This window comes from Glaciimonas sp. GNP009 (assembly GCF_054343755.1).
In genome coordinates this window covers 3,918,568-4,149,253 of the sequence record NZ_JBTGUV010000004.1, presented here as the reverse complement: position 1 = coordinate 4,149,253, position 230,686 = coordinate 3,918,568, and the positions used below count along the sequence as shown (strand labels likewise).

Below are 230,686 nucleotides of genomic sequence, written 5' to 3'. Positions count from 1 at the left end.
CCACTCCCGCGGTTAATTTCATGCCCGCGTTGATGCGCCAGACCGATACGCCCGTGGATGCGTCGATGCGACTGATGACACCATCCGCCGATGCCGCGTAAACGCTCGTACCTGAAACCGCTGGCGAAAATGTATAAGTGCCCGCACCACCCACCGAAGCTGTCCAAACGGTCCGCACCGTAACAGCAGGTTTAAACGTCACTAGCGCAGCTGGTGGATTACTGGGTGCTTTGCCAGCGAACAATGAGCATCCTGACAACACAAGCACCGCACCAGCACATGCAAATTTTACGGCTGTACGGACTTTTTGCAATTTCTGCATTTGCTTCCTTTTTTGCGAAAATTTTCTGAGCGAATCTTTTGATTTTTATAAAACTTTTTGTCTATAAATATTTAACAGATCAGGCAGCAGCCTTAGTTGGCGCCCCACCAATCGCGTCCAGCTTTATTTGAATCAGCTGTCGTCCTGGGTTACCTTGGACGGCCTTGTCGATGGCTAATTGGTAAGCGACGCGCGCCTCATCAAGTTTATTTTGAGCAACCAAAATATCACCTTTACGATCTGCCAGCGCACTGGCAAATTCCGGCGATACATCTCCGGTCAATACTTTTAGCCCTTCGTCATACGCATTTTGATCAAGCAGGATACCGGCCAAACGAATTTTAGCAATTGTCTTGTACTCTTCTTGCCGACCATGATCAATAACCCACTGTAATTGCGCCTTGGCACCATTCAGATCGTTCGCGTCAAAGGCAGCTTTCGCAGCAGTCATCCCTGCCATCTCTGCGTAGGCTGTACTACTGAATTTTTGTTGCATATCCGCTGCTGCGCGCTGTACTTTAGCATTATCTTTGGCACCAACCGCTTTTTGCATCTCCTCATACAATTGCGATGCTTGCGAAGCCTGACTATTTTGATAGTACTTCCAGCCACCCCATCCGGCATAACCGGCGAGCGCAATGATCACCACCCAGGTAACGAGGTTTCCATACTTTTTCCACCAGTCGTTTATGGTCGCTAACTGTTCTTGCTCTTCAAGATTAAATGCCATGATAATTTACTTTAATGGTGATAGTGAACGTGCTGGTGGTCATGATCGTGCCCGTGATGATCGTTTCCGACTATCTGATCTACCAAATAGTCAGTGACGCCGTCAAAAGGCACGATGGCCTGATTACTGCCATCCTCTTTAGCGCCAATTTCGGCGCGAAGTACTTTGACTGCAGCGGTATTATTCGCGATTTCATCGTCACCGATAATAACGGCATAGGCGGCACCGCTGGCATCAGCCCGCTTCATCTGCGCCTTAAAGCTTCCTCCTGAGTTTGCCGAAGCGCAATGTAGCACAACATCCAATCCGGCACTACGCAAACGCTCAGCTAACACAAACGATTGTAATTGCGCGGCATCCCCTTGATGCACCAGATAAACGTCACACTCATTACGTGTTACCGGCTCACCACTAGCCCGCATCAACTCTAATAACCGCTCAACACCCATCGCAAAACCGCATGCCGGTGTCGATTTTCCGCCGAACATTTCGACCAGCGGATCATAGCGTCCACCACCACAAACCGTACCTTGGGAGCCGAGTTGATCTGTCACCCATTCAAAAACTGTACGATTGTAATAGTCCATACCGCGCACCAAACGAGGATTGATAGTGAACGGAATGTTATTGTGATTGAGTATTTTTTGTACGCCATCGAAATGGGCACGCGAAGCTTCACCCAGATAATCGAGCAATTGCGGCGCGCCGTTGACCATATCTTGCATAGCCGGATTTTTGGTATCCAGAATACGCAAAGGATTGGAATGCAAGCGACGTTGCGCATCAGCATCCAGCACCTCGCTGTGCCTCTCAAAATAAGCGATCAAGTCGACGCGATGCCGATTTCGCTCTTCGGCGTCACCGATTGAGTTTAATTCAAGTTTAATGTTGTCGAGCCCCAGGTCATCCCAAAGACGCTGACAAAGCATGATAAGTTCTGCGTCGATATCCGGTCCAGTGAAGCCAATTGCCTCGGCACCGACCTGATGGAATTGACGATAGCGCCCACGCTGTGGACGTTCGTGGCGAAACATAGGGCCGCTATACCACAACCGCTTAGGGCCATCGTAAGTCAAATTATGCTCAATCGCAGCGCGAACGACGCTCGCGGTACTCTCTGGGCGCAAGGTTAGATTGTCACCATTCATCGAATCAGTAAATGAGTACATTTCTTTTTCGACGATATCGGTAACCGCGCCAAGACCGCGAGAAAACAAAGCGGTAGGTTCGACGATAGGGGTACGAATCTGCTGAAAGCCGTAGCTTTTCAGGACCGACTCCACTGTATTTTCAAACAGCTCCCACAAAGCCGCATCAGCAGGCAGGATGTCATTCATCCCTTTTACGCCAACAATTTTTTCAACTTTTTTAGATTCGGACATTCTTTTTAATGCTCACTTAAGTATTCATAAATTTGATGAGGCTTGATACTAAACAGCGCTGCACAACTTGGAACTTGGCTACTCCACAGCTTGAGTGGCGTAGCGTTTTTTAACATAATCGAGCACTATGCCCTGGAATTCCTCAGCAATTCGTTCCCCGCGCAACGTCATCTTTTTTTCGCCATCAATAAAAACTGGTGCGGCAGGAGATTCTCCAGTGCCGGGCAAACTAATCCCGATATTCGCATGTTTGGATTCACCGGGACCATTTACGATGCAGCCCATGACTGCGACGTTCATGCCTTCAACCCCGGGATAAGCCTTTTTCCACACTGGCATCTGATCGCGCAGGTAAGTCTGAATTTTATCTGCCAAATCCTGAAATACAGTCGAAGTAGTCCGCCCACATCCTGGGCAAGCAATCACCATTGGGGCAAATTTACGCAAGCCCATTGTTTGCAATATTTCTTGCGCCACAACAACTTCTTTCGTACGGTCACCACCCGGCTCAGGGGTGAGTGAAATCCTGATCGTGTCGCCGATTCCTTCCTGCAACAGTACAGACAATGCGGCTGTGGAGGCAACTATCCCTTTACTTCCCATACCAGCCTCGGTCAGTCCTAAGTGCAGAGGATAATCACAGCGATGCGCCAATTCGCGATACACCGCAATCAAATCTTGCACTCCAGAAACTTTACACGATAAGATAATACGATTTGCCGCCAGACCCAGCTCTTCTGCACGAATGGCATTTTCGATAGCAGACTTCACTAATGCTTCGTACATGACTGCCTGAGCACCCCACGGTTCATCCCGTTGCGCATTTTCATCCATGATGCGCGCTAATAGAGCTTGATCAAGGCTGCCCCAATTTACACCAATCCGGACAGGCTTATCGTATTTACAAGCTATCTCGATCATTTGGCCAAACTGGGTGTCACGCTTGGCACCTTTACCAACATTGCCCGGATTAATCCGATATTTAGACAACGCTTGCGCGCACTCGGGATAATCATTGAGCAAGGTGTGGCCGTTGTAATGGAAGTCCCCTACCAACGGGACATCAATTCCCATTTTATCAAGTTGCTCACGAATAGCTGGCACGGCTGCCGCCGCTTCCGGCCTGTCGACGGTAATACGAACCAATTCAGATCCTGCGCGCGCCAGATCTTTGATCTGAATCGCTGTTCCAATGGCGTCCGCAGTATCTGTATTTGTCATAGACTGCACTGCAACGGGCGCACCGCCGCCGATCAATATTTGACGCTTACCATAACTGACAATGGCTGTGCGACTGATGCGACGAATACCGGGACCAGAGGCTATTGGAGAATTCAAATCCGACATGGATGGTTCGCTTTCAGAATTATTTCAGATTCAGTCGGGCAATATTGTTTTTAGTGCCAGCTTTCAGATCGACTGCTTCACCACGCAAAGTCACATCAACGCCCGCTAAATTACCAATCACAACGGACACAGGCTGATCAATATCAAATGTTTCGGTACTACCGCCTTTTCCTACGCGAGAGAAAAGAATCTTTTTATCGGCACGCCTTATTTCAACCCAGGAATCCTGCTTGAACGTTAATTTTAAAATATTAGCTCCCGCTAGGGCAGCTGGAATTGCAGCGGTTGCCTCTTGTGGCTTGACCGCTGCAATAACGGCATCGAGAGGCGCTAAAACACTTTCAGTAGCAATCACCGTATGACTATTTGATGCTGGTGCGGCGGGCGTGTTTACTTGGCTCGACGGCACCCCATCCTCTACATGATTCGCAGCCGATACCGGAGCTGTTGCTCCGAACGGTCGACGCAATGCAGAAAAACCACCAAACTCCGCCACTAAAATACCGATCAAAACTAAAGCAATAGCGCCGAAAATCCAATTGTAAGGAATTCGATTACGCCCCCCCAACAGTAGCCGCGACTCAGAAAAAATCGTCGCGCTGGTAGGTTGCTTGCCCAAAATTTGGGTTTTTACCGGCATGACAGGCACGGTGCTCGGTAAAATCGTCGCTGGATCCAGTCCTAACATCTTTGCGTAGGACCGAATATATCCACGTGTCATCACAATAGTCGGCAAGGCAGCGTAGTCGTCAGCTTCGATCGCCTGAATTTGGCGCGGTGCCAGCTTCAGCTGGTTGGCGACATCATCGATAGACCAACCATTTTGCTGACGTTTATACGCCAGTTGCATCCCTACAGAGGCTACCTGATCACTACCCTGAATTATTTCCTCGCCGGTGATATTAGTAATAGTTTGGTCCGGCTCACTCATCAAAAACTCCGCGCTGATAGGATCCATATTCTGCAGATCCTGGATAGACTCGACGCAACTGCGTCACCAAATTTGTTTCCGCTACGCGATCACCCAACTTACGTTCAACCTTAATGGCGCTCCATAAGACATCCGCACTCAGTACGTCTATTTTTGTGACCAACGTCATATAAAAACGCGCCCGCTCAGTGTCATGGCGATCTGCGGCAATCAAAGCCAGGTTAACGTTAGTCAGAGGGTTGCCGGCGTCAAACTGAAATGCTTGCAAAAAATACCGTTCTGCGCTGATGCCATCCCTCAACTTTAGGCTACAGACACCAGCGTTAGTGAGCGCCTTAGCGGGAGAAAGATAAGAACGACTCTTCAATGCATTTTGAAAATAAGCGATTGACTCTTTTTCTCGTCCATTTTTACAAAGAAACCAACCATAGTTATTGGCGATATCAGGATTGTTAGGTGCTAACTTAAGCGCCCTGAGCAAATTATCGTCGGCCAAGCCGACTTCGCCCATGTCCATATAGATCAATCCGCGCATGCCATAAGCATCTGCGTTCTCAGGATCTGCGGCGATCGCCTGTTTCACTTCATCCAGCGCTACTTCCAACTGACCCTGACCATAGTAACCAACCGCCAATTCCAGGCGGATACGGGCACGCCGCTGCGCTTCAGTCAGATCAGAATTGGTTGGAAGTTCGCGGCGCGCGCCCGGTTCGGTTTTATTCGCAAAGTTGCCACCAGATGGCGATGTACAGCCCGCCAACAACGTCAACATCGCAACGGTAGCCATGATGAGAATACTCATGCACCTTGATTTCACTCAGAGACCTCAACAATGCGACCGAAATTTTTACCAAATTTTTGCTGATACTCGGCCATTTTTTGCATGCGCTCCTGGACTTTGGTGCGGTCCTGCACTTCTCCGGCTAGCTGCCCGCATGCGGCATCGATATCATCGCCTCGCGTCTTGCGTATCGTTGTGACGATTCCGGCATCCATGAGGATCTGTGCAAATGCTTTTATCCGCGGATTATTAGACCGTTTAAGACCAGACTCTGGAAACGGATTGAACGGTATGAGATTGAATTTGCAGGACACTGCCTCGCTACCACTGCGTCCCTGGACCAGAGCGATTAACTCGCGGGCGTTAGCATCACTGTCGTTAACGCCGTCTAACATACAATATTCAAATGTTACAAAATCGCGCGGTGCAAACTCCAGATAGCGTCGGCAAGATGCCATCAGTTCGCTAAGTGGATACTTTTTATTTAGTGGCACTAATCCGTCCCGCAAAGCATCGTTGGAAGCGTGTAATGAGACGGCCAACGCCACAGCACAATCCTGCGACAACTTGTCAATCATCGGTACCACGCCGCTGGTTGACAACGTAACGCGGCGGCGAGAAAGGCCGTAGGCGTTATCGTCCAACATCAGTTTCAAGGCAGTAACGGTCGGTTCATAGTTTAGTAATGGCTCGCCCATGCCCATCATTACCACGTTGGTAATCTGGCGCTCACCTTTTGGACCAGGGTCAATATTTTTTGATTTGCGGAGCTCAAATTCAGCCATCCATAACTGACCGATGATTTCACCCACGGTCAAATTACGGCTAAAACCTTGCTTGCCAGTTGAACAAAAACGACAGTTTACGGCACATCCAGCCTGAGTCGAAATGCACAGCGTGCCCCGATTTTCTTCGGGAATGAATACCGCTTCTACAGCATTACCCTGTCCGACATCCAGCAACCATTTGCGGGTGCCATCTGTGGAAATATGATCACTAATTACGGCCGGTGCGGCGATCATCGCGCGCGTGGCCAGTTTGTCGCGTAAGGACTTGGCCAGATCGGTCATTGCGTCGAAATCACTTGCTCCGAACTGGTGTATCCAGCGTAGCAATTGCTTAGCGCGAAACGGCTTCTCACCCAATTCGCCGCAATAGTCGACAAGTTGCGCAGGGTCCAGATCCAGCAGGTTGGTGAGAGCTGTCATGACAGATTCCATCTAATTGTTGATCCGTGTGCAAATGCAAAAAATGAATGCAAATGTCAGGCGGATCAACGTACTACAACTTACTAACTTATCAATTATCTGTGCTTCATTGCACGTACTGACTTGATACTTATTAACACCTTACTAATTCGTGCTTTGCGAATTAACGTGAGTACACGTTCAAAGCAGGAAAGAAATAAGCGATTTCAACAGCAGCTGTTTCAGCGGCATCGGAGCCATGAACTGCATTTGCATCGATCGAATCTGCGAAATCAGCACGAATCGTGCCTTTATCGGCCTTCTTTGGATCTGTCGCGCCCATCAGGTCACGGTGCGTCAGGATAGCGTTTTCGCCTTCCAGTGCTTGCACAATAACAGGACCAGAGATCATGAAATCAACCAGATCCTTGAAGAATGGACGAGCAGCGTGCACAGCGTAAAAACCTTCTGCTTCGGCGCGGGACAAATGCATCATGCGCGCAGCGATGATTTTCAGGCCAGCTGTTTCAAAACGGCTGTAAATTTGACCGATGACGTTTTTAGCGACTGCGTCTGGTTTGATAATCGATAGGGTGCGTTCAATTGCCATTTAAAAAAACTCCAATAATATAGAAAGGTCAAACTGGTGTAAGTTATTCAATTACATCTTCAAATGCATTGATACTAGACGGTGCTAGTCAGAACTATGCGAAATTGGCTGAAATTGTGTTAGGTAAAACCATGCATTAATGCCATGTTTTAGAAGGATTGTTTTATAATCCAATCAACCTTAGATTTTACCACGAAACACCTGCAAGAGAACCATATCACCGCGACCTAACACCCCAATAGAACCTCTGACGCTGAAAACTGTCTGAATTAACGAACGACCTATAAGGCTTGATGGCCGTGGCAAAGATAGTCTTACCACAACGTGCTATGCTACTTCCAGCTTATGTTCACGCTGTTAAAAAAGGGATAATCATGAATTCAAATCAGCAACATCGTTACGCACCAACGGGCACCACCGCAGGTCTAAGCGGCGTTCGCAATCGCGTGCTACGTAATACCTATTGGCTACTCGCGCTGTCGATGATTCCAACAATTGGCGGTGCCTGGGTTGGCGTACAACTCAATTTCAATCTATTCTCCGGCAATCCGATGATCGGATTTGTTGCGTTTATGGCAATTGCTTTCGGATTCTTCTACGCTATTGAAAAAACCAAAGATACCGGCTGGGGTGTAGTCGTCCTGTTAGCCTTTACGTTCTTCATGGGTCTGATGCTGACGAGACTGATTGAACATACGCTCAGGTTTTCGAATGGTGGAACACTGATTATGATGGCGTTCGGCGGTACCGGGATCGTATTCGCAGTCATGGCAACAATTGCTACAGTGTCCAAGCGCGACTTCTCTGGCCTGGGGAAATGGTTGTTTGCTGGTTTGATCGTTATAATAGTGGCAAGTGTGGCGAATATCTTTTTACAAATCCCAGCACTTTATTTGGCAGTATCAGTCATTGCTATTGCGATTTTTTCGGCCTACATCTTATACGACGTGCAACAAATTATTAACGGTGGCGAGACTAATTATGTTCGCGCAACATTAAGCATCTATCTTGATGTTTATAATATTTTTGTTAATCTCTTATCGTTGCTAGGGATTTTTGGTGGCAATCGGAACTAATATTACATTTAATCATTTAGCTGTAGACGCGAAATACCTATTCAAAAGCCAACCGTTTGAGGTTGGCTTTTTAACGTTTATACATTTGTAAAGGACTTAACAATTTGCAATTAACGCTATGCGGTCGCTTCAACCAAATCAAATACGGCAATCGATTCGACATGGGCCGTATGCGGAAACATATTAACGACACCCGCCTGAGACAATCGATATCCGCCATGAATTAACGTCCCAGCATCACGCGCCAATGTTGATGGACTACAAGACACGTACACAATGCGTTTCGGCATAAGGTGACGATTTGAGTCTGCCAATCCGACTATGGCTGCACATACTGCCGCCGCACCGTCCCTTGGCGGATCAATTAACATTCTGTCGAATTTACCGAGTGCAATAAAATCTCCAGTGGTGGCCTCGAAGAGATTCCGGCAATAAAAAGTGGTTTTGTCGCCTAATTGATTGACGACCGCATTCTCTCTCGAGCGCACAACTAACGCCTCGCTACCCTCGATGCCAACCACTTCTCGTACCAGCGTTGCGAGTGGCAACGTAAAGTTACCTAAACCGCAAAACAAATCAGCAACCCGCTCTTCCGGCAATAAGCCCAACAAACGTATTGCTTTTGCTACCAATACACGATTGATCTGATGATTGACTTGCGTGAAGTCAGTCGGCTTAAACGGCATGCGGATATTAAATTCAGGCAACGTGTAATACAGATCGCTCTGCGCAGGATAAAACGGCGCTGCTGTCTCTGGCGCCCCGGTTTGGAGCCACCACTGGACCTGATACTCATCGGCGAACGCCTTCAGCTTAACTTCATCCTCCGCGCTCAACGCCGCCATAATGCGCAATACCATCACAGTGACTTCGCCTTGCGCATTTTCGCCCACCGCTAATTCAATCTGCGGCAAGTGTTCGATGATGGTCAGTGAGCCGATCAATCCACGCAACGGCACTAACATCGCAGACACCTTTGCGGGCAAAATTTCGCAACTGGTCATGTTGGTGACGTAGGGCGACTTTCTCTCGTGAAATCCAACTAGAACGCCGCCTTTTTTAGGCACGTTCCGCACAGAAATCCGAGCGCGATAGCGATATTCCCATGTTGGCCCATAAATTGGCCGCAGCATGAGATCCGCTTTCACTTTGCTGATATGCCAAAGGTTATCTTCTAGTACACGTTGTTTTATGGCAACCTGGGCGTTCGGCTCTAAATGTTGCATTGCGCATCCGCCACACACACCGTAAAACTGGCAACGTGGCTTTATGCGCGAGACAGATTCCCGATGCAATGCTGTCATCGTGGCGAATTCCCACTTCTTTTTTTTACGAAATGAGTGAAAGCTGACATTTTCTCCTGGAAGGGCTCCTTCAACAAAGATCACTTTGCCTTGAGTGCCGTCTTCATTGTGCAGGTGGCCGATTCCCCGGGCATCCATGTCGAGAGATTTGATATCAATAGTGATGTCTTGATGCATAAGAATAGAAGTACATTGCTTATGTCGTCGCATTAAACCCGCTCCGTATTTCTCTATGCGGCAGAAGCATCATTCACATGGGCGAAGCATCCACATTCGGCGGCAAAGGAAATTTGCGCCAGAATCTGCTGCTCACCATCTGAAGTTGCTGCACAGGAAAAGGAAGCGATTTTGAAGGAACAGCATAAAACGAGATTGGGAAAGGACCGAATTATAACGACTATCCGACGTAAGTCATCTGTCCAATTAGCTTTCAGGATCTTCCAAGGCTAAAGAAAGGCGTCTTTATCCACCCCTTTTGCTCCTAACAAGCGCTTCAGCTTTATTAATGCTTCCTGCTGAATTTGCCGGACTCGTTCACGCGTGACGCCGATTTCAACCGCTAGCTCTTCTAAGGTTGAAGGATCATCATTATCCAGACCGAAACGACGCATGATCACATTGCGCTGCTTGTCAGTGAGTCTTTCTAGCCAAACCCGTACCAGAATAGATGTCTCTTTTTGTTCAGCACAGGCATCAGGATGTTCTTCAGTGGCACTCGGCAACAAATCCAGAAGACTGGCCAATGGATCTTGATCTAACGGTGCGTCTAGCGATGTTGCATGCTCTGAAAGCGCTAATACTGCTTGCACTTCATCCACAGGACGACCTACTAAATGGGCAATGTCTTCTGCATTCGCATCTTTGCCATCATGATGTTGTGCTTCAAGGTGATATTTGGCCCGCAAGATTTGATTTAATTCACGCACCATGTGAACCGGCAAGCGGACAGTGCGCGCCTGATTCATAATTGCCCGTTCAATGCTTTGCCGTATCCACCAGGTCGCATAGGTCGAAAATCGGAAGCCCCGTTCCGGCTCAAACTTGTCTATGGCACGCATGAGACCGAGATTACCTTCCTCGATCAGATCAAGCAAGGTAACTCCGCGATTGATGTAGTGTTTAGCGATTGAAACAACCAAACGTAGGTTGTGCTCAATCATCTTTTGGCGAGCAGGAAAATCCCCTTGCTTGGCCAGTGTCGCGAAATGTACTTCTTCAGGAATGGTGAGGAGTGGTCGGGTACCAATTTGATTAAGATAATGCTGCGTGGTATCGGTGGACAACTCCGCCGCTAATACTTTTTTCAGCTCATCAACACCATCAACCACGACCACGACACTATCACCGGCATCAAGATCATCAATACCGGCTTCGATATCTTCCGCCTCGCCATCATCGCTCTCCTCGAGCGCTTCTTTTTCAGCGGTGGTGTCGAGATCACTGATAATGTCATCTGGCACTTCTCCAGATGACACTTTATTTTGATCACTTTGTCGAGCAGGAAGGCGCTTGTTCATTTAGCCGTTCACTTGGTTAATTACACAGTTGACAACCTCTTTGAATCCGATACCCAATAACAACAATGCACCATCAAACTTACTTGCTAACCTTTATTTGCCTCTATTCTATCGTGCTGCTTATAGATTAGCGACCAGGTAAAAATTTTGAGGGATCAACTGGCTTGCCTTGCTGGCGAATTTCAAAATGCAGCTTGGTCGAATCACTATCCGAATTTCCCATTTCTGCGATCTTTTGCCCCTTGCTGACAACTTGTCCCTCTTTTACAAGAATAACCTTGTTATGCGCGTACGCGGATAATAAATTATTGGTGTGCTTAACGATCACCAGATTGCCATAACCACGAATACCGCTACCAGCATACATAACCTTACCTGCCGCGGCCGCTAACACAGGCTGCCCCGTTTTTCCGGCAATATCAATACCCTTTTTACCTTGATCGAATCCCCCCAACACCTTGCCTTCTGTTGGCCACATCCAGTCTACGCGGCCATCCTCTGTCGCAGAGGCGATTGGTGGTGAGATCGCTTTCTCGTTATTTTTCGTTGGATCCGTTTTTACTTCTGCGCGGGAGTCTGGCTTCACATCAGGCCGACTATCAGATGCCGATGGTGGAGATGGCGCATCCGGTTTTTGCAATTCCGCCAGCGCGCTGTCCGAATATGGACGCTTGTCGCCGCGTGGACTTGTTTTATTACCGCCATTCATCGTGCCATTTGCACTGGAAGAAGCGGAAGGCGCTGTGCCGAGCGGGCGGACATCGACCCCGGATTCGCTCGAAACGTTACCGACTTGTGCGCCACCGGCCAGACTGCTGCCAGCCTCAGGAGGTTGAACCCGCAGCACTTGATCAACCTTGATGTCGTTGGCGTTATTGAGATTATTCCAGCTGACAATATCGCGATAACTTTGCCCGAACTCAAGTGCAATCCGATACAGCGTATCGCCCTTTTTCACTGTGTAATATCCTGGGCCGCTAACCCTGGGTGCCTGAGGCGTATTAGGAGCCGCACTTACGTTCGGGCCACCGACTCTGCGATCTACTACGGGCGCGGGTGTTCGCGTCGTGCTACATGCAGCAATTGAGCCGACGATTATTCCCAGCAATACAAGGCGTGTTTTCTTCATTCTCATTACATTTTTATTTGCGACGTATCGCGGTTAAGATCGATGCGGTTATTTGTAGTAACAGACAACCGATTAAACACAACATTGAACGCCATAGTATTTCATGGATTCAATATCCGATCATTTTTCGTTTAAAAGTTTTAAAAATTTGTTACCAGCAAGTCTTTATAGACCGATGTTGGCCAACCATCGCTGCCGGGCCGCTATATTCTGCATCTTCTGGCTTTTTCGTTATATTGCCGAAGACTGCTCAGCTCATGCGATCCCGGAACGCAACGGCACGAAATGGCAATCTTCGAGCGTAGTGCTGGTCCAGTCAAATTTAGTGATACGCTGAATCAACTGAAGAACTTGATGACGCGAACCCACTGGCGCCACCAGTCGACCGCCTATCGCCATCTGATCCAGCAATGCTTGCGGCACTTCAAGCCCAGCGGCAGCTAAGATAATTCCATCAAAAGGCGCCACTTGCGGCAGGCCAAGCATACCATCTCCGTAATGCAGTCGGATATTTGCTACACGCAACGGTCGCAAATTACTTCTCGCTAACTCATGTAAAGGCTTGATTCGTTCAATCGAATAGACCTCTTTTGCCACCAAAGACAACACCGCGGCCTGATAGCCGCAACCGGTTCCGATTTCCAATACGCGATTGAGCACGCCACCTTGCTGATTGTCGCGCATAACCTCAATCATTCGGGCAACAATATACGGCTGTGAAATAGTTTGATGGTGGCCGATGGGTAGCGATGCATCAATATAAGCCTGACTAGCCAGCCCGGGCTCCATGAACATGTGCCGCGGTACCGCCTCCATTGCCGCCAGCACGCTGACGTCTCTCACACCCAGCTTCGCAATCCGCGCGACCATGGCTTTACGAACTCCCTCCGACACCAACGTCGTAGACCGTTTATCTGTTGAATGCTGGTTAGTTTGATTGGTTTGGCTGGCTAGATTGTGCTGGTTACCGGGAGTCGAACCGGTCTTCTTGCCCGCATTACCCGCCGATGCTGAAGGATTAAAATAGGGTTGTTTATCAGAGGCAGAATTAAATGCCGCTTTTGGCGGAGCCGATTTAAGATTATCGTAAGCGGCATTTCTAGTCGCAGTTTGGGGAGTTGCAACGACACGATTGGAACCCACGCCGGAAGACCGCGATTTAGTGTCGACCACCGATGACAACGTCAAGGGGAAACGCTTTGGCGCTTCCGTCATGACAAATCCTTGGTAAGTGCGGCTAGTTGCATCGCATGGGTTAAATCAATCTGTAATGGCGTAATCGAGACATGCCCTTTTGCGATCGCATGAAAATCGGTCCCTTCGCTGGCATCTTTTGCTGCACCTGCAGGACCAATCCAGTAAATTTCTCGCCCGTGAGGATCTTGCGTCTTGATGACCGATTCAGAAACATGCCGTTTACCCAGACGTGTAGCCAGCGCGGGCTTCAATTGATGGTATGGAAGATTCGGAATATTGACGTTTAAGAGATAAGGCTGCGGCATAGTCGCAAATCGACGCTCGACAATCTCACGCGCGACCTTAGCTGCGGCGTCTAATTCTTCCCAACCCTTACTTACCTGCGAAAACGCAATCGAGGGAATGCCGAACAAAAATCCTTCGGTAGCAGCCGCGACGGTACCCGAATACAAGGTGTCATCTCCCATATTCTGACCTTGATTGATCCCCGAAACAATCAAATCGGGGCGAAAATTAAGCATCCCGGTCAGTGCAATGTGCACGCAATCCGACGGTGTTCCATTGATGAAATAAAAACCATTTTCGGCGCGATGAACCGACAACGGACGATCTAGTGTCAAAGAATTAGAAGAGCCGGATCGATTGCTGTCTGGCGCGACCACCACAATTTCCGCTATCGGTGTCAGCGCATTTGCCAATGCAATGATGCCCGGGGCCAGATAACCATCGTCGTTGCTGATGAGAATTTTCATACAAGAATTTTACCTGAAGCCGCCCTTAGGTTAATGGAAGATTTGCTTGTTTTTATGTGAAGTTGTCAATAAGCCCAAAAAAATATGATTTTGGTTCCATTTAATGTTTTTTAACAAAGCAGCACTCTTATGTTGCTCCGCAACAAATATCTCACGGGAAATCAAAAAAAAGAGTATTGTTAGCGCTAACAGGCTGTGTTTTGTGCTTTCTAGGCAACCATAGAGTCAATACACATTGAATGCGCACGGAGCTTTTTCGATATGCTTTTGCGGTATTCAATGATCTCATTTAGGAGTTACTATGAAATCCAACACAAACCGCTTAACCCAAGCAAGTACTACAGAAAATCCCTATACCGTATGGGGCGACCTGACAACCCAAACGCGTGAAATGATGACAGCGTCCGCGCAAGTCATCACACATCGCAGTGTTCGTATGGCAATGGCTGGCCCTGTACCAAATCAACGCGATCAGGAAGAGTTTAGCTTAATGGGACAAGAAAAAATGGATGCACTTTCTGAGTCGGCCCATGCCATGACAATAAGGATGCTGGGCTTGCATCAGCAAGTGGCGAAACTCGCAATTCAGGAGTTATTGAACGGCACTAAAGAACTGATTGCCTTTGCGACCGGCACTTTCTTCAAGCCCATTCCAATCGAAAAAAACAAGCTCATTGACCGGCATATGAAACAGTCCAGCAATTTACTGTCGCAGTTAAACGCCTCAATTGCAGAGGTTGCTCAGACCGGATTGTACCCATTGCACTCAAGAGCGACAGCTAATGCAATACGGTTGGCAAAGCTTGAAACGGTTGAGTAAAAGCTTGATTAAAGCTTACATCAGTTTCGGGCAATCCATCAGCCTGCAGCGCCCATGCGAATGGAGAGTCACCAGTTAATTCAAGCAAAAGCGGCTTTGACACCGCATATCTGCTGCACAAGCAGATAGCGAGCTTGGAGTGTAGAGGAGAGTATAAAGTCCAATCCGACCCGGATGTCAATTTTATGCCATCACTCACCAAGGCATCCTCGCTCCACGGACGGTCGGCGTTTGACCTCATTTTGTACAACGCCTCCCGCTCGCTCCAAAGAGCATAAAAAGCTGCTTTTTTTTCCGCGTCCTTGTGCTGGGATAGCCATTGGTTCTCGGCGCAGGTAAATGCAATGTCTCCTAAAGATGTAACATCACGACTGGCATCCAGCGCCTCAATATCAAGGCCAAGCGGCGTATCAACGCTCACCGCGCAAGCAACCCAGCCACGGCTATGAGATAAGCTTAAAAAAGGCAGATCGATAATTTCCTTAGACAATCTGTCTGGAAGCACCGGTAACGGTGCGTTATCTTTACGGTCAACAACGCCTATATCAGTGAATGCTAAATTAGCTAGTCGCGCAACGGCAAACCGTAAAAGAATCCGCCCTATTAAAAACTCGCGCTGCCGCATTGGTCTGATAAAACGGCGATAACGTTGTTGTTCAGCTTCGGTCAGACAGGCGAGCCACGGCGCAAGTATGTGGTCCGGCCAATGACGCCCGTCGACCAACCAAACTGAGGCGGCACGCATAAATAGTCTTATCCAAATCTTTTAAAAATCAATGACGTATTAATTCCACCAAACGCAAAATTATTCGACATAAAATAATCGCACTGAATGGCCCGCCCCTCATTCGTGATGTAATCCAGATCAGCGCAGCGCGGATCTAATTCCGTCAAATTGATTGTCGGGGCAAACCAGCCTTCCCGCATCATTTCAATACCGGTCCATGCCTCTAAAGCACCGCATGCACCGAGCGTATGGCCGGTATAACTTTTCAACGAACTTATGGGAACCTGATTGCCGAATACCTGCGCCGTGGCGTGAGACTCAGCAATGTCACCTTGCTCTGTACCCGTGCCATGTGCGCTGATATAACCAATTGCAGACGACGATAGAGCCGCATCCTGCAGTGCTAACTCCATCGCAATGCGCATCGTATCGGTATTGGGATGCGTTACATGGCAACCATCACTGTTGGTTCCAAATCCGACTATCTCGGCGTGAATTGTTGCGCCGCGCGCACGTGCATGCTCCAATTCCTCCAGAATGAATGTTGCGGCACCTTCACCGATCACCAAGCCATCGCGTTTCGTGTCAAATGGTCTCGGCGTCGATTCAGGCATGTCGTTGCGTATGCTGGTCGCAAACAAGGTATCAAAGACTGCCGCTTCGGTCGCGCACAACTCTTCGGCACCGCCAGCAATCATGATGTTTTGCCGACCACTACAAATCGCTTCATAGGCATAACCAATGCCTTGACTACCTGAAGTGCATGCACTGGATGTTGTTATCACGCGGCCGGTCACGCCAAAAAACACACCAATATTCACTGGCGCCGTATGGGCCATCATCTTGATATAAGTCGTCGCGTTGATCCCTCTTGTCGAGCGCTCTTCCATCATCTTGCCGAAATCACCTATCGCTTTGGGCGTGCCCGCGGACGAACCATAAGCGATCCCACAACACCCATTTTTGAGTAGTGGATCATCGATGAGACCTGCATCAATCAACGCCACTTCAGTCGCTCGGGTTGCCATCAATGCGACCCGTCCCATGCTGCGCATCGTTCGCCGCGTGTAGCGATCAGACAGCGTAAAGTCTGTCGCCGGTGCGCCCAATTGGGTGTTCAATCCATCATAATCGGCCCACTCTTCCATCCGCACGATCGCGTTACGATAACTGCCCAGACGCGCACGGATACTTGTCCAATCATTTCCTATCGGGCTGATTCCTGCCATTCCGGTGACCACTACGCGACGCCGCGTCATGCCATTCCTCCATTGACAGAAATCACCTGACGCGTGATGTAAGCGGCATCAGTTCCCATCAGGAAACACACGGTAGCTGCAACTTCTTCCGGTTTACCTACACGCCGGGCTGGAATCATTTTAAGTGCCTCCTCAAGCGGAACATCTGCGATCATGTCGGTTTCAATTAAACCCGGTGCGACACAATTAACCGTAATGTGGCGCTTCGCTAGCTCGATTGCCAGCGCCTTGGTAGCACCAATGATGCCGGCCTTCGCAGCGCTATAGTTGACTTGTCCGCGATTGCCGATCAATCCCGATACTGATGCCAATGTCACAATGCGACCTGGCGCACGACGATGCACCATCGGCATCAATAGCGGATTGAGAACATTATAGAATCCATCCAGATTGGTCTTTAACACCAGATCCCAATCTTCACCCGACATCGCGGGAAAAGCATTGTCTCGGGCCACACCGGCATTACACACCACACCGTAATAACAACCATGCTCTGCGATATCTGCCAACAAAATATCAGACGTACGCTGCCGGTCACCGATATCACACTGCAACACACGTGCCTGACGACCCATCGCACGTATTAAAGCGGCTACCGCTTCCGCCGCATCGCGCTGACGATGACAATGTAATACGATGTCATAGCCCTCTCGTGCCAATCGCAATGCAATGGCCTTACCGATTCCACGGCTTGACCCGGTTACCAGTACCGACTTGCTTAAGTTGTCGGCTTTACCATTGTCGGCTTTACCATTTTCATTATTTACTATTGCCAACGTCATTCCACCATTCCTTCAAGAAAACCAGTCACATCATGCGGTTGAAACACGGTAATAGTGGCACGCACTAAAGGCCGCATATTGTTATCCGCTTCGCCAGCAAGATCAAACAGCGTCCCTGCAACCTCACCGCGCTTCATTTCGTCTACGCTATCGGTGGCGTCATAGATTGCGCACTCAAATGATCCGAGTCCATTATCGGCCTGCATAAGTCGTTTTACCAAAATATGCAATACTGCGCCCAATGGAAAAAAGCCACAACTTGCCTCATAACGTCGCGTGCCAAGCAAAAATCCTACTTTTACCGGATTGCCATCGATGCGTGCCTTATAACCAGCAAAAGCTGCAATAGCTTGCGCCATATATTCCACGCCAACCCAACTTCCAACACCATCGGTTCCCATAAATAGACTATCTGCTCGAATCACTACCTCAGCGCATAAACGCTCTTCGTCAGCGAAAACAAACCGATCAAGCAAAACCATCACACCCGAATGTGGCAACAAACTCTGAATATTCGGTGGTGCAAAACGACCAGATGCCACACCATCCGTTGATGAAATTAAAAGTGATGCAAGCTGCTTTTGTGCAGGTTGCATTTTCACTGCATTGATTACCTCATTGATTACTCCATCAACCGCTTGATTCATTACTACACCGCTAGGCTCTATAGAAACCTGACTGATATCATCACTGTCAATTTTGCAGGAAACCTCGCCCATTATTCGCGTCCCATCACCAGCGCTGCGTTAGCGCCACCAAATGCAAATGAGTTACTTAGCGCCCAGCGCAATGGATGCCCAAGCCGATATCCTTCAGGTAGTAGATTCAATTCCGCCAACTTGTTATCCGTGACACCATCCCACAAATGCGGTGGTAAATAACCGCCAGAATTGTCATCTTGCATTGCCAGCCAACACAAACCGGCTTCAACTGCACCCGCTGCACCTAAGGTATGACCGGTATAAGCTTTAGTCGAACTTGCGGCGACTCGGTCGCCAAAAATAGTATTCACGACCCTACTTTCCATAGCATCGTTTTGCTGGGTAGCCGTACCGTGCAAATTGATGTAATCGATCTGCGTCGCGTCGACGTTGGCCCTTCTGAGCGCTTGGGTAATGGCAATTCGGGCACCGTTACCATCTGGATCTGGCGCAGAAATATGATAACCATCAGAAGACTCGCCCCACCCGCGCAATGCTACCGTCGCAGGTTTTGCACTCATCAAAAACAATGCTGCACCCTCGCCAATATTAATACCGTCGCGATTGGCGCTAAATGGATTGCACCGCACTTTACTGACCGACGCCAGAGCACCGAATCCAGCTACAGTGAATGCGCATAACGAATCAACTCCGCCGGTAAGTACTACATCAGACAAACCCATCTGGATTAGTCGTGCGGCGCTCGCCAACGCTTTGGCGCTGGAAGCGCAAGCGCTGGAATGCACATAAGCCGGACCAGTTACTCCTAACGCATCGGCTAACATCGCTGCGGCTGATCCCATCTCTTGTTGTCTATAAGTAAAGTTTGGCGGAAATTTTCGATCCGCAGGGTCCACGCTTGCAGTTTTCCCATACGCCGCGTGAAATGCCGCTTCGGTTTCGGCAATGCCAGAGGTACTGGTGCCAAGTACAATCGCTATCCGGTCGGGTCCGTACTGTTCGATGACGGCATCCACTGCTGGTCGTATCTGTTTTAACGCAGCCAACAGCAGTTGATTATTCCGGCTACGATGGGCTAGCGGGTAGTTACCACGATCCATCGTAGGCAAAACACTTTCCACGCAACCGATCGGCAACGCACCAACGGATGAATAGCGATCCGTCATCACAATGCCGGTTTGGCCGGCAAACAGGCGCTGACGGATTCCGGCATGGGTATCGCCAAGCGCGCAAATAAGACCCAGTTCGTTTAAATAAAACATATTCAAATGACCAAATTAAGGTGCCGCAATGTTTATCGGCGTACTTGAACTATCGCCGCCAACTGACTCAATTGTCAGGCGATAGTGATAACGGATGTTCGTTAATTCCACCTTGCCGCTCCATGGCGACGCATTACTATAAACAATGACAGTGACCGGGACGCCATCACGCAACAAGGTCCGGCGCAAACCCTGTTGTTCAATTTTCCAGCCTTCAGGCAACGCCTTCCGAATGGCTTCTACCGGCCATAAGGTCAGTTGCGTATCCTCCAACACGTCATCCGCCCGAACTTGAGACGGCAGCATCCGATGACGCCAGGACTCTAACGTTTTTCCATCATAATGCAAAGTCAATACGCGTTGCCCCAACGCCAACCCGACCATATTTAATTCTTTAGGATCAATTTCAAGCGCAGCATCCAGTTGATCAGTGCGACCATTACGTTCAACCGTCAAATGCTGTTGCAAGCTGATGCTGGCACCCAATGACGCTGGCGACAGTTTTAAACCTAATCGCTCTGGCGGTGCCGCAGGCTCGGTACTGGCGCAACCCGCCATCAGCACGGCCACCACGATTAAGGCCGCATAACGTTTGCCTATCGCAGTCAAGCGCATATTTCCTCCAGCGCCTTCAAACGACGCTTACTTTCGCGTACATAGGGATTACTCTCGTCCCACGCGTAACCAGCCAAAATTGACGAAATCATGCGACGAATTTCGGGTTGCTGATTTTCATGAAAAATAACGTTTTGAAATCCACCGCCGTACCACGACTCAACAAACGTCCGAAACGTATTGACGCCTTTTTTGAGTGGAGTCGCATACTCACTCTCCCAATCGACTTCAGCGCCGGATAACTGGCGACCTAATACTTCGGCAGCCAAACTGGCAGATTTTAAGGCAATAGTGACACCCGAAGAAAATACCGGATCAAGGAACTCACCAGCATTGCCAAGCAACGCATAACCTTTTCCCCATAACGATTTAACATTGGCAGAATAACCGACGATAGAACGCGCTGGCGTATCCCAGCAAGCGTTTTCCAGCAGTTTCCGCGATGCCGGATCTTCATTCACCAGCGCTTGAAGACGTTCAGTGTCCGACCCTTGATATTTAGCCAAAAACGCTGTTTCGGCCACCACGCCGATCGAACAGCGACCGCCAGCGAACGGAATCAGCCAATACCAGACGTCGCAATGCTCAGGATGCACCGTGACACGAATTTTATTCCGATCAAATTCTGGTGAAGCGATGCCATCTTCAATATGCGTAAAAATCGCACCACGAACAGGAAAATTAGATGGCGTTTCCAGTTCCAGCAAGCGCGGCAAAATACGGCCAAATCCACTTGCATCCAAAATAAACTCTGCTTCAACCTTATATTCTATGCCACTCGGATCTTGCACCTTAACACGCGGCTTGCCGCCATTGAGGTCGACAGCGGTGACTGTATGCTGAAAACATATTTCAGCGCCTTGGCGCTCTGCTTCTTTGGCCAACAACTGATCGAAATTGGCACGTTGCACCTGATAAGTGGTGCCCCAACCGTTAGCATGTTTATCACGAAAATCGAAAGCAGTGTATTTTTTGCCGCGCACAAAAGCTGCGCCATTTTTATATTGAAATCCAGCTTCAACTACCGCTTGCAGCATGCCGGCCTGCTCCAGATAAGCCATACTTTGCGGCAATAAACTTTCACCAATACTAAAACGCGGAAACTGCTCACGCTCAAGGACCAGGACCTGGCGACCTTGCTGTCGCAATAACGCAGCTGCGACCGATCCTGCCGGACCCGCACCGATTACGACAACATCACACTTCTTAACGTTAATATCCATTTTTTCTACCTTTACAACCGTGAGTTTTTACTTTGGCTAAAACAAGGTGCTATCAGCCACACAATCGCGATGCCAACCAACATCGTGAATCCAAACGCATGCAACGGCGGCGTACTTGATAACGCTAATAGCCCGAATGACAATAAGGCGCTTACAGCCGACAAACAAACCGCCAGCCAGGCAAACCGTCCTGCGGGATCTTGATGGTCAGTTTTCTCCTGCAAAAAAATACCGTAATCAACACCCAATCCGAGGATCAGCATCAGCGCCAGCATATGAAACATTTGCAAGGGTTGACCAATAATCCCTAGTAAAGCAAGCACCCCAATACTGGCAATAGCTGGAGGCAACACCACACGCCATCCTGCAAAACGATAACGCCCGAACAGCAGCAAGAAAATGGCAACATAAGCGCCCAGTAATACACTTCCCATATATTGCCGGTAATCACCCAATACAGTAGAAATTTCGCTCACTTTATCGACCCATTGGACACCATCCAAGTGCGATGCTGTCTTTTGTAACAGGGGTAAATTCGCATAATTATTCAGACCACGCAACGCCACAATGCTGGCAAAAGTCACACCATGCACACCCTCAACCCGACCAAGCCAAAGATGTCGTGACGGTTCACTCGCCGGGGTTTTTAAAAATGCATCAGGCGTCAAAGTGCTGGGGTTGGTACCAACCTGAGTTGCCGCACCCAACGCCCGCTCACGCATCTGCTTAATCCAGCTTTGGTCCTCGCCAAGTTGCGCCGCCAGGGCTTTCAACGGTCCGTCTTTACCTAGTAGAGCGCGCTCCACTAATACGCGGTTCGCGATTTGCGCTTGCATTGATGGCGTCCAGCTGGACATCGCCTGATAACCGCTGATTACGTGCTGCGCGATCAATGGATCGAGCCGTAACCGCAGCGCTTCTTCACGTTGCAACACCTGTTCCGCGCTATCACCGCGGATCAGATAAAATTGCACAGGAGTCGGTGCTTCGAGTATTTTTGATAATTTGATCTGATCGTCTAACAACACTTTGGGCGGGGCCTGCAACGAGCGGATGTCATCGTTGACGCGCAGTCGGGTTAATCCAGTCACCACGAAAACACCAAATAATATCGCTACCAGCAAGGTGGCAAAATTACGTTGTAAGCGCGGCCAGTGACGACGACTCGCTCCACACCAGTCGGCAAAACGTGTCCCCTTTAAAGTCGACGGCTGGACCAAATTAGGAAACCAGCAAACGACCGTCAGCCACGCAAATATCAAACCCAGCACCGAAAATACCGCCATCTGCCTTAGCCCTGGAAAAGGCGTCAGCGCCAACCCGATGTAGCCAATCACAGCAGCGGTCAACGTCAATAACAATCCCGGCAATAGACGCCGTAACAATTGGTGCGACGGTAGGGACTTATCACTTCCTGCACGACTACATAAAAAATAGATGCCATAATCCTGTGCAACACCGATCAGACTAGCGCCAAACACAAGGGTCAGCAAATGCACGCGTCCAAAAATAAGCCAGCAAATTGAAAAGGCTCCAAGGCAGCCGATAGCGATCGACAGAACAATCAAGCCGACAGGCCGAAATGCACCGAATGTCAACCACATCAGCAGTACGATCCCAAGAAGCGAACCTACACCAATGGTCGACATCTCGGCGCTAGCCTGAGCGCTGGCAGCACCAGCGTGCAATATCACACCGGCGCTAATCAACTCAACTTTGGGAACGGTTAATTTGGCTGCCTTGGCAGCGACGTTCAGCAATGGCAATACTGCTTGCTGGTTTGCCATTGAAAACGCCGGTTGACGCAAAGTCAGCAATAGCATCACATATTGGCGGCCATTGGCCTCCACGAACAAATAGCCATCACGGGGCCTGACCGGCGTCTCTTGCGCGCGCGCCTGCACCCAGCCCGTAAACAAGCCAAACGGATCATCCTGCCACGCACCCAATTTAGGACCAGAAAAAGGACTATATAACTGTCTCAAGGCGGACTCAACCCAGAACGCCGGTGGCTTCTCCTGCAGCAGCTTTTGCTGCTCGGCGGTCAACAAACTGAGTCGATTTTGCTGCGATGGCCCTAACCAGTCGGTCTGCGCTTGCTCCGACATCGGTGCTGTGGCCTCGAACAATGCGGGATGTTTGATCAGTACCGCAGAGTAAGCATCGGCAGCTGCACGCGCTTGCGCCCAATCGTCGGCCCCAACCAGCACAATAACCCGTTGCTGGGCCGAATCCACCATATGTGTGAACGCTTGTTGTAAAACCGGATCACGCTGCTCCACGGGCAATAACGCAAGAATATCAGTATCGGGTACGACCTTTTGTACCAACCATAGATAGGCGTTATGACTCAATATCAGCCCAACCACCAGCAGCCAGATCCACACCAATCGTTTCGGCCACTTGCTAACACTATTACTGGTTCCGGTATCGATTTCAGTATTGGCCTTATCAGCGGCCTCGTTAGTCAAGTGCGGCCCCTTCTTCGCTGGTCATCGCATTTACGCCGCTCTGCACGCCGGAGAAAGTAATCTCGGTGCGGTCACCACTGGCTTCGTTGATCGTCACGCTTTTGACGGTAGTACCGCCGGTCAGTGTCAGCGTACCGATCGCTTTGGCTAGCGCCGGTTGACGTGCCTTTAGAGCGACTTTCCAGATGCTGCCCTGAATGCTGCCATCCATGTCAAACAAAGATTCCAATTGACTCAAATCGCCAGCTACTAAAGAGAACATCACGCTATTGATCATTCGGACTACCGGTTCCTGCTTGGCATCCAGTCGCATAGCCACGCGATCACCCTGCATTTGCACGATCTCATCGCGCTTGAGACGCAATGTATTCGGAAATGGCTGCAATGTTCGCCATAGAACACCTTTGCCGCTCACAACACAAAAACGACCATTCGACAGTAATGGTTTTTTGATTCCCATCAGTTGCTTGGCTTGGTCGAAGCGACCACACAAGACCGGCGGCTTTGCCAACATTTCCTGTATTTTTGCGATAGGTGCAGCCGCTTGCGCAGATGCAGCCAGAACGATGAAAAAACCACTAATCAAAACTGGCGTGACTATCGACGAAAATAAACCGGATGAAAATAAACGTTTCATGGTGTAGCAATTCCCAATTTTTGAAACAACACAGCAGGCGAAGCAAAACACATTTCACGCGTCGCGATATCAACCGCGACTTGCGTGGTCGTACCCTTGGTCAAGCGCTGGCCGGTGGTAAGATCGGTGATTAAATAATCCATCTTCAGGCGATTTTCCCATTCGACAATACTTGCGCGAACGCTGATATCTTGACCAAACGTTGCGGGGTGAACATACCGCAGATGTAAATCAATCACCGGCCATGCATAACCCGAATCCTGCATTTCCGAGTAGTTGTACGCAATCGCATCGAGCAGCGCGCATCGTGCTTGCTCCATATACTTTACATAATTGCCGTGCCAGACAATGTCCATCGGGTCAAGATCGTAAAATTGTACTTTCAAGGCAATCTCGGCAGTCCAGCGACTTTCCTTTTTATACATATAAATCCCATGCTTTCGAATTGATACGCGCCAGCAACAAACGCAAATCAGGCTCTAACATACGGTCTTCCTTGATCGCCGCAATATCATCCGCCAGCACATCCAGCATTACTTGCAAGTTCTTTTGGGGTTTTGCTGTCTCGTCCACCCGGCAGCGCAGCCAAACACCTTGGCGGACGCTAATTAACAATGCCGCCGTTACTTGTTCGGTCAATTGCAGCACCCGCAAACAATCCCGCGCAGCAATCGTACCCATGCTGACTTTGTCCTGATTATGACATTCGGTAGAACGTGAAAATACGGAGGCTGGCATGGTCAGTTTCAGCGCTTCAGCGGTCCAGGCCGATGCACTGATTTGTAGCGCTTTTAAGCCATGATTAATACTAGCCCGCGGTCCTTCTGCGCCTGATAGATTGGATGGCAAGCCGTGGTTATAACGACTATCGACCAGTAACGCCATCTGCCGATCTAATAAGTCGGCCACGTTGGCAACCGCATTTTTCATGCTATCCATAGCGAAGGCAATATGACCACCATAAAAATGACCGCCATGAAGCACGCGTTCATTTTCACCGTCAATGATGGGATTATCGTTAGCACTATTGAGTTCATTCTCAATCGATTGCCGCATCCAGGTAAGCGCATCGGCCAGGACACCGATCACGTGTGGGGCGCAGCGAATCGAATAACGATCCTGTAAACGCTGTTCGTTGCGAGGCGCATCTGGAGCCGGCAAATCCTGGCGTAACCATGCGGCAACTTGTTGTTGCCCTGCGTGCGGTTTGACAGCAAATAACGCCTCGTCGAAGTGATGTGCATTGCCGTCCAGCGCAAAGCTCGACATCGCGGTAATGCGGGTGGCAATGCGCACCAGATACTCGGCGCGGTCATATGCAAGGCAGGCCAGCGCCGTCATCACAGCAGTACCGTTCATGATCGCCAGACCTTCTTTGGGTCGCAAACGTAATGGTGTCATGCCGACCGCAGCCAATGCCTCGGCAGCAGATACTTTGACGCCTTTACGCCAGACTTCGCGCTCACCACACAGCACGGCGGCGAGATAGGATAACGGCGTCAAATCACCGCTAGCCCCGACGGATCCCTCTGCGGGAATCAACGGCAACAAATCTTCTTTCAACAGCCGAGTAATCTGTTCGAGTAGGCCGACACTGACACCAGAATACCCTTTACACAACGACGCCAGGCGGACCGCCAGAATAGCCCGCGTCTGCTCGGGCGTAAAATGTTCCCCGAGACCACAGCCATGATAGGTATATAAATGATGCGGTAATTCCAGCACTAATTCAGCCGGCACATTGACCATACAGGAATCCCCATAACCGGTCGTCACGCCGTAAATAGTTCCGTCCTCTCGCAACAAACGATCCAGAAAATCGGCTCCGCGCATGATCGTGGCCCGAAATACGGGATCCGTAGATAGGGTCACTTTTGCTGAGCCGGACGCGATCTCGACAATATCTTCAATCGTCAGACGCTCTCGATCAAAACAAATATTTCGCGGCAAAATGTCAGGCATCTCTGATGCTGTGTTTAGATCAGTGTTGTGCGTTGTCATAGGTTGATAAATACCAAAAATCATAAAAGTTAAACCACTGCAAAGGCGCTTTCAAACAATAGTGTTCCAGTCGCTTCGCATACGCGGCGGCCAGTTCATTCAATATTTGATTGCGATGTTTACGTGGCAAATGAATGGCATCCCGAAACAATTCAAAATGACATTGGGAACGGCTACCAATAGTCAACGTAAACAGCAAATAAACCGGACATTGCAATACGCTAGCCAAGACATAAGGACCAATAGGGAATGGGGCTGAGTTCCCAAGAAAGTTGGCATGGGCGACGCGTGGCTGCGGCGATACTGGAATGCGATCGCCAGCAATCGCCACAAACTCGCCTTGGGCCACCTTTTCTGCCAACAACATTGCCATGACGGGGGTCAGTTCAGTCACTTGCATCAGATTCAACTGACTATCCGGATCAAGCTTTGCCAGCAATCGGTTAAAAGCTTTCGCATGCTTGGTGTGGACCAAAACAGTAATACGCAAACCGCTGCGCTGCCGCGATAACACGCGACATAACTCTAAATTGCCAAGATGGGCGCAAATCAACAAGCCACCGCGCTTTGCCTCCAAATTATCCCGAATCAGCTCCTTCCCGGTGCTGGTGACGTCTTGGGTTTTAAACAATCCGCCCCATAGCAGCATTTTGTCCAGAATGCTTTCTGCAAACGCGCCAAAGTGCTGAAATACCCCGGATAAACCTGACTGAAGTTGCGCGTTATCATCAACCGAACCACATGCGCGCACCCGCCGCAAATAATCTTTTGAGGCATGGCGCGCTATCGGTTTGGTCGCCAGATAAAAACCGAGAATGGGGTATAACACCAATCGAAACGGCAAACGACCAGCGATACGATATAGCCAAAACATCAGACGCATGCCAACCACAAAACTGGATTCGTTAATCTGGGCCCAATGACGGTGCGCGCGCGTCATTGACCGCTCCGTCGGCGCGAAAACTTTCTCACCAGCAAAGTCGGCACACGCCATAACATGCCAAGAAACAACGTCGCGTGCATCCGAGAAATCAATAAATTATCTCTCACCAGACGAAAGTGAGAAACACCGTCACTCGGATAACCGACCTTGGTCGGAAAATTGACAATCTGCATGCCATCCCAATATAAACGCACAATGACGTCAGTATCGAAATCCATGTGTTGACCAAGTATTCTTTTATGTGACAAGGCTACAAATGGCGCGAGTGGATAGATCCGAAAACCACACATCGAATCTTTGATATCAAGCGATAACGTATTGATCCAAACCCATACGTGGGTCAGATAACGTCCGTAAAACCGCACCTTGGGCACACTATCGTCATACTGCGGCACACCGGCAATCAATGCATCTGGCCGTGCAGCAGATTGCGCTAAAAAGAGTGGAATATCATCCGTACAATGCTGTCCGTCTGCATCTATTTGTAGCCCATGCGTAAAGCCAGCTTGTGCCGCATGACGAACACCACTCACGACGGCTCCGCCCTTACCCCGATTTACGGCATGACGCAGCAGAATGATGTGGTCCGGATGCGCAGCAGCGAGCGTATCTAATACTGCAGCGCACTCCGCCGAACTGCCATCGTCGACCAATATACATGGCAGTTGGCACGACAGAATTGCCGCCACCACGTGACCGATTGCATGTGCGTGGTTATAAACTGGAATAATGGCACAAGGATTAAAGTCCACCGTAAAAATTTGCCGCGTGACGATATCTGACGCATCCATATTGGCAGTCGTTTTGATGTCTATATTTTGATCGGGGTTCTGATCGGGATTTTTTTGGTGACTCAAAGTCTGATGATTATTGTCATCCACCGAATCTCTACCATGTTGAGGCTGGTCCACTTTAGAAGTATTTCCAAACAGAATACGTCCGCTTGCGTGCTGACCAGCATCAGAGCTGAAACTAAACGTCAGAGAGGATTTTTGACTATCATGCTGAAGCCTCAGTTGCAGAACCTCTTCGGGCATGACTACGCGCTGGAATTTAAGGGCATGCATGCTCAAAAAACGCGGCGCTAAAGGTAAATATTCTCGTCCATACGCAATCGCCCAATCAACCTGAACCACACCTGGCAAAATAGGTGATCCGTCAAAATGACCATTAAAATAGAGAAGATCACGCGGAACAGTAAGTTCAAGCACGACGCGTGATTGCGCCAGATCCATTTCCAGCACGCGTACGTTTGGTTTTGTCACGGGACTCACCAACAACGCGTTCGATGATGGCGCATTCACGGTCTCGGCCGCAGCGGCCAATAACGCAGCACGCGTCGTCTTGCCCTGCGCGTTCAATGGGAGCGCGTCGAGATAGCGCCAGCTACGCGGCAGCGCGATCGACTCAATCGCATGGGCGATACTATCCCGTAGTCGTCGATTCAATAGTAATTTTCCCTGCTCGGCATAGAAAAGACGACCGGCATCCGACAGCACAACGAATGCGGCGATCTGCTGACGGCGCTGAAGCGGCCCTTCATCAAGCAATAAAACCCGTACGTCCGTCACCAGGCAAGATATCTTCAATTGTGACTCGATCATGTCTAGCGAAATACGCTTTTCTTCTACTTTCACAATACGATCAATTCGGCCTCTTAACAAAAACCGCATTTCATCAATTGCTTGTACCCGATCCGTCAAACTGAACCAATTCGCATCAGGCAGATGCGGCGAGCAAATTTCGAGGACTGATTCATCCGAACTGATACGCCACGTAATCTCAGGCATGACAGTCCAACTTTCATCCACTTGTGCAAGAGGATTGTCAATGAAATCGAAAGAACGTTGACGCCATCCTACACCGCCTGTTTCCGAACTTCCGTAGACCTCGATCGGCACATGCCCGAGAAACTGCGAGGCTATTTGTGCAGCATCTTGCGACAATGGTCCGCCAGAAGAAAAGACTGCACGCAATGAATGCAATAGCTCTGGTTGCATTGACGCCGGAATCCGTTTCAGATGCGCGGGACTGGAAATGAGTATTGCAGGCCGATCACCAGTGACGCGCAAGACTGGCAATAGCTCTTCTAAAAATGCAATTTGCCGTGCATGAATAGTGCGGCCAGTTGTCAGCGGCCACAACACTTTGAATAAAAGCCCATAAATATGTTGATGCGACACCGTAGCAATAACATGCGCATCGCCGATAGCGTCTCCAAATAAAGCTTCTAGCGTCGTGATTTCAGTTGATAGCTGGGATAATTTCTTAATAACCGCTTGCGGTTCGCCGGTACTACCCGACGTATAAATCACCAATCCCGAGAAATCAGGCGATAGCGTCTTGAAGCCATAATAGGAAGCGTCATCAATACGGTGCGGGAAAATCGATGACTCTGCAAGATTGACCGCTTCCAAGCCTGACCTTACTGGTAAATGCATTGACAACCGTATTGGGAGATAATCGTCTGGAAACTCGCCCACAAAACCATCCACAAGCGTCGCCAAGGCGGCACATGTTGCTGGCAATACATCACCTGCAAGATAAATGATTTTGTCCGCCTGCCAGGCACCTAATAATGCGCAGGAAAATTCGGCGCAATCTGTCAAATATAATGCAAAAGAAGCGCCCGAATCACGTGATAACGCGTTACGCCATGCATCAACCCGCGCCAAAAAGTAAGCACGATCGAGGCTCTCGCCATCGCGCCATGCGAATGGACGCGCCCTGTCCGTAGAGCTAATACCTACTTTTGGTGGCGCGCTTAATGGCGATAATAACGACAACAGATCGTTTGAACTAGACATTCTGTGGCCCAGATGACTGAAGTCTATGCCGACGTTTTAGCGCTATTCTGACCATATATTCACCCACAAACAAAAGCCCCATTGCAACGTAAGCAACTATGCCGTTATAAACGCTCCACACTGCTGGCGATGCCCAAAATGCCGTGATCAATGCTAACGAACCATTCACCACAAAAAAGCCACACCAGACCTGTGTGACACGGCGAGTATAAGCAATCGCAAAATCCGGTAACTGTGGGTCAGTTAGTCGCGCCATCCGCTCTATGATTGAAGGCGGTACGAAAAGACTATATCCAAAGACGCATAACATGCCTGCATTAACCAATACCGGATACAGTTTTAACGGTAACAACGCATTATTCCAAATCGCAACAGCAGCTAATAGCAATGCCGCGACCAAACACCAACGACTAACCTTACTTAATTTAACCATTGGCAGCCGGGTTGCAGCTGCGATGATTAATAGCAATGCAAGCGCGCGAGGCGAAACCCGTCCATGTCCGAACCAGATAACAAACGGATACAACAGCGTAATTACCACAGTCAGGATGGTCAACACCGTCCGCATCCAGGGTTGCATGAAACCTGAGAATAAGCGCGTCAATGAGCGTGGCAAAAGGCATGACACCAGGCGAGACAAGTAACTAGAAGAGAGGCCGGAAAAGAAGCGTTTTATTTTGTATCCTCTGCCAACAAAGCAACCACGGCATCAACGACATCCTGCACCGTGCGGACCGATTTAAATACATCCGGCTGCAATCGCTTTCCCGTAAATTGCTTCAGTTTGACCACCAGATCAACAGCATCAATACTATCAATATCCAGATCCGTGTATAAGTTGGCCTGCGGCGTGATGCTGGCTTTATCGATTTCAAACATATCGTGCAACACATCTACTACCCAAGCACCAATGTCTTCTTTCGTCATTGTCGCAGCTGCAGTTCCTGCCGTTGCCACTTTTATCGATGCCGTCATGTCACACCTTCATTTTTTTCTGTTGCTGGCAATCATCGCGGCTAATGCGCGTACCGAAGCAAAATGGTTACGCGTTTCCGCCGAATCTGCTGATAATGAAATACCGTAACGCTTCTGGATGGCAACCCCAAGTTCGAGTGCATCGATCGAGTCTAGTCCAAGTCCTTCACCAAACAATGGCGCATTCGTATCAATGTCTGCGGTTGTAATATCTTCAAGTTGCAATACATCGATAATGACTTGCTTTACCTCGTTTTCAAGCTGCTCCATCACATTGACTTTCTTTTATAAAATAATTCTGTAAATAAGCAGTTAAATGCCTTGCAGCCAACGTTTCACTTCCCGCCGTCTCAACAAAGGGTTGGACGTCGATATCTTCTTTTACCGCAATACTGAAATGTGCCATGGCTGATGGTACTTGCCACCATTTTTCTCCTTTTCCGAGAGTCGGTGGCGAACAACGAATGACGACCGGTGTCACGTTCGACAAACTGCGTACAGCAATATTTGCAGCACCACGTTTGAAGGCAATAGAACCGTCTGTCCGCGTTCCCTCTGGAAAAATAATCAAATTGCTCCCGCTCCGCAAAGAGGCGATACCGTCAGACAATAAACCCGTACCGGTATCATTTCGTATATAACCGGCGGCACGCGCTGATCCTCTGATAAAGTTGTTCTCCCAGAGTTGGCTTTTGAGCACGCAATCGGCATCCTTTACAAAGGCCATCAGGAACACGGTATCCATCAAAGTTGGATGATTTGCCAAGATCAGCAAACCTTGCCGTTGTAGTCGCTCCAGCCCACTAATTTCATAACGCAAAACGCCTAATATGCGCAACAACCTTATAAAAGTCCGAAACATCACGCGTATAATCTTGCGCGCTACCGATGCGCTTGATTCCGGCTTCTTGACGAAACTATTCATCAAGGGAAAAAAGATCAATCCCATCAACAATCCAACTACACCAAACACCAGAAAACTTAAGCCGGTTGCAGCAACGCGCCAAAAATGGTTCACGCGTTTGACAATTCTATTCACTGGTCACCATCGCGATTCGCCGTTGCTCCTGGTCGACACTGTATCGCCAAGACCAGCGGCGGTTGTCAACCAACCGAATCAACTCGTGATCTTGTCGTAATTGAAATGCCAATATATCCAGACCAGCTGGCTGAGGAACCTTCGCCATCACCAACTTAGTGATGTCGGTATTTTCCGCATTACGCCCACTATGCGTACTAAGACTATGACTAGCCGCAGATTCCCAAGTAAGAAATATCGTATCAGCGCCACGCTGCACGGTCGGTTGAATTAACCAAGCCCAGGCAAAGGGCTGATCTTCGCAATCCTTGAATTCACCGAACTCATCCGGTAACAGACCATCGTAGACCACCAACAATACTTCCGGCGCACCGTCAGCTAGCAATCCGCAAGCCTCAATCACCGCATGCTCGACGCCGCTATTACCTGCAGATAGAGCGCTATGACTTGCCTGATCGTGTCGCGCAATCGACAGCAAACCAGCGGTCGCGTTGTGCACCGACAAACTAAAGGAAGTCGGAGATAGCGGCACCTCTCGCACCAGATCTTGCAACAGTTCTACCGAACGTGCGCACTCGCCGTGCCGCGAACAAAACACTGTAGCAACGTCGGATCGCCCTTGTAGGCAGAGATATGCTACTTCAAGCGCCATCCTGCCGACAGATCCGGCGCGTCGACGCAGCATCGCTGGCATGGATAAAACCGGAGGCTCGGTGTCACCCTGAATCAGGGGGCAACGTTGCGCCCATTCGCGCCACTCAGCGTCGGTTTCTAGACCCGGTGCCCATGCTGCATGCGCTGCGATTGAAAATTGAACCCCATTGATTGCGCGGTCGCGACTCATTTTCATCATATTCCAACGCCGTTCCAGACCCAATATTATAAACAGCAACCTATTCGAACGGAGTTAAATCGACGATTACTTAAGTAATCGTCTTTAACTTCTGCACCTGAATAGAGCCTGAATATGTCATTTCAATCGATTAGCCTCTTCGCTTTGGATAACCTTCGGCAGTGATACGTTCCCAAACGGCTGTTTTCTCTTCATCATTCATAAAAACCCAGTGTGCGACTTCGTTAACAGTGCGCCCACACCCACGACATACGTCATCAAAAGTGGTGGAACAAACTGCAACACAAGGCGTATCGGGACGTTCCGGGCGAGACTCTGACATGCGAACCTTACTAGTAGATATTAAACTTATAATTAATATAGTGTCATGGTGTATCAGTTGTATGCTTTGTTTCCGTGACCTGACCCCGCATATTTTGCAAGAAAATATAATGGCGAAAAATCAATATTGAAAACTACTTCACTGAGGACACAATTCTATAACAGTCCGCGTCCGCGGTATCTCACAGAAAGCTCGGTTAAGTCACATGTCGGTCAAAAGCTGAATTAAATCAACATTCAGGCGTTCGGTACTTGACACGTAAACGAAAAAGGTCAGCATCTTTCGCAGGCATTCTGCGTTAATAATGCTGACCTTGCTCATACTAAACTGGCATGTGCGCCAACGATTAAGCGCCCGTGACTGATTTACAGATTAACTAAGAGCCTACTTTTTCCCTGATTTTGCATCACTTTTTTCATTAGCCATATTGCCTCCATCGATCACCGTTTGCTGTGCTTCCAGCGCACGAATACGATTCCGCAGAACCATTAACTCGTTACGCGCCGTTTGTTGCTTATTATTTAACGCCAGAGCTTGTTGACGCGCTTGATCTTGCTGCGCAGAAACTGTTTTCTCTTGCTGACGTTGAACAGCTAAATCATTTTGAAGTGCCAACAACCGGTTTTCCTGCCCTGAAATTAATTGCTCCGTATATTGCTTATCAGCCTCAAGCTTAATTCGACGAATATCTACCTCTGCCAGTTTTTCCGTTTGCCCCACAAAACTCTTATAGGTCTGCTCTGCCTGGACTTCGGAGGTCGTTTTAACTACTCTCCAAAAGTTTTTTTGTTGAAATAAAGCCACATAATAAGTGCGGTTATCAGACTTAAATAAAAGACTGGAGCCGTAATTGCCATTATAAGTAGTACGCAACTCACTAATACCCTGGCCCTGCATTAGTTGCTGCAATTCGCCGATAGTGCTGTTCGCAGTATCAATCGTTGGTGCCGCCGCCGTTGAGCCAGCTGCTGACGTCATAGTATTAGGCGACGTCGTTGCGCCCTGAGGGCGAGACGCCGACTGCGCCATTACATTGGTGGACAGTGCGGCAATAACCGCCACAATGCTCAGCCCACTTGCCGCACCGCCAACACATCGACCCATTACTTCACACACATTTAGGTTCATCCCTGTTTCCCTGTCATTGTTTATTGTTAATTGTTTCTTTTCAGCAATGATGATTGCCGCGTGAATTTTATTGCTTTTAAGCTTTACTTTTTAATTTATGTCCACTTTTGTACAATGATTTTTTAGCGGTATTCATTGCATTTTTTAGTAGCGCATCCATTATTCAATTTCACCAATTGCCTCAGTATCCGCAATCTGGAATTTACGCATCTTTTCCCACAATACTTTGCGGCTGATACCGATAGCGTGCGCAGTATCCTGACGTCGCCACCCATTTGCATCCAGGGCTGCCAGAATACGATTCCGTTCCGCCAACTCGCCCTTTTTACGTACCATCAACAGATCAGTGCCCTCATTGGTCCGCGCCAACGATCCCAGCATCGCAAATACGCGGTCGATGCGTATCCTGTCCCAACTTCCTAACTGACGATAAATGATCCCTATCCGTTCCGCGACATTTCGCAACTCGCGCACATTTCCGGCGAAGCTTGAGGTTGCGACCATTTCAAGTAACCAATCCGGGGACGGCGGAATTTCGTCATAAGTCTGAGCCAGCAGTGCGCTAAATATGGCGATTTTATCGACACTTCCACGCTCTTCCAGATTCGGCACGCGCAACTCGATAACAGCCAGCCTGTAATATAAATCGGCGCGAAACATATCCTGCTGAACCTGTTCCCGCAAATTGCGGTTGGTCGCTGCCACAAGCCTAAAATCCAACTTGATTTCGGTTTGGGAACCTAGTCTCGTAACCGTACTTTGCTCCAATACGCGTAATAGTTTAACCTGTTGATACAACGGTAAATCGCCAATTTCATCAAGGAAAAGCGTGCCGCCATCGGCCTGCTCAAAATACCCTTTGTGCGCCAATAAAGCGCCAGTAAACGCACCTTTTGCATGGCCAAAAAATAGCGATTCAAATAAACCATCGGGAATCGCTCCGCAATTGACTGCAACAAACGGGCCTTGCCGATACCGGCCATGACGCTGATGCAGTAACTGCGCAATGCGCTCCTTACCAACGCCGGTCTCGCCCATGATCAGGACACTCGACTCACAATCGGCAAATGCCTCAGCTTCAGCGACCAGCGCTTGCATACAGTCGGATTGCGCTATCAATGGCTGCAACTTACGATCCGGCTCGTTGCTGGCGTGCATTTCTGCTGCCAGTCGGAACACCAGCATGCGCAACTCAGCACAAGTAAAATCACGCATCAAAATGTGCGAATACTCGGTCGGATAAACACGTGGGTTAGCTGTCCGCACCACATCTGCAACCCAAATCACCGGCATGCAATGCGCTTTTTGCCAAGCCTCAGCAGAAAACTCTCCACGGTCAATTACCGTCACCGACATCACAGCAATCGATGGGCGCAACGACACCAGATCGCGCGAGATGGTCAAACCATCTGAGCGAATCACCTGGACATCAAAGCTACTAAGACAATGCGCGATTCGATCGGCAATATCCGACGTACCTTCCCACACATAGATGTCCAGGCTTTCTGGTAATAGTTTGTTTTCTATTTTCATTTACGCTCATCCATCCTTACTCTTTACTGCCAATTTTTGATGCATTATTTTGCACTCTCAACAAATCTTTGATGTCACCGAGCCGCTCATAAATATTAAATGCCAATATCCATAACTCACTCATCACACGCCACAACAACAGCGACAACAAGGTCCCGCCCAGCGCAAGTGACACCCGCCCGACACCGCCACTCGACCCGCCGCTATTGAAGCAACTCAACAAACCCCCGATGACGATCACCGCTATGCCTGCGCGATAAATAAACTTGATTAAATACGGCGCAATCAAATGTTCAAAACCAAACAGCAGAGATAGCTTTGAATACCCTTTTTTTGTTGTCACTGCATTCCCATTTTTTAATATAACGTTCTTAATAAACCAGCAGCAAATTGCCACACGTGACAGAGGACAACTTCAGTGTATTTTGTCCAACACCCAACCCGAGCAGCGAAAAAGTAGTGTCAAGCAAACCACCAACAGCAGACAAAATAGGATTTAACAGTCCTCCTAAACCACTCAGCACCACCGTCAAAAGCCCACTCAACAAACCCAAAGGATCAAGAATGTCGAGACCCACCTGAAATGTTCCCGGTTGAATGACGTTTCCCAATATGCTGCTCAAAGAAGAACCAACGATGACGCTACTTGGAAAAGGTGCATTTAAGGTCACAGTAGTCGGCTGCTGGTTTGCCACCTGCGCGTTGATACCCAGATTAATCAGTCCTGGAATAACGTCCACCCGATTTGCCTGATTTGATATTGAAGGACATGAATTTGGTGCGCTCGCATCAGTCTGTCCATTTGCCATACATACTTGCGCCACCCCCGGCTGCACCGAAAAAGTGGCGCTTTGAGGAGCCTTGCACTGCACGCTTGTAAGGGTCGCTTTGCCATAAGCAAGGTCAACATAGAGTGGAAGATTGACCGCCGATTTTCCTGGAATGATCGTCAAAGCCTGCACGTTTATAGCGAGTCGCATTTGGGCCGAAGTAGCGAATGTCGCAGGCGGACCGACACCACCAATAGCTATTTGCGGTGGTTGAATCAACTCTAACTTAATTCCCACTTTTCCTAGTGCGCCCAGGTCGACATTCGTACCAAGATTAATAAAATGTTGGCTATTAGCGACTTGCAAAGTCCCTACGTTTAACAAATCCAACACGTTAATTTGCGTATTCAGTGCTGAAACGCCATCCGCCGCACTGATGTTTAAAATCTTACCGATTGTCAACAGCGATCCGCCCAAAGTACCGGTCGTTAGCGCAGCGAGATCACTCACCGTTATGCTGGCCGCTTGCGCTGGAGAAAGCGCTTGGACCGATGCATTAACTAACTGCGCCAAAGATACCTGGGCGTTTAACACGTCGTTCAAATTTCCGACATTCAAGTTTAGATTTTTCAACACTTGTAACAAGGAGACTTGCGTATTGACTAGTCCGTTATACGTTACGGCACTCAGGCAAACATTGCTCCCGAGCAGTCCATTGATAAGCGGTGCCAACAGCGCGCTACTTCCGCTACATAACGACAGCAAACCGGTACCTAAAGAAAACGCAGCGACCGGATTCGATTGCGTCGCAACCGCTTGTGCGACCACAGACTGCGTGCCCAGACCAAAAAATCCTTTGACCTTAGAAGAAACAAGCACTTCGATCGCATTTGGATTAATACCGGATTTAGGCGTGCCGAAATTTTTCGATAAGGGCGCTTCATACGTCTGCACAGTTGTTAAGGCCGGTGTGGTCTGGGGATCCCAACGACCACAAGTTAATACAATAGCGTTGGACGAAGTATTTGGGGCGAGTAGGGAAAAATTATTAGACTGCGCATTCGCATTGGCTGCCAGACTCGCGGCATTGCAGCTAAGACCCGAATCAGAAAGTGCCTGAACACCGGCGAGTGCCGCCAAATCTGCGACCTTTTGTAAATCGCGCTTCTGGAAAAACAGATAACCGATATCTAATGCGGACAATAAAATGACAAAAATAGACAAGAAAATGGCGGCCATTATCACGATCCCGCCTTGCTGCCTGCGCACGCCACCAACCGCCCGCGCTGGCGACCAGCGGTATGGAACGTGAACAAAAGTCGGATCAAAAAATATAACCATGGAATAGTGACGTCGGATCGTTAAAATATCTGGATGCTATAAAAATTAGTTTGTCGTACTTTTGGCGACTTTTGCCTCAAAAAATTCAGGTAACGGATGCGTGAAACTATTCATGTAACGCTCCCAACTGGCCTCAGCGGTCACGCCCAGCATCGGAAGCTGCGAACCAGCAACACGTCCATCCACCTGCGCCTGCAATAGCGAACGTGTGACATCGCCGACTCTTGTTCTGGAGGGTTCTGGCTCCGGGCCTGAGGCTAATTCAGGCTGCGTGGATACTGGTGCTGCCGCCAAGGATGCATCAGCCGCGACTTGCGGATTCGGTGCAGGCGAATTGATGGTCGCTCCAGTTGTTTCCACGGCACTTGTTTGTGCCGGTACGATTGGCGCAGTCTTTCCGCCAGACTGCACCATCCGACCGGTTACCGGCGCATTGGTCTGCGCATGCAAGACAGGCAAAAAGACCATGGCAAGTAAAAGGAATAACACCCCATTCCGTGTCAGGCTGGGATTGTTGCTAGAAAGTTGGGAGATTCTCATTTTTTGCCTTTTGTTGGTATAGCCGACAAGTAAAGTGTCAATATTAGTGATGGTTCCACGCGGTTAAGCGTTAAGACGCCCATCCGGCAAAGGGTTAACTACCGCTATTAAAACGATCCAGCATCGTCTGAAATCGGTTCGTCGGCCCCATCGGCACCACCGCTACAGGACGAACCGCTGGCGCGGGACGCTGGGGAATACTTGCGGCTACCGGTGGCCGCGTATTTTTAATCTGCTCAGCCAATTTAGTGATTTTAGTGCGACTGTCGGGCGACAATTTAGCGCGTTCCATCACTGAACGGGCCTTGCTACTATCACCAGATACGAGCAAAAGCAACGCTAGGTTAGCGATGATCTTCCGATTATCCGGAGCCAATTCAGCAGCTTGCGCCAGCGGCACGCGCGCATTACTGGTATCGCCGCTACGCAGATAGGCATAGCCGAGATCGCTCAACATAATGGGATTAATTGGCTCAAGTTTTGACGCTGCCATAAACAACGGCACAGCGGCCGCATAATTGCCGTTTTGAGCGGCCAATAACCCCAAACCATGCCAGGCTGCAGCCGCTTCAGGGGTTTTTAACAATTCGCGATAGGTCACTTCAGCAACCTCGCCTTGCCTCGTCTCTCTTAATGCGTCAGCGCGCAGGCGCTCCACATCAGCCGCTTTTCCATATTGCTGTTCGTAAGCATCGATGTGCGCCAGCGACGCAAAGTACAAACCCTCGGTCTGCATCTGTCGGATCAGGCCAATGTACATCCCTTTGTTATCTGGTTTGGCTGGTTTATTTTCTGCTTCCTGGCGCAATTGTGCGGCTTCGTTCTGTTGTGCATAAAGACGGGCCGCAGAATCAGTAGCACAACCTGAAACACTCATGACCAATACAAATAAAGGACATATAAAAAATGCCAATAGACCTTGCCGATCAACACTAGATAACGAATCAGATTGGATTTTCATAAATTTCCCGACATTTTTGTCAAAGCACGGATTACTGCCAGAAAACCGACTCCGCCGGTAATCACTAGCAATCCAGGCAGCAGCGTCAGTACCATCACCCCGGTCATCTTGATCGTGACTTTGCCGACGCGCTCTTTCATATCCAATTTACGTTGCTCCCGAATACGCTCACTAAACAGCTTGAGCGGTTCCTGAACTGCACCGCCATGATGCTCAACCTGAACAATCAGACGACCAACCGATTGCAAATCCGCATTATCAAATACGGTTGAAAAGCGCCGCATGGATTGTTCCCGCGTGCGACCGGCTCGATACTGACTCGCAGCAATCGCAATTTCATCGCCCAGAATATTGAGCACATTGCTGAACTCGGTTTCGATGACATGCAGGCTCTGATCAACCGACAAGCCAACACCTTGCAGTAATCGGAGCAGATCGATTAACAGTGGCAACTCTTCTGCCGCCTTACGACGGCGCTCTTGCGCGACCCGTTGCATGACCCACTTTGGTAACATGTAACCGATTGCCAGACCAAAAAAAACAATCAGCAACAAACGCCACCAGCTTCCGTTCTCCAATAAACCATAACCGATTAGGGGCAAAAGAATTGCCAACACAACCCGCGCCGCAAAAAATAGTGCCTGACCTTGCTTGTCGTTGACACCGCATTGATCTAAAAGATGCCGATCTTCCTCTGCAACCAATTGCCGGCCAAACGGCGTATCAACCCATTCGGCGGAAAGCGCCACGATTCGATCTCGCCACGGAAGAGATTCCCGTTCGACCGACAATCCGCTCGCAGCGCGGTTTTGTGCAGCGATCTTCTGATCAATCGTGCTCAGATTTTGCTTAAGCCGCCACACACGCCCAAACATTGCTCCGCCAATGAGGAACAGCGCAACTGCGATCAGTAAGACCGCCAGAAAAATCAATGTATGTTGTGTAGTGCTCAACGTTATCCCCTTATTTCCTTGCAGCGTTCACATGGATTTGGCTAATCGATACAGCCAAAATCCACCTGTTATTTGCAGCAATACCGCACCAATTAACATTTTCTTTCCGACCGGGTCATGCCACATTCCGACAAACATATCGTTATTAAATATCACCAGAAAAATACCAATACCGACAGGCATGATGCCCATAATCCATGCCGATAACCGGATCTCGGTTGACAATGCAGACAACTCATTCTGTGCATGCTCCAGATCGCGCATAAACGCTGCCATCCGGTCAAGCACCTGATCCGATCTGCCGCCAAAACGACCAGCGACACCAATCACCGTCGCCACCAGTTCCAATTCCTTAAAGCGAAAAATCTGGGCTTCCTTGCGCAAGGCGTACTCAAGATCGACGCCTGCCTGGACTTGCCAATTCGCACGGTCCAACACCACTCGAATGGGGCCATCAGCGCTCACAATCGCCGTTTGAAATGCGGAGCCAATACTATTTCCGATGGTCACCAGACGCACTAACGTATCCAGAAATCCCGGCAATTGCCGGATCATCGTGCGCTGTAACTTGGCTGTCCTGCGCCAAAAATTAAATCGTACCAAAAGCACATACAGCATCAGCGTTCCCACGAAGGAAAAAAATCCACCAAGCACCATCGCGAGTATGGCCAACGCCAATCCGGGTATGGTTATCTGAATGAACAGTTTTCTCGAAGAACTCTGTATTCCTGCGCGTAACAAAAAATGCCGCAATACTTCTGTTTGCAAATGCCGTTGCGCGACTTCCGGCGTGATCGCCACCGCTGCCGCAATTTGCTGTCTTCCCTGGATTTGCTGATTCACAAACGCGGCGCTGAGGTCTTGGCGCGAACGTCCCTCCGCTTGTTGCCACAACCAGATAGCAGCGCCTGCCAATAACAGCGCGACGGTGATCAGCCAGAGCGTCAGATGCATATTTAGCGCCTTACCGGCAAGCCACTACCGGGACTAGTGAGATTGGAAGTGCTTTTGCCGGTTTGCTGCCCCAACTGCCGCTGACGTTGTAACTTTGGAGAGTGTGGAAAAATACCCAGCGAGACCCAACGATCCGCCTCATCGCCATCCGGTGCAATAAAGCTCTCGTGACGATAAAGTTCTTGTAGCGTAATCATGTTATCGCCCACTCCAGTGACCTCAGTGACCGAAACTATCCGACGACGACCATTCGACAGGCGACCAATTTGCACTATGAAATCGAGCGCACCAGCAATCTGGCGCCGCAAACTTGTTTCACTACCCTGGAAGCCAGCAAAACCTGCCAACATCTCAATCCGGTATAAACACTCACGCGGAGAATTGGCATGGATAGTACCCATTGACCCATCGTGCCCGGTATTCATTGCCTGTAGCATTTCCAGCACTTCAGCGCCGCGTACTTCGCCGACAATAATCCGATCAGGCCGCATACGCAGACTGTTACGAATCAAATCACGAATACTCACTAGACCGCTGCCCTCAAAGCCACCAAGACGCGACTCCAGGCGCACGACGTGGGGATGGTTCAGACATAATTCAGCTGTATCTTCCACCGTCACGACCCGTTCGTTTTCGGGAATAAAAAATGCCAGCGCATTTAGCAAAGAGGTCTTCCCCGAACTGGTGCCGCCCGAGACCAAAATATTGCAGCGCGCCTTCACCGCATTTTCGAGCAGTGTGTAGATCTCCTCGTTCATCGTGCCTAGGCCGAGTAAATCGGTGGGCTTCAACGGTTCTTTACGAAATTTCCGTATCGATACCATCGGACCGTCCACCGACAACGGTTCAATCACCACGTTCAGGCGTCCACCATCCGGCAAGCGTGCATCAACCATTGGATTAGACTCATCCAGGCGACGCCCTAACGGGGCCAAGATGCGTCGGACGATCCGTAACAAATGCGCATTATCGGTAAAGCGCAAAGTCTCACGCTGCAAAATGCCGTTACGCGAGACGAAAACATCGTTATATCCATTGATCAGAATATCCTCGACCGAGACATCGGCCAACAGATCCTCAAGCGGTCCAAGCCCGGCCAGTTCCTTGGTCAACGCGTCCGATATCTGACGGACTTCGCTTTCGTTTAACGGTATACGCTGCAAGCGCACAAAACCATCAACATCCAGATTGACGAATTGTTGAATCGCGCTACGGGACCAACGTCCAAACTCTGCCCCTAACTCCTCTATTCGGGTCAGCAGGTGATCGTAGGCGGCAGTCTTTATGTCCTGAAATTCTTGTGTGCTGGAAAAAGCCTGGTCGTCGTCCGCGAATTCTATCTGGTTACTCACGTCTTTCTCTCCCATCTATTATTTACGGCTATTACATTAGTATTTATCATCAGGTTCTTTCATCCAACAGGTCTTTAAAGACTGTTTAGCACGCCTATTTTCGCTGCAGCATTTTGGGTATCCAGCGCCCCAAGCCTTGTCTTGGCCGCTGTGGAGCGTCGGCAAGAGGATCGATCAATTCATCAACCAAGCCTTCGATTGCCTTTACGTAATTATCTTGCGGCGCTACTTCGTGTAAGAGCTTTCCGCGATTCGCACTGGATAGCAGTTTCCGCGTTCGCTCTGGCAATACCGCCAATAATGGAAGTCCGAAACGCTCGGCAATCTGCATTGCGCCCATACCGAAACGTTCGTCATATCGGCTGACCACTAGTTGTCTTTTATTGTCGCCTGGCAAAGGCTCTCCCAAAATGGTCAACGTGTCTGCAAGAGAAACCAGGGCGCCAACACTTTGATCTGTCACCAGCCATACATGATCGGAAGCACCGGTAAGATTGGTAATGAACTCCTGATTCGAGAACCCACCCAGATCGGTAATAAGTACATCAAAATAGGTACGCAGCCGATCAAGCAATTCCAACGCGTCGTGATGCGACACGGTACGCATTTCGCTTAGATTAAAAGGTAATGAAATCACCGTAACACCACCTGGGCTACGTGCTAAAGCAGTATGGACAAGCGTCTCATCTAGACGACGAAGATTGCGTACCGCTTCCGCGAAGTCAAAATTGCCGTGCGTGCTTAAATATAATTTGCCATCACCGGCTGGCAATCCCAAATCAAGAAGCGCAACCCGGCTGGCCACCGCACCGGTCTTGCTACCGCTGCGAGATTGGACTCTACGCTGAAAAATATCTGCAAGATGCACCGCCAACGTGCTGGAACCGACTCCCGGGCGCGCCCCAAGCAAGGTCACCAGTTGCCCCCGTTTGATCGGCACCGGTATCAGTGCCGCTGACGTAGATAAAACACGCTGGACCACCTCGCGCGCCTCATCCGATGGTGCAGTAATATCAATGAAGTCACTAAGGCCCGCCCGCCAGGCAGCAATTGCCCCTTCAGGAAAAGCCATCGTCCCTATCGCCACTAATGGTAAATTTGGCGCAGCTAATTTTAATGCGTGCGCCAACTCGACGGCTCGGGCAATCGCACCGACACTATTCTCTGATCGTAAAAAAGCAGGATCTTCCGGCGCGCCATGTCCAGAAAAATCAAGTAGTACGAGTAGGGGATTGAGTTCTATTACTCGTGGCAAAAGCACGGCCAGATCGGAGCGCTCTTGCCATAACGCTCCCCACTTTCCGAGTGTATTGCCAAGCCATTCTGCTTGCTCATTATTTTCCGAGCACAGCACAAAGCGACTTAATTCGGTCACGCTATTGGCGGCTGGGTTACGAGCGTTCATTGTGGAGTCCAAAAATCCCCTCCTTACTTCGAAAATCCGGGCACTTCGTCTGCGCCAGCGCTCCCTAACAGATAGCTACCCCAAGCAGTGCCGGGAGTATTAAGGCGCTCCTGTTCGCCACCAGGTAACGGCAAAGGTACATTCTTTGCGATCGCCTTGACCAAATGAGGAGTGACGATAATTACAAGTTCTTTCTCGTCCTGGCTATAACTTAAATTCCGGAAAAAACTTCCGATAATCGGCAAATCACCGAGAAGAGGAATTTTGTTAACGCTCGATTTAGTCGTGCGAGAAACCAGACCGCCGATAATAAAACTCTCTCCATCACCGAGCTCAACCGTGGTGTCAGCACGACGCGTTGTAATCGCCGGAATCGAAACACCCGACAACACGATGGCGTTGCTATAGTCAATTTCACTGGCTTCCGGTGCGACTTTCAACGCAATGCGGTCTTTTGAAATAATGGTTGGCGACACCGTCAAACCGATCCCGAATGGCTTATAAACAATCGTGGTGGTTCCCAATCCTCCGGCCTGCGGAATTGGCAACTCTCCACCAGCCAAAAAGCTGGCACTTTGCCCCGACAAGGCCGTCAGTGAAGGCTCAGCGAGAACCCGTGCGAGACCATTCCCTTCGATCAATCGCAATTTATTGCTCAAGGTATAGCTACCATGAGAAACAGAGCTAAGTAAACTGAACGCCGATGAGGTCGCCGACAATCCACCATTGGAAGCCAGATCACTACCCAATTGAAAATTGAAATTTCCGCGCGTCACGCCAAGAGAAAAATCGAAACCGATTTCTTTTAATACTTTCTTGCTAAACTCGACAATTTTGACGTCAATCTGCACCACGCCGCCGCTATCAATGGTCGACAGATCGACAACCTTCCCTTTGCCAACCGCATCGGTGGCTGCTGCAACGCTACTGGAATGCGTCCGCATTGATGATGCTTGTCCGCTGATGACGGCAGTGTTACCGCGTACTTTTACATCAGCGCCGCCATTCCCTGCAAGTGCTGCCTGCAGATCGCCTAATACTTTGACGCGCCAAATAGTGGGCGCTAGACCTTTTGACCAGACCGTGACGGTCGTGCTTCCAGGTTTTTTACCGGCCAGAATGACGCTGCCGCTCTTCCCGCCGGAACCGCGCACCATCAACACATCAGCAACTTCTGCATCGGCAACAGAAATACGTTCAAGGGTGCCATTCACGTTCAAACTCTGCTGCTCGCGCACGCCGAGTGAAATGTCTCTAGTCGCCGCCGCTGAAAGCAGCGGGAGCACAATTGCGGTTAGCACTAAAGGTAAAATTAGTGTGAGTATTTTCATAACTTGTATCTACTTTATTATTGATCTGGATACTAACAATCACACAGGCCATCTGATTAAAAAGCGACTGACTCGCGATGGACGCCACGAATTACCTCAACGGTATTTCCTGTATTTTCAGAGCGGCGAGATCGGGGCGCTGGATTCGATGCGGCCGGTGATGGTGCAGCCGATCTACGCGCTAACGTTGACTTTGTGTCGGCCGCTAAGCCGGTAAGGGCGATCCCGGCAAACGCCTGATTATCAGGCGTGCTAAGCGCTTCGATCTGGTCGTGCGTCAACCCATTTTTACCGCTGATGACAACCGGTAGGGGTGCGAACAACGCCTGATCCGGTATTTTTTCATCGGTTGGATTACGTAAAGCGAGCATGAGTTTTCCGCTTTGAATAGCCAGCGATAACCGATTGACATCTGCCAGCGGCGTCGCTAACACCGCTGTACGGGCGGGTTGTTGCGCAGCCTGTGCCGACTGCGAAGCCGTCGATTGTTGACTCGATTGCTGGGTTGATTCACCATTCGCGCCTCCGTCTGCTGTACTAGCTGTACTACCTGTACTACCTAAGCTGCCTATGACGGCCGCGCCATATGACAGGACACGCAAGCGAGACAGCAACAAACGCGACTGGCTATTTTCTAGTTCCTGTCCTTGTTTGAACGTCATAAATACATCTACGTAATCACCTGGCTGAATCCGATTGCCCGCACCAACAACCTCGTCCACAGGGATCGCAACTGCACGCTCGCCCTCAGCCAACTTCAAAGCCAACCCGCTTGCAAGAAGAGATTCTGTTATCAGATTACCGGTCCCGATGGCCGTCATCGGCACTTTGCCCAATACTGCACTCACCTGCGTGTAAGCACCCGCAGGATTGAGCGGCAATGTTACCAGCCGCACTTCATCGATAGTGATGGCTTTGCCAGCCTCCAGATTGCGCACGGCCACGACCACCGGATAGGCAGTTGCATTGCTCGCGACCGCGCCCGACACCACCGGTGCGAGCGCGGGACGACTTCCCAGCCACCAGGCAACGGATGCGAGTATGAGCGCGCCAATTACTAGTATCGCCGCAATAATTTTTGTCAGATTCATAGGAAGTGCTCGGTATAGATAAAAATGGCCGGAATATCTGGGAAGCTAAATGAGAAGGCACAATAACCAGCTTAGCTGGCTCAATCAATCTGAACCGTAGCCGAGCTCCCTAAGGTAGCAGGCACGGCGACGTTCATCAGCGACCCCAATAAAAGTGGTACCAATGGCTTAGCACTATACGGATAAGTCACCGTAACCTTGATCGGGTAAGCGGACCCGGCTGACACACACGGAGCGACAGGCGGCGCTGAGCAGGTAGGCGCTATAGAAGCGACACAAGCAATATTGGCGGTACCAAGCCAACTCACGGACTGGGTCGCAACTGCGCAAGCGGTTGTCCCCCGCGCAGCAGGCGATACTGCGTAACGCAATGCAGCGCGCGCGCCTTCTTCAGCAGCGAGTGTGAGCGATTGTTGGGCAACGAAAATGAGGCAATAAGTAATAATGCCGTATAGGAGTACAAAAAATACTGGAAAAACCAATGCAAATTCAATCGCGGCGGTACCCCGTTGCATTTTTAGAGTAACGATACTCTTGCCGCCCGATCTGGCAAGCGCATATCCGGGATCTCCGGCATAGTCACTCTTCATACCCACTCCTAATATCAGTACATCACACAGTCCAACCCCAACGATTCTTCCGCAGTAAAGACTAATCAACTAATCTGATCACTACTCAAAGACCTTTGGGGTACACGCACATCCACACGGCGCCAACTGCAAGATAGGCTGCATAAGGAATTCCAACGCGATTACCGCGCGCTTGCAATATTCGCTGATAAAAAGACCATCGCTCAAGTCGCATCGCAACGGTCTGTAAATCGGGTAACGATCCCGCTTTTGATGCGGTATAGACCAAAGCATGAAGTCCGGCCAGCAGCGAACCTATTAAAAAAACCGGCAGCAATGCCACCGGTCCGAGCAACAATCCAATGACGGCAAAAAACTTAACATCTCCAGCCGCCATCGCGCGTAGCGCATACAACGGCAGGAAGAACGCTAGTCCTATTACAAAACCGACTAAGCCATACATTGGACTAGTACCAAGCAATCCATGTCCGGTTACAACAAATAAGCCCAACTGCAGGGCCATCGCCAACATCAACAACTTATTTGGTACGCGACGCACTAACGTGTCATAAAAAAACAGCGTGCCGCACCATACTACAAACACCATTAGTAACCATATATTGCTACTCGGCATTATTAACTTTAGTCAATGATGGTTTTTAAGGATGCCGCACTGAGTAATTATTAGCGCGGCATCTTCTTTAGGTAATACTAACTAAACCAAGTTTTGTTCCGATAGCATTAAAAATGCCTTTTAAATCAGTTCCGATTGCTGTTGCACCGGCAATAATTGCAATTGCAACCAAGCCTGCAATCAGTCCATACTCTATTGCTGTAACGCCGTCTTCATCACGAAGAAATCTTATTAGTTTGGTTTTCAATTGTCGCTCCTAAAAACACTGCATAAAGACCATTTATTTCCCATATACCGCGATTTTTTAACGAAAACATTGCACTAAAAAGCGTTACAAGTAGTAGTTGGAATACCTCTAGAATAACTCAAATAATTGTTTCTTAAAGAAAAATTTCACGAAAGTAACACAAATAACAACATAGGTTTTTTATACCACTTTATATAGGTAAATTAGATATTTTTTCATATTTTTTTTACAATTTTAGTAAAAATACCTATTGAAAACTGTAATTTATTTAATACAAGAAACTATTACTATAGTTTCCACACAGAATTATTGGGTTGCAAAGTAATAGAAAGCCTTTATCAGAAGCGACCTCGTATCTGACTAATTATTATAGTTACCGTAAAGAATTAATAGATTCCAAACAGAACTGATAGTTGCCACGTGACATTAATAGTTCCTTTAAAAAATTACTCCAACTGATAGGAATACATTGCATTAACTCGCGGCGATCTTGAATTGGAGTCAAAGGGTTTATCGGCGATTGGTTTTGCCAGCGATAAATCAAAAGAATAAAGACGGCCACCGGAAAAACGCGTACCAAGCGCAATTGATCCCAATGTATCGTGCGTCAACGGTCCGGTATTTGAATACACCCGAGAGTGATCGATAAGAATATAAGGCTGAACGGATTTCAGATAGGTTGTATCAACGATAAACAGACGATTAATTTCGGCCGATACACCCCACCCTTTATCGCCAGCAAGTTCGCCAACAGGATAAGCAAGCCCAAATAGTTTGCCACCGAAACCAATTTGCTCCGAGGTCGGGAGGATATTATTGCTGTACTGCCCACTGCCGGCAAAGACCACACCGAAGCCGCCGGGCAACTGGTTTGATTGCGATGCCTGAACGGTTATCCGAGTAAAGCTCAAATCGACGTTACTGTTCTGACGCGATGCGCCGAGTCCATCAATCCCTTTATACAGACCAAGGCCAATTTGACGTATCTGCGCGAACTTATCAGTGCTTGGTGAAGCGGTCGTCCAAGAGCCCTCTGCGCTCAGTACCCGCACCTGGGAGCTTAACTGGACTGACATTGGCGTCGTCGGTACGGAACGGGTAAAGATTTGGCTATTTTCAGCGGCGTAAAGGCCTCCCGTGACCGTCAGATTATGCGTATTGTCGAGAAAGACCGGATAACTTACCGCCGCGCCGACATGAACTGTTTTAGTTTGATAGCGCGGTTGAAACTGGAGACTTTCCAATCCTTGGCTTTCAGGTTCAGAACGATAGTCAGACCAACTTACTTTCGCCAGCACGCCATCAGTGCCGATCGGCTGAACATAATTAATAGCATAAAATTTTTCATGCAATGAACCACTCGGCTGCAACGTACTAACCGTTATCTGCTCACCTAATGGGGTCAAACTATTAGCGGTCGCAGTTAATAAACCACGGATGCCGGGTTGACGATAATCGGCACCGATACCAACCGTCACAGGCTTTCGCTTGACCGTCAGGATCATGTCTGTGCCGCCATCGGTAGTGGTCGGTGGAGGAACGTTGGCAACGACCTGAACGCCCGGTTGTAAACTAAGAATACCCGCCACTCGCTCAAAGGTCTCCTGACGCAAAGGCCGACCTTCCTTTAACTGTTCCGCAATCGCTTTTAGGCGACTTTCTCCATTACCTGGATTTCCTTCAACCTTCACGTTCTTCACGTAACCTTCGACGACGGTGACGACCACGACATTATTTTCAAAACTCTGTGCCGGAATGAAAGCAAACGACAACGGATAGCCACGCTCCCGGTACATCTGCGTCACTTTATTAGCGGCCGCCAACAATTCAGCAACGGTTGTATCGCGATTCGCAAAAGGTGCAAATTCGGCGGCTACCTGCTCAAACGGCAATGCCTTAACGCCCGATATCTGAAAACGCGATGGCGCCAAATGACTATTTAATAATTTCACCAATGCTGGATCGACTGCCTGCGGCTGGACGTTAATGGTCATAGGGGCACTAGGCGCGGCCTCAGGGGTAGGCAATGTATCGAGAGGATTACCCTGCAACGGACTTCTACTATCTGCACTGGCCGATGGCATATAAAAAGCGACCAGGAGGCTGACGCCGCCCACTACCAAAGTAATGTGAGTTGATTTCATGCGACTTACGCCTTAATGGTCATTCTGCGTCTATTTTCCTGAAAGCAATGATGAGGAATTTTTCCAATCTTACTTGATCAGTTAATGATTTAAAAATGACGTTACAAACACGGTTAATTAGTGTTGTTCCCCAAAAAACCTCGGTACTATCCAAGGTTTTTCCCGTCTATAAAAATTATTACTTACCTGTCGCGCCGTGTAATAACGGATTAAGCAGCCCGGTTACCGGTGCCAGAGAACCCGTACCACCAGTACCGGTCGCACCGCCCAATGTGCTGGTCAAACCGCCCACAATCCCGGTTACCGGTGTCAAAGGACCGGCGCCAGTTGTCCCGGTTGCACCAGTCAATGTGCCAGTGAGAACGGTAACCAAGCCTGTTAATGGTGCTAAAGAACCGGAACCAGCCGTGCCAGTCGCACCACCTAACGTGCTCGTTAAAGTACCAACCACACCGGTCAATGGTGCCAAAGGACCAGCACCAGCAGCACCAGTTAAGCCACCCAACGTACCAGTTGAACCATTAAGCAAACCAGTTACCGGCGCTAATGGGCCAACGCCAACACCGGCTGTTGCGCCCCCCGTCAACCCTAATGCATTGTTAAGTGGCTGCAGCAAACCATTAGTTTGGTTGCCGAGCAAAGGTTGTGTGCTGTTGGTCAGGCTATTCGCACCCACCGCCACCACGGTATTACCTACTGTTGTAATGAGACCGCCCAGATCACTGGCGACAGGTACATTAGAGTTGGTCAGCTGTGTTCCCGCTGACGCGACGTTGCTGCCAATAACAATAAGCGCGGCATTCGCAGGCTGGTTAATACCGGTTGTGTTACCTACAGCCTGTGTGAGCGTGTTGACCGTACTGGTTAATGGCAAGATCGCGGTACTCGTCGTCAAGGTAATCTGCTCAACCGGACCGGTTGTCAGCACAGTAGTCAACGGTGTGTTCGCTTGGCTAATAACACCGCCAACTGCAGTCACCAAGCCACCGACCGGCGTGGTGACCGGGGCTAATAAGGCCAGCTGTCCGCTGCCTAAACCTGTCACAACCTGGCCCGTGCTTTGAACTGTATCTCCGACCTTGCCGACTACGCCACCGAGACTACCAACCGTGGTTCCGACTGGATCGGGGGCCGTCCCGATTTGGCCCAAACCATTCGTTATCCCAGCACCCAGTGTTGTGAGAACTCCACTCCCGTTGCTGACGACACCGGTCAGACCAGTTTGTGCCGCTGCTGGCAATGGCAATTGACTTGCCAATGTTGTGCCAGCACCGTGTACAGCAGTGCCAGTACTTGAGATGATAGAACCAGTATTCGAAATAACATTCGACGTTGGCACACCGCCGGTGCCAGTACCTCCACCAGTACCGCCGCCAGTGCCTCCACCTGTACCGCCGCCAGTACCTCCCCCAGTACCGCCGCCAGTGCCTCCACCTGTACCGCCGCCCGAACCCGCACCTGCGCCACCGGAACCACTACCTACCGTGCCATTTCCAGCACATCCACTTAATAATCCGGCTAATAAGAGTGATATCGCGATTAAACTTGTTTTTGAGGCATTCATAATAAATCCTTTCCTATTTTGGCCAAGTTGCTGAACCTTACGTAGCATCATTAGCAATGAATGTGCCCACGAGAAATATTTATTGAAGCCTCATTTAAAAATGTTAGTCGCACTTAAAAAATGAAATATAGCCATTTATAATCAGATACTTACACGATTTTTTTTAGTAAAAAAATGTTTGTTAAATCATGTTAAATCGCGCGATGGCACGTTACATGTAACGTAACGCACGGGAACATCCAGCAACAACTGGTCGCCCAACCTCAAGATAACAACAGTCTTTTTACATCGAATTAAGTAACTAACAAGTCGCCATCTCAGCTTGAACGCGGATATAGCGGACTTGGAACAAATTGATATGGGGCCGCGTGCCTTGTAGCAGATAACCGCACACCGGGCAGCGGCGCGCCTGCTACATCAGACACAGCGCACTCAAACGAGAAGTGCTTGGTAATCGTGCCACCAAGGTGTGATCGTACTTTTGATGCAAATTGGTGCGATAAGTATGCAACGTAGTCGACAAATCAAGCCCTTGCCGATTACGTGGAATTTCAAATCGCGGTCATCGGCAACGCATCGTTTCACAACGATTTTTGATCGCGTTAAATATCAATTTGTACCAAAAGTACGATTATCCCAAAAGAAAATGAACGTACGCTCGCCATAAAAACAGCGACATAGTTCAGTGTGCGTGCAATCAAAAGAATGACGAATCCAGGTGTGCCGGTGTTTATCAAGGCCTGGCAACATGTGAAAAATGGCGAGCGCTCGCCAAATTTTGATTTACTACAGTACGCCCTTCAGCATGCTGCGAACTCCAACTATCTAAACCAAAAGATGGCAATAAGTAGTGCTGCGACAACTGGGATCGCCCAAGGCACGAAGCGACGATACCCCCCGATGCTGGCGATCGGTGCTTCAGAGGTGCCCTCGGCCTCGGAGTCTGGCAATCCAACCGTTGCCACAAAAGTAGCAAAGAAATCATCCGCCGTTTTTTTTGCGGCAATATCTACTAAGCGCGAACCAATTTGCGCCAGCTTTCCGCCCACCTTGGCATTCGCAATGTATGAAAGTTCAGTGCCACCTTGCACCGAACGCAAAACGACGTCTGCACCACCTTTTGCGAACCCAGCCATACCCCCCTGCCCTTCAAACGTCAATGAATATGAATTTGGCGGATTCGAATCCGTAATGTGCATTTTTCCATTGAAGCGTGCGGTAACCGGGCCGACTTTAGCTAACAGAACGACGCGAAACTCCGTTGGGGACAGAGATTCGATATCTTCGCAGCCCGGAATGCAGGATTTCAGCGCATCAGGGTCATTGAGGGCATCCCACACGCGTTGTTGCGGCGCGGGGATTAACTTCATACTAGATAATTCCATAATGATCCAGTCTTACTGAGATACTAAAAGTTAAAAAAACAAAAACGCTGCCGCGCATGAACGAATTGGTTGGCGCGGCCACCCGGGGTTAGGTTACGCAATTTGACTGAAGTCGCGGTCATACGGGCTTGGCTGCCGTTCGCAGAATCCGGCGAATGCGGTTGGGCGTGAGAGGGACTTCCATGCACTCCACGCCAAACGGCTGCAACGCATCCTCGACCGCCTGCACAATCGCTGGAGGTGCCGCCATCCTGCCGCCTTCGCCACCGCCCTTGATGCCGTATTCGGTATAGGGGGACGGCGTCTCCAAGTGACCGATCCTGATATCAGCTGGAATTTCCATACTGGTCGGCATGTGATAGTCCGCGAACGAAGCCGTCAACAACTGACCATCCTCATCGTAATGGAAGTGTTCGTAGAGCGCAGTACCAATCCCCTGCACCGTTGCACCGCGTATCTGCCCATCCACAGTCATGGGATTGACTAACGTCCCGTGATCATGGACGGCGACATAATCCAGAATCTGCACTTTTCCCGTCTGCGCATCGACCTCCACTGCAACGGCATGCACTACATGCCCCATTATCGGATAGAAGATGCCCATATGGCTTCGGTCTGCGGCGGGCATGATAGTCAGCGGATGGTCGTACACGGCAGTAGTTTCCAAACCGCTTGTGAACCCGGGATCGTCGGGGAAGCTCAAGCGGAAGTAGTGTGATTGCATGGCAATCTCAGCAATAGATTTTTCCTGATTGGGAACACCCTTCAGCCCAACCTTGCCGTTGCGCAATTCAAGGTCGCTTTCATTGCACTCCATCATATGCGCCGCCAGACGAAACAGCTTCGTACGCAACGTCTTGACCGCGCTGACAATAGCACCTGCCAGCATCACGGTGTAGCGACTCCCCCCTGGACCAACGGAATTGAATCCCGTATCTTGATCGGAATAACTGATTGCCACGTCCGTAGGCTCAACGGTAAGCGCCTCCGATACAATCTGCGCGGCCATCGTTTCTGGGCTATTTCCCCAGAACGGTGAATTCAGTTTGATGAACACCTTACCCGCCGGGTCAATCTTCATCAACACGGATTCCGGCGAACTCGTCAAATGAAAGCCCGGTACATCGGTTCGATCGAGAAACCAGAATTCGGTCGCACTGTACACACTGCGCTCCTGACATGTCACAAGACCGATACCGATGTGGCGTCCCTGTTTGCGTGCTTCCGCCTGTTTGGCGCGCCACCCCTCATAATCGAACATGCCCAGCGCCTTCTTCAATACCTCCTGGTAATTGCCGCTGTCGTACACGTTGCCGGTGGGCATCACATACGGAAATTCGTCCGCTCGGATCAAATTCTGCCGACGCAGCTCTACAGGGTCCATACTGAGTTCGCGCGCCGCCGCATCAACTAGCCGCTCAAGAACGAAATTGGAAACCTCGGCGCCAAAACCGCGATAAGGTCCTTGCTCACATTTGTTGGTCAATACTGCAATGATGTTCGCTTCAATGCTGTTGATTCGGTAGGGTCCGGTAACTTGGGACATGGTGTTGCCATGCGTTCCGGTGCTAAATGTCAGATACGCGCCATAATCGTCGATCACCTTATAGCGCAGAGACAGCATGGTGCCGTCCTTCTTCAGTGCCAGTTCCGCCTCATAAACCCGATCCGATCCATGCGCATCGGCATTGGTCATATTGTCCAGGCGGTCTTCAATGAACTTGACAGGCCGTCCCACAATTCGGGCAAGTGAAGCAGTCAAAATTATAGATTTATGCAACAATTGTTTCGAGCCAAAGCTGCCACCGGCTAGCGTGGGCACAATATTCAAATGGGTAGTAGGAACCCCTAGCGAACCGGCACACAACCACCCCACGTAGTTGAACATGTTGGTGTTGCTGTAGACAGTAAATTTCCCTGTGCCTTGATTGAATTCCGCCACCGCGCCCACCGTCTCTATCGGCTGCGGGCCAGACCGGTTCCAGCGAATCCTCCTTTTGATCACCACCTCTGCACGCGCAAAATCATTGTCCACCGGACCAAACGTGAAAGTCTTATCCAAAGCGACGTTGGTATCACCGAGATACGGATGTAGAACAGCGTCCCCACGCGCATTGCACGCATCTTCCAAATCGCTGACAACGGGCAACTCGTCATATTCGACCTCAATGAGATCAAGCGCGTCCTCGGCGATGTAGCGGTTTTCGGCCACCACGGCGACTACGGTCTCTCCGACATGACGCACCTTATCAATCGCAATCACATGCTGCACCACCGCCGGCGCAGAGAAGGTTACCCCGGGCCCGGTTTTTTCGGCCAGCTCCTTGCCTGTTACGACTGCGAGTACTCCCGGCAACGCGCGCGCGCGGGTAACATCAATCGATTTGATACGGGCGTGGGCAATCGGACTTCGCAGCAATGCCGCATGGACCATCCCGGGCAACATGATATCGTCGATATACTTGCCATTTCCCGTCAACAGCCGGGGGTCTTCGATCCGCTTCATGGATTTGCCAATCCAACGCATGTCGGGACGGGGTTCCTCGCTTCGACGAGGTGCGGGAATTTTCACCGCAGGTACATAGCGTTCGGTCATGGTCAAACCTTTCCACTCGTGCGCATCGTTTCAGATGCAGACATAATTGCGTCAATGATCGTTTGATATCCGGTACACCGACACAAATTTCCCGAGATCGCTTCCGCCACTTCCTCCCGCGTGGGATTTGGATGGGCATCAAGAAACTCAGCCGCCGTCATTAGCATCCCCGGCGTGCAAAAACCGCATTGCAGACCATGTTTTTCCCAAAATGCTTGCTGTAGCGGATGTAAATTGTCGACCGTTCCCAAACTCTCGACAGTGTGAATCTCCGCCCCTTGCACTTGAATGGCGAAGGTTAGACATGACCTCACGCTTTTACCATCCATCAAAATCGTACAAGCTCCACAAACGCCGTGCTCGCATCCAACATGCGTACCCGTCAAATGAAGTTCGCTGCGAAGAAAGTCAGATAGATGCATTCGCGGTGCAATGCGGCGTTCATACATTTTTCCGTTGACCTTCAGGTTTACCACTACATCCGTCTGCGCTGTCATCATTGTCTCCTTGTCGCTTTTAAATATTGCTTGCGCTTGCTTGCGCACGCGCTACCGCTTGCGCGAGTGCGCGCGGCGTCAGTGTGCGCATCAGATCGCGCCGGTACTCCCGATCGCCGTGCACATCTTCATTCACGTCAATACTATGAACTGCCTCGTTAGCAGCTTCCGCAAACAGGCTCTCCGACGGGACCTGGCCAATCAGGCACTGTTCGATGGACTGGAGACGCATAGCCCGATCGGACACCCCACCATAAACGATGACGGCCGTCTTGATCTTCCCGCCCTGCATGCTTAGCAGCGTGGCCACTAAGGTCATGGCAAAGTCCCCCTTGCGAGTCGATACCTCCTGAAACGAATAACCCATGCTCGAATCAGTCACGGGGATACGAACTTCAACCAACAACTCGTCGGGCTGCACTGCCGTGGCATATAGCCCTTGCAGGAAGTCCGATACGGCGACTTCGCGCTCCCCGCCAGCACTGCGCAGAACCATCGTTGCGCCCAATGCCAACATCACTGCCGGCATTTCCGCAGCGGGATCTGCATGACAAAGACTGCCGCACAGAGTGCCACGGTTGCGTACCGTGCCATGCGCCACGTATTGATATGCATCGCTGACCAGCGGACATGCCTCGCGCAGCACTGATGACGCCAGAAGAACCGCATGGCGAGCAAGCGCACCGATGCGCATGGTCTGCCCGTCACGCTGGTGGAACTCCAACTCCTTGAGTCCATTGATATCCACCAAAATCGCCGGTTGGGCCATCCGAAAATTCATCATGGGTACGAGGCTCTGACCACCCGCAATCACTTTAGCTTCATCGGGGTGTCGTGCTAAAAATGCGAGTGCCTCCTCCATCGTCTTAGGACGAAAGTACTCAAACGGTGCTGGTTTCATTGTTTCCTCCAGTGGATATTATTGGGGCCGGATTGACTGAACAAGGCCTAAGATATTCTCGCAAGATGTCGCGACCTGAGCGTAATCAAGCAGCCTTGGAACCGGCGATCTCAGCGGTCTGTTGTTCGGGTAATGCAGATATACTCCACAAAACCTGCTCGTGCCGCGTCGTGTGCGTCAAATCCTTGCGGACCTTGACTCTGCCCTGGCAGCTTTTAAGCGGCTGGCAGAAGGCGGCTATATAATTATGAACCGGCTCAACAGCACGCCAACGTAGCGGCCGCATAACCCTTGTCGGTATTTTCATTTTCGTCTCCTCAGTGCCTAAATGGCCTGCGTATTGTTTTATTTGTTTTATTTTCGTGATTGCCAAAAACTTAAGTAAGCGTCTCTTTCACTGCACAAATTACACAATTGTGTATTACACGATTGAGTAATTCTAGTTTGTGCTTTTGAGGGAGTCAAGCCTTTTTACCTTTAATGCGCGCATGTGTTGGCACTGAAGAGATTTTGACCAAGCTGCCAGATATCATTAATCCACCCACTGGAGCGCCAAGTTACGTAACTGCTTGTCGAGTTCCTTGAGATGCGCATACCAAGGTTGCAACAACTCTCGAAAGCTGCTCGGCAAACCGGTTGTTTCCAGCAGTTCGGGCAGTCGGCTTGCCATATTCGCCACACCTTTTGGCATGACCAAGCCAAACTCAGACAACAAACTACGAATTTGGGCTGGACTGTGCGTTCTGCGCTTTCACGAAGCCCTCGCGCGCACGGTGCAAAGACAAAACTGCTTGTTGCTCCTGTAATTAGGCAAGGTGGTAGCGTGATAAAAAAACTCCAGCAATATGGATCGGCTCAGCTTCTTGCGCAAGACCGTTTTGCCATGACTATCCACACCATGGATCTCGAAAACGTTCTTTGCCAAATCTACGCCGATAGTAACCATCTTCGTTTTGGACGCTCTTACATTATTGAGCGGATAGCAACGATTTCCTCTGTGGCGCCTAAATGCCGTATTTGAAAGAGGACGTGCATTCCATTATTTTTAACGCGCGGCGTTCATGGCCGTTTCAAATGGGCTATTCGGTACATTATTTACCTGGCATTCATACATGCCAGTCAAGTCACCTTGCTGCCGTCCTTGCACTTGACAAGTACAACGAATCGCTAACGCTGGGACGATAAGAAAGAATCGGGCAACGCTGCGTAAATACGCCGATTGGCACCTGTGTCGGCCTCGGCAACATCTTCAATTTATTTTTCAGCGTAGTGAAATTGATCGACAGGGATGTACTAAAGGAGCCATCCAAGCGGACTACCCAAATGATCGTGCATTATTCGCTCAATTTGAATAGCCTTGATGCAGCTTTTTAAATAATGATAGTGGCAGCCAGATATGCTCGACCAACAAGATTTCGTTCTCTCATTTTTAACATCCGAACACTCTGCTTGCCATGATTATAGGCAATTACCCACCACATTTTTAACAGCCCCTTTCTGAAAACAGGGGAAACAATCAATCACGCAACTTCATATCGCACACAGAATTTACACCTAGATACTTGGCTGAATTTTCGACGTCATTTCTGATGCCCCCCATGAATCTGCATGCGTGAATTGAAGGTAAAAAAAAAGCTTGACTCCTGAAAAATCACAAACTATTATTACTCAATTGTGTAATACACAATTGAGTAATTTTATTAATGTAAAGGGATTTTTTTATATGTCAATTAATCACGACGTCATCTTATTCATAAGAAATTAGATGGCAAACCGCTAGAAATTTTATTGCCGCGGTCCTAAAAAATCTGTCGAGTTCGACGTCATTTTAGGCTCAAATAAAAATAAAAACATGGTCTAAGTTAGAGGCGCTTTTGCTGGACCTCTACTATCCCATTGCATAAGAAAGTTACCTATGACTATGGCGTCCTACGACCCCGAAAACGAGTTTCAAAGAGCGACGCTGCGTAAGGTAATGTGGCGTGTTATTCCGCTGCTCACCCTTATGTATACCGCCGCGTATCTAGACCGAATCAACATCGGTACGGCAGCACTCACCATGAATAAGGATTTGGGTATAAGTCAAGCTGTCTTCGGCTTGGCGGCAAGCCTATTTTTGTTGGGCTATTTTTTCCTTGAAATACCAAGTAATCTCGCATTCGTCAAATACGGGGCGCGTGTGTGGCTCACCCGAATAATGATTACCTGGGGGATTATTTCCTCCCTTACTGCATTTGTGCAGACACCAAATCAGCTCATTGCGGTAAGGATTGCGCTTGGCATCGCTGAGGCCGGATTTTTTCCTGGTCTCATTCTCTATCTGGCTTTGTGGTTTCCGAAGGAAGTTCGGGCACGTATGTTTTTCTTCACAACGTTGCCGCTTGCAGTGATACTTGGTGCCCCAGCTTCGACTGCAATCATTCAATACACTGACGGTTGGTTTGGCATGGCCGGATGGCGCATCATGTTTCTAGTTGAGGGAGCGCTACCTATCCTTCTTGGCTTTTTTTCTGCACGCTATCTCACCTCACTTCCGGCTGATGCCACATGGTTGAATCCCGAACAAAAGGCTTGGCTGGCATCGATTGCCGAGGTATCTGGGGGCGTGAAGCATTCAGTGGGTGAGAGCCTTCGAATACTATTCAAAAATCACAGCCTTCTGCTCTACGCGCTAGCCTATGGCTTCCTTCAAATGGGGTTCTATGCACAACTCATTTTTACCCCTCAAATAATCTCGTCGTTCAGTCGAACGGTCGGTGTGACCCTTTCGGCTCCGCAGATAGGATTGCTGACCTCAGTGCCGAGCATATTTGCAGCGCTTGTATGTTATTTCTGGGTACGACATTCGGATAAAACGAATGAGCGCGTTTGGCACGCAGCTACTGGCGCCTTATTGGGTGCGGTTGGCATAGCAATTTGCCTGACTTCGAGCGGTGTTTTTGGCCTTATGGGTGGTTTGACCTTGCTTCAATCTGGTCTGCTTTGCGGTCTTATACCGCTTTGGCAATTACCAACTCGCGGACTGTCTTCAAGTGCTGCGGCGATTGTTATCGCGTCAGTCAATTCTGTCGGTATCCTCGGCTCATTCACAAGTCCAATCATTATCGGATGGTTGAAGCAACGAACCGGCTCGTATGACGCTGGCCTGACTTTCATTGCTGTGATGCTTATTCTCGCAGCCGCACTAATCATTTTTGCTGGCGCGGTAATTGAGCGAAAAACGCATGCTCGGCAACGCGTTACAGCCAGGTAAATATTCTCTCCCTCCCATAAAGGACTTACAAAATGATTCACTTTGACCATGTATGTTTGGCGGCACAAAACGTTTATGAAGCGACCTTTCGACTCAGTCGGGAGACCGGACTGGGCAATTATGATGGCGGATTTTTTCCACTATATGGACTTGGTCATAAAGTAGTCCCACTCTCAGATGACATATACATCGAGATTGAGAGCATCGTCGATCATACGATCCTAAAGAAGGAGAATTCGACCGCCCAATTCTTTGAGCAACAAACCATGGATGGAGATTGCTTTATCGGATGGTGCCTGCGAGCAGACACCATGGAGGAAATGGAAATGTTTGCTGCCCACCACAATACCATCGTGGATGCAAACCTGACCGGAAAAGAGGCCGGCCGACAAATGATGAACGGTAGCCGGGGCTTTTCACTGCAAACCCCCAGTGCAATGACCGCATGGCCAATGGGGAAACCCAACCTTTACTTCAAACCGGGCTCACCTCCTCCTCCTCACGTAGCCAGTTTGCCTGTGGAGCCTGGGACAGGAAGCGCAAAGGGCCAAGGGCTGCTCTGGATTGAAATTGGCGAAACGGAGTCCGCCTTCGCGGAATGGCTGGGCGACGTTGTTCGACCATCACAGTTTCCTTTTGAAATTCGTTACAACGGAAAGTCTGCTGGCCTATATGCACTTGGCGTCAAAACTACAGAGGGAATAAAAGAAATCCGAAGGGCGCCAGTAAAGCTTTAATGCCGACGTTGGGCCACTAAAAGAATATACATAAATAAGAGGAGATCGCCGTAGCGTATCCATCAAGGACGACATACGGCGAATTAAATAATGATAACAAGGGGACATCAAATGAAAAAATTATTAATTGCACTGGCGATACTTGGGACAATCGAAGGCGTAGCACAAGCGCAAAGTGCGGTCACCATCTACGGGATTCTTGATACTGGTATCGCTTACGAAAACAGAGCCGCGACTCCTGCTGGCTCTGCATCAAAAACAGGCAGCAAATTACAATTAAGTGCGGGCAGCGTGACAGGCCCGCGTCTTGGCTTTAAAGGCTCTGAGGATCTGGGTGGCGGACTGATAGCTATATTCCAACTGGAAACCGGATTCGGCGTCGACACTGGCGCATTGAGCGGACAAGACCGTACTGGTACCAACTTGTTCCGTCGTCAATCGTTGATCGGCTTGAGTGGAGATTTCGGCACCATTAAATTAGGCCGCCAAACTGATGTTCTGTTTGACACATGCCGCTGGAATGCGTGTGGTAGTTTCGGTGCCCTGGTTGGAAGTGTTGGCCACTATATGGACCGTACCGAAGGTACTCGCACCAATAACTCGACCCGTTATGACTCAGTGAACCTGGCTGGTTTCACTGCCAGCGCCATTTATGGTTTCGGCGAAACGGCAGGTAGTAACTCTTCCGGCCAGTCGCTCGGCCTCGGCGGTCAATATGTTAACGGTCCACTCGCCTTATACACTGCTTACTACCAATCGAAACTCGGTGGCACAACCGCAGCAAACGTCGCAACAGGAACCCCTAGCGACACTAGCCTTGAAGGAACCAGCGGATTCGCTCCTGCATTCAAAGGTACCCCTGGCCAAATAGCACTGAAGACATACAGTCTCGGCGCTAGTTACGAAGTTGGTCCATCAGCGCGCCTCTACGGCCATTTCTCGAGCTCCGGGCAACCTCTGGCAAGCGCTTCGGCTAACAATGTCATTAGCGGTCTGAGCAACAGAAAGGCTAACCTCTACGAACTCGGCGTGAATTACTTTCTGACTCCTACTTTGCGACTACAGGCAAGCGTTATACATACCCGACTTAATTTTGTAGGCGTCTCCAGTATCGGTACCTTGACCGAGTTCAATCTGGGTGCCGACTATTTCCTATCGAAACGGACCGACGTGTATGCCTTTGTGCAAAACCTACGTGCTTCAAACACTAATAATCCCGGTATTTTTGATGGAACCGGTTCTGCCGGTAATCAAACTGCAATCACTACTGGTGTCCGTCACACGTTCTAATATTGGCTAAACAGGCCCGTCGCTGTATGGGTGAGCATATGGTGAGACAGCGTGCGGGCGCTCAAAAATATCTTCATGATAAAAATCTTCTCAAGCAACTAACCCTGCGTTATTAAGTTCTAAGAATTGAAAATACCTATTTTAGCTAAAAGGATAAATGGACTTGACGGTTCTGCCTTGACTGCTTAAATTGCTCACTTGTGTAACGCATGGGCCAACGAAATGAAAAAAGACGATATCAATCAAGCTCCAGTGTTGAAATTCATCAAGCAAGATCGAAAAAAAGACATCTTGCTGAGTGCGGAGAAGTTATTCGCGATGCGAAGCTACGATGGCGTGTCTATCCGTGATATTGCGGATGACGCGGGAGTTCCTTCCAGATTGGTCGGCTACTATTTTGATAAAAAAGACAATTTGTTCGAAGCCATTTTCGAGCATCGGAAACCCAATATCGACGAACGCCTGAATCTTTTAAAGGAAGCAAACGCGCATATCGATGCGCCGGATGCGCTCGAAAAAACCGTGCATGCGTGGTGCGCCCCAGTAGTGCAAATGCGAGCCCACCCAGACGGTGAAAATTTTTTGATTTTGGTGGCTAGGACAATGTGGGAACAATCAGAAATTGCAGTGCGTGTCATCCAACGCTATTACGATCCTCTTGCGAGAGACTTTATCGACGCACTGCAAGTACTGTTCCCGGAACGGGACGAGTCATCGCTTTACTGGGCCTATGAATGGTCTTTGGGTGCGCTCTTAATGCACATTGCAGACAAGCGCGTCGAGAGAATGTCGAAAGGCGTCTGCAGGGCGGGTGGGGTTGATAAAGGGCCTGACTTGGTTGCCTTTATTTGCGGTGGTATACGCGCTATGCCAGCGCAACTCAAAAAGAAATCTGCCAAATCGGGCGTTGCCTCCCGCGTGGCCATCAACAGGCGTCAAGTCAGTAAGTAGAAAACTTCGTGACAGAAAAATAAACAACGCTGAAACAATCAACGCTTCGATTGTTTCAGGATGTGTCTGCCAATAAGACCACCCAAACCGAAGCCATCGGTCTGGTGCGGCGGCAGGAGAAATACCCGCCTTCGTATGGAGCCGATCTTGATCGCCAAATCCGAATAACAGGGCGTCCGCCCGCGGTGAGCTTGGATATCGCGTATCAAGCGGTCATGGCGGCGTTTTGCGTTGTATTTGTTCGGCACGGTTTGAGATGACTTGTCAGCATCCGGAGACGCTACCTGACTGGCTTGGCATCCATGCGACCTCCAGGCAACGCTCATACCGCTTAGGCCAGCAGACCAAACAATCTCGTACCGCCACCTACCCTTAGTCGCTTTACCGCGTCGCAAAGGCGGCGCACGAATTCCCCATGGATGGAACGGTGCACTAGCAGACGCGATGCCGCCGTGCAGACTTCGCCCAGGTTGAAAAATGCGCCCTCCGGCAACGGCGAGCGCCTTGTCGATGTCAGTATCGCCGAACGCGAGGAACGGGTACTTCCTGATCGGCGGATGCGCTGCCAGTGCCTTCCAGTTGTCGGTCCGTTGTCTGGAACGACATGCAGCACTTGCTGCAGCAATTTGACGATGCGCATCATGGTCAGTGGCGCCTGATCGCCGGGTTTCAATACCACCGTGTTGCCGACCGCCAGTATGAATTGGCGGCCAGTTGAAAGCAATGATGCCGGCGACCACGCCATAGGGTGCGAGCATCGACGCGCTGAACACCGAGCCCCGGTCGATAAATTCGTAGGATCGTGGTCGGCGTCAACGCGTTGCTTATTTGCCTGCAATCAGCTTTGCCGCCTTAGGAGTTCCTTTCAGCATGGCTTGCTGACGCATTACATCAATCCAGTACTGGAATTGCGCTTCGTTCAAACCGGGGTCCAGTGGCGGAATCTGCGTCACGGCGAGTACTTCAGGAGGAAGCTTGATGTATTTCCCGATCGCCGTGCGCGCGATCTGCGGATCTTTCTCCGCAAGCGCAACGCCTTCCTCGATCGCCTCGCGGAAGGCGCGCACGACGGCGGGATTCTTTTCGGTCCAACCGCGCGTCGACGCGTACAGGATGGCGGGCATCTTTTCCGGTTGTTCCTGTACAAAATATGACAGCAACTTACCCGTTCCCGCCTTGATGATCCGGTTCATCAATGGGTCTGCCGTTACTACTGCATCTACTGCGCCGACCCGCAGCACGTCATTCATTTGTGGGAAGGCGACTTCGATAAAAGTGACCTTGCGATAATCCACGCCCTTGTCAATCAGCCACTTCCTAAACAGCACGTGCAGAAAGCCCCCGAGTCCGGGCACGCCAACCTTGCGACCGACAAGGTCCTGCGCTGACTTGATGGGTAGATCTGCCTTGTACACCAAGCCATAGTTGGTTGCCGTTTTCGAAGTGACGCTGCCGCCTGCGACAGCAACGAGATCGAGCCCGCTGTCGACCGCCTGCAATAGGACCGAGATCGTCGGGCCTCCGATCTGCATGGAGTTCGATTGCAGCGCCCCCACGATATTCGAGCCATTTGCATGCAGCTGGAAATCAACATCCAGCCCATGCTTCTTGAACAGCCCCGCCTCCTTAGCGACAAAGGCGCCGGTGAAGTCGGATACGCCAGTGTAGCCGAGGATTATCTTAGTTTGCGCCATCGCAGTACAAGCAAATAGCCAGAGTAGCAGGGTAACGAATGCGCGTGAAATTTTCATTTTTGTCTCCTTGATTTGATAAAATAATTGCTCGTTTCGGCCATCGGTGCCACATTCATTGCTAGACCATAGCCACCGCCCTCGTCCACCCGGACGATACACCGCGGAACTTCACCAGGAAGCAGCTTCTTAGTTCGTTTTCCAGGCAAGTACCCGGCTTTCACCGGTGCGCAGCAGCAAGTTACTTAAGAAGCCGATCATGCCGAGCAGCGCGATCCCGGCGAATAGTTCGGCCGACTGGAAGGTGCGTGCCGCCAGCAGAATCGCAAGGCCGAGGCCTTGCTGGGACGTCAGCATTTCACCGACGACCGCGACGATCAGCGCCACCGTCAGCGATAGCCGGAGTCCCGCAAAGATATCAGGCAAGGCATTCGGCAAGCCGATCTTGATGATGAATGCGATCCGGCTCATGTGAAGCACACGGGCGACCTCGCCCAGCCTCGGCTCGACCGATGCAAAACCATTCACGGTCGCGAGCAGCACCGGCCATATTGCGCCGAAGCCAATGACCGACAGCACCATACTCTCGGTAAGACCGAATAGCGAGATTGCAACCGGGATGATGGCGGAGGCAGGCAAGGGACGGATGAACTCCAGCGTCGGTTGGAGCAGCCTGCGCGTCGTCGGCGACACGCCGATAATGGCGCCGAGTAGAATTCCGGCAAGCGAGGCAAGTAGCCAGCCGTAAACCATCCGCTCGACAGTTGCCAAGGTCTGCCGCCCGGTCTCGCCATGGAGCACGCCATCCCACAGCACGTCCAACGTTGCCTTCGGTGTGGGAAGGAAGACAGGGGATATTAGTTGGATCGTCGACGCCAGCCACCACAGCCCAATTACCATGGCGAGGACGCCAATCCCGGCGAACCGGATCCACATTGGATTGCGCTTCATTGCCCACCTCCCTGCATACCGCTGTAGGCCCCGAACAAGCGATGTTGGAGCTCGTGCAGCACCACGTTGATTGTCCAGCCGAGAATGCCTACCCAGGCAAGCAACGCGAGCATCAGGTCGGGGCGCAGGTTCTGTTGTGCGATGATGAGTCCATAACCGAGCCCGTAGGGATTCACGGTGATTTCCACGGTTACCGCGACGACAAGGGATATCCCAACAACCTGTCGCAGGGCGACGAACATGCGGGGCAGCATCGCCGGCAGCACGATCTTGACTACGCGTGCGGCTGCACCCAGGTTCATGACCCGTGCTACTTCAAGCAGTCGGGGTTCGACCTGCGCTGCCGCAGATTGGGTCAGGATCAACATCGGCCAGAACGTCGCGAACGCGACGATCGACGCCTCGAGGAGGATGCCCATGCCAAATACCAACAGCGCCAGCGGAATGAGGGCAACCGAGGGTATTGGCCGCAGCAACTCGATGGTCGGTGCGCCGATGTCCATGGCAGTCCGTGAGAGGCCGAGCGGAATGCCAAGCAGAACGCCCAGCGATCCGCCTATGGCTAGACCGACACCGGCACCGCTCAGTGTCTGCACTGTCATGTCGACTAGCGTTCCGTCGATCAATGCGTGCCAAGCGGCCGCGGCAACCTGCGTCGGCGGTGCAAGCGTATCGCTGCCGTGATCCATTATTCGAAAAAGCGCTTCCGCCGCAGCCAGAGCCGTGACCGGAAGTAAAAGAGCACGCCAGTTCATCAGAATTGCTCCAAGAAACCCTGTCCTTCAGGACGGGGAGTGAAAGAAGTCGGGCACTCAGCGTTCGCAGCCGCCCAGGTGAAAAAATGTGTTGAACTATATTGTTGGTTCACGATTAAGCTCCTTAAGTGCATCAGTAAGCGATTACGCGCTGGGGAATGAGCAATCCGCGGCGTTTTTTTCCAATCTGCGGTCGCTGTTGGCGAGGTCGAAAGATATCCCGCAGATCGAATAAGGAACCAGCCTATGCTTCGGCCGGTTTCAGTCTGCGCCATCAGACGCCAGCAGTGGAAATCCTCTTCGGTTTACGAGCAGGAGGATGTCAACAGTGCGTCTCTTGGACGAAGTCGTAGAGATACCGCCGCAGGCGCAAGAACTCGGGGTGCTCACGCGTTGAGAGCTGATCCCTCGCGCGCGGTATATTGACCTCGATAATCTCCGCAACACGGCCAGGATTCGCCTTAAGGGCAATCACGCGGTCACCGAGGTAGATTGCTTCCTCGATATCGTGTGTAATGAACAGCACGGTTGTGCCTGCCTCTTCTGCCAAGCGTGCGACCTCGTCTTGGAGCGACTGTCTTGTCATCGCATCGAGCGCGCCGAACGGCTCGTCCATGAGCAGGACCGCTGGCTCTTGGGCCAGACAACGAGCGATCTGCAAGCGCTGCTGCATACCGCCGGACATCTGGTTTGGATACTTGTCGGCATGGCTTGCCAGCCCGACCTTCTGCAGCAATTGTGCGATGCGCCCTTGACGTTGCGCTGGCGGGATGCCGCGTGAATCCAGCGCCAGACTGATATTGCCGGCGGCAGTGCGCCAGGGCAGCAGCGCCTTGCCATAGTCTTGGAACACGATTGCGATTTCCGGCGACGGCCCCTCGATAAGTCGGTCACCGTAGCTGATGCTGCCTGCGGATGGACGGAATAGTCCGCTAAGTAGCCGCAGCAAGGTGGTTTTCCCGCATCCAGAGGGCCCGACCACACAGACGAATTCGCCCGCCTTCAGCTCAAACGACATACCGTCAATGATGCGGTGTCCACCGAGAACCAGCGCCACTTGGTCAAAGCGAATCGCGTGCTTTGCCGCCTTGGCGCGAACGTTGGCATGCCGCGTTTCCGCTGGCATGGAGTCGATGTGGAGGTTCGCGACGTTGTTCATGGCGCCTCCTGTACGAAGCGTCCGTTTGGGCACCCCGCTTCAATAGCCGGACGTTGTAATTGGAATTTCATATACTGTCTCCTATGTTGGTGCCAGTCTCAGCTGGCTACCTTGTTGATATCTTGTGTGGTGCTGGCTGGCGGCGCGGCTAGCAAGCCACGTTCGCGCTTCCCTTGAGCTGCAACATCTCGCGGCCGCCGCAGATAAAGGCAAACAGCTCCTCGGACGTGTCGGCTCCACCGGCAATGCACTTGCCTTCGGAAAGGCGCTCTAATCGCTTGTCAGCGATATGCATCAGTATTGTGCCCAGCGTTCAAAAATAGCCTCGAAAAGATGTTCCTTTTTCCCGAAGTAGTAACCCGTCAGGCGCAACGGTACGCCGGCGACGTCTGCAATGTTGCGATTCAACACCGCGTAGTAGCCGAACTGGGCGAAAAGCTTCTCCGCGCTCAGCACGATGTTCTTCTTTCGGTCTTGCTTGATCGGTTTCAGGATTGGAGTCGGCATGGCGAAATTTGAATACGCCACGATTAGCCATAATTACACAGATGTATAAGTTACACGACTGAGTAATTTAATGTCAAGTATTTTTTGAAATTCTGAGTTGGGCAAGGGGAAATACGGTTTTGTCGCCTTAGCCAACCCAAGTCGGATTTCTAGCAAGCGGGGATGGAACCCAGCTGCCATTCGCAATATCACGGATGTATACGCCATCGTAACTTCGCTTCGCGAACAACTTCTCCGTGCTTAGCCATATAGTCGTTTTTCGATCCTGGTTGATAAATTTCAACACCAGAGCTTGGTTGATAACGACTTTTTTCGTTGCCGCAACCTCAATACTGGACAACTGTGTAAGTACGCGATACAAATTTAGTCGTCAGGTCCATTTTTTCTTTTCTCTAAAATGACTACTTTCAATTCTCAGAATGCTTGTCCCGCTTTGACCCCGAAAGACAAAAAACTTGACCGACTCCAAACTCACGACTATTATACAGTTGTGTAACATTCGTGACTATATCGGGCTTCATCATGTTTTTGGCAATCTCACAAATAGAGAAATACACCTAACATTTAACCCGACTACGTCATAAATTAAAAAAGGAAAGCAGCTAATGTTTAATTTTTTTATGTTCTGCTTCGCAGAAGACTGCTGGTCTGTGCCGGCTTATCTGGAGCTGTTGCCTAGGGGCCTGATTGGCGACGAGTTCTAACCAGATTATTCACAGCTTATTTGCCTGCGGCTCCATAATTTCTGTGGTTTTCACATAGAGTGTGGCTGCATTCGGCGCATTGACACCTCCCAAACCACAGTCGTTCTGCCTGGCGATCAATTAATGGTTGAAATGCGACGCCGTTGCGACCGACCCAGTCAGCGAAGGTGGAACTGGCAATCGGCACGCCTTAGCGGTGACTGATCGCGCCATGAGGTACAGCGGAAGTGGTCGACAAATTTTTGCACCATCACCCAAGTAAGCAAGCCTGGAGCCGCGAAGCCAACGTCGATGATGACCGCAGGAATTGCTGCTGCGGTGATCGTCTCGCAGGCGGGCATATTGTAAGCGAAGATGGCGGTTCAGAAAAAAACGCGCTGGTTCAACATCAAGTTGCTCCGTGACGTCTTCGCCGATCTTGATAAATGCTTCACCACAGGCGGGGCAGCTGTCTTCCCTATCGCTGCATAAATCAAGAACTCAACCTCCCATTTCGTCTGTCCTCATCCCACGGTTTTACGTACTCTCAGTCAGAACCATCTTGAATCTCAATCAACCCTAGCTTTAAGGCCTTAAAAATTGCATAAATTGTAGGTAGTATATATTTTAAGCTCTTTATTGTTTCTTTTTATGAAATAATATGTTGTGTTTTTTGACCTTTATCTTGATTAGCATAGGAATTAAACTGTGCTTACGAAGTCGGATTTATAAACGACTAAGACTTCTCAAGGCCGAACCAGATGCCACCATCATGCAGGAGCGCTGAGTCCGGAGTCGATAACCGCACTTATTGGAGAGTAAAAATGAACCCCAAACACTTAATCGCTGTCCTTGCCATGTTAACTGCGAGCGCTTCCACATTTGCCGGATCGGTGCCAAAGATTGATCTTCTGGGTGATTCAGTACCAGTATCAACAGCCTTCCGAACAATCGTCATTACTCCAGACACCAAGTATGTGAACGTCACGGGTGGCCAAACGGTCAGGTTCATTGCTGGCGATAAATCTTTTGCATGGAATTTTGATGGCGCAATAGCGGTTTCCTCATTCGTCTTAAACCGGGCGGCGCCGGCGAGCATGCTTGACCACAAAGTAATCGCCTATGTCGCACCCAATCCTCTATACCTCCCATAATCATGGAAGGTGGACTAAGAGGGTGGACTAACTCTGGGGTGATGTCCTGATGTAGAGTGCAGGTAAAGCCGGAAAAAACCATGCCAGGGGTTCGTTTGATATGCGTCCTTATTCTTGTTTGTAAAACGAAGCGGAATCGGTTTTTCTCGAAACCAGCTCGCCGTTCAAGACCACCGCACAGACCTGCACCGGTAAGCGGGCACCTTTATCGGTCCTTCGCATTTGGCGCTTCTTTGGACAACCCAAGCGAATCACTTCGTTGACCGCGGACGCTGCAATACTGCTACTGATGGGCATGCCGCGCCGATAACGCCAGCCATAATTGGCTAGACATTTTTTGTTGACAGCCAAATAGAACTACGTGCCGGGTAGGTTTCCTACCATAAAGGCTGATGGGCCGGATCAGATAGCGTGGGCCCACCATGTCAGGCAGGTTTTTGAGTCCTTAGACTACCGCGTAAGGTCTGCCGTGCCACGTGCTTTATTTGGCATTGGCGATTTCATCTCTGCGATCATAGAATCGTTGAATTGCTGATACCGCGTCTCAGTAAGAAACTGAGGGTAAAAATAACGCAAACATGCGCCTTATTCAACCAACTCAGCATTAGCATGTACCAACCTGTCACGCGCACTAAGAACGTGCTCGTTGGCTAATTTTTCCGCAAGACCGCTATTTTTCTCTGCGATCGCCGCAATGAGCTCAAGGTGTTCTGCGTGCACGGTCTCGGCACGAGGGTTCGATAAGCTAGCCAAGCCGCCCACCATCACAAGCTGTATTTGGTTTCGCAGGCTTTGAAGGACTCTCTGTAGCTCTATGGATTGCGAAGCTTCGGCAATCGCCGCATGAAATTCAATCCCCATGCGAGCCGCATCCTTCTTGCTTGGCTCAACACCGACAAGACGATCATTCAATATCGCGGCTGCGTCACGTAATGATGCGACGAGTTTTGGAGTGGAACGTTGCGCTGCCCAACTAGCTGCAATACCTTCCAATGCCGCACGTATCGTATAGATCTGATAAATTTCCTCAGCTGTCGGACGCCGCACCACAGTTGAACGGTTTGGGCTACTGAAAACGAGATTTTCGCGCTCTAACTGAATGAGGGCTTCGCGTACAGGAGAACGGCTGACACTGAGTTCCTTGGCTATCGCTGGTTCTTGAAGCAGTGCTCCTGCTTTTAATGAGCCGTCCAAAATCGCATTGCGCAAGGCTTCGGTAACCCCGTCAGCAAGAGAGGATCGAGATGAGAGGTGAAGAGCCATAGTTAATTCTTAAATGTGTACATTGTCGACATTGTACCGTACACCGAGATCATGACCGTGAATTCGTTCAAGGAAACTGTCATTCAGTTCGCCGAGAGAAGATAAACCCATGAGTGCCATATTTCGAGATACTTCATCTTTAAGAATGTGTACTGCCCTCATCACGCCCTCCTCGCCCGCCACGGAGGCGGCGTAGGCGAACGACCGCCCCAACAGGACGAACCTGGCACCAAGCGCAAGCGCCTTAAGAACGTCACTTCCTCGTCTAAGTCCGCTGTCGAAAATAATAGGAGTTTCTGGGCACGCCGATACTATTCTCGGCAGTACTCGCAATGGGGAAATAGCACCATCCAACTGCCTTCCGCCGTGGTTAGATACAACAATAGCATCGGCTCCCAGGCCTACCGCAGTTTTTGCGTCACGAACATCCAACAGTCCTTTGACCACCAGTTGACCTCGCCAAAGTCGGCGTATCGCCTCAAGGTGGCGCCAATTAATGTGTGCTCGTTCGCCCAGATCTCGCTCCAGTGTAGATGAGAAAATTGGCACACCTCTACCTACATGATTGTTTTCAAAATGGGGCATACCGTGGCTCGCCAGCGTTCTCAAGAAAGTCCCAAAGGTCCAGCGCGGGTGCATCAGGCCTTGCCAGGCCAGCTTCAGGCTTGGTCGTACTGGCGTGGAAAAGCCTGCCCTCACATTATTCTCCCTGTTTGCGCCCACCGGGCAATCTGCGGTGATTACAAGCACGCGATAACCTGCGGCGCTGGCGCGCTCAACGAGTTGAATGACACCTTCGTCGTCGCCAGGAAGATACGCTTGAAACCAGGCATCTTCATTCTCGCGCGCGACCTCTTCGAGCGCAATAAGAGAGGAGCCACTCAATATCATTGGGATGTTTGCTCGACGAGCAGCGCGTGCAAGCACAATGTCGCCGCGGTAAGCCCACAGTGCCGCGATTCCCATAGGTGCTATGCCGAAAGGCGCATCGTACTTGCGACCAAGTAAAGATACGCTAGTATCGCGGCGTCGGACGTCGACCATATAGCGCGGAATGAACCCGTATTCGGAAAAGACAGCCGCATTGTCGCGCAACGATTGGTTAGTCTCTGCTCCACCGGCAATGTACTCGAAGAATGGCTGGGGGAGATGTCGTTTTGCGGCCTTTTCGAAGTCGGCGAGACAAAGGAATTGACGCTCCAATAATTTCTGTTTTCGCATGCGTGAAGTCTCCCCCGTAAAAGGCGCATTCACAACCTGACTCCAAATCGAAAACCGAGGATAGACAGTTTGGAAAACTCCAGATCGGAATATTCAATAGAGCCCTTTGCACATGTTGACTCTGCCGTTTCAAGTTCAGGCTGACCCGGCCACATGACTTTAGCCACCCCTGTTGCGGGTGGGCTCTGTTCTATTTTCTTCTTCAACTTCTCAGAGCGAGAAAAATATTCCTCCTGCGCCGAGAATCGCTTCAGGTCAACAGCGACCGCAAACCAGTTCAGTTCATGCGGCGTGCCCAACGCGGCTTCACCGAATAGCTCGGCGAGAAATGCCATTCCATATCCCTTGTGCGCACCGGACGACAGGAGTGCCCCGCCCTCATAGAACGACTCTGGATCATTGGAAGGATTTCCCTCTTTGTCGATCAGCCAGCCATCTGGTACTGGCTTACGATTGGTCCGGTGGACAAGGAGCTTTCCTTGGGCCGTCGCGGAAGTGGCGAAATCGATAGTGCTGACTTGATTCTCTGACAGCGGAGCGCTGATCGAATAGGGATTCGTATCGAACTCTGCCTTGGCTCCGCCAAAAGGCGCAACCTCGCGGAGTCGCTGATTTGCGCCGCCTCCAAAGATCTGTGCCCACATGAAGTCCTTCGCCAGGGCCTCGGTAAATGCGCCGATCCGGCCGGTGTGCGCACAGTTGATCACCGAACCACCCGCAATACCATAAAGCCTTGCATTCTCGGCGAGGACGGGAACAAGATCGTTAAGTGCCAGGATTCCCCACGTTCTTCGCGCGTCTACTTGAACAAGCCCCGTGCTCAGTATCTTAATGACCGGTGTTGCGCGGTTATCTATATAGCCAGTTTCAATCTGATCGACATAACGCAACAACCTCAACAAGCCGTGTGATCGGACTCCCTTGGTATCAGACTCAACCAAATGGCTGGCCACGATATGAGCATGTAAATCGCTGGTTCCAAGCGCTACCAGGACCGACTTGCAATAGCTCAATGCCGTATCAATTTGAATCTTCATTTGTGTGTGAAATATAGAGGATATTTAAAAGACGTCTCATTGTCAGATCGCTGTCTGAAAGCTGCCCATCGGCTACGGTGTATTGATCGGAGCGACAGAAATCTTATTTACAGATAAATGCAAGTTGCGCAGCACCGTTCGAACAGCGCAGCATGCAAATCCTGCACGCTTCATTCAATTTCAACAATTAGGTCGATTTCTACGCAGGCGCCGAAAGGTAGTTGCGCAACGCCAAGCGCCGCTCGCGCATGCGCACCGGCCTCGCCAAAAACCGCAACAAGCAGCTCGCTTGCGCCGTTGGTCACCAAGTGATGATCGGTGAAAATGCCGGTCGAATTGACGAGTGAGGTCAGTTTGACAATTCGCTTAACGCGGTCCAGATCGCCTGTCGCGACATGCAACGTGCCCAAGAGATCGATAATTGCCGCCCTCGCCGCCAACTTACCTTCCTCAATCGATATCGCAGCTCCGAGTTGACCTATCCAGGCCTGACCATTCTTCTTAGCGATCTGCCCGCTCAGGAAGATCAGATTACCCGTTTGCACGAAAGGGACGTACGCTGCGACCGGCATCGCCACCGGCGGCAACGTGATGTCAAGTTGCTGAAGTTTTTTATAGATACGCATTAGTTTTCCAAGTTGAATGTACAAGGCGCCAGTACATACGCCGTTAATGGGTGATGATTTTGGAAAGGAAGTCTTTGGTACGCTCGTTTTTTGGGTTTTCGAAGAATTCGCGCGGTGCAGCCTGTTCGACTATCTGGCCTTGATCCATGAAAATGACACGATCAGCGACAGCCTTTGCGAACGACATTTCATGGGTGACGCAAAGCATGGTGATCTTCATTTCAGCCAACTCAACCATGACATCCAGGACCTCCTGAATCATCTCTGGGTCGAGCGCTGAGGTTGGTTCATCAAAGAGCATTATCTTCGGCGAGAGGCAGAGCGCGCGCGCGATCGCCACGCGCTGCTGCTGTCCGCCTGAAAGCTGGAGCGGATACTTCCCGGCTTGCTCGGCGATGCGGACTCTCTTTAGTTGCTGCATTGCGCGCTCCTCCGCCTCGCGCCTGGACACCTTGCCAACCCATATCGGCGCCAGGGTCAGATTCTCAAGAACAGTCAGATGGGGAAACAAATTGAACTGCTGAAACACCATGCCGACATCCCTGCGGACCCTCTCTATGGAGCGCACATCATCCGTCAGCTCAGTGCCGTCGACAACGAGACTTCCCTGCTGGTGCTCTTCGAGCCGGTTGATACATCGAATCATCGTCGACTTGCCCGATCCCGATGGTCCACACACGACGATACGCTCACCACGGCGAACAGTCAGATTTATGTTGTGCAACACTTCAAAGTCGCCGTACCACTTATGGACGCCGTTAAATTCGATGATCGGTTGGTCAATTTTCATGCTGTCGAGGAATTGAGTGGGTTGAGAGGTCATTGGCGGCGCGTACCACGGTTCAAATGGTGCTCGATCCAACGGCTGTAGCGCGACATGGAAAAGCAGAATACAAAGTAAATTGCCGCAACGAATAGCTGCCCTTCAATATAGAAGCGCCGCCACTCTGCATCGGCAAGGGAGAGTTGGAGAGATCCTGTCAGTTCGAAGAGTCCGACAATCGTCACCAGAGAGGTGTCCTTGAAAGTCCCGATCAGCGTATTCATCATCGAAGGAACGACAAGACGCAGTGCCTGCGGCAGGACGATTTTGCTATTTGTCTGCCAGGTCGAAAGGCCAATTGCGCAAGCCGCCTCAACTTGTCCTTTCGGAATAGCCTGCAACCCCGCCCGCACTGCTTCGGCGAGATAGGCTCCGGTAAAAAGCGTCAATCCGACCAGCACCCGCACAAGCACATCGATGCTCATCCCTTGCGGCAATAACAAAGGAAACATGAACGACGCCATGAACAACACCGAAATGAGCGGTACGCCTCGAACAATCTCCACAAACAAGACGCAAAGTGCCTTGATTATCGGCATTCTGGATCGACGCCCCAACGCGATCATCACAGCCAAAGGAAACGAGAGTCCAAGGCTCACCATGGACAACAACATAGTCAGTGGAAGTCCGCCCCATCGCTCAGTTTCAACCGGTTCGAGCCCAAACAACCCGCCGCGCAACATAAAAAATGCTGACAGAAGCGTCACCGACCAGATCACTAGCAATTTGGCGTGCCACATCCTTCTCCAGCAACTCAACACGAGCAGAAGCACAAGGGCAATCGTTACGATAAGCGGGCGCCACTGCTCCGGAAAGGGATAACGCCCAAAGAGCACGATCCGGTATTTGGCAGCTATAACGCCCCAGCATGCGCCATGTTCCGCAGCTGCCCGACACGCAGCGCTATCGGGCGCAAATACGGCGTTTCGAATAGCCCAGTTGAACGCAGACGGAAGAACCGACAACACCAAAACTGCAATGACACAAGTAACCACGGTGCTGAACAAGCCGCCAAACAGATTCTTTCTGCACCACAGCCAAGCCTTGCCCAGGGAGGAAGTCCTGGCTTTCGCACTAGTTGCTGCAAACGAGCTTTTCATAATACCCTCCACTTCAGCGCTCCTTGATGAGTGACCGTTTGTTATAGATATTCATGCCGACCGCCGTCACCAGCGAAAGCGTCAGATAACACCCCATGACAAGCGAAATGCATTCGAAGGCACGTCCCGTCTGATTCAGTGTCGTGTTTGCCACTGAGACCAAGTCGGGATAACCAATCGCGATAGCAAGGGACGAGTTTTTGGTCAGATTCATGTACTGGCTTGTCAGCGGAGGAACAATCACGCGCATTGCCTGTGGTAACTGCACAAAACGCAATTCGTATATCCGGCCCAACCCCAGCGCTGCCGCAGCCTCGTGCTGACCAAAGGGCACGGATTGAATGCCGCCGCGTACGATTTCTGCGATGAACGCGGAGTTATAGATCGTCAAGCCGATCAGAATCGTCAGAAACTCTGGCGTCACCGCAGCACCACCTTCGATAATCCCATCTGTTAGCCTGGGAACATCCATCACATGTGGCGCCCCACCCAACATCCATCCGGCACCAACACAGATAATCACAATCAAAATCAGCGGAACTAATACCGGCAACCGACGGCCATTCGCCTCTCGCTTCCGTCTGGCATAAATGCGCCATGCACAGCAGCCGACCGCAGCAGCCAAGGCTCCAACAAATACTCCCCAATAGCCAGCATCCCATTTCGGCAAGGGGAATTGCAGGCCATTTTTGCTCAGGAAAAGACCATCAATGGGGTGCAGTGCTGCATCAATCGACGGCATCAGCTCAGTCAGCAGGAAGTAGAGCGTAAACAGCTGAAGAAGCAACGGCACGTTTCGTACAACTTCCACATAGGCACCACAAAGCCCTCGCAGTAGTACGTTGCGCGAGAGACGGCCGATGCCGATCAGCGTGCCGGCGATAGTCGACAGAACACAGCCAAGCACTGCAACGCGAATAGTGTTCAACAGCCCTGCCATCAGAGCGCGCAGGTAAGAGTCGCTCGAATCGAAGACGAGTAAGGTTTCACTAATAGAAAAACCGGCCGGCTGCGACAAGAAGTCAAATCCGCTTTGAACACCACGCGCACGCATGTTTGTGAACGTGTTGTGTAACAGGTATGTCGCCATGGCGATCACCGCTGCCAGCGCGATCACCTGGTAGATTACGCTGCGGGTACTTTTGCTACGCCACCCGCCTCGCCAACGCTGATTTCCAGTATGTTTCATGGCCGTGATCACCGTTCGGTTAGCGAACTGGCGGCACGTAGAACAAGCCACCCTTATTCCACAGATTGTTCATTCCCCGGGTCAGCTTCAAAGGCGACTTGGCACCGACGTTTCGCTCGAACATTTCGCCGTAGTTTCCCTCGGCCTTGATTGCGCGGTAAGCCCAGTCCTTGTCTAGCCCGAGCAGACGCCCCATGTCTTCGCCGCTGCCAAGGATCCGCTGCACCGCTGGATCCTTGCTGCTCGCCTTGAGCTCATCGACGTTGGCTTGGGTGATGCCATACTCCTCTGCTTCAATCAAAGCAAAGACAACCCATTTCACGATGGCAAAGAACTCATCATCTCCCCGCCGCACCGAGGGCGAAAAGGGTTCCTTGGAGATACGCTCGGGCAGGATGACATGGTCTTCCGGATCCGACGCCTGTGCACTGCGCACCGAGGCCAGGTTTGAAGCGTCTGACGTATACGCTTGGCAGCGACCACTGAAGTAAGCTTTATCGGTCGCCTCTTGCGATTCGTAGACGACAGCCTTCAGGTTAAGGCCTTTGGCTTTCGAGAAGTCAGTGAGATTTTTCTCCGTGGTCGTCCCGGATCGAACGCATACCGTGGCACCCTTGAGTTGATTCACGCTAGTGATGTTGGCCCCTGTAGTCTTCTTGGTCACTGGATCTGTCTTCTGCTTTTTCACCATGAATGCCTGACCGTCATAGAACGTTGCTCCCGTGAAGTTCAAACCCAAGGAAACGTCGCGCGTAAGCGTCCAGGTGGTGTTGCGCGACAGAATGTCGATTTCACCCGACTGGAGCGCCGCAAAACGCTGCACAGAATTGAGCGGCACCCACTTGACCTTGTTCGCGTCGGAGAGCACCGCTGCCGCCACCGCCTTGCAAACATCGACGTCGATTCCCGTCCAATTGCCTTGGCTGTCAACAGCCGCGAATCCCTGCAAACCGGGATTAACACCGCAGGCGAGCTTACCTTTGGATTTGATTGCTTCCAGCGTCTTGCCGGCATAAGCCGGCTCTGTATAGATGGACAAAATGGCGAGTATTGCGGCAACCGACAGCGAACAGATCGAGATTTTCATTTTAATGTCCTGAAATGGTTAGTAAAAGAACGAAGTTTTCCTAGAATACAAGGCTTTGCAAGGTTTCGATGGCGGCCTTGGCGCGCTTGAGACTTTCGGCGCTTCCGTGTTGCAGCGGAGTTCGAGCGGCGCCAATGACTTGACCAACGTAGGCCATTGCGTCCTTGAGAGGGCCTGGATGATTAGCGGTATAGAGAGCTTCAACCAATGCCAACAGAGCATAGTGGGCTTTTTTCGCATTGGCGATATCGCCGCGTTTGGTAGCCTCGAAAAGCTTCTTATGAAAAGCCGGCACGAGGTTTGCCGTCATAAAAATACCACCAGGGCTACCTAACAAAAAGGTCGGAAAGCCAAGGTCATCATCACCAGACATGACCGCGATTCGCTCTCCCACTGCCTTGATTTTTGCGGAAACAACCGCGAGATCGCGCTCACATTCCTTCAGCGCCACTATGGATGGAAGTTTGGTCAGCCGCTCAAGAATCGGGATATCCAGGGTCAGTCCCGTGCGTCCCGTGTTGTTGTACGCCACAATCGGCAGCGACGTGCCGTCGGCAATTGCGGCAAAGTGTTCGACAATGCCATCCGCGCTTGGCTTGATGTAGTAAGGAGGCAAGACCAGAACCGCATCGGCACCAGCGTCTGCGGCATGCTTGGCCGTGTCCAGTACCTCGCGGGTAGCCGGAGCTAACGCGCCGACGATGATCGGGATCCGTCCCCGCACTTGATCAACAGAAACTTCTACAACCTTTTTACGTTCGGACGGCGTGAGGCTCACGTATTCGCCGCTTCCGCCAACAACAAGTAGGCCACCGGCGCCCTCATCCACTTGGAAATCGATGAGTTTTCGAAAGGCTTTTTCGTCAAATTCGTCGTTTGCGGTGAAGGGCGTGACGATCGCTGTGTAGATTCCATTTGCAGTAAATTTCATATCTTTCCTTATTTAGTGTTTGTCGTTCAATGAAAGGGGAGACCAATCGCTCTGAAGCTCTCGGAAAAGGCATTCGGCGATCCAGTAATTTCCATAGGGCATGACATCTTCTTGCGGAAATCTGCCCAGGCGCGGGTGGCCTGGTTCGATGTGGCGCATACGCCCCCAGGTTCCGTGCAAAAGAACACCACCGTCGGTAAGAAAATTCGCGATCAAGGTCTTCAGCGTTTCGCGCGCTGTGGTGAGATAACGCTCCGCTTTATCCGGAATCCAGCGGGCGAGCCGAAACAAAACAGCGGTGGCGATTGCCGCGGCACAAGAGTCATACGGCATCTTTTCGCGCTCGGGATCGAAGTAATCGTATCGAGGCACCCAATCCGAAGGCGCATTTTGAACATACCAGTCCGCAGCACGTTCTGCAGCATCCAGATATTTCTGATTGCCGCTCGCTTCGTATCCGTGCGCGTATCCAAGCATTGCCCAGGCCTGACCACGTGCCCAAACACTGTCGTCGCGCCAGCCTTGAAGGCTGAACAAATGTGTGACCGATCGCGTTTCAGGATCCAGGGCGGCAGCGTGACAGCTTGAGCCGTCCTCTCGGACAAGGCCAACAGACAAGACCGTATCAAGATGCCGGTACGGTAACGTTGCCCGCTCAGGTTCCCATTGAGAAGCCCAAAGCATCGAAGGCAAATTCAGGCCGGTATCAATCACGATCCGATCGGCACTTGCTATTTGCAGGAATGCATTGGCTTTTTTGTCAAAAATATTGGCAAAATTATCACCGCCAGCCAAAGCCCATTTCTTTAGCTGTTTATCGCCCGTCATTTGGTAGCCAAGCGTCAGGGCGTAATACATGTCGATGCCTGTCGACGAAAAAGTCGTTGGGTTTTTCGCAAGTACAGGGCCGATCTGCCGACTGATATGCATTGCAGCATCGGCATAACGCTGGTCTTGCGCGAGTCGGGATAGCAACCACAAGCGCCCTGCGAGGAAACCCGCCCACTGAAAGTTCGCCCAGCTATCCCAGACGTACTCGGAATCCCAGCTGTAGCTGCCGGTCATCGCATTAAGCCGCGGAACTCCGCCCCACTTTTCCAGCCCCTCCACTACAGCATCCGCGCTACGGCATAAGTGGCGCACCGCAGTCTCTAGCGTGCCCGCATAGTCATCATTCATCTCTACCTCTCAAAGTTCTAGTTCTCTGTCTTACCCGTTGGACTCTCCGCCGGCCGCACCACGAATTGCGGAGGCTTCTCCTCTTAATGCATACTGTCGACAGAATACAATGTACACTACGCATATTCGACTTGCAAGTTTTTTTCTGTGCAGGTGCAGAACGGCCTAGCTCTGAGCGCAAGAAATCGCAGAAATTGGTTGAAAATCAGCGCCGAAAGCCCGAGAAACGGGCTTTATCGCTAAGCAGCATGTGCACGTCTTTCTCTTTATTTGGGGTGGCGACTCATCTTGATCTGTGACGACACAGCAAAAAGAGTCAACGCCACAATAAAAGACCGGTCCACGCGTTCGTAGAAATACGATCGCCCATATTTAGGCTCGCTCCAGATAGTTGTTCGCTCTGGGTAATTTAAAAGACATCCAATCGAGACACACATCGTGAAAATCGTCATTGCGCCAGACTCATTTAAAGAAAGCCTTAGTGCGGCGGAAGCTGCAGATGCCATTCGGGCCGGCTTCTACGAAATTTTTCCAAATGCGGAATATGTCCTCCTACCTATCGCAGATGGCGGCGAAGGCACTGTTCAGACGCTTTTAAGAGGGCTGGGAGGGGAATATAAGAACGCTTGTGTCAGCGACCCGCTTGGCCGCCCCATCGATGCAAAATTCGGTATTACGCCAGAAGGTGTCGCACTGATAGAGGTAGCAGCGGCCAGTGGACTTGAACGCCTCGCGCCATCAGAACGCAATCCACTAATTGCCAGCAGTCGTGGCACGGGCGAGCTCATCATCGCGGCCCTCGACATCGGTCTGCGTCGGTTCGTCATTGGTTTGGGCGGTAGTGCAACAAACGATGCGGCTATCGGAATCTTGAAGGCTTTTGGAGCCCGTATGCTGGATTCGAACAGTCAGGACGTGACGCTAAAAGACCTCCATAGATTAGAAAAAATTGATCTCACCGGTTTGGACCGCCGCCTGCACGAATGTCAGTTCGAGCTTGCCTGCGACGTGGACAACCCGCTTTGCGGGCCAAATGGCGCTTCTGCCATATTTGGACCGCAAAAGGGTGCGACACCGGAAATGGTAGCGATACTGGATCAGGGACTGGCACATTTCGCCAGTATTTTGCAGCGGGATTTCAACTTGCAAAAGGATTTGATTGATTTGCCGGGCGGCGGTGCGGCCGGCGGTATCGGCGCGACACTCGCTGCGGTTCTTGGCGCTCGTCTACGTCCAGGTACCGACATCATCGCAGAAGCAATAAAACTGGCAGAACTGATAGATGGAGCAGCACTGGTTATCACCGGCGAAGGTCGGATAGACAGCCAGACCTTGCGAGGCAAGGCGCCTGCGGGGGTGGCGCGAATCGCCCGCATGAAGGATATCCCGGTCATTGCGCTGGGCGGGTCAGTCGGCGCCGACGCCGACGCCCTCTATCACGCAGGCGTTAACGCGGTTTTTGGTGCCGTTCGGACTCCCTGTTCGCTCGATGAAGCGTTGCGGGACGCCTACCTAAACCTGCGCAGCAGCGCAAGAAACATTGCTGCGGCAATTCGTATCGGCCAATCATTTCATTAAGAGGTACGACGATTTTTTACGATGCGGCGAATTGACACAAATCTGGCGAAACAAATTGTTGCGGAAGCAACGAGGATCCCGCTGTTCAATATCAATGTGATGGCGACGAACTTCATCCTGAGGCCACATATTGCGGTGGGCCAGTCCGTTGTACCAAGTCGACGCAAACTATGTCGGACCAACTTGCACCAACAGGGGCGCTCATCTCATTCAGACCTGCTCTAGCGAAGCCCTACCACCTTGCTTCAGCGTTCTGATCAGCAGAACCCCTGTTGTGCCTTCGCCGAACTCTCGGCAACCCCGTTGATAAACCATCACGCCCAGCGCAATCAAGGAGTAAAGCTCATCCTCAGTGATTTTTTCTGACTCAGCACCCTGACCAACGCTGCGATACCTATGAAAATCGAGACAATTGATTTCAATGATTAACAGGCGATATATCGTCCAGGCTATAGTGCGGTAGTTTTAAAGCGATGGCTAAACCAAACCCTATACAATTTTCCAGACAAAAAAAACCCCGCTCACCTTACGGGAGCGGGGTAAATCCAAACCCTTAGGAGGTGTTGGAGGAGACAAATGAACTATATCGCACCGCACCATAGCTGTCTTCTTTATTATTGATATAAGACATATAAAAAATCAATATAACATCGATCAAAACCAGTCCCAGCCTTACTCAAGACACTTCGAGCCACCAACACCATACTAATCAAAAGTTAAATGCAGTCCTACAGAAAATACGCTATTCACCAACCATCCTCGCCCAAACTGACCATCAAAATTCGCAAACCAACTTAATCTACGATTAATTGCTGTCGAAATACCAACACCGCTCCATGCTGTATTACGCGATAAGCCAATCCCCTGAACAGTAAAATTGCTGCCCGGCGCACCAGAAAACGCCGCCGAAAAATCTAAATTTCCGCTAGAAAATGCATGCTGCCACGCAGCATAAGCTTGCACCGTAGATTTGCCAGCAAACCAATCCACATTTGCCTCTCCACGCACCCCAAGTGCTGCCGCAGTTTGCTGATAATGTTGACTGTTAGCATTAAAGCCAAAACTGCCCCCGCTTTCAGCAAAACCGCCGCGCTTTAGCCGATCATAAGACGCACCGACAAATGGCGTGATGACCGCATCAGGCGATAAGGCATACGCATAGCCTGACTCCACATACGCCGAAAACATATTGTCCTTATGTTCTCCCGTCAGGCTCTCGATTTCAGTCCCGACGCTGGCGGTGCGATTAACCGTACTCGTTATCGTCGCCATCCCCACCCGACCTGATACATAAGCGCCGCCATTGAAGACATTGCCACTATCACTTTTTGTCTCTTTTGCCGCGAGCGTATTTAGATCGCTCAGTGCAACCCTACCGTAGAGCGAAATGCCCGTGTTCTGACTTTTAGAATTGCCCGCAGACCGATCAAAACTTGCCTGACTTTCTGAATACGATATTGCCGCGCCAACGATCGCCTTTTCATTCAATTGCCTGTCGACGCCAAACTCTCCACCCGCCATCGACGTACTTGCACCGGGGTAACCTGACTCGGTCAGTTTGCCGGAAGCACCGATCACGTTGCCCCACACACCGGCTTTAACTTGCTTGTTCTGATTACCCAATTGCGACAAGCGATTCGACAGTGCGCGATTGACTGCTTGCGATTGTTGAAAGGTCAAACCTTGTGCCGATGCGTAAATTTGTCCCGATAAACTATCCAATGCCAAGCCTAACGCGGCCACAGTTGGGACTCGCTCCAATGCTGCTGCGCTAGCGATCATCCCCGCATTGGAACCGCCCGTTTGACCGCTTGCCACCATAGCGTCAACTGCGGTCATGGCATGCTCGACATTGGCAGCGCTATTAGTCGTAGTCGGGTTGGCGGCAAGTGACTGCGCCGCTAGTGTCGTTGCGACACGTCCGATAGTCAGATCAACCTCCTTCGGTGCATAAGTGACATGCGCGCTCAGCAATGGCGGAAAAGCGGTTCCGACGCTTTGAAAACCAACATCACTAAAAGTATTTATCACCGCTGTACCCGCAGTGATCACCTTTTGCGGCACCCCGCTCGCCTGCGCAGTCACGTACGCATTAGCATCGGCGTTTCCGGCCGGAACCATCGCAACCAGATGCGACCCGCCCAACGTCGCAGTGCCGCCAACCGCCAGCGTTGCATTTATATCATTAGCCAACACCGCGCCGGTCGAAGCCGTGTAATTACCGCCAATAGTCAGACCGCTACCGGTATTGCTGAGACGACCGTTATTGACCACGCTGTTAGCGACAACCCCACCGCTCCCGCTCAAATTACCGCCCGCGTCGATTTGCACTGGCGAGGTAATCGACCCCGTGACATTCAACGTGCCAGCCACGATCTCGTTTTTGCCGGAATAAGTACTCGCACCCGATAAAGTCAGCGTGCCAGTACCAGCCTTAACCAGTCCCGCATCGCCCGATATCGCATTGCTAAAAGTTGATGCAACCGTATCGAAAGTAACGTTGACGTTTGGACCAAGGGCCAAACTCTGTATAAACAGTCCAGGCCCATTAACGGCTTTGCTAGCGTTGAGTAATCCCCATCCATAGGTTGCCGTATCGTTCATACTGGTTGCAGTCGACAAGATCGTCTGGCGCAGTAAATCGGCGTTCATCCAAGGGTAGACTTGCTGCACCATCGCAATCGCACCGGTCACCGCCGGTGTCGCAAATGACGTTCCGTATACACGTCCACCGGCGCTTGGTGAGACAAAATCACCCGCTGCGGCCAGACACCAGTTGGCCGCGACACCACATCTATTGGCATAACTGGAAATCACACCCGGAACCGTATCTGCGCTAGAAAAGGCTTGCGTACCGCCGACAGCATTCAACGCTGTCACCGCGATCCAGCCCTTCTGCAGATCGGGATAAAGCGCGGGCAAGCCTGCTGTCATCGTCGGCTGCGATGAACCGCCGTTACCCGTGGCCCAGACAAACAAACTGCCTTTCGCCACGAAGGGTTGATAAAGACTGTAATAAGTAGCGCTACCGGATGGCGTCGAAATGGAGCCGACGCCACTGGATTGATTAAAAATCCGCACGCCGTTGTTGTATAGAAAATTATAGATATCTGAATTCAATGCCAACTGATCAGCACCGATACCGGACGCAACTCCCTGAATATGTACGCCTGGCGCGACACCGGTATTCGTGCCGCCTAATGCTTCAGCCACTTCCGTACCATGAGGATCGCCGTTGCCGCTCGCACCAAAAAAACCGCCGCTGCTCGTCCCACTTGCAGCGGTATATACCGTCTTCGTGATGCGGTTGATCAGCTCAGGATCAGCGACGTTGAAATCGGTATCCACTACACCCACCGTCACGCCCGCGCCGGTAATGGCAAGTGCACGCGCCGCCCCGACCTTGCTCGGATCACTGGGGTTGTACACGACTGTATTAGACGAGATTGGGGGACTTGATGCAGTTGGAATAGGTGCGCTAGTACCGGGACTTTGACTACCACCACCGCCACCACCGCAACCATACAACAAGACTGAAACCGCAAGCGCTATTGCCGCTGGCGGGAAAGAAACTAACCGCTTGTGACGCATTGAAAACCTCGCCTAGAGCGTGAGCAGAAATGCTCACAAAAGTGCATATCGTCGATATGGCCTTAAAATCGTGTCGAGGTTTTCACGGGAGCTGATACGCGTTACATAGGTGGAATTTTTAGCGAATTCTCCGTTGCGACGACAATTATAATTAAAGGCTCTTAGTCGCCACATTCATCATCACAAGATTTCAAATTAAAGATAGACACGAATTCCCATCAATACAATATGATAAAAATAAGGTGTTCACGTAGCGTGAATATTCTGATTTTTTTTGAGCAATAAAAGGGGTTTAAAGAGAATCGAAAAAATTTTATATGGAATTATTATTTTAGTCGAGTAGCAGTAAAATCGACGTTTATGATCAAGGAAAGTATTTCTGCAAAATAATATTATAAATAGAAGCAAGCTCTATAAAATCCACAAAGCTTGGAAGTAACGTGCACCACACTGCGAAATCGTATAAAAATTTTTACCGTGAAATTTTTATAATCCACTGAATCACCCCCAAGGCGAGTCGTGCAAATGATGAATTGATGGTTGAGTTCGGGACTGCATAACCGACAGAATTTTTTTTCAATATTTATTTTCGATTTTCTGCATAAATTTTGAATTAAATTATTCAGAGCGCTCACAGATTCTTAATGAACGTGCAGTGGTTTTGCTAGCCGTTGTCTCGGATGTTGTCCACCCTGTTTTACTACGGGCTTATCTGGTTATTGTAGATTTTATCTGAACCAAATTACAAATTAATGGTCGAAGTCAACTTGGATCAGTTATCGCGTCTGGCACGATCCCAATCTTAAACAGCGTCGTTGCGCGGGAATCAACTAAGGCTCTGATTAAAGATGCTGACTAAAGATGCTGACCAAATAATGACGGGCCGATTCTGACGGCGTTTTAAACTGCCGCTACTAACATCTGCGCACCAGCGATGCATTTTTTAAACAAAAAAATGACGCCAACAAATTTAAAATAACACCTCGGCACGCGTCTAAAATAAACTGCTTATAAAAACAATGCGCTCTCAAACTCAATTTCCTCACAGTCGCCTGATAATTTACGGATCATGACCAAGCAAAGTACTATTCAACATCCAAAAATAAAATATTTATAGCGCGCCATTTGTTTCGACAGATAGAGCACTCTCTTCGACAGTCGCCCGCGGCCATTGACGATCGCATTTGGTCGCAGCCAATGTAAGCTCCATCCGTGCCGTCACTACTTTCCAAATACGAGCAATGAACACGCATTTGTGCAATGCTCCACTCTTCAGCGTTACCCAATGCTATTAAAAAAATAATGAAAAAAATATCCTCACTCAATCGCTCAACGCTGATGTTCCCGCTGGCATTGGTGTTATTTGAATTTTCTGTCTACATCGCCAACGACATGATCCAGCCTGGCATGCTGACGGTCACCAGAGAGTTTGGTGCAAGCGAGGCATGGATGGCGTCTGCGATGACCGCCTTCTTATTAGGTGGCGCGTTATTCCAGTGGCTGTTTGGTCCGTTGTCTGATCGCATAGGACGACGTCCCGTGATGTTGGGAGGGACAGTATTTTTTATCCTTGCTTGCCTGGCAACCTTATTCTCCAATAGCATTGAGAGTTTTATCATTTTGCGCGTGGTCCAGGGGATTGGTTTATGCTTCATCTCCTCGGTCGGTTACGCCGTCGTGCAGGAAGCTTTTGAAGAAAAATCAGCCGTCAAAGTCACTGCCATGATGGCCAACGTCGCACTAATCGCGCCACTTATCGGTCCGGTCGCGGGGGCCTTCATGATCGAAATGTGGCCGTGGCGCATGGTGTTTGTTTTCATCGCAGCGGTGTCATCGGTCGCGTTGATTGGCCTCGCCCTGCACATGCCAGAGACTGTTCAACCGCGCAAGGAAAAGCTACCGCTCATACACATTTGGCACGATTATCAGCAAGTATTCCGCAATCGTTATTTCTTGATGGGCGCCCTTTCTATTCCCTTGCTCGCCGTACCGTTGATCGGCTGGATCGCTATGTCGCCGCTGATTTTGGTCGCAGACGGACACTTAAGCGTGATTGAGTATGGCTTATGGCAAATACCTGTTTTCGGCAGCCTGATTGCTGGCAATCTTGTGCTTGCCACGCAAGCAGATCGCTGGCGCCTCGGCACGTCGGTCAAGTATGCAATGTATCCCATTGCATGCGGCATCGTCGTGATGCTAGTCGGCTCTGCGATATTCAAAACGCCCTACTTTCTAGTACTCGGGATCAGCCTGATCTCTTTTGGCGAAGGATTATCAGTCGCGGTGATGGTCCGATTTACGCTAACAGAAAGCGATATCTCCAAAGGCACGGTCGCCGCGGCCATGGGTATCGTCAGCATGCTGATGTATGGTGTGGGGATCGAACTTTATAAGATGCTGTACTTGTACGCTGGCATGATGGGTTTTGCTTTTTTATCAACGTTGGTCGCATTGCTCTATTGGCGCTTGTCGCGCGATGTTGTGCAACGGGCGATGGCGGCGCGGGTGACTGGTCACGGTACCAAGCAAGGATCAGCGCGCTAAAAAAACCACTAAATCTTGATAAAAAATAGCACAAAATAGTGTGGGAGGCGCACAATAAAGTTGGCCAGGTGGCATGGTAAACTTTATTGTTTCGCTGCCGGAACTGTTCCACTCTAGTTAACTTTTTACGTTATATTTGAATTTAGGAAAAATTACTATAAAGTAAATTCAGCATTTGAATAACGTTATGTGAACGCCGCTTTACCGCCCCAGCGCCGCTGTCATATCGCTGTCACCAACTCGCTATACTCTTTTCAATCACACAGTTTTTCAGGATCAGTGCCGTACTTATCACCCATTTCCTCACTAACTTTCTACTGAAAGAATCATCATGAGCGCAAAAAAAATTCTGTTTATTGCCGGCGACTACGTCGAAGATTACGAACTGATGGTGCCTTTTCAAGCTTTACAGATGGTCGGTCATGTCGTCGATGTGGTCTGTCCTGAAAAATCTGCCGGTAGCAGTATTCGAACCGCCATTCACGATTTTGAGGGGGATCAAACCTATAGCGAAAAACCCGGCCATCGCTTTACCCTGAATGCGTCTTTCTCTGATGTCAATGTCGCCGATTACGATGCATTGTTGATTCCCGGCGGTCGCGCACCGGAATATCTGCGCCTGAACAAACGCGTGATCGAAATCGTTCAGCAGTTCAACGCGGCTAACAAACCTATTGCAGCGGTTTGTCACGGGCCGCAGTTGCTGGCTGCCGCTGGTATCTTGAAAGGCAAAACCTGCTCGGCCTATCCAGCCTGTGCGCCAGAAGTAGAACTGGCTGGTGGAATATATGCGGAGATTGATATCACGGCAGCGCATACCGATGGCAATCTGGTGACTGCACCGGCTTGGCCGGCACATCCGGCTTGGTTGGCGCAGTTTTTGAAGGTGTTGGGGACGCGGATTGAGTTGTAATTTATTCGTTGTTTGTTGCTGATATTTGGTTCAGGCAGAAAATGGCCGCTTCCTACAATGGGAGGCGGCCATTTTGTTTGTTGGTTGTGTGGTCGTGGATTGTCTATATTGTGGTTGCATCAAAATTTCGCAAAAGATGGTGCAATGTCTTATACTCTGTTGGTCCCTGAGAAAAAGGGGAACTGGTTTGACGACCTGACATACCTACAGCGCACAGACGGCGCAATGCCGTTTTTTTTCGTGCGTCTACCTTTGTTGCGCCTTCATTGGGTGGCAATGGTGGGGAACCTTCGGGTTGCCGGTTGCTGTAGGTATCGGTTCGTCAACCTTGCCATTTGCTGCCCACCCTGTTTGACGACAGGGCGCGGTTTTACTGCCACCTACGGAAGTCACAACATGCCTATCTTTGCCTGCTCAGAAACCATCACACGCCTTATTACTCACACCGACACGGGTGGGCAATCATGAGTAAGCCGATCCCGCCATCATCATCAGATTCGGAAGCATTTCATCAGCCTTTTTCTTGGCTGCCTCACGAGTATCAGAATGATCGGGCCGCGCAATTTTATGCGCTGACGGTGGACGTCTGCCGCGGTGTTCAGACTTGTATTGATTTGGTCCATTTGAGCAATGCGGATCGCGGTACGAGTGATGCGCCTACGTTGACTGTTCTTGCTACGGAGCGCTTGCTGCGATTGGCGTTGACGTCTTCTCAGATGCTGGCTGAGAATGCTGAGAGGCGGATTGATCGACTGGCGCTTAAAACATCCCTAGACGTCGATTAAATTCGTTAGTTTTATCGGATCACGCTTGGGTAAAAGTGGCCGCTTTCTTTTGCCGAAAGTGGCCATTTTTTCTTTACTGGATGTTATTGCCATGGATGGATGGTTGATAACTTAAACGGTTGGCGCTCCGTGGGTGCTTGTCGGGGGTAGCCCGACAGCTAGTGTCTTTCTTTTGCTTCGCCAAAAGAAAGGCACCAAAGAAAAGGCGACCGCAGAGACGCAGCCCTTCGGGTTCCCAAGTTTTTCGGGTGTCAGTCGGGTTGAAAGACCAACTCGCTACGCTCAAACATGTCTTCCAACAATTCCCGACTAACACCCGAAAAACTTGGCAGCGTCAATGTCGGGGTAGGTCAAGTGCCACTTCAAAATCAACTGCAACGTCAAAGGTGGCTGCGCCTGCAAGGTCAAAAGCAACGTCAAAGGTGGCTGCGCCTGCAAGGTCAAAAGCAACGTCAAAGGTGGCTGCGCCTGCAAGGTCAAAAGCAACGTCAAAGGTGGCTGCGCCTGCAAGGTCAAAAGCAACGTCAAAGGTGGCTGCGCCTGCAAGGTCAAAAGCAACGTCAACTGTGGCTGCGCCTGCAAGGTCAAAAGCAACGTCAAAGGTGGCTGCGCCTGCAAGGTCAAAAGCAACGTCAACTGTGGCTGCGCCTGCAAGGTCAAAGGCAACGTCAACTGTGGCTGCGCCTGCAAGGTCAAAGGCAACGTCAACTGTGGCTGCGCCTGCAAGGTCAAAGGCAACGTCAACTGTGGCTGCGCCTGCAAGGTCAAAGGCAACGTCAACTGTGGCTGCGCCTGCAAGGTCAAAGGCAACGTCAACTGTGGCTGCGCCTGCAAGGTCAAAGGCAACGTCAACTGTGGCTGCGCCTGCAAGGTCAAAGGCAACGTCAACTGTGGCTGCGCCTGCAAGGTCAAAGGCAACGTCAACTGTGGCTGCGCCTGCAAGGTCAAAGGCAACGTCAACTGTGGCTGCGCCTGCAAGGTCAAAGGCAACGTCAACTGTGGCTGCGCCTGCAACAGCAACAGCATTCATTGATGATGTGCTTCAGTTTGCCCTAATCTTTTTATTAGCTTTTTTTGTTATCACGACGGAATGTCAGTGCCTTTTCTAAAACGAAAAAAAATACCGATAAATCGGTATTTTTCTTACGCACTTCCTCTCCATTTGTACGGAGAGGGTGCGGGATACTTACACGACCATCGACAATGCCAACGTAAACAACAAGCCAAGTACCGAGATAAGAGTTTCGCAGACGGTCCAGGTTTTGAAAGTTTCTGTGACTGTCATGTTGAAGTATTCTTTCACTAACCAGAATCCGCCATCGTTGACGTGCGACAAAATCAGCGAACCGGCGCCGGTTGCTAATACCATCAGTTCTGGTCGCGTACCGGCAACGCTGGAGACGATAGGAGCGACGATGCCGCAGGCGGTGATCATGGCGACGGTGGCAGAGCCGGTGGCGACACGAATAAGTGCGGCGACAAACCAACCTAAAACCAAAGGCGATAAATGCGCGCTGGTGGCGATGCCGACGATAGCATTTGAGATGCCGCTGTCTTTTAGGATTTGACCGAAACCAGCGCCTGCACCGACGATGAGGGTGATGCCAGCGATGGGTGCCAGACTCTCGGTTGTGAATTTAAGAATCGCTTCACGATCAAAACCGCGTGCTTTACCGAAGGTGTAGAAGCTGACCAGGGCGGCTATCAACAATGCGATGACGGAGTTGCCAATCAGGCGTAAAAAGTCGTTGAGGAAAGTCTTTGGCGTAAAGAAAACGTCTGCCCAACTACCTAACAGCATCAATACAACTGGCAACAGAATCGTCGCTAATGTAATGCCCAGACCTGGCAAATCGCGGTTACTGTCTTTTTCTACAAATTGCGCCAAGAGTGGATTGTCTGGATTCGGAAATACAAATTTCGAAATCAATTTTGCGAACAACGGGCCAGCGATAATCGCAGTAGGAATACCAACGATGAGCGCGTACACAATTGTGCGGCCGATGTCAGCGTTGTAAGCCGTTACCGCATACAGTGCAGCCGGATGCGGAGGAATCAAACCGTGGACGACCGACAAACCGGCCACCATCGGGATACCAACCAAAATCATATTAGTACCGGTGCGCTTGGCAACGTTGAAGGCAATCGGAATGAGCAACACAAAACCAACTTCAAAAAACACCGGCAAGCCGACGATCAATGCGACCACCATCATGGCCCAATGGACGTTCTTTTGTCCAAAGGCACCGATCAGTGTGTTGGCAATCCGTTCTGCCGCACCTGATTCTGCCATCATCTTGCCGAACATGGTGCCAAGACCGACGACCAGTGCGATATGACCGAGTGCGCCACCGACGCCTGTTTCATATGATTTAACAATGGTGCCCATTGGCATGCCTACCGCAGCGCCTAAAATGACGGATACCACGATCAATACGATGAACGGATTCATCTTGAATTTTGCAATTAATACTACCAGCGTAATCACTGCGATCAGTGCGTACGCTAGCAGCATGTTTCCCTGAACCATCTCCATTACTATCTCCTAAGGTGAGCACTTCAGATAACCGGCCTGCCACTTCAGCAAATGCACTTGGTAAGTGATACCACTATTTCCCATTTGGTGGCGCTGTTTTTGGGCGGCGCTCCGTGTTAAATAATGGCGACTATTTGCAATGGGCAAGGTCAGTTTCAGGTTGGTTTTTTAAACGATGCTCTTTATATCACGTCAGTTGGTTATTTTTGATGCTTTTTCTACCCGTTGACAAGCCCCGCCAGCAAATCCACTACGCTTGTCTTTTTAGACTTAATGCTAGCGTTTGAAGGCGATGCAATCTACTTCCACTTTACAATCGACCACCATCGCCGACTGGACACAGGCGCGCGCCGGTGGATTGGCACCGAAGTAGTCCTTAAACACACGATTGAATGATGGGAAGTCGCGTGTGTCGTCAAGCCAGACGCCGCAACGAATGACGTGTTCGGGACCATAACCGGCTTCGGTCAGAATCGCGAGGACATTCTTAATCGCCTGATGCGATTGGGCGACAATGCCGCCATCAATTACCTCACCATTGACCATCGGGACCTGACCGGATACATACAGCCAGCCATCCGCCTCAACCGCGCGCGCAAATGGCAGATGCTGACCACCTGTTCCAGTACCGCCTTCTACGCCGTATCGTTTGATTGTCATTTTCTTTCCTTTAAAAATTGATATGTACTACTGTGGTGTTGCTTGCTTAATTGTTTGTTTGCATGGCTTGTTGAAAATGCGGTAACGACCTACGTACCCGACCGTGCCAAAAATCGCCCGGCACGTTGACCGGTGGCGGCCTTTTCTGTGCCGCCACGATACGATAGAACACCATTCACCCAAACCGCCTCGATGCCTTCGGCAGCTTGCATTGGGTCAGTAAAAGTCGCTGCGTCGCGTACCGTTTCAGGATCGAACAACACGAGGTCGGCCCAGTACCCTTCTCGCACCAATCCACGCTCAGTTAATCCAAAGCGTTGCGCTGACAAGCCAGTCATCTTGTTGATGGCGACAGTTAAGGGGAAAAGTTTTTTTTCACGGCTGTAATAGCCAAGCACCCGTGGAAAAGCGCCCCATAAACGTGGATGCGGCAATGGATCATTTGGTAATCCATCCGATCCAACCACCGTTGCAGGGTGGCTGAGAATACGGTCAACATCATCATCATGCATGCCGTAATACACGGCACCGGCTGGCTGCAAACGCCGCGCTGCTTCCAGCAAATCAACATCCCACTCCGCCGCTATCGCTGCTAATAACTTGCCGCCCATGGCGGGATGTGGCACGGACCAAGTGACTTGAATATCAATGGTATCGGTGACTTGCTTCAGATCCAGCGTGGATGAACTTGCGGTATAAGGATAGCAATCACAGCCGACCGGCTGATAACGTTGCGCCCGTTCAAGTGCCGCAAGCACTTCTCCGCTGCGCCCCCAGTTATCAACACCGGCGCATTTCAAATGCGAAATCACGACCGGAACGCGTGCATGTTTACCGATTTCAAAAGCTTCGTTCATTGCTTCCAGAATCTCGGCAAACTCACTCCGTAAATGGGTCGCATAGATTCCACCGGCAGCGGCCAGTGGTGCGGCCAGCGCCATCACTTCGGAAGTTGGCGCACTGATCGCGTTGCCGTAAGCAAGGCCGGTACTCAGACCCAACGCGCCATGTGCCAATGCTTCGCGCAATTGCGTGCACATGGCGTTAATTTCCTGGTCCGTAGCTGCCCGATCAAGACGATCCATTTGATTGTTGCGCAATGCTGTGTGTCCGATCAGGGCCGCGACATTGACGGATGGTTGCGCTTGATTGACTGCTGCGACATAACTGGCGAATGTGGGATAACTAAAAGCGTCTGACTCGCCCAGCAAATTCATCGGATCAGGCGGTGCGCCTTTGAGGCTGACCGGAGCGGCGCTGATGCCGCAATTACCAACGATGACGGTGGTCACGCCTTGCGATAGTTTAGGAAACATCTCTGGCTGGCGAATGACATTGGTATCGTCATGCGTGTGCACATCGATAAAGCCAGGACTCAATACCTTGCCGCTTCCGTCAATAACTTGCGGCGCTTGCCAAACGTCCAGCAAACCGACTGCTGCGATTTGCAGGATGCGCCCATCCATGAGGGCAACATCAGCACTAAAGGGAACTGCGCCGCTGCCGTCGATCAACGATACGTTGCGGATTAATGTATCACAGCTTGTATTACTGCTATTTTTGGCGCTATTGGCCTCTTGCTTATTTGTTTCGCCATTCATTTCAGTCTCCTAACGGTTCACGGTTGCCGCTTCCAAGGTGTGTATCGAGCGTGAACTTCAGCCGTCGCAGTAATTCCTGACTATGATCTTTTTGCAATAAAGCCAGTTCAGCCATCAGTACATCTAGTACCATCATCATCGCGTAGCGTGACGACGAAGGCTTAAAAATGAAATCGGTTTCAAGCGATTTGAGGGGCAGTAATACGTCGGCGATCTTCGCCAGTTGCGAACCTAATGCGGTGATCGCAACCAGACGCACGCCGTACTCTTTTGCCACCCGACAACTGGCAAGCAACTCGGGCACATTTCCTGTAGTTGAAAACACTAATACCACGTCATTTTTGTCCAACGTAGCGGCCACCATGCGTTGCAACAAGGCATCGTGATAGGTGGCTGCGGGCCTCCCCAAACGTACCAACCGATAACGCGCCTCGTCAGATAACATGGTGGAACCACCACCCATACCGAACGCGTAAATCATGCGAGCATCCAGTAACAAGCGCGCGGCATGCTGCAATGCATCTTGATTCAGCAGAGTTCGATTGACTTCCAGTACTTTGCCAATATCAGCGTAAATAATGTCTGCGATCTGTGGCACGCGCCCTTCTGGCGCTGGCAATTCAGCGCGTAAAAATCGCTCGCCAATCGCGGTGGCTTGTCCCAACTTCATTTTCATGTCGCGTACGTCGCGGCATCCGATTGCTCTCGCGAAACGTGTCACACTGGCTTGACTGACCCCGGCAAGTGTTGCCAACGTGCCGATACTTGCTGCCGCGGCGAACGGCAAATCGGCCAAAATCGTTTGGGCAACCTTTTGCTCGGCCAGCCGCAGATGTCCGCTGCGCTCGGAAATACGAGACACGATATCGAATGTTTCTGTAACCGTATTTGCTATGGCACGCGCCATAGCAGGCGACCAATTGGGTGGCATGCGCTCTCTTTTCCTATCTGAAATATGACCTATTCTAAAATCTGCCGCGCATCAATTTTAAACAACTTTACCACGCGACGAATATCTTTTGTGTTACTTTATATCAGAAGCAGAATATTTTCTATTTACGAATGAAAAATGAATAGAAAATGTCAATTTTTTGTTGCAATATTTTACCTATCTCCGATATAAATGAAGGAAATATCAATGAATGATACAAACTATCACGACAGCATTGTCAATCCGATTTTGCTGCCTCTGAACAAAGGTTTGGGAGATTTTGAACAACCGCTTGTAACCGCTGCTGTCAAGGATTTGCGCTGGAACTTACTGCGCGAGGAAGTCAGCTTGCCGTCCGCCGTGCTGTACGAAGAACGCCTGCAACACAATCTCGCATGGATGCAACAATTTGTCACCGAATACGGCGTTAAGTTAGCCCCACACGGCAAAACCACGATGGCACCAGCATTGTTTGCACGTCAAATAGCTGGCGGCGCATGGGGTATTACATTAGCGACTGCGCACCAAACCCGAGTGGCCTATGAACATGGCGTGCGCCGCGTGATCATGGCAAATCAACTGGTCGGCAAACAGAATATGGTGATCGTCTCCCATTTGCTGACTGATCCATCATTCGAATTTTGTTGTTTAGTGGATTCGGCTGCGGGCGTTGATTTGCTCGGCAGTTTCTTCAAAGCACGCAACCAGACGTTACACGTGCTGCTAGAACTAGGTTCTGATGACGGTCGCACTGGCGTCCGTGATGCCGAGCAACAAACTGCCGTACTCGAAGCTATCGCCCACTGGAAAGGTCACATCGTTCTGGCTGGCGTAGAGCTTTATGAGGGCGTATTGAAAGAAGAAGCAGATATTCGACAGTTTTTGCAACGTGCCGTTACTTGCCTCGGCGATATTGCCAAATCCGGTCAATTGGGCGAGCGCGCTGCGCTGCGCCCAGTGATTCTGACAGGCGCTGGTTCTGCCTGGTACGACGTTGTGGCGGAGGAATTTTCTAAAGCTGACATCGGCTTGCCATTGGATGTCATCCTTCGGCCCGGCTGCTATCTGACGCATGACGTCGGCGTTTATCGTGCATCGCAAGAACAGATTCAAACCCGCAATCCGGTTGCCCGACAAATGCGTACGAATCTGTTACCGGCATTGCAATTATGGGCTTACGTACAATCTCTCCCAGAACCGGGCAAAGCGATTATCGCGCTTGGCAAACGGGATGCAGCCTTCGATGCCGGATTGCCGCAACCAGCAAAGCACTATCGTCCCGGAACCAGTAAACCTGGCGCAACACCCTCACACTGGAAACTGACGGGAATGATGGATCAGCATGCTTACATGGAAATCGCCGCTGGCGACGATATCAAAGTCGGTGACATGGTCGCTTTCGATATTTCTCATCCGTGTCTGACTTTCGATAAATGGCGACAAATAGCGGTGGTTAACGCTGAGTTCGATGTCATTGATGTTGTTCATACGTTCTTCTGATGCACTCGTCGGCAACGATTGTTGCCAACAAATAATCCCTTCGTCGCCACACATTATGTGAATGTAGCGGCGATACCGCCTTTGAGAATTGCAGCCGCTCGGAATACTTCCTCGAAGACGCACTTTGGGGCGTACTATTTAGACAATATTTACAGGGTTGCGCGCATTGATACTAAAAACTATCATAGTTTTTTGAAATAATACGCAACCCATTGGCACTGAATCGATTGGTATTTTCTGGGGATTGAGGCACTAAAAAATCGTGGAAAATTTATCTGCAAATGTTACGTTCACTTGTGCAAAGTAGCGTGCCAAGCTTATCCTAACGGACATGAGTATCACCCGCCAAGACCTGGAACAAGACCGCTTGCGTAGAGCGCTAATCAACACACCTATTGCTGCTTCGTTTCTATCGGAAGAGGCGCTAGAAGCTTCCTGGCGCGGGATGCTGGCGTCGTTACCGACAACGCATGGTGATATCTGGCTGTTCGGTTATGGCTCGCTGATCTGGAATCCGATGGTGCTATTTACGCAGCGGCGGCGCGCTACTTTGCACGGCTATCACCGAGGATTTTATTTATATTCAAATATCAATCGTGGCACGCTCGATAAACCGGGATTGGTATTGGGACTGGACCGAGGCGGATGCTGTCATGGTGTCGCTTTTCGCATACCGGCCGCCGATATCGAAACCGAGTTGCGCATGTTGTGGCGGCGTGAAATGTTGACCGGCGCGTATCTGCCACGTTGGCTATCCATTCGATTGCCAGAAACGGCGGACCATCAGCCGCATCAGGTCAAAGCGCTGGCGTTTGTCATGAACCGTCATCATGCTGGCTATGCCGGACGCCTGTCTGACACGATCGTCGTCTCGCATTTACGGGATGCGAGCGGTTTATACGGGCCAGCAAGAGAGTATTTGCAACATACGCTTGAGGGATTGCTTAAGGATGGACTTCAAGATCCTTATCTGGCGCGCTTGTGGGCGCAATTGCAGAGTGAGAATAAATAAGTTTTATGTCAGGGCAGAGAAGGTCTGAGAAGGCTGCTCGTTGGCGGTAAAGCCTGTTCAGCAGAGAATGCGAACAACGTACAGATACCACGATGACAGCAGTGCTTTAAAAGGGGAAGTGTGCAACTGGTGCACTGATGTTGCACACTCTACTCACGCCAAACGCAGCTGCCGTAAAAACAGCTGCGCTTTATATCAACTCACAACTGCGGATTCAATTTTTCCGCACGTGAATGCAGCTTGTTCAACGCCGTCAAATAGGCTTTTGCACAAGCGACCACGATATCCAGATCAGCGCCAACACCGTTCACTATTCGCCCGGCTTTAGAAAGGCGCATGGTAACTTCACCCTGCGATTGCGTGCCGGTGGTAATCGCGTTAACCGAGAACAACAGCAGTTCAGCAGCACTCGCCACTTTGGTTTCAATAGCATTCACAATGGCATCAACAGGCCCGTTCCCCTGCCCTTCGCAAGTCACCTCTTGACCGTCAATGGAGAAGGTCACTTTGGCGCTTGGCTTTTCGCCAGTTTCTGAATGTTGGGATAAGGAAACGTACCGATAATACTCATTTTCATGCGATTGTTGTTCGCTGGATACCAATGCAATAATATCTTCATCAAAAATATCCGCCTTTTGATCAGCCAATTCTTTAAAACGCGCAAAAGCAGCATTTACTTCAGTTTCAGAATCGAGATCAATGCCCATATCTTGAAGACGCTGCTTAAACGCATTGCGCCCGGACAATTTGCCAAGCACAATTTTGTTGGCACTCCAGCCGACATCTTCAGCGCGCATGATTTCGTAGGTGTCGCGTGCCTTCAGTACGCCATCCTGATGGATACCGGAAGCATGTGCAAACGCGTTGGCGCCCACCACGGCTTTGTTAGGCTGTACGATGAAACCGGTAATCTGCGAGACCAACCGTGACGCAGCAAGAATTTGCGTGGTATCGATGCCGATGTCGAGATTAAAGTAATCGCGGCGTGTCTTGACCGCCATCACGATTTCTTCCAATGCGGTATTGCCGGCGCGTTCGCCGAGGCCGTTGATCGTACACTCAACCTGACGCGCCCCACCGATCATCACGCCAGCGAGCGAGTTGGCAACCGCCATACCCAAATCGTTATGGCAATGAACCGACCAGACAACCTTGTCCGAATTGGGAATCCGTTCACGCAAGGTTTTCAGCATGTGTCCGTACAGTTCGGGCACGCCATAACCGACCGTGTCGGCAAAGTTGATGGTGGTCGCACCTTCTTTGATCACGGCTTCCAATATGCGACATAGAAAATCCATGTCAGAACGGCTACCGTCTTCGGGACTGAACTCCACATCATCGGTGAAATTGCGTGCATAGCGCACCGCCATCTTAGCCTGTTCAAAGACCTGATCGGGCGTCATGCGCAGCTTCTTCTCCATATGCAATGGTGAAGTCGCCAGAAATGTGTGTATGCGCTTGCGCTCAGCTGGCTTTAAAGCCTCAGCGGCACGGGCGATGTCTTTATCATTGGCACGGGACAGCGAGCACACGGTCGAATCTTTGACGATACCAGCAATCGCTTTGATCGCTTCAAAATCACCAGGCGAGGCCGCGGCAAAACCAGCCTCAATCACGTCGACTTTCATCCGCTCCAGCTGTTTGGCAATACGAATTTTTTCATCCTTGGTCATTGATGCACCAGGAGATTGCTCACCATCACGTAACGTGGTGTCGAATATGATCAATTTTTCGGGTGAGTTGGCTGCCATGCTGTGCTCCTGAATGTTTACTTATTATAAGACTTACGCAAAACCGCCCCAACTGCATTGGGCTTTCATAGCCACTTACGAGGCCCGACATTCACATACTGTCTTCGTCGGCCGGGTTAGCAAGCCCGTTGATGGGACGGTTTTGCGTAAATCCTATAATAATCAATTGTAAGGTTTAATAAATGACTATATCCCAGCGCACGCAACAACATGCACCATTACCGTTTTCTAAAAAAGAACCATCTTTTCAAACTAAAAAAGATTAACTATTGGAATTTGGTAGGAAATCACCCATCGCCGGCGCTGGATGCGAAGCCGCAGGACAACGATAGGTAATCAAAGTCCGCATTTTAGTAAAACGCGCCGCAGCCAACTGACCGCCACCGCAGCGCCATCTCCACTTCTATTTGCTACATAGAATCAAAATCCGTCATAAAGACATGGGTTGACTTATTTTTACGCGCTAATAAAGCCATGCGGCTGTTGAGCAACGTAACTATTGCAGCACCTGGTATAAATTTACTTACCTGTCCTCTCGCTCATGATCATGATCGGGCTCGTGTTCGGTTTGCAGTATGCTGACTGGCTTACCTTTGAATAAGCGCCAAAAATAGACGCCCAGACCGGATAGTCCATACAGCACGAACAGGCCAAACAAAACCTTCGACGGTGCACTTGAAATAACCACTAATATCAGTACGACGACAAAGGCAGCAATGAACGGTACCGGCTTACGCAGATTAATGTCTTTAAAGCTATAAAAAGGCACGTTCGTGACCATGGTCAGGCCAGCGTATAAAGTAATCCCCCACGCCACCCAGTTTAAGTCAGCACCGACAAAACCAAGATCATCCATAATCCAGACAAATCCCGCGACAAGTGCTGCCGCCGCTGGGCTTGGCAAGCCTTGAAAATAACGTTTATCGACGACGGTGATATTGGTATTGAAGCGGGCAAGACGCAAGGCCGCACCAGCGCAATACACAAACGCTGCAAGCCAACCCAATTTACCCATTCCACGCAATGACCATTCATACACGACGAGTGCAGGTGCAGCACCGAACGAAACCATGTCCGACAAGCTGTCATACTGCGCGCCAAATTCGCTCTGGGTATTAGTCATGCGAGCCACGCGACCATCCAGACTGTCGAGTACCATCGCTGCGAAAATCGCAATCGATGCATAATCAAATTTCAAATTCATCGCCATAACAATTGCATAGAAGCCACAAAACAGCGCAGCGGTCGTAAATGCATTGGGCAATAAATAAACACCACGACGTCTCAGACTTGGCCGCGCCGGGCTGTCATCTTCGTCATCATCCTGATAAGACGGTCGCAAAGAATTTTTTGCGCGTAATGCCTTTGGGAACTGTGCAACGTTACTCTTCGCTTTTCGGCGTGGGAAAGTAGCCATGTGAATTCCGTTTCAATCTATAAATCAAATTTGTGGTGATGATGATGCAATAAAGCTATCACAACCGGTCATACGGCCTTGCTAAAGGTCGGGATAAACAATGCACGGTTGAAGCGCGGTTGACTTGCGCGACTCGCTTGGATTACTCCAAACGCCTCAGGCATTGGCATCAGGCATTGTTTAGCCGCGACTAGTCTTACAGATTTCTTTGGCGAAACTTAAAATTCAGCCAAAATGGTTTCTGTTGCTGAGACTTTATCGCCTACGGCAACTTTCGGTGTCGCAGTCAATGGTAAGTAGACGTCAACCCGTGAACCAAAACGAATAAATCCATACCGTTGTCCGCGCGCAAGAACATCACCAACTTTGACATAACAAAGAATACGGCGTGCAATTAATCCTGCAACCTGAACGCAAGTGACTGTCTGACCGTTTTTTGCAGTGATTACCAATGCGTTACGCTCGTTTTCAATCGATGCCTTATCCAAATCCGCGTTGACGAACTTGCCCGGAAAATACTGCATCGTTTCGATCTTGCCATCAACGGGCGCACGATTTGAGTGGACGTTAAAAACATTCATAAAAACGCTGATTTTTAATGCTTCACGATTAGCGTAAGGATCATGGGCTTTTTCGACAACCACAATACGACCGTCAGCAGGAGAAATTACCGCGCCAGGGATTTGTGGGATCACGCGTGGTGGGTCACGAAAAAATTGCAATACGAATAAGGCAATAATCCAAAAAGGAATGGACCAACCGATCGAGAAAAAGCTGATCAGCAACGCCACGGCAAAAGCAATGGCGAGAAACGGCCAACCTTCGCGGGCGATAATAGGATGTGGGTAATTATTCAACTGCGCTCCGGATTGTCTTAAAGAAATGATAGAAATTTGATAGCGAGGCTATTCTAGTCGAGCGAGGGGCAAATGTAACCCTTTGCATTGCAATCAGTAACTAATTCCATAATAGCTTGAAAACAATCGGACACCGCCATTAGCGCGCGACTTTTGGCACGCGAACGACGAAACGGCAAAAATACAGGCGACCCGATCTCGGTCTGACGACAATCCAACTGAGGAAGTGGCGACCCGAATTGTCACTTGAAGCGCACTTTGCCAACCACGCGCATGGTCAATGTCGTTTCACCTGGCTCGAAGCTTGGCTCTTCCACTGGCGCACTATCCATTGATACCGAGCGCATCATCATTGCGCCTTTAGGCATGGCGGTTTCTGGCGCATAGTTTCCAGAGCCTTCAAAATCAATCGTGTCCAGTACCGCATCCGACTCACTGCGCCCCATAGCACGTGCAATAGAACCGATTCGCTCATTCAAATTCAGATAGGTAGCGGCGATCCGCTGATCGTCCATCTTTTTGCTGGTGGCGTCACTGAGACTGAAATGTAGACCATTCAGTCCGAGCACGCTTTGCACTGAAGCGACGGTCTTTGGCAAAGTATTCAAGTTGGTTGTGGTGGCATCCAGATATTGACCGACACGCCAACCAGTGGGTTGCCGTGGTTTATTGGTATTGGTTCGAGGCTGCGTCTCTTCAGGGTAAACCGGATAGGTGTAATAACCGCGCGTCTGCAGGATAGCCTGAGGGTCTTGCCGTTTAAGGATCTCGGCTCCCTGTTTCATCTTCTGGTTCACGCGCGAGGCCGCTGCGGCTTTGTCTTTATCCTGCTCTTCAATAGTGAAGGTCACGCGCACCTCGTCATTGACGTGCTTGACTTCACCGTAAGCAGGTACGACGACTAAAGCCCCGGTCGTCTGCACTTTAGTTTGTGCATATACGTTCAGACTAGCGACTGCCAACACGGATAAAACCACTAGATTACGGTATGGCGACATAGTATTTTCCCAAAAATAGAGGTTTGTACTAGAGATGTGAATCTCAATAGGATTCACAGCTCATGAAGTTGTAACAACAAGATGATAGATTGCCACTTTGATGACGGCATTCCGGTTTAGTTCTCATTGCCAACTAAATTCACATAGATTTATTCTATGGGATGAAGCAGATGATTTAACCAAATGTTTACTTCCGCGGCGGGGAAGTGGCGATGGCATCATATTGATAAGGTGGTAATGCTTCGCCACAATGTTTACAGAATAACGAGTCGGCTTCATGACCTTCAGTTAAACAATTTACACAAGTGCGCGTGGTCGGTGTCCCTCGCATCATGCTCATGGCCAGCTCTACCCCAACAATGCCTGTCGGCAAAGCAATGATGCCGTAACCGAGCAACATGGCCATGGAGGTAATCAACTGTCCGAATGGTGTTTTAGGATGGATATCGCCATACCCGGTGGTAGTCAGCGTCACGATGGCCCAATACATGCCGACAGGTATACTGGTAAAGCCATTCTCCGGTCCCTCAATGACATACATGATCGTTCCAAGAATGACGCTCATGATGATCACGGCACCGAGAAACACAAATATCTTGTGCCGACTATTACGCAGTGCCTGTAACAAAACCTGCGATTCATCGTAATAACGCGGTAATTTTAAGACTCGAAACACGCGTAACATCCGCAGCAACCGCACATCAATGAGGAAGTGAAACTCGGGCAACAATATAGCCAGGTATGTGGGTAATATCGACAACAGGTCAATCACCCCAAACAAGCTTGTCGCATAGCGCAACGGCCGCTTCACGCAAAGCAAACGAACGACATATTCAATCGTGAAGAGGATGGTAAATAGCCATTCCAATCCGTTCAATATCAAAAAATCGCGAGCCCGAATTGTGCCGATGCTATCGACGATAACCGTGGCAACACTCAGAACAATGATAATTAATAGCCCTGTGTCAAAACGCCGCCCGGCAACAGTGTCAGCCTCAAAAATGACTGTATATAGTCGCGCCCGCCAAGATTGATCGGGCTTACCAAAATGGGGCTTTTTAAAAACCGTTGTTGTCATGCTATGTGGGGATGATTTTTCGGATTGATAAATAAATGACTAATTACGACTCACAATGTCTCTCAACGACAGGTATCACGACTTTATAGCAAAAAGAGACGCAAATGCGCCCCCTTGTTTGCTTAACAGGCCAAATACTTACTTTCGAAACTAGGCGCTGATTCTAAGCCCGAGTATGACCGCTCCCCTGCTTCTTAGTTCTTGATGCTGAGACTTGGTATCTGGTTTGAGCGATGATTGCTCTTTTTTTTGATCCTGAGGGTGGTAAACAAAAAAAGCTGTGCGTGTGCACAGCTTGTCGACTTCACGCTGTAGTCGCTTGCAAGCGATTACTGCAATGATGCCCTACCTTTCTTGCAACTAACAACTGTATTAGTTTTTAGTTTGGTCCACCATTGCGTTCTTTTTGATCCATGTGCACGTGAAGTCGAAAAAAAAGCTGTGCGTGTGCACAGCTTGTCGACTTCACGCTGTAGTCGCTTGCAAGCGATTACAGCAATGATGCCCTACCTTTCTTGAAACTAAAAACTGTATTAGTTTTTAGTTTGGTCCACCATTGCGTTCTTTTTGATCCATGTGCACGTGAAGTCGAAAAAAAAAGCTGTGCGTGTGCACAGCTTTTCGACTTCACGCTGTAGTCGCTTGTAAGCGATTACAGCAATGATGCCCTACCTTTCTTGAAACTAAAAACTGTATTAGTTTTTAGTTTGGTCCACCATTGCGTTCTTTTTGATCCATGGCATCATGCCACGCAGTTTTTCACCAACAACTTCAATTTGGTGCTCTGCATTTAAACGACGACGGGAGATCAACGTTGGTGCGCCAGCCTTGTTTTCAAGGATGAAGCTCTTTGCATATTCACCAGTTTGAATGTCTTTGAGAATCGCACGCATTGCATTTTTTGTTTCTTCGTTGACGATACGTGGGCCCGAAACATATTCGCCGTATTCAGCGTTGTTCGAGATTGAGTAATTCATGTTGGCAATACCGCCTTCATAGATCAGATCAACGATCAGTTTCAATTCGTGCAGGCATTCGAAGTAAGCCATTTCTGGTGCATAACCAGCTTCAACCAATGTCTCGAATCCAGCTTTGATCAGTTCAACTGCACCACCGCACAAAACTGCTTGCTCACCGAACAAGTCTGTTTCAGTTTCTTCACGGAAGTTAGTTTCGATGATACCAGCGCGACCGCCACCGTTTGCAGTTGCATACGACAGAGCGATGTCACGTGCAGTACCAGATTTGTCTTGATAGATGGCAATCAGGTGGGGAACGCCGCCACCTTGTGTGTATGTTTGGCGAACAGTATGGCCTGGTGCTTTTGGCGCGATCATGATGACGTCCAAATCAGCGCGTGGTGTTACTTGGCCATAATGTACGTTGAAACCGTGCGCAAACGCCAGTGTGGCGCCTTGCTTTGCGTATGGAGCAACATTTTCCGCGTAAACCTGGGCGATGTTTTCATCAGGCAAAAGAATCATGATGATGTCTGCAGCTTTAACTGCATCATTGACTTCAGCAACTTTCAAACCTGCATTGACCGCTTTATCCCACGATGCGCCGCCCTTGCGCAGACCAACAGTCACTTTAACGCCGGAGTCATTCAAGTTTTGCGCGTGCGCATGACCTTGTGAACCGTAGCCGATGATAGTAACGTTTTTGCCTTTGATCAGTGAAAGGTCAGCGTCTTTGTCGTAAAAAACTTTCATTTTTAATCCTAGTAATAATTCAATTGATAGAGAACTGTTTAGACAATCCAAATCAGTTCGATACATTCAGTTAGTGGAAACACATCCGAAAGCGTGACTTTTTCAGTCTTGCTTTACATCTCACGCATTACCGCTTATGCACATAAGAATGACGCATCAGACATGATTAAATCATCCCTGACACGAAACTTTTACACCTTTAAGATACGTTCTCCGCGTCCAATGCCCGAGGCACCGGTACGGACCGTTTCCAAAATTGAAGCCCGGTCTATCGACTCTATAAAGGCGTCCAGCTTGCTTTTGGCACCAGTCAATTCAATAGTGTAAGACTTATCCGTGACATCAATTATGCGGCCCCGGAAGATATCCGCAGTGCGTTTCATTTCTTCACGCTCCTTGCCGACCGCACGTACTTTGATCAGCATGAGTTCGCGTTCGATATGCGCGCCTTCGGTCAGGTCGACCACTTTGACGACTTCAATCAGACGATTCAGATGCTTAGTAATCTGTTCGATCACTTCATCTGAACCCCTTGTCACGATGGTCATCCGTGACAGGGTTGCATCTTCGGTCGGTGCGACCGTCAATGTTTCAATGTTGTAGCCACGAGCGGAGAACAAACCCACTACGCGTGAGAGTGCACCGGCTTCGTTTTCTAGCAGTACGGAAATAATATGTTGCATTACAGATCCTCCGAACCGAGTAGCATTTCAGTCAAGCCCTTACCCGACTTCACCATCGGCCAGACATTTTCGGTTTGATCAGTAATAAAGTTCATAAACACTAAGCGATCTTTCATGGCAAACGCTTCTTTCAGCGCACCGTCGACATCGCCAGGTTTTTCGATTTTCATACCGACGTGGCCATACGATTCGACCAGTTTGGTAAAGTCAGGCAACGAATCCATATACGACTCAGAGTAGCGGGAGCCATAATCAATTTGCTGCCATTGACGCACCATGCCGAGGAAACGATTGTTCAGAAGGATGATTTTTGGCGTTAAGTGATATTGTTTGCAGGTCGCCAGTTCCTGGATACACATTTGGATAGATCCTTCGCCGGTAATACAAGCGACAGTAGAACCAGGGTTCGCCATCTGCACACCCATGGCGTACGGCAAGCCAACACCCATCGTGCCAAGACCACCGGAATTGATCCAGCGACGTGGTTTATCGAAACGATAATATTGCGCTGCCCACATTTGATGTTGACCAACGTCCGATGTGATGAACGCATCACCGTCTGTAATCTGCCAAACTTTTTCCACGACAGATTGCGGCTTGATAAATTCTGACGAACTCTCAAATTTCAGACAATCACGTGAACGCCATTGGTTAATCTGCGTCCACCAAGCAGCCAAAGCAATAGCGTTTGGCTTGGTTTCAGCAGCTTCTAGCTGAGCCAACATTTCTTGCAGAACGTCTTTTACGTTACCGACGATTGGAATATCGACTTTGACGCGTTTGGAAATCGACGATGGATCGATATCAATATGAATAATTTTGCGTGCATTGCTAGCAAAATGTTTAGGATTACCAATCACGCGATCGTCGAAACGCGCGCCGATAGCAATCAATACATCGCAATTCTGCATCGCCATATTGGCTTCGTAAGTGCCGTGCATGCCTGGCATACCGACAAACTTATCGCTTGACGCTTTGTAACCACCCAATCCCATCAGGGTATTGGTGCAAGGATAGCCAAGACGATCAACCAAACGGTTCAACTCTGGCGATGCATGCGCCAGAATCACGCCACCGCCGGTATAAATCATCGGGCGTTCAGCAGTTAGCAACAATTGCAGTGCTTTGCGGATCTGTCCTGAATGACCTTTATCTACAGGCTTGTACGAACGCATCTCGACTTCTTTCGGATACGCAAATACATGGCGATGCATGGTGATGTCTTTAGGGATATCAATCAGCACCGGTCCAGGACGACCGGTAGTGGCAATATAAAATGCCTTTTTAACCGTTTCAGCCAGATCCTTGACATCTTTGACAAGGAAATTATGCTTAACGCAAGGACGTGTAATACCAACGGTATCGCACTCCTGAAAAGCATCTTCACCGATAGCATAGGAAGGAACCTGACCCGAAATCACGATCATCGGAATCGAGTCCATATACGCAGTTGCCAAGCCAGTGACCGCGTTGGTGACGCCGGGACCGGAGGTGACAATCGCTACACCGACTTTGTTCGAGCTGCGCGAATAGGCATCAGCAGCGTGGATCGCAGCCTGCTCGTGACGAACTAGTATGTGTTGAAATTTATCTTGTTGAAATATGGCGTCATAAATGTATAACACCGAGCCGCCTGGATAGCCGAAAACGTGCTCGACGCCTTCTTCTGCCAGACAACGAACTAAAATTTCTGCGCCGCTAATGGGCAAATTTGTATCTTGACTCATGCTTCTATGTCCTTTCAAGGTCCATGGGAAATTGATCGGATGCTCTCTCCTAATGATAACGGCGGCTTGCTACATGGATTTTGGCATTCCTTTTTTGTGCCTTCACAACATTTCGTTGCGTACCCGTAGATACGATTCAAAATGTCGCTTCGCGCGACTCGTTCAGCCAATTACCTTGAAGCAACACGTCCATTCTCTCGCGCTTGTGGCACGGGTTAGAGCAAACAGCTTTCAAATATGAAGCGCGTCTTGTCACTAATCAGCATCTTGCGCTGGTCGCGAAAAGACCATGGGTCCACTTCAGGATGCTGAAGTGGAGTGATACCATAATGCGTACTTTCATTTTGGTCAAGGCAAATTCAACGAAACCCTCTTGAAATCTTCCTAATTTGAACACAACTACGTATTATTGCCCCACGAGCACTGTATTTTTGATAGCATTCGATCAGTTTAAAAATCCCTTTTTTAACGATTCAACCTGATGCATCAATAAATTAGTCAGCGCTTACGAGCGAACTAATACTCTTTGATTACTCAGGACGCGTTAGAAACTAGTTTGCCCGCAACAACGCAGCAAAATTCTGAACAACTTTCACTGGCTGGCAGCGAATGACACTATGTATGACACACGGTGAAACGCGCGCCACAATGCATGGCAACCGATAAAGAACTTTCAGATTTTCTCGAAAACGTAGAGCGACGCGCTTTTAAACAGGCGGTGTACGCAGTCCGCAAGGACGAGTCAGCGCTGGACATTGTCCAGGACGCGATGATCAAGCTTGCGGAAAAATACGGTGACAAACCGTCTGCCGAGTTACCGATGTTGTTTCAACGCATCTTGCAAAACACGATCCTCGATTATTTTCGGCGTGAAAAAGTACGCAACACGTGGGTTAGTCTTTTTTCGAGCATGGGTCACGATAAGACCAGCGACGAAGATTATGACGTGCTTGAAACGTATGAATCAGAGGACGGCTCGCAAGCTGCTGAGTCCAGCTCGTCCCAGCTTGAACGAGAACAAATCCTCGAAATCATTGATCAAGAGGTTCAAAAGCTGCCTGGGCGTCAACGGGAAGCGTTCCTGATGCGTTATTGGGAGGACATGGATGTCGCCGAGACTGCCGCCGCAATGGGTTGCTCTGAAGGCAGTGTAAAAACACACTGCTCTCGTGCTACACACACCCTGGCACAAGCGCTTAGGGCCAAAGGAATAAGTTTATGAGCAGTAAAGACATCAATTTTGCGTACAAAGTACGCCACGCGCTTAATGAGCGTATCGACGACATGCCGACAGCCACATTGGACCGGCTAGCCGCTGCACGTCAAATGGCCTTGTCTCGCAAGAAAGCCGACAAACCTTTACGCGTTGTCGCCCACCAAAATGTTGTTGCAGGAACAGCAAATAGCTTTTTCCCACAAGCTACTTCATGGTGGACGCGACTAGGCGTTGCTGCGCCGATACTTACTGGCGTTGTGCTATTTTTCGGCCTGTATCAGTATGAGCAACAACATCGTATAACCGAAATTGCGGCTATTGACGCCGCTGTACTTGCTGATGAAGTCCCGCCTTCCGCTTATTTAGACCGAGGTTTTGATACTTATCTTGCCAAACACGAAGAATAAGAATGGCGCTAATACCAACAATAGAAAATAATGAAGAGCGACTTGCAGCGACTGCGCTGTCAAATAGCAAAGCCACATCTATAGGTAAACTTCTATCTTTAAAGCACCTTGCTAAATCGCGTACTTTTATGCTTACCTTATTGACAGTATTAATGTTAATAATGAGCTCTGCGTCGGTGCTGATGCGTCCTTCACATGCTGCCGATGCCCTTGGTGCGAGCGCCAGCACAAGTACTGTAGGCAACAACAGTAAGGCGACAGGCGAATTGGCGATCAAGCCAAAACCTGCCAATCCATCAAAGGTCAACAAACCGACCGACAGCAAAGCCGAATGGGAAGATCTTACTGCTGCACAGAAACTGATATTAGCGCCGCTGGCTTCTGGCTGGAATAGCTTAAAACTCTCCACTCGAAAAAAGTGGGTTGAGATCAGTAAACGTTTTGCCAGCCTGAGTCCTACCGAACAATCACGGGTTCAGGACCGAATGCATGATTGGGTAAATCTGACACCTGAACAACGGCGGGTCGTGCGTGAAAATTACGCTAGGAACAGAAGACTGGACACCGAGCAACGAGCGAAACGTTGGGCAGAATATCAACAATTGCCGGAAGCAGAAAAACAAAAATTAGCAGCAGAAGCGGCGGCGGCAAATAACCGCAAGCGCATCACTGCGCAAGTGCTGTCGCCCCAAACCAAACCTAAAGAAGCAAAACCAATTCAGCTGGCACCGAAACCAGTGCCTGCTGCGGTGCCAGCGCAAACTGCGAGTCCGGCATCGGCCGTTGATGCAGTTGGCCATTAAATCAGATCTGGATAGGTCACGACATTGCCGAAGCGGTCGATGCTAAAATTTGACGAATAGTCAGCACTGTAAGTCGGCTAAAAGTAAGCTATAAGTCGGTTATATTGATCGCCACACGTACAAAGAAATAATCGCACCTTGAATCCTTCCGCGCCATCCAACGATACCGTTATTTCCACTGAACCCGCAACGCCATCGCTTAAAAGGCGCTTTGGCAGCATGATGTACGAGGCAATGCTGCTGTTTGGCATCCTGTTCATCGCCGGTTTGCTTTTTTCGACATTGCTACAGCAACGCAACGCATTGTATTTGCGGCACGGCCAGCAAATATGGCTATTCGTGGTGTTGACCGCGTATTTTGTCTGGTGCTGGAGTCACGGCGGTCAAACGCTGGCTATGAAAACCTGGCGACTCCAGTTGATCAATAAAGATGGTAGCGCAATGAAGGCAAAAGACGCTTTGGCGCGCTATTTGTTAGCATGGCTATGGTTTCTTCCTGGATTGATGCTCGCCTGGGCTTTCGGCGCGCACACCTGGATGCTGGCAATCGTTCCCGTTTTGAATTTTGTTTTATGGTCACTCACTATTTATCTTGACCCACAGCGTCAGTTTTTGCATGACCGACTGGCGGGGACCAAATTAGTAGACATGGTGGAAAGCGTAAAGCCGCCAGGAAAAAGACGCTGGTATCATTAAAGACTAGGGGCCTTACAATCCAGCTACGTCAAATCTCGAATCCCTTGGTTAGCCGCTTTGCAATACCGCCAGTTCTTCTTCCGAAAATCCTGCCGCGCGGCGTGCGTCCAAATTAAAAGGTCCACGCAAAACCGGTGCTTGATATTGGACTACCAGATTGGCAAAGGCTGCAATCGGCTCAAGCTGGCGCTCTTTACACAGCCAGTTATACCAATGGTTACCAATCGCGACATGACCCACCTCTTCCCGTAAAATAATGTCGAGAATCTCGGCCGCGGCTAAGTCTCCGGCCTGCGCAATTTTTGCCCGCACAGCGGGTGTGGCATCCAATCCACGCGCCTCAAGGGTACGCGGCACCAACGCCATGCGTGCCAAAATGTCATCTTTTGTTTTTTCAGCCATTTCCCACATGCTGTTATGCCCGGGGAAATCACCATAGGCAAACCCTAAGGTCTGCAGATGTCGCGCCAACATGCCAAAGTGTTGCGCCTCCTCCACCGCGACACTCAGCCAGTCAGTGTAATACTGGTCCGGCATAGCAGGAAAACGGCACACAGCATCTAACGCCAAATTGATAGCATTGAACTCAATGTGTGCCAGCGCGTGGATCAGTGCGGCGCGGCCTTCCTCGGTGCGCATGGACCGATGCTTCAATGTTTTAGGCAATACGAGTTCGGGCCGAGACGGGCGACCCGGAATCGCGCCTGCTTCAGCCTCACCCACCAGCGAAGCATGCGCATCCAATGTAAGGGTGTTATTTTTGAAATCAGCGTTTAATGCCGCTACCTCCAATACCTTTGCCGCAGGATCGCGCAATAGCAAGCAGCGCAAGGCCGATGCACGCAACTCGGGCAACAGTTCAGGCGATAATACTGGTGGTAACTCTGCTTCTGGAACAACAAAAATAGGTTCAGACATACTCTTCATGCTAGCAGCGGTAAAATAGGATTTTTAGGAATAATTGCGATTTAAGTTACAACAAACCGCGGCGTAAAATGTAAATAAATTTCGTCAAAACCTGGTGCAGGAATAAAGTAGATAAATATAATCAATTAAATAATCTACAAAACGATCCTGTCACCGATCAAAACAAACACCCACATTCTACGGAGAATTATGAGTATCTACCAACTTGGCGAACATTGCCCCGACGTTGACCCATCCGCCTACATCACAGAGAGCGCGACGCTTATTGGCAAGGTTAAGATTGAGGCCAGAGCCAGCGTCTGGTTCGGCGTTACCATTCGTGGAGACAACGAACTGATTACGGTCGGTCTCGGCAGCAATGTACAAGAAAACTCAGTTTTGCATACTGATCACGGCTATCCCCTTACTATTGGCGAAAATGTCACTATCGGTCATCAAGTTATGTTGCACGGATGCACCATAGGCGATGGCTCGTTGGTTGGGATACAGGCTGTGATACTCAATGGTGCCAAGATCGGTAAAAATAGTCTGGTTGGCGCTGGTGCTCTGGTAACCGAAGGCAAAGTCTTTCCCGATAATGCATTGATTATGGGAACGCCAGCCAAGGTGGCCCGCATGTTAACGGAAGAAGAAATCGCCAAGTTGGTAAAAGGCGCGCAAACTTACGCCGAACGCGGTCAGGAATATAAAACCCAACTTAAAAAAATCGGCTAGAGAGTAATGACCGAAAAAGGTACAAAGAACGTAATGGATATGAGTAACGATAATCTACAAAAATTTATGATCGAAAACGCCTCGGTTCGAGGCGAGTTGGTTGAACTTTCTAACACTTGGCAGCAGGTATTGGCGCGTCGAAACTATCCGCCAGCAGTGACTAATTTGCTGGGCGAAATGATGGCAGCGGCCGCCTTGTTGAGCGCCAATTTGAAATTCAATGGCGTGATCGTGATGCAAATTCACGGGGATGGCCCGATCCGCCTGTTGGTGATCGAATGCGATGCCAAGTTGCAGATGCGCGCCACAGCAAAACTAGTCCCCGATACGGTAGTAGAGGATGGTGCTACATTGGCCCAACTGGTGAATGTCAACGGTCATGGTCGTTTTGCCATCACACTTGATCCGCAAGACAAAATGCCAGGACAACAACCCTATCAGGGAATCGTGCCTCTCGATGGCGATAACGTTGCGGAGGTGATCGAAAATTACATGCTGCGTTCAGAGCAACTTGATACAAAGTTGTGGCTGGCTGCTGATGCCAACGTCTCGCGTGGTTTGCTATTACAAAAGTTGCCCAACCATGGCGGGATTGGCATTACTGAAGAAGACCCGCTGGAAAGCTGGAATCGCGTGTCTATGCTGGGTGCGACATTACGTCCCGCTGAAATGCTATCGACCGATATTCAGACATTATTGCGACGTTTATTCTGGGAAGAAACAGTCCGCGTTTTTGAACCACAACACCCTAGTTTTGTGTGCAACTGCTCACGAGAAAAGGTAGGCAACATGCTGCAGATGCTGGGACAAAAAGAAGTTGATGAAGCGATTGCTGAGTTGGGCAACGTATCGGTCGACTGCGATTTTTGCGGTCAAAATTATGCATTTGACAAAGTCGACTGCGCGCACCTTTTCGCTATCAGTGCACCTGTAGAGACCTTGTTAGGTACCGGAAATATTAAGCATTAAGCACGTATTAATTCGTAGGTAATAAGCATTAGCAACAGGCAAAGGGAGTGCCCTTTCCTATTGTAAAGATCACGATCCAGCCCGATACCTTAAAGGGTTACCGGCGCTGGCAATCTTGCAAGATATAAATTGGATGAAATGATCTTGGGGAATTTCAGTTGTTGCACTTAACGCTAGCTAAAGCGTAGACAGATTAGTCCCGTACTTGCTGCGCCACCCGTTGAGCAGTGTTGACTTGTGCTTGTTTCAACACTCGCTTAGCGGTCGGATGAACAGGCTTAGCAGACTTCAAACCCGTGGTCTTCTTTGGCGCTTTATCTTCTGTCTTGCCCGGTATCGCAGCGCCCACCTTGTCTGACAATAGTTGCGCTTCCTTCAGCGTCGATACCAGTTCAGTATTGTTCGGATCTAATATCTGGACGAAAATTTCATCCTGTTTGATCATGCCCAACTCAGTACGAGCGCGCTCTTCGACAGCACCGGTCCCTTCTTTCAAATCATGTACTTCCGAATCCAGCTTGGCATTCCTTGCTTTCAGCTCGACGATTTTTTCATGCGCAGTGGTGACTTGCTGCCCCATATCAGCGACTCGCAGCCAGCCGCCTTTTCCTAACCACAAAGGGTATTGGATCAACGCCAACAACACAGTAAGGCAAATAGCGATAAGACGCATTAACAATCCATATTCAATTTATGCAAATCCGGCCAGCGATTAAATTAACTCGCTGGCCGGATTTACATAAGGCAATTCGCAATACTTTTACTTCAAGTTATAAAAAGCAGCACGACCCGGATAACTGGCGATATCACCCAAATCTTCTTCAATACGCAGCAGTTGGTTGTACTTCGCCATCCGATCGGAACGCGACATTGAGCCGGTTTTGATCTGCAATGCGTTTGTACCAACTGCGATATCCGCAATAGTAGAATCTTCGGTCTCACCTGAACGATGCGAGATCACCGCAGTATAGCCAGCGCGTTTCGCCATTTCAATCGCAGCAAACGTCTCTGTCAGCGTACCAATCTGGTTGATCTTAATCAAGATCGAGTTCGCGATATTTTTTTGTATGCCTTCGCGCAGAATTTTGGTATTGGTCACAAACAGATCATCACCAACCAACTGTATTTTCTTACCCAAAGTCTCGGTAAGAAGTTTCCAGCCATCCCAGTCGTCTTCGGCCATGCCGTCTTCGATACTGATGATCGGATATTTGTCGCACCACGATGCCAGCAGACCGGTGAATTGCGCGCTCGTTAGTGTCATATCTTCACCGGCCAGCACGTATTTACCATCTTTGTAAAACTCACTGGCTGCGCAATCCAGGCCCAGTGCGACTTGTGTACCTGGCTCGTAGCCAGCCGCTTCAATCGCCTGAATGATCAACTTCAGCGCTTCTTCATGACTAGCAACTGAAGGGGCAAAACCGCCTTCATCACCAACTGATGTTGTCAATCCTTTTTCTTGCAGGATTTTTTTCAACGCGTGAAATATTTCAGCGCCGTAACGAATCGCTTCACGGAAGCTAGGAGCGCCAACCGGGATGATCATGAACTCTTGAATATCGAGGTTGTTGTCTGCGTGCGCGCCGCCGTTGATCACGTTCATCATCGGAACAGGCATTTGCATCGCACCGCTACCGCCAAAATAACGATACAGTGGCAAGCCGGCCTCTTCAGCCGCCGCTTTAGCGACTGCCATTGAAACTGCCAGCATGGCGTTGGCACCCAAACGACCTTTGTTTTCGGTGCCGTCAAGATCAATCAGCGTCCGGTCGAGGAATGCTTGTTCGTTAGCGTCCAAGCCCATGATCGCTTCAGAAATTTCTGTATTAATATGTTCACAGGCAGTCAATACGCCTTTACCGCCGTAGCGATTTTTATCGCCGTCACGCAATTCGATTGCTTCCCGGGAACCAGTCGAAGCACCGGATGGGACCGATGCACGCCCCATCACGCCGGATTCTAGCAGGACGTCGCATTCGACAGTTGGATTGCCGCGTGAATCAATGATTTCGCGGCCGATGATGTCAACAATTGCACTCATGTATTTCTATCTCCGTAATGATGCGTCTTAATTAATACGTGACTAAATGTCTCACTTCATGTCTCACTTAGTGCCTGAATTCGTACTTAACCTCATGCTTTAGATTAATCCTCAGCTTAGTATCTCGGTTGTTGCCTAAAAAGCATCCCAAAAAAAAGTATGAGGAGAAGTCGCTTTTTGGCTATTCCAATATTGCCAGACTGACCACCGACTCTCGCCTTAAGGCGATTCATGTAACGCAATAATAATGTAGCTCGGCTAATGTAGCTTAACAAAAGTGATACGCCATCATTCCAAGATGATGACGCATATCTAAATTTTAAGCTAAATGGATCATAGTCATGCTTTAAGTCTTTGCATTACTCACAACGGCTTGCTGATGTGCTAACGCTGCAGAAATGAACGAAATAAATAATGGATGCCCATCACGCGGCGTCGACTTGAATTCTGGATGATATTGCACGCCGACGTACCAAGGATGCGCATGTTCTCCAGTTCGCGGCAATTCCATCACTTCGCATAAATCTTCGGTAGGCGTACGTGCCGAAACCACTAAACCGGCCGCTTCGATACGGTCCAGATAATGATTGTTGGCCTCGTAGCGGTGACGATGACGCTCTGTCACGGTTGAACCGTAGATTTCAGAAGCTAGCGTGTTTGGTTTGATTTGACAAGTCTGAGCACCCAGACGCATCGTTCCGCCCAAATCTGAATTCGCATCACGCGTTTCAACTTTGCCGTCGTGATTTTGCCACTCATTGATGAGTGCAACGACAGGCTGCTCGGTCTGTTCGTCAAATTCGGTTGAGTTTGCCAATGTCAAGCCGGCTACATTACGTGCATATTCGAGCAAGGCCACTTGCATACCCAGGCAAATACCCAAGTAAGGTATTTTGTTTTCCCGAGCGAACCGCGCCGCCATGATCTTACCTTCTACACCGCGCTTACCAAATCCGCCTGGTACTAAAATAGCATCGTATTTCATCAGTGAATTCGCGCCATTGGCTTCGATTTCTTCTGAGTCCAGATATTCAATGTTGACACGCGATTCTGTATGGATCCCGGCGTGACGCAAGGCCTCCGTCAAAGATTTATACGACTCCGTTAAATCTACGTATTTTCCGACTATGCCGATTGTCAGCTCGTGTTTTGGATTTTCCAGCGCACTGACAAGGTTGGTCCACATCGTCAGGTCAGCAGGACTTGGTGTCAAGCCGAGCTTTTCGCAAATGATCGCATCCAGTCCCTGATCATGGAGCATTTGAGGAATTTTATAGATTGTGTCGACATCCCACACTGAAATCACCGCTGCCATTTCAACGTTTGAGAAGAGCGAAATCTTGGCCCGCTCTTCATCCGGAATAGGACGGTCTGCACGACACAAGAGGGCGTCGGGCAATATACCGATTTCACGCAATTTTTGTACGCTATGCTGGGTTGGCTTGGTTTTCAGTTCACCGGCAGATGGCAAATAAGGCACCAATGTCAAATGCACGAATGCGGCAGCCTTGCGACCAGCCCGCAAACTTAATTGGCGTGCTGCTTCAAGAAACGGTAGCGACTCGATATCTCCGACAGTACCGCCGATTTCGACTAGCGCCACGTCAAAGCCTTCTGCTCCGCGATGAATATAGTCCTGAATTTCATTGGTGATATGCGGAATCACTTGCACGGTTTTACCGAGGTATTCACCACGACGTTCCTTGCGGATAACGGCCTCATAGACCTGTCCGGTAGTAAAGTTATTTACTTTCTTCATGCGCGTTGTAATAAAACGCTCATAGTGGCCGAGATCGAGATCAGTCTCAGCGCCATCGTCGGTGACGAAAACTTCACCGTGTTGGAGCGGACTCATGGTGCCTGGATCGACGTTGATGTACGGATCGAGCTTAATGAGGGTGACTTTTAGGCCACGCGATTCGAGGATCGCGGCGAGGGAAGCGGCGGCAATCCCTTTACCTAGGGAAGACACGACGCCGCCAGTAACAAATACAAACTTGGTCATTGCGGATGGTGCCGAACGGCACATGCGGGAAATTCGAATTATACCTCAATCGGAGGCAATTCTTACTGAAAAAAGCACGCAATTATCGTGTAGTGGTCATCGTAGCTTTGTTCCCGTTCCGATATACGCAATCTTCTGTTCGTCAAAAAAAAATTAAAAATGTCGTGGACAAAATGACATTACAAGACCGGCGTCGGCAAAAAATTGTGCATCATGTAATAATTCCGCACTACCGCACACCTCTCAATCGCCTGCCAACCTGGACTTCTCCGTGTTTTTTCTTATTTCGCATCATCATCTGTCGACGGCTCGGCAACACACTCTTCAGCGTCCAGCAATATGAGCAGACTTTTTAGCGATGTAGAAGGTGATGATGGAATTTCTGGCGCGCAGAGACGCGTCGCCATTATTGTCATGATTTTGGGTACCGGAATGACGGTCCTGGACGGCTCTATTGTCAACGTTGCACTTCCGATCATTGCGCGTGATTTACACGTCGTCCCGTCGGCGGCTGTCTGGATTGCGAACGCCTATATTCTAGCTGGTGCGATGACGATGGTGGCCTTTGCTTCGCTCGGCGACGTGATTGGTTTTCGCCGTTTGTATATGGGCGGCATTTTCCTGTTTACGCTTAGTTCGCTCGGTTGCGCTTTATCTGAGTCGTTAACGACGCTCAATATATTGCGCTTTATCCAGGGAATAGGTGCGGCTGCGGCCATGAGTATCGGTCCAGCGCTTTATCGTAATATTTTTCCTACACGTCTACTTGGATCGGCACTTGGTATCAATGCCATGGTGGTCGCGTCCTCCTTAGCCGCGGGTCCGGCTATTGGCGGCGCGATGCTATCGGTATTGAGTTGGCCCTGGCTATTTGCGGTCAATGTTCCGATCGGCATCCTTACGCTGACATTAGCGCGACGCGTGCTGCCATCTGACCGTGGTCGCGGCGGTAAATTTGACGTGGCCGGTGCGGTTCTCTCGGCGCTAGCGTTAGCCGCCATCGTTCTTGCAGTGGACGGATTGTCCCGACACGATAGCTTGTTCAACGAACTGGTACTTGCCATTGTTGCCCTTATCGCCGTAGTGCTTTTTATTTTCCGACAAAAACGTGCACCCGCGCCTTTATTACCACTCGATATTTTTTCTTCGATTCGGTTTTCGATGGCCGTGGCCACGTCACTGTGCTCATTCGTCGGTCAAGGCATTGCGTTTATTGCGCTACCATTTTTATTTCAGGGCGCATATGGTTTCAGTCCACTAATGTCGGCAGCCCTATTTACACCGTGGCCCGTGGCAATCGTGATTACTGCGCCCATCGCCGGACGGCTCGCTGATCGCTACCCGGCGGCATTACTGTCCACTTGCGGTCTGGCTGTATACACAATCGGCCTGGTGTTACTGGCCTGTCTTGGCCCGCATCCATCGGTGATGGATATTTTGTGGCGCGCCTTTATTTGTGGCCTAGGATTTGGATTTTTTCAAAGCCCGAACAACCGCGAAATGATGACCAATGCACCGCGTTCGCGCAGCGGTACAGCTTCCGGCGTGTTGGCAATCGCCCGCACGTTCGGTCAATCGCTGGGTGCAGCGATGGTCGCCATCGCTTTAACGGCGGCAAGCAGTCATCTGGCTAGCACGCTAAGTGCATCACCTGATTCCTCAGTGAATATTACTTCTCCGATTAACTCTGCGTTGATCGATGCCAGTGCGGTCCATTTGTCGCTTTGGATTGCCGCTTCAGCCACGTTGCTCGCGACAATTATTAGCGCTTTGCGTATTCGACACGGAAGAGAAAATAACACCAAAATGTAACCGCGTATTGTGTGCTTGCAACTACGCGTAGCCGCTGACTAAGTAGTATTTATTGCCCTATAGAATTTTTTATCTGAAACTGACAAATTTGTCATATTCATGACAGCCTGTCGTCCCTTGGCGGCGCTTAAAGTACGGTGGTAAACATGCCAGTCCGGCAGCTACTTGCATTGACGGACGGGCATTCCGTCCGATAGCCCAACCGCTCAATGCAGGCCATGACCTCGACCACATTTTATCCCTGTCAACACGCCCATCTGACCCGCCCTTCTGCCGTAAAAGTATCTGTTAGGGCGGCCGCAGTCACCGCAGTCACATTACTGACGATTACACTATTGGGTGGCTGCGCAGTCGGGCCGAATTACATACGGCCGCAAATCGATACTCCAAGCGCTTTTAAAGAAGATACCGCCTGGAAAACGGCAACCCCGCAACAAATCGATGCCAACCAGCAATGGTGGGAAATGTATGGCGATAGCACGCTCAATGCGCTCATCATTGAAGCCAATCGTGCCAATCAAAATATCCGTCAGGCGGAAGCCCAATATCGTCTGGCACGTGCCACCGCTGGTGTCGCTCGCTCAGGTTTTTGGCCAACCGCAGGCGTCGGCATTGGAGCGGGTCGTGCGCGAACCATCAGCAGTGGCGTGGCCTCACAGGGCAATAGCTACAATGCCTCTATCAACGCCAGTTGGGAGCCGGACATCTGGGGTGGCGTGCGACGTGCGGTGGAATCAGGCGAAGCTGGTACGCAAGCAAGTGCAGCCGATCTTGCTGCAGCACGGTTGAGTATTCAGGCCACATTGGCACAAGATTATCTGCAACTGCGGATAACCGATCAACTTAAAGATTTATATGCCCGCACCGATGCGGCTTATACGCGCTCGCTTAAATTGACTCAAAGTCAGTACAACGCAGGTGTCGCCTTACGCTCTGACGTTGCGCAGGCCGAAGCACAATTAAAAACAGCCCGAGCGCAGGCTATCGATCTAAACGCACAGCGTGGCCAATTGGAACACGCAATAGCCATTTTGACCGGTAAATCACCGGCAGCCTTTTCGCTTCCCGCCATACCGTCCGCCTCACTGTCACCTTTAGTCGCGCATTTGCCCATCGTCCCGCCCGGCCTGCCCTCTGATCTTCTGGAGCGACGGCCGGATATTGCCGCCGCCGAACGCCGCGCTGCGCTTGCCAATGCCAATATAGGCGTTGCCAAGGCAGCCTATTTCCCTGTCCTGATGCTGAATGCCAGCGGCGCTTTTACTGCTGGCAGCCTGGCGACCTGGTTTGATACGCCAGGCCGCGTATGGTCGCTTGGTAGTGCGCTGGCGCAAACACTTTTCGATGGCGGATTACGGCGCGCGCATAGTGATCAGGCCATCGCATCTTATGACAGTGCAGTTGCACAATACAAACAAACGGTCTTGGGCGGCTTTCAGGACGTCGAAGATAATCTGACGACGCTGCATGTACTGGATCAGGAAGGCACCGTGCAAGATCAGGCCGTCGCTGCCTCGCAACTGTCTGAACGGTTAGCGCTGAGCCAATACCAGGCTGGTACTACGACCTACTTAAGTGTTGCCACCGCACAAACAATAGCGTTGACTAACGCTCGCACCGCCGTGCAAATACGCGGACGCCAATTGGTAGCCAGTGTCGGTCTGATCAAGGCCATCGGCGGCGGTTGGGATGTGCGCGCTTTAAGCAAAGACGCCATGAGCAAGGATGCGCTAAATAGCCCTGCTATTGGCCCTACCGCACAAAACACTCAGAACAAACCCGTTATCCAAACTAATAAAACCAATTAATTTCGTGAGTAACCACATGTCCACACCATTTTTCCGCCGCCGCTCAACACATATCATTGGCGCTGTTCTTTTGATTTTGATTGCTGTCGGTATCTGGAAGGTAAAGCACAAAGTTGTTGCTCCTGTCGCTAATCAGATCCCACCGGTCGAAGCAACAACCGCGCTGGTCACACAGCGAGACATGCCAATTTATCTGAGCGGTGTTGGCACCGTCACTGCCAATGCAACGGTCGTCGTCAGAACCAGGATTGATGGTCAACTGCAGAAAGTTGCTTTCATTGAAGGCCAGGATGTGAGGGCAGGACAATTGTTAGCACAAATCGATTCACGTGCATTGCAAGCACAACTGGAACAAGCGCAAGCACAAAAAGCGAAAGACCAGTCGTTAAGCAGCAATGCCAAACTGGATTTGCAACGTTACACCGTGCTACGTCAGCAAGATGCTGCCACCCAACAAACACTCGACACGCAAAAAGCGTTAGTGACGCAGCTCGAAGCTTCAATACAAACCGACGATGCGCAGATCAGTTATGCCAAGGTGCAACTGAGCTACACCACTATCAGCGCGCCAATCAGTGGTCGCGTCGGGGCGCGATTAGTCGATGCAGGCAATGTTGTGCACGCCACGGACACCAATGGTCTGGTCGTCATCAACCAAATCGATCCAATCACCACTTTATTTACATTGCCCGAAGAAAACTTTCAAGCAATTAATAAGGCCCTTCACGGAAATCAATTGCCGCTGAAAGTCGCTGCCTATGATCGGCAGAGTAATCAGGCACTAGCCACAGGTCGCCTGACTTTGCTTAACAACCAGATTGATACCACTTCAGGGACAGTGCAGCTTAAGGCAACGTTTGAGAATCCGACTCATGTGTTATGGCCGGGACAATATGTCAACGTCCGTCTCTACCTGACTGACATCCCGCAGGCGTTAACGTTACCGGCCGCGGCAGTTCAACGCGGTCAGGATGGTACTTACGTCTATGTCGTGAATCCCGACACTAGCGTCAAAGCACAGTCGGTGCATGTCGCACAAATACAGGAAGGTGTAGCGGTTATCGATACCGGCCTGACAAATGGCGAAAAGGTGGTCATTGACGGCCAATATAAGCTCAAACCTGGCGTCAAGATTATTGAAACCAATACGCCGGTCGCACCAGCAAAAGGAGCGACTAATTGAGCATCTCGGCAGCCTTTATAAAGCGTCCTATTGGGACGACGCTCTTAGCGATTGCTATTATGCTGGTAGGCGTTGCGGTCTGGCCGTTGTTGCCGGTCGCCCCGTTGCCGCAGGTTGATTTTCCAACGATTCAGGTATCTGCGAATCTGCCGGGCGCTAGCCCTGAAACCATGGCATCCAACGTTGCCCAACCATTGGAGCGTCAGTTTTCATTGATTGCCGGTTTATCGCAAATGACCTCAGCCAGTGCGCTTGGATCATCTCAAATTACGCTGCAGTTTGATTTAAACCGGAATATTGATGCGGCCGCACTTGACGTGCAGGCTGCTATTAATGCATCCAGCGGTCAACTACCGGCTAACTTACCGAACCCGCCTACCTTCCGCAAAATTAATCCGGCCGATTCACCGATTCTGGTCATGGCTGTGCAATCGTCGACTCTGCCACTAATTGAAGTCAACGATTACGCCGATAATATTTTGGCGCAACAAATTTCGCAGATTACCGGCGTTGGATTAGTGAATATCGGTGGCGCACAAAAGCCTGCGATTCGGATTCAAGTTGACCCGACCAAAATGTCAGCGCTGGGCATGAACCTTGAAGATATTCGTGGCGTTATAGCCAGTACGACCGTCAATCAGCCAAAAGGTACGATTGATGGCGACAAGCAAAGCTTTACCGTCTATACCAACGACCAATTACTTAAAGCCAAACCGTGGAATGACATGGTGCTGGCGTACAAAAACGGGGCGCCGATACGTGTCAGTGACATCGGTATTGCAATTGATGCGCCTGAAAACATGAAAGTTGCCGGTTGGGCCTATGCAGGTAAAGCCGCACCAGCCGACAGCACAGTGATCAATGGACGCTCGATCGTGCTGGCGATTACCAAACAACCGGGCGCCAACGTGATCGAAACAGTCGACCGGATCAAGGCCGCGTTGCCACGCTTGCAGGCAGCAATCCCACCCTCGGTGCGCGTCAACACGCTGATAGATCGCACGCAAACAATCCGCGCATCCGTGCTGGATGTAGAACTCACGCTGATGCTGACAATTGCGTTGGTGGTGATGGTTATCTTTATGTTCCTGCGCAATATCCCAGCAACATTAATTCCCAGTGTCACCGTGCCATTGGCATTAATGGGCACAGCAGCGGTTATGTATCTGATCGGCTTTAGTCTCGACAATCTGTCGCTAATGGCGCTCACCATTGCGGTGGGATTTGTAGTCGATGATGCGATTGTGATGTTGGAGAATATTTATCGTTACGTGGAAGAAGGCATGTCACCGATGGAAGCAGCGTATAAAGGCGCGGGTGAAATCGGTTTTACGATTATTTCTATTTCGGTTTCATTAATAGCAGTGTTTATTCCACTGCTCCTGATGGGCGGCATTGTTGGACGTTTGTTCCGCGAATTTGCAATCACTGTGACCTTGACCATCGTGATATCGGTGATTATTTCACTGACGTTAACACCAATGCTTTGTTCACGCTTTTTGCGCAATCATCATGACGAAAAACACGGTCGCCTGGCGCTATTATTTGAGCGCGGATTCGATGCGATGCTGGATGGCTATAAACGCGGTCTGCATGTTGTCATGCGCCATCAGTTCATTACTCTGTGCGTATTTATTTGTACTTTAGTCGCTACAGTGGTGTTGTTCGTGATTATTCCTAAAGGGTTTTTCCCGCAACAAGATACCGGCTTTATTTTCGGCTTTGCGGAGTCCGCACAGGATGCATCGTTTGCATCGATGAATGGCAGAATGTTGAAGCTTGCCGACGTTATTCGCGAGGATCCGGATGTGACCGGTTTCGGTATGAGCGGAGGGCAGACAACGTTCAATACTGGCAATTTCTTTATTAGCCTGAAGCCAAAAGACGAAGGCCGTACTTCGACTGCTGACGAGGTGATTACACGATTGCGTCCGCAGCTTGCTAAAGTTCAGGGCGTCAATCTGTTCTTGCAGGCCGGCCAGGATATTAACGTCGGAGGACGTTTATCCCGCACCCAATATCAATATACGATTACCGACTCCTCCTTATCAGAACTTGATGTGTGGGCACCAAAATTATTAGCGCGCTTCCGTCAATTACCGGCATTGACCGATGTCGCCTCCGATCAGCAAAATGCGGCAGCAACGGCGACCCTGACCATTGATCGCGCACGTGCATCAAGTTTTGGCATTTCCCCTGCGTTGATTGATTCCACTATTTATGACGCCATTGGACAGCGTCAGGTCGCGCAATATTTTACGCAGGTAAACAGTTATCACGTGATACTCGAAGTAACGCCAAAATTGCAGACCGATCCTGCATTATTTGACAAGTTGTACATGACCTCGCCGTTGACCGGACAACAGATTCCGTTATCAACTTTTATTAAGGTGGACACAACCAAGACCGGCTATCTATCGATTAGCCATCAAAGTCAGTTTCCGGCTGTGACGATTTCGTTCAATCTGGCTCCGGGCGTAGCGCTTGGCGACGCCGTTACTGCAATTCAAAAAGCGCAAGAAGAAATGGGCGTTCCGCACACATTAAGCGGTGCCTTTCAGGGCGCGGCAAAAGCATTCGGCGATTCCCTTTCGTCACAACCGTACTTGATCGCCGCAGCGTTGGTTGCCGTGTATATTGTGCTCGGCTTGCTGTATGAAAGTTACATCCATCCGCTGACGATTCTGTCTACACTGCCCTCGGCGGGAGTCGGCGCTCTGTTGATTTTGATGTTAGGCGGTTATGATCTCAGTGTGATTGCATTAATCGGGATCATATTATTGATCGGGATTGTGAAAAAAAATGGCATCATGATGGTGGACTTTGCGCTCACGGCCGAACGCGAAAAAGGAATGTCGCCGGAAGATGCTATTTTCCAGGCCTGCTTGCTACGCTTCCGTCCCATCATGATGACGACGATGTGCGCACTATTGAGTGGATTGCCATTGATGCTAGGCCACGGCGCAGGGTCGGAATTGCGTCGTCCATTGGGTTATGCAATGGTGGGCGGTTTGATTTTGTCGCAAATCTTAACGCTATTTACCACGCCGGTCATTTACCTGTATCTGGATCGCACTCACTTCTGGTACGAACGTCGTAAGAAAGAGCGCAAAGAACGTAAGGCAGCAGCAAAGAACGCTTCGCCGGTACTTGAGTAACAATAGGGAGTTGCTTTTTAATCGGTCTAGAAGTGTTGTCGAATTATTGTTAAATGAGCTTCAAGCACGGTAACTTTGGATGAATCTAAGATACGCCAAAAGTACCGTGAGCGTTACCGATACAATATAAGTGAAGTACCGGAGACTGATCCAAGTATGAAAATTCTCATAGTCGAAGATGAACTAAAGACTGCCGATTATCTTTTTAAAGGATTGACGGAACAAGGTTGTACAGTCGACCTGGCGCACAACGGCGTCGATGGCCAGCACTTAGCATTGCAACACGATTACGATGTCATCGTGCTGGATGTGATGTTGCCCGGAATTGATGGATTTTCTGTATTGCGCGCACTGCGCACCGTCAAGCACACGCCGGTCATCATGCTGACAGCGCGAGACCACGTTGAGGACCGGATCAAAGGTTTGCATGATGGCGCCGACGATTATCTGATCAAGCCGTTCTCATTTCTCGAACTGTTGGCGAGACTGCAAGCTTTAACCCGACGTGGGAGAACCCAGGAACCTGTCCAACTACGTATCGGCGATCTGCAAATTGATCTACTGAGCCGTAAAGCTTATCGCGGAGACGGTGCGACCCGCATCGATCTGACCGCCAAGGAATTTTCATTATTGGTTGTGCTCGCGCGCCGACAAGGTGAAATTTTATCCAAAACGGCGATCGCCGAACTGGTCTGGGATATGAATTTTGACAGCAATACCAATGTCGTGGAAGTCGCTATCAAACGGCTTCGAACCAAAATGGATATACCATTTAGTCCAAAGTTACTCCACACCATTCGCGGAATGGGCTACGTGTTGGAACTGAGGAAGGATGAAAAGTCCGAATGAAGCGCTCTATTACAGTCCGTCTTGTAGCGATGTTTGCCGCCGCTGCTTTGTTGACGTTTTCACTCATCGGCGCGTCTCTTTACAGCGTCGTCCACAGCGAACTTCAACGACATCAGCAAGAAGAATTGCATACGATATTCCAAGACATGCAGTACATGATTGAACATAACGGCAGCGTAGAACGCTGGCCACGTGTTCAGGCAAAACTGGATACTCTAACGCCGACCGACGGCAGTAGACGGTTCTGGGTTTTAAGCGACGACTCCCACTTTCAGTACGGTAGGGGGTTGGCTGAAATAGACGATTTGCAGCGGGATCGTGATGGCTTGGGCACCATGCAGCTTCGCAAGCGCGAATATCCCTTACTAACGATGACCAAAACCATTGACGCTTTTGAGCAACGACCACCTGTCCGTTTGATCGTCGGTATAGACTCAGAACCATATTTTCATACCTTGCGTGCGTTCGTCATTGCGTTGATCAGTTTGTCGCTGGCGGGTGTTGTACTTGTCATGTTATTCGGCTATTGGATCGCCCAAGTTGGCTTGCGCCCATTGAAACAACTTTCCAACGAAGCCCAGATACTGAGTCCAAAAGCGCTCTCTCAGCGGCTGCAAGTCGCCCGATTACCAGACGAGCTATCGAATTTGGCGACGACCTTTAATGGTGCGCTTGACCGGATCGAAAACGCGTACACACAACTTGAAGGATTCAATGCGGATGTTGCGCACGAGCTACGCACACCATTGGCAAATTTAATCGGTGCTACTCAGGTTGCTCTCTCGCGAGAGCGCACTGCACCTGAGTTCCAAGACGTATTGCAATCGAATTTGGAGGATCTGGAACGCGTTCGGTCGATCATCAACGATATGCTATTTCTAGCACGAGCAGACCAGGGAACGCACGCTACGGGTCTGATTGTGGCGTCGATCGCGCTTCAAGTCAGTAAAACAGTGGAGTTCTTTGAATGCATTCTGGATGATTCTCACATGACGGTGTGTATCGCTGGCGATGTGAACGTAGAAGCGCCTATAGAAACGGCGCTATTTCGTCGCGCCATGAGCAATCTGCTACAAAATGCGATTCAACATTCGAGCGCCGAAGCACAGATTATCGTGACGATCACGCAGCAAAACGACGTGATACAAATTGCGGTTTCGAACCCGGGCGAACCGATTCCAGAATCACACTTAAACCGATTATTTGATCGCTTTTATCGCGTAGATGCTGCACGCCACGATCAAGGCCAACAGCATGGCTACGGACTGGGTCTGGCGATAGTCCGAGCGGTGGCAACAATGCATGGCGGTAGCGTATTTGCGTCCTGCACGGACGGCATCTCGACGATCGGATTTAGCATACGAACCGCAGTTCAACCATTAAAAAGCTAAATTAAGCCAGTGCAGCTAACACTTGCTCCGAGCGCACTACTTCGGCCTGACGCGGAAATACTTTTTGCATCAGCAATTGATGAACCTCCGCTTCTGGGTTTGCGCAACCATCCTCTACAATAAAAAGTCGATAGTCAGCATCTGCCGCATCGCGGGTAGTCGACAATACGACGCCGCTGGTAGAGACGCCGCACAATAGCAATGTATCAATATCACGCGCTTTTAGAATAGTCTGAAGCGCAGTCGTGCTGAAAGCGCCAACCCGATGTTTGAGCAGCACCACATCCGTGACTGCGGGCTTAACTGCTGCGTTAATATCTGCGCCGGGTGAGTCCGTGACCAACCATCCCGCACTCTTGATCCCACTGAACATTTTATTGCGTGCATTGACTTCCGGATGTCCGGGACGAAATCCGACCACGATGTAAATGACAGGTAAACCAGCTTTGCGTGCTGCGGCGATGGTTGCAGCAGTTGCCGTCAGAACGGGTGTCGGATCTTTTAGCAAACCTAAAATAGGTGCCTGAAAATCCATTACCAGTAACGCACTGCGAGCTGGATTGATTGTTAAAGCGTCAGACATAGTCACCCGTTCAGATTATGGTGTTTGTGGCATGGTTGAGCGCTAACTCAGCTGAGGACTTTGCTGCACCTTTGGCGGAAGCTTGTCACCAATCAACTGCAACGGCCCAGTGCCACTGTAACGATCCAGCAATAAATAAATCACAGGCGTAATAAACAGCGTGATCACTTGAGAAACTAATAATCCGCCAACGATCGCCACGCCGAGCGGTTGGCGCAACTCCGCACCAGCACCCAGGCCTAAGGCAATAGGAATCGCTCCCATCAAGGCCGCCAAAGTGGTCATCATAATTGGTCTAAACCGTAAAATACAGGCAGTACGGATCGCCTCAACCGGACTCAAACCCTGGCTACGCTGGGCGTCTAGTGCAAAGTCAATCATCATAATCGCGTTCTTCTTAACGATACCAATCAGCATCAAAATACCGATTGTGGCAATCAGCGTCAGTTCGAAACCAAAAATACGTAACGCCAATAAAGCGCCAATCGCGGCCGATGGCAAACCCGCCAAAATCGTGATCGGATGAATATAACTTTCATACAGTACGCCGAGCAAAATATAAATCACAGCAACCGCCAACACAAGCAAAACAACCTGACTACTTTGTGATGATTGAAACACTGCGGCGTCACCTCCGTAAGTTGCAATGATACTGGCGGGAAGACTCAACTCTGCTTTAATCAGATCAATCTTTTGACTGGCGTTGCCAAGTGGCACGTCCGGTGCAAGATTGAAGGAAATGGTGACCGCCTGTAATTGCCCTTGATGATTCACCGAAAGCGCTGTCGGTTCGCGCTTCACGGTGGCCACGCTGAGCAAGGGGACCAAGATGCCGGTTTTACTTCGCAGATAAATTTTGCTGAGATCGGCCTCATCCTGATGACCGGAATTGTTGCCTTGTAAAATAACCTGATAACTATTACTGCTGGTGAAAATCGTGGAAACCTGACGGTCGCCATAAGCGCTGTAAAGTGCGGTACGAATGTCATCAATCTGAACACCAGCATCATTGGCGCGATCACGGTCAATGTTAATGCTGGCTTGCAGACCATTCATTTGAGAGTCACTGGTAACGTCGCGGAACATTGAATCAGCGCGCATTTTTACTTGTATCCGTTCTGCCCATTCGGTCAACTCGTCAGCGCGCACGCTTTGTAGCGTGTATTGATAGCGACTCTTACTGGAACGACCGCCGAGACGCAAATTTTGTACCGGTGTCATATATACCGCCATGCCGGCTACACCACTCAATTTTGCACGGAGTCCCTCCAATACTTGATCCATGGTCGCGCGGTCCTTGCGGGCTTTCAAACCAATGAACAACGAACCACTATTGGTGCCGCTGACGCGCGAAGTCACACTCTCAACATTGACGTCTTTTCCGATAATTTCTGAAGCATTGCGTACCATGTTAACCATGGCCGGATACGATATATCTTGCGGCCCTTCAACCGTAGCGCCGATCTGTCCGATATCTTCTGTGGGGAAAAAACCTTTGGGACTTGTGGCAAATAAAACGCCGGTTAGAACAAATGTTGCGACCGCGCCACCCAATACCCAATGCCGATGCATCAAACACCAATCGAGACCGCGCGTATAGGTATTCAGTACCGCGTGAAAACCGCGTTCAAAGCCCTTACTTAACCAACCATCTTGCTCGTGATTTTGATGTTTTAAATAACGGCTGCACAACATTGGCACCAATGTCAGGGACACGACCGCTGAAACCATAATCGCCAATGAGACGACAGCAGCGAATTCATGAAACATCAAGCCTATCACGCCAGGCATAAAAAAGATCGGGATGAAGACCGCGACCAGTGAGATGGAAATAGAGATGATCGTAAATCCGACCTCTTTCGACCCTTTAAGCGCAGCAGTCATCGGGTCCATTCCCTGCTCAACATAACGGACGATATTTTCAAGCATCACAATGGCGTCATCCACCACCAGACCAACCGCGATCGTAATTGCCAGCAAGGATATGTTGTCCAGACTATACCCAAACCACAACATCAATGCACAACATCCAATCAATGAAATCGGCAGCGAAAGTACGGGAATTACCGTCGCCGACAAGCGCTTCAAAAATAGAAAAATAACTAATATAACCAACACCACCGTCAGCAACAATGTGTGTTTAACGTCGGCAATCGCATCTCTGATTGAGACTGATCTATCGTTTAATATATGTACGTTAATTGACGCTGGCATTTGCAACTTAAATTGCGGTAAAGTGGCCTTTACCGCATCCACCACCGCTACCGTATTAGCGTCGGGCTGACGCTGAACGGCTAGTACGATGGATGGTTCGCCATTCACCCAACTTCCGCTTTTGGTGGATTCGACGCTATCTTCAACCTCGGCCACATCTTTGAGGCGCATGCTGGAACCATCCTGGCTTTTGATCACCAGATCAGAGAATGCTGCCGCGTTAGCCAATTGCTTATTGGCCTGAATAGTTAAACTTTGACGTGGTCCATCCAATACCCCAACCGGACTATTCGCGTTCGCCGCTTTGATGGCAATCGCTAATTCGTCCATGGTCATGTTACGTGCGGCTAATTGATCCGACTTCGCTTTCACGCGCACTGCATAGCGGCGTTGGCCATACACCGCCACCTGCGCAACACCGGCGATGGTCGACAGCGAAGGCGAGATCAGATTTTCTGCGTAGTCATTCAAGTCCGCTAAAGAAAGCGACGGAGACGTCAATCCCAGCAATAACACTGCCGCATCAGCTGGATTGACTTTGCGATAGGCCGGTAAAGAGGTCATCTCCACAGGCAAATTGCGTTGGGCACGCAAGAGTGCCGCCTGCACATCAACCGCTGCCGCATCAATGTCACGGTCGGCGTTAAATTCCAGCGTGATGGACGTGCTGCCGAGGGTATTGGTAGAGCTGATCGTCGACAGACCTGGTATCGTCGAAAATTGTTTTTCCAAGGGTGTAGCGACCGATGCCGCCATGATTTCCGGACTTGCACCGGGCAATGACCCGCTGACGTTAATCACCGGCGTGTTATAGCTTGGTAGCGCGGCGATCGGTAATTTGGAATACGAAAAAACGCCAAGTACGACGATCGCTACCGATAACAGCACGGTCATTATCGGACGACGGATACACAGTTCGGATATATTCACATTGATCTTTTCTGCTCATTAGGTCGGACCAACCATGGACCAGCCATGTTCGGATTTTTACCAGACTTTAGTTCGCGATTGCCCCGTTTTAGCCTTCTTACTTTTCGCTAAAAAGGTTAGTTGGCACTTGCAACGTTGAGCGTGATGAAATCATATAGCTACTTCCGGCCCTGTTGCTGGTAGTTTTGCCTGAGATTCTTTTACCAATACTCCGGGACGCAGATTCTGCATACCCTCAATAACTACCCGACTACCGACAGTCAGGCCGGTCACAGCGGCATGCCCATTCGCAATTTCAGCGACCTCAAGTGCTTGCATTTTGACCGTATTATCCGCACTCACCAAATAGACAAATTTGTTGGTTGGGCCTGTCACAATAGACTGCGCAGGAATAATGACAGCGTCGGTCAACGTGCGGGAAACAAGACGGACGTTAACATAGGTGCCGGGCCACATAATGCGCTTGGCGTTATCGAACTGCGCTTTCATCCGAATAGTTCCGCTTTGCGTATCGGCCGTATTGTCGATAAAAATGAGTTTGCCTACTAACTGTTGCTTAGCTGATATTTGCACCGTAACTGGTGCATCGCCATTTGGATAGCTGGCGCGTATCGACTGGAGTTCTTTTTCCGGGAGCGAAAAGCTGACTGCTATCGGATCCAGCTGGGATATCGTGACCATCGCCACGCCACTCGGCTGGGCCAAACTGCCGGGATGTACACTGATAGCGCCGATGCGACCGCTAATACTGGCCTTAATTTGATTAAAACCCAAAGCAATACTACTAGACTGAACCATGGCCTGATCCGCTTGAACCACACTACGCAGAGAATTAACTTTGTTCGTCGCGCTATCCACCACCGCTTGCGAGACAAATTTTTGCGCCAGCAAATCCTGATTGCGCTTTAACACCATTTCCGCGTCATTCAGATTGGCTTTATCCATAGCCAGTTGCGCCCGCGCCTTGTCAACACCTGACGTATCGCTACGATCATCAAGTGTAAACAGAAGCTGGTTGGCCTTGACGTCCTGCCCTTCCAGTACGTGGACTTGTCGCACTACGTTTTGGATTTGAGGGCGAACGTCTACGGTATTGATAGCGGTAACATATCCGTTCGCAAAAACCGTAATCGGCACCGTTTTTTGTTCCGCGATACTGGTTCTGACCATTTGCGGAGCTTGTTCACTTACTGTTGAAGTGCCAGGAGGCTTTCCGCGCATACCAACATAACCAGCCGAACAGATTAATGCCAGTCCCGCTAAAATAAGAGAATACTTATAAGAGACGCGCATAGGAGGATTCTGAAAAGTATAGATACGACCAAATTGAAATATCCTGCAAATATAACGCAAAATAAACAAGAAAAAATAAACAACCGGATTGAAGCCAGCAACATTTCTGTCGCAGACCGAACCTGTATCATCGTTATTATTTAAGACGTAGGATGCAGAAACCAGCAATAACAACTTCATACTGGCGATGCAATTCTCAGCTAAATGAAGCTTGGCTAGCGCTCAAGCACGTGCGGATAGAGAACATATCAAGAAAAACTGCGATAAATTAAGAGGCGAGCCTTGTCTGCGGCACTTGCGGGAAATAGCTGTGGCTGCTTCGTTCCCGACCTGACCAGATTCACCATGCCACAATGCGCAGGGGCCCGCCAACACGAATTGTACCGCATCATCGACAAATGGCAGCTTTTTTTTGTGGCAACGCTGCCATTTCATCAAAAATTTAATTGAATACGACCGACTAGAAGCTTCCTTTTATAAGTACGCACTAAGCCGACCACAAGCATATTGTCGACGACCTATAAGCCCAACTCTTGCCATACTTGATCCACGCGCGCCTTCACCTCTTTCGTCATCGAAATAGTTGTCCCCCATTCACGCGTCGTTTCACCGGGCCATTTATTCGTGGCATCAATCCCCATCTTGCTTCCTAAGCCACTGACCGGAGAGGCGAAATCCAGATAATCTATCGGCGTGTTATCAACCAACGTGGTGTCACGCAATGGATCAACCCGTGTTGTGATTGCCCAGATCACTTCGTTCCAGTTGCGAATATTGACATCCTCATCGACCACAATAATAAATTTGGTGTACATAAACTGCCGCAAAAAACTCCATACCCCAAACATAACCCGCTTGGCATGACCGGCGTACGCCTTCTTGATTTGGACCACGGCCATGCGGTAGCTGCATCCTTCAGGCGGCAAATAGAAATCGATTATTTCGGTAAACTGTTTTTGCAATAATGGAATAAAAACTTCATTTAACGCCACGCCGAGCACCGCGGGCTCATCAGGCGGTTTGCCGGTATAAGTCGAATGATAAATCGGTGACGGGCGCATCGTAATACGATCAATCGTAAATACCGGAAAATAATCTTGCTCGTTGTAATAACCGGTGTGATCTCCGAACGGCCCCTCAAGCGCCATTTCATAGCCAGAAGGATGATTGGGGTCTGGATTGATATGGCCTTCCAGCACAATTTCTGCCGAAGCCGGAACGCGCAATTCAGATCCAACAGCTTTTACCAACTCGGTGCGACTGCCACGCAATAATCCTGCAAACTGATATTCAGACAAGCTGTCCGGAACCGGCGTCACGGCTCCTAATATAGTAGCGGGATCGGCGCCGAGCGCGACCGCTATTGGATACGGTTTGCCGCCAGTGGCAATTGCATGCTCACGAAAGTCAAGCGCACCACCGCGATGCGCCAACCAGCGCATGATGACCTTATTCCGCGACAGCACTTGTTGGCGGTAAATACCAAGATTCTGACGTTTTTTATGCGGCCCTTTAGTAATCACCAGGCCCCATGTAATTAATGGTGCAACATCCCCTGGCCAGCAATGCTGAATTGGCAATTTTGCGAGATCAACATCGTTACCTTCCCAGACTATTTCCTGACATGGTGCCGAACGACGCTCTTTAGGCGCCATATCCCATAGCGATTTCACTAAAGAGCCCAGGCCCAATAAATCCTTAAAATCCTTTGGAGGCTCTGGCTCTTTCAAGCGTGCCAAAACGTGCCCAATACGACGCAACTCGCTGACATCGTCGACCCCCATACCCAACGCGACACGTCGAGGAGTTCCAAATAAGTTACCCAAAACCGGAATTGTGTGGCCAGTGGGGCTTTCAAATAGCAATGCCGGACCGGACGCGCGAAGGGTCCGATCACATATTTCCGTCATTTCAAGAAAGGGAGAAACGGGGACAGAAACACGTTTCAACTCTCCTAACTGCTCCAACTTGACAATAAAATCACGTAAATCGGTATATTTCATGGGTTTTGAATGTTTCTATTTGTGAAGCCTACAATTTAAGCATTTCAGCCAAGCCATTGATTCTATTGACTTTTACCCCCGTACACCTGCAATCATTAGATTTAAAAGTAATAGAATCTATATTCTATAGTGTTGACTTGATATAAACCGCCCCCTACAATGCGCGGCAGTCTAGGTGATGTCAACAGGGGTCGAAACGCCCTTTCCACCGCATTTTTAGCTCTCACCACACACGGGATTTGGGGTCCCAAATATCATTTTTAAACGATGATATTTTAAGGAATGTAGCAAAAGGCATCAGCCTTCCCAAAAAATTTGTTTGCAACTGGTCGGCACATTAAACCGAATGTGATTTTCCTAACCACCAGTCGACTGCAAACAAAACGTTGTTTTGCGCCATATGTAAGTAGGAGCCTTTTCAGGCTCAAGGAAGCGCCAAGCGATATTGATTACGTTGTATGCGGGATTTAGCCGATGTTTTGGCTTATGCGCCCATTTGGGCCGCTGCATGCAACGCAACGATACAGGAGGTTCAATTTGTTAGCACGATCAATAAAAGTAGGAACTACAAGGGTCAGAGTCGGCCCTCATCAAACACCGTTAGATGCAGTAAAACAACTAGGCACTCAATCTGCCAGTCTGACAGTAAATGCACTATCGACTGCCCGGAGCACCGTAAGCGACGTCATTGGTAGCACTGGCATGGCAGGTATGGCTGTGCTAATGGTTGGACTGATTTCCGTTATCGGTGTAACAACCTTAGTCGCAAAACCAGAGTTAGTCGACGGATTTAAAGGTCTTTCGGCATTTATGCCGACTAGCCAGATACGGTCTGCGCTGCCAGCGGTATCAGCAGTCGATGAGAGCGATGTGGTTGATACTGAAGCGCGTACCGCCAATAATCTGGCTGCAATCGCTGAGACAGTGGCGCAGAACCCGTCAAATCAGCCTCAATTGGGTAAAGCAAAGAGCCCAATTATGAAAACGTCGGATGCGCATCAGCAACAGTGGGTCACCAACTGGCTGTCAAAACGTTATCGCGTGGCCAGTGACGCGACGAATATGTTTGTCAGCACCGCGTACAAGACTGCTAAGGAAACCAAACTTGATCCGCTTCTGATTTTAGCCGTGATGGCGATCGAATCGGGATTGAACCCGTTTGCCGAAAGTCCTGTTGGCGCGCAAGGACTCATGCAAGTAATGTCAAAAGTTCATCAAGAAAAATTTGAGAACTTTGGTGGTGTAAAAGCGGCCCTTAATCCAGCTGCCAATATTAAGGTCGGATCGCTCATCCTGAAGGATTACGTCGTTCAAGGCGGTTCAGTTGAGGCTGGTCTAAAACGTTACGTTGGTGCGGCGGCTTTTGCCAATGATGGCGGCTACGGCAGTCGTGTACTTGCCGAGTATCGTCGCCTGCAAGATGTTGCCACAGGGAAAAACGTATCCTCGCGCGGTGCCGTGGTTCCGAACTTCGCACCAAAACAACGTCCTGTGCACGTTGTGACGCAAGCGCCGGCGACTACTCCTGATGAGGTGAGTACAATGCCGGCAGAAGCAGCCGCAGATGTCAAAGACTTCAAACGGCATCAATCGGAATCAACATCTGATCATAATGCTGTTATTTAAACTTGGTTTGGCCTGAAAAATTGGGCCACCATACAAAATATGGTGCGCGGTCAATAACAGTAAGGAAACAATAAAAAAGGAGCCCTGGGCTCCTTTTTTATTGTTGCATGAAGGTATAACTATTCATCAAGCTGATCTGCCATCTTAAGACATCGATCTAGGATGGAACGGCCAAGCATCCGCGATCAGCATGAAACGTCCGTTAGCCTTCGCCCAAATATGCCGCTTGAACTTTTGGATCATTCAGCATGTCTTTAGCATTACCGCTCATCGTGACCAGGCCGGAATCCATCACATAACCGCGATGTGCTGCCTCCAATGCCAACTTAGCATTCTGCTCAACCAGCAAAATAGTAATGCCTTGCGCCGACACATTACGGATTACTTCAAAGATTTTCTCTACCATGATTGGAGACAAGCCCATCGACGGTTCATCCAGCAATAATAGTGTCGGATGACTCATCAGTGCGCGCGCCATGGCGAGCATTTGCTGTTCGCCGCCCGACAACGTTCCCGCCATCTGCGCCGAACGCTCTTTTAGACGAGGAAACACACCGAACCATTTATCGATATCCGCAGCAATAGCAGCCTTGTCGTCGCGAATATAAGCGCCCATCAACAAGTTTTCGTGAATGCTCATCCGCGTAAAAACACCGCGGCCTTCCGGCACCATTGCTAGATTTTTCTTGACGAGATCGAACGAGTGATTACCCTTGATCGCCTGACCCAAATAGTGCAGCGTGCCTTCAACTTTACAGTTTGGTAAGGTGCCGGTAATAGCTTTAAGCGTCGTGGTTTTGCCTGCACCATTGGCACCAATCAACGTCACTAACTCCCCTTTGTTGACCTCGAGAGTAATGCCTTTAACTGCTTTGATACCGCCGTATGCCACTTTTAGCCCATCAACGCGCAGAATATTCTCAGCCATTAGTGACCACCTCCCAAGTAAGCTTCAATGACAGCTGGATTCTTTTGGATGTCCGCCGGCAAACCTTCGGCAATCGGCTTGCCATAATCCAGCACCGTCATACGGTCGCATAGCCCCATCATCAGTTTGACGTCATGTTCGATCAACAAAATGGTTTTTCCTTCATTCTTGATTTTAACCAGCAGCTCACGTAAGCCGAGCTTTTCGGTGGCGTTCATCCCGGCGGCGGGTTCGTCCAGTGCCAGCAATTGCGGCTCAGTCGCTAACGCACGTGCAATCTCCAGACGGCGTTGGTCGCCGTAAGACAGGTGGCGCGAGGTGCGCTCCGCAAAACGTGCGATACCAACGAAATCAAGCAACGCCATAGAACGCGCGCGGATGCCTGCCTCTTCACGGCGTGCCGCAGGATGCTTAAATACGGCACCAAATACGCCTTGATGGCTACGGACATGACAACCGACCATGACGTTTTCGAGAGCGGTCATTTCACCAAACAGACGAATATTCTGGAAAGTGCGAGCAATTCCCGCTTTCGCCACCTCATGTGGTGCCGAAGGTGAATACGACTTGCCAGATAGCTCAAAAGACCCTGTATCAGGCTGATACAGGCCAGTAATTACATTAAATAAAGTCGTCTTGCCAGCGCCGTTAGGACCAATCAGACCATAAATCTGGCCTTTCAAAATCTTGATGCTGACTTCAGACAATGCCTGCAGGCCGCCAAATCGCTTATTGACGCCGGAGATATTCAGAATAATTTGTTCGCTCATGAGATCTCCTTAGGCCGCCACGACGTCGGCTGACTTCGCAGGTTTATCGACATCGGTATCAGGCCGGTCTTCGTGTTTTGGCGCAGGCCACAAGCCAGATGGACGGGTCAGCATAATCACCACCATTGCCAGGCCATATAACAATTGACGCAATACTTCTGCGTCAATTAAGACCTTACCGAAAATCGCCATCTGGACCGGTTCTACCGTATGCCGCAATACCTCCGGCAATGCCGACAACAAGACAGCACCCAACACGACGCCCGGAATGTGTCCCATACCGCCCAATACCACCATCGCTAATACCGCGATCGACTCGGTCAAGGAGAACGATTCAGGTGACACAAAACCCTGGAACGAGGCAAACATCGCGCCAGCAACTCCCGCAAATGACGCACCCATCGCAAACGCCAGCAACTTGACGTTACGTGTGTTGATGCCCATCGCCTTGGCAGCAATTTCATCTTCGCGAATAGCAACCCATGCCCGACCAAGACGTGAGTGCTGCAAACGCACGGTGATAAAAATGATGGCGACACAAAGAAATAAGAACAAAAAGTAATACGCATTGACGGAAGGCATGCCGAAACCACCAAAATAAACCGTCGCGTTCGACCCACGTGCGCCAGCAAGCGACACGCCAAAAATATGGATCGGGTCAATCAGGTTGATCCCTTGCGGACCGTTGGTGATATTCACCGGTGCGTTCAGATTATTCATGAAAATTCGGATGATTTCACCAAAGCCCAGCGTGACAATCGCCAAATAATCACCGCGCAATTTCAAGGTCGGCGCGCCAAGGATCGCACCAAACAAACCGGCCAGCGCAGCGCCCAGCGGAACAATCACCCACAGCGATAAATGGATACCATTCTGGACGATTTCTGGCCCACAAATCATCACCAGAAAATTCCCCACTGCAGGATAAGTATTGACGAAGGATTCCAGCACCGACGCAAATTGCGGCGATGCCAGAAGACCGGTCATGTAAGCGCCAATCGCATAAAACGCGATGTAGCCCAAATCAAGCAGACCGGCAAAGCCGACCACAATATTGAGTCCCAACGCCAGCATAATGTACAGCAGCGCAAAGTCCATGATTCGGACCCACGAGTTACCGTACATGGAGGCTACAAATGGAAACGCCACCAAAAATACCGCCAGGACGGCCAAACTGCCATAGGCTTTCGCCGGATTTTGTTTCGTATCGAAATAATTAGCCATAAGTTTCTCCAGTCCCGGTTAAGCTCGATCGGCCACACGTTCGCCCATGATGCCGGACGGACGAAGGGTCAGTACGATGATCAGTACGATGAACGCAAAAATATCCTGGTAATTACTACCGAGAAAATTGCCGGTAAGATCACCAATATAGCCAGCACCCAGACTTTCGATTAGCCCCAACAAAATACCACCCAACATCGCGCCGTAAATATTACCAATTCCGCCCAAGACCGCAGCCGAAAAGGCCTTCAATCCCGGTACGAAGCCCATTGCAAATTGGGCCGAAGAATAATTAGCACCCCACATCACGCCAGCGACTGCCGCCAATGCAGCGCCAATCGCAAACGTCATCACAATGACGCGATTGGAGTCAACACCCATGAGACCGGCAACCCGAGGATTTTCGGCAGTAGCACGCATGGCGCGACCCATTTTAGTTTTCTCCACCAGCAACACCAGACCGACCATCGCAACCGTCGCCAATATCAACAGCATGATCTGGGTCGGAGAAATCAGCGCGCCCAATATATGCACGGGATCAGATGGCATCACTTGCGGCATTGCCAGAGGACTGCGTCCCCATATCATCATCGCAAAAGTCTGCAACAGAATAGAAACACCAATCGCGGTGATCAACGGTGCCAGACGCGGCGCATTGCGTAACGGCCGGTATGCGATCCGTTCGATAACCAGATTGACGATCACACAGACCGGAATAGCGCCCGCAATAGCGATCATCAGTTTGACGATGCCAGGTAAGTCAGGCGCATAAGCCTGGATTAACTTCAGAATCGACAGACCAACCATCGCGCCGATCATTAAGATATCGCCATGGGCGAAATTAATCAGGTTCAAAACGCCGTACACCATCGTGTAACCCAGCGCGATCAAAGCGTACATGCTTCCCAGCACTAAGCCATTGATAATTTGTTGGATAAAGGTATCCATGATTTCCTTATTCTTAATATGATTCGATTCAAATCAGCTCACCTATACCGTCCAACACAGTAAGGAGCCCCGTAGGGTGCTGTTCATCTGTATAGCAAAAATCATTCCAGATACAAAAACGGCACCCGGGTAAAAACCGGCGTGCCATCGAAATAATGAGATTAATTAGCTAAAGTGATGAGAAAGGAAATTTTGTATGGTTGAAATGTCGGCAATTGTAAAAATGCACATAGTAGTTGTCTCCTAATTCATTTTTTTAAAATATTTTTTTGTTTCGCTCACTTTTCGCACATTCCCGAGTTGGTGCATTTGTGTAAGATTAGCACCATAACAGGGCGATTATAACGAGCACTGCAGGACTTATCTAGTAGGTTTATAGCATGAATAATTAAGCGATGGCAGCTCGGGGAGCCGATGTTAAATCTACGATGTTTCATCTCCTTTGCATTTAAACTAAAATCGTTTTTTTGCAAAATTTTTATACTATTTTTATACTATTTGTATCCGTTCCAAAGGCCTTAAAATTCAGCGGATTATATCGATATAGAGTGAGTTGGAAACCTTAGTAGTTTCCACATTTCCGTATGTTAATTAAATCCCAAAAGCGGCTGTAGAAGTCTCCATTAGACGCCGCCATAATAACGAGGAAAGGAAAAAACTTTCCATGGAAAAGTAAGCCCTCCTCTAAATTTTATTCCGTGAACACCAGTAATAGAGCGTCATGACGAAAAAAAACCTCATGTACAAATCACGAGGTTTTTTGCTAATGCTCTACAGATTTACTCAGAAAATTTAAGCAAACCACACTGGATAAGGATTGATCTTTTCAACTACCACCAAATAAAACATGCCCGTCAGACCGCTGAGTGACGTCTATTGAGGTTTGATGTTTTCGACGCGCATTAGACCTTTAGGCATCGGAAAAGTCACATTTTCCTCAACGCCGTCCAGCGGGCGAACACTTTTTGCACCGTACTCCTTGAGCCGATCAATGACAGCTTGCACCAATACTTCAGGGGCCGAAGCGCCAGCTGTTAAGCCTATTCGTGGCTTATCTTGCAACCACGCTGGATCAATTTGTGACGCGTTGTCCACCATATAGGCCGCCGTTCCCATTTTTTCGGCTACTTCACGCAGACGATTGGAATTAGAACTATTCGGGCTTCCCACAACAATAACAACATCCACTTGCGGTGCCATGAACTTGACGGCTTGCTGACGATTAGTCGTTGCGTAGCAAATGTCACCCTTCTTTGGCTCGGTAATATTGGGATATTTACGTTTGAGCGCGGCAATCACATCTGCCGTGTCATCCACAGACAACGTGGTCTGTGAGACGTAAGACAACATTTCGGGGTCCGTCACGTTGAGTTTTTCAACATCGTCCACGGTTTCAACTAAATGCATACCTTGCTCTGTCTGCCCCATCGTGCCCTCCACTTCTGGATGACCGTCGTGCCCAATCATAATAATCTCGCGGCCTTCCCTGCGCATCTTGGCGACTTCGATATGCACCTTGGTGACTAACGGACAGGTCGCATCAAATACTTTTAGCCCACGCTGTTCCGCCTCTGCCTGAACGGCTTTGGAGACCCCATGTGCCGAGAAAATGACGGTATTACCGGGCGGAACGTCCGCCAATTCCTCAATAAACACCGCCCCTTTTTGGCGCAAATCAGCAACTACATAGGCGTTATGCACAATTTCGTGACGTACATAAATAGGTGCGCCAAACTGTATCAGCGCACGCTCCACTATTTCAATCGCACGATCGACACCTGCACAAAATCCGCGTGGTTGTGCCAGCAAAATCTCTTTATCCATCATATAACCCACCAAAACATGTAATTTTCACAATCCTGCGTTACTTACTTAACTTGGTGCCTACGTTACAAAATACCGATAATTTTTACTTCAAACTGAACCTGTTGACCGGCTAAAGGATGATTGAAATCGAATAATGCACTTTGCTCATCAATTTCACGCAATACACCTGCGAACTGACCACCTCCTGGTGCTGCGAAATCAACTAAATCGCCAATTCGATACTCGTGTCCCAGTTGCGAGTTTTGCTTCAGGGTGGCGCGGGAGACTCGTTGTACCAAATCAGGATTACGAGGACCAAAAGCTTGCTCAGGCGGTAGTTCGAACGTTTTGTGCGTTCCTTCTGGCAGGCCAAGCAAACAATTTTCGAGAAACGGCGCTAACTGTCCCATACCAAATTGCAAAGTCGCAGGAGAAGCCTTGAAGGTGCTGACAATATCATCACCCGCCTGAGAGGCCAGACGATAGTGCAAAGTCAAATAAGACGCTTCGGTTACTACTGGTAAGGAAGAATTAGGCATGAATAAAGGAAATTGGAAACAAAACATCGGAACCGTATTGTAAGGCAGGTTAAAGAAAAAGGTCGGAGTTACCAACGTTATCTCCGATTCAACCCGAACAATCCTTAGGAATACTAAGAATTATTTTTTACATCACCTTTATGAATTAGGACTTACCCAAAATTGTCCGATCAAGGCATGCTTACGAAGACAGTGCACTATTACCGGGCCACGTTGACGGCCAGGAAAGCACAACGCCGATGGGGCGATTTTGCGTACGCACTATGAATAATACCCACAACTGGAAAACATACATTGGCTATTACTGACTGGCCGCTAGACCAACGCCCTCGCGAACGGCTCATCCGACTCGGACCTGAAGCGCTTTCCGATGCAGAACTATTAGCGGTTTTTTTAAGAGTCGGCGTGACCGGCAAAAGTGCGGTTGACCTTGCTCGCGACATGGCTAACCACTTTGGCTCGCTCAACCGCCTGTTTTCCGCCACGCTAAGCGATTTTTCAGCCATTCATGGTCTTGGCCCTGCCAAGTTTGCCCAATTGCAGGCTGTCCTTGAATTAGCAAGACGGGCGCTGAGCGAAAAACTACGGGATGAAGGTAGTTTCAATTCACCCACCGCCGTCAAACAATATCTGCAATTGTTAATATCAAACAAACAGTACGAATCATTTGTAGTACTTTTTTTAGATGTCAAAAATTGTCTGATTGCCTCAAAGGAATTGTTTCGGGGCACTCTGACGCATACTAGTGTTTATCCGCGCGAAGTAGTGAAGGCCGCCCTAGCACATAATGCAGCCAGCGTCATGCTTGCGCATAATCACCCATCCGGAAGCCCAGAGCCAAGTCAGGCGGATCGTGAATTGACCAAGGTGCTGAAACAGGCATTAGATTTAGTAGACGTACGCACTTTGGATCATTTCATCATCGCTGGGTCGTCTGTATACTCATTTGCAGAACACGGATTTTTATAACAATGGTTGACATAAAGCCTCGGCAGAGTTCATTACCTCGCATTGATACGCATTGATAATTGCGTGCTAACTTAAGAAGAGTACTTAACTTCCAGCATGACGTAACTCAGATAACAGCCTGCCCTGGCTGGGCAGTTCCCTATAGTCGCATACCGCCCGAACGATTTCACATAGCTACTTAACAACCAAAATGGTCACCGCATGGCAAATTGTTAAATACAACAAAAGTAAAAAGACACACTTGTTTTCGCCAAGTTATTGAAAAACATCAGTTTTTTAGATATACTCTCATTTTTTCCAATTTCGGAAATCATCTAGGAGTAAAACATGGCACGTGTCTGCCAAGTCACCGGGAAGAAGCCGATGGTCGGCAACAATGTTTCCCATGCAAACAACAAGACAAAACGTCGCTTTTTGCCTAACCTGCAAAATCGTCGTATTTTTGTTGAGTCAGAAAACCGCTGGGTCTCCCTGCGCCTTTCCAACGCCGGTCTGCGCGTTATTGACAAACTCGGCATTGATGTCGTTTTAGTTGATATGCGTGCTCGTGGCGAAAAAGTCTAACTAGCAGAATAAAGGAACCATCATGGCGAAATCAGGCCGCGACAAAATCAAGTTAGAGTCGACTGCTGGTACAGGTCACTTCTACACGACTACCAAAAACAAGCGTACAACACCGGAAAAAATGTCGATCATGAAATTCGATCCGAAAGTTCGTAAGCACGTTGAGTATAAAGAGACAAAGATCAAGTAATTGATCAGACCTCACAAAAAAACCCCGCAAGATTGTATCTTGCGGGGTTTTTTTATTTTTACTCAGCCAAACGTTGAAGCAAAATCTAGTTGATATCGTTTCTGATTAGACAGCCAGAATTAATTATTTTGTTGTCGCTGACGCTGCTGCGCCGTTAGCCGCGATAGGTTGGACCTTATGGACCACGTAACCGACTGGCACCCAACGACCAGCCGCGTACATTAATGACACAGCCTCTCCCGCAGGGGATTTAGTGAAGCGAGAGGAAAATACGACATTTACATAATCCCCTTTCGGTAGGTTTGTTGGTTGACCCACGCGTACGACTTCCGCCCATTCCCGACCATTAAGCGAACCTAAGTCATTGCGTAGATTGGTGAGATACTTGGCCCAATCCTCTTTATTGATGCTTTTTTGCATTACCGGCCCGCTAGCCGTCCACATACGTTCGGCCTGATTGGCATCTGCAAGAGTCGCCCACTGTGATGCAGCCGCGACAGCGCCATCCAGAGACAATGTTTGCGCATACGCGTTGCCATTGCAAACCATCACGCCAACAGCCAGCAAAACATACGCACAATATTGTTTAGACGCTAAGGACTGATTCATAATTTTCTCTGAAATAGAAATGAAATTGACTGATCACTTACACTTGCCAGTGCCATTTTTAGTACCGCACATACAATCTACATCATTTGGCACGTTGTTCACATTTCAGTTCCCTCAAAAAAGAACAAAGCGCCCTCTACGACGGAATAAAAAGTTACCACGGCTTCACTAAAGAAGACACGTTAAAAAATTTAGATTTGCGGCCAACATAAAGTAGGCGAAAAAAAACGGCCTTAACAGGCCGCTTTATAATTACTCACTTTTCGCTTTCGATCAGGAATAACTCCGCAGACGTAAAGAGAAATCTTCCAACGCTTTAATCTTAGATGCTTCAGCGCGTGCACACCAATCCTGAAGCTGATGCAGCAATTGATCACGTGTAAAATGTGACCGCTCCCAAATTGCACCTAACTCAACCCGCATCTCATGCATAGTTTGAAGCGCCTTGCTGTGAAGGAATAACTCCGTTAACTGCTGCTTTTGAGGCGCTTCTAATTTAGTTGGCTCGCGTTGCAATAGCTTTTTTGCCGATTTAAGAAAACCTGATTCCAAAGCTGCTTTTCCAGCCAAATGCGCCCGCTCTTCTTGCCAGGTGCTTTTGAGTGATTTGGCATATTTCGCCATCACATCATATCGATTAGCAATAACAGACTGTAATGTATCCAAGTCCGGAACTAATTTGGCACTATTGAATTTTGGTGCCGGAGCAATTTTCTTGACCTTGGCAAGACCCACTATTTCAAGCATGCGAATATACATCCAGCCGATATCAAACTCATACCACTTCGACGACAACTTGGCCGATGTCCCGAATGTATGATGGTTGTTATGTAATTCTTCGCCACCGATGAGAATACCGAATGGGATGATATTCGTTGCCGCATCATTACAATCGTAGTTGCGATAGCCCCAATAGTGTCCAATGCCGTTGATAATCCCCGCAGCAGTAATTGGAATCCACAGCATTTGTACGGCCCACACGGTCAATCCAATAACACCGAATAAGGCTAGATTGATAAACAGCATCAGCACAATACCCAACGCACTATGTTTGGTGTAAAGATTACGTTCAATCCAGTCGTCTGGAGTGCCATGGCCATATTTTTCCATGGTTTCCGGGACCTTTGATTCGGCGCGATACAACTCGGCACCTTCTAACAAGACCTTTTTAATTCCGCGTGTCACCGGGCTATGAGGATCTTCCTCAGTCTCGCATTTAGCGTGGTGCTTCCGATGAATCGCCGCCCATTCTTTGGTGACCATTCCGGTACTCAGCCATAGCCAGAATCGAAAGAAATGACTCGGAATCGCATGCAAATCAAGCGCACGATGAGCTTGGCAACGATGCAGATAAATAGTGACACCAGCGATGGTAATGTGGGTAACAACAAGCGTAAAAATGACAACTTGCCATGCTGTAGCACCAGTCAAACCATTCGACAGAAAATCAATAATTGCATTGAACACTAAGTGTCCTCCATAGGTGATGATGGCGCTGTAGCAGAATTTGGCGCTCTTTTCGTACAAGTTGAGGGTAAGTTCGCGGGTAGTTACCAGTCACTTAACCGAAATTAACTCCCTATTGTACTACCTTTACAGGATGTTTTTTGAATTCGGTAAGACCGACTGGCTATCTATCTGCGCAACTTGTTGTGAATCTGCACCTGGACTGTGGCTGGCAACCATCCGCAAATCAGTCCGTGATTGGGCTACTTTGATCTTGTGCGTCTGTAGCGCCCGCCAGATTGCTCTGTTCACATCAGACAGCACATTCAACCTTCCGTTCTCTGGATCGACAATCCAGAATCCGACCTCTAACTCTAATCCGCTCGAACCTATCTTCAACAAAATAGCTTGAGGTAAAATTTCGTGAGTCACACGTTCGACAATACTGACGGCCTCTTCCAATATTGTGAGTACTTCTTCAATATTTTCCTGATACACAATCGTGAGTTGTGTAGATAGTCGCAAAATACGATGATTCAGAGAGTAGTTCTGCACCGCATTAGTCATGAAGACATCATTCGGCACAATCGACTCGATGCCGTCCAGCGCCTCCAGAACCGTGAAGCGGCTGTTAATTTGGGTCACTTTTCCGTAATAAGTCCCTACACCGACCATGTCGCCGATAGATAGACTGCGCTCGAGCAAAATGACAAATCCGGAAACGTAGCTGCTCGCTATTTTTTGTAGACCCAGACCAAGGGCCACACCAAGCGCACCACCGAATACTGAGAGCACAGTTAAATCAATACCGACCAGCGATAGACTCAGCAGAACCGCTACCAAAACCAACACTGCGCGCGCCATTCTCGCCACCACAGTGCGCAGGGATGAATGCATGGTGTTCAAACGCATCAGGCGCTGTTCAAGTGTGGCCCCAGCCCATAACGCGATAATTAGGGTTACCAGAACGGAGATTAAAGCCTGAAATATAGCGAGAAGAGAAACTTGATGGCGACCGATCGGCAAGATAGTGTTGGCAAGGTAATCGACTAAATCCGGCCACAATCCTGTGATGTACAACAAAACGCTGCCCCATATTAGCGCCCCGAACGCCTTCTCAAACAGCAACAAAAAAGTGCTGACACCACGGTCGCGCACAAATACACGACGCAGCACGTAAAAAACAAAACGCATCAGGCCAAGAGAAGCCATCAATGGTATCGCCAGACGCAAAAAACTAACTGGTTGCTGCCATTTGGCGGCAATCAATTTAGCCAGGACAAGAAACAATACTGCGAGAAGCGGCGTCAATACTTGTGCAAAACTGCGTAATCCAATTTGGACTACCGGTTGCTTGAGATCGTCAACGGCAAAAATACGACGTAATACCCGTGCGCAGAGCCATCCAAGTCCGACGCAAGCGAGGGCCACTGCGACCTGCATCAGCAAGCCAGGGGCCGCCAAATTGTGTGCGAGGCTATCAGCCATATCAGAGAGAAAATCGAACATGATGATGGGGAGTGTTGGTCTGTATAGGATAGGCGTCTGAGGGTGTTACCGTTGGACTGTCGTGTTGTCGCGCACGGTTTTTGTACCGGCTTTACCGCGACGCTTAGCCGTATCCGGCAGGCTTCTGGCGTCCTTAAGGTGACGCTGCCAATTCATTGCGTAACGTGCGGCTATCGCTGGATTATCGCGAACGATAAGGACGTTTTCCGCATTTTTATGCTGAGCGCTCCAGGTAAAATTAAAGCTTCCTGTTATCACCGTGGCATCTTTTTCCGTCGGATCAATTACGATAACTTTATTATGGGCACTCCGATAGTTTGTCTCGCCCCATACTGGAATATTAGCAGTTACTAAGCGTTCGACTTGAGTTCCAGGATTTTTTTTAAGCTGATGCTCATCGACCAGTATCTGAACATCTACCCCACGTTTCCTGGCAGCAATCAATGCCGTAGCAATTGGGCGATTCGTCAATATATACGCTTGGACCAATACCTGTTTGCGAGCGCCCGCGATCTCCTGCGTGATCAAACCCTCAATATCATCCCAAGGTGAAAACGCGGCTTGCAAAGTGCCGGTCGCCAGTTCACGTGGCGGTGTCGCGTCAAAAGCGCGAACCTGCGCCGCCGCCAGTCCCATCGTGATGATGATAGTGGCGGCAACCAGCCGTTCGCGCAGCTTTACGAAACAAAAAGAGCCTGGCGTCATTTACGGACAAATACCGCCGCAAAAAAACCGTCTGTGTGATGCAGATGTGGCATCAGCTTCAGATAATCATCCATTTCCAACGCAATTTTTTGCTCTGCTAAGACATCCTTCATCGGTAGCAATGAAAAATCTTCGTGCGTAGCCAGGAACTGCGCTGCAATTGCTTCGTTTTCTTCATCAAGTAGACTACAAGTGCCGTATACCAAACGACCACCTGATTTGACTAAGCGTGCAGCGCTCGACAAAATCGCGGTTTGCTTGGCATTCATTTCGATAATCGCTTCTGGCGTCTGACGCCATTTAACATCAGGATTACGGCGCAAAGTGCCTAAGCCACTACAAGGTGCATCAACCAACACGCGATCAATTTTGCCAGCCAAACGCTTTACCTTTGCGTCATTTTCATGCGCAATCAGTACTGGATGGATATTCGACAAACCACTACGCGCCATCCTTGGCTTTAGCTTTGCCAGACGCTTTTCAGAAACGTCAAACGCGTACAAACGTCCCGTATTGCGCATAGTCGCACCGAGCGCCAAAGTCTTACCGCCAGCGCCAGCACAAAAATCCACAACCATTTCGCCACGTTTTGCGCCAACGATTTGGGCCAGCAACTGACTTCCCTCATCTTGCACTTCAATTGCACCACTCTTAAATAGGGGCAAATTTTGAACAGATGGCTTTTTAATAATACGCAAGCCGAGCGGCGCATACGGTGTCGGCTCACAAAGAATCGGTGCCTCCGCTAGCGTAGCGATCACATCATCACGTGCAGCTTTGACTGAGTTGACCCTTAAATCTAGAGGTGCAGGCGTATTCAATGCTTCCGCGAGCAACAAGGTATTTTCCTCACCATCACGCGCGACCAGTTTTTCATAAAGCCATGCCGGTAAATTAGCGCGCATGTGCGCTGGCAACAGTCGGCGATCGATTTCAGCCACCCGCGCTAGCCATTCTGCTTCTTCTTCGGACAGACCACCAAGAGAATCTGCACCAACCGCGTCAGCCAGACCTAACAAAGTCATTCTGCGCATAGTCGGGCCATTGCCAGATTCGGCAAAACTGGTGTACACCAATTTGTTACGTAATAAACCATACACAGCTTCGGCTATTACACCACGTTCACGTGAACCAAGCTTTGGGTGATCGCGAAAATAGCGGGATAAAGTAACGTCGGCAGGACCGGTAAATCGTAAAACTTCGCGCAATACTTCTTCGGTAAGACCGATGATCGCTGGAGGCAATCTCATGTTAAATCTTTCATAAAAACTAATTATTTTGTTTGAAGCGCAGCGCTTCAGGTTGCTATCTGTTTTGGATACTTCTATTTTTACTATGTTTTTGCTCTTTTTATGGTGCTGTTTTTTTGTCTTTTTTTGCTTCAAACGTATTACTGATACTTATAGCGTCTTTAAGATTACGTTTCCAGACTACATGCGTGACATATTCGGGTCAATGACGGTGAGCAACTATTCCGCCAAATCACCATCCAACGCGATGTCACCGCGCTTATACACTCGTCCATTTTGGATCATGAGTCGCCCTTCTACAAACCACCGAACTGCACGGGGATACATTTGATGTTCCAGTATCAAGATCCGCGCCTCTAACGATTGAACAGTGTCGTCGTCCATTACCGGCACCACTTCTTGCAGAACGATCGGCCCATGATCAAGATCAGCAGTCACAAAATGAACCGTTGCGCCATGCACTTTAACACCCATTGTCAATGCTTGAAGATGCGTTGCCAACCCGGTGAAACTTGGTAATAAGGACGGATGGACGTTCAGCATCCGACCTGCATAATGCTGAACAAACGGCGCAGTCAAAATTCGCATAAATCCCGCGAGCACGACCAAATCGGGTGAAAACCGGTCTATTTCATCTAGCAACGCAGCGTCAAATGACGTGCGGTCAGGGTAATCTTTATTGGAGACAACCGCTGTCGGGATACCGTGCGCAGCGGCAAAGGACAAACCACCTGCATCGGCGCGATTGCTTATAACAGCCGCAATTTTGGCCGGCCATTGCTCAGTTTGTGCTGCCCGGACGATGGCTTCCATGTTGCTGCCACGTCCAGAAATAAGGATAACGATGCTTCTCATGGCGCGCATTGTACCCGCTGCGCAGCAGCTTAGGAACGTTGACGCACAAAATGACGTAGAAAATCTTCTTAAATTTGGTCTGAAAGAGACAAAGCGATTTCTAAACCGACGATGCGTTGCAATCGCATTTTAGTTGCTTATTATGCAACACTGTGTCTTGAAACCAAGTTATTGAAAAGAGTAAAACACGCGAAAAGCGACTTTTTTCTCTGCCCAAAAATCCGCACTATCCCGGAACACGTCCAGCAAAATTTCACGAGCCTCTTTGTCAAATTTTTGTGTATTTGGCAATTGCTCTATAACGATGATAAAACCTGGCTGCGGTCCGGCTTTATGCGCAAGATCTGTCAGACAATCGGCTAGTGCATCGAAGTTCTTACCGAAATGTTTAGGAAAATAAAAAGCTTGTGCAATTTTTGAAAGCACCTGTTGTTTGGTCATTGCCTCTGCACAATATGCGTACAGAAAATGTTGGCCCAGACGAACTGCCTCGGTCTGTAATTCAGCCACGCGAAATGCACGGATAGATTGCACTACGTTTGGCGGCACGGTTTTAAACAAACTCATTTTTCCCTCAACTAAATGCAATGATGGGTTGCAGTTTTATACTGAAATCGATATTTGACTATTCCTGAACACGCTTAAAGGAGGCGTAATGGTCATCGGTATAATAATATTCACTCGAAGCGTTGACTGTTCCACCAGAGATAAGTCGGCGAGCGCCGCGGTTCCTTGCTCGCGGTGTTTTTACGGTGAACTCATGATAATAACCACGCTTTTGTTTTGGCAAAAGCCCCTCATAGTTTCCAAACACGACGCCATCTTTCCTATAGGAAAAAGGTCCACCCTGCTTGATCAGCACCAACGTTTGCCGGGCCTCGACGGGGAGTTGCGATAAGGCAATTGTATCGACTAGCAACGGATTGCGGGCAAAAACTTGGACCGAAAACAACAAGCCTATTAGCAGGAGACCAAATTGCTGAAGAAATGGGAGTCGTCGCCGAGCGCTCACAATCGCGAAAATGCATGCGTAAATTGAAGCTACTTTATTTTTCATATTTTCAATAATTTCTGAAGAATCAGCTATTGAGATTAACTTGTTGCAGAAACCCAATCAACACGCATCTACCATCCGTACAAAGTTGATGCCCACTTTCCCTGTATTTAGCCCGATCGCGGGCCTCTCAATGAAAACACTTAATATCAACTCGCGCAGTTTCGGTTAAAAGTTCTGACAGTTCTTCAATAACAAAACAAAACAAGAATAGAGCTAAAGATATTTTTTAGCCGGTACGAATTCGGCTAAGCACGAATCAATCGTTCGACACTTGATCGGCAAAAAAATTCACTACATCCTCGCGCCGTGCATACGTATCCTTTTGCCCCATTTGTATTAATTCGCAGGTATAACCTGATTCGAACAATAAATAGGAAGCCAATGCCGCACCCCTTAATTCGGTTGCACCTATCCCGCCCAGCAATGCACGAATTGATTTAGGGAGGCTACGGATATGACGAATAGCGATGTCATCAATTTGCTCTGACGGCGAAATAATGAGCATTTCAATGGGCTTCAATGGCGTGTGCTCGCGTTGCTCCTCAGTGAGAAATGACAGCGTGTGATTAATACGCTCCAGTCGCTCGATATCGACGGCCAGCCCATCGAGAAAAATACTCGATAAAGCATGCCCTGCAATTTGCGCCAAACTAGGGTAATGGGGAAACAGAGGAACATCCATCGGTGGCTGCATCATGCGGCCCGCACCGACTACCAATACCTTGCTCGCGCCAAGATGAATTGCGGGAGAAATGGGAGCCAGTTGTCGCATCGAACCATCTCCAAAATATTCACGCTGACCTTCGCAATAAATGGGAACGGCCGGAAAAATAAACGGGATCGCAGACGATGCCAGCAAATGTTCGACACCGATCTGGTCTCTGATCGCACGTCGCTGGCTGCGCGTCCAGGATTGAATTTCGTGGGCACTCTGGTAAAAGGTCGTGTGCAGACCCGTACTATAAGAAGACGCCGTTACCGCCAGCGCTTTCAAACTCCCGTTAGTCAACGCGGCGTCCAACCCCTTTAAATCTAACGAACGATGTAACAGTGTCACCAAAGGCGTATTGTCGAGCAAGGAACTCGGTGGATGTGCGTGCCATTGACGCAGTAACCAGCCAAACGACAGCAACGAAAGCCAACGCGCGCCTGACCGTAACACGCCAAGCGAATCCGCCCGATAGACATGTTCGACACTAAAATGCTTCCAGACCTGGAGAAGATGATCAACGCCCTCAGAAAAATTATCCGCCCGACACGCCAGCGCAGTAGCATTAATAGCACCTGCTGAAGTCCCGCAAATGATATCGAACGGATTCCGCTTTGACGCCCACCCGTGCTCACGCAAAATGGCGGAAACCGCATCCAGAACGCCGGCCTGGTAAGCTGCACGCGCTCCGCCTCCGGTCAAAATAAGGCCCACATTTTTTCTGTTCGTCATGATGCCAAGCTTAACAGGGCAACGCATTATTTTTGCAAAGGACCGCAAAAACAAGAAATTCCCCAAATATGTTCGCGCTGATACATACACACAACGTATGCACCCAAACGTAGAAGAGAGAGACCAAAGCAAGAAGCGAAAAGCGAAAATCAAGCTTCCAACAACAATCTCACTACGATCAGCGGTTTTTATAAAAAATTTGCGCAATCCTGTGGAGTCGATAACGTGCTATCTGCTTGGCGCAGATAGCCAAAGATTTGATTGCGCCTCCTCAATATCGTGAGGCGTAGTCACTGCCAAAATCATTGGATGCTAATCTCCACTCTCCGTGCCTCTGCATTGTCGCCACTACCGGTGGTACTCTCCGGTTTTTGCAATATGATCCGGTCTTCGGTGACACCACCCATTAACAACAGTGCCTTGACGCTCATGGCGCGCTCTTTGGCGATCTCGGCGTTATTTGCTGAGTTACCAGTGGCATCATGAAACCCTCGCAAGACCAGCTTGGCGTCGGGCCTGGCTTTAGCGGCAGCGATGATAGTAGCCAGCTGATCTGCAGCACCAATCGGGGCATCGCTTTTGCCCTCGGCAAAACGAATCACTGTGACATCGGTTGGCGCGGCAAGCGTACCGGTTACCTGACCATGAGCGGAAGCACCTGCATCAACCGCGCCACTGCTTCCGCTCACTGTTGGCGCTACGACCAAAGGTGTCACCACGACTGCAACAACTTGGGTCGGCACACTTGCACCACCCAACAGGTTTGCGCCTCCCATCGGCAAAATTGGTACCAGTAATAACGCCACAATATTGATGATTTTGATGAGTGGATTAATTGCCGGTCCCGCCGTGTCTTTATAAGGGTCTCCGACGGTATCGCCGGTCACTGCCGCCTTATGCGCCTCCGAACCTTTGCCACCGTGATTGCCGTCCTCGATGTATTTTTTGGCGTTATCCCAGGCACCACCGCCGGTCGTCATCGAGATGGCGACAAACAACCCCGTAACAATAGTCCCCATCAACAAACCACCAAGTGCCGCCGGGCCTAATATTAAACCCACCAGAATCGGAACAACGACAGGAAGTAGCGACGGCACGATCATTTCCTTAATCGCAGACGAAGTCAGCATATCGACCGCCTTGTCGTACTCGGGTTTACCAGTGCCATCCATGATTCCTTTAATATCACGGAACTGTCGACGCACTTCGACCACTACAGCGCCAGCAGCCCGACCGACCGCTTCCATCGCCATGGCCCCAAATAAGTACGGAATCAGTCCACCAATAAATAAACCAACAATCACAAGTGGATTTGATAATTCAAAGGCGGTACTGTTACCGACCGAATCCAGTGCATGGGTGTAATCAGCAAACAGCACGAGCGCCGCCAATCCGGCCGAGCCAATCGCATAGCCTTTGGTCACCGCTTTGGTCGTATTGCCGACCGCATCAAGCGGATCAGTAATCGCACGCACCGATTCCGGCAAGCCCGACATCTCTGCGATGCCGCCCGCATTATCGGTAATCGGTCCATAAGCATCAAGCGCAACGATGATGCCAGCCATTGACAGCATCGCGGTCGCAGCAATCGCAATGCCGTACAAACCGGCCAGCCAATAAGACGCAAGAATCGCGACACACACCGCGAGCACTGGATAGGCGGTTGACTTCATGGAAACGCCGAGGCCAGCAATAATATTGGTGCCATGACCGGTGGTCGAGGCCTCAGCAATATGACGTACAGGTTTGAAATCAGTGCCAGTGTAATATTCCGTGATGTAGACCATCAGGCCGGTCAGAATGATACCGATTAGTGCAGAACCCATCATCGGCAACACCATCGGAGGCGGTAATAGTAGCCAAGTGACTACCGCGAAGCCAATCAGGCTGAGAATCGCCGCCCACCACAAACCCGTGTACAAAGCCGACATAATTTTTTTGCCGGGCTTGACCTTGACCATTGAGCAGCCAACGATGGAAGCCAGAATCGAGACACTGCCCAGCATCAGCGGATATAGCACGGCTTGTAATTCAAATCCTTTAATCAGCAATGATCCTAACAACATGGTTGCAATCAACGTCACCACGTAAGTCTCAAATAAATCTGCCGCCATCCCCGCGCAATCGCCAACATTGTCGCCAACGTTATCCGCAATCACGGCCGGATTGCGTGGATCATCCTCAGGTATACCAGCCTCAACTTTGCCCACCAAATCGGCCCCGACATCTGCTCCTTTGGTAAAAATACCGCCGCCCAACCGCGCAAAGATAGAAATTAACGAGGCGCCAAATGCAAGACCGATGAGCGGCTTTAAGACATCATGCAGCGACATATCCGGGCGACTAAAAAAAGTAATCAGCAATAAATAGAAAATCGTTACACCAAGCAGGCCTAGTCCGACTACCAACATTCCAGTGATAGCACCGCCACGAAATGCCACATCGAGCGCTTGATTTAAACCTTTGGTGGCGGCTTGTGCAGTGCGCACATTGGCACGTACCGATACATTCATTCCGATAAAACCACACGCCCCGGACAACAGCGCACCGACCAGAAAGCCGAGAGCCGTGACCAGTCCGAGGCCTGGAATAAATCCGATGATGATGAATAGCACCACACCGACGATAGCAATGGTGCGGTATTGGCGAGCCAGGTAGGCTGCAGCCCCTTGCTGAATGGCCGCGGCGATTTCCTGCATGCGCGGGTTTCCTGGGTCTTGCTTTAAAATCCAGCTGCGTGACACCATTCCATACATCACAGCAATAATGCCGCAAGCGATCGCAAACCATAGACCAGATGCCATGTTGACTCCTCCTGTTTTATTACGGACAACCATCACAAAGTAAACAACCACATTAAGTAAATAGGCGTTCCGCCATTTTGGTGGATACGCATCAATCTACAAATCATGTGTACTGAAAAACTTTTTGTTGCCCTTTTATTTTCAGAAGTCGGCCTGGGCTGGCGTGTCTAAAACTAACGGTTATTGATTACTATCCTAACCATATGTGAAATTCTTTACAATCTTTACAGCGCATAGAAATAAAAAAAGCGGACTCATGGTCCGCTCTTTTTTAGGCTTCCAATGCCTTGAAGGCACTGTCGCGAATTTGATCAACAGGTCCAACTCCAACGATTTTGCGATATTGTGGCGCGCCGGGATTTCCTGCCTTAGCCCAGTCACCATAATATTTAACAAGAACTTCAGTTTGCTCGTGATACACAAAAAGACGTTTCTGCACGGTTTCTACTTTGTCGTCGTCACGGAGGATCAACTCTTCTCCAGTCACATCATCAATCCCTTCCACCTTTGGCGGATTGAACTTGACATGGTAAGTGCGACCAGAAGCAGGATGTACGCGTCGGCCACTCATACGCTCAACAATTGCCGCGTCCGGCACATCAATTTCCAGCACGTAGTCAATCGCCACGCCTGCTTCTTTCATCGCATCAGCTTGTGGCACTGTGCGTGGAAAGCCATCAAACAGATAGCCGTTGGCACAATCCGCTTGCTTCAGACGATCTTTTACCAGGCCAATAATAATATCGTCCGAGACCAAACCACCCGCATCCATCACTTTTTTTGCTTCGATACCAAGTGGTGTTCCCGCCTTGACGGCTGCCCTTAGCATATCACCGGTAGAAATTTGCGGAATGTTGAATCGTTCTTTTATAAAGGTAGCTTGCGTGCCCTTACCGGCACCGGGCGCTCCTAGAAGGATGAGGCGCATATTATGTAGTCCTAAGGTGAGTTTGAAATTTATTTGATGACGCTCATTTCTACACTTTCAATGCTAAATATCTAGACTTACTTTGAAAATCGCAGCGGCGTCATTTTGCAACCATTGTTATAACACGCTAACTTTGCATGAAACTTACCACAAAATTTTACCAAACAGCACTCTAACGGTGCAGTTACGTGGTTTTGTAGATGCTTATTTTACCGAGCCATTACTGTTCTTTTACTGTTTTGCTCTGATTCATTACCGGCTTAAAGCTGGTTTATAGCTGATTTAAAGAAAAATCATAGACCAACTTTAGCCAATAAAGAAACCGCTGAGTCAGCGACGCATTAACAAATTAGTCCTTGAAAAATTGTCGCACGCGCTCCAGGTCTTCTGGTGTATCAACGCCAGCGGCCGGTGCGTCCTGCGCGATATGGACCGCAATCGGAAAGCCATGCCACAACACGCGAAGCTGTTCCAGCGCTTCAATTTGTTCTAATGGCGACACCGTCAGTGTCGGATAAGTTTGTAAAAACGCGTAGCTATAGGCGTACAGCCCGATATGCCGTAATGGTACGTAGTCGCTGGGCAACGATTGTCGAGATTGCGCAAACCCATCCCGGTGCCAGGGAATAGTTGCACGAGAAAAATACAACGCACGACCATGTTTACTGACAACCACCTTCACTACGTTCGTGTTAAAGGCATCCGCGACACTATTAATTGCATGCGCTGCCGTTGCCATGGGCACGCCATCTACAATCTGCGCGGCGGTGGCTGCAATCAATTCTGGATCAATTAACGGCTCATCGCCCTGAACGTTAACCACTACGGCATTTGCCGCCAATCCTAAACCCGCTGCCACTTCCGCAATCCGATCCGTTCCAGAAGGGTGATCAGAACGCGTTAAACGTGCGACAACCCCGTATTTCTCACACGCAATCAAAATGTCGACATGATCAGTTGCGACGATGACCTGAGCAGCGCCGGAGAGCGCCGCCCGCTCGGCGACTCGCACAATCATTGGCTTGCCGCCGAGATCAGCTAAAGGCTTATTTGGCAATCTGGTCGATGCTAATCGCGCAGGAATAATGACAGTAAAGGACATTGGCGATCTTTATAGGGACTATTTGATAAGCTATCTGAGCAGTCACGCAACAGCAGACGCGAACGAAAAGCTAAATAAAATGAAAAGCTAAATTCAGTCGGGTGGCTATCAGCTATGACGGCGCGCCGTCCGAGACCACCAGGTCAGCTGGACTATTCAGATCCCGCGCCTGGTCCGCCCACATAATAGGGATGCCGTCGCGAATCGGAAAAGCGAGCCTGTCGGCGTTGCAAATCAGTTCTAGTGCTTTTTTTTCATGCTGCAAAGGCCCTTTACAGATAGGGCAAACTAAAATATCAAGCAGTTGGGTGTCCACGGAGTTTCTCCACAATTTGTTGTATCAGCGCGACGTCAATCTGCGCGGTCACGGGCACAACCCACAAACGCGGGTCGTTTTTGATGGTTTTGATTTGACTACATTTTACTGCATCCTTTTCGGTGATCAGTATGATCTCTGCATCCAGTGCAGCAAAAGGATTCGTCGAAAAATCGTAATGATCCGGCAGCGACAGGGAGTGAAATACCAAACCCATGCCGGACAACATGTTAAAAAACCGTTGAGGGTTGCCAATTCCTGCAGCGGCCAGAATCCGAGGTGCCGGCAGTTTGGTCGAAAAATCAGCGATGCGGAAAGTCTGCGAGCGATCACTCAGGCGCTCTGCGACCTCGCCGATCAACTGCATACGGATCGCCGAGCGCGGCAATGAACTCGGCAAAACTGCCGCTCGTCCCAGGTTCACCACTGTAAAGTCGCGCCTTCGGGACGCCGTTTCACGCAAGGGACCGGCTGGCAATAACCAACCGTTACCATGTCCGCGGCTATCAAACAGCACAATTTCGATGTCGCGCTGTAACCGATAATGCTGTAAGCCATCGTCGGATAAAATCACATCCACCTTCGGATGCGCCTGCAACAATGCTTGCGCCGCTGCAACCCGATTTCGACCCACCACCACGGGACATTGCGCGCGCTGAGCAATCAACAAGGGTTCATCACCGACTTCCGCTGCAACCGAATTCGTCGACACCACGCGTGTTTCAACACTGGGATTGACACCATAACCACGGGAAATCACGCCAGGCGTATATCCCGCCAGCCGTAAGGCTTGTACCAGCCAGATAGTCAAAGGCGTCTTACCTGTACCACCGACGTAAATATTTCCAATCACTATGATCGGAACCGGCAAGCGCGTACTCGCACGCAAGCCGATCACATACGAAATGCGACGTAATCCCGATATACACAAGAATAATAACGATAACGGCCATAGCAAGCACGCCAGCAAACCCCGTCTTTGCCAAGCCGCGGTAAGCACTGATTCGGTCGTGGAGAGCTTACGAGTCAAATGGAATAACCTGTCATAAAAAAGGAATCAAAAGAAATACATTAAAAACAGAATAGGAACAGAAAGAAGGAACCGTATCTATCATCAATAAACGACCACGCTGCGTCAGGTAATGCTATTGATCGAAAAACCTTGATCGAAATACATCGATCAACATGCGTACAAGCCATGATACAAAGCAAGCAATCCCTGCTTTTTACGCTTTTTACTACTTGTGGGCGGCTGCCTGTGCAGCAAATGTCACTTTCTCAAAACCAGCTAAACGCGCTGCCTCCAACACATTAATCACCGTTTGATGGGGCGACATCGCATCCGCGTTGATGACAATCACGGGCGTTTCCTTTGACTTATTGGGGTCGCTTTGTGCGGCCTTCTTCAAATCCTGCGCTAATGCCTCAGCATCCCTCGACGACACCTGCTCCTTATTTATCGCATACTGACCTTGCGCAGTCACCGCCACTGTAATACGAAACGGCTCCGCGATAGCCTTGCCTGCATCTGCGGTCGGTAACGTAATCTTTAGCGTGGTTAAGTTGCTGTAAGTTGTTGTGACCATCAAAAAAATCACAATAACCAACAATACGTCAATGAACGGAATCAAATTAATTTCAATTTCTTCGCGCGCTCTACCTTTGCGAAAATTCATACATGATCCTCCTGGCATTGATTCCTGCTTCGGTCTTACCTAAATTCGCACCTAAGTTCGCACCGAAATTGATTTCTGCGTTTTGTCCCATAGACTTTTCAAAACCGTAGTGAGCGGCATCGTCAAACCGCACATGATGCACCAGAACAGATACTGCTCCACCCTGCAATCCGTTCGTCCGTCGTTTGTAATGCCGTCGTCTGACGCTGCGCAGTATACGTCGAAAAATACTTACTTCCGTTCGCCATGGACGATATCGACAAACTTGATCGCCTGCTGTTCCATAGCGACAATGAAACTATCGATCGTGGCCCGAAAATGGCGGTAAAAAACCAGCGTGGGCATCGCGATACCTATGCCAAACGCGGTATTGTAGAGCGCCACTGAAATCCCATGACCCAGTTGCGCGGGATCAGTACCCGCACCATTGGTCGCACCAAAAATTTCAATCATCCCCACCACTGTGCCGAATAAGCCCATCAGCGGGGCGAGCGAAGCAATCGTTCCAAGGGTCGTCAGAAACCGCGCCAACTCATGCGCTGTGGCCATCCCCGCTTCTTCGATCGCCTCTTTCATCATATCGCGTGGTGCATCGACGTTACGTAAACCCGCAGCCAATACGCGTCCCAGTGGGGAATTGTTTTCCAGGTTGGTGATCACTTCAGCGTTAGCGCGCCCGTTGTGATAAACCAGGATAACCTCGTGCAACAACTGCGGTGGCAAAATACGCGAGCGACGCAAATAAACCAAGCGCTCGATGATCAATGCAGTAGCGATGACGGAGGCACACAATAACAGCCAGATCGGCCAGCCTGCAGCTTGAATAATGGCAAACAAAAGAAACTCCTTGAGAGGACCGCAGACAGGTCTGTCTAATGGAAGCAGAATGTAAACTGTTGAGGCGAAGTGAGCAAGCCCATCGATCGTTGATTTATTCTATTCAGCTCCTTCATTCCCCGAGCAGGAAAAGTTCCACACATTTTTTGTGAATAAGATTGTGGATAAGTCCTAGTGCAGAAATCTAAATCATTGTTTTAAAAGGTTTATTTATCCCTGCATTAAAAAAGTGCAATGCAGCAAACTAATTCAAGAATATTCCCATTTGCAACCAAGAAAGTTCTCCACAGATTTTGTGGACAACTTTGTGAACAACTCAGCCTTGAAGAATCTAACACGTTGATTCGGTTCATCTTTTTGCCATTGTTCAGAATGGGTAAGTGGTTTGGATTTTTTGTTACAAATAACCAGATGTAAAGTAAATCAGTGGAAATACTATGTTCATAAAAAACTGAGGTATCCGCACATACAGACTTACACTAATGCGCAGCAATAGAAAAATAGTTATCCACAGATTTTGTGGATAACTTTGTGTATATCCGAACTGATATTTGATTAAGTCATTGATTTAATGCTGTTTTCACTATCTGTCTAGTGATGCTACAAATACCAGATAACGTCAACTTTATTGATGCACTTGATGAACATAGCGAGCGCATTGATGCTGATATGTAAGTAATCTTTATTTATTCCAGGAATCAATATTCACTCCTTTTACTTATCCACAGAATTTGTGGATAACTTTGTGCACAAAGCAGTCTAAAGTAGGCTAAGCACTTGATTAGCAATGAGTTTTGATTCCTGCGCAGTTCGGACGCAAGGGTGGCGTATTCCTCTCCCCCAATTTATGCAATGCCATGATTTCCAGCCCTGGGAGTGAATAAACAGTCGTTTTATGTCTGGCTGACCCAAAAATAAATCGTCAGACCAACTCCCACGAAAATAAAATAGTGTGCCGCAGCGTTCCGCATGACTAGAGCACATTGATAGTTATTTAATAATATAAAATGAACTACTAACCCTAATACACAAAACGACAAAATGCATACAAATGTAATTCAAAAGAGGTGATTTATGGTCGTTGATATCATTCTTAGTTTTTAGGTTGATAAACACAAAATTGACAAAAAAATAAGGAAAAACATGAAAACTTTTCATTGTGATAAATGTAAACAACAAGTTTTTTTTGAAAACACCTTATGTTTCAGTTGTGAAAGCACCCTCGGATACCAACCCGAGCAACGTGCGGTCAATAGTTTTGAATTAGTTGAAGATAACAAGTGGCGCAGTCTCAATCCGGCCGATGCCGGACGCCTCTATAAACAATGTAGCAATTATGTCAATCAGCATGTCTGTAACTGGATGCTGGATGCAGATGACGAAAATGAGTTTTGCGCCTCTTGCCAGTTGACAGTCATCATTCCCTCGTTGCTGAAAGAAAAAAACCATCTTTTTTGGCAACGGCTGGAGTCTGCCAAGCGCCGCCTTCTTTATTCTCTTTGGTCGCTGGGTCTTCGCCCACTAACGAAGCAGCAAGATGAAGAGCGCGGGCTAGCCTTTCAATTTCTAGAGGATGGTTTGAGCGAGGAACCGGTGATGACCGGCCATGATAACGGTTTGATTACCATTAACGTGATAGAGGCCGATCCGTCAGAACGTGAGCGCACCCGCGAGCAAATGCACGAAGGTTATCGCACGTTGCTAGGTCATTTCCGCCACGAAAGCGGACATTACTATTTTGATCGATTGATTGCCGGCACTGATTGGATAGACAGTTATCGAGAATTATTCGGCGATGAACGCCAGGATTATGCCGAGTGCCTGAAACTCCACTACGAAAATGGCACGCCGCCTGATTGGGAGAAAAACTTCATCAGCATCTATGCCAGTTCTCATCCGTGGGAGGACTGGGCAGAGACGTGGGCGCATTACTTACACATGATCGATACACTCGAAACCGCTCACACCTGCGGACTATCGCTGAGTCCACCGAAGGCTGCCGAGCCTGAAATGGTCATCAGTGCGCCACCTCTAAAAATCGACTCATTCGAAGAAATAATCGGTAACTGGTTTGCGTTGACTTACGTGTTGAATAGTCTGAACAGAAGTGTCGGTACGCCTGACTCTTATCCTTTCAAATTATCAACGCCAGTGCAGGACAAGTTGCACTTCGTTCACCGGGTAGTACTGGCCCAGGTTAAAGCCAAAGAGAAAGCGAATGCAAAAGCAAAAGCAAAAGCAAAGGTGCAACCGAAACCGAAACTCGAACAGGAGTCAAATCCAAAACCGAAACCGAAGCCAAAATAGAAAGCAAAGCTTAGGACAAGCGTGTCTTAGCCTTTTAGTTATCCACAGAAATTGTGGGTAACTTTGTGTACAAGACTGGCCGATTCGCGTTAAGTACTTGATTAGAATGATTTTTATTGGTGTGGATAATATCCGCGCACTTCGTCCAAAAGTACGCTAGCCAGACCATTATTCGCCAAAAAGGCATTCCTGCGCATCACGTCGGGACTTTTCCACAGATTATGTGGATAACTTTGTGTGTAAGCACCTTCCAACACACTTAAGTCGTTGATTGCAAATACTATTTAGACACTGCGTACAGGTGCAGCAAAAATCGATCACAGTATTTTGGTCATGGGCCTTTCGCGATGCAACCAAGAGCACAACGAGTAAGTGTCTTCCAGACCGTCTTTCGTCGCTTTACGATCTACAATAGCGCCTTGAATGTGTGGGTAGCATCGCTTTAAATACGCAATCATAGTAATCAGCCAAATAATAAGTCACATTTAAATGCCATTCGAATGACATCCCATTGTGTTTTTGCAAATAAATAACTAAGCCACTCACCGAAGGTCTCAATGCTTTTCGCCCCACCCGCCGACAGTCGCGTCGGCAGCGCACCCGTGCTCTCTGTCTTCGCCCTCAATCAGGCCGTGGCGCGTATGTTAGAACGCAGTTTCCCCTTAACGTGGGTTTCCGGCGAAATATCCAACTTTACGAAGGCGGCCTCCGGTCATTGGTATTTCACACTAAAAGATGACGGTGCACAAGTGCGCTCGGTCATGTTCAAAGGCCGTGCGCAACATGCCGGATTTACCCCGCGCGAGGGAGATAAGGTCGAGGTACGCGCCCTGGTCACGCTCTATGCACCGCGTGGCGACTACCAACTAAATGTAGAGGCCATCCGCCGGGCTGGCGCTGGAAACCTATACGAAGCATTTTTACGACTTAAAGAAAAACTCAATGCAGAGGGTCTTTTCGATCCTGTTCGCAAGCGCCCTATCCCACAGTTCGTCACCTGTATCGGCGTTGTTACCAGTCTGCAAGCGGCAGCGCTACGCGACATTCTGACAGCGCTGGCCCGCCGCGCACCGCATGTCCGCGTGGTCATCTATCCCACGCCGGTTCAAGGCGAAGGTGCCGCGGAAAAAATTGCTAAAGCAATCAACACCGCCTCATCGCGTAACGAATGCCAGGTATTGCTGGTCTGCCGCGGCGGTGGCAGTATTGAAGATCTCTGGTCATTCAATGATGAAAGCGTCGCCCGTGCCATCGCTGCGGCAACGATGCCGGTTATTTCCGGCGTCGGTCATGAAACTGATGTCACGATTGCCGATTTCACTGCCGATGTACGTGCAGCGACCCCGACGGCTGCCGCCGAACTGGCAGCAATCCCCCGCAACGACTGGCTGTCGTTAATAGCAAGCAATGCCGCTGATATGACTCGCGCAGTCCGCAGACAACTCGGCGAAACCGGCCAGACCCTTGACTGGCTAACCCGTCGACTGGTTAGCCCCGCGACCACAATCGGCCATGAGCGCCTGAAATTACAAAGCCTGCAAACCCGATTGATGCACGCCACTACTATTCCGTTAAGACAGTCGCGCTATAGCCTTCTGCATTTGCGAACACGCTTAACCGCACAATTACCGGACACGCGCCGCGCAAGAATTCTTTTATTAGAGCAAACACGGCGCCTCGAACATGCGCTCACGAACCAAAACAAACAATCCCGGGTCGCACTAAAGGCACTTAATGCGCAACTGGAATTGCTAAATCCACAACGGACACTTGAGCGTGGTTACGCCATTGTGACCAATGCAAAAGGCACCGTTTTGCGCGCGCCAAAGGAACTCCAACCGCGTCAGATCGTCACAATACAGTTGGCAGAAGGTAGTGCGAAAGTCGGTATTGATAGTGTCCAGCCAACGTTCGACTAGCGTGACTTTGCAATAAAGGTATTTGAATTCGTCTGATTGCTGCATGGAATAGATAAGCGCTTTACAATAACGCCCTTGAACCTGTGGAATCTCTGTGGTTAGGTAGCGCAAAAACCCTTCATAAAGCGATCACGGTCAGCAAGATGATGCTTGTAAAAACTGGAGCCGTACGAAAGGTTGGAAAGCATCGCAGTACCGGAATTGGTTTATGTAATCGGTTTGAAGGCGGATTTAACGTTGCCCTGATTTGCACAAAGCAGGACAAAACACAACAGACCTAACAGGGTCTCAGTAGCCCCATAAAACTTAGAAAGGACACACCATGGCATACACACTCCCACCCCTCCCGTATGAACTTGATGCATTGGCACCTCACATTTCCAAAGAAACACTGGAATTCCATTACGGCAAGCATCACCAAACCTATGTGACCAATCTGAACAATCTGGTTCCAGGTACAGAATTCGAAACCGCCTCACTAGAAGATATCGTCAAGAAATCTTCTGGCGGCGTTTTCAACAACGCAGCGCAAATCTGGAACCATACGTTCTACTGGAACAGCTTGTCCCCAGATGGCGGCGGCGCACCTACCGGCGCTCTGGCTGATGCGATCAATGCTAAATGGGGTTCGTTCGACAACTTCAAAGTTGAATTGACCAAATGCGCAGTTGGCACCTTTGGTTCCGGTTGGGCATGGCTGGTCAAAAAGACTGACGGCTCGCTGGATCTGGTCTCGACTTCAAACGCTGCAACACCACTGACAACCGATGCAAAACCACTGCTCACAGTGGACGTGTGGGAACACGCGTATTACATCGACTACCGCAATGCTCGTCCAAAATACCTGGAAGCATTCTGGGCATTGGCAAACTGGGATTTTGCTGCAGCGAATTTTGCTTAATTTCAATTGACCGAATAAGCTGAAGAACTGATTTGACGAATGAATTAATGGTAAACCAGAATTTATAAGTCAAACAAAAGCCGACTTCCCAGTCGGCTTTTTACTGCCAATTTCAGTTACAAAAAATTGCGCAAGAGATTGCTATACTGGTCAGAGCAACCGGAGAAGAACGGCACAGCTATCGTAATTGATTACTGGCCTCGACATTTGCTCACCTGCTTCACTAAAAACGCTATGCGGATTTGCTAGACAACATTCATACTTCAGATCGCCAAACTCATTTTAATCCGTAAAACATCCATAGCTAAAATAGCATTTTTCTCATACGCGAGTAAGGCGCTTAGCCCCCGATAACACCGGTCAGGCGAGCCTTCCTGTATGCTTCATGTACGGAGGAAATATTTGCCTATGGATTTCAGCTTTTTGTCCGAGATACATCAGGGACCATTACGTTCGGGTCTGATCGCTCTTACTACCGCTTTCGTGGCATGCCTACTTGCCGCAATATTGCATCGCGCAGGAATTTTTCTGTTACGGCGTATAGCCGGTAATCGACCGTTTACGACCAATGCAACCATCATCGCGTTTCGTGCGAGTCAGATTTGCATGCTGCTATTCGCGATCCGAATAGTGCTAACCGGCGCGCCGGAAGATACGCCATGGCTAGTGCCTTTGTCTTACCTGACCTCGGTCGGCCTCATTCTTGCACTTACCTGGCTCGCCATGCAATGCATCAAGGCGGTCACTGTCACCGTAGTCAATCGCAACCCAGCCGACGTGATCGACAATCTAAAGGCGCGTCGAATCCTGACGCAAACCCGCGTACTGGCGCGCAGCGCACATTTTATCGTTGGCCTGCTCGGACTTGGTTTCGTCCTACTCACCTTGCCCGGAGCCAAACAATTTGGCGCAAGCTTGTTAGCATCTGCGGGCGTGGCTGGGTTGGTCGCCGGTATGGCGGCGCGACCGGTTCTTGGTAATTTTATTGCAGGACTACAAATAGCGTTTTCCCAGCCAATACGAATCGATGATGTTCTCATCGTCAAAGGCGAATGGGGACGCGTAGAAGAAATTACCGGCACTTTTGTTGTGATACGCATCTGGGATGAACGTCGCATGATCGTGCCACTACAATGGTTCATCGAGAACCCATTTGAAAACTGGACACATAATTCCTCCACAATTCTCGGCACCGTTTTTTTGTGGCTGGATTTTGTAGTGCCGGTACCAGCATTACGCGTCGAATTTGAACGCATTTGCAAGTCCTCGCCGTTATGGGATGGCCGGGTCTGTGTGCTCCACATAACAGATGTCAACGAACGGGCGATGCAAGTTCGTTTACTCACAAGCGCCCAAGATTCTGGTACCGCTTTCGATTTACGTTGCATCATCCGTGAAGAAATGATTTCCTTCATCGCCGCTCATTATCCACAGGCATTACCGCGCCTACGCACCGCACTTGATCCGATTGAAGTGAAATCGTCTGGCCGAAACAACACCGATCCGCTTGATACGATCATTGATGGGCCGCCACAGCAACAAAGCGATCAAATTGCACCCATTCGCTAGTCAACAAAAGCCATCGATTCAATAGCCTGGAAGACAGATCCCTTGTAAATGAGAAACCACGGTAATAGTAGCGTGGGCTAAATATAGAAAGTGGGTGCCATGGAAAGTCGGAAGATTAAACGCTCTTATGATGACCGGGATTGTTGCAGCAAATCCCATTCTGATTATCGTCGTTCCATGATGACTTAAGAATCAGGCTACAAAAATTGATGCGTTTATAAGTGGGATCTTTAAGTGCCAGTACATCGGCCTTGATATTGCCGAAAGTTGTCTCCGGTTTATGACGGGTACCTTTAGCAAAAGCATCAATAATATTATCTTTAAAATGCAGACCACGCGGATGCGCTTGCACAATCTGGTTTCGCTGCGCATCGGTAAAATCGCTATAGGCAAAACCCAGCACATCCATTTCGACACCCGCCGTGACCAGTGCCACAACAGGTTTCTTGTATTGTGTAATTCCCGGCGTAGTATGCAATGCGATGGCGTCCCACACCTGCTCAATATCAGCCTCGCCAATACCGTATCCCTTTAAAAAATCACGTGCGGCGTTTGCGCCATCCACTTCGAAGCGGTCATGTTTGCTACTATATGTCTCGATGAGCCCCATATCATGGAACATGGCGCCGATGTAAAGCAGTTCTGGATCGTACTTCAGCTTTTTGCGCTCTCCAGTCAATGCGCCAAATAAAAATACCCGAGTCGAATGATGAAACAATAAATCCGTTTCAGTGTCTCGAACCAGTTGCGTTGCGTCCCGCGCCATCCGGCTATCAGGAACGTGGATACCGGCGATAAAATTGCTCATAAAATTCTCCAGATCGCACTGCGCTGATCAAGGCAGCGACAATGCGTTGTTCAAATAAAAAGTGGCCGACAATCATCACAACAGATACAAAAGACACCATAGTCGTGACAATTACACGCGATCAAATGTGGCAGAAGTCAGCCATTCCTTGCGCGCCTGACTCTCTTAATGCTAGCGTGCAATGCAGTTCACTTTAATGGGAAGAATGCTTCGGTACAATGCGGAGCATGCGTTGAACACAGCCAACCGCACGCCTTATCCAGCCATCACCGATACTATGATTTCATGTAGTATTTCGTTCGGTAGCCAAAAAACTTTCGGACGTGGCGTGGCGTCCCCACCGACAATCAGCTACAAAATGATCTGAAAGTGCGATATTTCGCGACGCCGCCGCTCTACGTCCGACCGGCTATTTGACTCACTCAAGGGTATCTTCGATGCGAACTATTGCCATTGCGATTTTTTCTGGTGTTCAAGCGCTTGATGTTGCCGGACCGCTCGATATTTTTGTTGAGGCAAATAATTTCGTTTCTCCCGGTAACGGCTATGCGATAACATTAGTAAGCGCAACCAAGGATGCCGTGCGCGCTTCGAACGGCATGCGTTTGCTTGCGGATGTAACGTTTGCCGAAGCCAACGGCCCCTATAACACCGCGTTAGTAGCAGGTGGACCCAAGCTACCAATTGACGCACCAGATTCGCAGCTAATCGCATGGTTAATTAATGTCGCTTCACGCTGCGAACGCTTTGGATCGATATGCACGGGTGCCTTTGCACTTGGCCACGCAGGGCTGATCAATGATCGCCATGTCACGACACACTGGCAAAATGCACCGCAATTAGCGCAACAATTTCCGCGTGCGCGGGTTCAACTTGATCGTATATACATTCGCGATGGAAATCTGCTAACCTCCGCTGGTGTGACGGCAGGGATTGATGGTGCGCTGGCATTAGTAGCAGAAGATCACGGTCCAAAGATCGCACTTGCGGTAGCAAAGCGCCTGGTCGTGTTTGCTCAGCGTCGGGGTGGTCAATCTCAGTTTAGTCCCTTCCTCGTTGCTCCCACAGACGATACATCGCCAGTCGCCAAGGTACAAATCTATGTGATGGAGCATATTAGAGAACGCTTTACGGTCGAAAAACTCGCCGAAGTGGCTGGTATGAGCACACGTCATTTTGCGCGTATGTTTTTGCAATTGACAAGCGTGACACCACATGAGTTTGTCGAACGCGCACGCGTAGATACGGCCCGCTATTTTCTTGAAAGTACCGATGACGCGCTGAAGGCGGTCGCATACGATTGTGGTTTTGGCAATGCTGATCGCATGCGCATTGTATTTAACAAGCGCCTCGGCGTAGCACCTCATGCATATCGGGCGAATTTTAGAAAGAATAGTCCTGATTAAGTGAATGGTTCGTAGACATCAAAGCAAATGCGACTGTCACTTTCTTACGCACTGCCTTGATGCTTCAATCTTTGTTATCTGACGACTGACATCACTTCGCAGTCATGCAGATTCCGCCATCTAGACGAATGACTTCGCCGTTAAGATAAGCGTTTTCGACAATTGTTTTTACCAACCCGGCAAATTCTGCCGGCTTACCCATACGCGCTGCAAACGGTACTGTCTTACCCAGCGCATCTTGCACTTCGGTTGGCATACCCAACAACATCGGCGTTTCCATAATGCGAGGCGCAATAGCCATCACCCGAATACCAAAACGTGCCAATTCACAAGCCACGCAGCAGAAGACACCACTATCAAGGAGATAATGTTTCATTTACCCCCTTCAGCCACCATCAAAAATTCACGGCAATAATTACCTAGCCGACAAGTCTATCAGAAATGGCAACTGCATTCTCATTGGGTTTGCATGAAAGTCAAGCTGTAAAACATTCCAGTTTCCGATGCTAGGCTTGAGCAGCAAGCTTAGGCGTGGTTCATAGCTACTCCAAAAAATTAAGTGAATCGACAAAATTTTTATTAAGTTTAAGTTTCAGGCATTCAAGATTAATTTCTTAAGCGAGGAATGAAGAATGACCACAACTTCCATAATAATTGCTCAACTTTCTGATTTTACAGTTGTCATGCCTCATGCCACTTATGATCAGGATGATATCTTATGTTGGCTGGCGGCTGCCCATGCGCGCGTGGAGACTCTACGGACACCGAAGGAAAATGGAGAAATTAAAGAATCATGGGATCAACTTAATTCTAAAATGCGCAAGAGTTTTGAGCTCTTCGGTTGTAAAAAATCGCGGATTTCCACTCGCTCTTTTGATGTCCTCGATGTAGGAAATATTAAGTGGGATGAATTGCGCTTATACAACTTGAATTTGCCTCAGGGAGATATTCCTACAACTTCCCTTTATGGAAAAGACATGGGGCAAAGAACGAAATTTTTCCGAGAAAGATCGCGCTCTCTTTTTCATAGATTTTTCCCTCAAGAGTCTCATCCACCTGAACATATTATTCATGTGAGTTGTACCGGCTACTTTTCACCGAGTCCGGCTCAAAGTCTCGTAAATCTTAATAGATGGATGAAAAAAACAAATGTCACCCATGCCTATCATATGGGTTGTTATGCTTCCATTCCCAGTATTCGCCTCGCCGAAGGGTTGCTATCGGCATTGCAAAAAAAGAAAAATTCCCCATCAGCGGGCGTTAATACGATCGACATTGTTCATACAGAAATGTGCAGTCTCCATGTCAATCTTACTGATCACTCACCAGAGCAAATAGTGATTCAAAGCCTTTTTGCGGATGGCCATATAAAATATTCTTTGCAGCCATTTGATGCTGAATCGAAGAATACTTTGGCCATCATCGTGATCAAGGAAGAAATCATTGAGGACACAGAAGAACTGATGACATGGTCACCTGATAGTTGGGGGATGACAATGACCCTTTCCCGAGAGGTTCCTAAAAAAATAGCCGATCATGTTTTGACTTTTGTTTCCCAAATGCTTAGTGAGGCTGATCTTCCCATAAAAGATATTTTTCAAAATGGTATTTTTGCCATTCATCCTGGCGGTCCAAAAATAATTGATTCGGTTCAGTCTTTGCTCGGATTAAGGGAAGATCAGGTTCAACATAGCCACGAAATTTTTTTTTCTCGAGGGAATATGTCTTCGGCGACTCTTCCTCACATCTGGAAAAATTTAGTGGAGGATGAAGCTATATCAAGCGGGAAAATCATTGTTTCCCTCGCCTTTGGCCCAGGTTTGACAATATTTGGATCTGTGATGAAAAAATTCTGATTTGCCGGAATAGCCTTCTGGCGCAGACTCCCACGAAATGTTGGCGTCTGGTTTCAATTTTTCCAGGCGATGATGAAGACGGCCATAACTGACATTTTGCTAAAACGGCTCCCTTGATTTTTTTAAGCAGCCTCTTCTGGAATAAAGACCATCATGCCCGCTCGATCTCGCCTATTTTTTGTGAACTGCAAAGGTATGGAAGGCTTCTCGGTAGACTAATTAAAATACCAAGCGGCTGTGCATCGAACAGAGTCGCCCAATGAGGAAAATCCGTAGACTGCCGCTTTTGAGAAAATAAATTCGGAAACGCGTAAAAGCTGTCTTTTAACCTGATCAGGAAAATCTATGGATTTCTCAAAGCGGAGCTACCAAAAAGAATTGCTCGACGGCGACGGGATTGCCTTTAAAGATATTGAAAAGACTATGCAGGAACTGGATTTCATCAATACGTGGCTCGGCGGTCACGCTATCAGCCTATCCGGGCTCAAGCAATTATTAAACAACAGAAAACGGGTGACTATTTGCGAGATCGGCTGTGGTGGCGGTGACAACCTGAGGGTACTCAGCAAGTACTGCAAGCAGCGGCAGATTGAGGTGAGCGTAACCGGTATTGATAGTAATGCGTATTGTATAGAAGTAGCCCGGGGGAAATGGCAGGGAGAAAATGCAAAGTGGATACACTCGGATTACCAAGATGTTCTTTTCGGTGAAGAAAAGCCGGATATCATTTTTTCTTCTTTGTTCTGCCACCACTTTACGGATGAGGACTTGGTGTTCATGCTAGGGTGGATGAGAGGAAAAGCAAGAGTCGGCTGGTATATCAACGATTTGCACCGACACCGTATGGCGTATTACGCCATACGGTGGTTGACCGGATGGTTGTCAAGCTCTTATCTGGTAAAAAATGATGCCCCGGTATCCGTCCTGCGGGGTTTTACGCACAGGGATTGGGAGAAAATACTGCTTGAGGCTGGCGCCGATCCTTACACCATACAATGGAAATGGGCGTTCCGGTGGTTGATAGTGAGCAGGACAGAAAATGAACGTTGAACGTTCTGAGTCGAACAATGCCAATCCATATGATGTAGCCATCGCGGGCGGAGGGCTGGCCGGCCTGGCTCTTTCTATTCAATTAGTCAGAGAGGGCTATTCCGTGGCTCTTTTCGAAAAAGAAACCTATCCTTTTCATAAGGTCTGTGGGGAATATATCTCCATGGAGAGCTGGGAGTTTCTGGAAGAGTTAGGGCAGCCTCTCAATGACTGGAACCTGCCTATCATTCGGAAGGTATTGATCTCGGCACCCAATGGGGCCTCGATCGAGCAGGAATTGCCACTTGGGGGCTTTGGCATAAGCAGACATAAAATAGATGCGGCGTTGGCTGTCTTCGCACAGACCAGCGGGGTGGTTTTATATGAGGCCACCAAGGTGATGGATATTGCCTTTGAAAAGTCTTTATTCCATATTCAGACCTCTGCAGGAAATTTCCAGGCAAAGGTTATCTGCGGAACGTTTGGGAAGCGCAGCAATCTCGATGTAAAGTGGAAACGAGCTTTCACTCTGAAAAAATCGACGAAGCTGAATAATTATATTGGCGTGAAATACCATGTGCGAGTGAATCTCAATGCGGACGTAATTGCCCTGCATAATTTTAAGGATGGGTATTGCGGCATTTCGAAAATAGAGGATGACCGTTATTGTCTCTGCTACATGACCACGGCTGAAAATTTGCACTTGAGTGGCAACTCAATTCCGCTCATGGAAAAGAATATCTTGCAAAAGAACCCTTTTTTAAAAAAGGTATTTTCTTCAATGGAGGATTGTTATGAGCGGCCTCTTACTATTTCTCAGATCAGTTTTGAGAAAAAAAACCAGGCAGAAAATCATATGTTGTTCATAGGTGATGCCGCTGGCATGATTTCTCCGTTATGTGGCAATGGGATGAGCATGTCGCTACATGGCACCCAGATCGCCTTCAGATGCATAGATGCTTTTTTACAGAATCATGTTACCCGGCATCAAATGGAGCAGCAATATGTGGAGCAATGGAAAACGGAGTTCGGCAGGCGGCTTTGGGTGGGACGGCAGTTACAACGTTGCTTTGGTAACGAGTCTCGCATCAATTTTTTGATACACACTTTGAAACCTTTTCCTAAATTGTTCTCATCTTTGATCCGGCAGACGCACGGACGATCTTTTTAGCATCCGCCTGCAACGGATTTCCAACAGACACCGAAACCGATTTTTTGCGTATTGTATTTCAGTGGCATCGGCCTGGCGCCCAACGCATATCGGGCAAGTGTCCGAATAAAGAGTCTTTATTAATGACATCAAAGCAAATGCGACTATCCATTTCCTTCGCACTGCCTTGATGCTTCAATCTTTGTTATCTGACGACTGGTATCACTTCGCAGTCATCCGGATTCCGCCATCTAGACGAATGACTTCGCCGTTAAGATAAGCGTTTTCGACAATTGTTTTTACCAACCCGGCAAATTCTGCCGGCTTACCCATACGCGCTGGAAACGGTACTGTCTTACCCAGCGCATCTTGCACTTCGGTTGGCATACCCAACAACATCGGCGTTTCCATAATGCCCGGCGCAATAGTCATCACACGAATACCAAAACGTGCCAATTCGCGTGCCACCGGCAACGTCAACGCCACGACACCGCCTTTGGACGACGCATAAGCGGCTTGACCAATCTGACCGTCAAACGCTGCAACTGAAGCAGTGTTGATGATCACGCCGCGTTCACCGTCTGCATTCGGTTCAGTCTTACTAATGGCTTCTGCTGCCAAACGCAGCATATTGAATGTGCCGATTAAATTAATCTGAATTACACGGGCGAAATCATCGAAACCGTGTGGACCTTCTTTACCGAGTACTTTTTTAGCCGGTGCGACACCCGCACAATTGACCAAGCCGTGCAATCCACCAAACACTGACACCGCCGCATTGACCGCCGCCTGAGCACTCGCTTCATTGCTAACGTCGGTCACGACAAAATGTGCACGGCTGCCAAGTTCACTGGCTAACGCGGTACCAGCTTCCCGATTCAGATCAGCAATAACAACCTGCCCGCCTTCTTGAATGATCATGCGTGCAGTTGCTGCGCCGAGGCCGGAACCGCCACCGCTGATGAGAAAACATTTATCTTTAATTTGCATATAACCCTCTTTTGTAGATTTTCATTAGTCAAACGTTTAAAAATTAGATGTCATCACCGGCTAAGCTGGGAAGGCACGACTGAGTTAAATGACCTCATTCACCTTGCTCCTTTGCAACTATCCGAGGTATTCGCGCTGTCTGGGTATCCCGATTCGGCCAAATGCTCCTAAGGTGCGCACCTGAACTGCTGAGCTGCACTGTTCCTCGTGCACTTTTCCTCATGCACCGCTCCACTTGTGCTCGCGATATTACCGCGATCCTGACTTGTCTTTCTCTATTTTTTGATTGATCTGCATAAAACCGTGCAGCTTTCCCGTTCAGATGTTAAAAGCTCTCCCTAAAATCCACTTCTAACAGGCTCACAGCCGACTATGCTGAGGAAAACAATAAAGGATAAAAATACAACATTTAACTTAACAAATGCCGTCCTATTTTAATTTAACGCTATAAACAAAAATGCCCTCCCTGAACAACCGTCGGGGAGAGCATCTTGTGACCTATGAGATTTGCCAGCTCACATTAACTAAGCGACGCCATTAGTTACCCTGCTTTTTAGAGATCGCATTCGCCACCACCAACGCTGTCATATTGACCACCCTGCGTACGGTAGCTGAAGGTGTCAGAACATGCACCGCCGCCGCCGCACCCAATAATACCGGGCCAACTGTGACGCCCTGTCCACCGGTCATCTTCAATACATTGAACAGGATATTGGCCGAATCCAGATTCGGCATGATCAACACATTGGCATTTCCGGTCAGCGTCGATTTCGGCAGATATTGGGCACGGATATCCGCGCTCAATGCTGCGTCGCCATGCATTTCACCATCGGATTCCACATCTGGCATGCGCTCTGCGAATACGTTTCTTGCTGCGCGCATCTTTAAAGCGGATGGACGTGTACTGGAGCCAAACATTGAATGCGACAAAAATGCCACTTTTGGCGGCACGCCAAAACGCCGTACTTCTTCAACCGCCATGGCGGCAATGTCCGCTAATTGTTCGGCAGTCGGATCATCGTTGACGGAGGTGTCAGCAATGAAGAGCGTGTGCTGATCCAGCACTAATCCGTTGAGCGTGGCAAAGCCTTTCGCGCCTTCACGCAAACCAATGATGTCGCCAACATGTTCCAGATGACCATCGAAGCGTCCGACCAAGCCGCACAACATACCGTCTGCATCACCTAGTTTGACCAGCATTGCCGCGATAATCGTGTTGGAACGACGCAGCATGGATTTGGCCATTTCCGGCGTGACGCCATCACGCGCCTTGAGTTCGTGGTATGCCTCCCAATATTGACGAAAGCGTGCATCGTCTTCCGGATTGACCAGCTCGAAATCCCGGCCGACTTTAAGCCGCAAACCGGCGCGCTCGATACGTGCCTCGATCACAGCCGGACGGCCGATCAAAATAGGACGGACCAATTTTTCTTCCAACGCGATTTGCACTGCACGCAAGACCCGTTCGTCCTCACCCTCGGCATAGACGATACGCTGGGGGTCAAGACGCGCAGCTTCAAAGACTGGACGCATAAACATGCCGGTATGGGTAACAAAGCGTGTCAATGACTGGCGATAGGCGACCATATCCTTGATTGGTCGTGTGGCCACACCGGATTCTTCGGCTGCGCGTGCGACTGCTGGCGCGATACGCAAAATCAACCGTGAATCAAAAGGTTTCGGAATAATGTATTCCGGCCCAAAACGCAGTTCTTGCCCTGCGTATGCGCTCGCTACTTCTTCGCTAATCTCGGCTTTCGCCAGATCGGCAATTTCACGTACACAAGCGATTTTCATTGCCTCAGTAATTCGCGTTGCGCCGCAATCCAACGCGCCACGAAAGATGTACGGGAAGCACAAAACGTTATTCACCTGATTCGGATAATCCGAACGGCCAGTTGCGATAATACAATCCGGACGTGCAGCTAATGCCAATTCCGGACGAATTTCCGGCTCCGGATTTGCCAGCGCCAAAATGATCGGCTGCGTACCCATCGTCTTGACCATCTCTGGCGTCAAGACGCCAGCCGCGGAACAACCCAAAAACACATCCGCACCTTTAATGGCGTCGGCCAAAGTCCGGGCTGAAGTTTTTCTGACATAACGCTGCTTTGATTCATCGAGTTTATCTTCGCGCGCATCGTGTATGACGCCGCGAGAATCGCAGACGAACATATTCTCACGCTGTACACCAAGCTCAACCATCAGGTCCAGACAAGCAATGGCGGCAGCACCAGCGCCAGACGCCACCAGCTTAATCTCGCCGATATTCTTATTAACCAGTTCCAATCCGTTTAACAATGCAGCAGCGGAGATAATTGCGGTGCCATGTTGGTCGTCATGAAACACCGGAATATTCATCCGTTCACGTAGTTTTTTTTCAATGTAGAAACATTCTGGCGCCTTGATGTCTTCCAGGTTGATGCCGCCTAACGTCGGTTCCAACGCAGCGATCATCTCGACCAGTTTGTCAGGATCACGTTCTGCCAATTCGATGTCAAACACATCAATACCAGCAAAAGTTTGAAACAAACACGCCTTACCTTCCATCACCGGCTTACTCGCCAATGGACCGATGTCACCCAAACCAAGCACCGCAGTGCCGTTAGTGATAACGCCCACCAAATTAGCGCGCGATGTAAAGTCAACCGCCAATTCCGGATTCTCTTCAATCGCCAGACAGGCGTATGCAACGCCGGGCGAATAAGCCAGCGACAAATCGCGCTGATTCGACAACGGCTTAGTCGGAACAACCTTAATTTTTCCGCGCGAAGGGCTGCGGTGATACTCAAGCGCATCTTCGCGCAGTGCCTGTTCGGCGGGTGACAAAGTCTTGTCTTTAGTCATGATATGTCTCCAAAATAGGTGAAAAATGTCTCAAAGAAAATATATCAATACGACGGTCAACGTCGAAATGGGTGATCCGTCACGGCGCCATTAGCCATAACCGTTGGCGATCGGCGCGATTATTCTTGTGCTCGAAATGATAGCCCAAACGTGGACAAATTAAACGTTAAAGAATAATTTTTTAACCACCTCAACTTACACCACAATGGCCACCTCAATGCACACCAAAATGCGTGCCACAAACAAAAAGGCCTGCAAATTGCAGGCCTCTTATAAAAGCATGCCTTACGGACATGCAGCATCTTAACAAATCTTAGACCACCTATTCAAAACACGCTGATTCAACCATTTTTTTCTTACATTAATTGATAACATTAAGTTTGTTGCGACGCAACATTATGTATTCATGACAACCTCTTGTGGCTGCTGAATCAGTAATGTTTCATAACTCCATCTGGTCCAGCAAGCCGATACACCAAGCCGCGCTGCATTCGCACGGATCTTTGGTTTATGGATCGCGACCTTAATCTCTTCCAGCATTGGATAGTCACGAAACGATAAGCTTGCAACCTCTGACGCCAGGGTTTCCAGCAAGCATGTATGCGGCTTTTCCTGCATAAACGTGGATAACAAGGTGCAGTATTGGTCATAGTCGATAATCGAATCAGCATGATCGCTTTGTTGTCCTTGTTGCCGACCAGGCCGGTAAGACATTTCGATATCCAATTCGACTGCTTGCTGCTGCTGATATTCATGCGCATGCAAACCCACATACGTCATCAAATGTAACCCTTCGATAAATATTTGCCAACGCACGCCGCTGGCAATATGTTCACTTTTCATGAAACATACTCCTCGGCGGCATCAACCAGAATGCGACCAAAATAATCGGCAAAACTACGACGGATGATCACTTCGACATTGCCATTAGCAAGCGGTCGCAGCACGATACCAGCTTTGAAATAATGACTTTGTGCGCACTGTCCAACCGTAAAAACCCTTGAATGAAAATCGAGTGGGCAACCTTTCTGCAAAACGGAACGTACTTTTTCACCCATCATGACAAGGGTTGTATTGCCACTGCTAATATCCACAACCGAGGCGAATTGTCCCGCCAGAAATTTTCCCAGTGCAGCATCAATTACCGACACGCGCGGTTGGGTTGACTGAATCAACCACTCGTTGGGAGCGAGCCAATAGATGATGTAATCATCGCTTTCCGAAACGGTATTCGGTACTAGCGGTAACGTTGCGCCGGTTGCCTTTTTGATTGCCGCCTGAAACACATCAGAGTGAGCCTCTCCTTTGACGTTAATTAACTCCAGAAACGGTCGTTCATAAACGCTAAAGGCCTGATTCGTTCCGGAAGAAAGCGGTCCCATTAATCCCGCCACGCTGGCTAGTGGCGACGTCATTTTCAATGCACCTGATAGATTGATTATCGGCGCAGGGGCCCGAAGATCTTGCGGTTTGAAATCCTGAGACAGGTGGTTGGCATCATTCAACATGTTGACGAACTCCTTCTACATCATAAAAAACCAGACTGTTAATTTTGGCGTTGACATAACCACCCGATGCAGTCGGAACGGTAACGCTCTCGCCCATCTTGCTTAATCCGCCTTTGATCAGCGCAAAGGCAATTGAGCGCTGTAAAATCGGGCTAAAATAACTGGATGTGACATGCCCGATCATCTTGGTCGAAGGCGCATTACCATCCGTTGGTGCGACCAGAATTTGTCCACCTTCAGGTAATACAAATGCGGGGTCATTCGTGAGCAGGCCGACCAGTTGCTTGCGTCCTTCCTTCGCGGTATCAGAGCGCGTCAATGAACGCTTACCAAGAAAGTCTTTCGATTTTGCGCATAGGCCACCCATCCCCAGATCAAACGGCGTCACCGAGCCATCAGTATCCTGACCAACGATGATGTAACCCTTTTCTGCCCGCAATACATGCATGGTTTCGGTGCCGTACGGCGTGATATCAAATTCTTCACCAGCGGCAATAATCGCATCCCAAATGGCCCGCCCCATGTTTGCAGGCACATTGACTTCATACGACAGCTCGCCCGAAAAACTGATGCGCATAATGCGGGTGACAACATCCTTAATCGATCCGTCGCGAAACGACATGAAAGGAAATGCCGCGTTCGAAAAATCAATATCTTTGCACACTTTTTGCAATACCTGACGCGCCTTTGGACCCACCACGGCAAAGGTTGCAAAATGATCCGTGACCGAGGTCAGATTAACTTTCAGGTCCGGCCACTCAGTTTGCAGCCAGCGCTCCATCCAGTCGAGCACGCGCGCTGCACCGCCGGTTGTCGTACTCATCAAAAAATGCTGTTCACCGAGACGCACTGTAACGCCATCGTCGAAGACCATACCGTTCTCATCCAGCATCAAACCATAACGGCACTTTCCGACTTCAAGTTTGTTCCACGGATTGGTGTACATCCAGTTCAGCAATGTGATCGCATCGGGGCCTTGCACATCGATTTTTCCAAGGGTCGATGCATCCAATATCCCAACACTATTGCGAGCGGACAGACATTCCCGCGCCACCGCCTGATGCAAATTTTCATTACCGCGCGGGTAATACCAGGGACGCTTCCAGTTGCCGACATCTTCAAACAACGCCCCCTGTTCTTCATGCCATTCGTGGATGCAAGTTTTGCGAATCGGCGTCAAAAAATCACCCAATTCGCGTCCAGCCACAGTGCCGAATGTGACCGGCGTATAGTTTGGGCGGAAAGTCGTGGTGCCGGTTTCAGGAATGGTCTTGCCTAATACTTCGGCGAGAATTGCCATTCCGTTAATGTTGCCCAACTTACCCTGATCGGTACCAAAGCCCAGCGCGGTATATCGCTTCACGTGCTCGACCGAGTGATAACCTTCACGCGCCGCGAGATAAATATCCGCCGCCGACACATCATTTTGATAATCGACAAATTGTTTCGGGCCACGTCCGACGCGTGTGCGATCTCCCACCAACCATAAAGGGAATATCGGCGCTTCCGCAATATCGGCGACTTTCCAGGTTGGTATAGCTGATAATTTAAAATGTAGCGCATTGACCGCGTGTTGTGCCGCTAGTGCACCATCACGCAGCGCACCACCCAACCTAAAATCGCCATTGGCAGCACCGACGCTGGTTTCCTTTTGCATCGCAGAACCGGGGACGAAACACGCTTTTCCATTATCCCATTGTGCTTTTCCACCCGATTGTGCAAAAAGGTGCAGCACTGGATTCCAACCGCCTGACATCCCGATCAGATCGCAGGAGAACGTATTGATCGCCGCTCCCGGTACGCCATCAACGTGCGTGGCCACTTCGACCGACTTGACATGGCGACCACCTGTGGCCGCAACCACTACCGCGTTATTGATGATGGTAATGCCGTGACGTTTAGCCAACGCAGGCAAACTGCTATTACTGGCGGCACGCGGATCAATCACCATGACTTGCGCACCGACGCTTTTTAGATCGAGCGCAGACTGATAGCCATCATCGTTATTCGTAAAAATCACTGCATTGCGACCTGGCAATACGCCATACCGATGGATATAAGTCGAAATTGCGGAAGCCAGCATGATGCCCGGCAAATCATTATTGCCAAATACGATAGGACGCTCGTGTGCACCGGTCGCCAGAATCACATGTTTGGCCCTGACTTTCCAAAGACGCTCGCGTAATTTTCCGCGTGAAATCAATGGCAAGTGCTCGGTCAATCGCTCTGCGACCGTCAACAGATTGTGATCCTGATAGCCAAACACCGTACTGCGCGTCAGGACTATCACCTCCGGCATGTTGCGCAATTCTGCTGCAATATGTGCCGCCCACGCCGTGGCGGGCTTGCCGTCGATGATAGCCGGGCCAGACAACAGACTGCCGCCCAGTTCAGCCTGATCATCCACCAGAATCACACGCGCACCGGATTTGCCAGCGACCCAGGCGGCAGCCAAACCCGCAGGTCCGCCACCGGCGATCAAGACGTCGCAATGGGCATAGGTTTTCTCGTAACGATCAGGGTCCAGTTCGGCAGGTGCCTTGCCCAAACCGGCAGCGGCGCGGATCACTTCCTCATACTTGCCCCACCAACTACGCGGCCACTTAAATGTTTTGTAGTAAAACCCGGCTGGAATAAAACGCGCAATGAGTTGATTCACCGCCATCCGATCATTTTCGATGTTCGGCTTAGCGTTGACGCTGGTCGCAGTCAGCCCATGGTAAAGCTCAAGCTCTGTAGCGCGGGCATTCGGGACCGTGTAAGCGCCAGTTTCGAGTTGCACCAATGCATTCGGCTCCTCAACACCGGCGGTGACAATCCCGCGCGGCCGATGATATTTCCAGCTGCGTGCAACAAAATGGACGCCATTCGCGAGTAACGCGGACGCCAACGTATCGCCGTGAAACCCTTGATAAGTTTTACCATTAAAGGAAAACATGACCGGTTGTTGGCGATTGATTCTGCCGCCTTCCATCAAACGATGACTTTGATTTTTAGTTGGTTCCATGGATGGCTTGGTGTCCAACTTACTATCCACCTTGGTTACGGCGTTCATACTGCGCTCCCCGCTGCTGTCGACGTCACAGTCGACGCTGCTACCGATGCCACTGCTGCAATTTCTTTACCAACAGATGCGCCCTGATGAACAACACCATCACCAAACTTGCTATATCCCAAAATTTCATACGTGACCGTATCGCGCTCAGCCATGAACCAGCGACGACAACCCTGGTTATGCACCCATTGTTCACGGTGCACACCGCGTGGATTTTTGCGCATGAACAGGTAGTCGCCCCATTCTTTATCAGTTAAATTCTCTGTATTTAAAGGGCGCGCAATATCCGCCTCACCACCGCAATGAAATTCGCTCTCTGCACGCGGCCCGCACCATGGGCAAGTGATCAATAACATGGTATTTCTCCAGAATCTGTCTTTTATAATGGGGTATGCTTTGTTCTTCTCGTCGGCATTGTTGCCAAGCGTTTAATGTGCAACCGCTGCAGCGCCATGCTCATCGATCAGATGGCCGGTATAAAAGCGATCCAACGAGAATGGTGCATTCAGCGGATGCGGACTATCGTTAGCGATGGTGTGGGCAAACACCCAACCTGATCCTGGCGTGGCTTTAAAGCCGCCGGTTCCCCATCCGCAGTTAAAGTACAAACCCTTAATATCGGTCAGCGAGATAATCGGGCATGCATCCGGCGACACATCCACAATGCCACCCCATTGCCGATTCATGCGAACCCGGCTCAACACCGGAAACATTTCCACAATTGCCTGCAACGTACTCTCGATGGTTTGATAGCTTCCACGCTGGCCATAACCGGTGTATTGATCGACCCCCGCGCCGATCACCAGATCGCCTTTATCGGATTGACTTAAATACGCGTGGACGGCGTTCGACATCACAACCGTATCAATGATTGGTTTAATTGGCTCTGATACCAACGCTTGCAGCGGATGGCTTTCCAGCGGTAATCTGATTCCAGCCATGCTGGCAATCAAACTGGAACTACCCGCGGCCACTACCGCTACTTTTTTAGCCTTGATAAAGCCCTTGACTGTTTCTACCCCGGTCACCGCACCGTTTTCACGACGGATGCCGGTCACGCCGCAGTTCTGCAAAATATCGACGCCGCGTGCATCCGCACCCCGTGCATAACCCCACGCCACCGCATCATGGCGCGCCACACCACCACGCCGTTGAAACGATGCGCCAAGTACTGGATAGTGGCTATTCAAGTTAATGATCGGAACGATTTCTTTCACCTGCGCTGGTGTCAGCCATTCAGCGTCAACGCCGTTAAGACGATTGGCATTAATCCGACGATCGGTATCGCGTACGTCTTGCAAGGTATGCGCCAGATTCATCACGCCACGCTGGCTGAACATGACGTTATAGTTCAAATCTTCGGAAAGGCCTTCCCACAACTGCATGGCTTTTTCATACAGGCCCGCACACTCATCCCACAAATAATTTGAACGTACGATGGTGGTATTACGAGCCGTATTGCCACCGCCGATCCAGCCTTTTTCGATCACCGCAATATTGCGCAGACCGTGTACTTTTGCCAGATAATAAGCCGTCGCCAGACCATGACCGCCGCCACCAATAATGACAATGTCATACTCAGTTTTTGGCTCAGGGCTTTTCCAGGCCCGCTGCCAGTTTTCATGGTAAGAAAGTCCGTTACGGATCAAACTGAATATCGAATAATTACGCATGATTTTCCTAAAAGAATGCGGGTGCTGTATAAAATATGGATAACTGGTTTGGATGATCGGATAAAATTTTTAAACTTGATGATGTATGCTGAATCAGCCTTGATGATCACGATTGGTCAGCATTCAATCACGTTGACCGCCAGTCCACCACGCGATGTTTCTTTATATTTGGTCTTCATATCAGCACCGGTCTGCATCATGGTTTTGATCACTTTATCTAGCGATACATAATGTTTGCCGTTTCCGCGTAACGCCATTCTGGCAGCATTGATGGCCTTGACCGCGCCCATCGCATTGCGCTCAATGCAAGGGATTTGTACCAGCCCGCCAACCGGATCACAGGTCATACCAAGGTTGTGCTCCATCCCGATTTCGGCTGCGTTCTCGATCTGCTCTGTCGTACCGCCTTGCACTGATGCAAGCGCACCCGCCGCCATCGAACAGGCAACACCGACTTCGCCCTGACAGCCAACTTCTGCACCTGAGATAGAAGCGTTTTCTTTATAGATCAATCCAATCGCGGCGGCCGTCAGCAAGAAAGTCATCACGCCATCAAGATTGGCACCCGGCACAAACTTGATGTAATACTGCAACACTGCGGGAATGACGCCTGCCGCACCATTGGTCGGTGCCGTGACGATCCGCCCGCCCGCAGCGTTTTCTTCATTGACAGCCATCGCATACAGATTCACCCAATCCAGCATCGAGAGCGGATCATTAAGTGACTCTTCAGAGCGATTCCGAAGTTGCTGCGATAACTCATGCGCACGACGCTTAACGCGCATCGGTCCGGGCAACTCGCCATCAGTGGCGCAACCACGCTTAATCGCACCAGCCATCACATCCCAAATACCAAGCAACTTGCTGCGCACTTCCTCTGCGGTGCGCCAATACTTTTCGTTTTCCATCATCAATTGCGCGATGGTCAACTCTTTTTCCCTGCAAATCCGCAGCAGGTCATCTCCAGAATGAAACGGATGGGCCACATCTGGCCCGTTCACCTGCACGCCATTGATCGGCTGCCCTTCCTGACTGACGACAAAGCCACCGCCAACCGAGTAATACTCCTTTTGCGCAAGCACTTTTCCGCTGGCATCCATGGCCAGAAAGCGCATGCCGTTTGGGTGTTGCGGCAACGATTCACGGCGAAAAAAGAGTAAATGCTCTTTTTCACTTAACGCTATCGGGTGCGCACCGTTGAGCAGCAACTGTTTAGTCCGACGTATCTCGGTAAGGCGCGGCTCGACAAAATCCGGGTCTATCTGATCGGGCAAATAGCCCTCCAGCCCAAGCAACACTGCCTTGTCGGTGCCATGGCCTTTTCCCGTTGCACCAAGCGATCCATATAACTCGGAGCGTATTGCACTGACCGCTCCCAACAAGCCACTCTGTTGCAAATACCTGGCAAACCGCGACGCGGCGATCATCGGCCCGACGGTATGCGAGCTTGATGGCCCGATACCAACCTTAAAAAGATCAAAGGTGCTAATGCTCATCGCGTGCTTGTAGAAAAGAAATCATTGAAACTATTTTCCAGAACGTGCATCACGACTCCCTTGAAGTAGATACGATATGTTGGAATAACGACCGTCTAAACCCGGCGAAACAACCGCCGCCCCTTGGCAAACCTCAACCAACGCCTAGGTTTGATGCGGTTACGCAGTCCGCTTTTCCTTGACCCATTCTTGATCCAACGGAACGACCACTATTTTCCAAAGATGACAGGCGTTTGTATTTTTCCGACACGGATGTCGTAATTGGTGTGATTTGCGGTGATTTTGACAATCTGGACAATCTGGACGATGTGGACAAAAAATGGAGAAATATGCATATTTGCGCCGGTATGTGCACCGATATATGCACTGAGGATGCGCTTCTGCGTGTTAAAAGCCTCCCATTGCCTTCCGGAACTTACTCGCAAGAGCGCCGCCAGCAATCTTCCTTGCGTGAGACCTAAATGGCACGCTGCTGGAAGTAGCGACGTACGTACAGAGATTGTTTCAATAAAAAAAATCAACCCTGATTGCTGACCGATCCGCTCCGTAAAACTAACAACGATTACTCCAAAGAAACACCCGTACCCGTAACTGGTCCTACTGCAAAATCACCGTCCGATTGGCATTGACGAATAACCTGTGTTCAATAAAATATTGTACTGCCCGCGACAATGCCAGACACTCCACATCCCGCCCGACAGCTAACAATTTTTCTGGCGTATAAGTATGGTCGACGCGCTCCACCGCCTGCTCAATGATCGGGCCTTCATCCAGATCATCGGTGATGAAATGAGATGTCGCACCAATGAGCTTGACGCCGCGTTGATATGCCTGATGGTAAGGTTTAGCGCCTTTAAAGCTGGGTAGAAAAGAATGGTGAATATTGATCGCCTTGCCACGCAATGTCGCACTCGTTTCCTCTGAAAATATTTGCATATAACGCGCCAACACCACCAGCTCTACTCCGTAACCCGCGATCAACGCTAACACTTCACCCTCTTGCTCTGCCTTGGTTTCCTGGGTAACCGGCAAATGATGGAAGGGAATATTGTGCGCCGCCGCCAGCGGTGCAAGATCGGGGTGATTAGATATGATCGCGGTGAAATCCATCGGTAACTCGCCCATTTTCCAACGGAACAGCAAATCAGCCAGACAGTGATCTAACTTTGACACCATGACGACCACTTTCGGACGATGGTGCATATCGTGAATCTGCCAATGCATGCCAAATTGTTCCGCTATGACGGAAAAATCTGCGCATAAATGTGCATAATAATCCGCACGTAAACGCTCCTGCTGAAGAGATTCGTCCTCGGGCGCGCGGAAGATACATCGCAGAAAAAAGGTACGAAAATCATCATCGTCAAAGACTGCAATTTCAGCAATGTAACACTGTCGATCTGCCAAAAATTTGACGACGGCAGCGACCTGACCAACCTCGCTTGGACAGGACAAAGTAAGGCCGTAAGTCGGTGTATTTTTCATCAAAAACCTCTTATCAAGCATGACAACTTAATTTAAAAAAACGCATCATTTAATCAACAAAGCCGTCAATCAAAAAGAGCTTGATCACGTCAAGTCGATCAAGCTCTTTTTTTGGAGCATAAAGATGCTGAAGACATTATCTGCTAATGAGCGGATCTCGCCAATCCATCATCAGGCCGCACGTTTGATCAAATTATGTGGATCAATGACAAACTTTTTCGGAGCACCTGCATCGAACTGTTCGTAGCCTTTTGGAGCACTATCCAGCGTGATGACTTCAACACCGACAATGTCTGCTATCTTGATCCGATCCCATAAGATCGCCTGCATCAATTGCCGGTTGTACTTCATTACTGGCGTTTGACCGGTGTGAAAGCTATGCGACTTTGCCCACCCTAAACCCAGGCGTATGCTAAGACTGCCTTTTTTAGCGGCCAGATCAGTTGCGCCAGGATCTTCAGTAACGTACAAGCCGGGAATACCAATCTTGCCAGCAACCCGTGTGATTTCCATCAAGGAGTTGAGTACGGTAGCTGGCGCCTCTTCCTGTGCACCAGCATGCCCATGACCACGCGCTTCAAAACCAACACAATCAATGGCGCAATCGACTTCGGGCGTTCCAAGAATTTTTTCTATCTGATCGCTGAGTGTGGCATCGAGCGATAAATCGACGGTTTCAAAACCGACATTGCGCGCATGGATTAAACGCAAAGGATTCACGTCACCCACGATCACTACCGCTGCGCCTAATAATCGTGCAGAAGCTGCCGCGGCAAGGCCGACCGGCCCCGCCCCGGCCACGTACACCGTAGTACCGGGACCCACACCCGCAGTGACCGCACCGTGATAACCGGTTGGCAAAATATCAGATAAGCATGTCAGATCGCGGATTTTTGACATTGCCTGATCCTTATCGGGAAAGCGCAATAAGTTAAAGTCGGCATACGGCACCATCACATATTCTGACTGACCGCCAATCCAGCCACCCATGTCGACGTAGCCATAAGCGCCGCCAGCACGGGCGGGGTTGACTGTTTCGCATACGCCAGTGTGTTGCTCCTTGCATGTCCGACAGCGGCCGCACGCAACGTTGAACGGCACTGATACCAAATCACCCTTTTTCAGCGTCTCCACGTCCGAACCGCATTCAATCACTTCACCCGTAATTTCATGTCCCAATACCAAGCCAGTTGGTGCGGTAGTACGACCGCGCACCATATGCTGATCTGAGCCACAAATATTGGTGGAAATAACTTTTAAAATGACGCCATGCGCAATTTTCTTACCTTGGGGATTATCCAGTTTTGGAAACGGAATGGAATGTACTTCTACCTTGCCGTCACCGACATAGACGACACCGCGATTTTCTGACATATGATCTCCTCCTGATTAAAATCAGAGTGTATATTTCCGTTAAATTGGGTCGCTGATACCGCTAAAAAATAAAATTCGGCGGCCAATTCTTCCGGAGCGTTCTCCGCCTCCCTCTCCGCCACGCTTGTCGTTATATTTTTTCTTGATAACGGCAATGCAAGCGACAGAAAGGGGAAACAAATAATGATTAATTTCTCACAAGCCAAGCGCTGCCTTCACAGCTGGCAAACCCTCTTTTCCATCAAACGTTTTCACGCCTATTAACCACTTGCTGAGGACGTCAGGATTCTTTTTTAGCCACGCCTTGGCTGCTTCTTTCGGGTCGGTTCTTTCCATGATCGGTAGCATCACCTGATTTTCCATGTCAGTCGTAAAGTGTAAATTTTGGGCTAGTTGATCGGCATTGGGACAACGCGCCTGATAGTCCGCAGGAAGAACTGTAAAAACTTTGGCTTCACCATAATTTGGTCCAAACACATCATCACCACCGGTTAGAAAGTTGATCTTTTGTTGAACGTTCATTGGATGCGGTTCCCAGCCAAGAAATACAATCCATTTCTTTTGTTTAACCGCACGACCAAGTTCGACCATCATTCCCGCTTCACTGGATTCAATCAGCTTGAAACTTTTCAAGTTGTATTCGTTTTTTCCAAGCATTTTCAATATCACCGCATTGCCATCATTTCCAGGTTCGATGCCGTAAATTTTTCCGTCCAGTTCTTTCGAATACTTTGCGATATCAGCGAACGTTTTTAGACCAGCGTCATAGACGTAACTCGGTACAGCGAGCGTATATTTCGCGCCGGTGAGGTTCGGGGCGGCCAAAACTTTAAGCTTATTGTCTTTCAAAAATGGTGCGATCATCGGGTCCATCGTTGGTGACCAATAACCTAAAAATATATCAATCTGCTTATTTTTTATACCGGCAAAAGTGATCGGTACCGACGCGATGGTTTTGGTTGTGTGATACCCCAAAGCGTCATACACGACCGATGCCAAACCGGTTGTGGCGGCGATATCGGTCCATCCGACATCGGCAAATCGAACATTTTGGCAAGCTTTTGCCTCGCTTGCCGATGCTACATTTGTTAACATCAAGGTGCTAAGCATCCCTACCGCAGCAACACGAGCGATCACCTTACGATTAAAACATTTCATTGCGTTTCTCCGAACAAAGAACTGGCATGCCGAGTATAAAAACTGGCAACAAAAAGATGCTTTTCTATTTCTTGATTTAACGATTAACGCCTTATGCAATTCATTGCAAGTAGCGGCGCAAGATTCAGTATGTTTCTTAGAGCCCCGGATCAGACATCGTGTATCAATCAGGGATTTGTCACCATAAGTAATTATTTATTGCCACACATCAGCTTTAACTCTTCAATAGTATGCCGCCGTGCAATACCTATAAATTACACTCCGCAACCCGTGCGACGTGGATAGATTGCGACATCCTATTGTCTGTCTGCGTCAAATACCTTTGATGCTGCGGCGGCGCCCGAAGCATCCAGCTCTTCACGCGGAAGCAAATGATCGGTGGCGGCAAGAAATGGATGATGTAAATGACGTTCACTACTCGGTGATCGTCCAAACTGATTGCGGTACGCTTTACTGAAGTGGCAGGATGATTGAAATCCACAAGCCACGGTGACGCTCATGATTGACATGGCAGTCTGAAGCAACAATTCACGGGCGCGCCGCAACCGTAGTTGCAAATAATAATGCGTTGGTGTGACATCAAGATAATATTTAAACATACGCTGCAACTGACGCTGGGAGAGCCCCACCAATCGCGCGATTTCATCGAAAGACAAGGTCTCCTCGATATGCGACTCCATCAGGCGCGCCACTTCAATTAATTCCTTGCGACTAAATCCCAGGCGCGCCGCAATCGGAATATGTTGCTGATAATTGCTATCGCGTATTCGTTCGAGAATGAATTGCTCTGAAATTTCTGCAGCCAGCGTCTTGCCGAAGCTGGTGGCGGTCAGATGCAGCATTAAGTCAATTGGGGCGGTGCCACCGGAGCAACTCAATCGATCCCGATCAATCGAAAATAATCCTTCAGAGAAGAGCACTTTAGGAAATTCCTCACGCAACGCAGAAAGATTTTCCCAATGAATCGCACATTGATAACCGTTCATCAATCCGGCTTTGACCAACGCATAGCTGCCAGTGCATATACCGCCAAGCTTGACGTGGCTGCGAGCCAGCTTCAACAGAAGCGCACATAGTTTTTCATTGACGGCGTCATGAATATGGACACCGCCACAGACAAACAGAACGTCTGGAATACCCGCCTGTTCCAGAGTCTGCGTCGGCGACACTGGCAAGCCATTGCTGGCCGGTACGGGGCGGCCATCCATGCTGATGACAGACCAGCGATAAAGTGGTTGACCGCTGATATAGTTCGCCATACGTAAAACTTCGATCGCACTCGAAAAGGCAATCATGGAAAAATTCGATAGCGTCAAAAAACCAAAATGCGTGGTGTTGCCAAATTTTGATTCGCCAGTGTGACTGTAAGCAGCGGCTAATGCCGCAGGCTGGGACAAAACTATTGCGGGTACTTGTTGCGACGCCATGTGATCTCCATCCGACATCCGATCTGGACGCGAGGGAAATCCCTCGCGCATTCAAGCAATTCCCAGTCTTTTATTATGGCAATTGGGTCAACTGGACACCGGCTGTCTCGCCGCTTTCCGAAGATGCCCGATGCTTGCTAAACATTTTGCGCAACTTAAAGAATCGCTGTACCTTGCCAGCTTCAGGCGTGGTGCCAAAACTTTCAGTAATCCGATCCAAAATAATCGCCAACAATACCACGCTCAAGCCACTTTCAAATCCAAGGCCAATATCCAGCCGTTGAATACTCGCCAACACATCGTTACCCAATCCACCCGCACCGACCATTGATGCAATAATCACCATCGATAACGCCATCATAATCGTTTGGTTAATTCCTGCCATGATCGATGGCAAAGCATTTGGAAACTGTACTTTATAGAGCAATTGCCAAGGCGTGCAACCAAAAGCTTGCCCTGCTTCAATAATCTCATTATTGACATGACGAATACCAAGCGCGGTTAAACGAACGGCTGGTGGCATGGCAAAAATGACGGTCGAAATAATACCTGGTACTCGCCCCAGACCAAACATCATCGCCGCTGGAATCAAGTACACGAATGCGGGCATCGTTTGCATCAGATCGAGTATCGGACGCACAACCATTGCCACCCTTTTGCTATTTGCGGCCCATATACCCAATGGAATGCCGAGCGCTAAACTAATGAGCGTTGCAGAAATGGTCAATCCCAACGTCACCACCATCTGATCCCAAAAACCGGTACCAATGATGACCAGGAAGGCAATTAGCGTAAATAGTGCAAACTTGAAGCCAACCCGCCACACACCCATCACAATAAAGAAACCTACCAAAACCCAGATCGGTAGTATTTGCAGACCATGTTCGATGGATTCGGCAAACCAGCTGATGGCGCTGCCAAAGGCGTCAAAACTGTTGCCGTGTTTGTCAAGAATATAGTGGACGCCGTGATCGACCCAACGTCCGAGTGGAATAGTGTCAGACATGAGAGCCCTCCGGTTTGGATAGTGCTTGAAGAATCATGGATTGACTGATCGCGCCGCAATAACAGCCATTTTCGTCGACTACAGGAAGTGGAACCGGACTGGTGATCAATTTCCCCATCACCACCCGAAGTGAGGTGCGATAGTGAATCTGTTCAACTTTTTGCAATGTCAACGGCTGCATCACGCCGCTGGCATCGGCAAAACCGCGTGTAGGAACGATACCCTTCACCTTGCGTGCGTCATCCACCACGAAGGCAAAGTCGGACCCGCTGCTTGCATATAAATGGGGATTTACTTTTAGCTCATCGGTGGATTTTATTAACGGTATCGTATTTGATTGCATGAGATCGCTGGCGGTCAGATAGCGACTGGTATCAACGCCGTCAAAGAAAGCGCGTACATACTCTTCTGCCGGATTATCGATAATTTCCTGCGCCGTACCGACCTGCACCAAACGCCCGCCTTCCATAATCGCGATACGAGAACCGATCCGAAACGCCTCTTCCAGATCGTGTGAGACAAAAATAATCGTGCGGCGTTGCTCTTTTTGTAGTTCGAGCAAGACGTCCTGCATCTCTTTACGCTTCAAAGGATCAAGTGCGGAAAATGCTTCATCCATGATCATCAGCGACGGATTCACCGACAGCGCCCGCGCCAAACCGACCCGTTGTTGCATGCCGCCCGATAACTCGCATGGCAGTTTGTTGGCAAATGACGCTAGGCCGACCTGCTCCAGAACCTTCATCGCCTGACGTTCACGATCCTTCTTTGGAATCCCCGCAACTTCCAGACCAAAGGCGGCGTTCGACAGTACAGTCCGATGCGGCATCAATGCAAACGACTGAAACACCATGCTCATGTCACGTCTGCGCAAATCGATCAGTTCCGCTTTAGACATCGCGGCAACGTCCTGACCATCTACCCAAACACTGCCCGCGCTCGGATCAACTAATCGGTTTATCAGGCGAATCAACGTTGATTTACCAGACCCGGAAAGCCCCATTAGTACGAAAATCTCACCCTCTTGCACTTCGAAGGAAACATCCTGTACACCGACCACTTGTCCGGTCTCAGCAAAAATCTTATCCTTTGAGTATCCTTTTTTAAGCATACTTAGCGCTATCTCGGGCGTGTTTCCAAAGACTTTGTAGAGATGGTCAACGACCACTTTTCCTGATTTCATCAATTGCCTCCTGATCGATCGTTCGCTGCTACCGCGCTGTAGTACTCGTCAACGGTAGATGTCATCACTTGGTACTGTCTTCACTTACTTTGGCGAGCGATCGCCGATATTCTTTTGAAGCTGATCCGATTCAATCAGCGCTTCAACATTGTAGTTAACAATAGATTAACCCATGGATTAACCCATGCATTAACGGCGCATCAAAAGCGCGTTCAAGACGCGTTGTAAGTTAGTACCATAGTCGCCAGAAAGGTTTTGCGCCGGATGAAAATTTGCGACAACCACTTAATCAAAAACGACGGCGCCCCTGTCGCGCGAAGACCAATGCAGGTTTACCTGTCTGCGCGCAGCGAATAGACATTTCAACATTGTCGTTATTGCACTATTTTTAGTCGCCATCGCTTTAAAAAAACGACCAACTTCCGTCGTTAAAAGACAATCAATGCTCCGCCTCTCAATAGGCCAGAACGACGCCCTGATGTCCTGTCGTAATTCCATCACTTTTGGTCGTATTTACCAACCCTTAAATAGATTCATGGCAGCAATAATTAGCGCGTTGATGCGAAGGTTGGTCCCGTCGTCTTTGCAACCATCACATCGGGCTAATTTATAACGGAGTGTTATCTATGCTTAAAAAATCATCTCATTCTTTAATTTCACCAAAATCGACTTTATTTTTAGTAGTCGCTGCCGTGGCGTGCGGCTATCAAGCTCCGACAATGGCCCAGACGGCACCGAATAGCGCTGCAATTATGCCGACAACTACAGCGCCGGTAACGACCGATACGCCGCAAGCAGCAACGCTTCTCGCATCTCCTTGGACCGCTAACCTTACGCTGGCCTCACAATACGTGTCACGTGGGTTCCGGCAAACCTGGGGCAAGCCAGCCATCCAAGGTGGGATCGACTATACCCATCCCAGCGGATGGTCGGCAGGAACCTGGATGTCAAGCGTAAGCGATCACTTCATTGAAAACGGTACGGTCGAATGGGATTTATATGGCGGCTATTCCGGCACCGTCGGAGATGTTAGTTATAGCGGCCTGATTTACTATTACCTTTATCCCGGCGCAGAAATGTCTTTCGCTAAGACTAAATATAACTATGGGGAAGCAGTTGCCTCGGCCACCTATAAATGGCTTAACGTTAAATACTGGCTCACCTACACGCCGACTTATTTTGGCTATGACAGCAAGACGCTGGGCGTTGGTAATAACAAAAATAGTCAAGGCTCCGGTTATCTCGACCTCAACGGCAACTTCGATCTGAGTAACGGCTACAACCTGCTATTACATTACGGTTATGAGCGGGTCCAAAATTTTTCAGCCTATAACTTTCAGGACACCCGAATTGCAGTGTCAAAAGTGCTTGATGGCGGTTGGACGCTGACCGGCGCTTATACCAAAGGCTGGGCCAAAAATGGAATTTACGCACACTACACCACCGGCGCATTAAATTCTGCGGGAGCGGCAGAAGTATCAAATCCGTTAGCAAGCACGTTTTTGGTCTCCGTCACCAAAACGTTCTAATTTCAGCTTAGCCGAAATACCCGTTCCATTTTTTTACCTGCGTGGTTCAGACAAGCTAACGCAAAACGCGCCATCCTGATGAGGGATGACGCGTCCTGGTTAATTTACAGCTAAAAGAAAGTCCCAATATGACCAAAACGACCCTAGGTTAGTTTGCTACCTGCAACCATTCCTTCACACGCTCAGGATGCGCAGCAACCCATTTATCTGCAGCAGCTTCTGGCTTTTCACCGTTTTGTACAGCCAACATCACGCTATCGATCTCGCCCGGCTTCCAGGAAAAATTCTTTAACAGATCATTGATCGGTTTCGCCTTAGCCGCCAGGCCCGGGTTTGCGACGCTATCTACATGTTCTGCGTCACCAAACACGTTCTTAGGATCCTCAAGAAACTTCAATTTGTACTTGGCAAACATCCAATGCGGAATCCAGCCGGTCACGGCGATCGGCTTGTGTGCGCGAATGGAGCGGTCCAACTCGGCTGTCATTGCACTGCCCGAACTTGCCATCAACTTATAATCCAGCCCGTAATCCTTAATTGCCTGTTCGGTCTTGATCATCACGCCAGCACCAGCATCAATTCCGACGATGCGCCCGTCAAAAGCTGCTTTTTGTGCCTGTAAATCACCGACCGTTTTTGCCGTCACGTATTCCGGCACAATCAGGCCAATCTTGGCACCATGAAAATTAACACCCAGATCAACGACCTTATCTTTGAGTTTGTCGTAATAAGCACCGTGTGTTGCTGGCAGCCATGCAGACATGGTGGCATCCAGATCTCCCCGCGACACGCCTTGCCACATCAATCCAGCATCAACAGGCACCAGCTTGACCTCATACCCAAGATTTTTTCGCATTATCTGCGCCGCGACATAAGTGGTGGCAACACTATCTGACCAACCTTGGACATAGCCAATATTGATAACCGGTTTAGTGTCTGCAATGGCTAAGCCTGACACAGCCGTGATTCCTAAACCGAGGCTCAGCCAACACAGCTTGATTAACAGAGAGTTTGAATGCAGTTTCATTGAGAGCCTCTTAAAAGTGAAATGAATAACGTCATAAAATTTTTTGGACGAATCAGATTTCAAAAACATTTACTTTCCGTCATGTTAATCATCGTCTATCAGACAGCTCACAAGTACGCAATTTGCGACAAAATTTGGCTCAATTACGACGCTATTTAGCGGTTCAATAATAGATAATCCAACGCGTTGCAGATCTAGGTTCTTAACACAACAAAGGCACAAGCTACGTAAAAGAATCACTAAAAATCAGCAAACATCGGGAATAGTCAGAACCAATCAGAATGAATCTCCTGTGACACCATCAACAACGCCTGCATCAACCGATTATTATTTATCAATCACAAGATCGGTCAATGGTTTGCTACAGCAAAGTAGCACCATTCCCTGATCAATTTCGCGCTGACGAATGCCGCCCTTGTGTTGCATCGCGACCTGCCCTGAAATTAACTTCACCTTGCAGGTTCCGCACATTCCCTGCGCGCACGAAGAGGCAAGCCGGACGCCGGTAGCACGCGCCGCTTCCAGTACATGTTGCTGCGCGCCGCAGACTATTTCGCGTGCACTCTTTTGAAACATGACTTTAAAACTCGTCACTTCCGGCGATTTGATCAGCAAAGCCAATGCGGCAACTTCGGTGGAAGGCGGCGATATGGCGAGTTCTAATTCGGCATTGGGGGCGGCCTCTTGGTGCGCCTCCAGAACTGCTTCCAACACTCCCTCTCGAACCTCTTCCGGCAGATTTTCGAATGAAAAACTTTCTTCGTGATAATGCTGCCGTTCAAATCCCGCGGCGTCCAGCATGCTGCGCACCGCCTTCATATACGGCGCGGGTCCACAGACAAAAATTTCACGCTCCATAAAATCAGGGGCCATCAATGTCAATGCGGATAACGACAACATGCCGGTCGGTCCATGCCAATCACGCCGTGCACCGAGACGTTCACAAATAAAGCATGTACGGAAATTTTGCTGACTGCTGGCAATCAAAGCCAACTCGCGTTCAAAGATAATGTCGTCCGGCGTGCGAGCGCTGTGAATGAACGTGATGTCGCGGTCATCCGACAAATCAAAATGGGTACGCGCCATTGACATCAATGGCGTAATACCAGAACCGGCAGATAGAAACAGATATTTATCGGCAGGAAAAGTGACGCAGGTGAACTCGCCAGCGGCACCCAACACACGCACGCTGTCGCCCGCTTTCAGATTGTCGTGAAGCCAGTTTGAAACCGACCCGTTAGGAACGCGCTTCACGGTAATCGACAACGTATGCGGTCGTGTCGGTGTCGAAGAGATGGTATAGCAACGGTTAATCGTTTCGCCCTCAATCTCCAGTTCCAATGTAATAAACTGGCCGGGTCGGAACGTAAAGCCGCTGTTATCTGGCGTCGCAAAAATAAAACTTTTAACGTCATGCGTTTCCACGCGTACCTGAATACACGTCAGCGTTTCCTGAATATCGCTATTCCAAGGCGGTGGTAGCGCATCCCAAAAACGCTCGCTGTTGATTCTTTGCTGACTATTTTTCTGCATAACACCCTCTGGAAAATCTGGTTTCACAGACGTCAGCTTATCCACACACATTTCCATAGCCTGCTCCGGCGATACTTTAAGATTTGATCGATTTGATGAATGTGATCGGTTCAACCGAATCAGACGAGTCTATTACATCAATTGATTCGGTCAGGCGATCGATATACCATTTGCAAAACTTCTCCACCAATCCTTCTGTATAAGGCGAGTACGGCCCCGGTTGATACGCATCACTATTGGCACCCTTTTGGGATAACTCGACCAACATCTTGTCCTGATCATTGGTAGCGTTCCAGACGGCCGTCAGGTTATCCAGCTGATAATCGATGCCTTCACGGGCATCTTTTTGAACGAGCCATTTGGTGCGCACCAGCGTTTTTTCAGCCGAAATGGGGAACACAGAAAAACTCACAATATGGTCACTCATGAAGTGATGCCAAGAATTGGGTTGTGTCCAAAATGACAAGCCACCCAAATCTGCACGGTCAAAATCGCCTAGCAGAATGCCGGAAGCCACGCGACCGTCCAATGTTTGTGATTCGCCCCCACGATCTAATGGCAACCGTTGCGTCCGAAAGCCGGTAATCAAATCGTCTAGCCGATCAATTTCTTGCGACGGCAAATTAGCGCTCTCCCACTGCGCACTACGTTCCGCAGCCAAACGCGTGAATTCCTCGACTTGTTCAATATTATTCGGTGACGGTTGGTAGCCGAAACCGTATTCAAATAACGATGCTGTCAACTCTGGATGGTTGGTCGCGCAGTGATAGCACTCGCGATTGTTTTCCATCGTGAGTTTCCAATTCGCATCTTCGATCAAGTCAACTTGCTTGGCGATTTTGCAGTCTTGCAATCCATGGGGAAGCAGATACGGCATCATCGCATCGCGCATCACCGAAAAATCCTGTGGCGGCACTTCGGCCAGACAGATAAAAATCAATCCTGCCAGATTTTCTACATGTACCGATTTTAGATGATGTTCGCTGTGCTTAAACTGATCGCCCATATGTTCGGCATAGATGAGTTCTCCGGTAAGATTGTAGGTCCATTGGTGGTAAGGACATACCAGATTGCCCACGGACCCTTTATGCTCTGAACACAACCGCGCACCACGGTGACGACAAACGTTGTGATGCGCACGTACCGACATATCGTCGTCGCGCAAGATCACGATAGAGTTGCGGCCAATGTCGACCGTCACATAATCGCCCGGCTCCGGAATATCCGGATCAATCGCCACCTGAATCCAGTGCTTGCTAAAAATTTCCTTGATATCAAGGTCAAAAATTTCAGGACTTAGATAAAAAGGCGCGTCCAGGCTGTGACCCTTTAGACGTTTGGTAATCAAATCTTGAATCTGTTTGGATACTTTCAATTTCTTCTCCATCTATGACACTTTTAGAACAACACGCTTACTAATACTGTCGCTGAAGAACAGCGCTGTCGGGCTTGAAGTTTAATAATCGACAAGGCGATGCTCCCGCAAATAGGTCAATATCGCCTGCGCTTTTTCACTGGCACTGCCTTCCTGAATCATCCTGCCGCCACGACTTTCAGCCACCGTCGCTGACAACATTCGGGCATGACCGGACCGCTTTTCCTGGGCGACCAGTTTTAACGGTCTGGCGGTGGCCGGTGACAAGCGCCACGCTTGCTGCTGATCAAGGTTGTTTGTCACAGATGACAATTGTGTGCGTGTTTTATGACGGTCAATAGCACCACTTTGCAAGCTAGCGTGGGCATATCGCGCATTGGATGGCGCTAATGGATGCACGGTCAAGAGTGCCGGTAAGGTCACGGCGATTGCCCGACGACGCCCTTTGGGCAAAAACTGTTGCAACATAATGTCAGTCTTCACGTCATCTGAAGCGGACGCAGGATCAGGTGTGATGCCAATCACATCAGCGACGATTGGCAGCCCTAACTGACTCGCCAACAAGTACGGCACCATGCCCGATGCTTCGCCACCTTCAGCACAACTGCCGCAAAGAATCAGGTCGTAGTTTTCCAGCGCTTGTTTCAACACCGGAATAATATTCTGATCGTCTTCTAATGCAATGACTTTGACCGGTTTAGCGCCGAGCGCCAGATAATCCGATAACGCAGCATTGTCGGGATTGCCTGCATGAATAATATCCAAGCTGATGGCGGCAGTTGACTGCGCCAATGCGACCGCCATACTCATGGCGGCAGCATCATTACGGCTATAGCGCGCGATGCCGCTGACCGGATGACGGCCGACGGAAACCAGCACAGCCAACCTTTTCAAAGCACCCTTTTTGAGGCTCATGATGCGCTCCCTGTCCGAACCTTAATATTGCTAAGCGCAATGTTGCCGACCCCAACATTTCTGGCTTGTTTAACTTGTTCCAGCAAAGCCGTAATCACCGCATGCGCATCATCGATAATGCTGAGATCGGCACGCTTAATCATCGGCGCACTTGCGTCCAGATTGACCGTAATCACATGACGACAATCTTTGATGCCTTGCAGATGCTGGACCGCACCCGAGATACCGAAGGCCAGATAGACGCTGGCGCTAACGGTTTTTCCGGTCGCACCAATTTGTTGGTCGCGACTGAATTTGCCGTCATCCACGGCAACACGGCTTGCGCCTACCGCCGCCTCCAACACAGACGCCAAACCATTAAAAGTCGCGACGTCATCGACACCATTCCCTGCCGATACGATAAAGTCTGCTTCATCGAGTGCCATTTGAGATGCCGCCAATACTTTAATGCCGTGGTCGCGGTATCGGGATGACTCTTGCGCAGAAACGGCAGCAGCGGCGCTCGCTGTAGCGATGCGCTTTTCGTCTAGTTCGCCACGCCCCAAAAATGGCAAACGCGTATCGACCGCATCGGGGGCCAACATAATGATGCGCGACAAATTACGGCGTGCCATCACGGATTGTTGCTGGCGATAAGTTGCCAATCCGGTCGAGTTGATCTCGACGACATGCGTCGCAATGCCGCTATTGAAGTCATCCGAATCGCCAGCTTGGGCCAAAGCAGCGCCGAGACGCCTCCCCAAATCGCCGCCAGAAAGCGTGCAATCAGGAATGAAAATATGCTCAGGTTGCAGCGTATCGATCAGATGGCGTAACGCTGCCAGTTCTTGTTCCGGTGCAAAGAGGTGACTACCGTATTGCGGCAATACAATGACACGGTCAACACCCAAAATGGCGCTGGCATTGTTGCTGTCATTGCCATCGTTAAATTCACCAAAGACCAGCAACACAACTTCAGTGACCGCATCGGCCAATAATGCCGCCGCCGCAATAACCTGCCGCGCATGCTCATCCAATGCGCCACGATCACTATGCGCCACGGCAAGAAAGGACTTGGTCGCCAACTGAGTGGAACGTAATGGCTTTGCCTGGTGATGCGCCTGTCCGCTAGCGATCAACGAAACATCCACCACATCGCCGATTTCGCCTTTTAAACCGGTACTGGAAAGACCCAGCACGATTCGCCTTAATCCCTCGGCTGTGACCGTAAACGGACGACGCGGATTTACCCGTTTGATAGCGTGATGCAAAGTCGATTCCAATTAAGCCTCCAAAGCTGCGGCAACCAGCTCGGCAATATCACGGATGTCAGGGCGCGGTCCGACGACGCCTTCCAGCATGGCGGTACAGTTTGGGCAACCCACCACTACGGTGTCGGCCTTTACCGCACGGGCGTCATGAATGCGAATGTCGGGTATCCGTTGTTTGCCGGGAATGTCAGTTAAAGGCGCGCCCCCGCCACCGCCACAACAACGGCCGCGCATGCCGTTGCGCTCCATTTCGTGCAATGGCAGTCCCATTAATTTAAGCAGTTCACGCGGAGCTTCAATCTCACCGTTGTAACGGCCCAGATAGCAAGGATCGTGATACGTAAATCTTTGATCGCTTTCGATCGAGACACGGGGAGTAATTTGTCCCTGTTTCGCCAACGCTGCCATGAACGTCGTGTGATGAAACACCTCGTAACGTCCGCCAAACGCCGGATATTCGTTGCGCAAGCAATGCATCACATGCGGATCAGCAGTCACGATGCGTTTGAACGACAGCGTCGATAACGTGCCGATCAGGCGTTTGGCGAGCGACTGAAAGGTTGCCTCGTCACCCAGACGTCGGGCCACATCGCCGGTATCTGTTTCCAGCGCGCCAAGAATGGCGAAATCCACAGCGCCAGCTTGCAACACTTTGACCAATGCTCTCAAGCTGCGTTGATAGCGCATGTCAAAGCCACCCTCGCCCACAATCAATAGAACATCAACCGATTTGCCGGGAGCAATTTGGGTGATGTTCAAATCGATGGACCAGTTATAACGCACGTTGAGATCAAAACCTCCCGCCGTGGCTGTTTCACGCAAATTGGCTAAAACCTCGGGTCCTTTCCCCGGTACCGCGCCGTCTTCCAGCGTCAGATTACGGCGCATGTCGACAACTGCATCCACGTGCTCAATCAGCATCGGACATTCTTCAACGCAAGCGCGACAAGTCGTGCAGGACCAAATAGTGTCTGGTGAAATCAGTCCGGGGAAAATTGCCTTTTGCGGGCCGCCTTGATGCTGACCCAGAGGGATACCGGGATAAGGACTACCCGCAAAATGGGCATCGCTTCCGCCCGCCATGCCGAGCACCATGTCCTGAATTAGTTTTTTTGGGTTCAACGGCTGGCCCGCAGCAAAGGCCGGACAAGCGGCCTCGCACTTGCCGCACTGCACACAGGCATCAAAACTTAACAACTGGTTCCAGCGAAAATCCAGCGGTGTCCGCACCCCGAGCTCACCTTTATTCAATGCCAAAGGTTTGAGGGCTGTGGTCGGCACTCCGATGGTCGGCACTCCGACTTTTGCCATTCCTGTGCGTGCGGCTTTTTGTTGAAACCTTTCCGGGCGTGGGTGAAATGCCAGATGCAACAAACCTGCCAACGCATGTTTCATCGGTCCGCCCCGACCAATCCCGACCGTCATATTCCAGGCACCAAACCCTAGCAGCAACACTGTCACCACTGCCGTCAATCCAGATACCACACCAACCGGCAAAATACCCATCAGCAATAGACCCAAAGCTAGCGCACCAAGTACCCAAGGCAAACGATTCCAGGCACCAAGCGAGAGCCGTGCAGGAGGTGTGCGGCGACGATGCCAGACAAAAATGACACCCACCAACATCACCACAGCAAATAAGGCAATCGCAGCATTTAAGAGCGGCCAATACAACATGAAACCGTAATTGATGGCAACCAGCGCCATGGCCGCAATTGCACCGCCTGCTGTCGCAATGTGGGTGCGCGCGATATACGGATCGCGGGCCACAACATGATGCAGGTCAACAAAATAACGCTTAGGAATCGCCAGCAACCCGATCCATTGCACCGGCGCGACTGCACCCTTGCGGCCAGCGCGCCACAACGTGGCCCTCCGCGTCAGACCGGATAACAATCCGACTACGGCTATCCAGAACAGAATAGTGATGATTGGATTGAGATGAACAATCGTTCCATTTCCGATCGGGCTCATGCTGATGAAGGTTGACGAATCCATGCTCAGAAATCTTTACACAAGCGCAGCGAATCATAGATCGCTGCATGGATGTTATGCATCGAAATGCAGTCGCCGACCCGAAACAGCAAAAAGCGTCCGTTACCTAGCGGCTCAGATAGCGCTGGCTGCGGCTCGGCTGCATACAGTTTCTTGATATCGGTCTGACCGTGGTTTGCCGATTGTGGCTTGAGCGACCAATACAAATGATCGTTAGGCATGATGCCGTTTTCGATGACGACCTGATCGACGACGCGCTCTTCCTGCATTTCGGTGTATTCATTCCGTAAGACAGCGACCTTTTTATCACCTTCGGCATAGACACGATCCAGCCAATAATTAGGCGTAGGGATAATGCCTTGCGCATATAAGCGGCGATAAAAAATAGGAAATGTCGTACCACCGGTATCGTCCGCAATCTTGACATCGGGCGTGACGATTTCAACCTGGCTGCCACGACTCGCCAGAAAATCGGCCACCCCGAATCCTGCGTGTGTACTGATTCCGTCATACACCAGCACGTTCTTGCCCGGAGCGACGCGTCCACTCAAAATATCCCATGAACTGACCGCTAATCCGTCTGCCACGCCCCATGCAGGAACCTGTCCGGTGAAATTGCTGCCGCCCGTCGCTAAAACGACGATATCCGGTTGTTCTGCCAATATCATGGCTTGGTCGGCATCCACGCCAAGTCGGCGATCAACGCCCAGTCGCTTGGTTTCCATATCGAACCAGCGCACAATGCCAGCCATTTGTTCACGCTGTGGTGCTTTTGCGGCCAGATTGATCTGACCACCAACGGCATCACACCGCTCAAACAGCACAACGTCATGACCACGTTCACGTGCCACCCGCGCGGCTTCTAATCCTGCCGGACCAGCGCCTACTACAACTACTTTACGCTTTGGACCACGGCTTTTAGCGATAATATGCGGCATGGTTTCTTCACGCGATGTTGCCGCGTTCTGAATACACAAAACGTCGAGACCGTTATATTGGCGGTCAATGCAATAATTAGCACCGACGCATTGTTTAATCTCATCTTCACGGCCATCGCGGATCTTGATTACCATGTGCGGATCGGCAATTTGACCACGCGTCATACCGACCAAATCAACCATACCAGCCGCCAGAATACGTTCAGCCTGACCGGCATCGCGAATACTTTGGGCATGCATGACCGGCACTTTTGATACTGTTTTAATTCCAGCTGCCAAATGCACAAAAGGCTCCGGCGGCAATGCCATCGGCGGCATGCAATTAACTAATGTATTGTGCGTATCCGCACCGGAACCCACCACGCTAAGAAAGTCGATTAAACCGGTTTCTGACATTGCCTTGGCGATGCGTTTGGCGGTGTCGTGATCAATACCGTCTTCATGGAATTCATCACCGCACATCCGCATGCCGACGCAAAAATCCGGCCCAACCGCTTCACGTACGGCAGTCAGCACTTCGACGCCAAAACGCATCCGATTTTCGAGGCTGCCGCCGTATTCATCCGTGCGTACATTCACGCGTGGACTCCAGAATTGATCGATCAATTGTTGATGGGCGGCCGAAATTTCAATGCCGTCCATGCCTGCGGCCTTGACGCGTCTGGCGGCGGCCGCGAAATCGGCGATGACGCGACGTATCTCCTCAATCTCGATAATTTTAGCGTTACCACGATGCACCGGCTCACGGATGCCAGAGGGCGTCAGCAAATGCGGCCAACTTTCGCCGTGCCACGAGCTACGGCGCCCCATGTGTGTCGCTTGAATCATAATCTTGGCACCGTGACGATGCATCGCTTCAGTCAATCGCGCCAACGGCTCAATGACTTTATCGGTCGTCAGGTTGACCGACTTCCACCAACCTTGCGGGCTGTCAATCGACACCACGCTGGAGCCGCCACAAATCGCCAGACCCAAACCACCTTTGGCTTTTTCTTCGTAATAGCGAATATAGCGCTCACCCGGCAAGCCGCCAGCATCCGCATAGACTTCGGCATGTGCGGTGCTGACTACGCGATTGCGCAGCGTCACCTTGTTTAAAGTCAGCGGCGAAAAGAGATGTGGGTAACGCATGATGAATGTTCAAACTCCTAAAGGACCAATGAGCCAGCACAACAATTTTTGCTGCCGATATTATTTAAGCCAACAATGGCGTGACCGTAAACTCGCAATGCGCATGACCCTCACCAGCACATTGGGTTTCAATACAGGTTGCTTTTATTTTTTGACCGGTAGTGTCCGATACCCAATCCATCGCGCCGGAGAACCAGCCTGCAAACATGTAGCAAAGTTTGCCTTCTGCATCAGGCTGCTGGAGAACAAATGATGAGTTGAGCAACTTGATTTTTGCCGTCGCTTCAGCTGCATTAACTTCAGAGAAACTAAACAACCCCCAACCGCGTTGTGACAGGCGATTGAGGTAATGTTGATACACTTCAAGTCCACTCATGCCATGCTGTTTTGCTTCTTTTTCACACCAGAAATACGCTGACTTATGACCTGCGTCATAAAGAATCTGCGCATACTTATCGCGACCCAACGCGGCTTCAACGGCGGTGTGATTATTTGTGAAAAAATGGCGCGGCACGTATAGCATCGGCAAGTTATCGGTCGTCCACACGCCGGTTTCTGCATCGACTTCTATCGGTAATTGAGGTTTCATCTTTGGCTTTCTCTGGTCGTTATCGATTCAATCGGATCATGTTTTTGGGAGTGACTTAACTACGGCTAGCCGACCCAGACTTCACCAAAAACACGCATCCAGTTTTCGCCCAAGACCTTACGAATCCGGCTTTCTTTCCACCCTGCGCGTTCCATCGCAACAGTCAGGTTGGGAAAGTCGCCAATGGTGCGAAAACCTTCAGGATTGGTGACAGTGCCAAAATCAGTCAGGCGACGGTGGCGCCCTTTGTCATGCGTCAACCACTCAAAGAAAGGCTTGCCATATCCTTGCGTAAAGTCAGTGCCAATGCCGACGCAATCATCGCCCACAAGATTAATCACATAGTCAAATGCCTCGACGTAATCGTCCACGTTGGCGTTGCTGCCACGCTTAAGGAAAGGCGGAAACATGGTCACGCCGATAAAGCCGTTATGATCGGCTATAAATTTCAGTTGCTCATCGCTCTTGTTGCGGGGATGTTCTTTCAAGCCAGATGGCAGACAGTGGGAATAGCACACCGGTTTACTGGAAGCCAGAATCGATTCAGTAGAGGTGTTACCACCGACATGAGAAAGATCGACCATGATGCCGACCCGATTCATTTCGGCGATCACTTCGCGGCCAAAGCCTGACAAACCACCATCGCGTTCATAGCAACCAGTACCGACCATGTTCTGCGTGTTGTAGCAAAGTTGCACTACACGCACACCCAACTCGGCAAACACTTCGATGTAGCCCAGATTATCTTCAAAAGCATGGGCATTCTGAAAACCGAGAATCACGCCAGTGCGGCCTTCCTTCTTGGCGCGCTTGATGTCGTCGACACCGCGCACCAACGTGAGCAAATCGGCGTTATCACGAATCAGATTTTTCATGTCGACAATATTGCCGACTGTGCCCTGAAAATTTTCCCATACCGAGACGGTGCAGTTAACCGCGCTGAGTCCGCCTTTTTTCATATCCTCAAAAACCGGTCGTTCCCACTTGGAAATATTCAGGCCATCAATGACCAGACTTTGTTGGTGTAATTGGTTCATAGTGTGCTCCGTTGGTGACCGGAAATAATCGGAAAATAGTTAGTTTCAATCTGAATTTCAATCTTATTGAAAGCTAAACCTACGTTTAGCCGTTATGACAATTCAATAAATGGGAAAGCGTTTACACATCGTCAGCACGCGTGCACGAACACTTTGCTCAGTCTCGGCACAGCCTTCTGGCTTGCGGGCTAAACCATCCAATACTTCGACGATCAGACCACCGATAGTGCGGAACTCTTCGATACCAAAGCCACGAGCCGTGCCTGCTGGCGTACCCAGCCGGATACCGGATGTGATGGTGGGCTTCTCGGTATCGAACGGAATGCCGTTCTTGTTGCAGGTAATACCGGCCCGTTCCAGCGCATGCTCAACGTCGGTGCCCTTCAATCCTTTAGGACGCAAATCGACTAGCAATAAATGATTTTCAGTACCGCCAGTGACCAGATCGACGCCACCCTTTTTCAGAACTTCGCCCAATGCGCTGGCATTGGCAACCACGTTGCTGATGTACTGCTTAAATTCTGGTTGCAGCGCCTCACCAAATGCCACGGCCTTACCGGCAATAACGTGCATTAAGGGGCCACCTTGCAAGCCGGGAAACACCGCCGAATTAATTTTTTTGGCGATATCTTCATGGTTGGTAAGAATGAAGCCACCACGCGGACCACGCAGCGTTTTGTGAGTGGTTGAGGTCACGACGTGCGCATGTTCAATTGGATTTGGATGATGACCAGTGGCAACCAAACCAGCGATATGGGCCATGTCCACCATCAATAACGCGCCGACACTGTCAGCAATGGCGCGGAAACGCGCAAAGTCGAGCTGGCGTGGATAGGCCGAATAGCCAGCGATGATCAGACGTGGCTGGTGCTCTTTAGCTAGCGCTTCGACCTGATCGTAATCAATTAACATAGTGTCGGGACGCACGCCATACTGGACCGCGTTAAACCACTTTCCCGACATGGCCGGACGTGCACCGTGGGTTAAATGTCCACCTGCATCCAACGACATACCGAGCACCGTATCGCCCGGCTTCACTAACGCCAGCATCACTGCGCCGTTCGCTTGCGCGCCGGAATGCGGCTGAACGTTGGCATAGCTGGCGCCGAACAATTGCTTCACCCTTTCCAGCGCCAGTACTTCAATCTGATCGACGAACTCACAGCCGCCGTAATAGCGTTTGCCGGGGTAACCCTCGGCATATTTGTTGGTTAATACCGAACCTTGCGCCTCTAGTACGGCACGCGACACGATGTTTTCCGACGCAATCATTTCGATCTGATCTTGCTGACGCTCTAGTTCAAGCGAAATAGCTTTCATCACCGGCGCATCGCGCTCGGATAGTGACTGGGAAAAAAACGCGTTTGTAGAAGTCATGGGCTCGGGTCCGGTAGTGACAGCAACTAAAATGCACGAAGAGATAACGTCTCGAAGCTGGCTTATTCCAACTCTCTCTGTTGACCACATCTTGTCCTAAGCCTAGCCGTGCTATTTCCTAAAGCGGACGGGAACCTTTCAAATTACGACAACGCTGTCACTTTTTGCCAAGTCCATGGAGATCTCGGCAAAGCCAAAATGCTTAAAATGGGAAAAATATCTTTTTCAACGCCGGCGCATAATAAACTTAGCGAATTATTCGCCTGCATGGATCCCAAAGCGTAAAAGAGAATAGTTGTGTTAATTGCAATTTATCCGGATTCGCCACAAAAAAATTTTGTATGGGTGCTGCGTTACACCAATTTTGTTATTCACCAAAACAGCACAGGCGATAGCGCCAAAACCGCGCTCGCTGCACGAAATCGGGCGCGGGAAATCGACGACACACAAAAAAACAACAATGTGTTTTGGATGGATTTATTAACAATTGCAATACGCCGCTCAAGGCCTCAGTTGATTGACCTCACGCCGAATTTGATTTGTCGTCCAGCGCTATGAAGTGATGAATGGATTGGCGGAGATATGCGCTAATACCGTTCCGAGGCATGCCAATAAGTCAGATGGAATTTGCGAAAATTTAACAATTGCTACATGTTCGCGAATGGCATGGTTATTGCAGCGCACAATCGAAAGCATTTGTTTTTTTAAGTAATTCGACGGTACATTGTCCGTCGCTGATGGTTGCCAACGGAGTGGGTCATGTCTAAAAGTGAAATTTCATCTTTCTCGCATTTTGCTTTTCTTCCACTTAATAACTTTACGATGATTGCATTTTCAAATGCCATCGAAGTATTAAGAATGGCCAATTATCTAGAGGGTAAAACACTCTATCGCTGGACTGTTGTTAGCCCGGAAGGTGGCTTGGTATGCGCCAGCAATGGATTATCTATTGATTCCTCCCCGCCTGATCCAAACGACATCCCCGACGTTGTCTTTGTTTGTGGCGGCACAGATATAGAATCCGCAATCAATGCGGAGTCATTGTCACTCATGCAGCATTTTGCGGACCAAGAAGTGGCGATGGGTAGTTTGTGTACCGGCACCTTTGCTTTAGCCAAAGCGGGCTTGCTGGATGGTTACACCTGCGCGACCCACTGGGAAAACATGTCGGCATTACGCCGCGCATTTCCGTCCGTCTCGTTTTCACGCGATCTTTTCGTGATTGATCGGGATCGCTTAACCTGTACTGGCGGTATAGCGCCACTGGACATGATGCTCAATCTGATTTCTCGCCAGGTGGGAAAAACGACTATCGCAGCCATTGCCGATCAATTTATTCTCGAACATGTACGTGATGATAAAGACCAGCAGCGCGTGCCATTAACAGTCCGGATGAATTCGGCAAGGCCTGCGATGGTTGAGGTCGTGTCGTTGATGGAGGCAAATATAGAAGAACCGTTATCGCTCGAAGACCTGGCGCAGCTGTCCAATTCTTCGCCGCGGCAATTACAGCGCATGTTTAAAGAGCATATGGGAATGTCGCCAACACACTATTATTTAACGTTGCGTTTGCGCAAAGCGCGTGAGTTGTTACGTCAGACGGATATGTCGATTTTGAGTATTACCATGGCATGTGGTTTCCAGTCGGCATGTCACTTTAGTAAAACCTATCGTGAGGTGTTTAATGTGGCGCCAAGTTCTGAGCGCCGTAAACAAACTCCGGTCTCCATTCCTATCCCACTATTAAATCAGGCGACAGGTGGACAATTTCAGGCGGCAGCATTCCGATAATAGCTACATTAAACGGTACGCTGTAATACAAAGGCCTGCATCATCGCAGGCCTTTTGACTTTAATATCTCCACTCAAAACAATCTGCTTAACCTTGTGAAGATTTAGCCCACAAATTAATGCCGCCTTCCTGCGCCAACCCGTCAATCGCCGTCAACTCTTCAGCGGTGAAATCCAGGCGTTGCAACGCGGCGACATTTTCCACAATCTGAGCTGGACTACTGGCCCCGATTAATGTGGTCGTCACGCGTGGATCGCGTAGCACCCAAGCCAATGCCATCTGTGCCAGACTTTGACCACGCGCCAATGCGATCTCGTTGAGCGCTCTGACACGGGCCAGATTTTCGGGGCTGAGATGGGCTTGTTGTAACGATCCGCCACCAGCTTGATTGATCCGCGCATTGTCTGGAATACCATTCAGGTATTTATCCGTTAGCAGTCCTTGCGCCAACGCTGTGAAAGTGATGCAACCCATGCCCTCCGCTTCCAGCGCATCGAGCAATCCTTTCTCAATCCATCGATTGAACATGTTGTAGGAAGGCTGATGAATCAGGCACGGTACTTTCCACTCACGCAATAAAGCAGCAGCTTCCCGGGTCTTTTCGGGAGAATATGACGATACGCCGACATACAGCGCTTTACCCTGTTGCACGGCCGTCGCTAACGCGCCCATGGTTTCTTCGAGTGGCGTTTCGGGATCAAAGCGGTGCGAATAAAATATATCGACATAGTCCAGTCCCAGCCGCTGCAAACTTTGATCAAGACTTGCCAGCACATATTTGCGCGAGCCGCCGCCCTGTCCGTATGGACCGGGCCACATATCCCAACCAGCTTTGGTTGAAATAACCAGCTCGTCTCTATAAGGCTTTAAATCTTCCTTAAGTATGCGACCGAAGTTAATTTCTGCACTGCCATATGGCGGCCCGTAATTATTTGCCAAATCGAAATGGGTAATACCGTGATCAAAAGCGGTATGCACCAACTCGCGTTGACGCGCCAATGTGGTTGTGTCGCCGAAGTTGTGCCACAAGCCCATTGACAATAGCGGCAGCTTTAAACCGCTGCGACCACAAAATCTGTACTGCATCTGTTCATAACGTTTATTCGAGGCGTGATAAGTCATGCGTTGATTATCCTTATTCAATTTATAACTTTTTATCTACTTGATCATTTTAAGCCGCAACCAGCGCTTGAATCGAATACTCAGAGAAAACTCCTTACCGACTTACGTCGATTTAATCTCAGTATCTAATCGCGTTTAGAGATGATTATTACTTTACAAAAATGCCGATTATTATAGGTGCATATATAATTCCACCGGATTCAATAGGAACAATGGAAAAAGCTGGTGAAGAACGATCCTGATTCTCCCTCTATTCAATGTCATCGGAGTGGGCATTATGCGCGTTTAAATTTTGCACATCGGCACGCCTCGAATTGTATCAATTTAGACCCTGTACCACAGGATTTGCAACCGAAAGTAACTTAGCTTGGTAATAGTTCTAATGCAGAATTATCATTAAGTACTAACAAATGGTGAGAGACATCATGAAAAAATTCATTTTATTGGCATTAACGGCATTAAGCTTATTAGCCGCGAGCAGCGCTAGTTATGCATGGGGTCATGGCGGTTATTACGGTCACGGGGGATTTTACGGGCCGAGTGTTGGAATTAGTATCGGCGACCCTTATTATTATGGTCCTCCGCCGGTCTACTACGCGCCGCCGCCCGTTTATTATGCGCCACAGCCGATATATATCGAACCGCAGCAACAAACATATATTGAGCGCAACGATAATGTCTCTAACGGACAAGATTTTCGGTATTACTGCTCCAACCCTTCAGGCTACTACCCAGAAATTGGACGTTGTCCTAAAGGCTGGCTAAAGGTAGTTCCCGACAACTCTCAACCAAGATAAACAAAAGGTGGTGGCACTGTGAACAAACCATTTCTGAACAAGCCTAAAAAAATCATCGCTGCTGCAGCCGTATTAATGCTGGGTGGATGCGTGGGTGTGCCGACTGGGCCGAACGTGATGGCCATGCCGGGCGCTGGCAAAAGTTATGACCAGTTCCGGAACGATGATAACGATTGCCATCGCTATGCGCAGGACCGGGTGGGGCCAGGTGCAGGGCAGGCTACAGCAGATAATGCTACCGGAACAGCCGTTGCAGGTACGTTAATTGGTGCGACAGTCGGTGCTTTGATCGGTGCAGCAAGCGGCCGTGCTGGCGCGGGCGCAGCAATCGGCGCAGGTGGTGGATTGCTGGTCGGTAGTTCAGCAGCAAGCAACAATGCTGATCGTAGCGGTGCTGGTATCCAACGCCAATATAACAATGTGTACACCCAGTGTATGTATGCAAAGGGCAATCGCGTACCAGTGCCGGCGGGCTATGACGACAATCGCCGCCCTCGCTATGCCCCTGCACCACCGCCTGATTATTATGCTCCGCAGCAACGTGGATACAATACGCCGCCGGATTATGTGCCTTATTGATGTGGGTTAATTAATGTGTAGCTGAAGGCCTGCTTCTGGAAATGGAGGTAGGCTTTTTTTTGGAGTGTGACGTTGATTTGTAGATCGTAATTTGTAGATCGTCGTTATCCAATACATGCTGCTCAATGAAATTATTCGATAACAACGACCGCATTTGATACATCAAATTAAGGAAACCTAACCGGCCAGGAAAGGAAGCCTCCCAAACCATCTACCCATTTCCCGGCAATCGCAAAGTAACCTCCAACCCACCCTCCGGATGATTTCTCAACGTCAATCCTGCTCGGTGATTCTCAGCGATATTACGCGCAATCGTCAATCCCAAACCCGTCCCCCCGGTATCCCGTGAACGCGATGTTTCAAGCCGGAAAAACGGTTCGAATACTGCGGCCAGTTGATCCTCCGGAATTCCCGCACCGCCATCGCGTACCGTTATCACGATCTGAGTGAGATCTCCTGCACCTTCGCGACTTATTTGCAAACGGGCATAGCGACCATATTTGACGGCGTTGTCGACCAAATTGGTGAGACAGCGGCGTAAAGCATTGGGCTGGGCCATAATCGACGCCCGCGTCAGGCCTTTCAGCGTCACGTCCTGACCAGCATCGGCTGCATCCGCGCAGACGCTATCAAGCAGCGAGTCGATGTCGAGCAATTGCATCGCTTCTGCCGAATCCATGCTGCGCGCCAAATCCAAACCTTCGCGCACCATGCCTTGCATTACTGCCAAATCCTCGATCAATTTATGGCGCAAATCGAGATCATTCACTTTTTCGAATCGCAACCGCAATCGGGTTAATGGCGTTTGCAAATCATGCGTGATCGCCGCCAGCATGTGGGTACGATGCTGAATTTGCCGTTTGATTCTGGCCTGCATCGCGTTGAATGCATTTGCCGCCTGGCGGATTTCCGTCGGCCCTACCGCTTTCAAGGGAGGACGGTCAATATCGCGACCAAGCGCGGACGCCGCCGCCGCAAGTCTCTTAATCGGACGCGCGGTCATTTTTGCGACCACGTACGCGAGTAATCCAATTAAGAGCAAAAATAAAGCGAAATATGGCGAGAAAGCAGGCAAGCCGGGCGGACGTCCGCGCAGACCGCCAGGGTCTCGCATCATACGCAACTTCAGTTTAAGTAAAGCGCCATCTTTCAAGCTAACATACACCACCTGACATTCGTCAACCCTTGGTCTACCACGTTCAGCCGGACCACCGGGGCCGCCCAGACCAGCTAATCTACCAGGCCGCCAATTACACCCAATCTGTTTGGATACGACGATTTGGCGGTTTGTACCCAGCCTGGTTCTTAATAACGCAGCAAGGGAGGCATTGTCTGGAGCGACGTTTTCGGTATCGTTCGCCAGACTGGCTTCCAGCCCAAAATTTTCACTAGCCTGCAATACCGTCTCGCGCATGTCGGGGCTGACGTCGTCCAACGACAGCACGATCTGTTCCACCCGTTCGGCGATTCGGAAATCATACAACTCACGGAATGCGTTACGGCGTTCGTTATCCGCCAGCCAACTGGTAGCGCCAGCGGCGACTAACACCCCGGCAAGTAAAATGAGGAATACCCGATTAGCAACTGAGTCAAAAAAATTCTTCACGAATTCACGACTCGACCGAAACCGACGTTGCCAGAACATAGCCTTCGTTACGCACCGTTTTAATGATACTTGGCGTGCGGGCGTCGTCGCCCAGCTTTTGTCGTAAACGACTAATTTGAATATCCACCGAACGGTCAAAGGGATCAGCCTCACGACCTTGCGTCAGCTCCAGCAATTGATCACGGTTCAGAATACGATTCGGATGATCGAGGAAAACCTTCAGTATCCGGTACTCCGCTCCCGATAGCGCGACAACGACGCCCTCCCGATTGACCAAATGGCGGGCGATCAGATCGAGCGTCAAACCGGCAAACTGAATTTGCTGCGCTTCCGGCGTTGCCATATTGGGCGGCAGCGCTTGTGTTCGACGTAATACACTGCGGATACGCGCAAACAATTCGCGCGGCTCGAACGGCTTGGACAAATAATCGTCAGCCCCCATTTCCAGACCGAGAATCCGGTCAAGCGGCTCGCCTCGCGCAGTTAACATAATAACTGGGATCCCAAAATGCGTAGGATGCGCACGCAGCGTCCGGCAAAGCGTCAATCCATCTTCGCCCGGCAAAGTAAGATCGAGCACGATCAGATCAACCCGCGCCTCCTCCATTACCCGACGCATTTCGGCACCGTTGTTCGCCGTTAATGTGCGCAAACCGTTGGCGTCCAAATATTCAGCCAGTAAAGTGCGAATTTCGCGATCGTCATCGACCACCAATATGTGAGCAGTAGTATCCATGGACTCGATTATGGCAATTGATTCAGGCAATGGCGAAACTAATTTTGTATATTTGCATATCCAAATGGCGTCTGGATACATTGCGATACAAAGTTGGGCTTACGTAACACACGGGGTTACAAACCAATAGCAAGGCGAAAGATAGTTGATACACAGATGCGGTTTAATGAGTTCTGTGCAGATTACCTGCTCAAGACAACTCTCCCTGAAAGGATTCATCATGTTTAAGTTTCGCAAACAACTTTTGATCGGCATCACCGCTATTGGCTTTGGCGCCATGGGGATGAGTGCCCACGCCCAAAATACCACCGGTGGTGTACCTGCCGTTGAAAAAGCGGAAGCTGCGCAAATGCATCAACCTCCAACGCCTGAACAACGCGCAAAATTTGAAGCGCGTATGGCTAAACGACAAGCCAAATTGCACGATGAGCTAAAAATTACTCCCGCACAAGAAGGTGCCTGGAAAACCTACATTGGTCAAATGAAGCCAAACCCTTCAGGTATGCCAATGCACCGTCCAAGTGAAGAAGAATGGGCCAAACAAACAGCGCCTGAGCGTATGGATCATCGTATCGACATGATGAAAAAAATGGAAACACGCATGGGCGAACGTGCCGCCGCGTTGAAACAGTTCTATGCAGTGTTGACGCCAGAACAACAAAAAGTCCTGGATAAACATTTTAGCCATCATCACCGTGGCCATGGTGGCCCTCGTGGTCATTGGGGCGAGCAAGCAGGAAAGTAAAACGGATCAATAACCGGTAGCCACGACTTAGCTTATCTTTCTAAAATTTTTACCTTAATAACGATATTTATTAGAGATGACGGCTTAGTAGAAATTTCCATTTAACGTATGTCGACCACTATCAGAAGCCTCGCGTAATCCTGCCTGAGGCTTTTGGTACATGGTTGATCTTCAAAAAAGTTAAGTTGGCATAAATATAATTACCTTATTTTGTTTAACGATATCTGTTAACAAAGCTACTTTCGGTAAATTTTTCTCAGATACGCGAATAATGCACTTATCAAAAGTTGACAATAAACACAGTATGATTGGCAATACTGCGATTTGCTGAAATCCTCTTTTACGTTCTTTGTAATACTTTGCCTGAATTATTACGCTGGTAAAATTTACTCGTTACACTGCTTCAACTTATCCACAATTGACTGACTTCCGGCCCGCGATGAACACAACCCCACCACCGAATAATCAAAATTCTATGACATCAGAGCAACCAAATTCTACGGAAAATAAACCTGTCGGGTCATTCCGTCGTTGGTGGTGGCTATTGTTGATCATTGTATTAGGGGGTGCGGCATACTTCTTCTGGGGCCGCAATACACAGCAAGCGGACGGTCAAAGCGCAACAATGCAGAGCGGTGGTAAAGGTCGCCGTGGCATGGCAGGCGGCCCAAACAGCGTTATGCCGGTTGGTGTGGCCAGCGCTACTATCGCCGATGTGCATATTTATCTATCTGGCCTTGGTAGCGTCACACCCGAAGCCACCGCAACGGTCAAAAGCCGCGTCGACGGGCAATTAATGAAGTTACATTTTAAAGAAGGCCAAACTGTCAAAGCTGGTGCTTTATTAGCAGAACTCGATCCACGTCCTTATCAGGTTCTGGTTACCCAAGCGGAAGGCCAACTTGGTCATGACAACGCATTACTAAAGGCTGCACAAATTGATCTGAAGCGCTATCAGACTTTATTGGCGCAAGATTCCATCGCTAGCCAGTTAGTCGATACCCAGGCCGCACTCGTCAAACAATACGCCGGTACAGTTCAAGCAGATCAGGGCACGTTAGACAATGCACGGCTACAACTTCTCTATTCGCGCGTGACTGCGCCGATTAGCGGTCGACTTGGTTTGCGGCAGGTTGATTTGGGTAATGTCGTGCACGCTTCGGATACCAATGGTGTGGTAATCATTACGCAATTGCAACCGATTACCGCCATTTTTAGCATTCCGGAAGACAATATTCCTAGTGTCATGAAGCAAATTCAGGCTGGCAAAACATTGCCCGCGGAAGCGTGGGATCGCTCGCAGGCCAATAAATTGGCCACCGGTCAATTTGTCACCATCGACAATCAGGTCGATGCCACAACCGGCACTGTCAAATTAAGAGCGGTTTTCCCTAACACCGACTACGCGTTGTTTCCGAGTCAGTTCATTAATGTGCGGATGTTGCTTGATACTTTATCCGGTGCGACCGTCGTTCCAAGCGCAGCCATCCAGCGCGGAAGCAGCGGCAACTTTGTGTATGTCGTCAAACCCGACAAGACGGTTACTATCCGTCCAGTGACCGTTGGCCCAGTAGAAGGTCAAAATACTTCTATCGCCAAGGGAATAACAGCGGGCGAAATCGTGGTGGTAGACGGCGTCGATAAGCTGCGTGAAGGTGCAAAAGTAGAACCGGTCAAGCGCGGTGCAGGTGGCGCAATTGGCGATGCAGCAAGCCCGACCAATGGTCAGAAACATGGCCACCGCCGTCAAGCTGGTCAAGATGCTTCAGCAGCAGCGTCAGCTAGTGCCAGTGCCAGTGCCGATGCTTCCAGCGGTGGTAAACCGGCGCAGACGACAGGCTCGACGGATGCAAAGGTTGATTCAAAAGCTGACTCCAAGTCTGCTTCCCCGCAGCCAGCGAAACAGCCATAACCTGACCGACGCAACAACGCAACTAATATAGCTTACGCAACCGACGACTAATTAACGTATAACGACGACCATAGCGCATGAATCCATCACGGCAGTTTATTCTCCGGCCAATCGCCACCACCTTAATGATGGTCGCCATCTTTTTGGCTGGGATCGTCGCCTATAAGCAGTTACCGCTATCGGCCTTGCCGGAAGTCGACTATCCGACGATTCAAGTCGTCACGCTCTATCCGGGAGCCAGTCCGGACGTCATGACCTCTTCGGTCACAGCACCGTTAGAGCGCCAGTTCGGGCAGATGCCCGGACTCAACCAAATGTCATCCACCAGTTCTGGCGGCGCATCGGTTATCACGCTCCAGTTCACTCTCGCGCTGAGTCTGGATATTGCCGAGCAAGAAGTCCAGGCAGCGATCAATGCCGCCGGTAATCTGCTGCCGTCAGATTTGCCGACCCCGCCAATTTATAACAAGGTCAATCCAGCCGACACACCGATTCTGTCACTTGCCATCACGTCAAAAACTCTGCCGTTACCTAAAGTTCAAGATCTGATCGACACCCGTCTGGCACAAAAAATATCGCAAGTTCCAGGCGTAGGCCTCGTCAGTCTCTCCGGTGGTCAGCGCCCTGCGGTGCGATTGCAACTTAATCCACGCGCAGTAGCAGCGCTCGGGTTGAACCTCGATGACATCAGAACCGCCATCGGCAACGCCAATGTGAATCAGGCAAAAGGCAGCTTCGACGGCCCGACAAGGGCGTCAACCATCGATGCCAACGACCAGTTATCCTCCGCCAATGAATACCGTAATCTGATCATCGCTTATAAAAACGGCGCCGCCATTCGCATCTCCGATATTGGCGACGTGGTCGATGATGCAGAAAACATCCGCCTTGCAGCATGGGCCAACAACGCGCCGGCCGTTATTTTGAACATCCAGCGCCAACCGGGTGCCAATGTTATCGGCGTGGTTGACAGCATCAAGAAAATCTTGCCGACTCTGCAAGACACGTTACCCGGCGCGATCGATGTCAAGATCCTGACTGACCGCACCACCACCATCCGCGCATCTGTCAAAGACGTCGAATTCGAATTGATCCTGGCGGTGATATTGGTTGTGATGGTGATTTTCGTCTTTCTGCGCAACATACCGGCCACTATTATTCCTAGCGTCGCCGTACCGTTGTCATTGGTCGGCACATTTGGGATTATGTACATGGCTGGATTTTCGATCAATAACCTGACGCTGATGGCGCTCACCATTGCGACCGGTTTTGTGGTCGATGACGCGATTGTGATGATCGAAAATATTTCGCGCTATATCGAGCAAGGCATGAAGCCGTTACAAGCCGCGCTAAAAGGCGCAGAGCAAATTGGCTTCACCATCATTTCGCTGACCTTCTCTCTGATCGCTGTGTTGATTCCGCTGCTATTCATGGGTGATGTAGTCGGCCGATTGTTTCGGGAATTTGCGATTACGCTGGCGGTCGCGATTCTGATTTCAGCGTTTATTTCGCTGACCCTTACTCCGATGATGTGCGCCAAGTTGCTGCGCCATACGCCGGAAGCAGAACAAAGCTGGTTCTATCGCAAAAGCGGCAATTTTTTTGACAATATCATTGCGCGCTATGGCAAAGCCCTGGTCTGGGTTCTGAAACATCAAAACGCTACGTTGTTAGTCGCCCTCGGAACACTCGCGTTAACAGTCATCCTCTATATTTTCATCCCAAAAGGTTTCTTTCCAATACAGGATACCGGTGTGATTCAGGGCATTTCCGAAGCTGCGCAATCCACTTCGTTTGGCGCGATGGCGGAACGCCAGCAAGCACTGGCAAAAGTCGTACTGGAAGATCCCGCGGTCGAAAGCTTATCCTCGTTCATCGGCGTTGACGGCACTAATACTACGCTCAATAGCGGCCGCATTCTGATCAATCTTAAAGCCCACGATACTCGCGACGTCAGCGCCACCGATGTCATCCGTCGTTTGCAGCCAAAGTTAGCCCGCGATGTACCGGGCATTACCTTGTACATGCAACCCGTACAAGATCTGACCATCGAAGACAGCGTCAGTCGTACCCAATATCAATTTAGCGTGGAAGATGCAAACGGACTTGAACTGACAAAATGGGTACCGAAATTAATTGATAAATTACAGCAACTACCGGAACTAGCTGATGTCGCCAGCAATCAGCAAGATATGGGATTACAGGCCTATATTGAGATCGACCGTAACGCAGCATCGCGTCTTGGCCTGACAACAGCGGCGATTGACAATGCTCTTTATAACTCGTTCGGCCAACGCCTCATTTCTACTATCTACACCCAGTCCAATCAATATCGGGTGGTGATGGAAGTACAGCCGGAATTTCAAAAAGGCCCAGCCGCGCTCGACAGTATTTTCCTGGTCGCCGCCAACGGCAAGCAGGTCCCGCTATCCAGCATTGCTACCGTCAGCGAGCGTAACGCGCCGCTAGTGGTGAACCATATCGGGCAGTTCCCGGCAACCACGATCTCCTTTAATCTGGCTCCTGGCGCATCGTTGGGCGCAGCAGTTGATGCGATACGTGTCGCTGAGAAAGAAATCGATTTGCCAGTCAGCATCCAGACGCGGTTCCAGGGCGCGGCGCTGGCATTTCAGGCTTCGCTAAGTAACACGCTCTGGCTGATTCTGGCCGCCATCGTCACCATGTATATCGTGCTTGGCGTCCTGTACGAGAGTTATATCCATCCCATCACGATTCTATCCACGCTACCATCCGCGGGCGTCGGAGCGTTATTGTCATTGATGATTTCTGGCAATGATTTGGGCATTATCGGCATCATCGGCATTATCCTGTTGATCGGTATCGTTAAAAAGAACGCGATTATGATGATCGACTTCGCCCTGGATGCAGAACGCAATGAGGGATTGTCGCCGCATGATGCGATTTATCAGGCCTGCTTGCTGCGTTTTCGGCCGATTTTGATGACCACCATGGCGGCGCTACTGGGTGCATTGCCGTTGATGCTTGGCACCGGCGTCGGCTCGGAACTACGTCAGCCGCTGGGTATCACCATGGTCGGCGGCTTGCTGGTTTCACAGGTATTAACCTTGTTCACCACGCCAGTTATTTATCTTGCATTTGACCGTCTGTCACGACGCTTTAAGGCGCGTTTTGGCAAAGCCGACAATGACAATCAAGATGACGATGATCAAGATGCGCGCGCGCCTACCGAACCAGTGCGGCCCTAATTGCACGTCGTTATGCTAATCAAAAAATGGTCCAAAGAGTCGAAAAAAGAGCGGCTCAAAAAGTGTATCAATAAAGTGCCCCTATGAATATTTCGCTTCCTTTTATTCAGCGACCGATCGCCACAACGCTTCTGACGATCGGGATAGCGTTGGCCGGTCTGGTGGCGTTTCGGATGCTGCCGGTATCGCCATTACCGCAAGTCGACTTCCCCACCATTTCGATCTCGGCATCCATGCCCGGAGCGAGTCCAGAGACTATGGCGGCGACGGTTGCGACCCCGCTCGAACGGGCGCTAGGTACGATCGCCGGAGTCACCGAAATGACTTCTTCAAGCTCGCTCAATTCCACGCGTATTACCTTGCAGTTCGATTTGAGTCGGGATATTGATGGCGCGGCGCGTGATGTTCAAGCGGCCTTGAATGCCGCACGTAACCTGTTGCCAACCGGCATGCCGAGTAGTCCCACCTATCGCAAAGTCAATCCCGCCGATGCGCCGGTAATGATTTTATCCTTGACTTCGGACAGCTTGACGCCAGGCCAGATTTACGATGCTGCCGATACGATACTGGCGCAAAAATTGTCTCAGGTTGCTGGTATCGGCAGTGTCAGCGTGGGCGGCAGTTCGCAACCGGCAGTTCGGATCGAGTTAAATCCAACTGCCCTTAACAAATATGGTATCGGTAGTGCTGACGTTCGCACCGCCGTTGCCGCAACCAATGCCAATCGTCCCAAAGGAATACTGGAAGACGGTGACAGAAATTGGCAGATTTACGCTAACGACCAAGCCAAGACCGCCGCTGAATACATGCCGTTAATCGTATCGTATCGCAACGGCGCTCCGATCCGCGTGCAGGATGTTGCTACCGTTTTGGATTCTGTTGCCGACCTGCGCAATGCCGGTTCCGCTAATGGCAAACCCGCCATTCTGGTCACCTTGAGCAGACAGCCGGGTGCGAATATTATTCAAACGGTCGACAATGTTCGCGCGATTTTACCGCAGTTGCAGGCTTCCATTCCATCCGCTATCAATCTTAATATCGCGATGGATCGCACGCCGACTATCCGAGCATCGCTGGTTGATACCGAACATACGTTATTGATATCAATCGCGCTGGTCATCATGGTGGTGTTTATGTTTCTGCGCAATGCACGTGCCGCGCTGATTCCCACCGTCGCGGTGCCAATCTCGTTGATTGGCACATTTGGCGTGATGTATTTACTCGGCTATAGCCTGGACAATCTGTCTTTGATGGCGCTGACAATCGCGACCGGATTCGTCGTCGATGATGCGATCGTGGTGCTGGAAAACGTCTCGCGTCATGTTGAAGAAGGTATGACGCCGTACGACGCCGCTATCAAAGGCGCGCGTGAAGTTGGCTTCACCGTCCTGTCGATGAGTATCTCGCTGATCGCTGTTTTCATCCCGATTCTGCTGATGGGCGGTATTGTTGGCCGCTTATTCCGTGAATTTGCGGTCACGCTGTCGGCGGCTATTCTGGTGTCACTGGTGGTCTCCCTGACGACTACGCCGATGATGTGCGCGCGCCTATTAAAACATGAGCCAAACCGCAAGCAAGGACGCTTCTTCACCGCTACCGAACGCATGTTTGATGCTGCGCTAAGCGGGTATAAACGTTCGCTGACCTGGGCGCTGCGCTTTGGGCCGCTGATGATACTGATTTTAGTGGGAACCATCGCGCTGAATATTCACCTGTACAAGATTATTCCGAAAGGCTTTTTCCCGCAACAGGATACCGGACGCCTGATTGGCGGGATTCAGGGTGATCAGGCGATTTCTTTTCAGGCGATGAAAGTCAAGCTGAATACTTTTGTGGCAATCGTTCAAAAAGATCCCGCGGTCGAAAATGTCATTGCCTTTACCGGTGGCAGCCGACGTAATAGCGGGGTGATGTTTATCACGCTCAAGCCGCTGTCTGTGCGTAAACTATCCGCTGATCTGGTCATTGCCAGATTACGCGGCAAACTCAGCCATGTTCCGGGCGCAAATCTCTTCTTGCAATCGGTACAGGATATTCGCGTCGGTGGTCGCTCCAGCGACGCACAATATCAATACACTTTGCAATCAGATGACATCAATCAGTTACGCCTTTGGGAGCCCAAAATACGGGCTGCACTGGATGCATTACCAGAACTGGCCGATGTCAATACTGACCAAAATGATAAAGGTCTGCAAACCTCGCTGGTGATTGACCGCGAGACCGCCATCAGAAGCGGCGTGACACCGCAATTAATCGATTCTTCGCTCAACGATCTATTCGGTCAACGCCAGATTTCAACCATCTATAGCGGAATGAATCAATACCATGTAGTGATGGAAGCATCCCCTGAATATTGGCAAAGTCCCGAAATTCTGCGCAATACCTATGTCAGCATTACGCCAAAAAACGCCAATCTCTCCCCTACAACTTCAGCCTTAGGAACACCGCCAGCGCTGACCGCGAATGGCCAGTTGGCGTCAAATTCATCGCTGGCACAAACGCTTTCCACTGCGGTCGAAGCACAAGTCCCGCTATCTTCATTCTCGACGTTTGCAGCGACCAATACCGCACTCTCGGTGAATCACCAGAGCCAGTTTATCGCCTCCACTATTTCCTTTAATCTACCACCGGGGAAATCATTATCCGAGGCAACGTTAGCCATCAACAATGCCATGAGCCGACTAGGTGTTCCGACCTCGGTCCACGGCACTTTCGCTGGAACGGCCAACGTGTTTCAGTCTTCTTTGAACAGTCAGCCACTATTGATCCTGACGGCACTACTGGCGGTATATATCGTGCTGGGAATATTGTATGAAAGCTATATTCATCCGCTGACGATTCTATCGACCTTGCCATCTGCTGGCGTCGGTGCACTGTTGGCTCTGCTCATCACCAAAACCGATTTCAGTCTGATCGCTTTGATCGGCGTGATTCTGCTGATCGGTATCGTTAAGAAAAATGCCATCATGATGATCGACTTTGCCCTCGACGCGGAACGCAATCGCGGCATGTCGCCACGCGACGCGATTTTTGAAGCCTGTCTCCTACGATTCCGCCCGATTATGATGACCACAATGGCCGCCATGCTGGGCGCAATACCGTTGGCACTTGGTCGCGGCGATGGCGCTGAATTACGCACCCCACTCGGCATCTCGATCGTCGGTGGTTTGATTGTTAGCCAACTCCTGACCTTATACACCACACCGGTGGTTTATCTTTATCTGGATCGCTTTAGTTTATGGTGGAAAGAAAAATTTAAACACGCTGACCATGAAACTGATGGCGAAAGCGCCCATGTTTGACCTAAAAATAATCCCAAAATTTGGTGAGAAATTATCGGAACAAAGAACGGTGCGAAGCAGCGGGCGCAAGATTTTTAGACATATTTTTAGGGCTGCCCTATTAGGCCCGATAAGTGGATGGAATTGATATGAAATACAATAATAGATTCACATTAGACTTATTGCGGAACCGTAACGAGCGCAGTGAAGTCAAGGCGCGGGTAGGCGGCTACGAAAGAAGCCGGTTACCGGCTACATTGTTAGTAGCCTTTTCCGTAGCGGTGTTAAGCGCCTGCGCGGTCGGTCCTGATTATGTCCGTCCGGTCATGGAATCGCCAACCGCCTTTAAAGAATCCAAGGATTGGAAAGTTGCGGAGCCGCGCGATCATGAACTTGGCGACCATTGGTGGGAAGGCTACAACGATCCCACACTGAACGCACTCATCACCCAGATCGACATATCGAATCAAAATCTGGCGCAAGCCGAAGCCAAATATCGCCAGGCGCGCGCGTTGGTGCAACAATCCCAGGCCGCATACTTTCCAACCGTTGGCGCGAATGTTTCAGCGACCCGATCTGGCGGAGGTGGCGCAAGCAATCGCACCAGTAATACCAACTCGACCAGCGGCAGTAGCTCTGCTTCAACTAGCCACTCGCTATCACTCAACGCAAGCTGGGAACCTGATTTGTGGGGGCGGGTGCGCCGCACAGTCGAATCAAATCAAGCCAATGCGCAAGCCAGCGCTGCCAACTTGCAGGCCGCAAAACTGAGTGCACAATCGGCATTGGCGCAGGATTATTGGCAACTGCGGATACTCGACGCACAGAAAAATTTGCTGCAAGATACCGTTACAGCCTATCAGAAGTCTTTTCAGCTAACCAAAAATCAGTATGCTGCGGGCGTAGTTGCCCAATCCGATGTCATACAGGCGCAAACCCAATTAAAATCGGCACAAGCTCAGATGATCGATCTCGGCGTACAAAGGGCTCAAACAGAACATGCGATCGCCCTGTTAGTCGGACAACCGGCGTCGACATTTTCAATCGCGCCGGCGCCATTGGTTGCGGTCGTACCAGCGATTCCTACCGGTATACCGTCGTCACTATTAGAGCGTCGCCCTGATATCAGTGCCGCCGAAAGGCTCGCCGCTGCCGCTAACGCGCAGATCGGCGTTGCCAAAGCAGCGTACTTCCCTGCCCTCACCTTATCCGCATCAGGCGGCTTTGAGAGCAATAGCTTTGTCAATTGGCTTAGTCTGCCAAGCCGTGTCTGGTCGCTCGGACCCGCGCTGGCCCAGACAATTTTCGACGGTGGCGCACGCAAGGCGCAAACCGACCAGGCCATCGCCAACTATGACAGCACCGTCGCCGGATACAAGCAAGCGGTCTTGACCAGTTTCCAGGAGGTTGAAGATAATCTGGCAGCATTAAGAATATTGGAACAGGAAGCGCAGGTGCAGGACGAAACGGTAGTATCCGCACGCAAAGCGGTAACGCTGATCCTGAATCAATACAAAGCGGGATTAGTGAATTACACCAGCGTGGCGACTGTACAAGCTACCGCACTTAGCGCAGAGAATTCGGCTCTTAACATTCTTAATCGCCGCATGGCTGCCAGCGTACAACTGATTGCCGCATTAGGGGGCGGATGGAATCAGAACGCATTACCGGACAACGCAGCCTTAAATCCCGGAAAAACACCAACAACATCACCCGCCCCAAATTAATTATTCTCCAAAACTGGTGAAGTATTTTCGGGATTGAGCGGACGTTTCCGGATAGTTCAGGTCTGCGACCAACTTAATTTGATCATTGTTTTAGATCATCAGACTCTGGATAATTGGTGTGAACTTGAGAATAAATGCATAGGGATGTAAATTAGCAATTTAGTAAATCAGCGACCTCGCGACTGAGAGTTAAGATACTACAACATCAGCTTGATAAACGATTCAGGAGAATCACATGGACTTGCGCAATAGTTGGCAGTTATATGCACTTGGATCGGCTTTTTTTGCAGGCCTGACCGCCATCTTCGGTAAGTTTGGCGTCACCGGTATGAACTCGAATTTCGCCACATTCATCCGCACCGTAATTATTTTGTTTGTCATTGCTGGTATTGTGACACTACGCAACGAATGGGAAAAACCAGCCTTGGTCGCCTCCAGCAACTGGTTATTTCTCGCACTGTCAGCCATCGCCACCGGCCTGTCCTGGCTCTGCTATTACCATGCCCTGCAAATCGGACCGATCACAAAAGTAGCCCCGATCGACAAACTCAGCGTCGCCTTCGCGATCGTATTAGGACTGTTGTTCGCTGGTGAGCAACTCACTTGGCCAATAGCTATCGGCGGATCATTGATCGTCGCCGGATCGGTCGTCATTATCGCGTTTTAGGTCGAATATAAGAATCGAGGCGATAAATTTTTCACCGCCGTTCGTGAAGGATTGGTATTAGCTGAACGGCGTCGCTGCTTATCTTTTTCCAATAGGTCAAAAAGATAAATGACTTATAAATTTCTTCTGGCGAGCCATTTCAAAAATCCCAAGGTTTTTTTTCTCGGAATTTTCACGCCGCGAGATAGCATAATCAAATCTGCCATGTCGTTAAAAACCGCTATTTTTTCCCACTCTCCTTCTGGCGCCAACATGTCAAAATGTTTCTCTACGGCGTTTATAAAAATAGTATTATCATCCGTATCTATTTTAAAATCATTAGTTACATGGTAAGCGTTCCCTCAGTACCCTCTACCCATAAACACCAAATTTCTGCATGATTTGAATGGGAAGGCACAAATTAATTGTGCCCACAAATTCACATTATGGACACAAATATTGGGACGGTTTCGCGAGCAAAGCGCGGCGCTTATCGCCAGCATTCAAGGGAATTTAAACGCAGGGTCGCCGAAGAATCTCTGGTGCCAGGAACTTCGGTATCGCGGGTGGCGCGTGCGCATGACCTCAATGCCAATCAGGTTTTTGCATGGCGCAAGCTATTTCATGTGGGAGCCTTTGAAACTGCCTCGGGCCCGCAGAGTACATTATTGCCGGTTGTGCTCAGCGATCCCCTGCCGGTAGATACACAACCGGTCTTTACCAGTACCGCTGTTTCCCCCGGGGTCATTATTCTGGAAGTAGGCAAAGCCCGGCTTCGACTCGAAGGCGTCGTCGACTCTGCCATGCTTGCCCTTGTTCTGGAACGGTTGCTCGCATGATTGGTCTGCCGGCAGGCACACGTATCTGGATGGCAGCGGGTGTGACCGATATGCGCTGTGGTTTTAATGGCCTGGCAGCCAAGGTGCAGACGGCATTGGCCGAAGATCCGTTCAGCGGTCATGTCTTCGTCTTTCGGGGACGGCGTGGAGATATCCTTAAAATTCTGTGGTGGACCGGCGATGGCCTGTGCCTGCTGGCCAAGCGCCTCGAACGCGGCCGTTTCATCTGGCCGCAGGCAACGGAAGGATCGGTGTCGCTCTCGCAAGCGCAGTTGTCGATGCTATTGGAAGGGATCGACTGGCGGCGTCCGGAATGCACGAATCGGCCCTCATCAGGCTTGTAAACATCGCCACACATGCGTAAACTGGCACCATGCCAACGCACACCACTCTTCCTGACGATATCGCGACCTTGCAGGCCATGATCCTGGAGCGTGACGTCGCCCTTGCCGCGCAAAGTGAAACGCTGGCGCAGTTGCGGGAAGAGCTTTCCACGCGCGGGATCGAAATCGAACACCTCAAGCTTCTTATCGCCAAGCTCAGACGCATGCAGTTCGGCCGCAAATCCGAGAAGCTCGATCACCAGATCGAACAACTTGAACTGCGACTGGAAGATTTGCAGGCCGATGAGAGTGCTGTTGCCATGGAAGAACCTCCGACCAGAAAGCCACGCCAGAGTGCACCGCGCAAACCGCTGCCCCTTCATTTACCCCGTGATGAGAAGATTTATTTGCCCGAACAAAATGCCTGTCCGGATTGCGGTGGTGGCCTGCGGCAACTGGGCGAAGACGTTGCTGAACAACTCGAATTCATTCCCGCCAGCTTCAGAGTCATCCGACACATTCGTCCGAAGCTGGCCTGCAAGTGCTGCGATACCATCCTGCAAGCTGCCGCGCCCAGTCGTCCGATTACACGCGGTCTGGCAGGTCCCGGATTACTGGCCCATGTACTGGTCAGTAAATATGCCGATCACCTGCCGCTCTATCGGCAATCTGTCATGTATGCCCGTGAAGGTGTCGAACTGGATCGGGGATTATTGGCTGACTGGGTCGGTGCTGCCAGCAGTTTGCTGCGACCACTGGTGGACGCGATTCGACGCCATGTGCTGGCTGCCACGAAACTGCATGCCGACGACACACCCATACCCGTTCTGGCACCGGGTAATGGCAAGACCAAGACAGCGCGACTATGGACCTATGTGCGGGATGACCGTCCTTCCGGATCTGTTGAACCAGCAGCAGTCTGGTTTGCCTATACTCCGGACCGTAAAGGCATCCATCCACAAACACATCTGGCCTCTTTTAGTGGCGTGTTGCAAGCGGATGCCTACGCTGGATTTAACGCCATTTATGAAAGCGGCCAGGTCGTGGAAGCCGCTTGCTGGGCGCATGCACGCCGTAAATTTTATGATTTGCATGTGGCCCGACCATCTGCGGTCACCACTGAAGCCTTGCGCCGGATCGGCGAACTGTATGTGATTGAAGCTGAGATTCGCGGCCAACCACCGGACCAACGTCGCGCAGCCCGACAAGCACAATCGCTCGCGCTTATCGATGACTTCGAATTCTGGTTACGGGCGACGCTTCTGCTGCTATCGCGCAAGTCAGACACGACCGCTGCCATCATGTATAGCCTCAATCTATGGCCTGCGCTAAAACGTTATTGTGACGATGGATGCATTGAAATCGATAATTCCGCAGCGGAGCGCTCCTTGCGTGGCGTCGCTATCGGACGTCGTAATTATCTCTTCGCGGGTGCCGACAGCGGTGGAGAGCGGGCTGCCGCTGTTTATTCACTGATCGGCACAGCGAAATTAAACGGTATTGATCCTGAAGCGTGGCTACGCCACGTTCTCACCCATATCGCCGACCACCCGGTCAATCAGGTCCATGACTTCCTGCCGTGGAACTTCACATCTACGATGGCGATAGCCCGCTAATTCTTGCCGATTGAATTTCTCTGCCGGAATTTATCGAGACGGCCGTGGGAATACGCTTACGTTACATGCGTAGTCGGCGAGATTTCTTCCCTCTCAATAAACCCGATTTCCACGACGAAAATATCCATGATTATTTCGAGGACTTCTTCCCGGGTCTGGTTATTTCTCATTAAATAAAACTCATCGAATTATACAATTCAACACCCAACTCAAAATTCCCTTAGGTCTTTTGAACGGAATTTTCACACCGCGATAAAGCATAACCAAATCTGCCATCTCGTTAAAAGTCGCTATTTTCTCCCACTCTCCCGCTGGTGCTAACATGTCAAAACGCTTCTCTACGGCGTTTAAAAAAATAGTGATGTCGTCTGTATAAATTTTAAAATCTTTAGTTACATGCGTGGCCGGTGAAATTTCTTCCCTCCCGATAAATCTGATTTCCACGACGAAGATATCCATGATTATTTCGAGGACGTCTTCACGGGTCTGGTTATTTTTCATGAAATAAAATTCATCTAAATATCCGCCTCAAAAAATCCCAAGGTTTTTTTCTTGGAATTTTCACACCGCGATAAAGCATAATCAAATCTGCTGTCTCGTTAAAAGTTGATATTTTTTCCCACTCTTCCGTTGGCGCTAACATGTCAAAATGTTTCTCCAAAACGCTTATAAAATAAGAGAGATCATCTGAATTAATTTTAAAATCTTTAGTTACGTGCGTGGCCGGTGAAATTTCTTCCCTTTCAATAAACCCGATTTCCACGACGAACAT

General features: G+C 49.7%; 197 protein-coding genes, 1 other RNA gene and 2 pseudogenes (2 of these 200 running past the window's edge). 50 read left to right on the top strand and 150 right to left on the bottom strand.

What is annotated here, in order from left to right; genetic code table 11:
* The 8 genes from bamB to ndk form a co-directional block, all read right to left on the bottom strand.
* On the bottom strand, positions 1 to 322 hold the beginning of the coding sequence (gene bamB / locus ACXX82_RS19210) for an outer membrane protein assembly factor BamB (RefSeq protein WP_322237458.1). 833 nt of this gene lie to the left of the window's left edge; 322 of the gene's 1,155 nt are visible here — the first part of the coding sequence; it begins with the start codon at positions 320 to 322; its stop codon lies off the left edge, out of view.
* Positions 323 to 401: 79 nt separating this feature from the next.
* The gene (locus ACXX82_RS19205; protein WP_458563497.1) at positions 402 to 1,052 is read right to left on the bottom strand and encodes a YfgM family protein; all 651 of its coding nucleotides are present in this window, start codon (positions 1,050 to 1,052) and stop codon (positions 402 to 404) included.
* An 11-nt stretch (positions 1,053 to 1,063) separates the two neighbouring features.
* The gene (gene hisS, locus ACXX82_RS19200; protein ID WP_322237451.1) at positions 1,064 to 2,434 is read right to left on the bottom strand and encodes a histidine--tRNA ligase; all 1,371 of its coding nucleotides are present in this window, start codon (positions 2,432 to 2,434) and stop codon (positions 1,064 to 1,066) included.
* 78 nt (positions 2,435 to 2,512) lie between these two features.
* Positions 2,513 to 3,781 carry a flavodoxin-dependent (E)-4-hydroxy-3-methylbut-2-enyl-diphosphate synthase gene (gene ispG, locus ACXX82_RS19195; protein WP_458563496.1) on the bottom strand — a complete coding sequence of 423 codons (1,269 nt, stop codon included), beginning with the start codon at positions 3,779 to 3,781 and terminating at the stop codon, positions 2,513 to 2,515.
* 19 nt (positions 3,782 to 3,800) lie between these two features.
* Complete coding sequence (locus ACXX82_RS19190; protein WP_323509319.1) at positions 3,801 to 4,712, bottom strand: RodZ domain-containing protein; 912 nt, start codon at positions 4,710 to 4,712, stop codon at positions 3,801 to 3,803.
* On the bottom strand, positions 4,705 to 5,514 hold the full coding sequence (gene pilW, locus ACXX82_RS19185) for a type IV pilus biogenesis/stability protein PilW (protein ID WP_322237443.1): 810 nt from the start codon (positions 5,512 to 5,514) through the stop codon (positions 4,705 to 4,707). Before pilW ends, ACXX82_RS19190 begins: the two co-directional genes overlap by 8 nt.
* An 11-nt stretch (positions 5,515 to 5,525) precedes the next feature.
* Complete coding sequence (rlmN, locus tag ACXX82_RS19180; protein WP_322237440.1) at positions 5,526 to 6,701, bottom strand: dual-specificity RNA methyltransferase RlmN; 1,176 nt, start codon at positions 6,699 to 6,701, stop codon at positions 5,526 to 5,528.
* 163 nt (positions 6,702 to 6,864) lie between these two features.
* Positions 6,865 to 7,290, bottom strand: coding sequence for a nucleoside-diphosphate kinase (gene ndk, locus ACXX82_RS19175; protein ID WP_322237436.1), 426 nt, complete (start codon positions 7,288 to 7,290; stop codon positions 6,865 to 6,867).
* A 374-nt stretch (positions 7,291 to 7,664) separates the two neighbouring features.
* On the opposite strand from ndk, the gene ACXX82_RS19170 reads away from it, so the two are divergent.
* Entirely contained in the window at positions 7,665 to 8,366 is a 702-nt protein-coding gene (locus tag ACXX82_RS19170; RefSeq protein ID WP_322237432.1) for a Bax inhibitor-1/YccA family protein, read from the top strand.
* Positions 8,367 to 8,482: 116 nt separating this feature from the next.
* Here ACXX82_RS19170 and rlmD read toward each other — a convergent pair whose 3' ends face one another.
* From rlmD to surE, 5 genes are all read right to left on the bottom strand, one after another.
* Positions 8,483 to 9,847 carry a 23S rRNA (uracil(1939)-C(5))-methyltransferase RlmD gene (rlmD, locus tag ACXX82_RS19165; RefSeq protein WP_322240575.1) on the bottom strand — a complete coding sequence of 455 codons (1,365 nt, stop codon included), beginning with the start codon at positions 9,845 to 9,847 and terminating at the stop codon, positions 8,483 to 8,485.
* Positions 9,848 to 10,116: 269 nt separating this feature from the next.
* Positions 10,117 to 11,187 (bottom strand): RNA polymerase sigma factor RpoS, encoded by a 1,071-nt coding sequence (gene rpoS / locus ACXX82_RS19160; protein WP_322237430.1) that lies wholly within the window; start codon positions 11,185 to 11,187, stop codon positions 10,117 to 10,119.
* A 127-nt stretch (positions 11,188 to 11,314) separates the two neighbouring features.
* A complete protein-coding gene (locus ACXX82_RS19155; RefSeq protein WP_458563495.1) occupies positions 11,315 to 12,316 on the bottom strand; it encodes a peptidoglycan DD-metalloendopeptidase family protein in 1,002 nt (333 codons plus the stop codon).
* A gap of 255 nt (positions 12,317 to 12,571) precedes the next feature.
* Positions 12,572 to 13,531, bottom strand: a complete 960-nt coding sequence (locus ACXX82_RS19150) for a protein-L-isoaspartate(D-aspartate) O-methyltransferase (protein WP_322237426.1) — start codon at positions 13,529 to 13,531, stop codon at positions 12,572 to 12,574.
* Positions 13,528 to 14,265, bottom strand: coding sequence for a 5'/3'-nucleotidase SurE (gene surE, locus ACXX82_RS19145; protein ID WP_322237424.1), 738 nt, complete (start codon positions 14,263 to 14,265; stop codon positions 13,528 to 13,530). Before surE ends, ACXX82_RS19150 begins: the two co-directional genes overlap by 4 nt.
* A 301-nt stretch (positions 14,266 to 14,566) precedes the next feature.
* Between surE and ACXX82_RS19140 the strand changes: the two genes are divergently transcribed.
* A complete protein-coding gene (locus tag ACXX82_RS19140; RefSeq protein ID WP_458563494.1) occupies positions 14,567 to 15,085 on the top strand; it encodes a polyhydroxyalkanoate granule-associated phasin in 519 nt (172 codons plus the stop codon).
* Here ACXX82_RS19140 and ACXX82_RS19135 read toward each other — a convergent pair.
* From ACXX82_RS19135 to ACXX82_RS18930, 42 genes are all read right to left on the bottom strand, one after another.
* Positions 15,045 to 15,710, bottom strand: coding sequence for a 4'-phosphopantetheinyl transferase family protein (locus tag ACXX82_RS19135; RefSeq protein ID WP_458563493.1), 666 nt, complete (start codon positions 15,708 to 15,710; stop codon positions 15,045 to 15,047). The two genes, ACXX82_RS19140 and ACXX82_RS19135, sit on opposite strands and share 41 nt — an antisense overlap.
* Before the next feature lie 128 nt (positions 15,711 to 15,838).
* Entirely contained in the window at positions 15,839 to 17,071 is a 1,233-nt protein-coding gene (locus ACXX82_RS19130) for a beta-ketoacyl-ACP synthase (RefSeq protein WP_322237417.1), read from the bottom strand.
* Positions 17,068 to 17,853, bottom strand: a complete 786-nt coding sequence (gene fabG, locus ACXX82_RS19125) for a 3-oxoacyl-ACP reductase FabG (protein WP_458563492.1) — start codon at positions 17,851 to 17,853, stop codon at positions 17,068 to 17,070. The genes ACXX82_RS19130 and fabG overlap by 4 nt, the downstream gene beginning before the upstream one ends.
* The gene (locus ACXX82_RS19120) at positions 17,850 to 18,500 is read right to left on the bottom strand and encodes a hotdog family protein (RefSeq protein WP_322237412.1); all 651 of its coding nucleotides are present in this window, start codon (positions 18,498 to 18,500) and stop codon (positions 17,850 to 17,852) included. Before ACXX82_RS19120 ends, fabG begins: the two co-directional genes overlap by 4 nt.
* A 71-nt stretch (positions 18,501 to 18,571) precedes the next feature.
* Positions 18,572 to 19,777 carry a beta-ketoacyl-ACP synthase gene (locus tag ACXX82_RS19115; protein WP_458563491.1) on the bottom strand — a complete coding sequence of 402 codons (1,206 nt, stop codon included), beginning with the start codon at positions 19,775 to 19,777 and terminating at the stop codon, positions 18,572 to 18,574.
* A gap of 15 nt (positions 19,778 to 19,792) precedes the next feature.
* Positions 19,793 to 20,392 (bottom strand): DUF3261 domain-containing protein, encoded by a 600-nt coding sequence (locus ACXX82_RS19110; protein WP_458563490.1) that lies wholly within the window; start codon positions 20,390 to 20,392, stop codon positions 19,793 to 19,795.
* Entirely contained in the window at positions 20,383 to 21,615 is a 1,233-nt protein-coding gene (locus ACXX82_RS19105) for an NAD(P)/FAD-dependent oxidoreductase (RefSeq protein WP_458563489.1), read from the bottom strand. Before ACXX82_RS19105 ends, ACXX82_RS19110 begins: the two co-directional genes overlap by 10 nt.
* Before the next feature lie 11 nt (positions 21,616 to 21,626).
* Positions 21,627 to 24,002 (bottom strand): MMPL family transporter, encoded by a 2,376-nt coding sequence (locus ACXX82_RS19100; protein WP_458564028.1) that lies wholly within the window; start codon positions 24,000 to 24,002, stop codon positions 21,627 to 21,629.
* Between the two features lie 76 nt (positions 24,003 to 24,078).
* Complete coding sequence (locus ACXX82_RS19095) at positions 24,079 to 24,723, bottom strand: outer membrane lipoprotein carrier protein LolA (protein WP_323507103.1); 645 nt, start codon at positions 24,721 to 24,723, stop codon at positions 24,079 to 24,081.
* Entirely contained in the window at positions 24,720 to 25,148 is a 429-nt protein-coding gene (locus ACXX82_RS19090; protein WP_322237398.1) for an acyl-CoA thioesterase, read from the bottom strand. Before ACXX82_RS19090 ends, ACXX82_RS19095 begins: the two co-directional genes overlap by 4 nt.
* Positions 25,141 to 26,685: an HAL/PAL/TAL family ammonia-lyase gene (locus ACXX82_RS19085; protein ID WP_323507104.1), complete on the bottom strand. Its 1,545-nt coding sequence runs from the start codon at positions 26,683 to 26,685 to the stop codon at positions 25,141 to 25,143. The genes ACXX82_RS19090 and ACXX82_RS19085 overlap by 8 nt, the downstream gene beginning before the upstream one ends.
* Before the next feature lie 19 nt (positions 26,686 to 26,704).
* Positions 26,705 to 27,664, bottom strand: a complete 960-nt coding sequence (locus ACXX82_RS19080) for a lysophospholipid acyltransferase family protein (RefSeq protein WP_322237393.1) — start codon at positions 27,662 to 27,664, stop codon at positions 26,705 to 26,707.
* The gene (locus ACXX82_RS19075) at positions 27,661 to 30,474 is read right to left on the bottom strand and encodes an ApeI family dehydratase (protein ID WP_458563488.1); all 2,814 of its coding nucleotides are present in this window, start codon (positions 30,472 to 30,474) and stop codon (positions 27,661 to 27,663) included. The genes ACXX82_RS19080 and ACXX82_RS19075 overlap by 4 nt, the downstream gene beginning before the upstream one ends.
* Complete coding sequence (locus tag ACXX82_RS19070) at positions 30,467 to 31,054, bottom strand: COG4648 family protein (RefSeq protein ID WP_323507106.1); 588 nt, start codon at positions 31,052 to 31,054, stop codon at positions 30,467 to 30,469. Before ACXX82_RS19070 ends, ACXX82_RS19075 begins: the two co-directional genes overlap by 8 nt.
* A gap of 92 nt (positions 31,055 to 31,146) precedes the next feature.
* Positions 31,147 to 31,449, bottom strand: coding sequence for an acyl carrier protein (locus ACXX82_RS19065; protein WP_458563487.1), 303 nt, complete (start codon positions 31,447 to 31,449; stop codon positions 31,147 to 31,149).
* A gap of 9 nt (positions 31,450 to 31,458) precedes the next feature.
* Complete coding sequence (locus ACXX82_RS19060) at positions 31,459 to 31,719, bottom strand: phosphopantetheine-binding protein (protein ID WP_322237384.1); 261 nt, start codon at positions 31,717 to 31,719, stop codon at positions 31,459 to 31,461.
* A complete protein-coding gene (locus tag ACXX82_RS19055) occupies positions 31,706 to 32,488 on the bottom strand; it encodes a lysophospholipid acyltransferase family protein (protein ID WP_322237382.1) in 783 nt (260 codons plus the stop codon). Before ACXX82_RS19055 ends, ACXX82_RS19060 begins: the two co-directional genes overlap by 14 nt.
* The gene (locus ACXX82_RS19050) at positions 32,481 to 33,341 is read right to left on the bottom strand and encodes a beta-ketoacyl synthase chain length factor (RefSeq protein WP_458563486.1); all 861 of its coding nucleotides are present in this window, start codon (positions 33,339 to 33,341) and stop codon (positions 32,481 to 32,483) included. Before ACXX82_RS19050 ends, ACXX82_RS19055 begins: the two co-directional genes overlap by 8 nt.
* Positions 33,342 to 33,471: 130 nt before the next feature.
* Positions 33,472 to 33,663: a DUF1289 domain-containing protein gene (locus ACXX82_RS19045; RefSeq protein WP_322237375.1), complete on the bottom strand. Its 192-nt coding sequence runs from the start codon at positions 33,661 to 33,663 to the stop codon at positions 33,472 to 33,474.
* Positions 33,664 to 34,047: 384 nt separating this feature from the next.
* Positions 34,048 to 34,791 (bottom strand): DUF2968 domain-containing protein, encoded by a 744-nt coding sequence (locus ACXX82_RS19040; protein WP_323507109.1) that lies wholly within the window; start codon positions 34,789 to 34,791, stop codon positions 34,048 to 34,050.
* A gap of 159 nt (positions 34,792 to 34,950) precedes the next feature.
* Positions 34,951 to 36,318: a sigma 54-interacting transcriptional regulator gene (locus ACXX82_RS19035; protein WP_416186873.1), complete on the bottom strand. Its 1,368-nt coding sequence runs from the start codon at positions 36,316 to 36,318 to the stop codon at positions 34,951 to 34,953.
* Between the two features lie 22 nt (positions 36,319 to 36,340).
* Positions 36,341 to 36,667 carry a DUF4282 domain-containing protein gene (locus ACXX82_RS19030; RefSeq protein ID WP_322237369.1) on the bottom strand — a complete coding sequence of 109 codons (327 nt, stop codon included), beginning with the start codon at positions 36,665 to 36,667 and terminating at the stop codon, positions 36,341 to 36,343.
* 28 nt (positions 36,668 to 36,695) lie between these two features.
* Complete coding sequence (locus ACXX82_RS19025) at positions 36,696 to 38,435, bottom strand: pilus assembly protein TadG-related protein (protein ID WP_458563485.1); 1,740 nt, start codon at positions 38,433 to 38,435, stop codon at positions 36,696 to 36,698.
* Positions 38,436 to 38,480: 45 nt separating this feature from the next.
* Positions 38,481 to 38,975, bottom strand: coding sequence for a DUF3613 domain-containing protein (locus ACXX82_RS19020; RefSeq protein WP_323507111.1), 495 nt, complete (start codon positions 38,973 to 38,975; stop codon positions 38,481 to 38,483).
* A gap of 94 nt (positions 38,976 to 39,069) precedes the next feature.
* Positions 39,070 to 39,936 carry a tetratricopeptide repeat protein gene (locus ACXX82_RS19015; protein ID WP_323507112.1) on the bottom strand — a complete coding sequence of 289 codons (867 nt, stop codon included), beginning with the start codon at positions 39,934 to 39,936 and terminating at the stop codon, positions 39,070 to 39,072.
* Positions 39,933 to 40,889: a type II secretion system F family protein gene (locus ACXX82_RS19010; protein ID WP_458563484.1), complete on the bottom strand. Its 957-nt coding sequence runs from the start codon at positions 40,887 to 40,889 to the stop codon at positions 39,933 to 39,935. The genes ACXX82_RS19015 and ACXX82_RS19010 overlap by 4 nt, the downstream gene beginning before the upstream one ends.
* Before the next feature lie 27 nt (positions 40,890 to 40,916).
* Positions 40,917 to 41,843, bottom strand: coding sequence for a type II secretion system F family protein (locus tag ACXX82_RS19005; protein WP_458563483.1), 927 nt, complete (start codon positions 41,841 to 41,843; stop codon positions 40,917 to 40,919).
* Between the two features lie 2 nt (positions 41,844 to 41,845).
* Complete coding sequence (locus tag ACXX82_RS19000) at positions 41,846 to 43,195, bottom strand: TadA family conjugal transfer-associated ATPase (RefSeq protein ID WP_458563482.1); 1,350 nt, start codon at positions 43,193 to 43,195, stop codon at positions 41,846 to 41,848.
* Positions 43,196 to 43,289: 94 nt separating this feature from the next.
* The gene (locus ACXX82_RS18995; RefSeq protein ID WP_458563481.1) at positions 43,290 to 44,600 is read right to left on the bottom strand and encodes a pilus assembly protein CpaE; all 1,311 of its coding nucleotides are present in this window, start codon (positions 44,598 to 44,600) and stop codon (positions 43,290 to 43,292) included.
* Positions 44,601 to 44,623: 23 nt separating this feature from the next.
* Entirely contained in the window at positions 44,624 to 45,931 is a 1,308-nt protein-coding gene (locus tag ACXX82_RS18990) for a type II and III secretion system protein family protein (RefSeq protein WP_458563480.1), read from the bottom strand.
* A gap of 56 nt (positions 45,932 to 45,987) precedes the next feature.
* Positions 45,988 to 47,022, bottom strand: a complete 1,035-nt coding sequence (gene cpaB, locus ACXX82_RS18985; RefSeq protein ID WP_323507118.1) for a Flp pilus assembly protein CpaB — start codon at positions 47,020 to 47,022, stop codon at positions 45,988 to 45,990.
* Positions 47,023 to 47,102: 80 nt separating this feature from the next.
* Entirely contained in the window at positions 47,103 to 47,537 is a 435-nt protein-coding gene (locus ACXX82_RS18980; RefSeq protein ID WP_323507121.1) for a TadE/TadG family type IV pilus assembly protein, read from the bottom strand.
* 160 nt (positions 47,538 to 47,697) lie between these two features.
* Positions 47,698 to 48,225, bottom strand: coding sequence for an A24 family peptidase (locus ACXX82_RS18975; RefSeq protein ID WP_323507119.1), 528 nt, complete (start codon positions 48,223 to 48,225; stop codon positions 47,698 to 47,700).
* Positions 48,226 to 48,292: 67 nt separating this feature from the next.
* Complete coding sequence (locus ACXX82_RS18970; RefSeq protein WP_458563479.1) at positions 48,293 to 48,472, bottom strand: Flp family type IVb pilin; 180 nt, start codon at positions 48,470 to 48,472, stop codon at positions 48,293 to 48,295.
* Positions 48,473 to 48,918: 446 nt separating this feature from the next.
* Complete coding sequence (locus tag ACXX82_RS18965) at positions 48,919 to 50,616, bottom strand: ShlB/FhaC/HecB family hemolysin secretion/activation protein (protein WP_458563478.1); 1,698 nt, start codon at positions 50,614 to 50,616, stop codon at positions 48,919 to 48,921.
* A gap of 178 nt (positions 50,617 to 50,794) precedes the next feature.
* On the bottom strand, positions 50,795 to 52,180 hold the full coding sequence (locus tag ACXX82_RS18960; protein WP_458563477.1) for a collagen-like triple helix repeat-containing protein: 1,386 nt from the start codon (positions 52,178 to 52,180) through the stop codon (positions 50,795 to 50,797).
* Positions 52,181 to 53,001: 821 nt separating this feature from the next.
* Positions 53,002 to 53,550 (bottom strand): SRPBCC family protein, encoded by a 549-nt coding sequence (locus ACXX82_RS18955; RefSeq protein WP_323507460.1) that lies wholly within the window; start codon positions 53,548 to 53,550, stop codon positions 53,002 to 53,004.
* 133 nt (positions 53,551 to 53,683) lie between these two features.
* Positions 53,684 to 56,161, bottom strand: coding sequence for a xanthine dehydrogenase family protein molybdopterin-binding subunit (locus ACXX82_RS18950; RefSeq protein ID WP_458563476.1), 2,478 nt, complete (start codon positions 56,159 to 56,161; stop codon positions 53,684 to 53,686).
* Between the two features lie 2 nt (positions 56,162 to 56,163).
* The gene (locus ACXX82_RS18945; RefSeq protein WP_458563475.1) at positions 56,164 to 56,661 is read right to left on the bottom strand and encodes a (2Fe-2S)-binding protein; all 498 of its coding nucleotides are present in this window, start codon (positions 56,659 to 56,661) and stop codon (positions 56,164 to 56,166) included.
* A 16-nt stretch (positions 56,662 to 56,677) separates the two neighbouring features.
* Positions 56,678 to 57,559, bottom strand: a complete 882-nt coding sequence (locus ACXX82_RS18940; RefSeq protein ID WP_323507457.1) for an FAD binding domain-containing protein — start codon at positions 57,557 to 57,559, stop codon at positions 56,678 to 56,680.
* An 85-nt stretch (positions 57,560 to 57,644) separates the two neighbouring features.
* On the bottom strand, positions 57,645 to 57,866 hold the full coding sequence (locus ACXX82_RS18935) for a hypothetical protein (protein ID WP_458563474.1): 222 nt from the start codon (positions 57,864 to 57,866) through the stop codon (positions 57,645 to 57,647).
* A 225-nt stretch (positions 57,867 to 58,091) separates the two neighbouring features.
* Positions 58,092 to 58,250 carry a hypothetical protein gene (locus ACXX82_RS18930; RefSeq protein ID WP_323507454.1) on the bottom strand — a complete coding sequence of 53 codons (159 nt, stop codon included), beginning with the start codon at positions 58,248 to 58,250 and terminating at the stop codon, positions 58,092 to 58,094.
* A gap of 1,224 nt (positions 58,251 to 59,474) precedes the next feature.
* Between ACXX82_RS18930 and ACXX82_RS18925 the strand changes: the two genes are divergently transcribed.
* From ACXX82_RS18925 to ACXX82_RS18910, 4 genes are all read left to right on the top strand, one after another.
* Positions 59,475 to 60,812 carry an MFS transporter gene (locus ACXX82_RS18925; RefSeq protein WP_458563473.1) on the top strand — a complete coding sequence of 446 codons (1,338 nt, stop codon included), beginning with the start codon at positions 59,475 to 59,477 and terminating at the stop codon, positions 60,810 to 60,812.
* 32 nt (positions 60,813 to 60,844) lie between these two features.
* Positions 60,845 to 61,549: a VOC family protein gene (locus ACXX82_RS18920; protein WP_322237636.1), complete on the top strand. Its 705-nt coding sequence runs from the start codon at positions 60,845 to 60,847 to the stop codon at positions 61,547 to 61,549.
* A 111-nt stretch (positions 61,550 to 61,660) separates the two neighbouring features.
* Positions 61,661 to 62,839 carry a porin gene (locus tag ACXX82_RS18915; protein WP_323507451.1) on the top strand — a complete coding sequence of 393 codons (1,179 nt, stop codon included), beginning with the start codon at positions 61,661 to 61,663 and terminating at the stop codon, positions 62,837 to 62,839.
* A gap of 222 nt (positions 62,840 to 63,061) precedes the next feature.
* Positions 63,062 to 63,790: a TetR/AcrR family transcriptional regulator gene (locus ACXX82_RS18910; RefSeq protein ID WP_323507450.1), complete on the top strand. Its 729-nt coding sequence runs from the start codon at positions 63,062 to 63,064 to the stop codon at positions 63,788 to 63,790.
* Between the two features lie 331 nt (positions 63,791 to 64,121).
* Here ACXX82_RS18910 and ACXX82_RS18905 read toward each other — a convergent pair whose 3' ends face one another.
* From ACXX82_RS18905 to ACXX82_RS18870, 8 genes are all read right to left on the bottom strand, one after another.
* Positions 64,122 to 64,535: an aldehyde dehydrogenase family protein gene (locus ACXX82_RS18905; RefSeq protein ID WP_369124731.1), complete on the bottom strand. Its 414-nt coding sequence runs from the start codon at positions 64,533 to 64,535 to the stop codon at positions 64,122 to 64,124.
* A gap of 79 nt (positions 64,536 to 64,614) precedes the next feature.
* On the bottom strand, positions 64,615 to 65,541 hold the full coding sequence (locus ACXX82_RS18900; protein WP_323507449.1) for an ABC transporter substrate-binding protein: 927 nt from the start codon (positions 65,539 to 65,541) through the stop codon (positions 64,615 to 64,617).
* A gap of 129 nt (positions 65,542 to 65,670) precedes the next feature.
* A complete protein-coding gene (locus ACXX82_RS18895) occupies positions 65,671 to 66,432 on the bottom strand; it encodes an ABC transporter permease (protein WP_323507447.1) in 762 nt (253 codons plus the stop codon).
* Complete coding sequence (locus ACXX82_RS18890) at positions 66,429 to 67,187, bottom strand: ABC transporter permease (RefSeq protein ID WP_323507445.1); 759 nt, start codon at positions 67,185 to 67,187, stop codon at positions 66,429 to 66,431. Before ACXX82_RS18890 ends, ACXX82_RS18895 begins: the two co-directional genes overlap by 4 nt.
* Before the next feature lie 322 nt (positions 67,188 to 67,509).
* Complete coding sequence (locus tag ACXX82_RS18885; protein ID WP_458563472.1) at positions 67,510 to 68,346, bottom strand: ABC transporter ATP-binding protein; 837 nt, start codon at positions 68,344 to 68,346, stop codon at positions 67,510 to 67,512.
* 148 nt (positions 68,347 to 68,494) lie between these two features.
* Positions 68,495 to 68,641 (bottom strand): hypothetical protein, encoded by a 147-nt coding sequence (locus ACXX82_RS18880; protein WP_322237361.1) that lies wholly within the window; start codon positions 68,639 to 68,641, stop codon positions 68,495 to 68,497.
* Entirely contained in the window at positions 68,641 to 68,853 is a 213-nt protein-coding gene (locus ACXX82_RS18875) for a TetR/AcrR family transcriptional regulator (RefSeq protein ID WP_322237359.1), read from the bottom strand. Before ACXX82_RS18875 ends, ACXX82_RS18880 begins: the two co-directional genes overlap by 1 nt.
* 824 nt (positions 68,854 to 69,677) lie before the next feature.
* Positions 69,678 to 69,974: a hypothetical protein gene (locus ACXX82_RS18870; RefSeq protein WP_322240563.1), complete on the bottom strand. Its 297-nt coding sequence runs from the start codon at positions 69,972 to 69,974 to the stop codon at positions 69,678 to 69,680.
* 386 nt (positions 69,975 to 70,360) lie between these two features.
* Between ACXX82_RS18870 and ACXX82_RS18865 the strand changes: the two genes are divergently transcribed.
* Complete coding sequence (locus tag ACXX82_RS18865) at positions 70,361 to 70,690, top strand: CzcE family metal-binding protein (RefSeq protein WP_322237357.1); 330 nt, start codon at positions 70,361 to 70,363, stop codon at positions 70,688 to 70,690.
* 585 nt (positions 70,691 to 71,275) lie between these two features.
* On the opposite strand, the gene ACXX82_RS18860 is transcribed toward ACXX82_RS18865, so the two are convergent.
* The 10 genes from ACXX82_RS18860 to ACXX82_RS18815 all read right to left on the bottom strand — a co-directional run bounded on the left by ACXX82_RS18860 (position 71,276) and on the right by ACXX82_RS18815 (position 81,146).
* Positions 71,276 to 71,953 (bottom strand): GntR family transcriptional regulator, encoded by a 678-nt coding sequence (locus ACXX82_RS18860; protein ID WP_322237351.1) that lies wholly within the window; start codon positions 71,951 to 71,953, stop codon positions 71,276 to 71,278.
* Between the two features lie 9 nt (positions 71,954 to 71,962).
* Positions 71,963 to 73,174, bottom strand: coding sequence for an alpha-hydroxy acid oxidase (locus ACXX82_RS18855; protein ID WP_458563471.1), 1,212 nt, complete (start codon positions 73,172 to 73,174; stop codon positions 71,963 to 71,965).
* A 29-nt stretch (positions 73,175 to 73,203) separates the two neighbouring features.
* On the bottom strand, positions 73,204 to 74,211 hold the full coding sequence (locus ACXX82_RS18850; RefSeq protein ID WP_322237346.1) for an Ldh family oxidoreductase: 1,008 nt from the start codon (positions 74,209 to 74,211) through the stop codon (positions 73,204 to 73,206).
* 170 nt (positions 74,212 to 74,381) lie between these two features.
* On the bottom strand, positions 74,382 to 74,837 hold the full coding sequence (locus ACXX82_RS18845) for a RidA family protein (protein ID WP_323507439.1): 456 nt from the start codon (positions 74,835 to 74,837) through the stop codon (positions 74,382 to 74,384).
* Between the two features lie 43 nt (positions 74,838 to 74,880).
* On the bottom strand, positions 74,881 to 75,627 hold the full coding sequence (locus tag ACXX82_RS18840) for an amino acid ABC transporter ATP-binding protein (protein ID WP_322240562.1): 747 nt from the start codon (positions 75,625 to 75,627) through the stop codon (positions 74,881 to 74,883).
* A 29-nt stretch (positions 75,628 to 75,656) separates the two neighbouring features.
* Positions 75,657 to 76,760 carry an amino acid ABC transporter permease gene (locus tag ACXX82_RS18835; RefSeq protein ID WP_322237342.1) on the bottom strand — a complete coding sequence of 368 codons (1,104 nt, stop codon included), beginning with the start codon at positions 76,758 to 76,760 and terminating at the stop codon, positions 75,657 to 75,659.
* A gap of 13 nt (positions 76,761 to 76,773) precedes the next feature.
* Positions 76,774 to 77,949, bottom strand: coding sequence for an amino acid ABC transporter permease (locus ACXX82_RS18830; RefSeq protein ID WP_458563470.1), 1,176 nt, complete (start codon positions 77,947 to 77,949; stop codon positions 76,774 to 76,776).
* A gap of 19 nt (positions 77,950 to 77,968) precedes the next feature.
* Positions 77,969 to 79,036, bottom strand: coding sequence for an amino acid ABC transporter substrate-binding protein (locus ACXX82_RS18825; protein ID WP_322237338.1), 1,068 nt, complete (start codon positions 79,034 to 79,036; stop codon positions 77,969 to 77,971).
* A gap of 40 nt (positions 79,037 to 79,076) precedes the next feature.
* On the bottom strand, positions 79,077 to 79,967 hold the full coding sequence (gene dapA / locus ACXX82_RS18820; protein ID WP_458563469.1) for a 4-hydroxy-tetrahydrodipicolinate synthase: 891 nt from the start codon (positions 79,965 to 79,967) through the stop codon (positions 79,077 to 79,079).
* 12 nt (positions 79,968 to 79,979) lie between these two features.
* Positions 79,980 to 81,146 carry a hypothetical protein gene (locus ACXX82_RS18815; protein WP_458563468.1) on the bottom strand — a complete coding sequence of 389 codons (1,167 nt, stop codon included), beginning with the start codon at positions 81,144 to 81,146 and terminating at the stop codon, positions 79,980 to 79,982.
* Between the two features lie 438 nt (positions 81,147 to 81,584).
* Here ACXX82_RS18815 and ACXX82_RS18810 point away from each other — a divergent pair, with 438 nt between their 5' ends.
* Positions 81,585 to 82,724, top strand: a complete 1,140-nt coding sequence (locus ACXX82_RS18810) for a glycerate kinase (protein ID WP_322237333.1) — start codon at positions 81,585 to 81,587, stop codon at positions 82,722 to 82,724.
* Between the two features lie 705 nt (positions 82,725 to 83,429).
* On the opposite strand, the gene ACXX82_RS18805 is transcribed toward ACXX82_RS18810, so the two are convergent.
* Positions 83,430 to 86,315, bottom strand: a complete 2,886-nt coding sequence (locus ACXX82_RS18805) for an autotransporter domain-containing protein (RefSeq protein ID WP_458563467.1) — start codon at positions 86,313 to 86,315, stop codon at positions 83,430 to 83,432.
* 1,302 nt (positions 86,316 to 87,617) lie between these two features.
* Between ACXX82_RS18805 and ACXX82_RS18800 the strand changes: the two genes are divergently transcribed.
* The 3 genes from ACXX82_RS18800 (at position 87,618) to ACXX82_RS18790 (ending at position 90,557) form a co-directional block, all read left to right on the top strand.
* On the top strand, positions 87,618 to 88,859 hold the full coding sequence (locus ACXX82_RS18800) for an MFS transporter (RefSeq protein ID WP_322237331.1): 1,242 nt from the start codon (positions 87,618 to 87,620) through the stop codon (positions 88,857 to 88,859).
* 331 nt (positions 88,860 to 89,190) lie between these two features.
* The gene (locus ACXX82_RS18795) at positions 89,191 to 89,772 is read left to right on the top strand and encodes a DJ-1/PfpI family protein (RefSeq protein WP_322237330.1); all 582 of its coding nucleotides are present in this window, start codon (positions 89,191 to 89,193) and stop codon (positions 89,770 to 89,772) included.
* Positions 89,773 to 90,236: 464 nt separating this feature from the next.
* The gene (locus ACXX82_RS18790; RefSeq protein WP_322237328.1) at positions 90,237 to 90,557 is read left to right on the top strand and encodes a hypothetical protein; all 321 of its coding nucleotides are present in this window, start codon (positions 90,237 to 90,239) and stop codon (positions 90,555 to 90,557) included.
* A gap of 309 nt (positions 90,558 to 90,866) precedes the next feature.
* Here ACXX82_RS18790 and ACXX82_RS18785 read toward each other — a convergent pair whose 3' ends face one another.
* The 5 genes from ACXX82_RS18785 to ACXX82_RS18765 all read right to left on the bottom strand — a co-directional run bounded on the left by ACXX82_RS18785 (position 90,867) and on the right by ACXX82_RS18765 (position 96,285).
* On the bottom strand, positions 90,867 to 91,583 hold the full coding sequence (locus ACXX82_RS18785) for a hypothetical protein (protein ID WP_458563466.1): 717 nt from the start codon (positions 91,581 to 91,583) through the stop codon (positions 90,867 to 90,869).
* Between the two features lie 160 nt (positions 91,584 to 91,743).
* A complete protein-coding gene (locus tag ACXX82_RS18780) occupies positions 91,744 to 93,093 on the bottom strand; it encodes a GntP family permease (protein ID WP_322237325.1) in 1,350 nt (449 codons plus the stop codon).
* A gap of 276 nt (positions 93,094 to 93,369) precedes the next feature.
* Entirely contained in the window at positions 93,370 to 93,753 is a 384-nt protein-coding gene (locus ACXX82_RS18775; RefSeq protein ID WP_323507278.1) for a RidA family protein, read from the bottom strand.
* 89 nt (positions 93,754 to 93,842) lie between these two features.
* Positions 93,843 to 95,354 (bottom strand): N-acyl-D-amino-acid deacylase family protein, encoded by a 1,512-nt coding sequence (locus tag ACXX82_RS18770; protein ID WP_322237321.1) that lies wholly within the window; start codon positions 95,352 to 95,354, stop codon positions 93,843 to 93,845.
* Position 95,355: 1 nt separating this feature from the next.
* Positions 95,356 to 96,285, bottom strand: a complete 930-nt coding sequence (locus ACXX82_RS18765; protein WP_416186820.1) for a MurR/RpiR family transcriptional regulator — start codon at positions 96,283 to 96,285, stop codon at positions 95,356 to 95,358.
* A 207-nt stretch (positions 96,286 to 96,492) separates the two neighbouring features.
* On the opposite strand from ACXX82_RS18765, the gene ACXX82_RS18760 reads away from it, so the two are divergent.
* Both ACXX82_RS18760 and ACXX82_RS18755 read left to right on the top strand, forming a co-directional pair.
* Positions 96,493 to 97,785 carry an amino acid deaminase gene (locus ACXX82_RS18760; RefSeq protein WP_458563465.1) on the top strand — a complete coding sequence of 431 codons (1,293 nt, stop codon included), beginning with the start codon at positions 96,493 to 96,495 and terminating at the stop codon, positions 97,783 to 97,785.
* 331 nt (positions 97,786 to 98,116) lie between these two features.
* Entirely contained in the window at positions 98,117 to 98,797 is a 681-nt protein-coding gene (locus tag ACXX82_RS18755; RefSeq protein WP_458563464.1) for a gamma-glutamylcyclotransferase, read from the top strand.
* 200 nt (positions 98,798 to 98,997) lie between these two features.
* Here the strand turns inward: ACXX82_RS18755 and ACXX82_RS18750 are convergent, their stop codons facing one another.
* From ACXX82_RS18750 to ACXX82_RS18715, 8 genes are all read right to left on the bottom strand, one after another.
* Positions 98,998 to 100,548, bottom strand: a complete 1,551-nt coding sequence (locus ACXX82_RS18750) for a 2-isopropylmalate synthase (RefSeq protein WP_322237314.1) — start codon at positions 100,546 to 100,548, stop codon at positions 98,998 to 99,000.
* Between the two features lie 523 nt (positions 100,549 to 101,071).
* Positions 101,072 to 101,965, bottom strand: a complete 894-nt coding sequence (gene pssA, locus ACXX82_RS18745) for a CDP-diacylglycerol--serine O-phosphatidyltransferase (RefSeq protein ID WP_322237311.1) — start codon at positions 101,963 to 101,965, stop codon at positions 101,072 to 101,074.
* A 218-nt stretch (positions 101,966 to 102,183) separates the two neighbouring features.
* Positions 102,184 to 102,822 (bottom strand): phosphatidylserine decarboxylase, encoded by a 639-nt coding sequence (locus ACXX82_RS18740; protein WP_322237309.1) that lies wholly within the window; start codon positions 102,820 to 102,822, stop codon positions 102,184 to 102,186.
* A 242-nt stretch (positions 102,823 to 103,064) separates the two neighbouring features.
* On the bottom strand, positions 103,065 to 103,820 hold the full coding sequence (locus ACXX82_RS18735; protein ID WP_458563463.1) for an SIMPL domain-containing protein: 756 nt from the start codon (positions 103,818 to 103,820) through the stop codon (positions 103,065 to 103,067).
* Positions 103,821 to 104,007: 187 nt separating this feature from the next.
* A complete protein-coding gene (locus tag ACXX82_RS18730) occupies positions 104,008 to 104,898 on the bottom strand; it encodes an ion transporter (protein ID WP_322237304.1) in 891 nt (296 codons plus the stop codon).
* 695 nt (positions 104,899 to 105,593) lie between these two features.
* Positions 105,594 to 106,610 (bottom strand): ketol-acid reductoisomerase, encoded by a 1,017-nt coding sequence (ilvC, locus tag ACXX82_RS18725; RefSeq protein WP_322237301.1) that lies wholly within the window; start codon positions 106,608 to 106,610, stop codon positions 105,594 to 105,596.
* 191 nt (positions 106,611 to 106,801) lie between these two features.
* On the bottom strand, positions 106,802 to 107,293 hold the full coding sequence (ilvN, locus tag ACXX82_RS18720; protein ID WP_205319759.1) for an acetolactate synthase small subunit: 492 nt from the start codon (positions 107,291 to 107,293) through the stop codon (positions 106,802 to 106,804).
* Positions 107,293 to 109,020 carry an acetolactate synthase 3 catalytic subunit gene (locus ACXX82_RS18715; RefSeq protein WP_322237297.1) on the bottom strand — a complete coding sequence of 576 codons (1,728 nt, stop codon included), beginning with the start codon at positions 109,018 to 109,020 and terminating at the stop codon, positions 107,293 to 107,295. The genes ilvN and ACXX82_RS18715 overlap by 1 nt, the downstream gene beginning before the upstream one ends.
* A 652-nt stretch (positions 109,021 to 109,672) precedes the next feature.
* Between ACXX82_RS18715 and ACXX82_RS18710 the strand changes: the two genes are divergently transcribed.
* The 4 genes from ACXX82_RS18710 to ACXX82_RS18695 all read left to right on the top strand — a co-directional run bounded on the left by ACXX82_RS18710 (position 109,673) and on the right by ACXX82_RS18695 (position 112,142).
* Complete coding sequence (locus ACXX82_RS18710; protein ID WP_322237295.1) at positions 109,673 to 110,242, top strand: RNA polymerase sigma factor; 570 nt, start codon at positions 109,673 to 109,675, stop codon at positions 110,240 to 110,242.
* Positions 110,239 to 110,643 carry a DUF3619 family protein gene (locus ACXX82_RS18705; protein ID WP_322237293.1) on the top strand — a complete coding sequence of 135 codons (405 nt, stop codon included), beginning with the start codon at positions 110,239 to 110,241 and terminating at the stop codon, positions 110,641 to 110,643. Before ACXX82_RS18710 ends, ACXX82_RS18705 begins: the two co-directional genes overlap by 4 nt.
* 161 nt (positions 110,644 to 110,804) lie before the next feature.
* Positions 110,805 to 111,446 carry a DUF3106 domain-containing protein gene (locus ACXX82_RS18700; RefSeq protein ID WP_322237292.1) on the top strand — a complete coding sequence of 214 codons (642 nt, stop codon included), beginning with the start codon at positions 110,805 to 110,807 and terminating at the stop codon, positions 111,444 to 111,446.
* A 138-nt stretch (positions 111,447 to 111,584) separates the two neighbouring features.
* Positions 111,585 to 112,142 carry an RDD family protein gene (locus ACXX82_RS18695; protein ID WP_322237289.1) on the top strand — a complete coding sequence of 186 codons (558 nt, stop codon included), beginning with the start codon at positions 111,585 to 111,587 and terminating at the stop codon, positions 112,140 to 112,142.
* 48 nt (positions 112,143 to 112,190) lie between these two features.
* Here ACXX82_RS18695 and ACXX82_RS18690 read toward each other — a convergent pair whose 3' ends face one another.
* Positions 112,191 to 113,060 (bottom strand): ferritin-like domain-containing protein, encoded by an 870-nt coding sequence (locus tag ACXX82_RS18690; protein ID WP_322237287.1) that lies wholly within the window; start codon positions 113,058 to 113,060, stop codon positions 112,191 to 112,193.
* A gap of 198 nt (positions 113,061 to 113,258) precedes the next feature.
* On the opposite strand from ACXX82_RS18690, the gene ACXX82_RS18685 reads away from it, so the two are divergent.
* Both ACXX82_RS18685 and hslO read left to right on the top strand, forming a co-directional pair.
* On the top strand, positions 113,259 to 113,783 hold the full coding sequence (locus tag ACXX82_RS18685; RefSeq protein WP_322237284.1) for a gamma carbonic anhydrase family protein: 525 nt from the start codon (positions 113,259 to 113,261) through the stop codon (positions 113,781 to 113,783).
* A 39-nt stretch (positions 113,784 to 113,822) separates the two neighbouring features.
* Positions 113,823 to 114,752 (top strand): Hsp33 family molecular chaperone HslO, encoded by a 930-nt coding sequence (gene hslO, locus ACXX82_RS18680; protein ID WP_458563462.1) that lies wholly within the window; start codon positions 113,823 to 113,825, stop codon positions 114,750 to 114,752.
* A gap of 400 nt (positions 114,753 to 115,152) precedes the next feature.
* Here hslO and ftsB read toward each other — a convergent pair.
* The 3 genes and pseudogenes from ftsB to pyrG form a co-directional block, all read right to left on the bottom strand.
* Positions 115,153 to 115,425 (bottom strand): annotated as a pseudogene (gene ftsB, locus ACXX82_RS18675) (cell division protein FtsB); the annotation flags it as partial.
* An 87-nt stretch (positions 115,426 to 115,512) separates the two neighbouring features.
* A complete protein-coding gene (gene eno, locus ACXX82_RS18670) occupies positions 115,513 to 116,796 on the bottom strand; it encodes a phosphopyruvate hydratase (RefSeq protein WP_322237276.1) in 1,284 nt (427 codons plus the stop codon).
* Positions 116,797 to 117,142: 346 nt separating this feature from the next.
* A complete protein-coding gene (gene pyrG, locus ACXX82_RS18665) occupies positions 117,143 to 118,801 on the bottom strand; it encodes a CTP synthase (RefSeq protein ID WP_458563461.1) in 1,659 nt (552 codons plus the stop codon).
* A 339-nt stretch (positions 118,802 to 119,140) separates the two neighbouring features.
* Here pyrG and ACXX82_RS18660 point away from each other — a divergent pair, with 339 nt between their 5' ends.
* From ACXX82_RS18660 to ACXX82_RS18635, 6 genes are all read left to right on the top strand, one after another.
* On the top strand, positions 119,141 to 120,613 hold the full coding sequence (locus tag ACXX82_RS18660) for an MFS transporter (RefSeq protein ID WP_323507283.1): 1,473 nt from the start codon (positions 119,141 to 119,143) through the stop codon (positions 120,611 to 120,613).
* 218 nt (positions 120,614 to 120,831) lie between these two features.
* Positions 120,832 to 122,421: an efflux transporter outer membrane subunit gene (locus ACXX82_RS18655; protein WP_458563460.1), complete on the top strand. Its 1,590-nt coding sequence runs from the start codon at positions 120,832 to 120,834 to the stop codon at positions 122,419 to 122,421.
* Positions 122,422 to 122,437: 16 nt separating this feature from the next.
* Positions 122,438 to 123,604, top strand: coding sequence for an efflux RND transporter periplasmic adaptor subunit (locus ACXX82_RS18650; protein WP_322237268.1), 1,167 nt, complete (start codon positions 122,438 to 122,440; stop codon positions 123,602 to 123,604).
* Positions 123,601 to 126,762, top strand: coding sequence for an efflux RND transporter permease subunit (locus tag ACXX82_RS18645; protein ID WP_322237266.1), 3,162 nt, complete (start codon positions 123,601 to 123,603; stop codon positions 126,760 to 126,762). The genes ACXX82_RS18650 and ACXX82_RS18645 overlap by 4 nt, the downstream gene beginning before the upstream one ends.
* A 156-nt stretch (positions 126,763 to 126,918) precedes the next feature.
* The gene (locus ACXX82_RS18640) at positions 126,919 to 127,611 is read left to right on the top strand and encodes a heavy metal response regulator transcription factor (RefSeq protein WP_322237264.1); all 693 of its coding nucleotides are present in this window, start codon (positions 126,919 to 126,921) and stop codon (positions 127,609 to 127,611) included.
* On the top strand, positions 127,608 to 129,002 hold the full coding sequence (locus ACXX82_RS18635; protein ID WP_458563459.1) for a heavy metal sensor histidine kinase: 1,395 nt from the start codon (positions 127,608 to 127,610) through the stop codon (positions 129,000 to 129,002). The genes ACXX82_RS18640 and ACXX82_RS18635 overlap by 4 nt, the downstream gene beginning before the upstream one ends.
* Position 129,003: 1 nt before the next feature.
* Here ACXX82_RS18635 and ACXX82_RS18630 read toward each other — a convergent pair whose 3' ends face one another.
* The 5 genes from ACXX82_RS18630 to ubiD form a co-directional block, all read right to left on the bottom strand.
* Positions 129,004 to 129,585, bottom strand: coding sequence for a cysteine hydrolase family protein (locus ACXX82_RS18630; protein ID WP_458563458.1), 582 nt, complete (start codon positions 129,583 to 129,585; stop codon positions 129,004 to 129,006).
* A 42-nt stretch (positions 129,586 to 129,627) separates the two neighbouring features.
* On the bottom strand, positions 129,628 to 132,729 hold the full coding sequence (locus ACXX82_RS18625) for an efflux RND transporter permease subunit (RefSeq protein WP_322237259.1): 3,102 nt from the start codon (positions 132,727 to 132,729) through the stop codon (positions 129,628 to 129,630).
* A 150-nt stretch (positions 132,730 to 132,879) separates the two neighbouring features.
* Positions 132,880 to 134,022: an efflux RND transporter periplasmic adaptor subunit gene (locus ACXX82_RS18620; protein WP_322237257.1), complete on the bottom strand. Its 1,143-nt coding sequence runs from the start codon at positions 134,020 to 134,022 to the stop codon at positions 132,880 to 132,882.
* Between the two features lie 271 nt (positions 134,023 to 134,293).
* Positions 134,294 to 134,392, bottom strand: an RNA gene (gene ffs, locus ACXX82_RS18615) — signal recognition particle sRNA small type.
* Between the two features lie 148 nt (positions 134,393 to 134,540).
* Positions 134,541 to 136,025 (bottom strand): 4-hydroxy-3-polyprenylbenzoate decarboxylase, encoded by a 1,485-nt coding sequence (gene ubiD, locus ACXX82_RS18610; RefSeq protein ID WP_458563457.1) that lies wholly within the window; start codon positions 136,023 to 136,025, stop codon positions 134,541 to 134,543.
* Positions 136,026 to 136,562: 537 nt separating this feature from the next.
* Here ubiD and ACXX82_RS18605 point away from each other — a divergent pair.
* Positions 136,563 to 137,651, top strand: a complete 1,089-nt coding sequence (locus tag ACXX82_RS18605) for a transglycosylase SLT domain-containing protein (RefSeq protein ID WP_323507290.1) — start codon at positions 136,563 to 136,565, stop codon at positions 137,649 to 137,651.
* 202 nt (positions 137,652 to 137,853) lie between these two features.
* Here the strand turns inward: ACXX82_RS18605 and ACXX82_RS18600 are convergent, their stop codons facing one another.
* The 6 genes from ACXX82_RS18600 to ACXX82_RS18575 all read right to left on the bottom strand — a co-directional run bounded on the left by ACXX82_RS18600 (position 137,854) and on the right by ACXX82_RS18575 (position 143,866).
* The gene (locus tag ACXX82_RS18600) at positions 137,854 to 138,579 is read right to left on the bottom strand and encodes an ABC transporter ATP-binding protein (RefSeq protein WP_322237251.1); all 726 of its coding nucleotides are present in this window, start codon (positions 138,577 to 138,579) and stop codon (positions 137,854 to 137,856) included.
* Entirely contained in the window at positions 138,579 to 139,349 is a 771-nt protein-coding gene (locus ACXX82_RS18595) for an ABC transporter ATP-binding protein (protein WP_323507724.1), read from the bottom strand. Before ACXX82_RS18595 ends, ACXX82_RS18600 begins: the two co-directional genes overlap by 1 nt.
* A gap of 9 nt (positions 139,350 to 139,358) precedes the next feature.
* The gene (locus tag ACXX82_RS18590) at positions 139,359 to 140,573 is read right to left on the bottom strand and encodes an ABC transporter permease subunit (protein WP_322237247.1); all 1,215 of its coding nucleotides are present in this window, start codon (positions 140,571 to 140,573) and stop codon (positions 139,359 to 139,361) included.
* Between the two features lie 18 nt (positions 140,574 to 140,591).
* Entirely contained in the window at positions 140,592 to 141,521 is a 930-nt protein-coding gene (locus ACXX82_RS18585) for a branched-chain amino acid ABC transporter permease (RefSeq protein WP_322237245.1), read from the bottom strand.
* 873 nt (positions 141,522 to 142,394) lie between these two features.
* Positions 142,395 to 143,345, bottom strand: a complete 951-nt coding sequence (gene ispH / locus ACXX82_RS18580; protein ID WP_322240558.1) for a 4-hydroxy-3-methylbut-2-enyl diphosphate reductase — start codon at positions 143,343 to 143,345, stop codon at positions 142,395 to 142,397.
* Positions 143,346 to 143,410: 65 nt separating this feature from the next.
* Entirely contained in the window at positions 143,411 to 143,866 is a 456-nt protein-coding gene (locus ACXX82_RS18575) for an FKBP-type peptidyl-prolyl cis-trans isomerase (RefSeq protein WP_322237243.1), read from the bottom strand.
* Positions 143,867 to 144,160: 294 nt separating this feature from the next.
* Between ACXX82_RS18575 and radC the strand changes: the two genes are divergently transcribed.
* The 3 genes from radC to rpmG all read left to right on the top strand — a co-directional run bounded on the left by radC (position 144,161) and on the right by rpmG (position 145,589).
* A complete protein-coding gene (radC, locus tag ACXX82_RS18570) occupies positions 144,161 to 144,835 on the top strand; it encodes a RadC family protein (protein WP_322237241.1) in 675 nt (224 codons plus the stop codon).
* 327 nt (positions 144,836 to 145,162) lie between these two features.
* Positions 145,163 to 145,399, top strand: a complete 237-nt coding sequence (gene rpmB, locus ACXX82_RS18565) for a 50S ribosomal protein L28 (RefSeq protein ID WP_168056908.1) — start codon at positions 145,163 to 145,165, stop codon at positions 145,397 to 145,399.
* Positions 145,400 to 145,421: 22 nt separating this feature from the next.
* Positions 145,422 to 145,589, top strand: a complete 168-nt coding sequence (rpmG, locus tag ACXX82_RS18560; RefSeq protein WP_009667251.1) for a 50S ribosomal protein L33 — start codon at positions 145,422 to 145,424, stop codon at positions 145,587 to 145,589.
* A 123-nt stretch (positions 145,590 to 145,712) separates the two neighbouring features.
* On the opposite strand, the gene ACXX82_RS18555 is transcribed toward rpmG, so the two are convergent.
* The 16 genes from ACXX82_RS18555 to ACXX82_RS18480 all read right to left on the bottom strand — a co-directional run bounded on the left by ACXX82_RS18555 (position 145,713) and on the right by ACXX82_RS18480 (position 162,124).
* A complete protein-coding gene (locus ACXX82_RS18555; RefSeq protein WP_322237238.1) occupies positions 145,713 to 146,198 on the bottom strand; it encodes a DUF4019 domain-containing protein in 486 nt (161 codons plus the stop codon).
* 273 nt (positions 146,199 to 146,471) lie between these two features.
* The gene (locus ACXX82_RS18550) at positions 146,472 to 147,665 is read right to left on the bottom strand and encodes a DesA family fatty acid desaturase (protein ID WP_322237236.1); all 1,194 of its coding nucleotides are present in this window, start codon (positions 147,663 to 147,665) and stop codon (positions 146,472 to 146,474) included.
* A 126-nt stretch (positions 147,666 to 147,791) separates the two neighbouring features.
* Complete coding sequence (locus tag ACXX82_RS18545; RefSeq protein ID WP_323506243.1) at positions 147,792 to 149,153, bottom strand: mechanosensitive ion channel family protein; 1,362 nt, start codon at positions 149,151 to 149,153, stop codon at positions 147,792 to 147,794.
* Positions 149,154 to 149,198: 45 nt separating this feature from the next.
* On the bottom strand, positions 149,199 to 149,858 hold the full coding sequence (locus ACXX82_RS18540; RefSeq protein ID WP_322237232.1) for a phospholipase D family nuclease: 660 nt from the start codon (positions 149,856 to 149,858) through the stop codon (positions 149,199 to 149,201).
* Positions 149,855 to 151,108: an RsmB/NOP family class I SAM-dependent RNA methyltransferase gene (locus tag ACXX82_RS18535; protein ID WP_322237229.1), complete on the bottom strand. Its 1,254-nt coding sequence runs from the start codon at positions 151,106 to 151,108 to the stop codon at positions 149,855 to 149,857. The genes ACXX82_RS18540 and ACXX82_RS18535 overlap by 4 nt, the downstream gene beginning before the upstream one ends.
* 219 nt (positions 151,109 to 151,327) lie before the next feature.
* Positions 151,328 to 151,963 (bottom strand): phosphoribosylglycinamide formyltransferase, encoded by a 636-nt coding sequence (gene purN / locus ACXX82_RS18530; protein WP_322237228.1) that lies wholly within the window; start codon positions 151,961 to 151,963, stop codon positions 151,328 to 151,330.
* Between the two features lie 168 nt (positions 151,964 to 152,131).
* Positions 152,132 to 152,530 carry a barstar family protein gene (locus ACXX82_RS18525; protein ID WP_322237226.1) on the bottom strand — a complete coding sequence of 133 codons (399 nt, stop codon included), beginning with the start codon at positions 152,528 to 152,530 and terminating at the stop codon, positions 152,132 to 152,134.
* A 58-nt stretch (positions 152,531 to 152,588) separates the two neighbouring features.
* Positions 152,589 to 153,020: a guanyl-specific ribonuclease gene (locus tag ACXX82_RS18520; protein WP_322237224.1), complete on the bottom strand. Its 432-nt coding sequence runs from the start codon at positions 153,018 to 153,020 to the stop codon at positions 152,589 to 152,591.
* A gap of 256 nt (positions 153,021 to 153,276) precedes the next feature.
* The gene (locus tag ACXX82_RS18515; RefSeq protein WP_323506241.1) at positions 153,277 to 154,461 is read right to left on the bottom strand and encodes a patatin-like phospholipase family protein; all 1,185 of its coding nucleotides are present in this window, start codon (positions 154,459 to 154,461) and stop codon (positions 153,277 to 153,279) included.
* A 302-nt stretch (positions 154,462 to 154,763) separates the two neighbouring features.
* Complete coding sequence (locus ACXX82_RS18510; RefSeq protein ID WP_458563456.1) at positions 154,764 to 157,265, bottom strand: sodium-translocating pyrophosphatase; 2,502 nt, start codon at positions 157,263 to 157,265, stop codon at positions 154,764 to 154,766.
* A 271-nt stretch (positions 157,266 to 157,536) separates the two neighbouring features.
* Positions 157,537 to 158,193, bottom strand: a complete 657-nt coding sequence (adk, locus tag ACXX82_RS18505; protein ID WP_322237219.1) for an adenylate kinase — start codon at positions 158,191 to 158,193, stop codon at positions 157,537 to 157,539.
* A 349-nt stretch (positions 158,194 to 158,542) separates the two neighbouring features.
* On the bottom strand, positions 158,543 to 159,295 hold the full coding sequence (gene kdsB / locus ACXX82_RS18500) for a 3-deoxy-manno-octulosonate cytidylyltransferase (protein WP_323506239.1): 753 nt from the start codon (positions 159,293 to 159,295) through the stop codon (positions 158,543 to 158,545).
* Between the two features lie 112 nt (positions 159,296 to 159,407).
* A complete protein-coding gene (locus ACXX82_RS18495) occupies positions 159,408 to 159,611 on the bottom strand; it encodes a Trm112 family protein (protein ID WP_458563455.1) in 204 nt (67 codons plus the stop codon).
* Positions 159,592 to 160,641 (bottom strand): tetraacyldisaccharide 4'-kinase, encoded by a 1,050-nt coding sequence (lpxK, locus tag ACXX82_RS18490; RefSeq protein WP_458563454.1) that lies wholly within the window; start codon positions 160,639 to 160,641, stop codon positions 159,592 to 159,594. Before lpxK ends, ACXX82_RS18495 begins: the two co-directional genes overlap by 20 nt.
* Positions 160,642 to 160,849: 208 nt before the next feature.
* Positions 160,850 to 161,287: an ExbD/TolR family protein gene (locus ACXX82_RS18485; protein WP_458563453.1), complete on the bottom strand. Its 438-nt coding sequence runs from the start codon at positions 161,285 to 161,287 to the stop codon at positions 160,850 to 160,852.
* A 231-nt stretch (positions 161,288 to 161,518) separates the two neighbouring features.
* Positions 161,519 to 162,124 carry a MotA/TolQ/ExbB proton channel family protein gene (locus tag ACXX82_RS18480; RefSeq protein WP_322237209.1) on the bottom strand — a complete coding sequence of 202 codons (606 nt, stop codon included), beginning with the start codon at positions 162,122 to 162,124 and terminating at the stop codon, positions 161,519 to 161,521.
* Between the two features lie 1,143 nt (positions 162,125 to 163,267).
* Between ACXX82_RS18480 and ACXX82_RS18475 the strand changes: the two genes are divergently transcribed.
* The 4 genes from ACXX82_RS18475 to ACXX82_RS18460 all read left to right on the top strand — a co-directional run bounded on the left by ACXX82_RS18475 (position 163,268) and on the right by ACXX82_RS18460 (position 168,820).
* The gene (locus ACXX82_RS18475) at positions 163,268 to 164,431 is read left to right on the top strand and encodes a zinc-binding metallopeptidase family protein (RefSeq protein WP_323506237.1); all 1,164 of its coding nucleotides are present in this window, start codon (positions 163,268 to 163,270) and stop codon (positions 164,429 to 164,431) included.
* Positions 164,432 to 164,988: 557 nt separating this feature from the next.
* Positions 164,989 to 166,350, top strand: coding sequence for an exodeoxyribonuclease VII large subunit (gene xseA, locus ACXX82_RS18470; protein ID WP_458563452.1), 1,362 nt, complete (start codon positions 164,989 to 164,991; stop codon positions 166,348 to 166,350).
* A gap of 322 nt (positions 166,351 to 166,672) precedes the next feature.
* Positions 166,673 to 167,251, top strand: a complete 579-nt coding sequence (gene sodB / locus ACXX82_RS18465) for a superoxide dismutase [Fe] (protein WP_322237203.1) — start codon at positions 166,673 to 166,675, stop codon at positions 167,249 to 167,251.
* A gap of 408 nt (positions 167,252 to 167,659) precedes the next feature.
* Positions 167,660 to 168,820 (top strand): mechanosensitive ion channel family protein, encoded by a 1,161-nt coding sequence (locus tag ACXX82_RS18460; RefSeq protein ID WP_323506235.1) that lies wholly within the window; start codon positions 167,660 to 167,662, stop codon positions 168,818 to 168,820.
* A 115-nt stretch (positions 168,821 to 168,935) separates the two neighbouring features.
* On the opposite strand, the gene ACXX82_RS18455 is transcribed toward ACXX82_RS18460, so the two are convergent.
* Entirely contained in the window at positions 168,936 to 169,628 is a 693-nt protein-coding gene (locus ACXX82_RS18455; protein WP_322237201.1) for an HD domain-containing protein, read from the bottom strand.
* Between the two features lie 437 nt (positions 169,629 to 170,065).
* Between ACXX82_RS18455 and ACXX82_RS18450 the strand changes: the two genes are divergently transcribed.
* Positions 170,066 to 171,034: a GlxA family transcriptional regulator gene (locus ACXX82_RS18450; protein WP_458563451.1), complete on the top strand. Its 969-nt coding sequence runs from the start codon at positions 170,066 to 170,068 to the stop codon at positions 171,032 to 171,034.
* Between the two features lie 91 nt (positions 171,035 to 171,125).
* Here the strand turns inward: ACXX82_RS18450 and ACXX82_RS18445 are convergent.
* Positions 171,126 to 171,371: pseudogene (locus tag ACXX82_RS18445) on the bottom strand (SDR family oxidoreductase); the annotation flags it as partial.
* Positions 171,372 to 171,666: 295 nt separating this feature from the next.
* Between ACXX82_RS18445 and ACXX82_RS18440 the strand changes: the two are divergent.
* From ACXX82_RS18440 to ACXX82_RS18430, 3 genes are all read left to right on the top strand, one after another.
* On the top strand, positions 171,667 to 172,890 hold the full coding sequence (locus ACXX82_RS18440; protein WP_458563450.1) for a 3-oxoacyl-[acyl-carrier-protein] synthase III C-terminal domain-containing protein: 1,224 nt from the start codon (positions 171,667 to 171,669) through the stop codon (positions 172,888 to 172,890).
* A gap of 345 nt (positions 172,891 to 173,235) precedes the next feature.
* Positions 173,236 to 173,940 carry a methyltransferase domain-containing protein gene (locus tag ACXX82_RS18435; protein WP_458563449.1) on the top strand — a complete coding sequence of 235 codons (705 nt, stop codon included), beginning with the start codon at positions 173,236 to 173,238 and terminating at the stop codon, positions 173,938 to 173,940.
* Positions 173,930 to 175,090, top strand: a complete 1,161-nt coding sequence (locus tag ACXX82_RS18430) for an NAD(P)/FAD-dependent oxidoreductase (RefSeq protein ID WP_458563448.1) — start codon at positions 173,930 to 173,932, stop codon at positions 175,088 to 175,090. The genes ACXX82_RS18435 and ACXX82_RS18430 overlap by 11 nt, the downstream gene beginning before the upstream one ends.
* A gap of 201 nt (positions 175,091 to 175,291) precedes the next feature.
* Here ACXX82_RS18430 and ACXX82_RS18425 read toward each other — a convergent pair whose 3' ends face one another.
* The 15 genes from ACXX82_RS18425 to ACXX82_RS18355 all read right to left on the bottom strand — a co-directional run bounded on the left by ACXX82_RS18425 (position 175,292) and on the right by ACXX82_RS18355 (position 194,271).
* Positions 175,292 to 176,059 (bottom strand): SDR family NAD(P)-dependent oxidoreductase, encoded by a 768-nt coding sequence (locus tag ACXX82_RS18425; RefSeq protein ID WP_458563447.1) that lies wholly within the window; start codon positions 176,057 to 176,059, stop codon positions 175,292 to 175,294.
* A 537-nt stretch (positions 176,060 to 176,596) separates the two neighbouring features.
* Positions 176,597 to 178,906: an NADP-dependent malic enzyme gene (locus tag ACXX82_RS18420; RefSeq protein ID WP_458563446.1), complete on the bottom strand. Its 2,310-nt coding sequence runs from the start codon at positions 178,904 to 178,906 to the stop codon at positions 176,597 to 176,599.
* 396 nt (positions 178,907 to 179,302) lie between these two features.
* On the bottom strand, positions 179,303 to 179,749 hold the full coding sequence (locus tag ACXX82_RS18415) for a dihydroneopterin aldolase (protein WP_322237187.1): 447 nt from the start codon (positions 179,747 to 179,749) through the stop codon (positions 179,303 to 179,305).
* Complete coding sequence (locus ACXX82_RS18410) at positions 179,746 to 180,414, bottom strand: sarcosine oxidase subunit gamma (RefSeq protein ID WP_458563445.1); 669 nt, start codon at positions 180,412 to 180,414, stop codon at positions 179,746 to 179,748. The genes ACXX82_RS18415 and ACXX82_RS18410 overlap by 4 nt, the downstream gene beginning before the upstream one ends.
* The gene (locus tag ACXX82_RS18405; protein ID WP_322240556.1) at positions 180,404 to 183,421 is read right to left on the bottom strand and encodes a sarcosine oxidase subunit alpha family protein; all 3,018 of its coding nucleotides are present in this window, start codon (positions 183,419 to 183,421) and stop codon (positions 180,404 to 180,406) included. Before ACXX82_RS18405 ends, ACXX82_RS18410 begins: the two co-directional genes overlap by 11 nt.
* Before the next feature lie 44 nt (positions 183,422 to 183,465).
* Positions 183,466 to 183,825 carry a sarcosine oxidase subunit delta gene (locus tag ACXX82_RS18400; protein ID WP_322237184.1) on the bottom strand — a complete coding sequence of 120 codons (360 nt, stop codon included), beginning with the start codon at positions 183,823 to 183,825 and terminating at the stop codon, positions 183,466 to 183,468.
* A gap of 72 nt (positions 183,826 to 183,897) precedes the next feature.
* The gene (locus ACXX82_RS18395; RefSeq protein ID WP_458563444.1) at positions 183,898 to 185,142 is read right to left on the bottom strand and encodes a sarcosine oxidase subunit beta family protein; all 1,245 of its coding nucleotides are present in this window, start codon (positions 185,140 to 185,142) and stop codon (positions 183,898 to 183,900) included.
* 116 nt (positions 185,143 to 185,258) lie between these two features.
* On the bottom strand, positions 185,259 to 186,638 hold the full coding sequence (locus ACXX82_RS18390; RefSeq protein ID WP_322237179.1) for an L-serine ammonia-lyase: 1,380 nt from the start codon (positions 186,636 to 186,638) through the stop codon (positions 185,259 to 185,261).
* Between the two features lie 209 nt (positions 186,639 to 186,847).
* Complete coding sequence (locus tag ACXX82_RS18385; RefSeq protein WP_458563443.1) at positions 186,848 to 187,063, bottom strand: hypothetical protein; 216 nt, start codon at positions 187,061 to 187,063, stop codon at positions 186,848 to 186,850.
* Between the two features lie 172 nt (positions 187,064 to 187,235).
* Positions 187,236 to 188,123, bottom strand: a complete 888-nt coding sequence (gene purU, locus ACXX82_RS18380) for a formyltetrahydrofolate deformylase (protein WP_458563442.1) — start codon at positions 188,121 to 188,123, stop codon at positions 187,236 to 187,238.
* A 171-nt stretch (positions 188,124 to 188,294) separates the two neighbouring features.
* On the bottom strand, positions 188,295 to 189,497 hold the full coding sequence (gene fdhA / locus ACXX82_RS18375; protein WP_322237175.1) for a formaldehyde dehydrogenase, glutathione-independent: 1,203 nt from the start codon (positions 189,495 to 189,497) through the stop codon (positions 188,295 to 188,297).
* Between the two features lie 195 nt (positions 189,498 to 189,692).
* The gene (locus tag ACXX82_RS18370; RefSeq protein WP_458564027.1) at positions 189,693 to 190,607 is read right to left on the bottom strand and encodes a choline ABC transporter substrate-binding protein; all 915 of its coding nucleotides are present in this window, start codon (positions 190,605 to 190,607) and stop codon (positions 189,693 to 189,695) included.
* Positions 190,608 to 190,951: 344 nt separating this feature from the next.
* Complete coding sequence (locus tag ACXX82_RS18365) at positions 190,952 to 192,082, bottom strand: GlxA family transcriptional regulator (RefSeq protein WP_322237173.1); 1,131 nt, start codon at positions 192,080 to 192,082, stop codon at positions 190,952 to 190,954.
* 73 nt (positions 192,083 to 192,155) lie between these two features.
* Complete coding sequence (gene choW / locus ACXX82_RS18360) at positions 192,156 to 193,088, bottom strand: choline ABC transporter permease subunit (RefSeq protein WP_416186819.1); 933 nt, start codon at positions 193,086 to 193,088, stop codon at positions 192,156 to 192,158.
* Entirely contained in the window at positions 193,081 to 194,271 is a 1,191-nt protein-coding gene (locus ACXX82_RS18355; protein WP_458563441.1) for a quaternary amine ABC transporter ATP-binding protein, read from the bottom strand. Before ACXX82_RS18355 ends, choW begins: the two co-directional genes overlap by 8 nt.
* A gap of 626 nt (positions 194,272 to 194,897) precedes the next feature.
* Between ACXX82_RS18355 and ACXX82_RS18350 the strand changes: the two genes are divergently transcribed.
* Positions 194,898 to 195,800, top strand: a complete 903-nt coding sequence (locus ACXX82_RS18350; RefSeq protein ID WP_322237168.1) for a TorF family putative porin — start codon at positions 194,898 to 194,900, stop codon at positions 195,798 to 195,800.
* A 148-nt stretch (positions 195,801 to 195,948) separates the two neighbouring features.
* Here ACXX82_RS18350 and ACXX82_RS18345 read toward each other — a convergent pair whose 3' ends face one another.
* The 10 genes from ACXX82_RS18345 to ACXX82_RS18300 form a co-directional block, all read right to left on the bottom strand.
* Entirely contained in the window at positions 195,949 to 196,827 is an 879-nt protein-coding gene (locus ACXX82_RS18345; RefSeq protein WP_322237166.1) for a glycine betaine ABC transporter substrate-binding protein, read from the bottom strand.
* 327 nt (positions 196,828 to 197,154) lie between these two features.
* Positions 197,155 to 198,360, bottom strand: a complete 1,206-nt coding sequence (locus ACXX82_RS18340) for an FAD-binding oxidoreductase (protein ID WP_458564026.1) — start codon at positions 198,358 to 198,360, stop codon at positions 197,155 to 197,157.
* Between the two features lie 76 nt (positions 198,361 to 198,436).
* Positions 198,437 to 199,735 carry an aromatic ring-hydroxylating oxygenase subunit alpha gene (locus tag ACXX82_RS18335; protein WP_322237164.1) on the bottom strand — a complete coding sequence of 433 codons (1,299 nt, stop codon included), beginning with the start codon at positions 199,733 to 199,735 and terminating at the stop codon, positions 198,437 to 198,439.
* Positions 199,736 to 199,816: 81 nt separating this feature from the next.
* Entirely contained in the window at positions 199,817 to 200,650 is an 834-nt protein-coding gene (locus tag ACXX82_RS18330) for an electron transfer flavoprotein subunit beta/FixA family protein (RefSeq protein WP_458563440.1), read from the bottom strand.
* On the bottom strand, positions 200,647 to 201,900 hold the full coding sequence (locus ACXX82_RS18325) for an electron transfer flavoprotein subunit alpha/FixB family protein (protein ID WP_458564025.1): 1,254 nt from the start codon (positions 201,898 to 201,900) through the stop codon (positions 200,647 to 200,649). The genes ACXX82_RS18330 and ACXX82_RS18325 overlap by 4 nt, the downstream gene beginning before the upstream one ends.
* 12 nt (positions 201,901 to 201,912) lie before the next feature.
* Positions 201,913 to 203,874, bottom strand: coding sequence for a (Fe-S)-binding protein (locus ACXX82_RS18320; RefSeq protein ID WP_458564024.1), 1,962 nt, complete (start codon positions 203,872 to 203,874; stop codon positions 201,913 to 201,915).
* Positions 203,875 to 203,900: 26 nt separating this feature from the next.
* Positions 203,901 to 205,964, bottom strand: a complete 2,064-nt coding sequence (locus ACXX82_RS18315; protein WP_458563439.1) for an oxidoreductase — start codon at positions 205,962 to 205,964, stop codon at positions 203,901 to 203,903.
* A 64-nt stretch (positions 205,965 to 206,028) separates the two neighbouring features.
* A complete protein-coding gene (locus tag ACXX82_RS18310) occupies positions 206,029 to 206,553 on the bottom strand; it encodes a DUF5943 domain-containing protein (RefSeq protein ID WP_458563438.1) in 525 nt (174 codons plus the stop codon).
* Positions 206,554 to 206,618: 65 nt separating this feature from the next.
* Entirely contained in the window at positions 206,619 to 207,590 is a 972-nt protein-coding gene (locus ACXX82_RS18305; protein ID WP_458563437.1) for a dipeptidase, read from the bottom strand.
* A gap of 102 nt (positions 207,591 to 207,692) precedes the next feature.
* Entirely contained in the window at positions 207,693 to 208,967 is a 1,275-nt protein-coding gene (locus ACXX82_RS18300; protein ID WP_322237153.1) for a serine hydroxymethyltransferase, read from the bottom strand.
* A gap of 759 nt (positions 208,968 to 209,726) precedes the next feature.
* Here ACXX82_RS18300 and ACXX82_RS18295 point away from each other — a divergent pair.
* Entirely contained in the window at positions 209,727 to 210,758 is a 1,032-nt protein-coding gene (locus ACXX82_RS18295; protein ID WP_322237151.1) for a GlxA family transcriptional regulator, read from the top strand.
* 87 nt (positions 210,759 to 210,845) lie between these two features.
* On the opposite strand, the gene mgrA is transcribed toward ACXX82_RS18295, so the two are convergent.
* Positions 210,846 to 211,880 carry an L-glyceraldehyde 3-phosphate reductase gene (gene mgrA / locus ACXX82_RS18290; protein WP_322237149.1) on the bottom strand — a complete coding sequence of 345 codons (1,035 nt, stop codon included), beginning with the start codon at positions 211,878 to 211,880 and terminating at the stop codon, positions 210,846 to 210,848.
* Positions 211,881 to 212,305: 425 nt separating this feature from the next.
* On the opposite strand from mgrA, the gene ACXX82_RS18285 reads away from it, so the two are divergent.
* Complete coding sequence (locus ACXX82_RS18285; RefSeq protein ID WP_322237147.1) at positions 212,306 to 212,677, top strand: hypothetical protein; 372 nt, start codon at positions 212,306 to 212,308, stop codon at positions 212,675 to 212,677.
* 18 nt (positions 212,678 to 212,695) lie between these two features.
* Positions 212,696 to 213,256, top strand: a complete 561-nt coding sequence (locus tag ACXX82_RS18280) for a glycine zipper family protein (RefSeq protein WP_322237145.1) — start codon at positions 212,696 to 212,698, stop codon at positions 213,254 to 213,256.
* Between the two features lie 211 nt (positions 213,257 to 213,467).
* Here the strand turns inward: ACXX82_RS18280 and ACXX82_RS18275 are convergent, their stop codons facing one another.
* The gene (locus ACXX82_RS18275; RefSeq protein ID WP_322237143.1) at positions 213,468 to 214,862 is read right to left on the bottom strand and encodes an ATP-binding protein; all 1,395 of its coding nucleotides are present in this window, start codon (positions 214,860 to 214,862) and stop codon (positions 213,468 to 213,470) included.
* A gap of 4 nt (positions 214,863 to 214,866) precedes the next feature.
* A complete protein-coding gene (locus ACXX82_RS18270; protein ID WP_322237141.1) occupies positions 214,867 to 215,598 on the bottom strand; it encodes a response regulator in 732 nt (243 codons plus the stop codon).
* Between the two features lie 220 nt (positions 215,599 to 215,818).
* Between ACXX82_RS18270 and ACXX82_RS18265 the strand changes: the two genes are divergently transcribed.
* The 9 genes from ACXX82_RS18265 (at position 215,819) to tnpC (ending at position 229,914) form a co-directional block, all read left to right on the top strand.
* Positions 215,819 to 216,343 carry a Spy/CpxP family protein refolding chaperone gene (locus ACXX82_RS18265; RefSeq protein WP_322237139.1) on the top strand — a complete coding sequence of 175 codons (525 nt, stop codon included), beginning with the start codon at positions 215,819 to 215,821 and terminating at the stop codon, positions 216,341 to 216,343.
* Between the two features lie 475 nt (positions 216,344 to 216,818).
* Positions 216,819 to 218,255 (top strand): MdtA/MuxA family multidrug efflux RND transporter periplasmic adaptor subunit, encoded by a 1,437-nt coding sequence (locus ACXX82_RS18260; RefSeq protein WP_458563436.1) that lies wholly within the window; start codon positions 216,819 to 216,821, stop codon positions 218,253 to 218,255.
* A gap of 77 nt (positions 218,256 to 218,332) precedes the next feature.
* Positions 218,333 to 221,482: an MdtB/MuxB family multidrug efflux RND transporter permease subunit gene (locus tag ACXX82_RS18255; RefSeq protein ID WP_323506224.1), complete on the top strand. Its 3,150-nt coding sequence runs from the start codon at positions 218,333 to 218,335 to the stop codon at positions 221,480 to 221,482.
* An 83-nt stretch (positions 221,483 to 221,565) separates the two neighbouring features.
* Positions 221,566 to 224,784 (top strand): efflux RND transporter permease subunit, encoded by a 3,219-nt coding sequence (locus ACXX82_RS18250; protein WP_458563435.1) that lies wholly within the window; start codon positions 221,566 to 221,568, stop codon positions 224,782 to 224,784.
* Positions 224,785 to 224,912: 128 nt separating this feature from the next.
* Positions 224,913 to 226,490, top strand: a complete 1,578-nt coding sequence (locus ACXX82_RS18245; RefSeq protein ID WP_458563434.1) for an efflux transporter outer membrane subunit — start codon at positions 224,913 to 224,915, stop codon at positions 226,488 to 226,490.
* A 235-nt stretch (positions 226,491 to 226,725) separates the two neighbouring features.
* The gene (locus ACXX82_RS18240; protein WP_205319682.1) at positions 226,726 to 227,157 is read left to right on the top strand and encodes an EamA family transporter; all 432 of its coding nucleotides are present in this window, start codon (positions 226,726 to 226,728) and stop codon (positions 227,155 to 227,157) included.
* A 425-nt stretch (positions 227,158 to 227,582) separates the two neighbouring features.
* Positions 227,583 to 227,975 (top strand): IS66-like element accessory protein TnpA, encoded by a 393-nt coding sequence (gene tnpA, locus ACXX82_RS18235; protein WP_458563433.1) that lies wholly within the window; start codon positions 227,583 to 227,585, stop codon positions 227,973 to 227,975.
* Positions 227,972 to 228,319: an IS66 family insertion sequence element accessory protein TnpB gene (gene tnpB / locus ACXX82_RS18230; protein WP_458563432.1), complete on the top strand. Its 348-nt coding sequence runs from the start codon at positions 227,972 to 227,974 to the stop codon at positions 228,317 to 228,319. The genes tnpA and tnpB overlap by 4 nt, the downstream gene beginning before the upstream one ends.
* 29 nt (positions 228,320 to 228,348) lie before the next feature.
* A complete protein-coding gene (tnpC, locus tag ACXX82_RS18225; RefSeq protein ID WP_458562829.1) occupies positions 228,349 to 229,914 on the top strand; it encodes an IS66 family transposase in 1,566 nt (521 codons plus the stop codon).
* Positions 229,915 to 230,094: 180 nt separating this feature from the next.
* Here the strand turns inward: tnpC and ACXX82_RS18220 are convergent, their stop codons facing one another.
* Both ACXX82_RS18220 and ACXX82_RS18215 read right to left on the bottom strand, forming a co-directional pair.
* Positions 230,095 to 230,415: an acyl carrier protein gene (locus tag ACXX82_RS18220; protein WP_458563431.1), complete on the bottom strand. Its 321-nt coding sequence runs from the start codon at positions 230,413 to 230,415 to the stop codon at positions 230,095 to 230,097.
* Positions 230,416 to 230,425: 10 nt separating this feature from the next.
* Positions 230,426 to 230,686, bottom strand: the 3' portion of a protein-coding gene (locus tag ACXX82_RS18215) for an acyl carrier protein (RefSeq protein WP_458563430.1). It continues 48 nt past the right edge of the window; only the last 261 of its 309 coding nucleotides appear in the window; its start codon lies off the right edge, out of view; the stop codon is at positions 230,426 to 230,428.

Coding starts and splice junctions, on each gene's coding strand:
- ACXX82_RS19205 (WP_458563497.1), bottom strand. CDS start 1,052: ATGGCATTTAATCTTGAAGAGCAAGAACAGTTAGCGACCATAAACGAC.
- hisS (WP_322237451.1), bottom strand. CDS start 2,434: ATGTCCGAATCTAAAAAAGTTGAAAAAATTGTTGGCGTAAAAGGGATG.
- ispG (WP_458563496.1), bottom strand. CDS start 3,781: ATGTCGGATTTGAATTCTCCAATAGCCTCTGGTCCCGGTATTCGTCGC.
- ACXX82_RS19190 (WP_323509319.1), bottom strand. CDS start 4,712: ATGAGTGAGCCGGACCAAACTATTACTAATATCACCGGCGAGGAAATA.
- pilW (WP_322237443.1), bottom strand. CDS start 5,514: ATGAGTATTCTCATCATGGCTACCGTTGCGATGTTGACGTTGTTGGCG.
- rlmN (WP_322237440.1), bottom strand. CDS start 6,701: ATGACAGCTCTCACCAACCTGCTGGATCTGGACCCTGCGCAACTTGTC.
- ndk (WP_322237436.1), bottom strand. CDS start 7,290: ATGGCAATTGAACGCACCCTATCGATTATCAAACCAGACGCAGTCGCT.
- ACXX82_RS19170 (WP_322237432.1), top strand. CDS start 7,665: ATGAATTCAAATCAGCAACATCGTTACGCACCAACGGGCACCACCGCA.
- rlmD (WP_322240575.1), bottom strand. CDS start 9,847: ATGCATCAAGACATCACTATTGATATCAAATCTCTCGACATGGATGCC.
- rpoS (WP_322237430.1), bottom strand. CDS start 11,187: ATGAACAAGCGCCTTCCTGCTCGACAAAGTGATCAAAATAAAGTGTCA.
- ACXX82_RS19155 (WP_458563495.1), bottom strand. CDS start 12,316: ATGAAGAAAACACGCCTTGTATTGCTGGGAATAATCGTCGGCTCAATT.
- ACXX82_RS19150 (WP_322237426.1), bottom strand. CDS start 13,531: ATGACGGAAGCGCCAAAGCGTTTCCCCTTGACGTTGTCATCGGTGGTC.
- surE (WP_322237424.1), bottom strand. CDS start 14,265: ATGAAAATTCTCATCAGCAACGACGATGGTTATCTGGCCCCGGGCATC.
- ACXX82_RS19140 (WP_458563494.1), top strand. CDS start 14,567: ATGAAATCCAACACAAACCGCTTAACCCAAGCAAGTACTACAGAAAAT.
- ACXX82_RS19135 (WP_458563493.1), bottom strand. CDS start 15,710: ATGCGGCAGCGCGAGTTTTTAATAGGGCGGATTCTTTTACGGTTTGCC.
- ACXX82_RS19130 (WP_322237417.1), bottom strand. CDS start 17,071: ATGACGCGGCGTCGCGTAGTGGTCACCGGAATGGCAGGAATCAGCCCG.
- fabG (WP_458563492.1), bottom strand. CDS start 17,853: ATGACGTTGGCAATAGTAAATAATGAAAATGGTAAAGCCGACAATGGT.
- ACXX82_RS19120 (WP_322237412.1), bottom strand. CDS start 18,500: ATGAATCAAGCGGTTGATGGAGTAATCAATGAGGTAATCAATGCAGTG.
- ACXX82_RS19115 (WP_458563491.1), bottom strand. CDS start 19,777: ATGTTTTATTTAAACGAACTGGGTCTTATTTGCGCGCTTGGCGATACC.
- ACXX82_RS19110 (WP_458563490.1), bottom strand. CDS start 20,392: ATGCGCTTGACTGCGATAGGCAAACGTTATGCGGCCTTAATCGTGGTG.
- ACXX82_RS19105 (WP_458563489.1), bottom strand. CDS start 21,615: ATGGATATTAACGTTAAGAAGTGTGATGTTGTCGTAATCGGTGCGGGT.
- ACXX82_RS19095 (WP_323507103.1), bottom strand. CDS start 24,723: ATGAAACGTTTATTTTCATCCGGTTTATTTTCGTCGATAGTCACGCCA.
- ACXX82_RS19090 (WP_322237398.1), bottom strand. CDS start 25,148: ATGTATAAAAAGGAAAGTCGCTGGACTGCCGAGATTGCCTTGAAAGTA.
- ACXX82_RS19085 (WP_323507104.1), bottom strand. CDS start 26,685: ATGCCTGACATTTTGCCGCGAAATATTTGTTTTGATCGAGAGCGTCTG.
- ACXX82_RS19080 (WP_322237393.1), bottom strand. CDS start 27,664: ATGACGCGCGCGCACCGTCATTGGGCCCAGATTAACGAATCCAGTTTT.
- ACXX82_RS19075 (WP_458563488.1), bottom strand. CDS start 30,474: ATGTCTAGTTCAAACGATCTGTTGTCGTTATTATCGCCATTAAGCGCG.
- ACXX82_RS19070 (WP_323507106.1), bottom strand. CDS start 31,054: ATGCAACCCTGGATGCGGACGGTGTTGACCATCCTGACTGTGGTAATT.
- ACXX82_RS19065 (WP_458563487.1), bottom strand. CDS start 31,449: ATGACGGCATCGATAAAAGTGGCAACGGCAGGAACTGCAGCTGCGACA.
- ACXX82_RS19060 (WP_322237384.1), bottom strand. CDS start 31,719: ATGGAGCAGCTTGAAAACGAGGTAAAGCAAGTCATTATCGATGTATTG.
- ACXX82_RS19050 (WP_458563486.1), bottom strand. CDS start 33,341: ATGATGAAAATGAGTCGCGACCGCGCAATCAATGGGGTTCAATTTTCA.
- ACXX82_RS19045 (WP_322237375.1), bottom strand. CDS start 33,663: ATGTCAGAGTCTCGCCCGGAACGTCCCGATACGCCTTGTGTTGCAGTT.
- ACXX82_RS19040 (WP_323507109.1), bottom strand. CDS start 34,791: ATGAACCTAAATGTGTGTGAAGTAATGGGTCGATGTGTTGGCGGTGCG.
- ACXX82_RS19025 (WP_458563485.1), bottom strand. CDS start 38,435: ATGGTTATATTTTTTGATCCGACTTTTGTTCACGTTCCATACCGCTGG.
- ACXX82_RS19020 (WP_323507111.1), bottom strand. CDS start 38,975: ATGAGAATCTCCCAACTTTCTAGCAACAATCCCAGCCTGACACGGAAT.
- ACXX82_RS19015 (WP_323507112.1), bottom strand. CDS start 39,936: ATGAAAATCCAATCTGATTCGTTATCTAGTGTTGATCGGCAAGGTCTA.
- ACXX82_RS19005 (WP_458563483.1), bottom strand. CDS start 41,843: ATGCATCTGACGCTCTGGCTGATCACCGTCGCGCTGTTATTGGCAGGC.
- ACXX82_RS18995 (WP_458563481.1), bottom strand. CDS start 44,600: ATGAACGCTCGTAACCCAGCCGCCAATAGCGTGACCGAATTAAGTCGC.
- ACXX82_RS18990 (WP_458563480.1), bottom strand. CDS start 45,931: ATGAAAATACTCACACTAATTTTACCTTTAGTGCTAACCGCAATTGTG.
- cpaB (WP_323507118.1), bottom strand. CDS start 47,022: ATGAATCTGACAAAAATTATTGCGGCGATACTAGTAATTGGCGCGCTC.
- ACXX82_RS18980 (WP_323507121.1), bottom strand. CDS start 47,537: ATGCAACGGGGTACCGCCGCGATTGAATTTGCATTGGTTTTTCCAGTA.
- ACXX82_RS18975 (WP_323507119.1), bottom strand. CDS start 48,225: ATGCCGAGTAGCAATATATGGTTACTAATGGTGTTTGTAGTATGGTGC.
- ACXX82_RS18965 (WP_458563478.1), bottom strand. CDS start 50,616: ATGAAATCAACTCACATTACTTTGGTAGTGGGCGGCGTCAGCCTCCTG.
- ACXX82_RS18960 (WP_458563477.1), bottom strand. CDS start 52,180: ATGAATGCCTCAAAAACAAGTTTAATCGCGATATCACTCTTATTAGCC.
- ACXX82_RS18955 (WP_323507460.1), bottom strand. CDS start 53,550: ATGAAGTTAATCCCCGCGCCGCAACAACGCGTGTGGGATGCCCTCAAT.
- ACXX82_RS18950 (WP_458563476.1), bottom strand. CDS start 56,161: ATGACCGAACGCTATGTACCTGCGGTGAAAATTCCCGCACCTCGTCGA.
- ACXX82_RS18945 (WP_458563475.1), bottom strand. CDS start 56,661: ATGATGACAGCGCAGACGGATGTAGTGGTAAACCTGAAGGTCAACGGA.
- ACXX82_RS18940 (WP_323507457.1), bottom strand. CDS start 57,559: ATGAAACCAGCACCGTTTGAGTACTTTCGTCCTAAGACGATGGAGGAG.
- ACXX82_RS18935 (WP_458563474.1), bottom strand. CDS start 57,866: ATGAAAATACCGACAAGGGTTATGCGGCCGCTACGTTGGCGTGCTGTT.
- ACXX82_RS18930 (WP_323507454.1), bottom strand. CDS start 58,250: ATGCCAAAAGGTGTGGCGAATATGGCAAGCCGACTGCCCGAACTGCTG.
- ACXX82_RS18925 (WP_458563473.1), top strand. CDS start 59,475: ATGACTATGGCGTCCTACGACCCCGAAAACGAGTTTCAAAGAGCGACG.
- ACXX82_RS18920 (WP_322237636.1), top strand. CDS start 60,845: ATGATTCACTTTGACCATGTATGTTTGGCGGCACAAAACGTTTATGAA.
- ACXX82_RS18915 (WP_323507451.1), top strand. CDS start 61,661: ATGAAAAAATTATTAATTGCACTGGCGATACTTGGGACAATCGAAGGC.
- ACXX82_RS18910 (WP_323507450.1), top strand. CDS start 63,062: ATGAAAAAAGACGATATCAATCAAGCTCCAGTGTTGAAATTCATCAAG.
- ACXX82_RS18905 (WP_369124731.1), bottom strand. CDS start 64,535: ATGGCGTGGTCGCCGGCATCATTGCTTTCAACTGGCCGCCAATTCATA.
- ACXX82_RS18900 (WP_323507449.1), bottom strand. CDS start 65,541: ATGAAAATTTCACGCGCATTCGTTACCCTGCTACTCTGGCTATTTGCT.
- ACXX82_RS18895 (WP_323507447.1), bottom strand. CDS start 66,432: ATGAAGCGCAATCCAATGTGGATCCGGTTCGCCGGGATTGGCGTCCTC.
- ACXX82_RS18890 (WP_323507445.1), bottom strand. CDS start 67,187: ATGAACTGGCGTGCTCTTTTACTTCCGGTCACGGCTCTGGCTGCGGCG.
- ACXX82_RS18885 (WP_458563472.1), bottom strand. CDS start 68,346: ATGAACAACGTCGCGAACCTCCACATCGACTCCATGCCAGCGGAAACG.
- ACXX82_RS18880 (WP_322237361.1), bottom strand. CDS start 68,641: ATGCATATCGCTGACAAGCGATTAGAGCGCCTTTCCGAAGGCAAGTGC.
- ACXX82_RS18875 (WP_322237359.1), bottom strand. CDS start 68,853: ATGCCGACTCCAATCCTGAAACCGATCAAGCAAGACCGAAAGAAGAAC.
- ACXX82_RS18865 (WP_322237357.1), top strand. CDS start 70,361: ATGAACCCCAAACACTTAATCGCTGTCCTTGCCATGTTAACTGCGAGC.
- ACXX82_RS18860 (WP_322237351.1), bottom strand. CDS start 71,953: ATGGCTCTTCACCTCTCATCTCGATCCTCTCTTGCTGACGGGGTTACC.
- ACXX82_RS18855 (WP_458563471.1), bottom strand. CDS start 73,174: ATGCGAAAACAGAAATTATTGGAGCGTCAATTCCTTTGTCTCGCCGAC.
- ACXX82_RS18850 (WP_322237346.1), bottom strand. CDS start 74,211: ATGAAGATTCAAATTGATACGGCATTGAGCTATTGCAAGTCGGTCCTG.
- ACXX82_RS18845 (WP_323507439.1), bottom strand. CDS start 74,837: ATGCGTATCTATAAAAAACTTCAGCAACTTGACATCACGTTGCCGCCG.
- ACXX82_RS18840 (WP_322240562.1), bottom strand. CDS start 75,627: ATGAAAATTGACCAACCGATCATCGAATTTAACGGCGTCCATAAGTGG.
- ACXX82_RS18835 (WP_322237342.1), bottom strand. CDS start 76,760: ATGAAAAGCTCGTTTGCAGCAACTAGTGCGAAAGCCAGGACTTCCTCC.
- ACXX82_RS18830 (WP_458563470.1), bottom strand. CDS start 77,949: ATGAAACATACTGGAAATCAGCGTTGGCGAGGCGGGTGGCGTAGCAAA.
- ACXX82_RS18825 (WP_322237338.1), bottom strand. CDS start 79,036: ATGAAAATCTCGATCTGTTCGCTGTCGGTTGCCGCAATACTCGCCATT.
- dapA (WP_458563469.1), bottom strand. CDS start 79,967: ATGAAATTTACTGCAAATGGAATCTACACAGCGATCGTCACGCCCTTC.
- ACXX82_RS18815 (WP_458563468.1), bottom strand. CDS start 81,146: ATGAATGATGACTATGCGGGCACGCTAGAGACTGCGGTGCGCCACTTA.
- ACXX82_RS18805 (WP_458563467.1), bottom strand. CDS start 86,315: ATGCGTCACAAGCGGTTAGTTTCTTTCCCGCCAGCGGCAATAGCGCTT.
- ACXX82_RS18800 (WP_322237331.1), top strand. CDS start 87,618: ATGAAAAAAATATCCTCACTCAATCGCTCAACGCTGATGTTCCCGCTG.
- ACXX82_RS18795 (WP_322237330.1), top strand. CDS start 89,191: ATGAGCGCAAAAAAAATTCTGTTTATTGCCGGCGACTACGTCGAAGAT.
- ACXX82_RS18790 (WP_322237328.1), top strand. CDS start 90,237: ATGAGTAAGCCGATCCCGCCATCATCATCAGATTCGGAAGCATTTCAT.
- ACXX82_RS18785 (WP_458563466.1), bottom strand. CDS start 91,583: ATGCTGTTGCTGTTGCAGGCGCAGCCACAGTTGACGTTGCCTTTGACC.
- ACXX82_RS18780 (WP_322237325.1), bottom strand. CDS start 93,093: ATGGAGATGGTTCAGGGAAACATGCTGCTAGCGTACGCACTGATCGCA.
- ACXX82_RS18775 (WP_323507278.1), bottom strand. CDS start 93,753: ATGACAATCAAACGATACGGCGTAGAAGGCGGTACTGGAACAGGTGGT.
- ACXX82_RS18770 (WP_322237321.1), bottom strand. CDS start 95,354: ATGAATGGCGAAACAAATAAGCAAGAGGCCAATAGCGCCAAAAATAGC.
- ACXX82_RS18765 (WP_416186820.1), bottom strand. CDS start 96,285: ATGCCACCCAATTGGTCGCCTGCTATGGCGCGTGCCATAGCAAATACG.
- ACXX82_RS18760 (WP_458563465.1), top strand. CDS start 96,493: ATGAATGATACAAACTATCACGACAGCATTGTCAATCCGATTTTGCTG.
- ACXX82_RS18755 (WP_458563464.1), top strand. CDS start 98,117: ATGAGTATCACCCGCCAAGACCTGGAACAAGACCGCTTGCGTAGAGCG.
- ACXX82_RS18750 (WP_322237314.1), bottom strand. CDS start 100,548: ATGGCAGCCAACTCACCCGAAAAATTGATCATATTCGACACCACGTTA.
- pssA (WP_322237311.1), bottom strand. CDS start 101,965: ATGGCTACTTTCCCACGCCGAAAAGCGAAGAGTAACGTTGCACAGTTC.
- ACXX82_RS18735 (WP_458563463.1), bottom strand. CDS start 103,820: ATGTCGCCATACCGTAATCTAGTGGTTTTATCCGTGTTGGCAGTCGCT.
- ACXX82_RS18730 (WP_322237304.1), bottom strand. CDS start 104,898: ATGACAACAACGGTTTTTAAAAAGCCCCATTTTGGTAAGCCCGATCAA.
- ilvC (WP_322237301.1), bottom strand. CDS start 106,610: ATGAAAGTTTTTTACGACAAAGACGCTGACCTTTCACTGATCAAAGGC.
- ilvN (WP_205319759.1), bottom strand. CDS start 107,293: ATGCAACATATTATTTCCGTACTGCTAGAAAACGAAGCCGGTGCACTC.
- ACXX82_RS18715 (WP_322237297.1), bottom strand. CDS start 109,020: ATGAGTCAAGATACAAATTTGCCCATTAGCGGCGCAGAAATTTTAGTT.
- ACXX82_RS18710 (WP_322237295.1), top strand. CDS start 109,673: ATGGCAACCGATAAAGAACTTTCAGATTTTCTCGAAAACGTAGAGCGA.
- ACXX82_RS18705 (WP_322237293.1), top strand. CDS start 110,239: ATGAGCAGTAAAGACATCAATTTTGCGTACAAAGTACGCCACGCGCTT.
- ACXX82_RS18700 (WP_322237292.1), top strand. CDS start 110,805: ATGAGCTCTGCGTCGGTGCTGATGCGTCCTTCACATGCTGCCGATGCC.
- ACXX82_RS18690 (WP_322237287.1), bottom strand. CDS start 113,060: ATGTCTGAACCTATTTTTGTTGTTCCAGAAGCAGAGTTACCACCAGTA.
- ACXX82_RS18685 (WP_322237284.1), top strand. CDS start 113,259: ATGAGTATCTACCAACTTGGCGAACATTGCCCCGACGTTGACCCATCC.
- hslO (WP_458563462.1), top strand. CDS start 113,823: ATGAGTAACGATAATCTACAAAAATTTATGATCGAAAACGCCTCGGTT.
- eno (WP_322237276.1), bottom strand. CDS start 116,796: ATGAGTGCAATTGTTGACATCATCGGCCGCGAAATCATTGATTCACGC.
- pyrG (WP_458563461.1), bottom strand. CDS start 118,801: ATGACCAAGTTTGTATTTGTTACTGGCGGCGTCGTGTCTTCCCTAGGT.
- ACXX82_RS18660 (WP_323507283.1), top strand. CDS start 119,141: ATGAGCAGACTTTTTAGCGATGTAGAAGGTGATGATGGAATTTCTGGC.
- ACXX82_RS18655 (WP_458563460.1), top strand. CDS start 120,832: ATGACCTCGACCACATTTTATCCCTGTCAACACGCCCATCTGACCCGC.
- ACXX82_RS18650 (WP_322237268.1), top strand. CDS start 122,438: ATGTCCACACCATTTTTCCGCCGCCGCTCAACACATATCATTGGCGCT.
- ACXX82_RS18640 (WP_322237264.1), top strand. CDS start 126,919: ATGAAAATTCTCATAGTCGAAGATGAACTAAAGACTGCCGATTATCTT.
- ACXX82_RS18635 (WP_458563459.1), top strand. CDS start 127,608: ATGAAGCGCTCTATTACAGTCCGTCTTGTAGCGATGTTTGCCGCCGCT.
- ACXX82_RS18630 (WP_458563458.1), bottom strand. CDS start 129,585: ATGTCTGACGCTTTAACAATCAATCCAGCTCGCAGTGCGTTACTGGTA.
- ACXX82_RS18620 (WP_322237257.1), bottom strand. CDS start 134,022: ATGCGCGTCTCTTATAAGTATTCTCTTATTTTAGCGGGACTGGCATTA.
- ubiD (WP_458563457.1), bottom strand. CDS start 136,025: ATGAAATATACCGATTTACGTGATTTTATTGTCAAGTTGGAGCAGTTA.
- ACXX82_RS18600 (WP_322237251.1), bottom strand. CDS start 138,579: ATGGCTGAGAATATTCTGCGCGTTGATGGGCTAAAAGTGGCATACGGC.
- ACXX82_RS18595 (WP_323507724.1), bottom strand. CDS start 139,349: ATGAGCGAACAAATTATTCTGAATATCTCCGGCGTCAATAAGCGATTT.
- ACXX82_RS18590 (WP_322237247.1), bottom strand. CDS start 140,573: ATGGCTAATTATTTCGATACGAAACAAAATCCGGCGAAAGCCTATGGC.
- ACXX82_RS18585 (WP_322237245.1), bottom strand. CDS start 141,521: ATGGATACCTTTATCCAACAAATTATCAATGGCTTAGTGCTGGGAAGC.
- ispH (WP_322240558.1), bottom strand. CDS start 143,345: ATGGATAAAGAGATTTTGCTGGCACAACCACGCGGATTTTGTGCAGGT.
- ACXX82_RS18575 (WP_322237243.1), bottom strand. CDS start 143,866: ATGCCTAATTCTTCCTTACCAGTAGTAACCGAAGCGTCTTATTTGACT.
- rpmB (WP_168056908.1), top strand. CDS start 145,163: ATGGCACGTGTCTGCCAAGTCACCGGGAAGAAGCCGATGGTCGGCAAC.
- rpmG (WP_009667251.1), top strand. CDS start 145,422: ATGGCGAAATCAGGCCGCGACAAAATCAAGTTAGAGTCGACTGCTGGT.
- ACXX82_RS18555 (WP_322237238.1), bottom strand. CDS start 146,198: ATGAATCAGTCCTTAGCGTCTAAACAATATTGTGCGTATGTTTTGCTG.
- ACXX82_RS18545 (WP_323506243.1), bottom strand. CDS start 149,153: ATGTTCGATTTTCTCTCTGATATGGCTGATAGCCTCGCACACAATTTG.
- ACXX82_RS18540 (WP_322237232.1), bottom strand. CDS start 149,858: ATGACGCCAGGCTCTTTTTGTTTCGTAAAGCTGCGCGAACGGCTGGTT.
- ACXX82_RS18535 (WP_322237229.1), bottom strand. CDS start 151,108: ATGAGATTGCCTCCAGCGATCATCGGTCTTACCGAAGAAGTATTGCGC.
- purN (WP_322237228.1), bottom strand. CDS start 151,963: ATGAGAAGCATCGTTATCCTTATTTCTGGACGTGGCAGCAACATGGAA.
- ACXX82_RS18525 (WP_322237226.1), bottom strand. CDS start 152,530: ATGAGTTTGTTTAAAACCGTGCCGCCAAACGTAGTGCAATCTATCCGT.
- ACXX82_RS18520 (WP_322237224.1), bottom strand. CDS start 153,020: ATGAAAAATAAAGTAGCTTCAATTTACGCATGCATTTTCGCGATTGTG.
- ACXX82_RS18515 (WP_323506241.1), bottom strand. CDS start 154,461: ATGACGAACAGAAAAAATGTGGGCCTTATTTTGACCGGAGGCGGAGCG.
- ACXX82_RS18510 (WP_458563456.1), bottom strand. CDS start 157,265: ATGGCATCTGGTCTATGGTTTGCGATCGCTTGCGGCATTATTGCTGTG.
- adk (WP_322237219.1), bottom strand. CDS start 158,193: ATGCGCCTCATCCTTCTAGGAGCGCCCGGTGCCGGTAAGGGCACGCAA.
- kdsB (WP_323506239.1), bottom strand. CDS start 159,295: ATGTCCTTTACTGTCATTATTCCTGCGCGATTAGCATCGACCAGATTG.
- ACXX82_RS18485 (WP_458563453.1), bottom strand. CDS start 161,287: ATGAATTTTCGCAAAGGTAGAGCGCGCGAAGAAATTGAAATTAATTTG.
- ACXX82_RS18475 (WP_323506237.1), top strand. CDS start 163,268: ATGAAAACTTTTCATTGTGATAAATGTAAACAACAAGTTTTTTTTGAA.
- xseA (WP_458563452.1), top strand. CDS start 164,989: ATGCTTTTCGCCCCACCCGCCGACAGTCGCGTCGGCAGCGCACCCGTG.
- sodB (WP_322237203.1), top strand. CDS start 166,673: ATGGCATACACACTCCCACCCCTCCCGTATGAACTTGATGCATTGGCA.
- ACXX82_RS18460 (WP_323506235.1), top strand. CDS start 167,660: ATGGATTTCAGCTTTTTGTCCGAGATACATCAGGGACCATTACGTTCG.
- ACXX82_RS18455 (WP_322237201.1), bottom strand. CDS start 169,628: ATGAGCAATTTTATCGCCGGTATCCACGTTCCTGATAGCCGGATGGCG.
- ACXX82_RS18450 (WP_458563451.1), top strand. CDS start 170,066: ATGCGAACTATTGCCATTGCGATTTTTTCTGGTGTTCAAGCGCTTGAT.
- ACXX82_RS18440 (WP_458563450.1), top strand. CDS start 171,667: ATGACCACAACTTCCATAATAATTGCTCAACTTTCTGATTTTACAGTT.
- ACXX82_RS18435 (WP_458563449.1), top strand. CDS start 173,236: ATGGATTTCTCAAAGCGGAGCTACCAAAAAGAATTGCTCGACGGCGAC.
- ACXX82_RS18430 (WP_458563448.1), top strand. CDS start 173,930: ATGAACGTTGAACGTTCTGAGTCGAACAATGCCAATCCATATGATGTA.
- ACXX82_RS18425 (WP_458563447.1), bottom strand. CDS start 176,059: ATGCAAATTAAAGATAAATGTTTTCTCATCAGCGGTGGCGGTTCCGGC.
- ACXX82_RS18420 (WP_458563446.1), bottom strand. CDS start 178,906: ATGACTAAAGACAAGACTTTGTCACCCGCCGAACAGGCACTGCGCGAA.
- ACXX82_RS18415 (WP_322237187.1), bottom strand. CDS start 179,749: ATGAAAAGTGAACATATTGCCAGCGGCGTGCGTTGGCAAATATTTATC.
- ACXX82_RS18410 (WP_458563445.1), bottom strand. CDS start 180,414: ATGTTGAATGATGCCAACCACCTGTCTCAGGATTTCAAACCGCAAGAT.
- ACXX82_RS18405 (WP_322240556.1), bottom strand. CDS start 183,421: ATGGAACCAACTAAAAATCAAAGTCATCGTTTGATGGAAGGCGGCAGA.
- ACXX82_RS18400 (WP_322237184.1), bottom strand. CDS start 183,825: ATGTTATTGATCACTTGCCCATGGTGCGGGCCGCGTGCAGAGAGCGAA.
- ACXX82_RS18395 (WP_458563444.1), bottom strand. CDS start 185,142: ATGCGTAATTATTCGATATTCAGTTTGATCCGTAACGGACTTTCTTAC.
- ACXX82_RS18390 (WP_322237179.1), bottom strand. CDS start 186,638: ATGAGCATTAGCACCTTTGATCTTTTTAAGGTTGGTATCGGGCCATCA.
- purU (WP_458563442.1), bottom strand. CDS start 188,123: ATGAAAAATACACCGACTTACGGCCTTACTTTGTCCTGTCCAAGCGAG.
- fdhA (WP_322237175.1), bottom strand. CDS start 189,497: ATGTCAGAAAATCGCGGTGTCGTCTATGTCGGTGACGGCAAGGTAGAA.
- ACXX82_RS18370 (WP_458564027.1), bottom strand. CDS start 190,607: ATGCTTAGCACCTTGATGTTAACAAATGTAGCATCGGCAAGCGAGGCA.
- ACXX82_RS18365 (WP_322237173.1), bottom strand. CDS start 192,082: ATGGCGTCGCAACAAGTACCCGCAATAGTTTTGTCCCAGCCTGCGGCA.
- choW (WP_416186819.1), bottom strand. CDS start 193,088: ATGTCTGACACTATTCCACTCGGACGTTGGGTCGATCACGGCGTCCAC.
- ACXX82_RS18355 (WP_458563441.1), bottom strand. CDS start 194,271: ATGAAATCAGGAAAAGTGGTCGTTGACCATCTCTACAAAGTCTTTGGA.
- ACXX82_RS18350 (WP_322237168.1), top strand. CDS start 194,898: ATGCTTAAAAAATCATCTCATTCTTTAATTTCACCAAAATCGACTTTA.
- ACXX82_RS18345 (WP_322237166.1), bottom strand. CDS start 196,827: ATGAAACTGCATTCAAACTCTCTGTTAATCAAGCTGTGTTGGCTGAGC.
- ACXX82_RS18340 (WP_458564026.1), bottom strand. CDS start 198,360: ATGCAGAAAAATAGTCAGCAAAGAATCAACAGCGAGCGTTTTTGGGAT.
- ACXX82_RS18330 (WP_458563440.1), bottom strand. CDS start 200,650: ATGAGCCTCAAAAAGGGTGCTTTGAAAAGGTTGGCTGTGCTGGTTTCC.
- ACXX82_RS18320 (WP_458564024.1), bottom strand. CDS start 203,874: ATGAGCCCGATCGGAAATGGAACGATTGTTCATCTCAATCCAATCATC.
- ACXX82_RS18315 (WP_458563439.1), bottom strand. CDS start 205,964: ATGCGTTACCCACATCTCTTTTCGCCGCTGACTTTAAACAAGGTGACG.
- ACXX82_RS18310 (WP_458563438.1), bottom strand. CDS start 206,553: ATGAAACCTCAATTACCGATAGAAGTCGATGCAGAAACCGGCGTGTGG.
- ACXX82_RS18305 (WP_458563437.1), bottom strand. CDS start 207,590: ATGAACCAATTACACCAACAAAGTCTGGTCATTGATGGCCTGAATATT.
- ACXX82_RS18300 (WP_322237153.1), bottom strand. CDS start 208,967: ATGACTTCTACAAACGCGTTTTTTTCCCAGTCACTATCCGAGCGCGAT.
- ACXX82_RS18295 (WP_322237151.1), top strand. CDS start 209,727: ATGTCTAAAAGTGAAATTTCATCTTTCTCGCATTTTGCTTTTCTTCCA.
- mgrA (WP_322237149.1), bottom strand. CDS start 211,880: ATGACTTATCACGCCTCGAATAAACGTTATGAACAGATGCAGTACAGA.
- ACXX82_RS18285 (WP_322237147.1), top strand. CDS start 212,306: ATGAAAAAATTCATTTTATTGGCATTAACGGCATTAAGCTTATTAGCC.
- ACXX82_RS18270 (WP_322237141.1), bottom strand. CDS start 215,598: ATGGATACTACTGCTCACATATTGGTGGTCGATGACGATCGCGAAATT.
- ACXX82_RS18265 (WP_322237139.1), top strand. CDS start 215,819: ATGTTTAAGTTTCGCAAACAACTTTTGATCGGCATCACCGCTATTGGC.
- ACXX82_RS18260 (WP_458563436.1), top strand. CDS start 216,819: ATGACATCAGAGCAACCAAATTCTACGGAAAATAAACCTGTCGGGTCA.
- ACXX82_RS18255 (WP_323506224.1), top strand. CDS start 218,333: ATGAATCCATCACGGCAGTTTATTCTCCGGCCAATCGCCACCACCTTA.
- ACXX82_RS18250 (WP_458563435.1), top strand. CDS start 221,566: ATGAATATTTCGCTTCCTTTTATTCAGCGACCGATCGCCACAACGCTT.
- ACXX82_RS18245 (WP_458563434.1), top strand. CDS start 224,913: ATGAAATACAATAATAGATTCACATTAGACTTATTGCGGAACCGTAAC.
- ACXX82_RS18240 (WP_205319682.1), top strand. CDS start 226,726: ATGGACTTGCGCAATAGTTGGCAGTTATATGCACTTGGATCGGCTTTT.
- tnpA (WP_458563433.1), top strand. CDS start 227,583: ATGGACACAAATATTGGGACGGTTTCGCGAGCAAAGCGCGGCGCTTAT.
- tnpB (WP_458563432.1), top strand. CDS start 227,972: ATGATTGGTCTGCCGGCAGGCACACGTATCTGGATGGCAGCGGGTGTG.
- tnpC (WP_458562829.1), top strand. CDS start 228,349: ATGCCAACGCACACCACTCTTCCTGACGATATCGCGACCTTGCAGGCC.
- ACXX82_RS18220 (WP_458563431.1), bottom strand. CDS start 230,415: ATGAAAAATAACCAGACCCGTGAAGACGTCCTCGAAATAATCATGGAT.